Here is a 230,686-nt window from a genome sequence, read left to right on the forward strand (position 1 = left end):
TGGTATTTTATATCCCCTGGACGCAACCCACTGTGCAGCGATTCACTAAATTGAGTTGGGCTACGATCTATTTCTTCCTGTGAATTAAACAAACCCAGCGACTGATAACCGAAATATTGAAAAAGTTTTCGACCAACGGTATTTAGGTAAGGATACTTATTGATTGCGTCACCGTTTCTGAGGATCTGATTCGAAGCGTAAGTGAATGTTCCCCGACCTGTCAAATATACTTCACCCACCTTATCATTGTATTCGATAGAGGAATCAAAACCCCAGCTCTTCATTTTCCCGATATTTACCATTGGAACAGTTTGCAAACCGGCATACGCTGGAATATTGTTATTACGAACAAATATGTGATCACGAACATCATGATACCAATCTCCCTGGATCTCGATTTTGTTAAATAACCCAAGTTCAAACCCTAAATTCTTTTTTGTAGAAACCTCCCAACCGACATTTGGATTCGGAATCTCATTAGATCTCTCCCCGCTTGTCTTTGTGTAATTCCCATAGATATAATCACTTGTATTGGTTACTGTTCCCAAATAGATAAAACGAACATCGCCCCCAATTTGGTCATTACCAACTTGTCCTATGGATGAACGGACTTTCAATTTGGAGACAACGCTTTTTAACGGTTCGAAAAACTTCTCGTTGGAAATATACCAACCCACAGCAACTGACGGGAAGAAGCCAAGACGATGACCTGAAGCAAAGTTTTCGGATCCGTTATAGCCAAAATTCCCCTCTATAAAGTATCTTGTATCATAATCATAGGTCACACGGCCGGCAAGTCCCTGATTTTTGTAGGGCAATGAGTTGATCGCGCTACTTGCCGTATTGCTTTTGACACGGTGGTTATACAAGATGAGTCCACCTACGCGATGTTTACCAAAAAGATGGTCATAATTAATGGATCCTTCAAGATAAGTAGCATTGCTACCACCAGAACTGTTTTCAAACCACGGACCACCTTTACGTACTTCCGGCGAGTTGAATATTAGATTACCGTTTTCATCTCTGCCGGCAGCCATCCAGATATCATCTTGCTGGGTATATTTATTATTATGCCATGCATCTGTATCGAAGGCGAATTTGACATTCGCTTTCAATCCTTCGGTTATGGACGACAGATTCTGGTCGAGCGACATCATCGCATTCAATGTACTCTGCCAATTATTGGTATACCCGGCACGCATGACTTCATAATAAGGATTAGATGCGTCCTTACTCCCGCCCCAATAACCATTGGAATAGCGTATCGGAAATGCGTTCGGGGTAAGCGTAAATGCCTTTTCCCAAATATTTGATTCTTTGGCAGAGGATCTTCTCTGTGCAAGATACCCACCTAAAGTCAGGGCCAATACGGTTTTTGGATGAAGATTGATGTCTACGTTTGATCTAAAGTTATAACGCTTAAAGGTAGGATTACCATTATAACTATCTTTGCCAGATTCAAAAATACCATCCTCATGATAATACGCTGTTGATACAAAATACCGGGCTATATCGCCACCACCGGTCACATTTGCCGTCACACGCTGATTTTTAGTGTAAGATTTAAAAACTTCATCCAACCAATTGACGTTTGGATATAGGTCTGGATCCGAGCCATCTCTATATTTCTGTATAACCTCCGGTGTGTAATATTCAAATCCCTTAGCTTCATTGTATAGAGTAGCATATTCAACAGAATTTGCCATTTCGGGAACTTTAGTTGGCTGCAAAACACCCATTTCCGTTTTAATAGCTATCTGCGGCTTTCCTTCTTTTCCCCGTTTGGTTTTGATGATGACGACACCATTGGCACCTCTAACACCATATAGGGCGGTGGCGGTTGCATCCTTCAGCAGGGAAAAGCTCTCTATCTCTTCAGGGTCCAGAAGATCCAAAGAACGCTCTACCCCGTCGACCAAAATCAAGGGAGTTTTATTGGCACCAAAGGTCGAGATTCCACGAATCCAGAACTCTGCTGAACTTCCCGGTTTTCCACTACGCTGGATAGAGACGATACCACCTAATTGGCCAGCTAAATTGGTAGAAATAGAGGAGTTGGGAATTTTTAAGTTACTTGGTTTGATTGTACTGATAGCACCGATTACACTTTCTTTACGTTGGGTTCCAAATCCCACTACCTGAACCTCGTCCAATGCGCTTTCATTCTCGGTCAATTCAATATTGAGATTATTGGTGTTCCCTTCAACCACGATTTCCTGATCCTTAAAACCAACATATCGAACCAATAGAATAGAAGGCAGGTCTGCCGGGATATCGAGCGTAAAAGTTCCGTCTGCCTGTGTCGTCGTTCCGAGCGTTGTTTCTTTGATCCAGACACTTACCCCTGCTACCGGTTTTTTATCCGGACCGATTACCTTTCCTGTTAATTTCCGTGTTTTTTGGAACAGCTTACTACTTTGTAGCCCAATCAGATTCTTTAAATTTTCTGTTTTAGGAAAATTCTCATTGGACATTGAAGCATAAGTGCTTCCATAGCTCATTGAGGCAGAAAAAGCCATGGCAAACAATGCGCCCTTGGGGACTCTTTTGGGTAAGAAAGTCTCCCTATGATTTCTTTTCATCATAGAATTGTAAGTTAAATGGTTAATTGTGTTTATTATAGGTAGGGCAGTAAAAGAAGACCGATCCTGTAACGCTCATTCACGGTCTTTCATTACTGCCTTTAAATTTTCGTAAGTTTCATGATAAAGCCACCACCCGAGGCCAGATGTGCTTTAACAATGTTACTTTCGCTCATATTAAGTTTATTTTTTTCGCGCTTATAATCTTCAGCGACTTTATCAACGTTGATACCGTCTTTAAATAGTTCGATTTCATAGTTTCCTTTCCCCATAAAACTAAGATCAAACGTGATATCTTTCGGATTCCAGCCTGTCAAAGCTGCCACATACCAGGTATCACCTTTCCGCCGAGCAATCGCGATATGTTCGCCGACCTTGGAATCCAGCGGAACGGTTTCATCCCAGACCGTCGGAATCCCAGCAATAAATGTTGTACATTCCGGTTCCTTGATGTAATTGGAAGGTGCATCGCAGAGCATATTCAAAGGAGATTCGAAAACGACATACTCAGCTAATTGCCGGCAGCGTGTACCCTGGCTCATCGGCTGGGTATATACAGTTCGGAAATTCTCCTTACTCGCATTCCGCATAGCCCCTTGCGTATAATCTACTGGCCCTGCTACCATCCGGATAAAAGGCATAGTCACATCATAGGTCACCTGATCTACCTCAGGCTTTGCCCATTTCATTTCCTCCAGACCATGTACTCCCTCAAAATTGATTGTGTTTGGGAAGGTACGCTGAAGTCCTGTAGGTTTTGATGTTCCATGCAGGTCAATAAGCAAGCGATGTTTTGCACCTGCCTCTGCTGCCCGATAGTTAAAATATATCATCTGCTGATCGTCACGGTCCATAAAATCAATCTTAAAGCCTTTGACTCCCATTGCAGCGTAATGTTTACAAATAGCATCCATATCCTTGTCAAAAGCTTTGTATCCGGCCCAAAGCACAATACCAACATTGCGTTGTTCCGCGTAGCTGATCAGTTCCTTTAGGTTAATCTCGGGAACAACCTGAAAAAGGTCAGCCTTTCCTTCAACGGACCAACCTTCGTCCAAAATCACATATTCTATTTTATTTTTGGATGCGAAATCAATGTAATATTTATAGGTCTCGTTGTTTACGCCACTATTGAAGTCTACATCATAGACATTCCAATTGTTCCACCAATCCCAAGCGACTTTACCAGGCTTGATCCAGCTAAAGTCAGTGAACTTTGCCGGAGTCGCCAGTTTATAAACCATATCATTATCCAGAAGATCCTGATCTTTAGCGCTCACGATAGCAACACGCCAAGGGAAGTCACGCGGACCATTACTCTTTGCAATATATTTTTCACGGCTTTTGACAACTCCTTTTAGCCCTTTCACCTCTGTCGCAATTTCTTTGGGATATGCCGCAAATAAACCCGAAAGTACATTCGCTTCATTACCCTTTGTCAGATACATCCCGGGATAGTCTATGAGATCAGCCTCTGTGATACAGATTTTTTTACCATTATCTTTTTCCAAAAGAAGAGGGAGCATACCGGGTTTTCCGTCGTTCCAGTTCGCTACTTTAATGTGACTATAAGTATTCTGAAATGAGCTATAAAATGGATCCTCCACACCGCTGTTCAAACGTGCTTTTGGACTTGCAATAAAAGCGCTGGCATTAGTTCCAGCGTTAAATGCAACTTCTTCTGAAACAACGACAAATGGTTTTTTCTCTTTCGAGACAAAACGATAGGCAACACCATCATCATAAGCCCTGAAAACAACACTATAGTTATCCTTAAAGTCAAGAGTAAGCTCATTATACTCATCCTTGATTTCTCTTTTTCGATAGATCGGGGGATGTATTAGATCCTTGTGTGCTAAACGACTGGCCTTTTTTAATTTCGCATTCTGGCCCCAAATACGACCGTTACCCAGATCCAATGATATTGGTGAAGGCTCAAGCATACGCTCACCTCCACTACTCAATGCCCAAGTGAGCTTAGTACCGAGATTCACCTCTATGCTATTTGTTCCTGAAGGACTATTAAGTTCGAATTTTTCTTGTGCAAAAGACATTACAGCTGACAGGGATAAAGCTCCCAGCACCACTACTCGCGAGCCGGTCTTTTTAATTACGTTGATCATGTATAAACGGTAAAATATTTGGTTACTAACTGTAAGCAAATGTAGCAGAGCAAGCTTTTTAGAGTTAAAAAAATAGTACAAAAAAAAGGTAAAATCGTACATAAAATGGGTAAAACACATTTTTCAATGGTATTCCTATAATATTATCCAAATACGGCAACAGTCTAAAAAATCTCATACGAAAAAAGGAGCTCCCTTTATTCAGGTTGCTCCTTCCAGATCATACAAAAAGCATAATATTGTCAATCTCCTAACAGGGTATTTGAATAAATTATCTGTTCTAAGATATCTACTTAACTATTTTAAAAGATCAATTGCGTTCTTGATACTTTGCGTCTAATAACAATTGAAAAGCCCCTGTAACTATTTCTACAGGGACTTCTTTATAAAACAACAGTAAGTTAAAAAAGCACCACCTATACTTTTTACTCAACATAACCGGGGTTTTGCACTAATAATGGATTTTTTCTTATTTCATCACGAGATAAGGGAATAAAATAAAGCTGATTTTTCCAAATACGATTTTCCTTTGTATTAAACTCCTGTGGCGTATAATTGTAATCATATATGGACTCATCATGTTTATAGGTATTCGCTAACGACTTTCCTGGCTTGAACGTCGCGTCAACCTTAACAATAGTAACTTTCCGCCCTAGGGTTTCATCAGCAATAAGCCATCTTCGTGCATCAAAAAAACGTTGTTGTTCATAAGCCATTTCTATACGACGTTCATGACGATATATCTTACGCAAGGTATTTTGATCTGTCGCCGTAATCGCAGGCATCCCCGCTCTAAATCTAATCTTGTTCAACCAGGTCTTAGCAATTTCTGTCTCACCAAGTTCTATGCTGGCCTCTACATAATTAAATACTAATTCTGTATATCTAAAATAAGGCCAAGGTACATATTGTCTCGCCTGTGCATCGATAATATCAGGATCAGGATCTATAAATTTTCCAATATAATACCCTGTCCATGTGCCATTATGCGATTCCCTTGGTGCTTGCTTAGTATCAAGACCGGAAAACTTAGTTAAATTACCACCTACTAGTAGATCATAGGTTCCGGTCTGGATCTGATTTGCTGGATCTGCAGCGTTATTTCTCGGTTTCCAATCTGCCCCATCGTATAAGATAGAAGCATAAAATCGTGGGTCTCTATTTTTATAGGGTGCTGTCTTATGAACGGGATTATTCCAGTCAAATTTAGTACCGTCGCTCATTTCATAATCATCCACTAGCAGCCCCAAAGGTTGATTCCCACCCCAGCTACTATATCCATTTGGTCCATTGTCTCTCGCATGCGATGAGCTCTGTTCCGTTATAAAATAACGTGCAAAAATAACATCAGCTGCCGCTGTCACATCAATACCCGCAGCTTTGCTTCCCCCCCCCATGGCGATACTTTTATAATTTGTAATCCCCTGATTAACAGAAACAGGTTCCGTAAGGTTTAACTTATATCCTGCTCCAGCATCCATGGCTGCCTTAGCGGCAGCTTGCGCCAAACGATATCGTTCTTGCTGTGATCCAGAGGTGTAAGCTAATAATGGTAGCTTATCAGCAATATCGCCCAAATCGCTGACTTTCGTAGTCAATTTTTTACTATCGTGTAAATCACTTGCTGCATAAATGAGTGTTCTTGACTTAAGCGCCAAAATAGCAAGAGCATTCACGCGTCCCTTCTCGAGTTTTACGCCACCTAACCGTTTATAAGATTCATCACAATCTTGTATAATCTGGTTCACACAGGCTTCATAAGTAGCACGTTCCTTTTTATACACAGTAGGATCTTCGGAATACTCGTAGCTGTTGATGATCAGTGGAACACCACCGTAATATCTCAATAATTGGTGGTAACAGTAGGCACGGATAAAATAAGCCTGCGCCAATAATTTATCTTTTGCAGGTTGATCTTTGATTCCATTTTTGGTATCATCGGTCAATTTTTCTACCGCTATATTACTGAACCTGATATAAGTATACATGCGTTCCCACCACCTGGATGTACCACTCCAACCTTGATTGGCTCCATTTATCGCACCTGTATTTAACAGAAGAAATGCATCTGTATGATTCCATAATGACTCATCTGTCGCGGAAGCTTGCATCTGTTCAGTAAAGCCAGAATTTGTCGCATCAAAAGCATTGTAGATGTCACTGATGAACTTTTCTGCCAGTACTGGATCCTGCCATATTGTTTCATCGGAAAATGCATTGCGGGGTGTTATATTTAAGAAATCAGTACTGCATCCTGTAGTACACAATAGCATCACAGACAAGATATAGGAAATCTTAACTTTAATTATTCTTCTCATTTCAATAAATTTTTATTTAAAATTTCGTTAAAAACCAACCTTTAAGCCGAAGCTGATAATTTTGTTCTGCGGGTAAAAATGACCACTGCTATTATCCGACTCTGGATCCCATATTTTTATTTTGTCAAACGTTAAGAGGTTAATTCCATTTGTATACAGCCGAACTGAACTCAACCCCATTCTTCGTACCAAGTCTGTAGGGAGGTTATAGCCGAGTTCAACATTTTTTAATCTTACATAGTTTGTGCTTCGTATCCAATATGTATTATCTGTGGTTGTATAATAAGTGTCTGAACGATTCGTTAGACGAGGGTCTATATCGCTGGGGTTATCAATGCTCCAACGATTTTTGTAGTTCCATTCAAAGTAGTTTCCTATCAAACCTGATACCGTAGGTCCTATTCTCCGCATACCACCGGTAGCACCTTGTATCAGTATATTGAGATCAAAACCTTTATATTGGCCACCTAGGACAAATCCGCCCGTAAAAGTTGGTGTACTATTTTTATCCAACCTCACCCTGTCGTCACTGGTAATTTTACCGTCACCGTTGTAATCAACATATTTCATATCACCTGGCAACAATTTTCCATTTTTTAATCCTAAAGGACTGTAATCGACTTTAGTCGCGTCAATTGAAGCTTGATCTTTGAAAATGCCGTCATATAAATAAACTAGATATGAATCAGTTACTTTTCCTATCTGCTGCTGATAAGGTAAGGTATTGGCGACGTCACTAGAATATTGCACATTGTTTTTCGCATAACCGCCGTTAATGCCTATATTATAAGATAGTTCACCTACCCTATCGTTATAGCTTAATTTGAACTCATATCCCTTATTAATGAGATTTCCCAAATTGGCTATTGGTAAATTATTTGAAATACCAGAGCTAATCGGAACAACGCCAGGATTTTTTGTAAGCACATTGGTACGTTTATTATAGAAGAAGTCTAACTCCAACGCTACTTTGCGATTCAAAAAAGATGCATCCAACCCGATATTGCTGTTGTTCGCTACTTCCCAGGTAAAATTTGAATTCGGTATCGTGCTTTCCCAAATTGTCTGGTAGAGCTTATCACCAAACACACCTTGTCCTGTATTCATTAGGGATAAATATTTATACTCTTGCAGGGATCCTCCATAGTAGGCCTCTGCTCCCATTTGGCCCCAAGATGCACGTAACTTTAAATCATTAACGAATCTAACATTGTTTTTAAAGAAACTTTCCTCAGATACACGCCAACCGGCAGATACTCCGGGAAAGAAGCCAAATCGCTTATTGGGCGGAAAAATATAAGATCCGTCCACCCGCCAGTTAAATTCTAGAAGATATTTTTGTTGATAATCATAATTTACCCTTCCATAATAACTTAATCGCGCTCGGTCATAGGTATTTTCATTGCCCAATGTCTGGCGCTCACGATCCCCAAAATTTAGCTGCTCGATTAATGTAGAAGGAAAATCCATGCGGCTAGCGTAAAATCCATTATTGGTTACCGTCTCCCGGGTTAATCCAATCAAAGATGAAACATTGTGTGCTCCCGTAAACGTCTTCTGATAAAAAAGCATAGAAGATAAATTTATACTGAGCTGGTCTTCGGCAGCCTCCCGTAACTGAGCTTTGGGTTCAATGCCTTTGGGCACATAACCAGTAAGTACAGGAGTGACACCGTCCGCTTCAAAACTCACCTTATCCCAATTATATAGAGTCCATGGTGTTTCCCATCGTTTCGACCGTCCCCAATACTTGTCAATTGAAGCTGTTCCTGTTAACTTTAAACCTTCTATACCTGGTATCTGAATGTCAATAGCACCTGTATTTTGCAGATAGTCACGGGTGTTTCTGTCATATCCAGTTGCATCAGTGGTAATAACAACCGGATTGGAGCCATTTTCCTTGTCAGGTCCAGGAAGTCCGTTCGGCCAAACGGCAATTTGAGTCGGAAGACTCGTAGCAAGGAAATTAAAAATTGTCCCTGCGCTTCGTGTTGGGAAATTACGCGCTTCCTCCCGGCCAGTTATGCCCAGCCTTGTCGTAACGTACTTACCTATTTTAAACTCTAGATTAGCACGTAGATCATATTGCTTATAGAATGTTGCTGAATTCTTATAAATTGCATCTTGGTTTAAATAACCTAACGAAATTAGATATTTCGAATTTTCAGTACCACCATTAATCTGTAGATTGTGTCTTTGCTGCGGTGACCAGTTCTTGATTGTGGATGCAAACCAATCGGTATTTGGATAACGTAAAGGGTCTGATCCATCGCTATATTTTTGTCTTTCTTCGGGAGAATACACAGGCTTAATTTTTCCGGAAGGTAAGGTATAACTTCCATCCCCTGAATTAAAAGCCTTCCAAACATCGCTCCATATCGCTGGATCTTGTGGATAGACTCCAGTTACTTCGTTAATAATCGAGGTATATTGTTCGGAAGTCGCCATTTTAGGGGTACGGGTAGGCCGCTGTATCCCATAGGTAAAATCGTAAGATATTTTTGGTTTCCCCAGGATTCCCTGCTTGGTGGTCACTAAAATCACACCATTACCTGCACGAGAACCGTAAATAGCCGCTGACGCATCTTTTAAAACAGATACACTTTCGACATCATTGGGATTTATACGATCGAGTCCCCCTGCTCTTTGAGGCACTCCATCAATCACTATCAATGGGCTCGTATTCCCACCTGACAGGGAATTGATTCCTCGGATACGAATGGTTGAACCGTCGCCCCCAGGCTCCCCACTGCTTTGCATTGCGGTTACTCCGGGTAACCTACCGGCAAATGAATTAGAAAGATTAACTGACGGAGATTTAGCAAGGTCTTCGCCTTTTACCGAAGCAATAGCGCCAGATACAACGGCTTTTTTCTGCGATCCATAACCAACGACAACCACCTCATCCAATGTATTTTCATCTTCTTGGAGCTCCACTGATATGTTGTTGGACGAAGATTGAACAACTACTTCTTTGTCCTTATAACCGACAAAGCGGAAAACTAGAGTCGCAGAATTCCCACTAGGTAAATTTATGCTAAAATTTCCCTCTTTATCCGATGTGGTTCCTATAGTCGATCCCTTTATAATGACACTTACTCCTCGTAGGGGCAGGCCGTTTAACCCAACAACTTTTCCTCGCAACTCTCTTGTCTGAAGCCGAACCTGGTTAAGCGAAGCCTTCGTTGAACGCTGCTGGCCTTCTGATTTCATCACCTTTACATCAAATATAGAAGCATATACACTTTCGGCACTTAATGATGCGGAGAAAGCCAAAACAAAAAATGCGTTCTTGGAGATTCTTTTTGGATTAAGCTTTATCTCTTGGATTCTTTTCACCATAATATAGTAGTTTAAATGGTTATTTTGTTATCGTTTATTTAGCATGTCACAATGCTACCGCCACAATCTTTATAAGCTGAAGGTGTAGTAACACCATGGACTCCCAAAGTAAACTTCAGGTTCCTTAGGACTAGGATCTAACTTATAAAATTTGGATACGGTAGATTTTTGGTTATTTCACTACCAGCAAATGTAGCTGAAGAGGTCAGCGATTAATGAAAAAATAATACAAAAAAAAGGTAAAATCGTACAAAAATGAGTTCCTAAAGAACATCGGAGGAATTAAGGACAGAAAAAATAAAAAACACCTCAAGATTAACATCTTTGAGGTGTTCCAAATATTTTAAAAGGGTCCGTTCTAGTAAACGCTTATTTCTGAAAGAGAAGCATTCGTTCCACCCGAGTCATGATTGGATGTAATGATAACTTTAAAATATTGGGCTACCTTAGCTGAAGGAAAATTGATCGACTGTCCTCCGTTATAATTCAACAACTGAAATTGTCCAATATTTTCCCAATCTACATTATTTGTACTTGTCAATATTTGGATATCTTTCAACCGACGTCCATAATCTCGCTGTACAAAATTAATTCCATGGATAGTCTTTGAAGCCTTCATATCGATAATCATATAATGTGGGAAAGGTGCAGCAGGTGATGCCCATTTGGAATGCCAAAATGTTTCAGCGTTACTGTCGAAAAGCTTATAGCCACTATTTGCCGATTCTTCTGAGCTAAATGTAGCTGTCCAGGTAGATCTACTATATACGTCGTTTCTTATGCCGAAATCAATAACGGGTAAACTATTGATATACTTATATGGAAATGAAAGTACGGAGCGGGAGCCGTTCTGATGATTTACAACAACCGAAAGCACATAATTCTCGATATTTTTTTCTTTTATCTCGCTGATTGGCATGCTGATATTAAAGCTATCCACATCAACTGGTGAGGTGACCCATCCTGGAGCTGTATATCCGCCCGTGTTATTGCTTGGTATATGATTGAATGAAATTTCATTGATCGGATTATTACATTTTAATCTTCCCGAAACAACGATATTGCCGTTCTCATATTTGGCATAGATTCTCTTGGTTATCAAACCAGGATCTCCATAAAATGTGCCTGTTGTTGCGCTGAATAGTTGTCCTTTAATAAAGGAAGCAGCGCTGGAATGTGTAATGAACGTCGGCTTAGTTCCATAAGTATAATTTCCGCCCCCCATTAGCGAAGTTCCCATCAAAGGATCATTCTTTTCCGAAACCTTTTCGCCCGAATGCCCTGCATTTAAAGTATGTCCCAATTCGTGTAACAATCCACCAATCCATTTCATCGCCTCAAAGCCAACAGTTCCCGGCTGCCCAAGGTTATTAGCGTCCATCCCTGGATAGTCCAATGCAAAACAGTATGCATTCCATGAACTGGTGGCTCCGCTTCCATGAAAAGGCATCTTTACAAAATTCTGTACCCGGTCAGGATCTGTTTCATTTGTCGCTGTCACTACTAATATATGCTTGCTCGTCATATCCGTTGGATGATTCTGAAAATATTGGTCGACCTCCGCCTTAATCAAATTATCATTGTAATCCCAGCCATTGCCCTGTGCAGCCTGACCACGGATGGTAATAATTTTGACCAATTGTTTGCTATCATCTTTTAACAGTCCGAAAGTTTTTTGTCCATATCCCCAATGGTTCATCCAGTTCTTATAAAAAGCCTGACCATCAATCAAAATCTTACTAAGCCTTTGTTCATAGTTTGCGTTAGGTGTAATATCGGAGGGTACAAAATATACAACATTCAAATTGTATGGATGATCAGAACTGTATACCGTGTCAATCACCGGCGGAGGATCTGTCTCATCGACTTCCGTCATATTGATGGTTTTACAGGATATCGCAAATAAAAATAATGCGACAATTGCCATTGAAATTTTAATTTGTTTTCTCATATTTATCATTTTTGGTTATAATTTTCTAGAGTGAGAACCAAATTCCAACATAAATATCAGCTCGTAATTTTTGGGGTTTCTAGCAAGTAAGTCTAATCCAATTCCACAAGTTCGAGATTAAATAGCATTCATTTAATATCTCCTTGATTTTCAGAAAGACATGTGTTAGATTTTAATTGGTTCAACGGACTATAAAAGCTCTTAGCACATAATTATAACAAAAGTATAACGCCACTGCTTCTTTCATTAGCAATCCTGTACATATAAATAGTAAAATCGTACAGAAAAGATCCAATACGTAAGAAAATCAAAAAAACACGGGGGTATTGATGAGAGAATTATTTTATGAAAATATTTTTATTTCATATTTATCCATTGATAACGTATTTTTTCATGATGAACAATTTGAGTTCAGAAAAAAGATTCCAGATATATTCATAAATCTTATTCTTTAAATTAAAAGGTCATTTATTAATTGGATGGTATTGTAAATTTCTATAGAAACGTTCGATTGGTATTTCCCTAGAATCTACATATCTCATAAAAAACTGCTTATGCATATGAAATATCTATTAATGGTATTCACATACTACATTGTTGTATTTGCCAGCTGAAACAAACGAAATAATGCGGAGGCATTTTGGAAAAAGCGCTCAGATATGCTGATAGTAGGTAATCTTCACACCTTTTAATAGGTAAATAAAATTTATAGATTTCTTTTTTTATTTAATTTCATTTATATAAATACATTCATAGATCTGCCGTTTTCCATTTGGTTATTATCATAGAGCTTTTGCACTTTTCACATTATAGTTTTCAACCAGCTTCTTTAACAGGTCTTAAACATAAAAATACCATATATAACCATCATACATCCGACTGCCTAGGACCGACCTAGTGAACTTCTTTAGAATTATCTGTAAACAATCTATAGAATAAATCTATATTGAAACGATTGGTTCAATATAGATTTATTCTATATCTTTGCCTTATGCCAAGAAATAAAGAGTTTGATTACTTCGAAAAATTGGAAATAGTGCGTAACCTATTTTGGGAAAAAGGTTATCATGCAACTTCCATGAATGATATTGTAGATGCTTTAGAGCTTAACAGAAGCAGTATTTATAATACCTATGGAAATAAACATACCCTTTTCCTGAAATGTTTGGAGAATTACGCCAAAATGAAAACAGCACAATATAAGAAGGCTACTTCGTATGACGGGTCATCGTTTGAAATACTTGGCCATACCGTCCACGATGTTATGCATCAGACAATTCAGGACAAAAAAGCCTGCCTTATTATCCGTACTATCTTTGAGCTGGGAGACAGCGATCCACTTGTGAACCATCTGATTACCACTAATGCAAAGGTGCTTGAAGAAATATTCAGAACGCTTATAGAAAAATCTATAGTAGAAAATGATATTAAGCATAATATCCTACCCGAAGTGGCAGCCAGATGCATTCTTTCTTCTTTTAGTGGATTTTATAGGCATTATATCGTTTCTGGAAAAAAAGCAGAAGTAGAACAGATGATCGATTTTATGTTAAGCTCAATGCGGGCATAAAATTTTTTTGTTCTATTTTGAAACGATCGTTTCAAAATAGAACAAAACAGAATTCAAATAAAATTATACTCATTAAAATAACAATAGCGATGTCAGAAAATAGACAAAAACAGGTCGTACAGGCCTATTTCAAAAAGGTAGATTCACGAGAATTTGATGCGGGATATTATAATCTATTTACGGAAGATGTAGAACTATACTTTCCAAAATTTGGCTTTGGTTATGGTAAAGAAGGCCTCAGAAAATTCGGTGTAAAGATGTCAGGCTTTTTAGAATCCCTCCGCCACGATATTGAAAATTTCACCTATATTCAATCCGAAAATTTAATTGTAGTTGAAGGAAGTGAAAATGGAACTTTATTGGATGGTCGATCATGGCCTGATAACCAAAATTCATTCGGAAAATTTTGTAACGTCTTTGAATTCAACGGAGATTTGATCAAAAGGATTCATATATATGCAGATCCAGATGTAGCATCAGAAGATAAGTTGGGGATAGCCAGATTAAGCGGCAACAACATGGATATTAACGTAAAATCAATTGAAGAGGTCACAAAAGAAGTCGTAAATACTTTCTACCATTTACTTCGCAGTGGTAACACGGAAAAAATTGCGGACCTTTTCGCAGACGAGGTGGACTGGGATTTACCTGGTAATAAGGAGAAATTTGAATGGATAGGAAAAAGAAAAAACAAAAAGGAGATTTCAGAATTCTTTCAGCAATTGAAACGAAATATAAGATCGGAAGAATTTAATATTGACTTTATTGCTTTAGAAGGAGAAAATGCAGTTGGGGTGGGTAGTCTATCTTCAACTATCCTTGGGTATAATAAAGTATTCAGTTCAGAAATCACGAATATTTTTAAAGTACGCAATGGTAAAATTATAAAATATCATTTTATGGAGGATAGCTATAAATTGGATAGGGAGATGAACTGATCCAAAAAACATAATAAAACATACTTTTGTAAATTAGACCAACAGAATAAAGCCTGCTCAATAGCAGGCTTTATTCTGTTGGTCTAATATCGTTTGTTTATATTTAATCTTCAATTACGTTTTTTTACTCCTCAACCACAGATGCATTTGGGGCATTGTTTTTAACGGAATTAATACCACTATCCCTACTTCCGGTTGATTCGTACATCTCGCTACTGCCGATTACCTGGCCGTTGCTCGCTTTCAGATTAAAAAAGTACTTGCCATTGGATGAAGTTTTCTTCTCATAACGTCCATCATTTGGAGCATTTGTTTTTACTGAATCAATACCATTTGTACACGCTCCTTTAGTCGTATACATTTCGCTGGAAAGAATGGTCTGACCATTATCCGCTTTCAAATTAAAATAATACTGTCCGTCTTTGGCAGTTTTAACAACAAATTTTCCCATGATCTAAATTTAAAATGTATGTATAACAAATATATCTTTTTCTTAAAATATTCAAATATAATTAACTGTTTTTTAATAAAAATCAACTGGTTAACTCAATAAGTTGGATTTCGAAATATGCAATAATTGGTAGAATATAATGCATATGTTTATTGAACTTTTGAAAGCGGTATGCTGCATTCCTTTCCACAGAGCAGAAATCAATAACTAAGCTAAGTCTAAAGCTGATGTATACATGGAACTGACAAGGTGAACATAATTTTCCCTTTATTTCTGGAAACTGCCACACCTCCGCCATGTATTTCAGCGATCTGTTAGGTTATAAATAATCCAAGTCCCAGCCCGCTCCCCTTTGATTTTGTGACAAATGGCTGAAAAAGTTCGGCTAAGTCAGTAGGTGCTATCAGATCTACTTCATTCTCAATAGTAAAAACATAGTTATATTGTCTATAAATGAAGAAATCTCAATGCTTCCCCCCTTCTTACGATACTTATAAGAATTGCCAATTAAATTGGAAAATGCCCTACCTATCTTGCTCCTGTCACATACGATTGGGGGTACGGTTTTAATATTTTTAATTAAAAGCCTTGGGTTATCTGAGCTGAACTCACTAATAATCTCCTCTATTAATTGTTCCACACGAACATATTCACAATTCAATACAGCAGCACTTCCCAGTTTCATCCTATTGAAATCGAGTATATCACCTATCATATTTTTCATTCTTAATGAAGCATCGACTATCTGACCCGCTATTTCATTTAATTTGTAGCTGGACACTTTATATTTTAAAAATTGTGATAATATGAGAACGGAACAAAGTGGATTTTGAAGGTCATGGGCCAGGGACATCAAAATGATATCTCTGTTTTTGGAATATTCCAATTCGATATCCAAGCGCTCCCTAACCTTCTGAATATTAGAAATCGAGGCAAAATTTATAACGATAATATCGCAATAAATCGCCATCATCTGAGTAAATATTTTTTTATCGAAAAAGCTTGAAGTTGAACTAAAAAAAAGAGCTTCCCAAGCAGTATGCCATCTTTATCCAAAAGTGGAAACGATAGAAAACTTCCTATCCTATTCTGCAACAAAAGATTCTTCCACGCTCCATTTTCACAATATTGAATATCCTGAATAACGATTGGATTTAGCTCCTCCCGAATTTTACTACATACATCGTAATAATCTCGATCTGAATCAAATATCAGCTGTTGATATTTGGCATCGTATCTACACCAAAAGGACTGATTCCCATCCCTTTCTTGCTGTATAATCGCTGTTTCCATATCTGTTTGAAAACATAACCCTTCCAGAATTTTTTGGATCGTGTCCATATCACCATTTGCAAACAGGTTATCGCTTTCCTGTTTCTTTGCCCTACTGTATTTATCCATATAACGTTTTCATAAGACTCACCCTATAAGCATTATTCAATTAATATAAACTAGTTTCCAACCTGTAGTTCATGCTAATAGGATCATCTATAGCCACATAAGACTAACTTCCTAACTTCAATGCTTTCAGCTATTCGCTCAAAGTATACCTTAAGGGGTGTTAGAATTAACATTATTAGAATTAACATTACAAGAGTCATTATGAACCCGAAAGACAGAGAAGATATTTAATCTCATAATATTAATACGAAAAGCTAAAGATATTAAATATGATAAAAGACCGCTAGTTCATTTAATTGCTGTAATCTCTATTTTATTTACAAAAATCCAAACTAAATAATACGAATAAATTGCATAAGCTTCCTTACTAAGGAATGAATTTAGTGCGATAGTTTCTCCGAACACAAAAAACAGAAACTTTTCTAAAGATCTTAATAACCCCTTTTTTAACGCTTAATTGTACCTTTATTCGTTTTTCAAATCAATCGTTTAGTTCTAGCAATAATCCCCAAATTACTGCTTTATTTTTATCGTCGCCGACCATCGTGAATGGTCGGCTTTTTTTTAACGTTGCAGTCTTACCTATAAATATCACAGTCCACTCCTATTCTAGGTTATACAGGTTAGAATAATCTTAAGAAGTCTATTTCCATATATTCATATCGTCTATTAATTTTCACATGTTTGTAGCATCTGCCTACAACATATTTTTACAGCTAAAACACTAATAATGATAACTTTTTTAAAGATTTCAGAAACTTTAACCTAGGATAATCAACCTGTCATTCGCTATTTTTGTATAGAGATTTATATACATATTTTTTTATTTTGTACCCAGGTTTCTGGATCTGGGTACTTTTTTAATTGATGTGAAGATCTACCGTCGTGAGATAGCGGGTCTATTTGCCTTTGGCGGTCATGAATAAATATTTACATCTGTCGGATGTCAATATCTAAAGATACAGAGCATTTTTGATGTTAACTTATAAAGATGTGGATTGCCCCTAGAAGTAGCCAATGCTAAAGCCTCCTCTGTTAATGAGAATATCAAAACTTAGGAGGCTTTTTTTATGCAAAATAAGCAGAGCGATACGTTGAGAAATAGCAAAAATAAAAACCTTCTACTAACAAAATATGTTTTCTATATAGTAATTTTACAACCATATTTTTCACAACTATCAACCATCTCGTACATTTCGAGTACCTCCAATAAATTTCCCCAAATTTTGGGAAACATTTAAAAGGTGGATCTACTGTGACATATGCAATTCCTTGAATGATATAAATTCAGTATCGGTACATGCGACTTAAAAATTGACAAATAAAAAAAAGAACAATCCTCGTTTCCGGTGCAAGTATCGCTGGTCCCACCCTGGCATTTTGGCTACAGCGATTTGGTTTTGATGTAACGGTTATCGAACGTGCAGATGAATTAAGGTTGGGTGGTCAAAATATAGATGTTCGGGAAGAGGCACAGCAGATAGTCCAGTTGATGGGATTGGAAAACAAGATCCGCCAGGCCAATACCGGGGAACTGGGTGTTCGCTTTGTTAATAAAAACAATCAGATCATAGGATCTTTTCCGAAAAGGAATTCAGGGTTCGGAACAGCTGAACTGGAAATTCTGCGTGGCGATCTTGCAAAAATTCTCCATGAAGCCACATCCGACAACGTTGATTATATTTTTGGCGATCAGATCACAGCTCTAGCAGATAAAGAAGATATGGTTACCGTCACCTTTAAAAATGGTCCCCAACGTTCCTTTGATCTTGTCATTGCAGCAGATGGCATCCGTTCCACAACGCTCACCTTAATGTTCGGAAATGAACCGGTGATAAAATATATTGGTGTCTATTGTTCATATCTGACCATTCCCCGTATTGAATCGGATACAAAATGGGCTTATTGGTACAATGCGCCTGGATCAAGAGTGATTAACATACGACCTGACAATGAGGACACTACCAGAACTTCATTTTCCTTTCTGTCACCGGATAGTGGATATGAAAAACTCAGTTTAGCAGAGCAAAAAGAAATTATTAGACAAAAGTTTGCAGATGCTGGCTGGCAGGCTCCACGTATACTTACTGCACTGGAAGAAAGCAAAGATGTGTACCTGGACAGAATCAGCCAGGTAAAAGCTCCCAGATGGACCAAGGGAAGATATGCCATGGTGGGAGATGCTGCTTATTGCCCCACCCCTATGACCGGAATGGGCACAAGTCTCTCGATTATTGGCGCTTATATTTTGGCAGGTGAACTGTCCAGACATAACTGTCATAAAGAAGCATTCGCCGCTTATGAAAAATTATTACGTCCGTATGTTGAAGAAATTCAAAACCTACCTCCGGGTGTGCCTTGGATCGCACATCCAAAAACAAAATTCGGTATCGGACTATTTAATACTGTCCTAAGAGTTGCCTCCAGCAAAATAGCTAATAAGGTTTCAAAACTCTTTACGGGCAAAAAAGAAAAAATAAAAAAAGATAGGATTCAACTACCCATCTATAAGTAAAACTTACTTTGTAAATTATAAACGGGCTATGCAGTAGTAGGACCGCAAAGCCATTGTCAAAGTTAGATTGATTACATGGGGTAATATCCATGCATCGACAAGCTATAAGAACAGTGAGCTGAAAATTTTATTTGAGGTTTCCCTGTATGTAAGCGCCTTTCTAAGAAAACCTTATGATGAACCCCTGGAAATTACTGCCGCTGGAAGATCATATAATCTATTAGAATAATTTACGCCTAATTTTAGTATATTCATTATAAATATAGCCATTATGAATAATCGATTTTATACAATTTTAGGATTGATAGCGACGGTTACGGCCGTTGCCATGTATGTCTCCTATATTCACCAGATCGCCAATAATCTTAAGGGTCTCAAAAGAGACGGGATACTGCCATTGGTTGCGGCGATCAATTGCACATCCTGGGTCACTTATAGACTGCTCAGAAAACCAAAAAAAGATGTGCTAGGATTAAATTGTAGGTCTAACAGACAGGTAACCAGACATAATATAGGTAGATTTTTCAAGACGATGATCTTTGAATTAAATTGACCAGATAATCAATCGTAAAATAGAACAAACATAATTTTAGGGTTTAGTTCTTCATTTTTGTACACAAAAATGATTTTGTTACCCGATATTTGCTATTTAAATTCTCGGTTTACTCCATTTCCTAGAAATTCTCCTCCTTTGTATTTGAAAAGGTATTGATAACTAAATACTCCAGACATAACTATTCTTATTTGACGCATTCACATCGATTATCTCTTTATTGCTTTTCCGAAAATGATCTAATTTATTTTCAAGCTTCCCTTGTTCTCTAGCCCTTATAATTCCTTTACCTCCTAAATCGACAGTCTTCCAAAATTTTGATATTCTTCCATGATTGAATATTTACATTAAGATTTCATAAAAGAAGTTGTTTAATTTGTTAAGTGCAATCAAATTACAAACGATCAGCACATGAAGGTTCTAATATTAAATCTCCACCTGAAAATTTGACTACAACAAATACCAACTCAGTTATATTCGAACGGGTAACAATCAAGAATTTTACAATCGAAATCTAATTCAAAGTTTAGTTTAGAAAAAGTTTTAAAAAATTATGGAAAAAAGAAAATTAGGAAAGAGCGGATTAGAAGTGTCTGCGTTAGGTTTTGGCTGTATGGGCTTAAACTTTTTAGACGGTAAAGGAATTGAGAAAAATGAAGCTTTAGCACTACTTCGCAATGCAGTTGAAAGAGGTATAATGTTTTTCGATACCGCAGAAGCCTATGGACCTTATACCAATGAAGAAATTGTTGGAGAAGCGCTCCAGTCATGTCGTAAAGACGTTGTAATCGCCACAAAATTTGGTTTTAAAGACGCCCTACCGACAGCAGGCTTAGACAGTAGGCCCAAAACTATCAGAGCTGTAGCCGAAGCTTCGTTGAAAAGACTAAGAACTGACTATATTGATCTGTTCTATCAGCACCGTGTCGACCCTCATGTTCCGATAGAAGATGTGGCGGGAACAGTAAAAGACCTGATCCAGGAGGGTAAAGTAAAACATTTTGGCCTGTCGGAAGCAAGTTCAAAAACGATCCGAAAAGCACATTCGATTCAACCTGTAGCAGCTTTGCAAAGTGAATACTCTTTATTTTGGCGCGAACCCGAAAATGACACATTACAAACATTGGAAGAGCTGGGAATTGGTTTCGTTCCATTCAGTCCTTTAGGTAAAGGCTTCCTCACCGGTACCATAAAGAAAAAATTGGAGGATATCGACCGCAGAAATGTTCTTCCCCGTTTCAGTGAGAAAAATATTGAAGCCAATCAGATTCTGGTAAACGTACTTTCGGAAATCGCGAAAGAAAAAGATATTACAACGGGTCAATTAGCATTGGCTTGGCTCTTAGCTCAAAAGCCTTGGATAGTACCCATTCCAGGGACAACAAAATTGCATCGTTTAAAAGAAAACATTGGCAGTACAAATATTTTGCTGACTACAGATGAACTTTCAAAAATTAACACATCTGTAAATGGGATTTCAATCCAAGGTGACCGCTATCCCGAAATACTAGATAAACAAATAGACAAGTAAAGACGAAAAACAACGCAAATTCTCAACGGAAAAGCAGTTCTTGTTACAGGGGCAACCCAAAATGTTGAGATTAGCAATATTGTTATTCGCACCTCAAAACAAAATTGATTAAATTCGAAAATAGAAATGAATAGACAATCGAATATAAATCACATTAAAAACATATCGCAATTGGTACGGGAATTGGGTCTTCCCGCACCAATGCATCCATTGATTGCATTGGTTGATTACAGATTTGTTTCTCCGGGAAGGTTCCCAAAGGGAAAAAAATTTCTTATTGATTTCTACAAAATTTCTTTTAAATCTGCATTCAAAGGGACAACTAAATATGGTCAGGGACATTATGACTTTGAAGAAGGAGGAATGGCATTTATGAAACCTAAGCAAATTGTTGCCGCTCCTGAAACCACAGAAAACTATGAAGGTTTTGTCTTATATTTTCATGCAGATTATATCCGAAACTATCCATTGGGAAAACTAATAAATAAATTTGGATTTTTCTCCTATAATGTTTCAGAAGCCTTACTTCTGTCAGCTAAGGAAAAAGAAATCATAACAAATTTATTTAATACAATTGCCAACGAATTAGAAAATAATATCGACAAATTCTCCCAGGATGTTTTAGTTTCACAGATAGAATTACTTTTAAATTACAGCAATCGTTTTTACAACCGCCAATTCATTACAAGGAATGCCGTGAACAATGATATTATAACTTCTTTGGATAACCTACTAAACAGCTATTTTGAAGAAGAAAATAGCTTGCAAAATGGCTTGCCTTCAGTTAAATATATTAGTAGGACATTAGGGTTATCACAGCGTTATCTAAGTGATATGTTGCATTCACTGACAGGGCTGAACACCCAACAATATATCCAGGACACCATCATAGAAGTAGCTAAAGAAAAATTATCCACCACTAATTTATCTGTTTCTGAAATCGCTTATGCACTGGGATTTGTGCACCCCCAATCATTCAGTAAATTGTTTAAGACCAAAACTAATTTTTCGCCTCTAGAGTTCAGAGACTCCTTCAACTATTAGTTTTGGCGTGGAATCAAGAACTATTGATAACAAATTGGAGGCGGCATGGGTAAAAAAGACCTGATGGGCTTTATAGCTCTATAACTGAAGGAACTAAGCCACTGCTCTCCTAAGAAGGGAAAGAAGTTGGTTTTCACTGTGAGAGCAGATAACATATAACGAGAACCCCTATAAAGTAACAATATAATCAATTGAGGAACTTAATTCTGAAAGAAACTTCCCTTGTCAAAAAGTGATGGGTACAATAAATCACTTATTAATTACAAACATCTTAATTACAAACATCAATCAGAACAACCGAAATCAACGAGCCAAAAATAACGTTAGATCTTTTAAGGGACCACTCTGATTTCATTAAAAAGTAATAGAGTTTGATCTACATAGATCAAACTCTATTGTCATTACATTAATAAAGAATAGACATATAATTCTCTAAATACAAAACAAATAACATTTTTCATACCTTCGAACAGTATTTTTGTGACCATATATAAATGGCAACTGCTATTCAAAATAGAATCTGAATAAAGTAGTACTTGGATTTGTCAATGTCTATCGTTAACTCATTCCTGCCATAGTATAAATGATGCCGTAATATTTAGTGCCTCTTCAGCCGCATCCAATTTACCCAAATTAGATGGGAATACATGGGGCATTCCTTCCCAAATGTGTAAGTCAACTCTAGTATTATTACGAATTGCTTTTTCTGTGTATCGGAGAGAATCTCCTAACAGAATCTCAGCCTCACCCACATGGATTTGAATCGGAGGCAGCCTATATAAAGATCCATATAGTGGTGATACGTATGGATCATAAGGTGATATTCCGTTTAAATATCTAGCAGCATCTCTTTCTAGACTGGCCCTTGCTAAAAGTATATCATTTTCAGCCTTAGATTGCATCGTTATAGAATCTAATTTCAAGTCAGTCCAAGGAGAAAATACAGTGCACGAAGACGGATTTAATAAATCATCTTGAAAGGCTATTTTTGCCATCGTCACTAAAGCTAATCCCCCGCCCGCAGAGTCGCCCATTATAGATATATTTTTAAAGCCTTTATTTAATAAACCGATATAAGCTGATTGAGCATCTTCAACTGCAGCTGGATATGGGTTTTCTGGCGCCAGGCGATAATCAGGAATAAATAGCGATAAATTTGCTCTTTCTGCAATATTTCCTGCAAAATTTCTATATGCTCGTGAAGAACCTACGTTATAGGCTCCGCCATGAAAATAAAGAATCGCCCTTGAATCAATATCATTATTTGGAATACACCACCAACCCTTTACTCCATTTATCGTTTCTTCATAATAACTAACTTTCTTTGCACTTTTAATGGATTCCATCACCTGATCAAATGGTGCTCTAGTTTGTGGACCTTCAACTTTGCCCTTAAGTGTCGAAAACTGTTCTTTCATTAACGAAATAACCGCTAAATCGTGGGGTGTTATTGAATGATAGATATTCGCTACACCTCTAAGCTCATCATTAAACATTTTTATTAAATTTATGGTTCAATAATTTCTAAAACAACTTTGCCCAAAATCCTTTCTTGCCCGACAAAATCCTGAGCTACTGCTGCATCAGTCAAAGAAAATTTTCTAAAAACCTTGATTTTAATATTCCCATTTTCTATATATTTTACACCAAAATCGAGCTTTTTAGAATCAGGGACAGCATTTACAAATTTGGTTGTAATTCCAAATTTATTAGCCAATTCTTCCGAACCAGGCATAACGGTACTTAAAAGTATACCGCGGGGTTTCAATTTATTATATGATTGAAAATGAGTTTCGCCCCCCACTAAGTCAATAACCATATCAAGGCTATCAATATTTTGTAGCCTGTGATCGAACTTATAATCTAACACCTCAGAAACACCCATTGATTTGACAAATTCTAAACCTTCTCCTGTAGCTGTAGCGATTACTTTTGCCCCTAGGTTTTTGGCCATTTGAACTAAAACATGACCAACTCCTCCTGCCGCACCATGTACTAAAATTGTTTGTCCAGCTTTTAAGTTTCCCTCCTGTAGCAATATTGTATAAGCTGTTGTCAATGGAATTGCTGCAGCTGCAGATTCCACAAAATCTAAATTTTTTGGCATTCTGCTAATAATAGATTCCTCTAAACTAACGTATTCACTGTATGTGTTGCCAAAAGTGGTTGCAAAAACTTTATCTCCCTTTTTAAATTTGGTAACTTTTTCACCGACTTTTTCAACAGTTCCTGCCACATCCAATCCTGGTATAAATGGAAATGATATGGGCATAAAATTTTTCATCTCCCCATTACGTAGTTTGATGTCTAAAGGGTTAACAGATACCGCCGATATTTTAATCATAACATCTTTGGCTCCGAGTTTAGGAAGACTTATCTCATTAAGATGTAAAACGGAGGAGTCTCCATAATTGTTGAATTGTATTACTTTCATACGATTTATTTATTTGAAATTCTGATACAAAGCTCTATATTTGGTATCAATTAGATACCAAAATACAGCAGTTTTTTTGGTTCTTTTTAGGATACAAAAAAATGGAAAACAACACTAAAAGACTAATAACCAGAGATGTACAGGACACTATTGACTTAATCGGTGGTAGATGGAGGGGCGCCATAATGGCATCTCTTTGCGGAACTCCAAAGAGATTTTCACAGATAAAAGCTGATTTGGATCCCATTACATCCCGTGTTCTCATAAAGGAATTACGTTATTTAGAGGAGAATAAAATGATAGAACGTATTGAAGGAGATCAGGCAGCTAACTCTGTACAATATATTACAAGCGAACATGGCAAAAGTATTGAACCACTTATTATTCATATTCAGCAATGGGCTTTAAAACATAGAGAAATCATTCTGAAAAAAAATAAATAATGGTTGATTTTAGAACAGTACTTCTAACCAAAACAATCATTGTCCTATTTTTAAGCTTCCTTTACTTAAGGTCTATATCAGTAACTGGAGGGAAGTTCTACTATCATCTTTCTAGTACGATTGAATTTTATTAGTTTCGATTTCCGAATTACAATGCAACTTCCAGCACATTCATATTCGAAATAGTTAGCTGATAAATATTATATATCATAAAACTACTAATTGCAATTAAAACAATAATTACATCAGGCCTGTCAGAAAAAAACAACTACCTGACGTAAGACCTAACTAAAATTAAACAGGTAACTCTACCATGTCACTACATATATCATTTAAAATTTATTTATATATAGTGACAATAACACCCAGTTATTGTTTTTAGTTAGTGTTTAGTAAAAAATGTGGGCTATTATAAATGGTCCACATTTTTTTATATAAGAGTTTAAATTTTTATATAAGAGTTTAAACATTTAAATAGTTTCTATCACTAATTTACCATTTCCCTATCTTTCAAACTCAGAAATTATTACACTACACTTATTTAAAAGCGGATAACATGGTTAGATCGCTCAAACTCGATTTTCTACAATTAAAAAACACAAACTTTTTTAAAGGTTTCCAGAACTTAAAATTCAGAGAATCAGGTGGCCTTTTTGCTACTTTTGCACCAATATATGGACGTCCTTGGACAAAGTTTTTTGAATCTATGTATTTGTTGAATTGATGAAAGAACTGCTGTCGTGAGATAGCAGTTCTATTTACCTCCTCCGGTCATCGACAAAAATTTGCTTCTATTCAATACCATTATCTGACGATGCAGTTCCTCCCGGATGTTGACATTTAAGAGATGGGATGACCGGAGAAGGAGCAACCATTGCGGCCTCTCCAGTTATTGGGATAACCAACACTGGATGAGGCTTTTTCATTATATTACGGCCATTAGCGTAGATTATAAAAATATCAGTCGGTTCATTTCTTTCTCTTATCTATTCTTTATATGGATAATGTTACTCCCAAAGTATAGAAAGCAATATGATAAAAATTAATAACCTATAGAACGGAATAAAACAGCTGAACAAATAATAACAAATCTTTTTCTAAAATACCTCAGTATAATATAGATAGTTCACGCTGCCTCCATATAAATAGCATGGTATTTGATATATTTTCATCAGTAAATCCACACAATTAAATAAACGCAAACAAATATGGAGACAAAACAGAATTCAAAACAGGACATTGCTAAGTTCTTAGGAGAACTTATCTCATTCAGGAACTCATTGAAGTTAACTCACTGGTCAATAACCGGTAAAGGCAGCTATGAGGCACATATTTCCCTGGATCAGGCCATAGATTCCCTAATCGATATTACGGATAGACTGGTTGAAACAACCTTTGCACTAGAAGGGACTTTGGATATCGTAATCCCTGAAACTTCAAAACCTACAAACTATATTAAATACATTGAGGATTACTATAAACAAGTGGAGAGCAATAGAGAAAAGCTGTTTAAAGAAACTTTCTCTCAATCGATAATAGATGATGCACAAGAAGCAATCCAACAATTGTTGTTCCGATTAAAGCGATTAGAATAAAAAATCTAAGGCCGTTATGTATCAACCATATCGCTAACAGAAAACAATTGGGCTTATATTACTAAAATAGCTTATATTACTAAAATAATTGGACCCAATTGTTTTCGCTGTTTAATTTTAGATGCCAATCTTCCAACGTATAAAATTTGGTTTGTCACTATCGATTGAAATGATACACGAAAATAACATCCCCAACATATGCTGGTTTCTCCTCTCCTTTAATGAAAAGTTTTGCCTGGATAACGGCTTTAACCGTTCCTCTTAAATTTAATATAGATTTAGCCGTTGCCTGAAGCCGTACTTCGCTGTTAACAGGTACCGCCTGTCCAAATTTGAAATTTTCTATTCCATAATTGATTTCCATTTTAACATTCCGTACATCGGCAAGTTGCTTCCATAAATATGGGATAAGTGATAAAGTTAAATAGCCATGAGCGATTGTCGATCCAAAGGGTCCCTCGTTTTTTGCTTTTTGCTCATTGACATGGATCCATTGGAAGTCACGTGTCGATTCTGCAAACCTAGTTATTTGCTGCTGATCAATCTGATGCCAATTGGAAACCCCAATATTCATTCCTTCATAAGCTTTATATTCTTCAAAACTGTTAATAATTACCATTGCCATTTAGATTTATCTGGTTCACATGATCCGTTTAAAATTGACATAAATTTAGAAAATTCCACAACCTAATAATAGTACATGAGGTATGGAATAAACGCTCGATTATTTGACCAGGAAATTTTCTCAGCGCAATTTAATAGAGGTCTATATTCCTATTGTATCCGTTGAACGAGTAAATTTCTTTCATAAAAATGGATTACAATACTCACCATTAACTATGCAAATGGCCAGATTAGTTTTTTTTAAGAGATAACCACATGGTAATCAAACTAAAGACCATACTCATCAAAAGTAAATATCAATCTGATTTGTATAGCTTCAGCATGTGACAATTTTAAAAAAACTCACGCTTTCCCGATCTTTGTTAAAATTAGAAATAAAACTGTCACTATCATTTTGTTCATGATTGATCAAAGGTTTCAATAAGCTGTCTTTAGGGACTATGTTTCCATTTTTTTCCATATCAGTCTATTTTTACTGGCAATGGCTGTTTCCATTCACCTCTTATCACAGCGGCTTTTGATCCATATAAACGCACGATATAATTGAATCTACCCTTTAAAGGCATGGTAACCAATTAGTCTCCTTATCTGCTCCAGGAGATATAGCTTGTAAATATAGCGTTAGACTTCCATCGTGATTATATTTACTAACACTTTGAGAACATTTAAAAACCAATAGCATCTATAATTTCCTCAAGTTTAGGAGCAGAAAATCAATTTTAAATTAAAGTATCTCCCCTTCTTCTACTTTTATGCCTTTATCCATAAAATGCTACTACTTATAGAAGTTAATCTCTCTGATAATATCCATACCGACAGAACTTTTTCGCAATACAGTTTTCAGATTGTGTAATGAAGAAACATTTGTTAGATTACTAAATGTTCAGAGTAATAATCTTTATCCCACCAAGCTCTTCAGATCACATAGCTAAAAAAGCATGGATCTATCAGCATCGTAGAATTATAATAAAATAAATATAAGGAAAGAAAATGCCAGCTATTATGAATAAATAGCTGGCCGCTAACTAAACGTCAATCATAGAACAATAATGGGAGAATTATTGTCTAAACAAACACATATGATTTAATACGCAAATGTACTTAAATGATCATTGCTGGGAATTGTCAAAATCTGTAAAATGATTTTGATTTTCCATAATTACATCCAATAAAAGCAATTATCTTTTTTATTAATTATTAAAGTATTTTTTCAAAGCTGATCACATTTTAAAATTAGCAAATTTCGTTTTGGCCCTTATATTTATTCGGCAACGCAACGTAATGGGAAACCAAATGTACGTCCCTGAGATGTAACCTTACCATTACTATGGACTGTCCCACCATTATTTGAAACCTCCGTAGATGTCCAATAATTGGTTCCTCCCCCTCTGTATTCCAATCCTCCATTCGAAGCATTTCTGTCTCCCGGTACCGGAAAACTCATCATTACATTTCGGTTCCATTTGCTTGTCAATACAAATGCAGCACTGAAGTTTGAAGCTGACTCTGTCCAGTTCCCAATTCTACTGTATTTGGTTGCATTAACCAGTTTTTCCCATTCTTTACTCGTAGGTACCCGGTAGCCAGAAGGACAAGGGTCTTTGGCTGTTTTCACTGGTTTATCCTGCGAACCACTATTCCAGGAACCATTTGCCGCTGAACTTGTACTCCATCCGGAAATAGCACCTGTTTGTGTATCCGCATTCGCAACTGGACTGCTTTTTCCCCACTGATAATAGTTTCCATGGAGCCCTTTAACTGAAGGATTTTGATCTGGATTAAGTGAAGTGTTAGCTCCCATATTATGCCTCATCCAAATTACTCCCCGGATTCGGACAGCACTCTGATTGTTATGTGTCAACAAAATATCAGCAGGGGTAATATTCAATTTGAGATTATATTTTATACCGGGAGCAAAGGAAAGACCGGTTAACGCATCACTAGGAACATTGTAGGCTATTTCTCCGATTTTTATCTTGTTTAAGATAAATTTCCCAGAATTTGTCGCTGCGTTTAGGACTGTTGGTGCAGCTGTAATAGATGCTTGTCCAGTACTGCCAATTGCCGGAAACGCCACTGTAACCGTATCTACTGTTCCGCTCCGTTCAATACTCCCATCGGCAAGCTTCATATTTGCTGTAGGATAGTGAGAATCTAATCCTGCGCTTATTTCCATAATATTATAACCCGTTAATGAAGCATCGACTGTAACAGTAATCTGACTTAGCGTATGTTTGAGGACAATGTTTAAATAATTCTCTCCACTTGTAATGGTTTTGGTCTCGCTAAAATACATCAAATCACTTTTCCCATCAACGGCCAAACTGGTTGCAGAGAGATCGTCTTTCGATACAACCGGGAGATCTGTTTCACTATTTATAGAATAAGCGACAAAGGTATATTGCACTCCCTCATCTAAAAGTAGCGATTCTGATTCTGATTCCTCCTCTCGGACATAATCCCGTTCGGTAACATAATGTCCATCAGCATCATAAACAATTAACTTATACCGAACTGCTTTTGCAAGTGGACCTGTTTCTTTAGCTGCGCGTAACATGTTATTCGCTGCGGCTTTAATAATTCCCGGTTCCGTCTGTTCAATAGCTTGGGATTCTGATACAACAGCTTCAACAAAAAGATCATTACCAAGTTTAAATTCTCGAACTTGCTGCCCGGAACTTTTCATTCCTGCTCTCCCCAATTTGGCTACTTGCGAATCAGCAAAAACACTACCTTTCAAACTAATAAAGACCTTCGCCTTCCCTTCATGTATCTCTTCAGAATTATCAACTCTCTTACAGGACGATATCATTAAATTTATAAACATGAGACAGATTATCCCAAATGTACAACCGAACTGTGAAAAAGAAACTATCTTCTTGATTTTCATAATAAATTTATTAAAATGTAATTTTCTAAGGCTTAGCAGAGAAATTCGGCCAAACCATTTTTTATACTTGCCTACCAATTGGAATCTCCAGAAGCATCATTTCCAGTTTGCCATTCTTGAGATGCACTTCCATCCTCCGCTGTCGGTCTAACCGATCCCGCGGCAATCCCCTGTTCCAATTCAATGTTCTCTACCCCTATAAGTTGTGGGGCTACATACTTTAGTTTTTTCTCGTGTTCTTTCATAATTTTAAACCTTTAATCAAGATTAAAGCTGCAATAAATCAGTTAATTTTTATACTATTAAAATTATTAACATTAAAAATTAATACCCAGTAATTTCGCTTACTAAAATCTTTAAAATAGTTATCAAAATCCGACACATAACTCTCAATGCCAATTATTTACACCAAACAATCACATCTTATTCCTTTTGACTGCGCAGCTAACCTATAATTAACTTACAATTCAATTGATCGTGTCGCACTCCGTTATTCACAGATTTTTACATGTTTGTTTATTGAAATAAATTAGATCCTGACAAATAGTCTAATCGTTGTTAATGATTGTTTTCTTATATTTAAGTGATTTTGAAAGGATAATATATTAGTATTTTTAAATCAATTTACTATCCTTTCAATCCCATCAAGAATAAATGGACAATAATAAGGGATCGACATTCAATATGCCTGAATTTTATGATTTCAGTAGTCTATAGCATCAGAGAACCCAAAATCTTTAAAGTCCTAAAAAATGTGATATTCTAACTGAACAGATAACGAAGGTTCTTATCTTCCATTTACATAAAGATCACATTGGTGTTATAGGATATTTTGATGATAAGAATAATTTCATTGCGAATTATCCTAAGGCTAAGATTTACATTCAAAAACTTGAGTTAGATTTTGCATTGTTGCAAAAGAATAACTTTTCATACAACTTTCCAAAACCTCATATTACTAGATAATAAAGGGAATATAACAAATGAATGGCATCATATAAAAATGATTTTGATTGGGAAGAGGCAATGAATCTTCGAATCGATGGAAAAAAATAGCATCGGAAGAGCACTGGACCATCCTGTTCTATCATGACCTCAATATGCCCTTAAATTAATTTTCAACTGTAATTCAAAAATTGGATCAGATCTTCGATTTAAATTATTTTGATGGCATATTTTACACTAAAAATTACATATGCGTAGACTAAATCCTGAAAAATATCCTCCACTCAAAATATCTACAAACGGAACGTAATACTATTATTTTCTTTTCAAACATGAAGTTACTAAACTATTAATATTCTATTTTGTGAAAATACTATCCAAGATTATTTATCCAGCACAATACTGCTAAGTAAGTGGCTAAATCATATACTAAATTTGAAAGCAAATTTTAATCGAACAGATTTCGCCAGCTATCACTTTATATAAACAATCTGATATATAGATCGAGGCAGATTTTACACTTACTTCAATTTCCATAAATAATGTTTGAGGGGAAATGCAAAGGACAATTAAACATATATTTCAAAATAAAGTGCTGCTCACGGATTTAACGGAACAGATATCACAACATGGGAGCTATCTACTTCCCTTTGGCAATACCGAGCGGATTATTTTAGAGGAGGGAGTCATATATATCAAATATTTCAGCAATTATCTCTTCTATTTGGAACTGACGAATTATGAACTTCATGCAGACTTGGATGCTGGATTCATCAATGAAAAAACGAGACTCTTCTTATTTATGATGTTGCATGGAAATATAACTTTCTCTACCGTGGAGGGTCTTCCCATCACCTCAGTTGGAAAAGATACCTGTTATGTTACTTACAACCGAAAAAGTGAATTTCTTTATAAACTCCCAAAAGGCAATCACCAATTTTTTTATATCTGTCCAAAAACAGCTTGGTTGAAAAGTAATCTATTATTTGACCCTAGAATACGGGATTTTTTGGACAGCATGAAAACCAATAGTAAACTATTTGATCACATGTCATCATGTACGATCAATAATCATCTGCATGAACTGCTACTCCAATTATTTACTCTGAAGAATTACAAGCAGATTGAATTTGAATCCAATCTTCTGAATATCATAACAACAATTATCATCCAATATCAGATTCTACTGGATACAAAATTTTCACAACGTGCCTATTTGATCAAAGCGTACATTGATGCAAATTATTTTAATGAACACGTTGATATCAAAGCATTGGCCTCACATTTCAACATAACAGAAAAAACAATAATTCGCATTTTCAAAAATGAAATTGGAATCACTCCCTATCGTTATCTCCTGAAGGTTCGTTTGGAAAATGCAAAACGGTTAATAGTTACTGAAAATATGCTTCCCTCCCAAGTTTATCAACAAGTAGGTTATTCCGATTTGCAAAGTTTTAGAAGACAGTTCAAACATTTCTTCGGAATACCTCCATCTAAGGCTTCTTAAACCTAAGTTGCTTCATCATATTTATTAAAACCCAATAAAATAGGAAAAAATTCACATTTTTCATAAATTATTTGCATAAATCTCCCTGCATTTTGTCCATTTATTCCTACCTCCCCTCTCCGTACTATCCCGAACTTTAATATATCATTAAGATTGATTATGCATACCAAGGTACAGACCATTTTTCAATGGTAGTATTCCGACAAGATAGCTAATGTCTTAGGCTATCCATATCCGCTGGTATGCTTAACCGGGTCGAGATCGGATGTCGGAACAAAAAATAGTATTGCGATGACTACTATGAAAAACACCGAATAAATTGGGAATACTCCCCCTCGCTTCAACCATAGCTGGGGGAGTTAATAAAAAATTGAGTACCAGGTATCGTAAATTAATACGGCTATTTGCAAAAGTGGAGGAATTATTCCGAAGATAACTGACCTTTTGGTTTCAAGGAAACAAATTGGTCTCCGAATAGAATCACTCGATAGTATGACTGAGAGATAAAACCGACATACAGAGAATTGGTAAAATTTGAGAACTTAAATTACTGCATTATGGCAACAAAAAGAACAAGCTGGTTACGTACCGGTACATTAACAGTTTTAGGATTGGGTCTAGTATATGGTGCCCAAAGTTTTACAGACAAAGAAAAAACCAGAGTTGAAAAGACAGCGACGACATCATTAGTCGATCAGACCTGGTACAACAATGAGATTGTAAATTCGGATCCCACCAATCCGGCAAATTACGCATTGACACCTAAATATGAATGCGGTGATAAAACAGAAGAAATTTGTTCGATCAAAGCACCTAGCAATGGTTCTGGTCAACCAGATATGTCACATGTATTACCGTCGGGTGAAACGGTACAGCAACAGATTGAAGATGCAGTGGCAAACACTTCTACCAACACTACTGTACAATCATTCCGCTCGAATAAGTAATACTAACAGGGAGGCCCTCGAAAAGCCTCCCTATTCCCATTTTATCTCGGATTCTGAGGGATGTTACTTTGAATAATTACTTCATTAGGAATAAAGTATAAATAACGCGGATCATTCGCAGGCAGTTCATATCGTTTTATCTCTCCATTAACAATGATATCCCGTACAAGATTTACCGCATAATCCGGTTCTAAATTTAACCGCCTCAGGTCTGTCCATCTTACGCCACGGAATAACATTTCCTTTCGACGTTCGATTAAGACAGCACTCAGTAACTCCTTTCCATCTGATAATTCAACCGCCTTAAAAGTTTCTTTACGCACTCTATGCTGTAATAATTTATTCAGATCCGACAATGCATCAACAGAAGCCCCTAACCTCGCATTGCACTCAGCCCGAATCAAATAAAGCTCATCGTTGGCAAATCCTGAAAAATAGGAGGCTGAACGGCCAGAATAATATCCTTTAAAAGCATGCTCCGCCGAATTAACGGATTTAAAATAGACAAGTTTTCGTAAGTCATCTTTATCGTAAAGGCTGTATAATGACTTTGGAATTCTGGCCGTGCTATTATGTAAAGCACTGCTTCCTGATATCGTCGAGCCATAATAAATCATCTCCGCATTTTTTGGACCGATCGGAAAATCTGGCGTTGGATCAATCACATTAAAGTCCATCAGATCCCCATTAACTTTTAAGCTTTCATTCGCATAATAACGTGCCTGGTTATAATCTGACATACTTAGGTATACACGCGCCAGTGCAGCATAAGCTGCACGTTTACCCGGCCTGTTGATTTCAGCAGACTGATCCCTTAAATACACAATTGCTCCGGTCAAATCTGCAATGATCTGTTTGTATGTTTCATGAACCGTCGCACGGCTTACAGGTACATTGAAATCAGAAGTTAACCGGATTGGTGCCCCATACGGACTTTCTCTATCCTTATCAAATAAAGGACAATATAATTGAGCAATATAATATAAAGCCAATCCGCGAACAAACATGGCTTCTCCTTTGATATCAACATTTCTGATCGGTTGAAGCCGCTCCACACCTTCCAATACGATATTAGCAATCATAATGGTATTATAACACGCCTTCCAATTTCCAGCATCCATGGACAGCATTTCCTTATTCCAGGTATAGGCTTCCTGATAGCTTGGCTGCAATTTATTATAGTCAGCACCATCTAAATAATAATCATCCGTTCCCAATTCGATCAGTCCCGGAAAATAGAGATTTATCTGTGACTCGAAGTCCAATAATGCCCTCAGGTCCTGTTCCCTATCGGGTGTTGCTGCGGATAATATCGATTTTTCATCCAAAAATTTTGTACAGGACTGACTATAAAAACTTAACATTAAGATGCTTAAATAAATAAGATATTTCATTTGGATCCCTCCTTTTTATTAAAAGTGAACAGATAGCCCCAGACTATAATTTCTAGCTGGTGGCATATTATTAAAGTCCGGGTCAATCCCCCACTTATTCGCTTTCCATAGCAAAACCACATTGTTAACCATCGCATAAAACTGTACCGGATATTTTTGCTTTATCTTCCATTGATACTGTAAGCGTATATCCTGTAAACGTATTAGATCTCCTCTGCCAATATTGGCCTCCGAGTAGGCGTAAAAATTATCCCGGTTTGAGTTAGCCGGATAGGTCATGGAGGGGACAGTTGTCCTGGTCTCATCGCCAGGATTTTGCCATCTGTCCGAATAATCTCCATGAGTCCGCCAGCCATTGAAAAGATCCATATAATTGATTGTTTCCTTTTGAAAGAAATGACCAAACTTATAAGCAATATTTACATTCAAAAGCCATGATTTCCACCTAAATTCCTGATTTAATGAACCATAATAAGGTGGGACACCCGTACCGTGATATACAAGATTTTGCATAGAATCCACCAGGATCTTCGCATAGTCTTTAGACACTTCACCTTTAAGAACTCCTTGCGGATCACCGGTATTGGGATCTAGCCCGGCAAACCGATAAGAGAAAACAGGATAGAGTGCCTTCCCCTCCAAAGGAGACAGCTTTCGTCCTGAATAAGATGTAAAATTTAGTGCTCTCCATGTACCACCATAGTATTTATCCACATTATCTCTATTTATGGTAAAAAGTAACTTTGCATTCCATTTGATGTTGTCATCCAAAACTTTAGCACTAATATCAATATCTACCCCTCTTCCCGATGCAATTGCGACATTTTGACGCACGGCACTAAACCCGTATGTCGGATCAATGGGATCCAAAGCAAATAGATCAGTCGATTTTTTAAAATAAGCATCCGCCGATAGAATGATTCTGTTGTTGAATAATCCTGCATCCAACGCAACGTTGATCATACGCACATCTTCCCAACGAAGCGATGGGTTGGGTAACAACGATACTATTGCACGGGGAAAAGTACTCACATCAGTATTCAGACCTGACATATAGCTGATAATAGGTAAACTCGTGCTCATTCCGCCCGAGTTACCGCTATGCCCCAGCGTAGATCGAAGTTTAAGGCTACTGATAGCATTGTTTTTTGGAAAAAAAGTCTCCTCGGATAATTTCCAGGCTAAACCTGCCGACCATAATGGATTCCATTTATTATTGGCATTCACCCCAAAGAGATTTGACGCATCCTTTCGTCCGCTTACTGAAAGGATATAGCGTCCCATATAAGAATACGAAGCATTACCAAAAATGGATACATACCTACGTACCCTCTTGTCAAAACCCGTTGTATATGGAATACGGCTCGGTCCCCCCAGCCCATCGTAGATCGGATAAGCACTTACCGGATCTATCAACAGACTCGTGTAATAATTTTCGTCAAAACCATAGGTTGTGAATAGTTGAGTTTCCTGCCTACGCGTCGAAACCTCAGATCCTCCAAAGAAATTCAGTTCATGCCGGCTATTCCAATTCTTACTAAAATTAAGCTGAATCCTTCCCTTATGACTGGTGAAGTCATCGTTTCCGTTGCTAAGGATACCACCTAAAGGCACGATACGATTAGCGGTACCTTTGTCTATCTGCGTAAACCGATTGATCAGATCACGTGTAGAAAAAGACTCTTGTCCACGTAAAGTCCTATTTGCCCCCAGTTGTCCTTCAAACCCATATTGACCTGTAATATCAATAGTGTTCCATAACCTTAATGACAGCTTTAGGCCAGCGTTCCAATAGTTGATATTATTATTCGCCTTGGATCTTCCAAATTCATCCAGTGGTCTATAAAACCAATCCAATAAGCCTTCGTTGCGCTCCGTGACAGACTCTATATATCTAAAATTATACTGCAATGGAACCGGTAGCGGATTGCCGTCCCCATCAATCAATTTTGCGTAAGGATAGAGATTCGTCCTTCCCCCACCAACATTTATCGGATAATCCGTTAGATCGGGATTATAGCTGTTCTTCATATTGGAATACATCAAATTGGACTCAAGCCTAAATTGCTTCCAGAAATTTAACTGATAACTACCGTGGATTACCAACCGTTGATTATGGGTCTCCTTTTTGTTAAGTGCATTTCGGTCATAACCGATTCCTATACGGTAGCCACTTCTTTCCCCACTTCCTGACAGTGCAATATTATTCTGACTGAGCACACCTTTACGATAAACATAATTAAGCAGGTCATCACGGTAATCCAAAGTTTTGTAACGCTGGATACGGGCTTCGACTTCCTTTTGAGATATTAACCCCTTGGCGAGATCATCCAGGGCATCCACGACAGGAGAAACAATATTGCGATTGGCATTCGAACTATTCAATGTCGCATTATAAAAGCCTTTATCGAAAAGCATTCTTTCAACATCAATAAATTCTGCTGAAGACATTCTTGGGACATACCAGAGATTCGGCTTATCCGAAATCGTAATATTGGAAGAATAATCAACAGCGGTTCCCATTTGTCCATTTCGATTTTTGAGCTTGATTACAATAACACCGTTGCCAGCTCGAGCTCCCCAAACCGACGTCGCAGCGGCATCTTTGAGCAGTGTCACTGTCTCCACATCATTGGGATTAATGCTGTTTATATCTCCCTCAAAAGGGAGGTCATTAACAATAATCAAAGGCCCCATCTGTGCGTATGACAGTGTATTTATGCCCCGTATATTAATTTGGTTTGTACCGTCGCGTCGATCCATCTGTAGTGCCGAAAAGTTGCCTTCCAATCTGTCCAATATATTTCCTGAGGACATCCTTTGTGTTATAATTTTATTATCAACCTGGGCAAACGCACCCGTAGCACGATCCTTAGGAATACGCTGATATCCGGTCTCAACCATAACTTCGGCAAGTTGATTGGTTTTCTTAGACAGTATGATCCGGAAAATCTTATTTTTTGATTCCGACAATAAGAAAGTCTCCGTACTAAAGCCCATATGGCTTACGGTAAATCGCTCATCGGGAAAAATAGACAAAATCTGAAAGTTTCCCCTGATATCAGTTTTTGTCTGGAGCCCGGAACGAGATAAGATAATATTTGCTCCCGGAATGGCCTGCTTAGATTCATCCAATACGGTTCCTGTATATTTCTGTTGTGCCTCCACCACATCAGAAAACAGGACAAGTACAATAACTGACCAAAAGATAAGGTACCTATTCATAATTTCCCTGCCCCCTCAACATGTTAATAACCTCATCAATCTGTTCGCTATTCACAAAGCTATGACCGGTAATGGCCAGAACAATACCACGCGGGGATACCCATACATACCGTGGAATAGAAGCGTGCGGAAATAAGTGGAACAGGTATTCATCATTATAGACTGTCGGAAGTGTGCTTCCACCAATTTGGGACAATGTTTCGCCATAGGTTTTCTTTATTTTAGAAAGATCGTCCCTACGGTGCTTTGCATTGACAAGCACAAAAGCTACTTTATCCCCATACTTTTGGCTCAGCTTCTCAGCTTTTCCCATCTGTGAAAGACACATACCACACCAGCTTGCCCAAAAGTCGAGAATAATCATCTTACCTTTGTATTCTTCAAAACTTTTCGTAACAGTAGTTCCATCGACATAAAAAAGATGTTTTTTTGTGTAAAAGTCCTCTGGAACAGATTCCCCAACCATTACAGGATACGCCGTATTATCCTGAATACTTTTGTCATTTAATTGTGCTTGTACTCCTTCAAACTTGAACAGAAAAATAATTAATAAAACATAGTACTTTATAGAATTTACAGGACTACATCTCTCTAAAACAGACGTTAGAAATTCTTTAATTTGAGATCTGTCATTTTTAAGCCCATAGGCCCCGCTGTCCTCACGGGGCTTCTGAACCGATAAACTAAACATAGAAACAAAATTCCTATTCGGAAATATTCCGTTTGCAACACCATAGCTTATTGTTGCAGTAGCTTGGTTAGTTGCGGATAAACCTTTTTTGTTATTCAACAGAAAATCAGCCAATAATCGAATTTTAAGCACCGCAAGCGAAAAGATACCCACGGTTTTTGTTTTCTCCATATAGAAAAAAAATAAAGAGTGGGTAATGCCTGCGGCGCTTTGGCAGATGTAGGTAAAATATAGTGTATCAATTGAAGTAAATAATTTCATAGTGCTCATAATTTGTTTTTAATGGTAGTTGATACTTGTTCGAAAAGTTCATAAACTTCTCCATTAGCCTTTAATTGCAGCTCTCCTACGGAAGACTTAGGTTTGTTGCCTGCATCCAATCCTCGCAAATCCACGTTCCTACTATGGGCAGCGAAGTAGCCTCTAAATACACAGAGAAGGGATATCAAAAATTCCTGAGTTTTATTGATGTCTTGGAAACTATTTTCGATGTCTGATCTATCAAGCTGATTGATAAATAAATCGAAAATATGATCCCGACAGTTTTTTATATCGTATTTATCCCAGAATTCTTGAATATCTATTTTCGGATCATATTCTTTCTCGTAGATTTTAAAAAATGCTAAATCTAATTCAAGAAGCTTAGCGAAAAACGTGCTCATATCTTAGTTTGTTTTTATTCGAAGCGAAAAGCATAGTACGCCCATTCCGATCTAAATCAGGTTTTTAGTCGCTATACAATTCAAGCCACGAAGACAATAAATTTTTTATTATTTGGAAGCCAGATTGCGTTTGAAAGGTGGTTTATAAAAGATTTTATATTAGCGATACGCATTCCATGGTTAAATGAAGTCAATTCCACTGACGAGGCCATCCCAGCTACTCAGGGGCGCTTATTAGGTTTTTGAGAAGTAATTTTTTATGGTTCATAACTGCTTTATTTTTACTGAAAATAAAGCGAGAGAAAAGAAAAACGGCATAGTTCTCTACTCGCCCCCTCCCCAGCCAGGATCGGAAAGACGAGTGAGCTTCCTATGCCGCAAATCAAATATATCAAAAAATATAATTGCACGACAATAGGAGCGCCACTCGCTGCATCCTATTTCCTAAATTTGGCTGGGGAGAGTCAGATGCATTAAATTTTGCTGCAATCTAGAATCTAATCTAGAATTATTTAATCATAAGCTATTTAAACTTTAATATTTCATGTTACTACAGTTAGTTCAACAATTCAAATATATAAAACTTAATTTTAACCTCCAAATTTTGGATATAAAAACCCATTATTTGGAGGTTAAAAATTGTGTTTCCATCGATTTTCCAACCTCTTTTGTATATATGAAAGAGACAATTGGAAAGTATATCCAAAAATTTTTAAGATTTAAAGGTATTTCAAATAAAGATGCAGCAGAATCAATTGGTTTATCTGAATCTGCATTTGAAAAATTTCTTACCAAAGAAGATATTTTAATAAGCAGATTATTTAAACTTTCTCAATTCTCTGCTGAGAATCTAATGCAATTCTACTATGAAAAAGAACCTTTGGCATCATTTAGAAAAAAAGAAATTTTGGAATTTCAGCAAAAGTTGGAATTTGCTAATGTTCTTATAGAAAAGAATAATTTAATTATAGAAAACCAAACTAAATATATAAAAGAACTAGAGAACAGATTAAAAAAACTGAATGCAAAATAGTAGTATTTATTTAGTATTTATTTAATGAGTCAAAATCCACCTATGGGTGCCTTGAAAGTTTTTAGAAAAAGCATGAAAATCCTATCAGCAATATTTCCAAAAAAAAAGTCACCCTATTCGTTCATCTGGTCCGCTAAAAGCCTAGCAAAAAAAAGGTAGTATCAAAATTAAATCCGTTAATTGGTATACAAATATGAAGCTTGGTGTTACAGGACATTTTTATGAATCTATTTAATTTTACTTTAGCCAAAACCTCCTCCACGGCCTTAGCAATCTCATTTGACAATTCGAAACCTTTGTCCTTAATTTAATTAAATAACCTGTACGCTTTGATTTCTGAGCGTACAGGTTTCCAATTAATATAAATGAATGTAAATAAAGAACGCAGCGCTGAAAACAGACCCGATGTCAACGCAGTAAGGGAAAGTAATGAACCTATATTATTTTCACTCTATATGATTAAAATAACATATTCACAAACAATCTTTTCATCATGTCTTTACAGCTATTTTATTTACACTATAAAATTATGGTATATATCATTTGAATATTCATTCTTTTTATTACAAAAACACTTGTTTTTATTATTAAAATCCGATATTTCATAGGATGAGATTAATGTTTAGAAGTTAATGGAAGAGCTATACTAACGAATTTATTTGCCATAATTGATTATCCATCCCTTAAAACAATATCTTGAGTTAATGAAAAAACGGACAAGTTTTTATTTTCAAAATACTACTCCCAATTTTGATAAGCAAGCATAAGCCCTATGAGATTCGCCTTATTAAAACGGTCAGATTAGAATCTATTTCTTCTACTATCATGTATAAATTCTCTTGTTCTACCAAGGCAATAAATATGAAATTAAGCCGTGAATATCGGATTCGCATATTCCCTTTTTCTTATAGTTTCATTAGAAAGTTCTATATTCCCCTTTTTTTCATAATCTAACGACAACTTTACCAACCGTACGGTTTGATTCAATCTGCAAATGCGCCTTGCCCATTTCGTCAAAATCGAAAACATGACTGATGTGCGGTTTCAGTACCCCCTTTTTCAGTAGTGATGCAATGTGACACATATCCTCTCCACTTGAATAGACCGACATAAAATAACAGGTATGAAGCTTTTTATCCTGCGCTTTTAACTCATCCGTCTTGCTGTGCCCCGAAGGTAAGGTCACTATCGTTCCGAAAGGCTTCAGTACCTGAACCGATTTCTGAAAATTTTGGCCTCCGATAGCTTCCAGGACAAAGTCAACAGGATCCAATACTTTCTCAAAGGCTGTATTTTTATAATCAATAAATTCGTTTGCACCCAATCCCAATACAAATTCCCTGTTTGCTGCCGATGCCGTTGCGATGACATGCGCTCCGATATATTTTGCGATCTGCACTGCAAAATGTCCCACGCCACCGGATGCTGCATGGATCAGTACGCGGTCCGTTGGTCTCAGCTTACCGTAGCTATCAAAAGCCTGCCATGCCGTCAAAGCCGCCAGCGCGCTTGCCGCGGCTTCCGTATGGCTTATGTTTTGAGGTTTCACAGCAAGCTGATCCGCAGGTGCTGCTACATACTCCGCATAGGCTCTGCCATGGCCGACGAAATTGACCATTCCGAATACCTGATCGCCAAGGCCAAGGCCAACTACTTCATCACCTATTTCGGTAATCTCACCAGAAATATCCCACCCCAGGATTAGGGGATGGTATTTTGCGAGGTCTTCAGCCAGAGGCGCTTGTCGGCTACGCACCTTGACGTCGACCGGATTGATGCCGATTGCCTTTACTTTAACCAATACCTCATTGGCTTTTATTTTGGGTTTTTCGATTTCCTGATACAATAGATGTTCGATTCCGCCAAATGTTTTCAGTACAATTGCTTTCATTTGTCCTTATTTGATTGACACAAAAATAGACTGATAAAAGCTAATATAACAGGTACATTTCAAGCCAATTTAGGTACCTTTATATTTATATGGCAAAAAAAGAAAATTTGCACAAGTCATTGGAGGTTTATTATGAAAAAGTGGACAGTTGCCCTATACGGGACCGACAGTTCAATTTTTTTGAATTTGTGTATGTTATATCGGGCAAGGGGAGTTATGCGATCAACGGTAATGATCTGCCTTTTACCGCCGGAGATCTTTTTCTGATCACGCCCAAAGATTGCCATGCATTCGAACTTGGGTGTACCTGTGAATTTATGATCGTCCGATTTGCTCCCAGTTATGTAAAGGCCTACAATTGGCAAAGTATTGACCATATCGAATGTTTATTATACTATTCATCCCATCTTTCCGGATCCATTTTGGTCAATACAGATGACAGGCTGACTGTTGCTTCTCTTATCGATGCCATTCAGCGTGCTGTCGAACAAAAAAATATCTATAATGAAGATTTGTTAAGACATCTTGTCAACGCTATTATTGTCATCGCCGCGAGAAATATTTCGATTACAAAACCTGAAAGGCTCTCACCCAATGCCGATGTCCGTATGTTGAAAATTCTGGACTACATACAGGAACATATTTGTTGTCCCGACCGCATGAAGATTTCAGCAATCGCCCAAGAGTTTGGTGTATCGCCGACTTACCTTGGTAGTTATTTCCGAAAGCAGTGCAATGAATCCATACAGCAATATATTTCTACCTATCGTATTCGGCAGATCGAACACCGTTTACGTTTTAGCGACAGAAGGGTGCATGAGATAGCTGAAGAATTCGGGTTTGCTGACGAGAGCCACATTAACAAGTTTTTCAAGAGACATAAAGGGGTAAGTCTCAAAGCATATCGCGTCAGCTTACAAGCGTAGTATAAACAGTGGAATACGCTGCCGAAAGAAGCTCTATTGGCAATAAATACATAAATTGAAAACTATTTTAAAGATTTTCGGAAACTCGAAACACTTTATTTATAGTCCCTTTGAAAGGTTTATTTTCATAAATGGTTTTTAATGAAACCAATTGGTACATTCATGGCCAGCTGTCTCCATGCAGCTGTTTTTTTTAACGGCAAAAATTACTGAATAGAAAAACCTGTGTTACTTTGTTTGAAACAAAGAACACAGGTTTGACATCAAAATAAAATTAAAAGTATATATTAAGTTCTTATTTCTGTTCCGAAATGCAACGAATAGGTAGGAAAACCGGAAGTCTTACCTAGATTATGGGGTTGATTATAATTACTGGTCCTCATTTCTAGATAGCTCTTACCTAAAGCAAACCGCGTCAAATTGCTTCCGTTTACCGAAGAAGTCCAATATTCACCGCTTCCTCCTCGCCAATACAGATTCCCCTCTCTCGCTGAACGGTATCCCGTAGCGGGAAAAGTTAATTTTACATTTGGATTTGCTTTACTTGTCAGAACTTTCGCCGCCCCTATTGTATTTGCTGTACTGTTATCCATATCTCCCAAAGAGCATAACAGGAAGCCTTTATGCTTTTTTTTGCAATGAATCTTGACAATTGTACACCATATAAATGTGATATTACTCATATTTAGTTAAAAAAAAGCGGGTAAAAAGCCTGGTCTAGTAATCCAGTCTTTTTACCCGCTCCAAATTGATATGCCTTTGTGCAAGTGCAAACAATAAGCTATTGTATTAATCGCCTACTTTCTTTTTTTACGGAAGACATTATCCGTTAAATCTTTAGAGACTGTATCTTTTTCTTTTTGATATGAAGATTGGGTTTTCTCTTTTGTGCTTTTTTCCTTTTTCGAATCTTTACTCATGATGTATTGATTTTATAGTGTGTACGGTCCTCTTCCTTTTCTATGTTTATTCTTGATCGGGAAGAATAATATTAAGCTGTTACGTGTTCTATCCGTTAAATACGCTAGCTACTAATTGTTGAAAGATGTATCTTAGAGAATTTAAAGATAAAACATATGATGTATTTATCATATCGGATCTACAGAATGGGATTATATGAAATATTAGATCACTTTAATAAATATACCAGTAATATTTAACAATAAGGCGCTAACTGTTCTAAATAAATCAATTTGCACTTTCCCCCTTGTAATCCTCCATTTTCAGCCTTGCCATCAAATAGCTTATAGTGGATTCTGCACCTTGATTGATATTGACCTCATGTTCTTCCAGACCATCAAAACAACCACCGGTAACTGGATTATAAACAATTTGACGAAGATGATTCCGTCCCAAAAACCATTCGAATACTATTCGGATAGTCTTCCTATACTGCTCATCTTTCGTGAACTTATAAAATCTATCTAACGCAACAATGGTATAAGCAACATCAATCGGTTGCTCTCCGCCCTGGAGCTCGTTTGTTGGCTGGCCGCGATGTGCCCATCCTTTATTGGAAACCACATGAATCTCATTGTCGACAATAATCCTGCTCAACAAGAAATCAAAGGATTGATAGGCGATATCTCTATATCTGCCTATCCGCAGTAGTTTCATAGGCGATCAACATGGCTTCGGAGATAACAATGTTGCCATAGGTCAGGTAAGATTCATACCATTGCCAATCTGTAGTATTCTCATGTTCAAACATAGCCACCAAACGGTCAGGCAGGACTTCTATGATTGCCTTATAGTTTTTACCCTTCATAAAACTAAAGCCCTTAATGGTAAAGGCCATCGATCTTGTCGAATAATAAACCATGGCATGTCTAGAGGTCCGCTCCAAAAGCTCTATAGCAAGTTTGACTATTCTTTCAGGCAAAAGATTGGCCAGGCCAATCACTTCGCCGAGGGCCCACACTGCCCGTCCGTTGGCATCTTCTAGATTATCTAGTTCATTTTGCACCGTAAAATTACCATACCCGTCGACGTAATTCAAAAACGTGCCATCACATTGCATACAATAAGCAATAAAATCCAAATATTTTGAATCAGAGCAATATCTTCATAAGATTCATATAATTTATAGTGATGTAACATGGCTATAAGCGCTCTTGCATTGTCATCCAACGCATATCCGCTTGCAATGTCAGGTGAGGAAATATCCGCAAATTGAACAAATCCACGGTCCTCAGACATTCGAAAAATATGATCCAGGTTGACCGGTGGTATTGAAAAGATCATCTCCCTCGTTTGATCTATAAGAAGCTCAAAAAGGCAAACATGGGCAATAGCAACGTTTTGCCAGGAAGTCTTAACCATCTTTTGAAGGTTCAAATGATGGATCTTATTTAATTTAAGTTCATCATCCAAATTTGATTGACCGCAGCTGCAAGCTGATCAGAGGCTCCAAAATCGATTGTGACACCCATATCTTCTTTTAAAACTTCCTTTACATGGGGAATTGGTGTTGATACAATAGGACATCCAGAGCTCAACGCATAAGAAAATGCGCCGCTAACTGCTTGTAAAGAATCATTTTATGTAAAAAGATACACGTCGGTGATCGATAGATAGGCCAGCAAGTCTTCTGTTGATAGAAATTCATTAACGAATCTGACATAATCTGAAATGCCGTATTGATTAACTATTGCTTCAAGTTGATTTCTATATGTCTCTCCTTCACTCCGTAGCAGATTAGGATGCGTCATCCCCAAAATAAGGAACTTTATATTTGGATTTTGTTCGATGATAGCGGGCAGTGCATATAGTGTGGTTTCTATACTCTTGCTAGGGCCCAGTAAACCAAATGTACTGAGGATTTTATTGCCCACGAGACTGTAATGCTCTAGAATGGCGTGTTTATCGATTGCTGGAGCTAAGTGTGTACCATGCGCTATTACCGTTATTTTATTAGGGGGTATTTTGTATGTATACCTAAGGATATCTGCAGATCCCTACGTCATAACTATCATAAGATAATTGCTTTTTTTCCAAAAATTCACTTAGATAATAGTATTTTTCACCTTCTTTTATAATTTTTAAAGGACTTTCCGTAGCAACATCACTTTTCCATTCACCGACGAAAAAATCTGGATCATAATATGCTTTGGTTTCCAATTTATATTTTTCCGCTTCCTCCTCGGTAATCTTTGAAAAATTCGCACTTTCATTATTAATACTCATTTTCATTTTCTTAGGATCATCGGTAATATTCATAGAAATTGTGACCGAGCCAAGACCACTGGTTAACTGCGTAACTGCGTACTTAAAGTTTTGTCATCTTTGTTATAAGCTGCCGGTGATTCAAGGTCCAGACTTTTGACATAGAGTTTTTCGCCTTCCTTCTGTATTTCAAGAATCTCAGAGTGGTCTTTTCCATCTTCTTTCCAATATCCTAAATATTGATCCTCTTTAGAGTGTGAGCAAGAAAACAGAAGAATGATAAAGCTCAGCACCACCAGAGTTGCTATGGTATTTTTCTTTTTCATAATGTAACGATTTTGAATGGTTACGTTTTATCTTTAATAATACTTATAATATTATCTTTAAAATTACTTATAATATTTTTACTTGTCAAAATCTATCGACAAAAGCAAGTGCGATTTACTGAATCAACTTTTTGATTTAACAATAAGCATAAACCATTTCAGAAGGTCGATATCTTTCGTATACTCCAAATCAATATCTTTCAAATTATGTTTCAGTAAAGCTATAATTATACCGTCGAAAAGATCTTGCCCACCAATATCAACCTCTAATCAGAGAGAGATGAAAGACATAATAAATAAAATTCACGGAATATAAAGATCTTTACTAAACGTATTTTTAAGAAAAAGTAGCCTATATCCATTGTTAAAAGATATTATAGATAAAATTTATTAAATTTAATACATATAGCTGTGGTTAAAGGGAAAATCACACATCCACAACCTGTACCTCTACATGTCTCGACCCCTATTCACATGTTATGCAGATTGGTGGTATTGAAATGCATCCCAGCATACTGGGCGTAATTTTTATTGAACTATTGATGCTCGGAGCACAGGGCATCTATTATTTGGAACGTCCTCAGGAAAAAGACAGGATATGGTATATTCTTTTTTTGGCACTGTTGCTAGGCCTCAATGTGACCAACGGAATCCTTCCGAACCCTCTTTTTGGAATCCCCTTATACATGCAATATGTCCTTCGCAATGGAATCTCTTTCATAACGGTCTCCTTATTTCCGTATCGGTTTCTCAGGAAATTGCAGAAAACAAATCATCACAATCACAGAAAAAGAGAAGTACTCTTCCTTTTAACAGTACCTTATCCTACCCTGTTTGTCATTATTTATATAGTTTTTCATGACCTGGAAAAAGCACATCGTTATACACTCTTCATACCAAGCTTAAATAATCTTATCATGACTACCTTAGTCACCAAATCCATCTGGAAAATCTCAGTTAGAAATCTGTATGGAAAAAGATCCCCCGAAGAAAAAATTGCTTTTGCCACAATTATCACCTGGTTATTTCTATATCCTACTGTACATCTAAATTGGGGAAAAACAGTAGAAACTATTTTTATCAATCTCGGGCCAACATCTTTCAACCTGCTCCTTTTATTTAATTGGATCAAAATAAACCGACGGGAACAAGAGCAACTTCACAAGTTAATGTTCCTGAACTCCGATAATAACTTAGTTCTATTGACCTGCAAAGACTATATGTTTTCGAAAAGAGAGACAGATATCGCTGTACTTTTATGCCACAGATTGAAAAGACAGCAGATTGCAGAAAAACTCTTTATTTCGGTACGTACAGTTGATAAACACATCGAACGTATATTTCAAAAAACAGGAGTTTCATCCCGTGAAATGCTATTTAAAAAGCTAAATATGATTCCATAATACACATATTGTTCAAATTTATCTGAACAATACGCATGAATTACTTATATAAATACGTAATTCATGCGCTATTATAAATGTGTGTTCAACACTACTTTTGAATAAACCTCACCACAGGTTCAACGGTAATTCATAAAGTTTTCTACTATGTCACCACAGGAAATAGATAACCGCTATTCGGAAATGCTTGAAAAACTGGATGCCATCAACGGTTCCATAAGAGAATCCCTCCTTAATCTAAATGCTTCATTACTGCTTATCCGTGAAACAGTTTATTCCTTGAAAGAATATATACATACTCATCCCTTTTTAAATAATGAAGAAGAAATAACGTTCTTCAAGTATACAAAACCTCGATTTGCCGCCTGGCAAATCTACTGCCTAGAACTCCATAATATCCTCTCTACCATACCCATCGGCACCGACGAAATGATAAAGGGTTATTATATCAATGAAATTGGAATACTGGAACGCTTTTTTAAAATGCATTCATTTTATTACCAATATTACCTAAAGGACGAAGATGCAAAAGACAAGCTATTTTTCCTGAGATCCAATAGATCGCTATTTCCTCCAGGCGGAGAATTACTATCTACTGATCCGGACTTCTCAACAGAACTGGATTATCTGTTCAGTAAATTTCGGGCTTACGAAATGCTTCGGGACTTTATGATTCGAAGAGTAAAACTCCTATTTCAGGAAGCCAATTATAACTTCATGAATGGATTAGCACATAAAAGAAAAAGGTGGTGGTCTGGTGATAAAGTTGAACTGGTAGAAATTGCTTACGGAATCTATTATACCAATAGGCTCAATGGCGGAAAGGCGGAAATTTCTGACATCGTGGGCTGGCTGGAAGAAAGTCTCAACATTGATCTCAGTCAGGCATACCGGATGTTTGTCGATATCAGAAGAAGGAAAACTATAAGCTTCACAAAATTCTTGGATGAAATGCGGGACGCCATACATACTAATATAGATGAATCTCTCAAACACAAATCTAAATCCGATCGCTAAGAAAAATAACATCATTAAAAACTAAAAAATGCTTAAAAAACAAAATTCCCAATATTCCCGACTTGGTAAATAAAGAAGATCATTTTTCCTACACAATGTACCTCGCTTTTATCCAAAGCAATTAATATCCACTAAAATTGCATCATTTTTTTACCTGACCTCCCGTTCTCAACGAAATTTAGATCTTTCCTTTCTTTTGAACACTTTTTATTACCTGTAAAATCCACCTAAAAAAATCGTTACCACCCTTCCCATCTTGTGAAATACCGGACTCCACCTTCTCCAATTTTGCCAATAAGGATTCGTTCTTTGACATTGGGGGAAGAAGCATTTCCGGTTAAAAACCGGAAATTATCGTGCAGTCTTAAACGTATTATTTGATACTTTTTGATGAACCGTAGGCAGCCGGTTTCGGCAGGTATGTATTTACCGACGCAAGATTCCCGAACTAATATATAAAGAGCATCCTCTCACGTAGCGATACGCTTACCGGTTAAAATGACAACTTAACATCACACATCATATTTAAAAGGGGCAATGCCCCTTTTTTATTTCTGAAATTATTATTAAATCCAGCAATTTATGGAAACTAAGAGAAACGCCCAACAGATAAGGGAAGAAGTCTCATTGGTTGAACTTCTTTCCCGTCTGGGCCATCAGCCCGCACGAAGATCTGGTAAAGATCTTTTCTACCTGAGTATGCTCCGCAAGGAAAATACACCTTCTCTCTCGGTCAACGATCAATTGGACGTTTGGTTTGATCACGGAGGAGCAAACCTTTCGGGTATAAAAGGTGGCAATGTCATTGATTTCGCACTAGCTTATTGGCATCCGACATCATTCCAGGAGGTCCTCAATAGAATAAATGATATCATGTCATTACCTACAAAAGGATTTTCCTGTGATCCTGCCAGACAAAAACGGTCCCGACAGAAGGCAACACCTGTCGCCAATTATACCATACAGGAAATTAAAGAACTTGGTAGTAATTCCTCTATTACACAGTATATTAAAAGCCGTGGTATTTGGGAGCAGGCAAAAGGCAAAATAAAAGAAGTCCATTACCGTATTGCCGAAGGCCCCAAAAAGGGGAAGACATATTTCTCTGCTGGATGGCAAAACGAAAATGGTGGTTGGGAGCTCAGAAATAAAATCGGAATATTCGAGTTTAAAGCTTGTCTCGGGAGGAAGGGGATTTCTTTTTATAAAGGATCTTCCGAAAAATTATCCCTTTTTGAAGGTTTTCTCGATTTTCTCAGCTGGCGGAAAGATCAACCTACCGCACCGGACTCTGTGATCGTGCTTAACTCAGTCAACCTTTTGGATACCGCCATGGAAAAAGCATCATCTTTTCCTGCCATCAACGTTTATTTTGACCGTGACAAAGCTGGTGAATCAGCATTTCTTTTACTACAGAAAAAGCTTCCTCAGGTGCAGGACTGCTCGGACTGCTACCTCAATTATAAAGACTACAACGAAATGTTGCTTGCCAGAAAACCGCCCCGCCTTCCCTGGGAAGAAGAAAATGTCTATAATAAAATTTTAGCGACTTATAGACGCTAAAATTTTACCTACTTACTATTACAAGACTGCAGCTCTAGTAATAAGCATGAAGGCAAGGTCATTGGCATACTGATTAGCGGATAGGCTAATAAGCTATTAGAACATATGTCTGACAAGCAATTTAGCAAGCTATGCAATGATCCAATAGGCGGTTTTCCGATTAAGCGGTTTTGCGATTTAAACATGGATCCAATAGGCAAGTTCTCGGATTAAACCGATTCATATTTATCCATTAGGCATACAGCTTCAACAATTAAACAAGCCATCATCCCCTAGCCCCCGCCGGAGTCTCCACCCACCCGACTTTGGAAACTCTATTATGGCAACAAAACCTCTTGTGTTTTGCTCTCCGCAAGTTGTGTTTTCGGGTACCCCGAAAACCACCTTGCCTTTACCCTGCGGCGCTCCTATTGGGGAGCTGCTGGGCAAAGGGAGAAAAACCTTCGCAACTTGGTTTTTCTTTCCAAAGGATGGAAATAGCCCCTTACAGGATATGAAAAAAGCTCAAAAAAAGCCAGGTAGACCACCAATGCTGATAGGAAAACGGATACATATTATCAAGGCCAAACTCACCGACGAAGAATTAAAGGCATTGATCGAAATCCAAAAAGCTAGCGGTTTACACCGGATGGAACTTATTCGCAGACGTGTTCTTGGCAAAGGTGCACCAGTCATTATCAATGTAAATGAATTACTCCATAAACTTGATGCTATCGGTGCTGAGCTCGGAAGAGCTGGCAATAATATAAATCAGCTGGCCCGACATGCCAATACCCTTAATAAACAAGGGAATCTAAAGGAACAAGTTGTCCGGGAATTTAATAATCTATTCGCTGATTATATCCATATGCAACAGGAACTCGAAAGACAACTTCGCCATATTCTTCGGACAATGAAATCCTCTTAATAGCAATTTATAAAGTCTATTTATTCAACATCCATGCAACAGCTTAAAAAACGAAAACACAAATTGTCAAAGGCTCAAATTTTCACCCATTCACAAAAACAAAATGCTTAGACACGGTAGCCTCTTCAGTGGTATCGGTGGATTTGATCTTGCTTCCACATGGATGGGATGGGAAAATATCTTTTCCTGCGAGATAGATGCATTTTGCCGAAAAATACTTCATTACTATTGGCCCAAAACAAAACACCATGACGACATCTATCAGCTCAATGCAACTCAGTATAGAGGACAAATTGACATTATCAGCGGAGGATTCCCATGCCAGCCTTTCAGTCAATCAGGAAGAAGAAAGGGCAAAGAGGATGACCGCTATCTCTGGCCACAGGCTCTCCGAATTATTAGAGAAGCAAGGCCTAAGTGGATTGTTCTTGAAAACGTTGCTGGACTCTTCACCATTCTCGAGCAAGAAAATCTATCTGAAATGGAACTCAAAGAGATTGAGCTTTTTTGTACAGACGACACGCAGAAAACAAACAGTACCATTATCCAGCTTCAGAGAAGAATCATTGGACACATTGTTTCAGATATCCAATCAGCAGGATATATACTTCCGAGACCCCAAGATGGCACACCAATCATTTTGTGTATTCCAGCTTGCGCCGTGGACGCCCCGCACCGCCGGGACCGGATCTGGTTTATTGCCCACACCGAGCACTTTGCAGATCGGAAGTATAACGATAGACCCACAGACTTTAGAAGTATGGGACACGATCAAAAAAGGTGGCACGTTACGGCAGCGCCGTGTAAGGGATGGAATCCTGATCATGGCTGCACAGGCAGGACTTATTCCTCCTATCAGGGACAAGAAGAAGAACAAGGTAACTGTCGGCCCAAAACCTTTGAAAAGCATGATGGAAATACAATATCCTGCAATAATCCACAAGATGATCACACTGCTCGCGAAATCGACGAATCCCCCATCAAAGGAAGCTCCGATAACGGACATGGGTACCGAATTCCTAATTGGGATGAATGGCCAACTCAGTCCCCCATTTATCGCAGAGATGATGGGATTTCCGGTGGACTGGACGGAATTGCCCTTTCAAAATGGCGGACACAGAGCCATAAAGGTTACGGAAACGCCATAGTTCCCCAAGTTGCTCTTCAACTTTTTAGGGCAATAGAAACCGTTGACAGGGAAATGAAAAATCACTCGCTTTAGTTTTCTATTATCAAATAGCCTTTCACCATGATTGTCAAGATCCTCAGAAAATCGTCGACTTTCAAAGCAGTAAATTATAATACGGGCAAAGTCGACAAAAACAAAGGCGAACTGCTTCTGGTCAAAAATTTTGGTGTGCTTCAGGGAATCGAGAACCTACGGCCTCAAGATTATATCAATTACCTGGAAGCTGTTTCTTCATCCAACACACGTATCAAATATCCACAGTTCCATGTAGCCATATCCACCAAAGGACGGCAGCACAGCAAAGAAGAACTTTCGGATATCGCACAGAAATGGATGGAAGGAATGGGTTACGGAGGGCAGCCGTATATACTGATCTTTCACAAAGACACAAACAACAACCACGTACATCTGGTGTCGACACGTGTAGGAAGGGATGGAAAGAAAATCTCTGACAGATTTGAAAAGCTGCGTGCGTATAGGGTTTTGGATCAGATTATGGGTGTGGGCGAACAACAGGTACTAAAAAATCATCTTGAAGAAGCACTGTCTTACAATTTTTCTACGCACGCTCAATTTATGATGCTTCTTGAAACAATGGGTTATTCACTTGATCTGACCGACAAAGCGTACACTATAAGTAAAAATGGCCATCAGATAGGTTCCATTGATCTATCCAAAATCGATAATAAAATAGCTGACCGCATAAAAGATACAGTCCGAGTAAAACAGATCCGGGCAATTTTTGAAAAATACAGATCCATCTATGATACATCGGTAAATAATTCTGAACATGGCTATAACTCAAGCTTTGCTGATTTTCTCCGTAAAAAATTCGGTTTAGAAATAGTCTTCCATGGAAAAAATGGAATGCCCCCCTATGGGTATACGCTGATGGATCATTCAAAATATGCAGTTTATAGGGGCAGTGAAATTATGGCGCTCAACGACATTATTACTGGAAAACCTAATCAGTCCAATAAGTCCCAGAAAGAGCAGACACAAACCCATATCCTACCCAATCTTCGAGATAGTCAAGATGAGGCTAAAAAGGAAAGTCATGAGGAAATTCAATCTGAACATTGGCAAAATAAGTGGGACAATATTCTGCCAGTAGAAACTCCAACCCCTGAGCACGCTCCGCCCGAACTGGAAATCGTAGTCCCCGTCCTGAATATCAATATATCCGATGATATTGATGACGAAGCTATCCTAGGCAGAAACCGCCGCCGCAAGCGTAAGGCCCGGACAAATACCAGATAACAAATACCCATTTAAAATTTCTGTATTATGGTCATTCTTATAGGAAACCAGAAAGGCGGAGCAGGGAAAAGCACGCTTACCCTGCTGCTCGCCAACTACCTCACTTCTGTACATGAAGAAGAAGTTACTGTCCTTGATATGGATTACCAACAGTCCGTATCCTCAAAATATGAAAAAGCCAAAATCCTGGAGAACGAACCGCCCTACGAAATTGTTCCAGTGGATCTTGCCCAGTTTCCGACATTACTCAAAGTTCTCACCAAAAATCCCAAAGAGATAGTTTTGATAGACCTGCCGGGAAAAATGGATGATGATGGTCTGATACCGGTCATTCTTTCGGGGAATATTATCCTATGCCCATTTAATTACGATGAATTTTCGGTCGACTCTACCTTACTTTTTGCTATGGTCGTCAAGAAGATCAACAGTAAAGCACCATTAATTTTTATTCCAAACCGGATCAAATCAAACGTACGGTACGATACCCAAATGGAAGTGGACAGAGTTATGGCCAAATTCGGAACCATAACACCCATTATCAGTGACCGGATAGATTTCCAGCGCGTAAACACACTTCATACGCCAGCAATTGTGCTACCCGTCATTTTACCCATACTAAATCTGATCTATGACAACTATATCAAGAAGCAAACATCCGAATGAAAGAAATCAAATCACTTGCCAACAAACTCCGTGACCAGCTCCGTACCGGCGAAGCGGATCCTAAGAACCTCCCAAAAATAAAAAGAGATCCCCCCGGGCCGGATAAAAGCCAAAAACAACTGCCGTTACCCAGCCAAGTGAATGCGGCAACATTCTTTAACGGAATATTAAATTTTCAGGTTGAACTGACAGAAAAAAGTCTCATCAGGGTGGACAAAAGAACATTGAATCTGCTCAAGCGTATCAAACTCACCCATGGAGTGGATATGAACCGTTTTATCGTATATGCGCTCCACCAATACCTTTCCCAACATCCTTGGCTATCCGATTATATTAACCAAACCCTTAAAAACACTGAACCATGAACTGGACAAATTTTCTTGTAACCCTTACATTCTCCTATCTGGCCTATTACGGCCTTAACCTGCTCTATGATCTCTTTATTTCAGATAAAGGATCCTCCTCCACCACTACCGAAGACACCTTAATTTTCGAAGAGAGTATCCAGCCCCAGCTTATCGAATATGCCCCGCCATCCTTAATGGCGGATGAAACATCCGAAAAGGAAACGATCCAGACTATAAACTCCCAAAAAAATGCAAGGCAGGCTACCGGTAACCTGATATCCACGGGAGCGGTAGGTATCAGAGAACTCTTTAACCTGGCCAAAAACAATCTCATCGAACATACAAGCACTATCCCCTATTAAAACATGTGGCAAGGGAACATGTTATGGACGGCAACTGCCGTCCTTTTTTTTATATCGCCAGAAACAGCAGCGGCACAGCCCGGTATCAGTGAATTTTATCAGGTATCCGGTGAAATGCACCGCTGGTACTTTAGCCTTTCTGACCTGATTTTAGTGATCGGAGCCATTTCCGGAATTCTTGGTGGATTGCGCATATATAGCAACTGGCAAGGCGGCAAAATCCACCACATTGACGCCCAGGTAATGGGCTGGTTTTTTTCCTGCCTCTTCCTGACCATTGTCGGTGCCTTCCTCAAAGCCCTCTACGGGATCAGTTAATCTTTTTTTTATCCTTTAACAATTTCAGATGACAGTAAAAACAAAAAAACTGTTCGTTTGCACAGCGCTTTTCCTCGGCGCAGCAAACATGCTATTTGCCCAAACTGCGGGTGGCACCTTAGGTATTGATGCAGCAACCTCCTCGCTGACAACTTATGTTGATCCTGTATCTACTTTAACACTGGCCATTGGGGCAGTTGTAGGAATTGTGGGTGGCGTGAGAGTTTACATCAAATGGAACTCGGGCGATAACGACATCAACAAAGAACTGATGGGATGGATGGGTTCCTGTCTCTTTCTGGTGCTCGTTTCCGTCGTCATCAAGGCATTCTTTGGCGTCTGATGATGACAAAGTATTCCATTTACAAGGGGCTCCAACGCCCCCTTGTTTATCGTGGTTTTAAAGGTAAATTCATCGGCTGGGGAATCGGGTTCCTCATTCTCGGGTTGGTTGGTGGTGGCCTGACGGGCGCATTGACAAATATGTATCTCGGCGGGATAATCACCATACTGACCATAACCGGAGGACTTACATTCACATTCTACAGACAGAAAGACGGACTACACGATAAAACACGGAACAAAGGTATTTCTATCCATCCCATACGCCTCAAGAAAAACTATGCTGACCCATTCTCCTAAATCTATTTTTAAATTACCCTATGCAGGAATTGACCATTATAATGGTCACGCGCTTCTATTTGGTGAAAGAGGCGATTTCTCGACCATATTCAGCCTGCAAAATCCAGTGATGCAATACGGGGCCGATCCGGCTCCTTACATGGCCTATCATTCCCTGCTCCTTAATCTGGTAAAGATCCTAGGTGAAGGATATATCATCCAGAAACAGGATATTTTCTCCAGAAAGACCTTTCAGGTAAACAAAAACCGGGAGTTCCTCCAACAGAAATACGACGATCATTTTCAAGGCCGGGAATATACGGATATCAACACCTATCTAACCATAACAAAACTGGTGAAAAAGAGCGCATTCTACGTTCATGATGCAAAAGTGCTCGCTGATTTCGCTCACCAAACGGAAAAGGTCCACGATCTGCTGCTGGGAGCAGAGGTTGGTCCCAAACGGTTAAAAGAGGCTGAAATTAACCGTTACATATCCCGCATCCTTGCCATCGATTTCTCCTCAGAAAATATTACACTGGAAAATATACGTTCCGGCGACAGGGAACTTGGTCTGGGAGACCGCTCCGTGCGGAGTATCAGCCTTATCAATACAGATTCCATCGACCTTCCTGAATCCATTGGTACCTATGCACATAAACAGGATGGCGGCAACCTTCGGGAATTTCCCGTTGACAACCTCTTTTTTTTACACCATGTACCTGAGTACCGGTGTATTATTTATAACCAGCTCATAGAGATCCCAGCCCAGCAGATGACATTGAACAAACTCGAACTCAAGCGTAAACGTCATTCAGGCATACCAGATCCGGCAAACCTGATCTGCGTAGAGGATATCGACCAATTACTGGTGGATGTAGCACGGGAAAACCAGCTTCTGGTAAACGCGCATTACAACATTGTACTCTGCGCGGATAATGATAAGATCGGAAAGGCAGCTAATTTTATCGAAGCTTCCCTCTTCCAGCAGGGCATAATCCCCTCGCGAAATGCCTACAACCAACTGGAGCTTTTCCGTACCGCCCTTCCGGGAAATGGTATTGAGCTAAAAAAATACGACTGGTTTCTCACCACCTCGGAAGCGGCGCTCTGTCTTTTCTTTAAAGAATCCCTGCAAAAGGACGAAGACTCTGACTTCCTTGTCCGGTTTACCGACCGTCAGGGCCTACCGGTAGGTATTGACCTGGCAAACCTGCAGACCGGAAGGCTCAATAACCGCTCGAAATTTACATTGGGCCCCAGTGGATCCGGGAAATCTTTTTTTATGAATGCGCTCGTCGAGCAATACTGCCTGTATAACATGGATGTTGTGATTATAGACACCGGGGACAGTTATCAGGGGCTGTGCAGCTATTACGGAGGTAAATATATCACTTATACGGAGGAAAAACCGCTTTCCATGAACCCCTTTGCGATGACCCAAAAAGAATTCAACCTTGAACAGAAAGACTTCCTGAAAACGCTCGTAGCACTATTATGGAAAGGATCCGAGGGCGAACTTACCCAGATTGAGGACAGCGTTATCTCAAATGTACTATCTTCTTATTACTATGAATATTTTTGGTTGGATCCGGGTCCCCAGCATCCACGAAGGCCGGAAAAACTGGATTTCGATTCTTTCTACATCTATTCCGTCGAAAGGATTAAAGAAATCACCGAACAGGAATCCGTAAGTTTTGACCTGGACGAATACCGCTATGTACTCCGTAAGTTTTATTCGGGTCAGGAGTTCGGTACATTATTGAATGAAGCGACCGATCAATCACTGTTCACCGCACCTTTTATTGTCTTCGAAATAGACAATATTAAGGAGAACAAGATCATTTTCCCCATCGTGACCCTATCGATCATGTCCGTTTTTCTCCAAAAAATGCGGCACCGGACAGACCGCCGTAAAGCCCTCATTGTGGAGGAAGCCTGGAAAGCAATTGCAAGTCCCATTATGGCATCCTATATTCTCTATCTCTACAAAACGGTCCGTAAATTCTGGGGGGAGCTGACCGTGGTCACCCAGGAGCTTGGCGACATCCTGGGCAACCCGATCGTCAAAGACAGTATCATCGCCAACTCTGATACGATCTGTCTGCTTGACCAAGGTAAATTCAGGGAAAATTACGATGAGATCGCCAAATTGCTCTCTATCACCGATACCGAAAAACGAAAGATCTTTACCATTAACCAGCTCGATAATAAAGATGGCCGAGGACGGTTTAAAGAAGTTTATATCCGCCGCGGAAATAGCGGTGAGGTCTATGGCGTAGAGGTCTCGATCTACCAGTATCTGTGCTATACAACGGAAAAACCCGAAAAAAACGCGGTACAGATCTATGTAAAACAGTATGGAAGCTATCAGGCAGCACTATGCGCATTTGTTTCGGATATGCAGGCCAGTGGTCTTGCACTGCCTGCATTCGTAGCCAAAGTCAATCAGGCCGGAATTCCCTTTTCTCCTATACAGTAATGAAACCATGATTCTAAACAATTCCTCTTAAGCATGAAAAAACGCTATTTTATCCTGTTGCTGTTCCTGTTTTCCAATTGGTCCCGGGCACAGATCTATGTTGATCCGGCAGTGGCCGCGGCCACCGCTGCACACGCTTCGATGATGGACCGGCAGCTGGACAACACCAATAATAACCTTACCCTGATCCAGCGCGGACAGCTCGCTGTCACCGGACAGCTGGTAATTGTCAATGACCTTCAGGACAAAATATATAAAGGTCTCAGTGAAGTATCGGCCGTCGTGCGCAATCTGCTTGCTATAAAGGATATTACCGAGATCAGCTCGGATATCGTCCATGATGCAGGCAGGGCGATGGATATCGCCGGATCAAATCCGGTCCTATTGTTATTTGCCGAGCAGGGAGTTCGTGAGTTTAAAACGCGTGCCACAGCACTGGTCACAGAAGTAGCATCTTTTGTCACCAAAGGCGGAAAAGATAATCTCATGGATTCCGGCGAACGTGCAAAACTGCTCAACCGGATCGTAAATGAGATGATTATCCTTCGGGGTGTCGCATATGGCATGTACCGGACTATGTACTGGGCAAAGCAACGGGGCATCTTGAATTCCCTCAATCCATATGCAGGTTTTATCAATACGGATAAACGCATCGCTGATGACATCATCCGCAATGCCAAATACCTCAAACCATGAAAAAACTACTGATCCTAATCGTATCGATACTGTGTTTTTCAGCCTACGGGCATGCACAGCTCAATGTGGAACTGCTCCATCAATTGGTGCAACATAGCAAGGATGAACATGATCGGCAGACGACCGCGCGCAGCAGGCAGGCTGTTACCTCGGCCAATGAAGAAGTCAACCGCTCCAAAATGGATGAACTGAAACAAAAATACCGAAACCTGCAAGACCGTTTTCACATGCTCAGCCTGGCGATAGATGCTTCCCAGATAGCACTGCAGGCCAGCCCCCTGATTTCAAAGATCATCGAAAATCAGGACAGAATTATCAGACTTGCATCCGATGATCCCCTGCTTATTGCCATGGCATACCAAACGGAGATTGATATATCAGGTAAAGCTTACATGCTCAGCAAATACCTCTATGCACTCGCAATAAGCCTCGGAGATCTTAACCAGATGAAAGCCAGTGACCGAAAATTGCTGTTCGGGCATGTGATCCGGGAGCTCAGAATGATAGAAGGCACCTCCAACGCCCTTGCGGTAAATATGTTTTATTCGAGCAGGAAAAAGATGCTCTCCGCCATGAATCCTTTTGGCGGTTTTATAAACCGTGACCGGGAACTGGTGAACGACATTTTGGCGAAACTCAAACAGATGAAAAAATGAGAGCAAGTATTGTAGTTTTCCTATTGCTCGGCCTGCTGCTGAATGCCAAAAATGTAGACGGCCAAGGCTATGCTGTCATCAGTGATACCAGACATCTGGCTATTGTCAACGAGAACGGTGCTGTACGTTTTTCCTCGGAAGCAGCGCACAATAGCTACCTCAACTCAATCAGGCAAAAACTGGATGACATTAACGTCAATATAAGCTCGGTAGTTCTCGTCCAGGATATTATTCATAGGTCCCTGGCAGAAGTCAACGGGGCATTGCGCTCCGGGCTCACCGTCAGACAGATTGCAGAGATCAGCGCGGAAATCATCCATGAATGTGACCAAATACTTCAGACAGCGAAAGACTCCCCGCATCTTCTGCTCTTTGCTGAAGATGTCGCAGGACACATGAAAAACCGTGGCGTGAACCTTGTCTCCGAAGTATCCGGATTCATCCTCAGGGAAGGACAGAATGTACTGATGGATTATGAGAAGCGGGATGCCCTGCTCCGTAAAATAGTACTTGAACTACAGGTGATGCGCGCCCTTACCTATAGCTTGCATAGGGCAATGTACAGGGCAAAAATAATTGGCGTATTCAGGTCATTAAATCCCTATCAGCATTTCATTAACCGAGACATCCGGCTGGTGGATGACATTATATATAAGATCAACATCATAAAGGAATAATCACATGAAAAATCTTCTAATTCTTGGTATTGGCCTGCTGATGGTGGTATACGGAAAGGCACAAAGTGTGCGCAGGCTTACCGACCAGCACATTGTCAACCAGCAGGAACGCATGGTTTTCAAACAGTGGGACAAAAAGAAATTTACACCCACAAAAGGATTTCTGGGACTCAACCCAAACTACTGGCTGACCTGGGCCTGGCATCCCAACTATCCCAAAAATGACCTCCGCCCACTCAGTAGCAGCGGTGAACAGACACAGCGTCTCCTATTGGTCGCCGCCATGAAAAATACGGAAGAAGCCTACAGTAGGCATGCCGATACGCTCCGTAATACTACACTCACCGAAATGCTGAATTATGCGGGAACGGTATCCGGAGCCGATCCCTTATGGCAGCTCTATTATAACCATGAATTTCAGTCGCTATATCAGGTAAACCACGCTTCTGCTCTGCAAGGGGCCGGTCCCCAGGTTAGCGACTATCTCATCCGGACAGGCCTGCTTCGGTGGTACCTGGATGAAAGCGCAGCGCTGACAGAGAGGCTTGATGGAGCCAGGTCAACAAATCTCGACCGGGGATCACGCATCATGGCCTATCACCGCATGCTTGATGAATACAGAAAACTCAGCTCCACCTGGCAAGCTAATAAACAGCGAGCAAAACTTTTCCTTTCCCTGGCAAAAACGAATGCGGATCAAAAACGGCCGGACAAAGCCGTCATCGCATCTCCGGGTAGAACAGATATTCAGATCGCAGATGACGTGCTGCGCAAATCAAAACTCTAAAATCAAACACATGAACCTTATTACATTATTCAATGGGGGAATTCTTGTTCAGGTACAGTCCGTGCCTGTTCCGGAAACCTTTAAAGATACATTCAATTTCCTACAGGGGAATGGCGTCTATGAAGAAGGCATGATGCACTTTTTAAAGCAGATGAAGGATACCATCTGGACACACTATGATGCTTTCATCGCCGATGCGCAGGCACTCTGCGCCATTTTTATGCTCATCTTCTTCAGCATCAAAATTTATGAGATGATGGCCGGTGATAAACAGCTCGAAATTATGCCCTTGCTCCGGCCCTTTGGTCTGGTCATGGTCATCCTCTGGTGGCCCACATTTACCCGCGTCATCGCCTTTCCAACGGAAATTGTCGCAAGCAAGACTGAGGCCATGTTTGACGGTAGCCAGACAGAGGTAAATGATCTCAGGCTCCAACGTGCAAAATTGATGGCAGATGTATCTGATCAGCTTTTAACTGTACAGGCCGAAACAGAAACTGCAAAAACGGAAGCCGATATTTTTTACAAAAAAGCATGGGACGCTGTTAAATCCACCGTAAAAGAAGGCTTCGCTGAAGTATGGAATCCAATTGTGGAAATGCGTAATCGTCTACAGGCCAACCTCCTACTATTGGTTACATCCATATTGGAAACAATGGCTATATGGCTGCTGCGCATCTGTGTATACGTTATCTTCATCGTTCAGATCATATTTTCCACCATACTCATCATACTCGGCCCATTTGCTGTAGCAGCTAGCATCCTGCCTGCCTTCAGGGATTCATTTTCGACCTGGGTGGCCCGCTTTGTATCTGTCAACTTGTACTCCGGTATCGCGTATCTGGTCATGTACATATCCTCTCTTTTTCAGCACTATGCCATGGAAGCAGAGATCAGCCGTTACCAGGCACTCCTGGGCTCCGCGGGACCCGATCTGGGGAAACTTACCTCATACACGTTGTTTGGTGTCCTTTCATTCGGGATGGTCATCGGCGCATTTGTCATTGGTGCCCTTACCATGCTTACCGTACCAAGCATCTCGACATGGATCATCTCCACCAGTGGAATATCATCCGCAGCTTCTTCTATGGGCCGCGGTGCCTCCTCAATGGCCAGAACCGCCAGAAAACTATTGACCAAACTTTAAGAAAAGAAACAGAAATGATTATCAAAAATATTGAATCCAAGGTACGACTGGCCACTTTTCTTTCCGCAGGTTGCCTTATCGCCGCAGTATTGATGGTACTAGCCGTTTCGTTCTTTGCCTACCTTCAGGTAGCTAATGCACGCAAAAGTATCTATATCATGGATGCTGCAAATATTCCTATGTCAGCAAGGCAGACAGATGTACAGATGAACCGTGAAGCTGAATACCGGTCCCATATCGGCAGGTTTCATAGCCTCTTCTTCTCCATGACACCGGACGATAGGTTTATAGAATATCAGATGAAGCAGGCCATGTACCTGATAGATGAAAGCGGAGCCCTCCAGTACAATAACCTGAAGGAAAAAGGTTTCTTTAGTTCCATCCTCTCCTCCAGTGCCGTACTCACCATACGAACCGATAGCATCTATCTAGATATGCCGAAACATTACTTCCGGTTCTATGGAACACAAAAAATTGACCGCCGCAGTTCCACCATTACCCGTTCACTCATTACCGAAGGCTACCTTAGTGATCTGGAAATCCGTTCGGAAAATAATCCCCATGCTGTTTTGATAACAAGATGGAAAACCCTTGAAAACAAAGACCTGCAAAATGTCCAAAAAAATACCTTCTGAGCGTAGTGTTTCAACTGATGATAACACTCCCGTAATAAAGTGCCTGAATACAATGGACAATATGTTCTGTCGCCTTTCCAGACGTTATCCGGCCCATTTTCTCTGTTGCATGCTGGCCTGCATGATCGTTTCAGGTATCCTTGCTTTTTCCGTCATGCGTTCCGGTTCTCCACGTACTTTGCCCACATATCCAAAACTGCCCCCAGTAGGTTCAACAGATGGAATCAGTGAGACAATGGAGACTTATGGCACACTACAGGACGTCCTGGCAATTCAGGATACCATCACAGCCATAATAAATAAAAAGAACCTGGACCAAACGGACAGCGTTCGCCTTACGGGGGCATTAAAACGATTCGAGCAGCTACAGCACTCAATCTATAAGCCGGAAATAAGAAATAAGAACAACCAGCCTAAACCTTGCTATAAATGCAGTCTACCGAATAAGTAATCAAGATATTATGCCCCTTGTAACGCAATAACAAACCCAAATTAATCAATACTAAGAGATGAAAATAGATTTCAGAAAACCGCGGTATGTCATACCGCTCATCCTACTGCCTTTTTTATGCGTTTTTTTTTATGCTTACAAAAGCAGCTTTGGAAAAGAGCTACCTGTGCAGGCAGGGAAGGATTCGCTGCAGACCAATCTGGTTGGGGTCTCTGATCAGATACGGAAAAGTACACTTTCAGATAAACTGGAATCTTACCGTAATCAATATAAACAATCTGATGGCTACACCGCTATTGGCCATATCCAGGAAGAACAGCCTACCGAAGAAAAGTTGGGAACGCTCTATAATGATAGGGAAAAAAGAATGCTGGACTCCATTGAGCATGAAATCAAGAACAGATATAGCACTGGCCCAAAGCGAAGTTTTCCGGATGTAGCACCAAGACCCCACCCCTATGACCCAAATGAACAGGACAGAGCTTTAGCAGAAGCAATAGCGTCAGTGAAACAGCCTTACCATCGGGTTGTTACTGACCCGCAAAAAAGAGATCCTGATCCCATGGAACTGTTCCGAAAACAGATGGAACTGGTCGACAGTATGGGAAAGGCCAATGATCCTGATTATAAACAGCAGCAACAATTAAAAAAATCACGTGAGCCTGAAAAAGAAGACCAGCCGCGGCATATTCTCTCCGTCAACAAGGCTCCCTCATCCCTTGCGGTTTTCAATACGATAAAACCCCGGGTGGAGGAAACTTTTATAACCGCGATTGTCGACCAGGACATTAAAGGTTATGCGGGATCACGGCTCAGGATAAGATTACTCGAGGACATGATGGCCGGCAGATTCCTGATAAAAAGGGGAACCTATATCTATGCACTCATCTCCGGATTTTCAGGACAGCGGGTTAACCTGTCCATAACATCCATCATGAACGGGCAGCACATCCTACCTGTTAAACTGGACGTTTACGATCAGGATGGCCTTCCGGGACTATACGTTCCGGCATCCGCATTCCGTGAGTTTACAAAAGAACTCGGCGGAAATGCCAGTCAGGGAATTACCCTGCAACAAATGGCAGAAAATAACAGCCAGCTAATGATGAGCATGGTGCAGAAAATGTTCCAGTCCACCAGTACCGCCCTTAACAAGATGATCCGCCAGAACAAAGCAAAGATCAAGTACAACACACTGGTCTACCTGATCGATCCACAGCAACTGAAAAATAACCCAAAAAACTATTAATCAAAATTTTACATGAAAACAATGATCTTACTATTATCCGTCCTATTTGCCGGGCTTCAACTACAGGCGCAACAGGATGCCGGCATTTACCGTGGCCAGCTTCCGGACATTGCCATGGACAGCAATAGCTCACTCCATATTATATCTCCTGAGCCTATCCGCTATGTGGATGTCTCCTCCCATTCCGTTGTAGGTGACCTTCCTGAAGAAAATGTCCTACGGTTAAAATGGGTCTCTGATTCCACTGACTGTAATACCGGAGGGAATGCCGATCTCGGGATCATTACAGTGATCGGTGAAAGCTATATAGCACAGTACCACCTTCACCGTGCAGAAGGAATATTGGACAGCAAGTTCCCGGCAAGCTTCAACATCTTACCGGAACATACCCGTCCATTGGAGCTTCCAATTGAAATTACCACTCCCCAGCTGCGCAGCCATGCCCTAAGTATGCTAGCTATAAGAAGCGCTTATCCTGTCCGCAAAACTGAAAATTATGGGATCCGTGCTAAACTGAATAATGTATATACGGTAGGCGACCTGGTGCTGCTGGATATCACATATCATAACGGGAGCAATCTTTCTTTTGACATCGATGAAATGCGTTTCAAAATTGAGGACAGAAAAGTGACCAAGGCAACAAATATACAGTCTATTGAGATAAAGCCAGTCTGGCAACTATATCCGCCTGACGCTTTCAAACGGACCTACCGAAATATATACGCGCTCAAAAAAATCACCTTTCCGGCAAGCAAAATACTAAGTGTGGAGCTTTCCGAAAAGCAGATTTCCGGCCGCACAATCACATTAAAGATCAAGTATAAAGATATTCTCAAAGCCGACCGTTTCTGACTATTCCAGTTACAATAACCCAACCTTTAAAAAGGTAATATCCTAGCTTGTTTTTCCAATTTTATAACTCTATGGAAGAATCCAAAGAACAGCAGGCGACACATCGTTTTCTGCAATTCGGCATCTATCTTTCTGTTGGAATAGATATACTCATGTTCATTTATGCCGAAAAGATCATAGGCGATCCGCTCAGCGAACGTTATGGTTTTTCACTTTTTCTTGAACGCATGGCCAGTATCCCCATTTACCACGATCCGGTCAATAGCAAACTTTTTACCCTGATATTGATCTGCCTGGTATCCATTGGTACCCTGAGCAGAAAAGAAAAAGATCTCAACACCAGGAACACGATTCTCTATCCCCTGATTGTCGGGCTATTGTTTTTTCCGTTAAGTATCTGGTGCTATGGAAAACAGGGCTACCTGCCTCTGCCCTATACGAGCTGGTATGATCTGGGGTATATTCTGTCCAGCGTCCTGGGCCCCCTACTGTTGCATATAGCACTGGACAACATTTCCAAGATCATTAGCTCCCGATTAGGCAAAGATAAATGGAATGTAGAGGAAGAATCTTTCATGCAGCCTACAAAACCAAAAATAACTCCTTATGCAGTCAACATCCCGATGCTCTTTTATTTCAGGAAAAAAGTACGCAAAGGGTTTATCGTCATCGAGAATCTATTTCGTGGCTGCTTGATCATCGGAACTCCGGGATCGGGAAAAAGTTTCTCGATTTTCATGCCGATCATCCGGCAGCTGGTAACCCTGGAGTGGACGCTCTGTGTCTTCGATTTTAAATTTCCAGATCTTGGGCAGGTAACCTATTACCATTACCTGCTCGGCAAACAGCAAGGCAAGCTGAAAGATTTTGAGTTCCATGTCATCAATCTGACGGAACCTGAAAAGAGCAGGCGCATCAATCCATGGCGAAGTGACTATCTTCAAACACTCGCCGAAGCAGGAGAAACTGCCGAAGCGCTGGTAGAAGCAATGAAAAAGGGGGATAAAGCTTCGGGAAGTGACCAGTTCTTCACCCAATCTGCTGTGAACTTTCTAGCTGCCTGCATCTATTTTTTTAGCAAGTTTGAGGGCGGTAGATATTCGAGCTTTCCCCATGTTCTTGCTTTCCTGAACCGATCTTACGAAGAGATATTCACGGTATTATTCAGTAACAAAGAGCTTGAATCGCTTCTTTCCCCTTTTATGACAGCATTCAAATCGCGCGCATTTGATCAGCTCGAAGGACAGATCGGCACCTTAAAGATCTTTATCAGCCGCCTAGCAACTAAGGAAACTTTTTGGGTATTCTCAGGCGATGATTTCGACCTCAAAATTAGCGATCCTGGAGCCCCCTCCATACTAATATTGGCAAGTAACCCCAATACCCAGAGTACAAATTCCGCCTCTTATTCCGTGGTTATCAACCGCATCACCAAACTGATCAACACCCGGGGAAATATTCCTGTTGGCCTCATCGTCGATGAGGCGCCAACTTTATACCTATATAAAGTCCAGGACATCATTTCACAGGCCAGAAGTAACCGGGTTTCGGCCATTTTGGGGGTTCAGGGACTGACGATGTTTCGCCAGCAGTATGGTAAAGAGACCGCCGATACGATCACTTCTATTGTCGGGAACATCCTCAGCGGTTCGATCCGTGACAAGGACGGGTTGGAATGGATGGAGCGTCTTTTTGGAAAAGTAAAACAGATGGGCGAAAGCCTCTCCATTGACCGCACAAAAACATCACTTTCCATCAATGAAAAACTTGAACCCCTTATTTCCCCATATCCAAATATCTGTGGACAGCTCCATACGATGCCCAAATAGACCGAGCGCCAGATTCCCGCTCGCAAAAGTGATGTGTCGAATATCCAAATCCAGCCCCAGAAACATCCCGATGGAAGCAGTTGATCCCATAAAAACACCAAACCAGAGATTGGAAACAATACCAGCCCATTTCTTTTCATAAAAAGAGGCAATCTTGTCCGTCTTCGTTTTCCCACATATCTTTTTCAGCAAGGGATGCTCCTGAATTCTGTAGTAAACGGAATTATGTTTATCTCGATTTGAAATACTTCCAGCGATAATCCCCGACAGAAATAAAAACACACCTGCAATGGAAGCGTGCAAGATAACGGGGGTCTTCGTCGGGTTTAAATCATCGACCAGATGTAGCCATTTCGTACTTGCTATATTTACACCCGACAGCTGCTCTATTCCCCAAACTAACAAAAGACTAATGGGGAATGCCATAATTACATTACCAACGAAAGCGATAAACTGCGAACGAAATAAACGTGCGAAAAATTGCGCAAAGACCCAATAACGGTGTCTGTCGGCACCTTGGTCCGAAGCTCCCTGTTCAATCGCGCTCACAAGGGATGATGCTGTCATCGCCGGCTGCTTTGTTGCCAAGGTAGCGCCAAAAAGATAAATGACCGTAAAACCGATTGCATAATTCAAGCTATACAAAAATGCATGTCCGAATTCGCTTGTATCCACTTTTCCCAACAATAGTTTTACAATACACATCGCCCCCACAATTACACCACCGCCGCAAGCAGATCGAAACATCTTCCAATACTCCTGATGGGTTGCCGTAATATAGTGCTCACCGGTCTGGGCTGTATGGTGAGTAATTTCGTAAGCCAGCAATTGTGTGCTCTGCCCTATTAATTTTCGGATATTGCTTTTTCTCGAATTATATCCAATCAGCGTCTTCGCCAATTGAATACTTTTCTCTACTTTTTGGGATTCTGTATCAATCACCAAAAAAGAAAGCATCTCCTTGATGCGCTCCAGTTGTTGCCGAATCCGCAATAAGGACTGGTTCACTTTAATGGAAATACCGAAACGATGTGAATTACTAAAAGCCGTTTCTATATAAGTTTCGCATTGCTTGTGAAGTACCAATAGTTGTTTGTATGAAAGATCCTCAGTCGTAATATATTTTGTCTCCGATTGTAAAATACGATCATTTAACTCGGTAAACTCCCGCATGATTGCGATAAATGGACTATCAAAATTCTGAAACTCAGGCACCATTTTATTGACATCAGTTTCCATGGCACGACCTGTGATACGTTGCACCAACAGTTCTATCCCATATAAGATTTCGATCATTTCAAAACCCGTTTCATTATCATATATCGAATCGAATTCACATAATCGAAAAAGCTTATGCAGTTGTTCGGCGGGAATCGTTGACACCCAATCTGCGTCTTTAACTGTGTAAAACACTTGGTTCAGTAAATACTGTAACGTTGACTTTGCCGGTTGATAAGGCAGATAGCGCTCCGTTATTCGCTTCCTGAGTTCATAAATAAAGTCGGCATAACTGATAATGCCCGTATCGGATACCAATTGATCAAAATCTCTTCGCCAGAGAACACGTTTGAGATATTGGACAAATTGACGCCTTGTATCGGGTAACTCTTTCAGAAAATCAAGAAAAAACTGGATATCGACCTGGTAAAATAATTGCACTCTTTTTGGACGAATAATAGCTACAATTAAAACCAAAAGCTCAATTTCTGCAAACGCTGGATTATCCAAATGATTATTATAGCGATCAAACAGCTCAACTATTTGCTGTTTGTGATCCATTTTTTTCTTCATAACCTCTTATTATCCGCTTTTCGATGGCTACTTAAACAGCCCGTATAAACTTTAATGTCTTAAGATACCATATTTAGGACTAAATTGTTTTAAATTATGAAATCTATTCCCTCTTATTTTCTATAAAGCAAAGAGTCTAAGGAACACATATCCCACTACCATTATCACCGAAATCTCAAGCAGGAAAATACCTGAAACCAGTGATAAGCCTCCGTAAAAATTCTTCTATTTTTGCAATAGCGAACAGGATAAAAATGAAGACAACAAATTTTGCGATAGTATGCTTAGGTCTATTCCCCATGCTTCTAAAAGCACAGGACGGCATCACATTTGACGATGATTTTAACTTATGGAACATCGAAAAAGGACAAACAGCCGCCGTTTTTGTTGAAAAAGCCTATATACGCTCTGGGCCAGGCCTCAACATGAAAGTGGTGGACTCACTGACACTTGGCAAAAATGTCACCATTGCGAGCGCTCCGTTTAAGGGTAATACCATCAAAAATTTTTATGCTCCTTGGTATCAGATCAGCTACGATAGCGATGGTCAGCTTAAACAGGGGTTTATCTGGCTCGGGTTATTGGCACTCGGTAAACAGACCGACAAGGACGGCCTTCAGTATTTATTCGGCTTTGAACGTTTCATCAAACAACAAAATGAGGAACAACAGGATCACTATTTAACCACAGTAAAATTGTTGGATGCACAAGATTCATTAATCACTAGTCAATCTTACCCATTTGTATTCTCTGGGCAGCTGAGCTCGCAAAGTAAACTGCTGCCAGCTATGGGACTAAATAATGTAAAGCAAATCTTACGCATGGAATTTTTATCAGGTGCCTGCGGAGTCCCCACGGAGTATAATTACATTGCCTGGACTGGCCAGAAATTGATCAATCTCCCCAGTAGGTACTCTGTTAGTGATGCCGGTGTCTTTTATTACGACGAAAAAATCCTATTCCCCTCAGAGCACAAAAGAAACAACCAGTTGATCTATAAATACATCGAAGAAGGAGAAGCGAAAGATGATGATACCCTAGACCCCGACTATCATATTTCGAAAAGAGAAGAACATTTTCAATGAGATGGTGATAAGTTCGTAAAACTTACGCTACCGAAATAACTTTTCAATAAAATTCAACATATTAGTAAAAATAATAAAAGAAAGAAGCAAAGAATGGAAGAGAAAAATATTTACGATTTGTTCTATAGAGGTGAACTTGATCTGTTTATTATAGAGGGCGAAAATCAATTAAAGCAGAACGACCAGGATGTGCCACTATGGACACATCTTGCTGTTGCCTATCACGATCAAGTATTTTATGATGGACACGAAGCTATTTTTGATATCATACAGGAGAAGATGATCCCCTATCTCCAAAAAGCACTACTAGTAGAGCCAGAAAATGAAACAACGCTCTATCACATGCTCAATTACGTCTTAGGCAACCAGGCTAGCTTAGAGCAGATCAATCGTCCGAGAAAACACATCAACGAGAACAACAAAGACCAGTTTATCGGTTATGCAAAAAAATTGATCGCAATACCTAAAATGGCGCCCTATGGCTACGGTTTCCTTGCAGATATTTATGAGAGTCTACAGGATGATACAGCCCTATTAGCGTTATTGGATGAGGGGATCGGTTATTTCAATGAAACTTTTAAAGACAATCGCGAAGCTGCTGATCAAAATTTCTCCATATTCTGGATGAAAAAAATATATCTTTTGGACCGTACCAAACAGATTTCGGGTACAGCGCTAACCGCTTTAATAGGAGAGCAATTTGATCGCTTTGTCAGCGGCAGTGAAATGCAATATGTGGACCTTGCAGAGATCGCTTATGAAAACAAAGAGATAGATCTGGCCTTAAAAGTATTATTAAAACTTATTAAAGGCGAAAATTCAGCTGCCCATATCCATGCGGAACTGGTTAAATGGCATGGTCGCTTTGAAGAGCTTATCGCTGACGGTTATGAAAACCCTGAGGTGTTCTATTACCAGCTTATCATTGAACGCAATTATTCCGAAGATATTGGGATACCGCTAGACTATTATTATCTACACGCACTAAAACTGATTGACGAATATCCAGACTTATACGCAGGCTATCATTTTGCAGCCGCATACCTTTATGACGATGGACAACATCAAGCTGCATTACCTTACCTCCAACAATTGGGCGAAAGACAGTGGAATGCAACATCTTGGCGCCGTCTTGTCGAATGCACCTACTTAACAACAGGCGAAGTAATTGCGCAAGTTCCGTCGTTCGATGACTTACCACGCGATCTCTATAATGAAGCAATTAACCTATCTGACTTTGTAGATGCATTGGATACCCTGTCAGCTGAAGACACACTGGCCCTGAGACAGCTTTACCTTGCCGTTTATCGCCAGGCTTATGATGCCTTTGCGGCTTATTTCGAACAAGGAAAATATGAAAGTGATTATTTCGGTGGAAGCCACAATCGTGCAATGAATTGCAATAACCTGGCGATTGCATTAAAGAATGTAGATCTCCTCGAAGATAGCTATCAAATCGCAACTGAAGGGCTAAACTACTCAGATTTTGAAGAACTACATCAGACGCGAACAGATGCATTGTCGAAATTGGAGGATTATGAACGTTTAAAAGACGCCCTCATACTATATTTCGACACATATCAAGTCACTTTGAGCGACCTCGATGAAATGCGCGATGAGGAAATGGAAGAACAATTCGCTGAAGATGACTCAGATTTAGTGTTCCCAAGTTGCTATCAAATGTTTGTGTATCAGCTTGAAGTAAATTATCATCTGGGACTTTCTCCCGATATACAGGCAGAAGCACAATATCTTCTGGAGCATATATATCAGTTCTACATCAATCACCCTACGCTAAACGACTATCATTATAGGGATTTTGAGGCTGCTAAAAATGGCGTGGAAGGTATTATTTATGATATTCTTGAGCCTAACGATCGTGATTACCGTATCCACTATTATGAAGATATGGCACAGCAATACCCGCATGAAGCACAACCGCAGTATATCCTCATGCAGTTATACAATGAAATATCCGACTATAGCGCCATTGTTGCTGCAGCACAAACTTACCTCAAAAATAAAAAGGAATTTATCATCGATGACTTTGATAAAGCAAAGACTTTATATCTGATTATCAAAGGTCATTATTTCCTCTCCGAATTTAGATCGGGGGCAGAAGTATTTCAACGTCATGATGCTTGGGTTGCCACAGTCATGGATCCCGAAGATTATGTACTTTGGGTAAAATTCGGAATCATGTTGCTTGCTGAGCAGGAAAATCTAGCGGAAGTCAACCGCAATGTAATGGTCTTTAACGGCATCTATGCACAAAGTGAATGGGGCTATGATGACGACTGTGAATCTGTAAAGTTGGCGGAAGCACTTGTTAATTACAAAACGGGAAACCTAAAAAAAGCCCATAGTTTACTCAATGAAGTACTGGCTTATTTAGACCATAGCGCACTGGCAGACGAATATAAAAGAACCTGGAAGAAACCAGGTTTCTTATCAAACTTTAAGTTCTAGCGAGCTCCTCGCCCAACTTAAATAATAAAATAAGCGTAGTAAACAGTTTGATCTGTTTATTACGCTTCTATGGAATATAGCTTCCCATCAATACCCAAGGTTCTTCTCCAATAATACGCGTTTTCCATACTATTGCCACGAGCGCTGCAAAGTCCGTACCTGGAATAAAAAACAGTCATCTCGATGGTGGGTTTAATACTTATTCAAAAAAAGCTATATTTGAACTGTGCTGGCACTAAAATATCTAATCGGACTAATTCTTTTTCTTGGCTTATGGGCCAAGCCGACTACGGTATTTCCCTGCCATCAAAGTAAGGCAAAAACCTGTCCTATAGGCAATCCGGATCATGCAAGCAAAAAATATGATTGCTGCCAAAAATTACACACGAAGAAGAAACCACTATGTCAGCACCGCAAGCAATGTCGGGATTGTAGTTGTCATTGCGCCTCGGCAACAAGTATATTGGCAGTCCCTAACTTTCCGGTTCAACTGCCAAAAATTTCCTTCTCAATCTTTAAAAAATTATATAGTGGCTTATTGTCCGCCTATCTTTCAGATGGTTATTTTTATCCTTGGGTTCCCCCTAAAATAGCCTAGATACCACAGAGAAAGCTTTTTTGAAAAAGTAAATCTCCTTATTAATTTAAAGAACCTGCCCTATCCCGATCAACGAAAGCAGATCGCATTCCGCAGGGATTCATACACGTATTAGAACATTTAGAACACATGAGACTTCTCAATAATATCATAACAGCCTGCCTTTTAGCTAGCAGCATATACAGCTATGCACAGGATAATACCATGACAACCCAAACAGTCAAAATTAGCGGCAATTGTGGGATGTGTAAAAAAACAATAGAAAAAGCCGGAAACTCCGCGGACTCCAAAGTAGATTGGAACGAGGATAACCAGACAGCAAATATCTCCTTTAATGCCGAAAAAACCTCCCTGGATGCTGTTTTGAAAAAGGTCGCGTTGGCCGGTTATGACAATGAAAAATACTTGGCTCCAGCAACGACTTATGCCGACTTGCATGGCTGTTGTCAATATGACAGAACCTTAAGTGCCCCACCAGCCAACCCCGAAAATACTCCTGAAAGCAAAGAAGAAAGCACAGGATCGTCATCTGTCGCTGAGTCAGGTAACTTCCAACCGATTTATGATCAGTATTTCCAATTGAAAGATGCGCTTGTTGCCTCAGACCACAAGACTGTCGCGACAGGTGCTGCAAAACTTTCAAGCCTGTTGACGACGTTAAAATCGACTGACTTAACTGCTGCCGAGCAACAGGTTTGGAAAGTACAGGTAAATGCGATAACACAGCACACCAAGACGCTGCATGAGGCAAAAGATCTTGCAAAACAACGTATGGCATTTGTGTCGCTCTCCGAAGAAGTCTATAAACTGGCCAAAAGTTCCAAACCTGCACTTCCGGTCTACCAACAAAAATGCCCTATGTTTAACGGAGGCAAGGGTGCCACATGGTTAAGTCTCAATAAAGACGTCAAAAATCCATACTATGGCGCCCAGATGCTAACTTGCGGAAGTACAATCCAAACGATACAATAATAGAGACCAACATCTCAAAGAGATCTGTTTCCATGCCAAAAGGTTCGTCCACAACGCAGACGAACCTTTTTTATGCCCCCTAAATTGGCTACTCCATCTCGACAGGGAAATATAAATTACCCAGCGAAATCATTAAAAATTGATTATTTCGAAGGATAAACCTTAAATTATAGCTTTTTTTATTGATTCAAAATAGTATATTAGAAGGAGCATCAAGCTAACCATACAAAAGATAATTAGGGAGAATAACAAAGATATCGTGATCAAATAAGATGAGATTTAATCCATGGAAAAAGTAATCATTACAGGAGGAACAGGTGCTATTGGCCTTCATTTGACTAAATTACTGGTCGCCAACTTCTATGAAGTAATCATCTTCACAAGGGATCCAAAGGCTTATCCAGTACAACCTAATGTTCGATATATCCATTGGAACCCCAAAAAGCAGGTCATCGATACGAAATCGATCCAAGAAGCGGATTATATTATCAATTTAGCGGGTGCCAACCTCAATGGATCGCGATGGAGCAAGGCTTATCAGCAAGAAATTATATCAAGCCGGGTGGAAAGTGGACAACTACTTTATCAAACCTTAAAACAGATTCCAAACCAAGTAAAAGCTGTCATATCAGCATCCGCAACTGGCTGGTATGGTGCTGACGATAGTTATCAGAAAAAACCCTTCGAAGAGGGAGATCCCCAAGGGGGTGATTTTTTATCCTGGGTCTGCAATCTTTGGGAAGACAGTGTAAAACCAATTGAAACCTTAGGAAAAAGGCTCATTATCTTCCGATTCGGTGTTGTGATCAGTAAAGAACAAGGCTTATTGAAAGAAGTCAATCGACTGCTACGTTTTCGGTTCAACCCTATTCTGGGCTCAGGCAAACAGATGTTGAGCTGGATCCACATGGAAGACCTCGCCCGAATGCTGCTATTTGCTATACAAAACGATGCCCTCGCTGGTGTATACAATGCCTGTTCCTCCGATCCAATGCCTCTTGGTCACTTTACTAAGCGTATTGCAAGGCGGCGGTACGGAATATTCTACATGCCTTTTCCTGTCCCCGCTTTCTTGATTAAGCTGTTTCTTGGAAAAAAAGGACAGGAAATGGTACTTAATGGCACATGGGTCAGTAATAAAAAGATACTTCAGGAAAAATTCCCCTTTAAGTACCCAACTTTGGACAATAATTGTATAGATAATTTACACATCGGTTAATTGTTAATTCGCGTTAATTTCAGCCCTTTTCGGGACAAAATCCGTATATTTGCGGCTTATGAAGATTTTTAGATATGGCGCAAAGGGCTCCGAAAAGGCGGGAGTCATTTTAAATGAAAAGAAATATGATGTTTCAGAAGGAAATTTTCAATATAACCGTGATTTCTTTGCAAATACGGCAAATTTGGAGAAACTTCAAGCATATGTAGAACAGAATCGCGAAAACCTAAAAGAGATCGCTGCGGATGAACGTATTGGCACTCCTTTGGAAGCTCCCTCCAAAATTCTTTGTGTTGGACTCAACTTCGACGATCACGTTAAGGAAACCAAATTGCAGCAAGCAGCAGAACCTATTGTTTTCATGAAATCTGTTTCGGCATTTAATGGTCCTTTCGATGGTATTACACTACCTAAAAACTCTGTGAAATCCGATTGGGAAACCGAGCTTGCTATCGTTATAGGTAAGAAAGCTTCCTATGTTAGTGAAGAAGAGGCCCTGGATTATGTTTTTGGCTACGTGCTACATAACGACGTGACTGAACGGGAGTTTCAGATCGAAAGAGGTGGTACCTGGGACAAAGGTAAAGGTTGCGATACATTCGCTCCCATTGGTCCATTCATTGCTACAAAAGATGAAATTCAAGATGTCGATAATATGAGAATTTGGCTTAAATTAAATGGCGATCTTATGCAAGATGGCAACACAAGCGACTTTATCTATCGTGTTCCAAAGCTTATATCGTACTTAAGCCAGTTCATGTCCCTACTTCCGGGTGATATCATCTCAACAGGCTCACCAGCCGGTTCAGGTATGGGAAAATCCCCGCAACGCTTTCTTCGCGATGGCGATATTATTGAATACGGCATCGAAGGTCTTGGATCTGGGAAACAAGTAATATCTACTCACTCCCTATCTTAACTTCCTGCCGATATAGACCGATCTTTCCTGTCTTTATTTTTTATCTGGAAAGATCGGCTCAACGGCTATTTTTTCGTCATTTCATTGTAATTTATCAACCGCATTTGTGTACATTTATATCGACATCCACTTTGTTAACATAAATGCATAAATCCCTATAGGGTCAATGATTCAACTAAACAACATATCTAAATCATTCGAGGTTAAATCCAAACGAATAGATGCATTGAAGAGTCTCTCCCTATCCATTGCCAAGGGAGAAATATTTGGCGTCATAGGAGCTTCAGGTGCCGGCAAAAGCACACTGATTCGTTGTGTAAATCTGTTAGAAAGACCGGACACAGGTCAAGTCATTATTGAGAATGAGGATCTGATGTCGATGTCTTCCAAAGATTTAATGATGAAACGAAGAAATATCGGAATGATCTTCCAACATTTCAATCTATTGTCATCCCTAACAGTCTCTGAGAACATATCTTTTCCATTGCAACTGGAAGGTAAATCAAAGGCATTTATCCGGCAAAAAGTTTCGGAATTGCTAAGCCTCGTTGGACTGGAAGATAAAGCGGAGATTTATCCGGCAAATCTATCTGGAGGACAGAAACAACGGGTAGCTATAGCTCGCGCACTGGCAAATGACCCCCATATCCTACTCTGTGATGAGGCCACCAGTGCCCTGGATCCAGCAACGACAAAATCTATCCTCACCTTATTAAAAAAAATCAATAAGCAACTGGGACTTACAATCTTATTGATTACCCATGAAATGGATGTGATCAAAAGGATATGTGATCAAGTAGCAGTACTGGATCAGGGAACTTTAATTGAGAGTGGTTCTGTTGAAACCATTTTCGCAAACCCACAGCAGGAAACCACCAAAAACTTTATTCAATCTTCTTTACAGGTCGATATCCCCTTAGGTTTTCAGGAACGGTTAAAAGACAGTGGCAATCCACTTGTCGAGATTTACATGACCTCCAGTGAAGATTCCATTCCATTTATACAACAGTTGGAACGCCAATATCAGGTCAAAACAAATATTATTACCGCACAAATCGACTACATTGGCGAAATGAAGTTTGGTGTTATATTAGCCGAATTGTCAGGTGATATCGACAAAATAAAAGCGAGTCTCTCCTATTTAAAAGAACAGCATCCGCAAACTAAAATATTAGGTTATGTCTGATCAAGTACTAGAATTACTATTATCAGGAACACTCGAGACATTGATGATGACTTTCCTGTCAGGTTTCTTTGGTTTTGTAATCGGACTTCCACTTGGAATCTACCTATTCTTGACCAGAAAACATCAGCTGCTGGAAAACAAAACCATGCACCAGATTGTTTCCTTGCTAGTGAACGTGTTCAGATCTATTCCATTCATTATTCTCATTGTATGGATGATTCCATTTACACGTCAGCTTGTAGGAACATCCATAGGTATGTCAGCAGCATTGGTCCCTTTAAGCATTGGCGCAGCTCCTTTTATTGCGCGATTGGTAGAAAACAGCTTATTGGAGATCCCTCATGGATTAATTGAAGCTGCCAGAGCCATGGGCGCGAGTACACAGCAGGTGGTCTTTAAAGTGTTGCTTCCGGAGGCATTACCCTCACTGGTGAACAATGCGACAATAACGTTAATTACACTTGTAGGCTATTCGGCTATGGGTGGCGCTGTTGGGGCCGGCGGACTGGGACAGATTGGCTACCAATACGGCTATGTTGGTTATGACACCTTCATCATGAATGCTGTCCTTATTTTATTAATTTTAATTGTATTCCTTTTGCAATATACAGGCGATTATATCTCTAAAAAAGTAAACCATCGTTAACATTAATTGTATCATATGAAACCATCATGATTTATTCGATCATACAGTGGAGTGAATAACAGAGCAAAGCGAGTTCATGAATGCCGCTTAAAACATACACTCGATGGATAAATCTGATAGCTTCATCACAACTGAAACCGCCGAAGGCAGCATGAATGCCTTAAAGGGAAAATGAAATAATGAATAAACAAATTTATACAGATGAAAAAAATGAACTATGCATTTGCAATTCTAGCTTTTAGTCTGACGACTATTGTAGCTTGTAACAACAGGGAAAAGAAAGAAAACACCCTTAAAGTTGGTGTGGTGACGGGTCCTGAAAAGGAACTTGCGGAGACGGCTAAGAAAGTTGCAAAAGAAAAGTTCAATCTGGATGTGGAACTCGTTTCCTTCAATGATTACGTCGTTCCTAATGAAGCTCTGAACCAAGGTGATATCGATGTCAATGTATTCCAGCACCAACCCTATCTTCAGGAACAATCCAAACAACGTGGTTTCACCAAACTGACCATTGTGGGAAATACATTTGTATTTCCGATTGTCGCCTATTCTAAAAAGATCAAAACCATCACCGAACTTCAGCCCGGTGCGACTATCGCTATCCCAAATGACCCAACAAATGGTGGACGTTCGCTATTACTTCTTCAGCGTGAGGGAATCATCGGTTTAAAAGAAAATGTTGGCATACAACCAAAAGTAACAGACATTGTGAGCAACCCGAAACAGGTTAAAATAATCGAAATGGAAGCCCCTCAGCTACCTCGCGTACTTGACGATCCTCAGGTTGTTGTTGCGATCATCAATAACAGCTTTGCTTCACAGGCTGGATTGGATCCTGAAAAACAAGGTTTATTTACCGAGGATAAAGAATCTCCTTATGTTAATTTAATTGTTGCACGGGCAGATAATAAAAATGATGAAAAAGTACAGCAGTTTATACAATCCTATCAATCACCTGAGGTAGAAGCAACAGCAAAGAAAGTATTTAAAAACGGAGCCATAAAAGGCTGGTAACCTCACAAACGCATGATAACAGCAGCTCATTCATGTCCATGTGGCTCGGGTTCAACTTTTGGCGAATGCTGTATACAAATTCATAGCACCCATGCTAAGGCAACAACAGCCGAAGCGCTTATGCGAGCTCGTTACAGCGCTTTTGTCGTGGGAAACATTGACTTTTTGTACAACACATTCCACCCTACAGCCAGAAGATTCCAAAATAAGAATGCTATTGAGCAATGGGCTAAGGAAAATAAATGGATGCAGTTAAGTATCCTGAAAGCTACCTTTTCAACAGTCGAATTTGAAGCCCATTATCTGGATGCTACAATGGAAGTACAGATCCATCACGAAAAATCTACATTTAAACAGCAAGGTAACCTTTGGTATTATGTAGATGGCCGATAAACTTCTGGCTTCAACCCCAAAAAAAAGCTGCTCCGATACATTATGTATTGGAGCAGCTTTTTTTATAAGGTGATTGCTGTATTAAACCAATTCTTCCGTATCTTCTCGATAAGGTGCTTCTTCATCAAACTCACCCTCCCATTTGGCGACAACGACCGTTGCAAGACAGTTACCAACAACGTTAACAGAGGTACGCGCCATGTCCATCAACTCGTCAATACCCAAAATAGCGGCAATAACAAAGGTTGGCAGACCGAACTGATCAGCTGTTGCTATTAGGATAATTAATGAAGCACGTGGCACTGCTGCCACCCCCTTAGAGGTAATCATTAATGTGAAAGCAATCATGAGCTGTTGTCCAAACGTCAAGTGAATACCTGCTGCCTGCGCAACAAAAATTGCGGCCAACGATAAATAAAGGGATGTTCCATCTAGATTGAAGCTATAACCAGTTGGGATAACAAATGAAACGATCTTACGCGGCACGCCAAATTTCTCCATTGCACTCATGGCTTTGGGTAAAGCAGCATCGGAACTTGTCGTTGCAAAAGCAATAGATACTGGCTCTTTGATAGCGTTGATAAAACGTTTGACAGGAATCTTTAAATAAAGTGCAACAGGAAGCAACACCAAGGTCAAAAAGCAAAACAATGCAAAATACAACGTTGCCAACAGCATAAATAAGTTTTTCAAAATATCAACACCGAGATGTCCCACCGTGTACGCCATCGCTGCCCCAACCCCAACCGGAGCAAAATACATGATGATGTTCGTAAATTTAAACATCGTCTCAGACATACTTTCTGTAAAATCCACCAGTGGCTTCCGCTTCTTCTCATCGACCATCGCTAGGCCGATTCCGAATAACACCGAAAACACAACAATTTGTAATACCTGATTGTCAGCAACTGACTTTACGATATTCTCAGGAAAAAGATCACGGATGAATGCAGTGAATTTATAAACTGGATGTACATTATCCGGAAGGGATTTCAATACATGTGCGTCCATACTTTCTTTAGGCACTGGCAGCTCTTCATGTGGCATATGAGCAACGTCCACACCTACTCCTGCCTTAGTAAGATTGATTGCACCTAAACCAATAAAAATAGCACAGGTAGTTGCACAGAAGAAATACAACATGGACTTCCAGGCCATACGTCCTACTTGCTTCAAGTCAGAGTGCCCGGCGATACCATAGACAAGCGTTGCAAAAAGAATAGGTCCAACAATGGTCTTTACCAATTTGATGAAACCTTTGCTCAGCGGTTGTAACGAAATTGCCAGATTGGGAAAATCCAGTCCAACAAAAATGCCCAGGATCATACAAGTTAAAATCCATGTGGTTAAATTTTTCTTATAAAGCGCATTTACAACCAAAACGGTGGCAACTATCCAACGGACAGCCATTAGAAATTCATGCGAGAAGCCCACAACTTTAAATTCGTACAATACTGCAATGATACAAGCTAATGTAACTGTGATGAGGGTGATTAACCCTATTTTGGTTTTTAACATTTAAAAGATTTTAATGGTCAAAAGAACAAAAATAAAAAAATACTATGCTTTTGCAAATATTATTATTTAAATAGCCCCACTTTCGCAACAAAATACCGATTTCACAGAAAGCTATTGTGCAAAAAAAAAGCAGGATAATTTCTTACCCTGCTCTATATTTTAACGGAATAAAAAAATTATTCCGCGTGTAACCAAGCTTTTTTCGCTAATAGCTCATCGTTGGACTCACGTACATCTTCGTCATCCACACAACAATCTACTGGACAAACAGCAGCACATTGTGGTTCATCATGAAAACCTACACATTCTGTACATTTATCCGAAACAATATAATAAACTTCATTTGAGATAGCTTCCTGTGATTCATTCGCGTCAAGCGTAACGCCATCACCAAAATCTATAACACCATCCAAAGCAGTCCCATCTGAGAATTTCCAAGTTACACCAGCATCGTATATTGCATTATTTGGGCATTCCGGTTCGCAAGCACCACAGTTAATGCATTCGTCTGTAATTTTAATCGCCATTTATAACCTCACAATTATGATAAATAAACTATTTTTGCATTATCAATATGAAAACAAAGTCTGATTGTACAATAAGGCTAGTTGATTCACGTTGATTAATGTTAACAGCACAAATATAACACAAATTTGTGTATTCATCTTTTAAAAATTTAATATTTTGACAAAGCAACAACGAATAAATGCGTTCGTAAAACTGGGTGAACTGTTGAAAAAGCAGCCTGAAGATCTTACTCAGATCATTCAACTGGCGCAACATAAAAATCCTTGGTATACCCTAAAAAATGTTGAAAGGGCCATACATGCGATTTCATCCAACTTAACAGAAGAGAAGCTCAATCATTGGCTACGCAACTACCCAGATCTCGAATCTATTAAAACCGTAGGTTTGATTCTCGCTGGAAATATTCCGCTGGTTGGTTTTCATGACATCCTTTGTGTATTAATCAGCGGATTTAAAGCAAAAATTAAGGTATCCTCGGATGACGCAGGTTTAACAACTTATGTACTCAACAGTTTAAAACAAATCGAACCCGCTTTTGAAGCAGCTTTTGAAATTGTTGATAAACTCAAAGACTTCGACTTGGTCATTGCCACTGGCTCAAACAATACAGCCCGTTATTTTGACTATTATTTTGGCACAAAACCCCACATTATCCGACGAAATAGAAATAGTGTTGCGGTCATTACAGGACAGGAATCCCCAGCAGAAATGGAGGCCTTAGGTCACGATATCTTTGATTACTTCGGCCTTGGCTGCCGCTCGGTTTCCAAACTTTTTATTCCAAAAGATTATGCAGTAGCACATTTTTTTGAAGGAATAGCGGATTTTAAAGATGTATCCGAACACTATAAATACAATAATAATTACGACTATAATAAATCCATCTATCTGATCAACAGAGACAAGCATTTTGATAATGGGTTTCTGTTGCTCAAACAGGATCAGCGTACTGCCTCTCCATTATCCGTGGTTTATTACGAGGAATACAACCGTCTTGAAGATGTCGAAAACGAGCTGAATCAACAAGCTGAAAATATTCAGTGTGTTGTCTCCGAAGTCCAATTGAACATACAGTCACCAGTCTTTCATTTTGGAGAAAGTCAATGTCCGGCCCTGGATGATTATGCAGATGGTATAAATACGCTGGACTTTTTATTTGCAAACCAGTAAGCTTCCGTTAAATTCATAGTAAAGAAATTGCATTAAAAATACTAACTTTGAAATCATGTATATCATTAAAGTAAAAGGTGTCGCCAAAATTCCCGACTATGTTCAGCTGCGAGATGATGCCTTCACCTTGTTGGCATATTTTAGAGTAGATCGACCTGACAAATCCCTTGACAAGATCGGATTGGGAGAAAAGGCTGAATATATCATGCAATTGGTAAGAGAAATGCCTTTTGGTCAAATTAAAAAATTAGAGTTTTAACGCCCATGATTGAAAATAAAGTAATTACATTAAAGAACGTTGATATCTTTCAACAGAAACATTTAGTATTATCCAATGTCAATTTAAACATCGGGAAAGGAGAATTTCTCTACCTTATCGGACAGTCTGGCAGCGGAAAAAGTAGTTTATTAAAAATCATCTATGGCGATCTATATATCGGTAATGGAGAGGGAATGATCGCTGGGTTTGACCTCAAGAAACTTCACGAAAATGATGTTCCTTACTTACGCCGGAAATTAGGGATTGTTTTTCAGGACTTTCATTTGTTATCCGACAGAACGATCGAGAAGAACCTCGAGTTTGCGTTAAAGGCTACGGGCTGGAAAGATAAAAAAATGATTGATGGACGTATCTTGGACGTATTGGAAAAAGTTGGACTTCGTTCCAAATTAAAGAAAATGCCTCATGAGCTTTCCGGTGGTGAGCAACAGCGGATTGTCATTGCCCGTGCCCTACTGAATAACCCAGAGATTATCCTTGCGGATGAGCCTACCGGAAACTTGGATCCTGCCACCTCCGAGGAAATTGTCCTATTGTTGCGCGATATCGCCAATTCTGGAACAGCAATTTTAATGGCTACCCACGATTATACAATTATTCGCAATATGCCTTCCCGGATTATCAAAACTGGAGACGGTATTCTACAGGATGATGTCAGCATCTAAACGAAAAACTGACAAGTAAAAAGACATTTTTGCAAATTCCGACAAATTGTTAGGCTTTTTTAATAAAATCTGACAAGCTGTCGGAATTTTATTGTTTGGCAAAAACTTTGAGAAAAGAAGATATAGTAAATTTTTGAATCTATTTTAGCATTGAAGATATGAATGAGCAAGATAATTATTATGATGAGAGTCAAGATCAAGTAGAAACTAATTCTTCTGATCAACAAGAGCAGCCTTCGGATAATCAGGTAGAATTGTCTACCGAAGAGAAGTTGGCCGCAGAATTGGCAGAGGCAAAGGATAAATACATTCGTCTTTCTGCTGAATTTGACAATTATAGAAAACGTACAAGCAAAGAACGTGTTGAATTGATTCAATCAGCAGGAAAAGATGTGATCAGTAAATTATTACCTACGTTAGATGATTTTGACCGAGCATTAAGTGCTATGGAAACTGCTACAGACGTAGAATCCGTTAAAACAGGGATGGATATTGTCAACAACAAATTAAGACAAACCCTGTCTCAATTGGGATTAAAAGAAATGGAAACTGCTGGCCAGGCATTTGACCCTGAATTACAGGAAGCTATTACATCCATTCCAGCACCTACAGCAGATTTAAAAAATAAAGTAGTGGACGTAATCGAAAAGGGATACTATTTGGGTGACAAAGTGATTCGTCACGCTAAAGTAGTTATAGGTCAATAATATTAAGACGATGTCAAAAAGAGATTATTACGATATACTTGGTGTCGCGCGTTCAGCGGACGAGAAGGAGATTAAATCATCCTATCGCAAATTAGCGATTAAATATCACCCGGACAAAAACCCCGGTGATCATGAAGCGGAGGAAAAATTTAAGGAGGCTGCTGAGGCATACGATATCTTGAGCAATCCACAAAAACGTCAACGCTACGACCAATTTGGCCATGCTGGTAATTCAGCAAGTGGTGGCTACGGCGGTGGTGGTGGCATGAATATGGATGACATATTTAGCCAGTTTGGTGATATCTTTGGTGGCGGACATCCCTTCGAAAGTTTCTTCGGTGGCGGTGGCGGAGGTCAGCGTGGTGGCCGCCGCGTAGCACGTGGAAGCAACTTGCGTATTAAAGTTAAATTGACTCTTGAAGAAATCGCTAAAGGTGTTGAGAAAAAAGTAAAGGTCAACAAACAAGTTTCCTGTCATAGCTGTGATGGCTCTGGAGCTAAAGACAAATCTTCTTTCCATACCTGTAAGACCTGTGGTGGCTCTGGATCTGTACGCCGAGTAACAAATACCATTCTGGGTCAAATGCAAACCACTAGCACCTGCCCTACCTGTAATGGTGAAGGTGTTGAAATTACCGCAAAATGTACAACCTGTAGAGGTGAAGGATTAGAGCGTGGTGAAGAAACAATCGCAATCAATATCCCTGCCGGAGTAAGCGAAGGAATGCAACTCTCTATGAGTGGCAAAGGAAATGCAGCCCCACGTGGTGGTATACCAGGGGACCTTATTATATTAATCGAGGAGGTTCCACACGAAAGCTTAAAACGTGACGGCCTTAATGTCATCTATGATCTGTACATTAATTTCGTCGATGCCACTTTAGGTACCAGCGTAGAAGTTCCGACAATTGATGGAAAAGCTAAAATAAAAATCGAACCTGGAACACAGGGTGGTAAAATATTACGTCTGAAAGGAAAAGGTATTCCTGAAGTCAATTCTTACCATAAAGGTGATCAGCTTGTTTACGTTAATATCTGGACACCAAAAGCTGTATCCAACGAAGAAAAAGAATTATTGAATAAACTCAAAGAATCACCAAACTTTAAACCACAACCTGGTAAAAGTGAAAAATCATTTTTTGAACGTATAAAAGAATATTTCGAATAAAAGTCGGATTAACCCGATGTCAAAAGAGCCATTGATCCAATTGATCAATGGCTCTTTTTTTGCTTTCTTACATCAAACTGACAAATAATAACAAAAAGTCAATACAATATAGATATTCAAAAAATAAACGGATTATCAATCAAAAAATAGCAAAATTTAAATATTTGAACCACTATCATTTACGAGTTTGACAAAATATCTAGACAATCTAGTGACAATAAAATAAAATAACTTTACGACATTTGACTAACAAATTAAAAAAGTCAGGAAGTAATTACTGACTTATTAAAGCAAACTATTAAAATAAAAACACATGAAAAAAGTTTTACTTACATTAGCAGCCGTAGCTGGTTTGACAGTCGCTTCACAAGCACAAGAATTTGGTTTCAAAAAAACTGACTTCATTGTTGAAGGTAATCTTTCTGCAAATACGTCAAATGACAAAACGGATCACATAAAAACAAACTCATTTAACTTCAACCCTTCTGTTGGTTACTTTGTTACTGATAAGATCGCTGTAGGTTTAGATTTCAACGTTGGCAACAATAAAAAAACAACGAATGTTGATCAAGCAAACGAATCATATGTAAAAGGCAATAGTTTTGGAGTAGGTGCTTATGGACGTTACTACTTCCTTGAATTAGGTTCACGTTTCAAAACTTACGCTCAATTAGGTGCTGGTTATGCGCAAGCTGATGGAAAAATCAATGATGGTACAAATACAATTGATGTTCCTAAAACAAAAGGATTTGGTGCAAACGCTGGTTTGGGTATCAACTACTTTGTAACGCCTAAAATTGCAATCAACTTTGGTTTGACTGATTTATTGTCATTCAAAACTTCAAAACTTGACGTTGACGGAGCAAAATCATCTAACGAATTTAACGCAAACATCAATAGCTTCAATAACTTCTTTGATACAGCTAAATTTGGTTTGACATTCAAATTCTAGTCTGCAAAGCTAGGAATTCAATAAAAGAAAAGGCGATAAGATATCTTATCGCCTTTTCTTTTGTTTAAATATCGACTAAATATAGCGCTTTACAATACGTAGTTTATGTGAATATTTATTCAATTCCCGATTAAAGATCCCTTCGTTATCCATTCGATCAATACGTACTTTAGCTGATGCATGAATAATGGTATCCCTATCCAACATAATACCTACATGTGTAATGCGTCCGTCCGCGTTGTCAAAATAAGCCAAATCTCCCGTCTTAATTTCTGAAATAAAATCAACAGTCTCCCCGATTTCCGCCTGCTGATATGCATCTCTTGGCAGGTTAATCCCAAAGCAACTATAAATCAGTTGAGAAAAACCTGAGCAGTCTATTCCCCATTGGGAGCGCCCACCCCACAAGTAGGGTGTATCTTTATAACTCGTGGCGAGTTCAGCAACCTCAGTCTCAAAATCAGATTTGGAAAAGGGATTGACACTACCTTGGTAAGCCAGGTCTAGCTCACCTAAAATAAACCTATTGGCCTCGTTTAAATAAAGTTTTGTGCCATGGCATACATGAAGTCTATTCCCATCATTAAAAAGTAATCCGCCTTCCCTTCCGACCAAACTTGACGTCCCAGCGAAATAGTGCTCAATTTCTACTGAATCAACTACTATAAACTGACCATTCTGGATCCAGCCCAGATAATTGGTTTCCAACATCCGTATCGCTGTCCAGTCAGTCTCAACGTTCAGAATTTCAAATAATTCCCCAAATAACACTTGGGAAACCATCTCACTTCGATGTGCCTGCTCCGAACGCAAAGGAACCAAAGCAAGTGTACAAATACCATATTTCATTGGCCAAATAAAACAAAATTGTCAAATCTATGATTATATATTATAAAACGAAGATAAATTAATTATAGTAGATATGGAGAATACAAATTTAAAATTCAAAAGAATACTCGTTGCAGTCGATGATGCTCCATGTTCAGAGAAAGCCATTCTATATGCCAGAGAAATGGCTCAGGTATTCAGTGCTGCTGTCGCCCTTGTCACTGTTATCCCCCCGACTTCACCAACAAATTTCGGAGCGGATCCACTATTGGGTCAGCAGCCTATTATCGTACCGGAAGTATCCGAAATGGAACAGGAAAATGCGCAAAAATATCTTGAAAAATTAAGCGGGGAATTTATCGGTTCAGGAGAAATATATCTTTTCAATCGAATTGGATCAATCAAAGAAGAAATTCTTGCGGCTTCACATGAGTGGTCGGCAGATCTAATTATTATGGGATCTAATGGGAGAAGCGGATTTGATCATTTTATTTCAGGTTCTGTATCTGAATCCGTGATTCGCAAGGCAACCTGTCCTGTATTGGTCATACCAAGCAAATGTGATTAGTAGATATGCGATGATGAAATAGTCGAAGCTAAAATATAGAAGCGCCTATTCTTAGAAAAAAGAATAGGCGCTTCTATATTTTAGGCCAATCTGGTTATTTTTTGATCAACCTGGCAACAAACATGCTATCTGCTCTTTCAGTATAACCATCCAGACAACGCATACTTTCCAGTTCAAATCCCAAATTGTTTAAGATATAGTCAACAACTTCCTCATTCTCTGCTTTAAATACGGAGCAGGTTATATAAACCAGCGGCTTACCCACTTTCACATATCCCGCAACATGGCTAGCGATAGTTTTCTGCAATGTACTAAATTCCTCAATCTTAGCCGTTTTAAATTCCCGGATCATCTCTGGTGTACGTCCCCAGGTACCTGAGCCTGTACAAGGTGCATCTAATAATACCCCATCAAATTTCTCGTTCCCCAATATCGGATAAGGATCTTTTGTCAGATCCAATATTTTCTTACGGTAATGTTTAATACCAGCATGATCAAATCGCTCATCCAGGTTACGAAGGATACTCATCCGAAGATCAGTTACCAATAAATTAGCAGAAGGGCATGCATCCATTAATAAAAGAGATTTACCACCCGATGCAGCACAAGCATCCCACCAGGATTCTCTGTCCTCGGGTTTCATGAATTCAAGCGTACGCTGTGAGGATAAATCCTGTACTTCAACCAGTCCTTCCAAGTTTGAAAAGCGTTGTAAAGAGGTACCATTGGCCAAAGAGATGGTCTGATCACTCAATTCACTATAGGGAATCTGATTTTCGTCTAAAATCGCACGAACGACCTTATTTTTACCTCGCTTTACCCGGATATACAGATGAGGCTGAACCAATTGGCTCTTCAAAAATAGTCTGGTATCAATCTGAGACGAAAAATAGCTTGTGAAAGGAAATAGATCTTCACTTTTTAGTAGTCCTTCAGATTCAAGAAAAGAAATCTTCTGATCTAAAGATAAACCCAACTTATCACTATAAGCAGGTTCAAGTAGATTGACCAAAGGGCTATCGTTTTCGCATAAAAACTCCGCAAGAACCAATCGTCGCTGCTGTGACAACTGTGAAGCTGCTAACCCCAAACGGAAATAGTTGTAACACAGACGGGAAGTGGACCGACGATCCGAAGACCCCATCTGTTTATTCTCCTTAAAAAAAGTCGTTAAATACCGCGAAAACGGTTGATCTCCTTCGAAACCATCCATCGCTCGCTCAAAATTACGTATTTGTTGGTAAACACGTTTTTCACTGAATTCAGCCATTCAAGGATTATTTTCTTTCAAATTTCTTGTTGTGATAAACCATGATCCCCAAAGCTCTATTGGCATACCCCCACTTCGGATAGAATTCAAATCTATAATCGCTATTGAGTCCAGAGAATTTCTCCTGAGTCATATGGCTTACATAATCAACACCGTATTTATGAAGTAGACGCCCAAAATAAACGGCGGCATCATAACCCTTATAAGAAAACTCAGAAGGATCTACTTTATACAGTGATTTGTAATTTGATATAAACTTTTTCGTATCACCGTCAGAATCATTGGCTAAGCTCGAAGAAGTGATCGTCAAACTATAAAAATCCATGTTTTCAAAATTTTCAAAGGAAAGTTTTGAAAGATTTGGATGGCCATATAGCTTGAACTGGTTACCAGGATTCAAGAAACGCTCATCCATAGCATCCAACAATCCTTTGACCAAGTTCTTATTGGCAGTTCCGGATACAACATGATTTGTTCCTGTCAGCACCAGGCTATTATTGAGCTCATTTAGGCTCATAACCGTTTTTACTTTTGCCTGTGCATTCGCCTTTGTGACCTCGCTGGCAAAATTGACCAGGAATTGTTTGCTTTCATCATCTCCGGCATCATAGATCAAAATCTGATCTCCATTATAATACTGATCAGCGACATATTTTGCCATTGTTTCGGAATGGGTCCGTATCGATGGCGTCATGGACACCAAGTTAGGGACACTAAATTCCGAAGCCATCGTAGCCGCTAATGGAGACACCTGGAGGACATTTTTATTCGCAAAGGTCTGTGCAAAACTTCTGATTTCCCGTGGGTAAACTGGACCGACAACAAGTGCAGCATCCTTTACCGTAGCCGCAGTTCCCAAAGACGCATTGTAAGCTACATTATCGCGCGAGTCGATGACCTGCAAATCAAACAGCATTCCATCCTTAGCGATCTTGTCTAGGCCTGCTTGAAAACCCTGGTAAAAGTCCAATGCCAAAGCAGATCGCTCGACATCTTCAGTAGTCACCGTTTTAGCAATGCTATTTAGTTCAAACGGTAAAAGAAGTGCAATTTTATTGTTTTTAACCGAATGGCCATTTACATTTTGCACATCGCCAACTTTTACAGCAGGCTTATCTTTCTCACTGTTTGGTTTGGTGACAGCAGTTTGCTGTTCGCCCCGACTAGAAGAGGGCGAACGCAATACTGTGCTTTTTTTGGTTGTACAGCTGGCGAGGCATAATGCCACGAGTGCTGCAACCCATATTTTATTCCCACTCAATCGTAGCGGGTGGTTTTGAACTGATATCATATACAACTCTGTTTATTCCTTTCACATGGTTGATAATTTCATTTGAAATTTTTGCCAACAGGTCATATGGTAGATGTATCCAATCTGCAGTCATTCCATCAAGAGACCCTACAGCTCTTAAGCTCACAACATGCTCGTAAGTACGTTCGTCACCCATTACCCCTACCGAACGCACAGGTAAAAAGATTGTACCAGCTTGCCATACTTTATCATACCATCCTGATTCCTTCAAGTTACTGATAAAGATTGCATCTGCTTCCTGAACAATCCGTACTCTTTCGGCTGTAATATCACCTAAAATACGAATGGCTAAACCAGGACCTGGAAATGGATGTCTACCTAAAATCGCCTGATCTACCTCTAATGCCTTCCCAACTCTTCTGACTTCGTCTTTAAATAAAGTCTTTAATGGTTCAACAACTTTCAGTTTCATAAAATCAGGCAAACCGCCGACATTATGGTGTGATTTTATTGTTGCTGAAGGTCCTTTAACCGAAACTGACTCAATGATATCGGGATAGATTGTACCTTGTCCCAACCATTTCGCTTCGATTCCTTCTGGTAATTCTTTTTGAATTTCCTTCGCAGCTTCATCAAACACATCAATAAAGGAATTACCAATGATCTTACGTTTTTCCTCAGGTTCAGAAACTCCTGCCAAGCGACCATAAAACAGATCTTTCGCATTAATTCCCTTAATATTTAAACCCATATTTTTGTAAGAATCCAATACCTGCTCATATTCATCTTTACGAAGTAAGCCATGATCTACAAAAATACAATGTAATTTCTGTCCGATTGCATGGTGTAACAATACTGCGGCAACAGTAGAATCTACACCTCCAGATAAAGCCATGATCACATGGTCATTACCCAACTGCTCTTTCAGTGATGCTACAGTAGTCTCCACAAATGCATCTGGAGTCCAGTCCTGCGCACAACCACAGATACCAACAACGAAGTTTTTCAACAAAATAGCACCATCTGTACTATGTGTTACCTCTGGGTGAAACTGTATACCAAAAGTACGTGTACCCTTAACCTGATATGCTGCAACACGCACTTTGTCTGTGCTGGCAATAATATCAAAATTTGCTGGTACCTCTTTGATCGTATCGCCATGCGACATCCATACCTGAGACTGCACAGGTACACCTGCCAATAATTCATTTTCATTATTGACAAATTGCAGATTTGCGCGACCATACTCACGGATTTCAGATGGCAATACATCTCCGCCCGATTGTTGAGCAATGTATTGTGCACCATAACACACTCCTAAAAGTGGAAAACGCTCCTGAATAGCGACAAAATCAATTTGAGGTGCATCCTCTTGTCGAACGGAAAAGGGACTTCCTGAGAATATAACACCTTTCACAGATTCGTCAAAATCTGGCAATTTATTAAACGGGTGTATCTCACAATACACATTTAGTTCTCTGACACGTCTTGCAATTAATTGCGTGTACTGAGACCCGAAGTCTAGAATGATAATTTTTTCTGGCATGCTGCAAAGGTAAGTATTACGAATGAATTATTAAATGTCAAATCAGGAAATAATACCTGCTTTTAACAGTTCAATTTCCATTTCTTTTTGTAGTTTTAGGGCCTCTTCACGTGCGCGTTCTGCAAAATCACGTCCTTTCGAAGCATATATAATTCCTCTTGTGCTATTGACCAAGAGTCCACAGTCTTTATTCATACCATATTTGCAAACATCTTCCAATGACCCCCCCTGTGCACCGACCCCCGGTACCAATAGGAAATGTTCTGGAGCATGCTCACGAATTTTAATAAAGCCTTCCCCTCTCGTTGCACCGACCACATACATTAAATTGTCGGTACTGCCCCAGGTATTTACTTTATCGATGACTTGTTCAAATAACTGAAGCCCTTCCTTGTTTTCAAAATTCTGAAAATCTAAACTTCCCTCATTAGAGGTCAAGGCTAATACAATAGCCCATTTATCTTTGAACTCCAAAAAAGGTGTAACCGAATCTTTTCCCATGTAAGGAGCAATGGTTATGCTATCAAATCCTAAACCGGAGTTTGACTCATCAAAAAAAGCCATAGCATAACGACCTGAAGTATTTCCAATATCACCCCGTTTGGCATCAGCAATACTAAAACAATCTTTCGGTAATGCTGCCCAAGTTTTTTGAAGCGACTGCCACCCTTTTAATCCGTAACATTCATAAAAGGCAATATTGGGCTTATAAGCGACACATAAATCAGCTGTAGCATCAATAATAGCTTTATTGAAACTATAGATCGGATCCTCATCATCCAAAAGGTGCTCAGGAATCTTAGTAAGGTCTGTGTCCAATCCGACACATAAAAACGAACGTTTCTCTTTAATTTGATGGATAAGTTCTGCTCTGGTCATGCTAATGTATAGATCGTAATTATTTATTGATTAAATCTTGAATAAAGGTTGCCACATCGGGTGTAGAGTAATCGGCCATACCCTCATGCCGTGTCGCTAACTTGCCATCCTTGCCCAAAATCACGGTACTTGGAATAGACTCTGAAAGCCATTCTTTGGGAATATCGCTGTTTGGGTAACTAATCGGCAAGGTTAACTTCTCATTCTTGACAAAAGCAGCAGCCTTCTCTTTATCACCCTCTATCTCCACAATCAGAAATACAATATTCGGATTGTCCTTAAATTTATCGTAAAGCACATTAATAGAAGGCATCTCGGCTCGGCATGGCCCACACCAAGTCGCCCAAAAGTTGATAAAAACGACCTTACCCTTTAAGTCCGCTACTTGAATGGTTTCGCCCATCGGATTAACAAAAGAAACGGTGTTGCTGACAGGTTTCGCTACAGCATCAATTGGCTCGGCAACCTCTTTTGGTGCTTCCAATGTCGGTTTAAATAAACCGATTTTCATCAGCATCTGTTGAAAATAGCTCCTACTCGTCGGCCATATTAATAAACCAATAAGTAGTACAAATACAACATTCCCGATTATCTTTTTTGTTTTTGGATTCATAAAGAATAATTACGGCAGATTAAGCGTCAAATTTGTCCAACAATTTTAGCAAAGTCGCAAAGTCTTTTGGATAAGGCGCCTCAAACACCATCTTCACACCATTCAATTCAAACTCAACATGTTTGGCATGTAGGGCAAAACGTTTCATGATCGGTTGCTCCTCCTCATCCTTGGATAAGGTATAGCCCCTTTTCTTTATTTGTGACAAATAAACGGGTTTACCGCGGTACATGCTATCTCCTACGATTGCAGCGTGCTGCGTTGCCAAGTGGATACGGATTTGGTGCATACGTCCGGTAATCGGTTTACACTCCACCAAGGTGTAATTCTTATAGTATTTAAGCGAATTAAAGATAGTTTCGGCTGGTTTACCATTGGCACGGTCAATAGAGACACTTTTGTTGCCCTGATTCAAAATAGGCAAATCAACCACGAGATCCTGAAAAGTGTGTGTACCACCAATGATTGCATGGTAGATCTTGTTAACTCTCCTTTTTTCGAATGCAATGGAAATCGAGCGGTAAGTTTCCGGATTTTTCGCAATCAATAAAATACCTGAAGTCTCCTTATCCAAACGATGGCAGACTTGAGCGTCAGCATGATATTTCTTTGCCAAACGGAGAATGTTAATCTCTCCCCCCTCCCTTTCGTCCAAAGAAGCAACAAAAGGTGGTTTATTTATAACAATCAAATTTTCATCCTCATGGATTATTAATTCTGAAAATTTGGGAAATTTAAATAGACGGGTTTCATTCTGTATCATTTTACAAAAATACAAAACACAAGGCAGAATATTGGCCAATGTATGATAAAAACCTTACTTTTGGGCATATAATATAAGTTAAGATGTCTGTAAACAAAGAAATAAAACGAGTAAGCACAGCGATGCTACAAGCAATGAAAGACCGCAAAGAGAAGATTTCTATGCTGACGAGCTACGATTACTCCATGGCCAAAATGGTGGACAGCGCTGGTGTGGATGTCATTCTAATCGGAGATTCTGCAGCCAATGTATTCGCCGGCTATGAAACTACCCTGCCCATTACCCTCGACAATATGATCTATCACGCAGCAGCAGTTGCCCGGGGTACCGAACGCGCCATGGTCTTAGCAGACTTACCTTTTGGTAGCTATCAAGGCTCGGCCAATGAGGCTTATAATGCTGCTGTTCGCATGATGAAGGAATCTGGTGCCCACGCCCTGAAATTAGAAGGTGGCCTAGAGATCATCGAAAATATCAGAAAAATTATTTCCGGTGGAATCCCCGTTTGTGGACATTTGGGCTTAACACCGCAATCCATTAATAAGTTTGGAAATTTTGGTGTACGTGCCAAAGAGGAACAAGAAGCAGCCAAGCTTATGGAAGATGCCTTAGCCCTACAAGAAGCAGGTTGTTTTGCCATCGTATTGGAGAAAATTCCAGCAGCTCTAGCAAAGACAGTAACCGAAAAATTGGCTATTCCAACAATTGGAATCGGTGCTGGCGCAGATTGTGATGGACAAGTGCTCGTGATCAATGACATGTTGGGCATGAATGCTGACTTTAAACCTAAGTTTATGCGGCATTTCGCCAATCTACATGAGCAGATCACTACAGCAGTAAGTAATTATGTAGCTGAAGTCAAAGCAGTCCAATATCCAAACACTGAAGAACAATACTAAGTAAAGCGCTATGAGATTGTTGATTATAGGACTAATTCTCCTTGTGGCCTATCTGATGCTTCGAAAAAAGTTTAATTTTTTCGAAGCATCAGACACGAGTTCCAAAAACTTAAAATCGGGATTCCAATTGATAGAAGCACCAGCTGCTCTTATTCAATCCACCTTAAAGAAAACAATCTCCAATGTCATCATGGGCCTGGTGCTGATCCTCATCACGGTGTTACTCTTTGTCAAAATTAAAATCGTGTTGCTTCTCCTCCCCATAGCCTTCTTTTTAATTGGATACCTCTTTCTTTTCAACAATCACTTCAGCAAGATCAAAAGCCAACAGATCTGGTTTAACGCCAAAACAAATGAAGTTTTTGTTGAGCAGCTTAAGGCAGAAAACTATGCTTTTAACATTTTCCAAGATGTACGAGCTGTACAAAAGATTGAATCTGTCCAAACAACAAGAGGTTTACTCTATGGCTATTATCGGATAAAACTAAAAGATCAGCTCTTAGAAATCCCCTATTTACTGGCTGAAAATAAACCGACCAACAATCTGTTTTTTGATACGCTTACCCAAAACTTTAAAATTGAAACACAGAAAAGAATTTTCCCAATCATTTAACACTTAGTAAATTGCAAATACAAAAGAAAAATGGTACATTTAGGTTAATCAATAATACATTGTTAAAACCAAAATATTTTATACTATGGGAAAAGGTGATATCAAAACCAGAAGAGGAAAAATATCAAATGGTTCTTTTGGAAAAAGAAGGCCACATTTATCGAAAGCTTCCATCAAGCCGAAAGTAGGTGATGCAGCACCAAAAGAAGTTGAACAGAAAGCAGCTAAAACGAAAAAATAGTACACATAAAGCTAGAACAGGTTTCTAGCTTTTTTTATAGCATGTAGTCCCATTAGTGGATATACGGGCAAATTCATTGTTATCTTGTAGTCTGTATTGTAAAATCCTTTTGACAACCGGTATCATCATTAGAATAAACCTATCTTTATCCGTCAAATCAAAAAACCACATAAGGACTATACCGCATGAATAAAAAAACGACCCTCTACATCATTTTAGCCTGTGCTGTCATTGGAGGGGGATATTTCCTCTTAAATCCAAAAAAAGACAAGAAAGAAAGCGATAAATCTGCTATCAGAAAGGATGCCCCTATCCCTGCACAGGCGATTATTGCAAAGTCATCTGTAGCGGATCGTTCCATCAATTTGTCTGGAAGTATTGATGCCGAAGAAAAGGTGGAGATCAGAAGCGAAGTCAGTGGTCGAATTACAAAAATCTACTTTTCTGAGGGGCAGCGAATCCAACAAGGACAGCCCTTGATCAAGATTGATGATATCGAGCTACAGGCGCAGATTAAACAGGCGCAAACAACAAATCAGTTAAATGCCGAAAATGAGCGTCGTGCAAAACTTTTGCTCCAAAAGGGCGCGATCAGCCAGGAAGAATTTGATATCGCCAGTGCAGCACTTAAAACTTCGCAGGCCCAGATCCAGCTGATTCAGGCACAGATTTCCAAAACAACCATACGTGCACCATTTAGCGGGATGATCGGCTTAAGGAATATTTCCGTTGGTGCTATCGTCTCATCCAATACGCTAATCGCAAATTTGGTCAAGGACAATTCAGTTAAGATTACCTTCGCTATTCCAGAGAAATACAGCAACGTCGTCAAACTAAACACTCCCATCGAATTTAGTGTTGCCAATGACCCTACAGTCATCAAAGCAAATATCTATGCCATAGAGCCTGAAGTATCCCTGAATACCCGCACCCTGACTGTCCGTGCGCGGGCAGCAAATGAACAAGGTCGACTTCGGGTAGGGTCTTTTGTCAATGTCATCCTTCCGATAGAAGTGGAAAACGACGCTATCGCTATCCCAACAGAAGCGATCGTTCCGGTCCAAGATGGAAAAAAAGTCTTTATATTACAGAATGGACTGGCCAAAGAAACCAAAGTTGAAACTGGCGCCCGCACCGATAAGGAGATTGTTATCCTATCGGGTATAAGTGCTGGAGATACCGTATTGACAACAGGTGTTCTCGCATTAAAAGATGGAGTGAAGGTTAAAGTATCATTAGCTAACTAACTGTACATGAATTTATCTGCCGTTTTTATTAAGCGCCCTGTGCTAACCATTGTCGTCAATATTACGATTATTCTATTTGGCTACATTGGCTTTAGCTTTCTGGGTGTGCGTGAATACCCTTCCATTGATCCGGCGATCGTATCGGTGCGCACCAACTATGCTGGTGCCAATCCCGATATTATCGAATCCCAGATCACCGAGCCTTTAGAGAAAGCGATTAACTCCATCGATGGTATCCGCAACATATCCTCCTCCAGCAATCAGGGATCCAGCAATATCACCATCGAATTTGATTTAAAGAAAAATCTGGAAGAGGCCGCCAATGACGTCCGTGACAAGGTGTCCCAAGCAGTGAGAAGTTTGCCTCAGGATATCGATGCTCCTCCCGTTGTGTCAAAAGCCGATGCGGACTCCGACCCCATCATTACGCTCACCTTGCAAAGCGAAACGAGGGATAAACTATCATTGAGCGACTATGCCGAAAATGTTATCTCCGAAAGATTACAGACCATCCCCGGCGTCAGTAGCACGCAAATCTATGGTCAAAAACGATATGCCATGCGGCTATGGCTCAACCCCGACCGGATGGCAGCCTACGGCATTACCGCCTCCGATATTCGTACCGCACTAAATAACCAAAATGTTGAATTACCTTCTGGTAAAATTGTTGGTAATACCACCGAATTAACTGTAAAAACAGTAGGAAACCTTTCAACACCGGAGCAATTTAACAATATTGTCCTAAAAGCAGATAGTACGCGCTTGGTTAAGTTTATAGACATTGGCCGTGCCGAAATTGACGCAGAAAATTTAGAGACCAAAATGGTCAGTAATGGCAAACAACTGGTCGGCGTTGCCATTATTCCACAGCCAGGTACAAATTACCTTGATATAGCCGACAATTTTTACAAGATGCTCGATCAGATGAAAGAAGATATCCCACAGGATATCAGTATCAATATCGCATCCGACAACACCAAATTCATCAAAAAATCCGTTGTAGAGGTTGCTGAGACCTTACTGATTTCCATCGTCTTGGTTACGCTGATCATCTATTTCTTCTTTCGCGACTGGGGAATAGCCTTGCGACCGCTATTGGATATCCCAGTTTCATTGATCGCGACTTTTTTTATCATGTACATTTTTGGCTTTTCGATCAATGTACTTACCCTGCTTGCAATTGTATTGGCCACAGGGCTCGTAGTCGATGATGGGATTGTCGTTACCGAAAACATTTTTAAGAAAGTTGAAGAAGGCATGTCCCCTATTGAAGCTGCTTTAAAGGGCTCAAAGGAGATTTTCTTTGCTGTTATTTCCATTTCCATTACACTTGCTTCTGTTTTCTTACCTGTCATATTTCTGGAGGGATTCGTCGGCCGACTGTTTCGGGAATTCGGTGTGGTCATCGCGTCGGCTGTATTGGTATCAGCCTTTGTTTCACTGACGTTGACTCCTATGCTTAATGCTTACCTGATTAAGGGCGGCGGTCACAAAAAGACCCGCTTTTATGAATGGACTGAACCGATGTTTGTGAAAATGAACAAAGGTTACGCCAATTCCCTGGATAAATTCATGAAATTCAAATGGATAAGCTTCCCCATCTTATTGATCTGTTTTGTCATCATTGCGGTGATTTTCTCCTCGATCAAAAAAGAAACAGCTCCTTATGACGACCGGAGTGCCATAATGGTCAATGTTACTGGACCCGAGGGAGCAACCTATGAATACATGGATCGTTATATGCAGGAACTGGATAAACTGGTTTACGATTCGATTCCGGAAAATAAGATCAGTTTGAATATCACCTCTCCAGGTTTCGGGGCAAGTTCTGTCAACTCTGGGCGTATTCGGATGACCCTGGTCGATCCGGAAGAACGCACAAGGTCACAAGATGATGTTGCAAAAGAGCTGACCAAATGGACAAAAAAATACGATGGGGTACGTGTCAATGTATCGCAGACGCCAACCATTTCAATGAACCGTCGAGGCGGTTTACCAGTGCAATATATTATTCAGGCACAAAACTTTGAAAAGCTTCAGGAAAAAATACCGGAATTTATGAATGAGGTGAATAATGATCCGACATTCTCAACAACAGATATCAATCTGAAGTTTAACAAACCCGAACTTCATGTCGAGATCGATCGCTTAAAAGCCTTAAGTATGGGCGTATCTGTACTCGATGTATCCCAATCCCTTCAATTATTGTTAAGCGGTCAGCGTTTTGCTTATTTTATGCGTGATGGCAAGCAATATCAGGTGATTGGGCAGGTTGATAACAATAGACGGGCAACACCAACAGATCTGACTTCAATTTATGTGCGCAATAATATCGGACAGCTCATACAACTCGATAACGTTGTCAATGTCAAAGAAGAAAGTAGTCCGCCTCAACTATACCACAATAATCGGTATATGTCTGCGACAGTGTCTGCAGGCTTGGCTCCGGGCATGAGTATGAGTGACGGTATCGCTGCAATGGATCGTATCAAGGAGAAAGTATTGGATCAAAGTTTTACCACTGACCTCAGTGGCGAATCCCGTGATTTCGTCGAAAGTAGTTCCAATACTCTATTTGCTTTTGGATTGGCCCTACTGTTGATCTATTTGATATTAGCAGCTCAGTTTGAAAGCTTCCTAGATCCTTTTATCATCATCCTTACAGTCCCAATGGCTGTCGCCGGTGCACTGATCAGTCTATGGTTATTTGATCAGACCTGGAATATATTCAGCCAGATCGGAACCATTATGTTGATAGGTCTCGTGACGAAAAACGGGATCTTGATTGTTGAATTTGCCAACCAGATGCGGGAAGAAGGTATGGAAAAATTTGAAGCGATCATGCACTCGGCCGAATCACGCTTGCGACCGATCTTAATGACCAGTCTGGCCATTGCACTCGGTGCATTACCCATTGCGATGTCCCTAGGTGCGGCCTCTACGAGCCGTATAGGTATGGGGGTTGTCATCGTCGGTGGTACCATATTCTCGTTGATACTGACCTTGTTTATTATCCCTGCAATTTATTACATGTGGTCAAGACCAAAGAAACACAGACCTGAATTTGATAACATAAAAAGCTACGAATAGATCAGACATGAAGAGAAATGTAATCATAACACTGCTGCTTAGTTTCATCCTAATTCAAGCCCATGCACAACAAATGTTGACGCTAGAAGAAGCATTGACAACCACTTTGAGCAACAACTTTAATATCCTTTTGGCCAAAAATGACAACAAAATAGACATTGAAAACACAAGCCTCGGTAGTGCTGGAATGCTGCCTGCAGTCACCGGAACTTTTAGCAGGAGCAATTCTATCCAAAATTCCCGGCAAGTAAGAAATGACGGGCAGGTGCAGCAGATTTCCAACGCGAAAAACGACAACATGTCCTATGGAGTCAATCTCAACTGGACAGTATTTGACGGATTCGGTATGTTTGCCCGTCGCGATAGGTTCAAAGAAATACAGCGTCAAGGTGAGGCCGAAATCAAATTTGAGGTAATCAGTCAATTGAGTGAAGTTATCGCTACCTATTACGGTTTAGTGCAACAAAAGCGTTTATTGAATGCTTTAGATACGACCATTACCCTGTCTCAATATCGCGTTACCCTAGCCGAGAACCGTTTGGAGATCGGAAAGGGATCTAAATTAGATTTACTGAATGCAAAAGTAGATCTAAATACTGATCAGACCAATTTGCTACGTCAACGGGAGAGTTTCCAAAACACCAAGACCTACCTGAACCAGCTCATGACCCGTGATCTAGGCATAGATTTTCAAGTTGAAGACGAAATGAAATTGAATACCGACCTTAAACTGGGCGATCTGATCCAGATCGCGGATCAACAGAATCCGCAGGTACAGCTCGCGCTTATCAACAGACGAGTTGCCGAACTAAACCTAAAAGCAGTAAAAGCAGAACGTTATCCCAAAATAGGCCTGAATACAGGCTATAACTGGAATGAATCCCACTCCTCATTGGGTTTCTCCACTGAGAACAAAAATAAAGGTCTCAACTACGGCGTTACTGCTTCCCTGAATATCTTTAATGGATTTATTCAAAACAGAAATGAAAGGATTGCCAAATTTCAGGTACAAAGCACCGAAATACAGATCCAACAACAAAAGCAGAGTATACAGGCACAAGTTAGGACACTATTTCAAACCTATATCACTAACATCGAATTAGCGGACGTAGAAAAAAAGAATGAGGAGCTCGCCAAAGAAAATCTAAATATCACCATGGATAAATTCCGTATAGGAACAATCACGACCCTTGAGGTTAGAACGGCGCAACTAAATTATATCAATGCCATGACACGAAGCTATACTGCACAATACGATGCAAAGGTTTCGGAAATACGCCTGAAAGAATTAACAGGCGAAACATATTAGTTTTCATGAATTATTTTGCTGCAAGTGAGCAGCAGAACCAATCTGTTCACATTGGAAATTGACTATTAAAAAAGCTCCTGAAAAATTTCAGGAGCTTTTTTTATCGGAAGTCGTTCTTATTAATAGTCAATTGCAATAATAGACCGAAGTGGGATCAATACGCCACTTTTGATCTGGATATATCTATCGGTTAATGACCACACTGTGGTTTCGATACGCTTTGGTCCGGAATCTGTTTGAAAGGCTATTTCAGTCTTGGATTTAAATTCGTTTCCCAACCGAAGGGCCCCTTTCAATTTATCCATAAAACTCGATGACTTATCTTCACTCGCAGGGATAAATTTAAATTGAGGAATTTCCTCTTTAGCTATTAGTTCTCCAACCATAATATTAGCATTTAATGTGTAAATTTAATGTTTCGCGTTACACTAGATATAACGTGATAAAACCAATCTTATTTTATTATTTTATGCCATTGGCTTATTTAAATCTACCTAATCCGATGATAATAATCAATTAAATATTTGAAAACTATCATTTATTTTACAATAAAAAAACGATTGACAGCTTTCCGCTTTTTTGTCTATTTATGCCCAAAAACTACCCAACAGTTTATATTATCGGAATATCTTAAAATTTTGTCATTTCATTTTGAATTTAAGCCACAAATCAGTCATATTGCCTAATTTTGCAAAAAACTAAACAACAGATGGAAAAATCAGTCTTTGAGAAAAACTGGGAAATTTATTTCACACAATGTTACTCCAATGGTCGTATCCGTTTCTCCGACTTGTCAAATATTCTTCAACTTACTGCTGGCGAACATGCGACCAATGTTGGTTTCGGTTTTAAAGAAATGGCCAAACACAACCAAACTTGGGTGCTCAGTCGAATGCGTATTGAAATCAACAGATTACCCAAATGGATGGACATTGTCCAGGTAAAAACATGGATACAAGAACTAGAAGGTGCGCGCTCTACACGTAATTTCGAAATTTTGGTGAATGGGCAGGTGTATGTCACGGCGACAAGCTATTGGGCGGTAATCAATACCGTAAAAAGAAGTTCCGAAGATCTGGCTATTTCGGCTGCGGGCTTTACAACTTACCCCGATCGCCCTGCAACACAACGACCATTCTCAAAGTTGGATATTTCTCAGCTTGTCAAAAATATAGATCAATATATTGTCAAGTTATCCGACCTTGATATTGTCAATCATGCCAATAATGTCAAATACCTGGATTGGTGTATGGATAGACTCCCAATCGAACTCGTGCTGACCAATCAGATCAAATCGTTGGAGATGAATTACCTCAGAGAACTTCGTTACAATGACACAGTGGACATTAACGGCGATTCAACGGATAAAGGCTATTTTATGACCGTGACAAAACAACAACGTATTCATTTTGCACTGGAAGTAGAAACTAAATAACAATAAAATAAAAAAGGAGGCTTGGGCCTCCTTTTTTATTTTGCGCAAAGCATATGTACTATGCAAATGCCTTGTCTCCTTTTTTGTAAGGAAAGTTCCCGTCATATTTTCCAGGAATTTTGACAAAACGTAATGCTTTTGTACAACCCAATTCTGAGTTAAAGAAACCTGTCAACGTCAATTGCTTAAACATTGTGAACCAGTGTGGTGGATCATTTTCTACGTAATTATACAATTGATTTTGTTTTTCTTTGTTTTTCTCCAGGATGTCCTTTTGCTCTTCAGCTTGTTTCTTATTAAACTCATTTGCTTCTTTATCCAAAGCTGCTGCTACCGCTGTGCGATCTGCAGCCGAAAGCTCAAGGAAAGGTTTTCCTTTGACTTCTTTTGCTTTATTATCCAAGCTTGCAAGACCAGTTATAAATGCTTTTTGTTGCTTTTCAGTGTAACAGTCACGGACCATCACAGGAATAAAGCTTCCTACACCAGCTTCTTTCGCTCCAGGAGTAGCTGTCGCAGGTAAAATAGCCTCAGCTAGATCGCCCAACAAATCTGTCGTTTTTGCTTCAAATAAGCCTTCCACATCCTTTGTAGCCGAACGCGTACAGCCTTCCAAAAATAAATTGGCGCCGATAACGGTACCTCCTAAAATCAAGGCAACCCGTTGTAATGCTTCTCTTCTATTCATACTACTAAATATCTTAATTTTAGAAATTATATTTCATTTCCCAACCTTGTCTGTAATTACGTTTGACATACTGATTCACATGATCAAAGTTTGTCACACGCATATTGTCATTATCCCATAACAATTTTAGATTACGTCCTGGATATTTTCCATCTAAACGTAAATCAGCGCCTCTAATTGCTAGGTTAGCCATCAACAAAGCTTCAGTTAATGGACCAGCAATTTCAAATGGTGAACTTACTTCTTTTTTACCATAACCAGCTTGACAAGCTTCCACCCATTGTGCATAGTGGCCTGACTCTTGTCCCGGTACACGTGCATATTTCTGAGCAACTTGATCTTTTCTTGATGTTGGTAACAAACGTGCATTTTGACCGTAAGTATCCGCAAGGATCTTACCTTTGGTACCGACTAACAAGATACCGTTACCACCATCACCGAAGATTTCATTTGGTCCCAGTTCATCCGGACGTGCAGGTTGAATACCACCGTCCATCCAATGTAATGTTACAGGACCATTTGTACGCGGTGTTTTAGGGAATGTTAATGTCGCATGACTTGATGGCGGGCAGCTCTCAGGGAAATAACCACGTTTGAACTCATCCACATAAACAGAACCTACAGTTGCCTGTACATCTTGCACATAAGTCAGACCTAAGGTACTGAAAGGAACTTCCAACAAGTGACAACCCATATCACCCAATGCACCAGTACCGTAATCCCACCAGCCACGCCAGTTGAACGGCACCAATTTATCTACATACTCCTTGTGAGGAGCAGTTCCCAACCAAAGATCCCAATCCAATTCTTTCGGAATTTCAGCCTTACCTGTAGGCCATGCAATACCGGAAGGCCATACTGGACGGTCAGTCCAGCAATATACTGTATGTACATCACCGATTAAACCAGCTTCGTACCATTCACGGACAAAACGTGGCCCATCGTTGGATGCCCCTTGGTTTCCCATCTGGGTTACAACTTTATATTTCTTCGCGGCATGCGTCAGTGCTCTTGCTTCCCAGACATCATGAGTCAATGGTTTCTGAACATAGACGTGCTTGCCCAATTGCATCGCTGCCAAGGCCTGAATCGCATGTTGATGATCTGGAGTAGAAACAGAAACAGCTTCAATGCGTTTATGCTCTTTGTCCAACATCTCCCGATAATCTTTATAATATTTTGCTTTTGGGTAACGTTTCAACGCACCCGCAGCACGACGATCATCCACGTCACATAAGAAAGCGAGATCCGCTTTACCTGAATCATGAAATGAGTTAATGTCGCTGAATCCTTTACCACCTACACCAATACCAGCTATTTGTAACTTATCACTAGGAGCGATGAAACCATTTCCTCCTAATACATGACGAGGAACGATCATAAAGGCTGCCGCAGCGGTTGCCGCAGTCTTTAAGAAATCTCTTCTACTCGACTTATTTGAGTTATTTTCCATTGTTATCAATCTTTAGCTATTAGATATTACCTTTTTTCAATTCACTAACTGCATAATCGACCGCACGCGCAGTAAGTGCCATATAAGTAAGTGAAGGGTTGACACAACCAGCAGAAGTCATACAAGCACCGTCTGTAACAAATACATTCAACGCATCCCAAACCTGGTTATTACCGTTCAATACCGATGTTTTAGGATCGAGCCCCATACGCGCTGTTCCCATCTCATGGATACCTTGGCCAAGTCCATATACGTTGTCATATGTATAGGTATCTTTTACGCCAATGCTTTCCAGCATTTCCTTCATTTCATTTTGCATGTCAGCACGCATCTTCAATTCATTATCTTTGATTTCGGCATCAAATGATAATACAGGCAAACCCCATTTATCTTTTTTGCTTTTATCAAGCGTAATTTTATTTTCATGGTACGGTAAGGTTTCTCCGAAAGCCGTAAAGCCCACGTTCCAGTTACCTGGTTCACAGATAGCATCTTTCCATGCACCACCAACTTCCATCTCTGCAACAGCACCAGACCAACGGCCTCTACCTGCGGCACCTTGATAGCCAAATCCACGAACGTAATCACGTTTCTTCGTATCGCCATCAACGTTTACAAAACGTGGCACATATAAGCCTGTTGGACGACGTCCAAAAACATAGCTATCCAAATATCCTTCCACATTACCACCGGCACCACAACGGAAGTGGTGATCCATTAAATTGTGACCAAGCTCTCCACTGCTACTTCCAAGACCACCTTCCCATACGTCGGTAGCTGAGTTCATCAATACCCAAGTCGAATTTAGTGCCGATGCGCACACAAAAATAACCTTAGCAAAGAACTCATAGGTTTTGTTTGTTTCAGCATCAACAATTTCAACACCCTTCGCTTTTTTCGTATTTTTATCGTAGATAATCTTTGTAACAATAGAAAACGGACGTAATGTTAGGTTGTTCGTTTTTTTCGCTGCCGGTAAAGTTGCCGATTGTGTACTAAAATAAGCACCAAAGTTACAACCTAACCAACATTGATTTTGATATTGACAGTTGACACGGCCCTCATGTGGCACAGTGATATTCGCTGTCCGTCCCATAATGAAATGACGCTTGCCACCGTATTGTTTTTTCAATCGTTCAGCCAAATCCTTTTCAACAATATTCATCGGCATTGGCGGCATATAATCACCGTCAGGAAGCGAAGCAACCCCGTCTCTATTCCCAGAGATACCAGCAAATTTTTCCGCATAGCTATACCAAGGTGCAATATCTTTATAACGGATCGGCCAATCTACCCCATGCCCATCTTTCAAGTTAGCCTCGAAATCTAGGTCACCAAGGCGATAAGATTGTCTACCCCACATTAATGATCTACCACCTACATGATACCCACGATACCAATCAAAACGCTTCACCTCTGTATAAGGACTATCTTTCTCATTCGCCCAAAGGTCAAGGTTCTTTTCGTTCAATGGATAATCTCTGCGCAATACTGGATAATCCTCAATCATTTGCTGGGTACGACCACCAGCATGAGGCCATTCCCATGGCATTTTGTTTGGCGCAGTATAATCCTTAATGTGTTCGATGTTACGACCACGCTCTAGCATAATTGTTTTCAGTCCTTTTTCTGTCAATTCTTTCGCAGCCCATCCACCACTTATCCCAGAACCGATTACAATCGCGTCATAAGTATTTGTTGCCATCTCTCTTCTAATTATTTGTTTTTAAATAGTTATTTTTTCTGTTTAGTGTGCAGCCTTGGCATTATCTACTTTCTCATCTTTAAAGAGAGCTAGAAAGATAAAAAACACCACTGCGGCAATAATCGCTGGAACAACCCAAGTATGATTCCAAAATCCAGCTAAATCTGTTGTCTTCAAATCTTTGTATTTGTCACCTACATAACCCGCGACCCAAAAGCCAATCAACTGACCTACACCGTAAGTTGCCAATGTAATCAATCCCTGTGCAGCAGATTTATACTTAACTCCAGCTTTGCTATCTGTATAAATCTGTCCTGAAACAAAGAAAAAGTCATAACAGATTCCATGTAAAGCGATACCGATAATTAACATAAATGAAAGTTCCCCTGCATTGCCATAAGCAAACAGTAGGTAACGGATTACCCACGCCAACATTCCTACCAAGATTGTTTTCTTGAATCCAAATTTTGTAAAGAAAACCGGAAGAGCCAATAAGAAAAGTACCTCAGATGCTTGACCTATCGTCATTTTACCAGTAGCATTTTCCAGCCCAATCTCAGAAAGAAAAGGATTTGCATTGGAATAATAGAATGCTAAAGGAATACAGATTAATACAGAGGATACAAAAAAGATCAAAAAGTTTTTGTCTTTCAACAATTTGATAGCATCTAAGCCAATGATTGATGCAAATGATGGTTTCTCACCTTCGTCCAATTTAACGGGTGGTGTTTTAGGCAATGCGAAAGAGAAGATACCCAATACCAAAGAAGCAATACCCGATAGTAAGAAGGTATTTTTTAATGCGCCTTCAGAAGCCTTTGCATCCCAAAAATAGCTGATAACTAAACCTGCAATGATCCAACCAATTGTTCCCCAGATACGTATTCCTGAGAATTGCTTTTCCGGATTTGTTAATTGGCGAAATGAAACTGAACTAGTTAAAGCCAACGTTGGCATATAAAGAATCATATAAGCCAATACATAAGGATAAAAAGTAGACATATCGGCCGCACCATACATCTGATACATTAATACGGCACCGACCAAGTGCAAAACACCCAAAATACGTTCGGCATTAAAATAACGATCGGCAATCATTCCTACAATAAAGGGAGCGATAATCGCACCCAATGACTGTGTCGAGAATACATTGGCCTTTTCAAATTCTGTTGCATGCAGATTCTTACTCAAAAAAGTGCCTAATGTGACAAACCATCCCCCCCAAATAAAAAATTCAAGGAACATCATGAAGGATAGTTTAAATTTTATTGTTGATGAAATCATAAATAAATGGTGTTTTACAATACTACTAATTGGTTTTACCTGCTCAATTTAAGAAATTAAATCTAATTGTCAATAGTACACTATTAAAATATTACAAAAAGCTATCGACCTCACGGTAGGCAGTTACCAATCTGTCTTCTCCCTCTTTACCGGGCTTAGAATTACCATGTTCCATACCCATTATACCCCTATATCCTTTAGTATGAATATGTTTGAAGACATTTTTATAATTGATCTCTCCTGTAGTGGGTTCTTTACGGCCCGGATTATCACCAATTTGAATATAGGCAATTTCATCCCAGCAACGGTTCATGTTAGCAATCAAATCCCCTTCTGTACGTTGCATATGGTAGATATCGTACAATATTTTACAAGAAGGACTATTGACAGCCTTACACATCGCATAGGTTTCATGCGTCTGTTGTAAAAATAATTCCGGCGTATCACTTAGAGTCTCTAGCACCATCACCAGACCATGTGGTTCGAAGATCTCTGCCCCTCTACGCATCGCCTCAAGGATATTGCTGAATTGATTTCCCCAAGGTAATCTCCGTTCATAAAATCCAGGGACTACCGTAAGCCATTTTGCATTACAGCGCTTGGCCGCTTCTACAGACTTATGACAGGTTTCGACAAATTTGTCTAAGAACTCTTTTTTACCTGTCGCTAAGGAAGGCATCCAATTTTGACCGCCATCAACGACAAATACACCCATCGTCATTCCCAATTTAGCCAATAGGTCTCCTACTTTCTTTTGCTCGTCCAATGTACGACCGAGGTAACCGTTATCTTCAATTCCCCTGAAACCCAAATCATGCATATAGCGGATTTCGTCCAGAAAGTTGTCCCCTGCGTGATTCTTGAACATCCCTTGATGTGGTGCATAATTTAGATTGAATGTCTTTCCTTTATCCATCATATTGGTCGCATTTTGGTTTGTTGAGGCAAATGTATGCCCAGATAATCCGGCTCCAGCGGCCAAAAGGCCACTTTTTATAAAATCAGATCTTTTCATTTTGTTTATAGTTGATTAATTTTTAAATAATTTACCAAATCCATCTGAATAAATCGTCTGAATGGCTTGGTTTTTATTCTTATAAATGACAAAAACTTCCACGTCTTTCAATTTCCTGGCCTTCGCGATAATCTCTGTCGGTTCCATTCCCATAAAGTAGTTGTCCAAAGCATCAGCATCCATGGCGGTTCTGGTATATACAGTAACACTTAATACACTGGTTGTATAAGGGAATCCTGTAACTGGATTAATATGATGCCCTAGTTTTTTATCCTTATATTTAATAAATTTCTCAAAACTACCAGCTGTGGTTAGCGCACCGGAGTTGAGTTGGACAACCGCTGTCATGATATCCTCCTGCTTGTTTTCGTCGGGCTGGACAATCCCAATGGAAAAGCCCTTTTGTCCTGGTGGAGTTCCCGAAGCTCTAATTTCACCGCCTACTTCCACCATATAATTGGAAATTCCTTTATGTTCGAGGTAATCAGCCAGCACATCGACGGTATACCCTTGTGCGATACCATTGACATCAATCTTAACCCCCTGCTTTTTCTTGATTAGCTGCTTGCGATTGACTTTAAGATGATGCATGCCTACAAATTGTTTCGCGGCGTAAACTGTTGCCGAATCCGGAGCAACCTGACTTTTTTTAACACCAAAGCCCCAAAGGTTGACCAGTGGGGCAATAGTAATATCGAATTGGCCTTTAGATAGTTTGTTGTATCGGAATGAAGCCGCAATGACATAGGCCATATGCTTATCCATTTCAATCTGCATAATGCTGTCTTGGTTGAACAAGGATATTTTCGAATCCTTGCGATAGATCGACATGGATAGATCGATAACTTTTAAGATGCTATCAATCTCCGACCGCCTGACAAGACTATCCGAAGCGAAATAAGTAACGTGAAACTGCGTGCCTTGTGCGGGGCCTTCCAGGCGAATCTTGCTTAACTCTTTTTGACCAGTTTGTGCCTGTAAACCAAGCGCCCCAATAATAAAAAAGAATATACAGCAGATTTCCCTATTTAGCCCCATCACTGCACTGCTATTAAATATAAAGGTTTGTATTTTGACCGGGGTTTGCTACAGCGTAAAAACCCTCTGTATCAGGAAGTAATTTCGGTTTAGCATCCCACGCCAGTACATCCGGCCCCAATTTGATCGTTGATTTCAATGCCTCATCCCATTTGATAACCTTACCTGTATAACAAGCAATACGTCCGATGATCCCCGTTAACGTGCTATAAGCACCATATTCTGCATTGTCAAACTTATACTCACCTTTAGTGATTGCTTCAAAAAGTTCTTTGTGTTCTTGTTGGTAAGGATTTGGATTACCTTTCGCGTCATGGCGATAGATCTCCTTACCTTTCCAATCATACAATACAGCCTGTCCACCAGCCGAAAGATATACACGACCTTTTGTCGCCTGAAACTGCTCATCAACGCGATTTTGTATTCCTTCAAAATGTCGACATTGGCTATATACCACACTGTTGTCTGCATAGGTCAGTTCGAGCGCAAAATTATCATAGATTTCGCCGTATTCTTTACCTGTACGGTGTGCTCTACTTCCTGTACCTTGGATCGATACCGGATAAGAACCTTTCACCCAGTTGGCAATGTCAATGTTGTGTACATGTTGCTCAACGATGTGGTCACCACACAACCAGTTGAAATAATACCAGTTACGCATCTGATATTCCATTTCAGATTGTTCTGGTTTACGTGGGCGTACCCATACCCCGCCCGAATTCCAATACACCTGTCCTGAAGTAATATCACCGATTGCGCCGTCATGGATACGCTTGATCGCTTCACGATAGTTGGTCTGATAGCGACGTTGCAAACCGACGACAACATTCAATTTTTTGCGTTTAGCCTCAGCAGCCGCACGTATAACTTGTTGCACACCTGGAATATCAACAGCAACAGGTTTCTCCATAAAAACATGTTTTCCCTGACGGATTGCTTCTTCAAAATGTGTTGGTCTAAACCCTGGAGGCGTCGCTAAAATAACAACATCAGCTAATTTAATAGCCTCTTTATAAGCATCAAATCCTACAAATTTATGGTTATCGCTGACATCGATTTTATCTTGCCATTTCTCTTTAAGCGTATTATATGTACTATCTAAATTATCTTTAAATGCATCAGCCAAAGCAACAACTTTGATGTTCGCTCCTGAGCTTAGGGCGTCAAATGTAGCACCGGTACCTCTACCTCCACAGCCAACTAAAGCCACTTTGATGACATCAGAACCAGCAGCATAGGCTCCGGATAAAGGCAGTGAGCTTAACATGGCACCGCCTGCGACCATGGCAGAAGTTTTAATAAAATCTCTTCTTTCTAGATTTTCCATAACAGTTTTATATTGATTATTTTATTTTTTAAAAATCTTTAATTGGTTTTTTATCATAATAAGCCATAATTTCTTCATGACTAGGTGGATTCAACGGTCGTACTAAACGCATACCGACAAATGGTGCTTCGGGAAACCACCAATTACTTTTTGGAACCTGAGGGTCCAATTGTTTCCAAATTGGGTCTGAGGCTCCACGGGCAGCCGAACGAAGATCTGCTGCAGCATGATCGAACGCTCCACCACGGACAACATGCGGATACAAAGTCGTTGGAACGACAACTGGATTCGTTAACACCTTATCTTTACCTTCAGTATAGCTATCGGCTTTGTATTGGTCATAGGTCCATTCCCCCACATTACCATAAATATCATAAAGGCCCCAAGGATTAGGTTTCTTCTCTCCTACAGCATGCGTTTTTTGCTCCGAATTATCTTTAAACCAGGCATAATCACCTAATTGAGCCTCTTTATCTCCAAAAAAATAAGCGGTCTTAGCCCCGGCACGTGCAGCATATTCCCATTCCGCCTCCGTTGGCAGACGATAGAATACACCTGTACGTACATATAACCATTTACAAAATTGAATCGCATTATAGTGCGTCATGGCAAGTGCAGGATGCCCTTCTTTACCAAAACCAAATGTCATATCAAGGTAGGGTTTCGTGGGTCTGGTGACGGCGTCTATTTCCGGCGCAACCTTACCATCTTTGCTTTTTGCGATTTCGTAATCTTTGTACAAAAAAGGCTCAAACAAATCCCAGGTCACTTCATACTGCCCCATCCAGAACGGATCAAGTTTAACCTCATGTACCGGCTTTTCATCATCCTTCCCGCCAGTGACAGATCCCATTTTGAAGCTTCCGCCCGGGATTGCTACCATTTTAAACGAAAGATTGGTCCCTTCAATGGTCTGCTCATAAGGATCAAACTTCTTTTGAGCAATAGCATGTACCCCGGCAAACAGCAAAACAGGAATTAAGAATCTTTTTAACATATTTAGGTTTCTATTTAAAGACTAAAATATAAAATAAGGTGTATACTTTACACTTTGACATTATAACTTTTTTATTACAGTTTAATTCTTACACAAAGGAACCTTTTGTAATAACGGTTTAGCAAGCAGACTTGCCCACTCCACAGGGAGGTTAAGGTTAGTCAAAAAAAGTTCCTTCAATAAAAAAGGTTTTCCATTCGCATGGGAAACCTTTTTATCTTTTTACTGATCCGTACCCCTTATAGCAGGATTTTTCGGCTCACCGCCTTATCTATGGTAATATATCCAGGATAGAATACCGATTGGCCAGCAATATTGATCGAAGGTTTAATTTTTAACGTAAATATTCCCTTTTTATTCTCGTCGCTGGACATTAAAAAATTTTGCAGATCCGAATTCACCAAAAGATCATAAATATTGGTTGCAATACGTACATTGGCCACAGTAGATTCACCAGGTTCAATTTGCAAGGATTGATTGACAATTCCTTCGACAAGCTGCTGGCCACCATATAGAATGATATATTGAAACTTATTGATGGATGCTTTCTTTAGTGTTGGATTATCTATTTTAAGACGAATTACGGCATCCAAAGGAATATCCTTTCGTAAGTAGGCCAAAGCCAGACTCGGTGCCGCCCCGAGGTCAATCTGATTATTTTTAATCAGACGCTGCAGCGACGTCCCTGCCAATCGAATACTGTCCACTGATTCTACGTCAAACTTACATTTCGCCAAGTTCTCGATCTGTGCTTTTTGTCTATTTACTCCGCATCCGGAAATGAATAAGCCCAAAAAGACCAAACATCCAAATAAAATTTTCTTGCTCATAGCCGCTATTTTCCTCCAAATTTATACAAAACTCCCAGTGTAAACAATGGGTAACCAGCTTTTAAATATGTATTGCTTTTAAAACCGAAAACCATACCATTTGTGTATTGCAACTTCCACCCTTTTCCAAGCCCCATCCTGGTATAAAACACAGGCTCAATAAGCATATTATCTTCGTTCTCGACTGGAAGGCCATCTATCGCAAAGTTCTTCATACGCATATTGCTCAATCTAATGATTGTACCGTAGTCAATATCATGTCTATTACCAAACAATTTCAGAGCATCCTTCTTTTCCGATGAAAAATTCACCTGCACGAAAATCTTGTCAAAGTCCATGTCTTGTGTCTCCACAATTGCTTGCCCCATCGTTGACGATCTTTTATCAATTACACTTGTGGTCCCAAGTCCATACCCACCATATACTTCAAATACCCGATTATTTTTCTTACCAAAACGCGTATAGTAACCTATGCCCGCTTCCCCCATTTTCTGCGCGTAGTCCTTGGTATTGGATCCATTGTCTACATAGGATCCATTAGCAATCACAGCAACGTGATCCGTCACTGCCACACCCAAATTTGCTGATACATTTGCCTTTGTATTTATATTTCCGGAGACATAAACCTCACCAGCTTCTGTAAACATAGGTGCCGAAGGAACATTGGGCATATAGATCGAACTACAGGAATATAGAGAGCAGGCAAACAATCCAGCACACAGACCATATCCAAACTTGTTGTATTTCATAAATCGGTATTTATCTTAAAAACACATATCCTTTATAAAAATTGTACCAAAGCGGTTACATTTAACAGAAAATAACAATTTACCTCATAAATAAAGACCCGTTTTTTTCCCTTATGAGAGCATCCACGAGTTTTTCTAACCAGCAAACAACTCTGATCCAATCAGATGGAACATTCCTTGATTTCGGCCGAATCATTGAATCTGTTAAAAATAAAATTTGGCAACAAAAAGTGATATACACAAAAAAAGGCATCAATTGCTTGATGCCTTCTTCAAATATTGTTGCAAACCTTATGCTTGTTCTGTAGGAACTACAGATACATAAGATTTATTGTTAGCTTTTTTACGGAAAACTACTTTACCGTCTACTAGAGCGAACAATGTGTGGTCTTTACCAATACCAACATTTGTGTCAGGATTGTGTTGTGTACCGCGTTGGCGTACGATGATGTTACCAGCGATTGCTTGTTGACCACCGAAGATTTTGATACCTAAACGCTTGCTATGTGACTCACGGCCGTTCTTAGAACTACCCGCACCTTTTTTGTGTGCCATTTCTTTATCTTAATTTAAGACTAATGTCTGATTAAAAATTCAATTATAACGTAATACCAGTGATCTGGATTTTAGAAAATTGTTGACGGTGACCGTTTTTCTTTTTGTAGCCTTTACGACGTTTTTTCTTGAAAACGATAACTTTATCGCCTTTTAAATGAGACAAAATTTTAGCCGAAACTTTTGCACCAGCAACGCTAGGTGTACCAATGGTAAATTTACCACCGTCTTCTGCTAACAATACATTGTCAAATTCAATACTAGCGCCTTCATCTCCTTGTAAACGGTGTACAAAAAGGAACTGGTCTTTTGCAACCTTAAATTGCTGTCCTGCTATATTTACTATTGCGTACATTGTTAATTAATTAAATGTGTTATTAAATGAAGGGCAAAAGTAATTAGTTTTTATCACAATTCAAAGATAAATCTATCTTTTTCCCTTCATTCTTCATCAACCAGTGTGTCTCTCCATCGGAAATAACAGACTAGCAAGTATTAACCTCTTACCAAACTAAAATTCTTTTTTCCGGTGCAACGTACATTTTAGCTGTAGGCTGCACATTAAATGCCTTATAAAATGCTTCCATATTATAAACAGGGCCATTTACACGGAACTGTTCCGGGCTATGTGGATCAACTTTCAAACGTAAACGCATGCGCTCATCGCTGCTTTTCACCCGCCATACCTGTGCAAAACTCAAAAAGAAACGCTGATCACCTGTAAAACCGTCAATCTTCTCATTCCCCTGCCCTTGTTTAGTCAGTTTAAATGCATCATAAGCAATGTTCAATCCACCAATGTCAGCTAGATTCTCCCCAAGGGTTAATTCTCCATTGACATGTTGATTATCCAATAAGGTGAAGCTGCCGTACAATTTCGTTACTTGATTTGCACGTTCGGTAAACTGTTTGGCATCTACTGCTGTCCACCAATCATTCAAATTACCAGCCTTATCATACTGTCTGCCCTGATCATCAAAACCATGTGTCATCTCATGACCTATGACAGCACCAATAGCACCATAGTTGATCGCATCATCCGCATTGGCGTCAAAGAATGGAAATTGTAGGATTCCCGCTGGGAATACAATCTCATTGTAGGGCGGATTATAATAAGCGTTCACGGTCGGTGTTGTCATGAGCCACTCCTTCTTATCAACAGGCTTACTTATTTTACTGACCATCTCCTTATAAGCATGCTTAGCTGAAGACTGCAGATTCGCATAATACGTATCTTTTGCAACTTCTACATCACTATAATCCTTCCATTTTTCAGGATAACCGATTTTCTTGACAAAAGCTTCCAATTTCTCGATTGCCTTTTTCTTGGTTTCTGGTGTCATCCAGTCTAATTTCTCGATTCTTGTCTTGTAGACCTTTTGCAAATTATCGACCAATTCCATCATGCGTTGTTTTGCCTCAGGTTTGAAATAGTCATCCACATAGAGCTTACCAACAATCTCACCCAGGTTTTCGTCAGCAGAACTAACCATCAGCTTCCAACGTTCTTTTTGTTGCTTTTGTCCATTGAGCGTCTTGCCAAATAGTTCAAATTTTGCATCGCGAAACTCCTTGCTCAGCGCAGTCGCAGAACCATTTGCCAAATCAGCTTTTAGTTTTGTTTTCCAGATATCTACAGGCTGTGATTTCAACAAATTATTTAATGCTAGATAGAACTTAGGTTGCTGTACCAAAATCGTATCAGTCTTCACCTCCAATCGCCCAAGAATATCTTTCCAATTCAAATTTGGGGTTTGTTTCTGGAAATCCTGAACGGCAAACTTATTGTAGTTTTTAATCGGATCCCGCAATTCAACAGGCGTTAAATGGGATTTTGCGATTTCCGTTTCCAGTTTTAGTACCTCTTCAGCAGATTTCTGGGCATTTGCTCCCTCACCGATCAATCCAAACAATTTAACCAAATAGGCCACATAAGCTTCCCTAATCTTTTTGGCTTTATCATCCTGATCCAGATAGTAGCTTGCCTCTGGCAGATTCAAACCACCTTGAAAAAACTGAAGTGCATTTTTATTGCTGATCCGATCATCAGCAGCCACATAAAAACTGAAAAGATCACCATCGCCATCTTTGAATCCATCTGCAGCATAGGCGATTAGTTCATCGACAGTTTTCAATGCATTGATTTTCTGAATCGTTCCTTCTATCGGCTTGGCTCCAAGTTTATCAATGGTGACGGTATCCATACCGCTCGCATAGAAATCACCGGCTTTCTGCTGATCTGATCCCTTCTTACTGTTGGACTGAGCAGCATTTTCCAATACTGTTTTTAATTTCTGCAAATTTTCATCCGCTAGAATATAAAATGAACCCCAGCCCGTTTCGGAAGCCGGTATCTGGGTATTTTTCATCCATGCACCATTCGCATATTGGAAGAAGTTATCACCAGGATTGACTGTTGTGTCCATGCCAGAAACATCAAAAAAATTGGTTCTGACTTCTTGTGCACCCTCTTTGCTCTTATTGGATTGACATGACAGCATCATTAAGACGATCGAGAGCGTCCCCCATTTGACTTTTTGTATCATACTTTATTAGATTAAAGAATATAATTAAAGCTAAGCATATTTTGAAGCGCTTCAAAAATACAGCGTAATTATTTCAAAAGTTTTACTTCATACAGGTCTTTGCGTCGATCTTTTTTGACTTTTACGGTACCATATTCATGTAAATCACGCAATGCATAAAGATCCACATCTGCGATCAGCACCATTTCCGCATTAGGTGTTGCTTCGGCTTTGATTGCATTGTTTGGAAATGCAAAATCTGATGGCGTAAAGACGGCAGATTGTGAATATTGAATATCCATATTATTGACGCGTGGCAGGTTACCCACGGACCCTGCAATGGCCACATAACATTCGTTTTCGATAGCCCGGGCCTGCGCACAAGTTCTGACCCGAATATAGCCATTCTGTGTATCGGTCATAAAAGGTACAAATAGAATCTGCATTCCCTGATCGGCCAAAATGCGGCTCAATTCCGGAAATTCTACGTCATAACAGATTAACAGGCCGACTTTCCCACAGTCTGTATCGAATACCTTTACCTCACTCCCCCCAACCATGCCATAGTATTTAAATTCATTTGGTGTGATATGAATTTTCTTAAATTCATCCAGCTTACCATTTCGATGACAGAGATAAGAAACATTATAAAGCTTCTTATTTTCCATCAGTGGCATAGATCCAGCAATAATATTCACGTTATAGGAAACCGCAAACTGCTGGATACGATCAATAATATCGGAAGTATGCTGCGCCAATCGTTCCATCGCCAAGCGTTCGGGAAGGTCATTGTAAGGGCTCATTAGCGGTGTGTTAAAAAACTCTGGAAACATGATAAAATCCGTTCCATAATCACTAACGGTATCCACAAAGAATTCGATCTGGTCGTAGAAAGCTTCAATATTATCAAATAAGCGCATCTGCCACTGCACCAGTCCCAGACGGATGGTCTGTTTTGTTGTCGAGATCGAACGAGTCTCCGATTCATAATAAATATTATTCCATTCCAGCAAGGTCGCAAATTCCATCGACTCAGCATCCTCTGGCAAATAATGTTTTAGGATCTTTTTAACATGAAAATCGTTGGAAAGTTGAAATGTCAAAGTCGGATCATATATTTCCTTGCGTTTTACCTTCTCAATATAAACCCTTGGACTCATTTTTTCCGCATAATTATGGTAGTTTGGAATCCGGCCACCAGCGACAATACATTTTAAGTTCATCTGCTCGCACAGTTCCTTACGTGCATCATATAGGCGCCGCCCCAGTCGCAATGCACGATGTTCCGGGTGGACAAATACCTCAATACCATACAACGTATCTCCCTCGTTGCTATGTTTGCTGAATTTACCGTCATCAATAATATCATAATAACTATCGTAGATGTTATTCTTTTTAGAATTGAGGATAATGGACAGCGCACAGGCAACCACATGCCCATCGATCTCCACACACAATTGTCCCTCTGGAAATATTTCGATCAGATCCAGAATATTTTCCTTTGACCAGGTCTCCCCCACACCATCATAAGCTTGCTCCATTGATTCCTTCAAACCAACATAATCCTTCTTTGTCAAGTTACGCACTTGAATATCCATATAAATCTCTTTTTGAAATAAGTTTTTCTAAAAATAGCAAAAGTCGGGCCCAAGCCCAAACCTCCGGGTAGTCCGGTATCCACAAATGGAGACAAAAAAAGGCGCCAATTGTTTTATTGGCGCCTTAATTATCGATAGATTATGCTATTGACTATGCTTGACCTTGAGGAGTTCCGAAAGGAAATGCTACTGTTGGATCACCACCTTGTTGTGGCTGTTCAGCAACACCCATATCCATTTTAATTGGACCGTTCAATGCTTCGAAACGATTTACGTTATCAACCAATGCACCTAACAAGCGTTTTGCGTGCTCTGGAGTCAAAACGATTCTTGATTTCACTTTTGCTTTTGGCACTCCTGGCATCACACGGATAAAGTCAACCACAAATTCTGTATTAGAGTGAGTGATAATCGCAAGATTTGAGTAGATTCCTTCTGCTACTTCTTCTGTCAACTCGATGCTCAATTCGTTTTGATTTTGGTTATTTTCCATAATAATTCTAAATGTAAGTTAATATAATCCTAAATTTTATTTTGTAAATGTTCTAAAGTCCTGTCCATCCTCGATATTCAACAATGTTTGATAGATCAAACGGATCACATTGTCTACGTCTTCTTTATGTACCATCTCAACCGTTGTATGCATATAACGCAAAGGCAAAGAAATCAACGCTGAAGGCACCCCACCATTGCTGTAAGCAAAAGCATCGGTATCTGTCCCCGTATAACGTGAACATGCCTGACGTTGGAATGGGATATTGTTTTCCTCAGCAACTTTAACCAACAGTTTATTCAAATTCACCTGAACCGCTGGAGCATAAGACAATACCGGACCTTTTCCAGAGAATAAATCTCCCTGTGTGATCTTGTTGATCATCGGCGTTTGGGTATCATGTGTCACGTCTGTAACAATGGCAACATTCGGCTTTATGCGGTCTGCAATCATTTCAGCACCACGCAATCCAATCTCTTCCTGCACCGAATTTACGATATATAATCCAAATGGCAATTTCTTTTTATTCTCTTTTAGCAGGCGCGCAACCTCGGCAATCATAAAGCCACCAGCACGATTGTCTAAGGCCCGTCCAATATAGTAACGATCATTTAAGATTGAAAAAGTGTCTTCATAGGTAATCACACAACCCACATGTACACCTAAGGCTTCCACCTCTTCTTTGGAACTGCATCCACAATCCAAAAAGATATTTTTTAGGGAAGGATTTTCTTCTTTCTCACCCGAACGTGTATGAATGGCAGGCCAGCCAAATACCGCTTTAACGATTCCTTTTTCTGTATGAATGTTCACCCGCTTGGAAGGCGCAATCTGATGATCAGAACCACCATTACGTACCACGTAGATCAATCCATCTTTTGTAATGTAATTAACAAACCAGGAGATTTCATCTGCGTGCGCTTCGATCACTACTTTATAGCTCGCTTTTGGGTTGATAACACCAACTGCTGTACCATAGTTATCCACGAATGTTTCGTCCACATAAGGCTTCAGATAATCCAGCCATAAACGTTGACCTTCCCATTCAAAGCCTGTGGGAGAAGCGTTGTTTATATATTTTTCAAAAAATGAAAGCGAATCTTTTGTCACGACCGCAGTCGTTTTCTGTTCTTTTTTCTTATTCTTTTCAGCCATCTTTTCCTTTTCTATTTACTTTCGTCAAAATATGAAAATTTCAATGAAATGCAAAAGTAAAAATGTTTTTTGGAATATTCCTTTTACATTTAACTTTGATTTTATTGAAAAATAAGATTAAACCTTATCTTTACCATGGTAATTTAAATAGACATAAAATATATGAATTCAATACTAAGTGCTATACATTGGAATATAGATCCCGAGATGTTCAACCTTGGCGCATTTGCCCTACGTTACTACGCCTTATGCTGGCTCCTCGCTTTTTTTGTTTCCTATGTTATTATGTTGCGTATTTTTAAAAAAGAGGGCCGCACGCAAGAACAACTGGACCAACTTTCCATCTATATCTTCCTCGGCACGCTGATTGGCGCACGACTTGGTCATTGTCTGTTCTACGATTTTGATTATTATAAAGACCATATTCTGGAAATTTTCCTACCTTTCAAATGGGATAAAAACGGTTTCCAAGTCACAGGTTTCGCCGGATTGGCTTCTCATGGGGGGGCTATCGGTATCCTCACAGCACTTTACCTCTTCTGCCGCAAAACAAAAACAGACTTTTTATGGTTGGCAGACCGATTGGTTGTGGTTGTTCCTATTGCTGGTGCGCTGATCCGTATCGGAAATTTTTTCAATTCCGAGATGGTCGGCACCCCTACGGATTTACCTTGGGCAATAATTTTTGACCGTCATGACAATATCCCTCGCCATCCGGGTCAGCTCTATGAAGCCATCGCCTATATTATCATCTTTATTATTATCGGCTCCTTATTCAAGTCAAACCCGAATCGTCAAAAAGGAAAATTATTCGGCATTTTTATGGTCTTGCTATTTGGTGCACGGATGGTATTGGAACATTTTAAAATTGATCAGGAAGATTTTGAACAAAGCATGTTGCTTAATATGGGCCAACTCTTGAGTATACCTTTTATTTTGGTTGGTCTCTATTTTATCTTTCGCAAACCAAAAGCGTAAAACAAACAGCGATCAAGTATTGTTCACAAAATACAAATTTAACAAGGCATCTTTTCTGCGAAAGATGCCTTTTTTTCATCATGCCCTAGCAGTTCAGGTTCCCTTACACTTTCGGGCCGCGATATTCCTTCGACAATGATGGCAGGCTCCTCCGACCCTCAGTCGAGGCGTCCTCACTATAAATCCATAATGAATCCGACATGAGTCCGTGGTGAGTCCGAGTTTAACACGGATTCAGGCTGCTGTCACCTTACTGACAAACTACTCGCACCTGCTCTCAGATACGAATCAGCCATGAATCAGGCTCGAATAAGAACAGAACAGTTGTTATATCCGGCATTAAACACGGACTCTATTTATATAAAACATATGAATATATACCATAAATAAATTATTGAATTTAAAACACCTACTTTCAATTTTCTATTAGATCTGTTCAATGCTTTATATAGCTGTTATGAATCACCTAGCTCAATAATAATTACTGCATCCATATTAATTAGCAAAATTAGCGCGTTGTATAGCTAAAGCCTACAAAGATTACTATATTTAGGCTTCTTTTATTATCAAACATTTTTACAACAAGAAAACTTAAGCCTAAAATGAGTCTAGAAAAGTGTGCATCTGTCGAAGCGAACGAAAACATGCTTCAATACAATGGTAAATATGGTGAATATGGTGGGTCTTTTATTCCACCTGTTTTGGAAAGTCAGTTAAACAAGTTAGCTGAATTTTTCGATAGCCATGTACAGAAAGAAGAATTCCAAAAAGAATTTATTTCCATCCTTAAATATTATGTTGGACGTCCGTCTCCATTGTATTTCGCAAAAAATTTAAGTGACTATGTAGGTTCAAAAATCTACTTAAAACGAGAAGACCTGAACCACACAGGTTCACATAAAATCAATAATTGTATTGGTCAGATTTTATTGGCCAAGCAGATGGGTGCTACTGAGATCATTGCGGAAACTGGTGCAGGGCAACATGGTGTTGCAACAGCCACGGCGGCCGCATTGCTCAATATCCCGTGTAAGGTATTTATGGGTGAAATTGATGCTGCCCGCCAGGCATTAAATGTAAAACGTATGGAGCTTCTGGGCGCTGAAGTCGTCACGACAAATCTTGGAAGCCGCACATTGAAGGATGCTGTTGATGCAGCCTTGATGTACTATGTCGAAAACCCAACTTCTTATTACCTTTTGGGTTCGCACGTCGGCCCCCATCCTTATCCAAAAATGGTTGGCTATTTTCAGAGCGTTATCGGGAAAGAAGCCAGACAACAGATCCTTGAACAAGAAGGACGTCTTCCAGATAGTATCTTTGCATGTGTAGGCGGTGGATCAAATGCCATTGGATTATTTTCAGGCTTCCTAGAAGACCAGGAAGTTGAAATCAACGGTGGCGAAGGTGGTGGTTCGGGAACATATCCGAAAACGGCTGCGACCCTGTCATTCGGTAAACCAACCGTCTTTCAAGGCACTTATTCCTACTGCCTGGTCGACGATGAAGGCAATCCAATTCCTTCGACCTCGGTGTCTGCAGGACTGGACTATCCGGGTATATCACCCCAACATGCAGCTTTAAAGGACAGCAATAGAGCAAACTATTACCCAGTAACAGATGATGAAGCCATCGCAGCTTATAAACTGCTTTCAAAATTAGAGGGAATTATTCCGGCAATCGAATCATCACATGCTGTTGCATTAGCAGTTAAGCTGCTAAAAGATAAAAATAAACTCGCTATCGTCAATTTATCCGGACGTGGCGACAAGGATGTGGATCGTGAATTTTAACAACTGACCATTTCAAATAGCAATACAAAGTCCCTTATACAGGGACTTTGTATCTTAATTAATATGAATTAGGCACTTGCCAAATACACAAAACAACGATATTAAATATAGACCTTATGAAGCGAAGTAAAAGTCGTAGCAGCTGGCTAAAAGTTGGTATTGCCGTATTCCTCCTATCCATTTTGGCGTTGACGGTCTACAACCGCTATCCAGAATCCCGTTTATCAAAAAATGTTGTCATTGACAGGCTTGTGGTGTATAAATCCAAAAGGACCTTATTGGCTTATGCACACGGAAAATTACTCAAATCCTACCGTATTTCACTCGGTGGAAAGCCCGTAGGTGCAAAAGAAATTGAAGGTGACCTAAAAACTCCAGAGGGATTATATTATATCAACGATAAGAATCAACACAGTGGGTACCATAAAAACTTAGGGGTCTCCTATCCCAATGAGAAGGATATCGCCCATGCTAAAACTCTAGGTAAAACTGCTGGTGGTGATATCAAAATTCATGGACTGCGAAACGGAATGGGCTTCATTGGCAAACTACAACGTTGCGTAGACTGGACCTTCGGTTGTATGGCATTGACCAACACAGAAATTGATGAGATCTACCGCGCTGTTCCCATAGGCACCCCTATTGAGATTAATCCATAGTGTCACTGCTGTACACCTTAGTGATCAAGACATACGGCATCTCAATCATTCCGTTTTACCGCACCAAAACTCTACAACATAAGTCCCAAATCTTACAACAGAATGTCCGATTAATTTGCGATTTTTGGGTTTAGATTTGTAACTTGTATTAAAAAAAATCGAATGAAACTCGCAATAAAGAATATGGTATGCAATAGATGCATCATGGTTGTCGAAAACGAATTGGCCAAGCTTAATCTTCACATTAAACATATTTCTTTAGGACAGGTCGAAATAGAAGAAACGTTGAACAGAGAACAATCTGCACAATTGGCCGAGAGCTTCTCTGCCCTTGGCTTTGAATTGATCGACGACAAGAGAACAGTACTTATTGAACAGGTCAAGCATTTGGTGCTGGATCTAATCCGCAACCAAAATAATAACACCAATCTCAATTTATCAGAAATAATAAGTAATCAAATTTATCACGATTACAACTATATTTCGAATCTATTTTCGGATGTGGAAGGCATGACAATTGAGAAATATTTCATCAGCCAAAAAATCGAATATGTCAAGGAATTATTGGTCTACGACGAATTGACTTTAAGCGAGATCGCCTATCAACTGAATTACTCCAGTGTCGCCTATTTGAGCAATCAATTCAAAAAAGTAACTGGGCTGACTCCAAGTCATTTTAAGCATATCAAGGAGAATAAAAGGAAACCGTTGGATAAGATTCAAGATGCTGGATAACTATCCTGCATGCATGCGCTGAATTGATCAGATCATGATTTGGCACCTAAAGATAAAAAAGAAAAGGCTTCCGAGCGGAAGCCTTTCTTTTAAAATTGCCCTTTCAAATTAGCAACCCTTATTTTAAATATCTCTAGTTCTTTTTGCTGTTGATTGATAAAGGAGTTTTCTGTCAATTTCCCAACCACTATATCGCGTTCTTCATCATTGGCATACACCATATTCTTGAACGGATTTTTGTAATCTTTAGCGCGGGATTTATAGATCTGCTCGCCTATCCAGATTCGGTGTCCCAAAGCCTGATCCAACAAAGATACAATTTTATCTCTGGATATTTCCATACCTTCCAAAGTCAGAATTTCAATCAGTGACAATAAGGCATGCTTTCGTTTATCCAATGGATAGTCCTTGCTACGCTCGTGATAAAACTCATGAATATCGTCCCAGGAGTCTATCTTTTTGGACTTGATATCATCCAGAAAAATCTGCAATGCAGTACTTTCGATAAGCTGTCCACCGATATTTTCCCAGTTTGTCCGTTGTTCACCGGCAAGGCTCGCAATGATATCATCTAGTGATCGTCCTTCCTCCAATGCATCCATCAAGTGCAAAACACCATAATACTTGATAAATGAACGATAAAGATGATAGGCCTCACCAACTTTTTGAATCACTGTAGGTCGGCGTGAATTTTCCGCTCCGGATAAAACAATCGTCTTATCTTTTAGATCAATATTGTTGGCAAGCAAGGCTCGCCCTGCCACAATGCGTTCCTCCCTTGTCTTATCCTCTTCCTGTTGAAGGCTTTCCGATACTGCAAAGGCAAGTGTTTCCATTCCGGCAAACATCTCATTGACGGTATCAGGAGCCAACATAGCGTACTCAAAATATTGATTTTTAAAATGTCTATTGTCCCGAGCTTCATACTTATTGGCATTACGCACTAAGGCGTACATATTATACATAAACCAATACCCTGGGATAAGTACAAGCCGATCGTGCTGTACATCGTTGCTTACCAACGTAAAAGGCAGTTGGATATCCAGCTCGTGTAAAAAGTCACCCTTGACAATTAAACAGTAAGAGGCAAATCTCGAGTTGTGTTTGAGGCTTACACATAAGCCCGGCCAGAAACCGCGTCCTGCGATAATCTCACCATCAGCTGCCCTAGAATTGTGGTTTGACCCGACAGTAGCCCCAGCCGCCATATTACTTTGTCCCATCACCAATGCGGCACATAGGAATGAATTATTATGGTGTTGTTCATGTGCCGGAAAAATTAGGGAATTGAGCACTTCACAACAGGATATCGTCGAATTATCACCCAGATAAGAATTGATCAACCGTGCGCCATATTTCAGTTGCGAATAAGAGGCCAAAATAAAACGTACCGCTTTGACTCCATAGAATATACGGCAACCGTAGCCAATAATACCATTAACCAGCTCACAGCCCTCACCAATTTGGGTATAGGATTCCTGTGATGAGTTAACAGTTACATTCTTCAGCTTATTCACCCCTTTGATGTAGGCATCGGTACCAATCTTCACATTTTTGATCGTGAATGTATTTTTGATAACGCAGCGATCACCGATCTGACTATAATATCCCCGTTGTGTACCGATTTTTTGGTCGGTCAGCTCTTCAAAACGATGTTGTAGCTTCCGATCATGGCGATTTCGTGTCCACAGATAGACATCTGCCGCCTGCATCCCATCAAAAGGATACACCGAGCGTGCACCGTTTTCGTTGCAGAGCTCCAATTGAATACGTTTACCCGATTCTTCACCATCACGTAGAATTCCATTTCCAAATTTAGCGGTGCTACCGGTCTCCATCTCCTTGATTTGACTCAACAGCACTTCATTACCCACAATAAAATAGGATAAATAACCGATATGATGTACAGCCACATCATCGCCAAAATCAGAACTGATAATGGTCGAATGATATAAACCGATGGGAAGTTGCAGGTTACGGTATTCCAAATAGCTGGGGTTGAGATTTCCGATGCGCACCAAACCATAGAATTTACAACCTTGGATTTGCTTGGGATCGAAGACTGCTGACACCTTTACCCTGGACCAGTCGCTCGACCAATTGCCATTGGCGATCAGCTCCTGAACCTCATTTGCTGTAAGGTCACGGTAATCATTGCGTGGATTCTGCTGAAAACGCAGGGTGTACTCATCCTGCCCTTCCCGGAGAAATTCATTTGGGATAAAATCATATCCCAAATGCTCCAAAGGTCTTTTCTTTAACACACTCATACGCCTCCCTATTCTACTGTGACAGATTTGGCGAGATTACGAGGTTTGTCAACATCTAATCCTAACTCCACACCAATATAATAAGACAATAACTGCAAAGGAACAACAGAGATTAAAGGAGCAATAATCTCATCTGCCTCTGGAATTTCCATAAAGTCATCCGACAGCTCTTCGGAAACGGCGTCACCTCTTGTGACTACAGAAATAATTTTCCCTTTCCTTGCTTTTATCTCCTGGATGTTGGAGACAATCTTTTCATGATAGGCATCCTTCGTTGCGACGAATACAACAGGTAGATTCTCATCGACCAAAGCAATAGGGCCATGTTTCATCTCTGCTGCAGGATAGCCTTCGGCATGAATATAAGAGATCTCTTTGAGCTTTAGCGCACCTTCCAGGGCAACCGGGAAGTTATACCCTCTACCAAGAAACAGGAAATCCCTTGCGTCTTTATATTTTTTTGCAATTTGTTGGATCTTTTCGATCTGCGTATCCAATATCCACTCAACCTTTTCAGGAACTGCATGCAATTCCTCCGATAGTTTCAGAAAGCGTTCTTCCGAAATCGTTCCTTTTAAGGCTGCAATTTTTAATGCGATCAGATTTAGGACAGTTAGCTGTGCGGTAAAAGCTTTGGTACTTGCCACACCGATTTCAGGTCCAGCATGTGTATAAGCTCCTGCATCAGAAAGACGGGCGATTGAAGATCCAACGACATTAACGACACCAAGAATGATGGCACCCTGCTTTTTCGCATTTTCCAGCGCCACCAACGTGTCCGCAGTCTCACCGCTTTGTGAAATAGCCAAAATTACATCTCCAGGATGGATCACAGGATTCCGGTAACGGAACTCCGAAGCATACTCCACCTCAACATTAATGCGGCATAATTCTTCAATCACATATTCGGCAATCAAGCCAGCATGCCAACTCGTACCACAGGCAACAATGACAATACGATTGGTGCTGCTAATTTCATTCGCATACTTCTCAATTCCACTCAGAATAATTTGCTTCGCTTGCAGATCCAGACGCCCACGCATCGAATCGTAGATGGTATGTGGCTGTTCGAAGATCTCCTTTAGCATAAAGTGATCGTAACCACCTTTTTCAATAGCCGATAACTCCAGATCCAATTTTTGGATGTACGGTGTAATCCGTTCATTTCCTAAATTCTTGAGGATTAGTTCATCGGGCGTGATAATCGCAAGTTCATAATCATTGATGTAAACAACTTCTTTGGTATAAGCTAACATCGGCGAAGCATCTGAACCCAAGAAATGTTCATTTTTACCTATTCCAATTACCAGGGGACTTCCCTTTCTTGCCGCAATAATCCGATCTGGATGACCAGCCTCCAATACAAGGATCACATAGGCACCAACAACCCTTTTTAAGGCAATACGGATCGCCTCCTCCAGGGAGCACTCATTTTGTAACTGGATTTCTTCGATAAAGTTCACGAGCACTTCAGTATCCGTATCACTTTTGAATTGGTAGCCTTTGCTAATTAATTCTGCTTTTAGGGAAGCATAGTTTTCGATGATACCATTATGGATCATTGCAATGCGTCCACTATTTGAATAATGCGGATGGGCATTGCGGTCAGAAGGTTCACCATGGGTGGCCCAACGCGTATGCCCTATTCCTGTTGTTGATTGGAGATCCTGACCGTAAACGAATTCTTCTAGATTCACTACTTTGCCGGTCTTTTTGTAAACATCAACCTGTTCACCTTTGTGCAGTGCCACTCCCGCACTGTCATATCCACGGTATTCTAATTTTTTCAATCCATCAATGACGATACCATACGCCTGACGGTAACCTGTGTATCCTACAATTCCACACATGCTTGTCTCAATTTTAAGTATATATATTTTGTTAATGCGGCCGCAATGTAATAAAAAATATTTACGCAATCGATTGATTAACCTAAAATTAACACAAAAAAAAGGAGGCCAATAACTTAGCCTCCTTTCCTTTGTAAAATTGATTTATGTTTAATGTTCTGCTACATCAACATGATCATAATCCTCTACAATCAATGCCTCATAGTCAGTTTTCTTCTTTTTACCAAAGCGGTCAAAGATCGAATATACGACCGGCACGACAACTAGGGTCAAGAATAGGGACGACAATAGACCACCAATGATAACGATTGCCAGACCTCTGTTCATATCGGCACCATCACCAGTAGCAATGGCAATTGGAATCATACCGAATACCATGGCAATTGTCGTCATCAAGATCGGACGAAGACGGGCATGGTTAGCAGCAACCAGTGCATCGTGTGTACTATCGCCAGCTTCTTTTCGATGGTTCGCAAAATCGACGAGCATGATCGCGTTCTTGGCCACCAAACCAATCAGCATGATAATACCCAAGATGGTAAAGATGTTCAACGTCTGATTACCCAATGCTAGGAACAATAAGGCACCGATAAAGGATAGTGGAATGGAGAACAATACCACAAAAGGTGTGATAAAGCTATCATATAGCGCCACCATCACAAGGTATACCAAGATAATTGAGGCCAATAATGCAATTCCCAATGTACCGAAACCTTCTGACTGATTTTCCATGTTACCACCCCAAATGAAGACGATTCCAGGTTTGCGTGGAAGCTTCTCAAATTGAGCCTGCCATTCCTGTGCTACAGTACCCATTGGTCTACCGATTGCCTGACCTTGGATAGATACCGCTGGCGATTTATCACGACGCTCCAATAAGGTAGGTCCTGAACCATAAGAAACTGTTGCAAATTGTTCCAATGAAATCGAAGCTCCCTTGCTATTGATAAATTTCAGGTCACGCACGTTATCTATACTGGCACGACCACTTTCTGTATAGCGAATATTGATATCATATTCATTATCACCCGCTCTATATTTATTGTCCGTATTTCCAGAAAATGCGGTCTGCATCGTCATACCGACTGTGGATACGTTCAATCCCAAAGATGTCATCTTATCGCGGTCAATTTTCACATTGATCTCCGGGTTACCAGCTTCGGAGGTTAACTTCACTCCTGCTGCTCCTGGAATCTTACGCAATTGATCTGCCGCTTTCTCCGCAAATTCTTGTGCATCTTCCACCGAAGAACCGATGATGGTCAATTTCAACGGTGCCTGTTCTGCCCCCATGATACCAACATTCACGGTTTTAATCTTGGCACCGATCAGCTTGTTTTCCAATTCACGTTTTAAAGTCGCAGAATACACCTGAGAATTACCTTCAAAATTCTCCTTATCTAGAATAACGTGGATTTCAGATTTATAACGTGAACCTGTTGTGGAAGCCATACCATCCGAAGACTGCCCTACAGTGGTGATGATTTCTTTCACATCTGGCTTAGATTTAATATAAGCTTCGGCCTTTTGCGTCAATAAGTTGGTTTTCTCCAAAGAAGCATCTTTGTCCAATTCCAATTGGATGAAAAATTCCTTCCGGTCTATTCCTGGGAAGAAGTCCGAACCGATATAACCTTTGACCACAAGCATAAAAGAAGCAACCAATAAGCCTACTGCTAGTCCGAGTGTTGCCAATTTATTCATCCGGCTTTTTAGTGCCCAGACCAACAATCCGGATACCCAATGTGTAAATGCATTCAGACCACTTTCAAATCCATGAATGATACGTCCAAAGAAGGAGGTTTTGCTCAAATGTTCCAGTTTTCCGAAACGAGAATATAACCAGGGAACAACGGTAAATGAAACAAGCAAGGACAGCAAAGTGGAAATAATTACGGTCACACAAAACTGAGCAAGGATGTTTGCCACCAAACCAGTTGACATTGCAATCGGCAAAAACACCACCACGATAACCAAGGTAATCGCTGTTACTGTAAACCCGATCTCTGAGGCTCCATCAAATGCCGCGCGCACTTTATTTTTTCCCATCTCCATGTGACGGTGGATATTCTCGATAACAACGATCGCATCATCCACCAGAATACCTACAACCAGTGATAGTCCCAATAAAGACATCAAGTTTAGGGTATAGCCCATCAGCAACAAACCAATAAATGTCGCGATCAGTGATAATGGAATCGCAACCATGGTAATCGCAGCATTACGCAAACTCTGCAAGAAGAACAACATGATAAAACCTACCAGGGCAATCGCAATCATCAAGTCATGGATTACGTTATTGGCAGCATTCAATGTAAAATCAGAAGAGTCATTTGCGACAAGAATCTTGATCTTGTTGCTTGCATAATCTTTTTCCACCTGCCCAATTGTCTTTTTAACGCCTTCAGATACAGCTACTGCATTGGCATCAGATTGTTTAAAGACTTGTAACAAGATGGTGTTCTGACGATCCAAACGAGCCACCTTCTCAATTTCTTTGATTCCATCCTGCACATCAGCAATATCGCGCAAATAGATCTGCACACCTGCTGGCGTCGTAATCGGTAGATTACGTAATTCTTCGATCGAAGTTACTTTACCCGCCAAACGGATTGTTGTTCTGTTGTCACGTGTACTTACGTTACCTGTTGGAAAATCAAGATTGGAGGAAGCAACAGTCTGTTGTACCTGAGCGATTGTTAAGCCATAGCCTTCAATTTTCTTAGGATCTACAGAAATCTGAATTTCACGCTCCTCACCCCCGATCATATCCACTTTGGCTACCCCATTGATCCGTGCGAAAACTGGCTGGATCTTATTGTCCAATAAGTCATACAATTCTTTTTCGGATAAGTTTGATGTTACCGCCAGACTCATGATCGCAACATCATCCAAAGAGAATTTGGATAAGGATGGTGTTTTTACATCATCCGGCAGATCGTTGACAACCGCATTGATCTTCCGTTGCGCATCAGTGAGCAGGAAGTTGACATCCGCACCGTTATTTAAGGTAATCATTACAATGGATACCCCTTCGAGGGAAGTCGACTCTACTTTCTTAATACTCTCCAGCGAGGAAATCGCATCTTCAATTTTTTTGGTAACAGAGCTTTCCACCTCAGCAGGCGATGCTCCCGGATAGACAGTCTGCACCGTGATTACGTTGATCTCAAATTTAGGGACTAACTCGTACCCCAACTGAGTATAAGAAAACAACCCACCTAATGTCAGTATTATAAATAATACGATAATTATACTGGGACGTTTTATCGATATTTCGGTAATTTTCATTAGAATTATTTGTTTTTAATGGTCATGAAACCACGACTTCATTTGCTACTGGTTTTCAGTATACATTATTTAATAATTTCAACAGGGCTCTGATCAAACAAATTGATTTGACCCGAAACAATCACTTGATCGCCATTTTGTAGGCCACCCAAGATTTCAATGTGATCACCAAAGTTTCTTCCGGATTTCACATTGGTTTCGATTGCTTTACCATTTTTAAGCACGAATATTTTATTATCACTCACACTACCCACAAATGCATTGCGAGGTACGATCAACGTATTACCGGCAACCCCTTCCCCAAACATTGCTGTACCATACATACCGGCACGCAATTGGTTTGATGAGTTGTTCACTTCGATTTCTACCGGGAAATTCAAACTTCCATCAGATTTAGGAGCAATAAATGTCACCTTACCTGTGAATCTTTGGTCTGCATACACACTTGCTGATACATCAACAGACTGACCAACTCGTAACGTAGCAACATTTTTCTCATCGACATTCACACGTAATTTTAAGGTACCAACATTTACGATATCAAAAGCCGCTGTTCCAGGACTTACATAAGCGCCTGGTTCAATTTTACGTGAATTGACTACTCCAGCCACAGATGTTTTGATTGTCACATCCCCAGCATTCAGTTTAGCTGAACGTAGGCTATTTTTCGCACTTTCCAATTTCAACTTTACTTCATCTACTTTTTGCTGTGTGACACCGCCTGTTAAAAAAGCATTCTCATGACGTTTCATATCGGCCAAAGCATTATCATAAGATGCCTGCGCGTTTGCGACATTCACATTTAGCTTGTCACCTTCTATAATAGCCAATGTCTGACCAACACTCACATGTGCACCCTCGTCTACTAATACACGGACAACACGTCCTGCAGTTTCTGCACCGACCGTCACTTCCTGTTTAGGCTCGAACGTTCCGTTAGCGATGTAACGTAAGTCCATTGAGCTTACTTTCGCAGTGTCAATACGGACCGCGATAGCCGCATTTGTCTTAGCAACTTCTGCTGTTTCGGCTTCATTTTTCTTTTTATTTTTGTTCAGCACAAAAAATATACCTGCCAACCCGGCAGCAATAATCAATAAGGTAATAATTCCGCGTTTCATATAGTTGTAGTCAATTATTCTTTAATTAATGATTTCAGTTCACCATTTGCCTTTATAATCTGTACTTCGGCAACCTTATAATTCAATAAGCTGGTATTTAAATTGTTTTCAGCATCTGCCAAGGCTTTCTCAGCATCCAATAGCTCCGTCAATGTTGCGAGTCCGTTGTTAAAATTATTTTGCGTATCACTCAAAACATCCTTCGCTAATACTACATTGCGACGGTTATTATCAATATTCAATAAGCTGATCTTAACCTGCGATCTTGCATTCTCTTTTGCCAAATTCAGGCCAAGCTTTGTATCTTCCAAATCTACCTCGGCCTGTCTGATCTGAATATCTGCCTGATTGATTTTCGCTTTAGTAGTTCCACCTGTGAAAATTGGAACAGAAAGGTTTAAACCAATGCTCGATGTTTTAGGCCAATTGAAACTGCTACCAATTGGAAAACCTTTACCAAAACCATTAAAACCAAAATCACCACCTAAAGATAGCTTTGGGTAAAGATCTGCAACTTTAGATTTTTTATTGAGTTGATACAATTCAATTTGCTTTTTAGCCAACTGCACCTCTGTGCGATTTTCAACATTGGCAGTTTCCGCAGTTAGTGCTGGATTCAGTTCGAATGTTTCTTTCGACAGCTCAATATCCTCTTCAATTGGCTTACCGATTGCGAATTTCAAGGCATTCTCTTTAATCTGCACTGAATTTAATGATTGTTGCCGTTGTGCTTCCAGATTATTGACATTAACAACCAGCCGATCCAGATCAATTCGCTTGGCCAATCCTGCATTGACCATTCCCTCGGTTACATTCTTTGTTTTTGTTGTACTTTCAAGATTATTCTCGATTGTCTGTAGTTTCAGATGCTCCTGATAAATTTCATAATACGCATTTGCCACTTTTTCGATGACCTGCTCATCCGTCAGCTGTGCATTGATTTGGTAAAACTCTTTCGTTGTCTTTGCTGCTTTTAAACCGGTAAATAGCGATTGATTAAACAGTTGTTGATTCAGTGAGACCATCGCCGTCGAATTCCAGGGCTGCCCCATTTTGATTGTTTGCGTCTGCCCACCTGCTTCCAATACCATTTCCGGAATCAAAACATTATACTTTAAGGATCCGTTCGCTGTAATTTGTGGCAATGCACCACCTCTGACTTCATCAATTTGATATTGGGCATTTTCTAAATCCAATTTAGCTTTTTTAGCTTCCTTTTTATTCTGCAAAGCAAATTTGATCGCATCACTTAGGCTTAATTGCTGCTGTGCATGACTTTGGAAAACCATCGTACCTAATAAAAGGCTGGCTAGTATTCTGATTGTTTTCATTCCTAATTTATTTGTCCTAATTTTATATCTACTTTTTATTTATACCATTAAAAAACAGCTTAGTAGCCAGTTTTTGTTTCTGTAAAACTTCATCAAAACGATCCTGATTTGGTATTCCAGAAATGATATCGGAAATATTGCACATCAGGGATAAACTTTTCATCAGTTCCACATAGATTTCAGCTGTCTCGTAGAGATGCTCTTCATTGAGTTCTCCTTTCTCCGCGCCAACCTTAAGTATCTCATAAAGCGCCTGTACGTCGCGATTGTGGAGACACTGGAAAAACTCTTGCATCGAAAGCCCTTTAATCCACTCCAGGTTTTCGTTCATATGCAAAATATAATACTTGCGTACAAAAGCATCCCGTAATTCCAAAATCTTCATGATCAGATCGTAGGTTATACCTTTATGCACAGCTACCAACTTCTCCTCCTCTTCTCTGTACTCATCCGTCAAACGTATAATAACATCCCGTATAAGTGCATTCTTCTCTGAGTAATAATAATATAAATTCGCTTTGGTGATTTTTATATCCTCCGCAATCTCATTCATTGTTGTCTTACTAAAACCATAATGCATAAAGCGTCTTATAGCAGCATCAATGATCTGGTCTTTTCTATCTTCCATTCTTCAAAAAACTCCTTTCTACTTTCTGACTTTTATCAGAAATTGTTCAAAAATATAAAAAGTAACTTCTCGTACAAAATATATTTTGAAATCGCTATTATTTTGATATTTAGTTGACAACAAAAAAAGGCAAACTTTGGAAGTTTGCCTTTTCTCTAATAACTCAGATTTTATTAAAACGCTACAGTATTCTGGAAATGTTTGAGGAATTTTCTTTTGTCCAATTTATACAGCCTTGCAGCCCGATAAGCGACACCGGTCTGCACTTCATCCAACTCCTTTAGGAAGCCATAATTCTGCATTTTCTTTCGAAAATTGCGTTTATCCAATGTTTTATTCAATATACCTTCATACACCAATTGCAATTGGGTCAGGGTAAATTTTTCAGGTAACAATTCAAAAGCGATCGGTTTGTAGGCCAAACGACGCTGCAATCTTTCCAAACATAAATCCAAAATCTGCTTATGGTCAAATGCCAATTCCGGAACATTTCTAACAGGAAACCATTTCGCCTGCTTCATGTAGTTTGTAACAGGCTTTGTTTTCAGTTTTGTGCTATCAAGCTGGACTAGGGCATAGTAAGCTACTGTCAGAATACGCCCTTTTGGATGCCGTTTCAAGCCCGCAAAAGAATGTAATTGGTCCATAAATACATCCTTCAAACCTGTATTTTCATACAAAATTCTCTTTACGGCATCTTCCATCTCTTCGTCATTATCCACGAAAAAGCCTGGCAATGCCCACCAATCCTTAAAAGGATATTCATTTCTTTCAGCCAAAAGAACCTTTAATTCTCCTTCATGAAAGCCTAATATGACACAGTCTACGGTAAAATTACTATACAAAACTTCTAAATTTATTTATGTGCGATATACTGAGCTAAATTTATTGGCTACTAATCATCGGGTTACCTGTAACAATTATACGCTTCCTAAACGTCATGCGCAAAAAAATAATGAAAAATTTATTCAAAGTGTAGAATATACACTATAAAAATCTTATATTCGTAGAACCTAAAATATAGAGTGTGATAAAAGAAATAAAAAAAATAGGCGTATTAACATCTGGCGGTGACGCCCCCGGCATGAATGCTTGCATTCGTGCAGTTGTCCGTACAGCGCTTCACAAAGGCCTTCAGGTCACTGGGATTTACCAGGGGTATCAGGGTTTGATTGACGCAAATTTCAAAGAAATGGATACCCGCTCTGTGAGCAATATCATACAGCGTGGTGGTACAATACTAAAAACAGCACGTTGTCTGGAGTTTAAAACAACTGAAGGACGAAAAATCGCATACGACAATTTAAAAGCAGCAGAAATAGATGCGTTGGTGGTGATTGGTGGTGATGGGACTTTTACTGGTGCAAATTTTTTCTCCAAAGAATTCGAGATTCCTATTGTGGGGATCCCCGGAACGATTGACAATGACCTTTATGGATCAGACTATACCATTGGTTATGATACGGCAAACAATACCGTTATTGAAGCCATTGACAAAATCAGAGATACAGCGGCATCGCATGAGCGCCTCTTCTTTGTTGAGGTAATGGGTAGAGATTCCGGATGTATCGCATTAAACGCAGGAATTGCAGGTGGTGCTGAAGCCATCTTGCTTCCAGAAAAAGAGACGGCTATTGATGATTTAATCAACCACCTGGAAGATGGAGCCATCAAAAAGAAATCTTCATCCATTGTTATTGTTGCAGAGGGCGATCAAAACGGTGGTGCTTATTATGTAGCAAAAAAAGTAAAGGAAAAATTTGATCATTACGACACGAAAGTTAGTATATTAGGGCATTTACAACGTGGTGGATCTCCAACGAGTTTTGACCGCGTACTGGCTAGTCGATTGGGTTTTGCTGCCGTTAATGAAATTTTAGCAGGCAATACGCGGATCACCGTTGGTCTCCGTGGTAATGAAATCAAAACTACTCCGATCGAGGAAGCTATCAGCAATAAGGAAATTAAACTTAGCCCTGATCTATTGGAAATGGCTGAGATTTTATAATATAAAATAAAGCAGACTATGATAGCAGTAGTATACAGTGGATCTCGATTCTCAGACTGGCGGTTGGCTGACAAAGGCCGGATAACTACCGGGTTTCGCATGAATGGTATCAACCCCTATCTCCAGGATGAACGATCCATACTACAGCATTTAAATAGAAATACCAATTTGATCAATAATGCTGAAAAAATTAAACGTATTTATTTTTTCGGTGCCGGTTCTTCATCAAAAGAACGTAAAGATAAGATCAAAAATGTTTTCGAGCGTTTTTTCGTCAATGCCCGTGTCAAAGTAGACCATGATGTTATTGCTTCTGCTATTTCAACTTTTGGAGATGAAAAAGGGATCGTAGGTATTATCGGAAGTGGGTCGAATGCCGCTTACTATACCGGAAAGAAAATCATTGAGAACAATTATGGTCTGGGCTACATCCTCGCAGACGAAGGGGCTACCAACTGGAATAGTCAGCAATTGCTGAAACATTATATGACAGACACCCTTCCCGTCGATTTGAAGGATAAATTGGAAAAAGAATTCACTTTGGACAAGAAAAGTATTTTGGAGAAGGTATATATTGCACCTCAACCCACCAACTTTTTAAATTCATTTACCGATTTTGTACTTGAAAATAAGGAGCATTTATTTATCAACCAATTGATCAAAAATGGGCTACGTACTTTTATTAAAACTTATATTAAGCCATTAATGAAAGAGTATCCAGACAGTGACGTGAATTTTACCGGTTCGGTAGCTTTCAATTATGAAAACATCCTGCGAGAGGTAGCAACAGAAGAATTTAATATCAGTATTGGCACCGTGGTCAAGGAGCCGATACATAATTTAATTAAATATTATATCAATAAAAATTAAGAATATGAAAATTGGAATTAACGGATTTGGCCGTATTGGTCGTTTAGCATTCAGAGCTGCTATCAATCGTCCAGAAATTGAAATTGTTGGTATCAATGACTTAGTTGAGCCGGATTATATGGCTTATATGTTGAAATACGATTCAACGCATGGTAAATTTGACGGTACTGTTGAAGTTAAAGACGGCAACTTGATCGTGAATGGCAAAACAATCCGTGTAACTGCTGAAAAAGATCCAGCAAACTTGAAATGGAATGAAGTAGGTGCTGAGGTAATCATCGAATCTACAGGTTTCTTCTTGACTCAAGAGTTGGCTCAAAAACACATTGATGCAGGTGCGAAAAAAGTTGTTATGTCAGCGCCAGCAAAAGATGACACACCTACATTCGTAATGGGTGTAAACCACAAAGAATTAAAAGCAGATCAACATATCGTTTCAAATGCATCTTGTACAACAAACTGTTTAGCTCCTATCGCTAAAGTATTGAATGATAAATTCGGTATCGTTGAAGGTTTGATGACTACAGTACACGCTGTAACAGCTACTCAAAAAACTGTGGACGGTCCTTCAGTGAAAGACTGGAGAGGTGGCCGTGGTGCTTACCAAAATATCATCCCTTCTTCTACAGGTGCAGCTAAAGCTGTAGGTTTGGTTCTTCCTGAATTGAAAGGTAAATTGACAGGAATGTCTTTACGTGTTCCTACTGCTGACGTTTCAGTTGTTGACTTAACAGTGCGTTTAAATAAAGGTGCTTCTTACGAAGAGATCAAAACTGCCATGAAAGAAGCTTCTGAAGGCGAATTGAAAGGTATCTTGGGTTACACAGAGGATGAGGTTGTTTCTTCAGACTTCTTGGGTGATGCTCGTACATCAATCTTTGATGCAAAAGCAGGAATTTCTTTGAATGATAACTTTGTTAAAGTTGTATCTTGGTATGACAACGAGTGGGGTTATTCTAACAAAATCGTTGATTTAGTATTAGAAGTTGGTAAATTATCTTAATAAGATCCACCTAGACAATATCAAAGGGCTATTCGATATGAATAGCCCTTTATTTTTTCCACTTAGGAATCAGCGGGTTGGCGTTTAAACGCAAAAAAAAGCACTTTTGCCTTTTGTATTTCAAATAATCCCTCTATATTTGCAGCATCAATAAGGCAAACAGCCAATATTGAAAAGGTGCCATAGCTCAGTTGGTAGAGCAAAGGACTGAAAATCCTTGTGTCGCTGGTTCGAATCCAGCTGGCACCACCGAAAGAAGCAGAACGCAATGTTCTGGAATACTTTGAAAAATAATTCCAATGCGAAAATAGCTCAGCTGGTAGAGCACAACCTTGCCAAGGTTGGGGTCGCGAGTTCGAATCTCGTTTTTCGCTCACCTGCCTAGGTGGTGGAACTGGTAGACACGCAGGACTTAAAATCCTGTTCCCGTTAAGGGAGTGCGGGTTCGATTCCCGCCCTAGGTACAAGAAAGCTCATCAGTCGATGGGCTTTTCTTGTTTTATAGCTTTTTCTCCAACGCTCCCCTCCTTCGCCTTAAATTTCGTTATCCGAACTTACCCGTGCCCTATAAAGCTCAATCTTTTGATAAATCTTGTTAAAAAACATTTTCTTATCCCGCGTGCCTGCTGTATTTAACAACCTGGAATTTTTAAGCTGATGCTGATAAAAGTTTGACGCATGCTGACAGCTATCTGTATCATTTGTAATAAAGTAGCCCAGCATCGTATGGGGCACAAATAACGCCTTTCTGTCCTTGTTCCCAACCAAAACATTATTGTTTAAGATCAATAGTTCATGATAATATAGTTGATACTGCTCATTATTCGGAACGCATTTTTTTTCCAGTGAAAACACCAGTTCCTTTATCTGGTCACAAAGGATCTTCCCATTGTCAGCTGTCAATAGACCCGCTTGGGAAAAATACATAATCTGCTGTAGCGTACTATTGATTGTCGTATCATTCCAGATCTCTTTTACCCTGATGGACGAATAATAATCATTCAGCTTTTGTCCCCGATTATCCATCGGTGTTTTTAACAAAAACGACTCAAAAGATACCTCCAACTCATCCGGGCTCAATAAATTGAGCCAAACATAGCGTTTAAAACGAGATAATAATCCTGTATTTATCGTATAGAAGATCGGTATATCCTTAGCCGAATAATACAGGAACGTCTCTAGGTTGGGTTTAAATTCTGTTAAAGACTTAAAGGAATTCTCAAGGTAATTTGACAGGTCATTGAATGACTGGATTTCCGTTGTCCTTTTCACTAAAACATGATCACTATGCTGAAACATCTTATCCAAAGAAAGTGAAAAGTGATTCGCGAGTTGTACCGTCTCCTCTATTGAAAATTTGCTCTTCATCGAAATCCGCCGATGCGCCGCATCATAGCTAATATCAAGAGCGCTTGCTATAGCCTCAATGATAGACTTTGTTGCATCTATTTTTCGTTGTATTTCCTGGATCAGCTTTTCTTGATACATAGGCTTATTGGTTTTGCGATTATCACAAAAATAAAAATATTTTTTATTGTTTACCACAATTTAGAATGCGATTATCACAATAACTTTGTTAAACAAAACAAATAGTCATTTTATTAAAAGCTGAATATGAAAACATTATTAAAAATACCTGCGCGAGCAGTTGATCAAACGGAAAACTTATGCGCTTTACCCCTTTCGTCGGAAATTAGCACCGAAGGAACGAAAACACTACGAAGCTATCTAAGCGAAGAAACGAACAAGCAATTTCCTACATTGACCTATACCAACATCGACCTATCGCTATTAAATGGAAATATTGAGAACTTCATTGGTATGAGTCAAGTTCCGACAGGGATTATTGGTCCATTAAAAGTCCACGGAACCGCAGCCAACGGTGCATACTATGTGCCATTGGCCACCAGTGAGGGGGCATTGGTCGCATCTTATCATCGTGGAGCGAGGGCATGCTTGCTAGCAGGGGGAGTTACTTCGATCTGCCTAAAAGAAGGTGTCCAACGAAGTCCGGTATTCAAATTTGAAAACTTAAATGATTTAAGCCTTTTTGTGTCGTGGTTCCTTGCTGAGAAAGACATTCTTCAGGATATCGTTAAGAAAACAAGTCGCTTTGCAAAATTAACGGACACAAGAATCCAAATCGAAGGCAATCATCTGACCATATCATTTGAATACTTCACCGCAGATGCGGCGGGACAAAATATGGTCACCATCTGTACAGATGCCATCTGTCGGTTTATGGTCGACCTATGTCCGGTCAAGCCTACACACTGGTTTATTGAAGGGAACAGTTCCGGCGACAAAAAGGCAACAGCATATTCCTTCAACAACGTTAGAGGTAAGAAAGTAACGGCAGAAATAGAACTATCAGCCAGCATTGTATCGGAAGTACTCAAAACATCATCCGAACTGATGGATAGATACTGGCGCAGCTCCACCATGGGGATCATCCAAAGCGCTGCCATAGGTGCACATGGTCATTATGCCAATGGGCTGGCCGCACTATTTTTAGCTACTGGCCAGGATGTTGCCTGTGTAGCCGAAGCTGCAACAGGTATCACAAGAATGGAATTAAATAAAGATGGTTCACTATACGCCAGCGTCACCTTGCCAAACCTGATCATAGGGACTGTCGGTGGTGGCACAAACCTCCCTACCCAAAAGGAATGTTTGGAGATCATGGACTGTTACGGAGAAGGAAATTCAATAAAATATGCAGAGATAGCCGCAGCTCTTGTACTTGCTGGGGAATTATCTATTGCTGCTGCCCTGTCAGCAGGCCAGTTTACGCAGGCACATCAAAAATTCGGCAGAAAAAAATCGGTATAAAATGGAAACGAAAAAAGAAAATAGATGGAATGTGCCAAATGCACTTTCTATCTACCGTATACTTGCAATACCTTTTATTAGCTATGCCATATTAACTGAAAACAGGAATCTCTTTATAGTATTATTGTCTGTAAACCTTATAACGGATATCCTCGACGGATTAATCGCTAGACTATTTAAACTTCAAACAGAATTTGGCGCTAAACTGGATTCGGTCGCGGACATAGGGACATACCTGATGGCCTTTATGGGAATGATAACACTGGAAAAAGCTTTCGTAGCAGCATATAAAATCGAATTTATCCTCCTTATTGTCTTATGGATTGCTCCCCAAGTATATGCCCTTATCCGATTTCAACGGTTCCCCAGCTTTCATTTATGGTCTTATAAGATAACTGGTTACTTACAGGGCATATTTATCTTTAGCTACTTCGTATTCGGATTTCATACAATCTACTTTCACTTGATGTTAATCGTGAGTTGCCTGGCTTATCTGGAAGAATTATTTCTAGTGATTACCTTACCAAAGCTGCAATCCAATTTGAAGAGCATATTCCTTATCCAACAACAAAAAGGAGGTTGATCATGTATTTGTTTATTGCGAACATATTGCTATTATTTTTTGGAATAGGTGCTTTAGTGACACTGTATCTCAATAAGGACAGTCAAGCTGATCGAGCCAAAGAGCGTTGGCTAAAACTGGGAGTGTATTTTCTGGTGCTGGTCCTGGTATTTTCGTCCATTTATTTTGAACAAATAAAACTCCTGGCTATTTGCATAGGAATCGTCGGCCTTTATGAAATTTTTAAAGCCCAATCATTTTCCAGACAAACAGTTCCTTTCTGCTATTTTGTGTTATTCATTTACCTCAGTATCCTATTTGCATTCGTTAAGTTCAGCAATCAGATACCAACAGAGCATATATGTTTTGTCTACTTTATAGTTGTCACCTTTGATGGGTTTAGCCAACTTAGTGGTCAATTATTGGGAAAACGAAAACTGATCCCCAAGATTAGTCCCAATAAAACTTTTGAGGGTTTGATTGGTGGTATGATATTGACACTATCGACCAGTCTTTTCCTTTTTCATTATATCCATCCTTCAATCGGATCAACAGTAGGGACAGCAGTATTCATCTGTATTTCCGCACTTGTTGGAGATCTCTTGGCTTCCTGGTACAAGCGCAGATGTCAAATTAAGGACTACAGCCGATTAATCCCGGGACATGGTGGAATATTGGATCGCTTCGACAGCTTTATGTTCTCCGGAGCAATGTATTGGTTAGTTTATTTATAGCAACGTAAATACCCTAATCTTAAAATAATTGATAAACAAATAATTTATACAGATGAAAAGCGAATTATCAAATATGCTCCTATTGGCAATGATCTTTTTGCTGCTATTTGCCCTTTCTGAAATATTATACCATTGCTTTAAGATTAGAGTTGAATTCACGAGAAAACTCGTGCATATGGGCACGGGCATTATTTCACTGTTATTCCCTATTTTACTTATAAGTCATTGGTCCGTATTGTTGCTTTGTGGATTATTTACCGTGATTTTGGTCTTATCCCTAAAATTTAATTTATTGCGATCTATACATGCGATTGACCGGAAATCCGCAGGTAGCCTTGCCTATCCTGCCGCAGTGTATCTTTGCTTTCTGACTCAGGCCTATCTGGATGATCGATATATTTTCTATTATCTACCTTTAGCTACCTTAGCTATCTGCGATCCCATGGCCGCATTATCTGGCAAAAAATGGCCATTGGGTTCCTATATGATCCTTGGCGCAAAAAAGACTATGTTAGGATCTATTGTTTTCTTTATCAGTGCAGTTATTGTGGCTTTTTTGATCTGGAAATACACGCATGATTCGAATCTCGGCTTTCAGGAACTTACCATCATAGCTGCGATTGCACTCATGGCTACACTCGCTGAAGCAATGAGCAAAGATGGCTATGATAATCTAACCATCCCCATAAGTACAATCGTAAGCTTGTATATTCTTCTTCCTTAAGCCCCTTTTTCTTCGTATCAAAAGCGTACCATATTCGCTAACAGCCAGATCAGAAGCCTACTTCAAGCAGACTAATACCGGATATTGAGCAGGAATTGTTTGGTCAACATCTGATCAACATCGATACCCAACTTGGTCCGCACCGCCAGTAATCCGAATAAGGTCCGAAGACAATACGAAGAAATGCTCAACAAACGATAATAGCTTATAGATTTCCTCAATTATTCAAAAAGACTGCTAACCAGACCTATTATTTCAATTCCAAATCCATTCGATGTCTCCCTGCCTCCAATTGGATTACTTTGCCATCGCGAATATTTGCTGCTGGATAAAACGTAGCCGTGGCATTTGGCGGGATCTCTACCTGATATTCGACCTTGTTTCCGCTTACCTTCCAATTGGATACAATGTTTCCATAAGGCGAATTGTAAGTAATAGAAGACTCCTTGAGTTCCTTTGGGAAAATAGGCTTTAATAATACATGTTTAAAACCAGCCTGTGACGGATCGGGCAGGATACCACCAATGGATTTAAAAAACCAGCCACCTATCTCACCAAACATCATGTGATTATCAGAGATATCTCTTGTTGCCTTCAGATCCCAGTTTTCGAGTAAGGTGGTCGCGCCATTGACAATCCACCATCCCCAGGAGGGATAGGTATCCTGTACCGCAACTTTATAGGCTGTTTCGTCATAGCCATTATCCTTCAATGCATTCAGGAGTGCTTTCGCCCCCAACACACCAACATCCAGATGAAAATTGGCCTCTTCTACCCTGCTATTTAAGTTGGCGGCAACTTTGGCTTTCATCGCTTCCGGAACCACGCCCCAATACAAAGGTACACTCAATTCTGTCTGCGTCCCAGTACTATAGATCCCTTTTGAACGATCCAAAAACTTCGCATTGATGGCATCTTTGATCTTCCTGCCCAGCATTTCGTATTTCTGCTGATCAGCTGTTTTTCCAAACATTTTTGCTGCGGATGCCAAAATTGTTGCGTCGACGTAAAAGTACACCGATGAGGTAAGCTCAAGATTAGATTGCGATTTGACCGGCACCCAATCTCCACGACCGAAGGTTGTTAAGCCATTGGGACTGATTCCATCCACGTAATCCACATACCGTTTGATATTTTCATAACATTCAGCTAGCAAGCTGGCATCGCCGTAAAACAAATAAGTTTGCCAAGGAATAATGGCAATGGTACTTGTCCAGTCCAAGCCATTTGCTGTACCATACCCCCAACCTCCTGTTGGTATGATATCAGGCAGTACACCGTTTTCTTGCTGTTCGTCCCGATGATCCGCCATCCACTTCTCATAGACAGTGATGCCGTCAAAATTATAATAGGCTGTTTCGATTGCGAGATGGCCATCACCAGTCCAGCCATTTTTCTCCCGTTGCGGACAATCCGTGGGATAACCCATCAAGTTGGACAGGTAGGCATTATTGGTTGCCGCCCATAAACCGTTTATTAAGGGGGATGAAGTTTTCAGCTGGCCAATTGGACCTACATCACTATGCATGAAATAAGCCGTAATAGCGGAATCATCCAATACAATCGACTCACTGCTGCTTACTTCGACATAGCGAAAGCCTTTATAACCAAATTTCGCCATAAATTCGTCCTCTCTTCTGCCACTCAGCGTCAAGATATCGGTCTGAAAGGGCTCCAGGTCTTTATTCCCACGATAATATACATCAATATTGGACAAATCTAAGCGTCCATTTTCCTGTAATCGTTCACCATGCTTGATTTTGATCACCGTCCCCGCCTTACCACTAACCTTTATCTTTGTCACCCCGGCCATATTCTGTCCCATGTCAAAGACGTAGGTTTTCTCATCCATCTTTTTCATCGATTTCGGCGAATAGGATCGAACCAGGCGTATGGGTACCATTTGCTGCGAGACAATATGTGTAGAGGGTGGGTTCCGATACTGAATGGCATGCCACTGTGAATCGTCAAACTGTGGAGTATCCCATCCCGGCATCTCCAGACGGGCATCATAATGCTCTCCAGTGTAGATATTATTATAACGGATAGGTCCCCCCGCCGTCTTCCATTGTTGATCTGTAATTAGCGTTTCTTCACTACCATCCTGATAGACAATACGCAGGTTCAAACAAAATGTGGGACGATTACGCCAAGGGGCTTTGTCAAAATTCCATACCGCCAATGGTTGGTGATTATACCAGCCATTCCCCAAAACTACAGCAACTGCATTGTTTCCCTGCTGGATCTGACGGGTCACATCTTCCACCACATATAGTGTACGTCTATCAAATCGGGTATACATCGGATCCAGACGATGGTCACCTATTTTTTTGCCGTTTATAGAAAGTTCGTAAAGTCCCGCCACAGCAATATAGGCGCGGGCAGACTTAATCGGTTTGGTCGTTTTAAATGCTCTTCTGAAATACGGTGCTTCCTGCTCGTGAATATCCTGATTATCACTGATCCATTTCCCTTTCCAGTTCTCCATCCCCATCATACCGGTCTCAAATGAAGCGATGGAAGATGTACTTTCATTACTATTTTTGTCCCAGACAAGCACTTTCCAATAGTACTTTGTCTGCTGTTTCAAGCTAGTGCCACTATAGTGAATCAACATAGCCGAACTCTTTTGCTTTCCGCTATTCCAGATATTAGCTTTATTTTTCACCAATGCAAGTGAATCACTACTTACCAAGATTTGATAAGCAGATTGCTTCGCCCCCTGTCGTTTATCGGCCAGTCTCCAACTTAAACGGGGATTTGATTTATCCACACCCAATGGATTCACAAGATGTTCACAGCGTAGTTCAATTGGCAGACATTCTTTTTGTTTTTGTGCATACAGTATTGTGCTTACACACAGCATCGTCATCAGTAAAATTTTTCGCATGTTTAGTTTATACTCCGTTCAACTTTTTATATTTCCTATCATAGCATTTAGGTCATCTTCTAGGAGACAATGCGCGCATTCAACAGGAATACAAAAGTGTTAAATTGTTTTAGTTGATTTAAAAACGAATATATCAATTATTATCAAAATAATTAAACTGTACTGTCCTGCTACCTAGTTGCTGAAAATTAACAGCAATATTTTGGATTATTCATCAAAATAATCCTATATTAGTCTCGACTTTAGGGGTGTCTGCATATGCGGGCTGAGATTTTACCCTTATAACCTGATCCAGATCATACTGGCGTAGGGAAAAGTAAGTTATCTTCCAGATACATTACTGTATCTTGTTGTAGCCATTCCTAAAGTTTTACCAAAAAAATAAAAGGAATGGAACTTACAATCAATCATCAAATCCGATTTTTCGACCCTGCTCCGAGCTCTCTAGCCGAACTTTTACAGACGGAACTATCCGGTAAAACCCAAGGTATTGCCGTGGCCCTCAACAACTGCGTTGTTCCCAAAGACAACTGGACCGCAACAGTTTTACAACCCAATGATCATATCCTACTCATAACTGCTACACAAGGCGGATAATATCGTATGGAGCATATTCAATTCAATATACCTAATTCCCCATTAACATGACATCAGAAAAAATCACACAAACCCCCTTTCCAAATTCAACCAAAGTCTTTGTTCCCGGTACACTCTTCCCTATCCAGGTGGCCATGCGTCAGATTTCATTGAGTCCGACCAAATTGAGCAATGGACAGATCGAAGTCAACCCGCCCATCAGCATTTATGACACTTCTGGCCCCTATACAGATGGAACACAAGATATTGACATCCGTAAAGGACTTCCCCGTCTTCGTGATCAGTGGATCCTTGACCGCGAGGATGTCATACAACTTGAAGGCATCAGTTCGCAATATGGTCAAAAACGTCTGGCAGATACCACATTGGACGAACTTCGGTTTGCTTACAGCCATAAACCTAAAGTTGCTGCGCCAGGTAAAAATGTGACGCAATTACATTATGCAAGAAAGGGTATCATTACACCAGAGATGGAGTATGTTGCCATTCGTGAAAATCAACGGATAGAGCAGCTTGCTGATAGCACACCAGGCATGGATCATCAGCATCCGGGCGAAAATTTCGGTGCCAGAACTGTCGGAAAATATATTACGCCAGAGTTTGTGCGTGAGGAGATCGCTGCTGGTAGAGCAATTATCCCCAATAATATTAATCATCCGGAAAGTGAACCGATGATTATCGGTCGCAATTTTTTGGTAAAGATCAATGCCAATATCGGTAATAGTGCCGTGAGTTCAAGTATCGAAGAAGAGGTTGAAAAGGCTGTTTGGGCCTGCCGCTGGGGTGCTGACACGATCATGGACCTATCTACAGGCAAAAATATCCACGAAACCCGCGAATGGATTATCCGCAACTCACCTGTTCCAATAGGTACAGTTCCGATCTATCAAGCGCTGGAAAAGGTCAAAGGTGTTGCCGAAGATCTCACCTGGGAAATATTTCGGGATACACTGATCGAGCAGGCCGAACAGGGTGTGTCATACTTCACAATACATGCAGGGGTTCTCTTGCGTTATATCCATTTAACAGCACAGCGGGTGACGGGGATCGTGTCAAGAGGTGGATCCATTATGGCTAAATGGTGTCTTTTCCATCATCAGGAAAACTTCCTCTATACCCATTTTGAAGAAATCTGTCAGATCATGAAACAGTATGATGTTGCTTTTTCTCTGGGTGATGGTCTACGTCCCGGTGCAATTGCAGATGCCAATGACGCGGCACAATTTGCTGAGCTGGAAACTTTAGGTGAGTTAACAAAGATTGCCTGGCAGCATGATGTACAGGTGATGATCGAGGGACCTGGCCACGTTCCGATGCAGCTTATCAAAGAAAACATGGAAAAACAACTGGAATGTTGCGATGAAGCGCCATTTTATACCCTTGGTCCTCTGACAACCGATATCGCGCCAGGTTATGATCACATTACTTCCGCTATTGGTGCCGCAATGATCGGTTGGTATGGCTGTGCTATGCTCTGTTATGTGACACCAAAAGAACACCTCGGACTGCCCAATAAAAAAGATGTGAAAGATGGTGTCATCACCTACAAATTAGCCGCGCATGCTGCAGACCTAGCCAAGGGACATCCTGGGGCACAGTACCGCGACAACGCCTTGAGTAAGGCGAGATTTGAATTCCGATGGGAGGATCAGTTCAACTTATCATTGGATCCCGACACTGCGCGGGAATATCATGACGAAACTTTACCTGCAGACGCCGCCAAAGTAGCGCATTTCTGTTCGATGTGTGGCCCAAAATTCTGCTCCATGAAAATTACGCAGGAAATCAGGGATAGCGCAGCACAGGGTATGCTTGAAAAATCGCAGGAATTCATCGCCCAAGGAAAGGAAATCTATTTATGATCATTGCTTTGACAGCTGAGGAGGAATTCGCTTCAGAATTTCAGACAATACATGCACTGTTTGAACAGGGACTTGATCTTTTGCACTTGCGAAAATATCATTTTACAGATGAACAAATGCAGCGATATGTAGCATCAATAGATGCAACATATCACGATAGACTGGTCCTTCATTCCCATCCGCAGCTGTCAAATGCACTTCATATTAACAGAATTCATTTTAATGAACATCATCGGCGAAGCGGCTTTTTTGATCCGCAGCTGACCAACTCTATCTGCTCGACTTCGGTCCATCATATCAATCAGTTCAATACGCTAGACAAATGCTGGAATTATGCCTTTTTAAGCCCTTTATTTCCGAGCATTTCCAAAGCAGGTTATGGGCATAACGATGCTGTCCTGGATCAATTACAGTCACGCACCAATTTTGATGTTCATTTAATCGGTCTGGGTGGGATAAAAGCTGAAAACTGTCTGCTTTCAATAAAGGCTGGAGCAGATGGAATAGCTTTACTTGGCGCTTTATGGCAAGCCCCCGACCCTATTCAACATTTTATTACATGTAAACAACAACTATGCTCGAAAGACTACAGTATATCTCGCAGGGACTGACACTGGCAGAACAGAAGAACAACATCCTAAAGGCATTGGATGCAGGCGCCACCTGGATACAAATCCGGTGGAAACAAGCTGATGAGCAGGATTTCCTTCGGCTTGCACAGGAGATAAAACAGGTATGCGAACAATTCGCAGCCAAATGCATCATCAATGACCACGTAAAGCTTGCCAAGGAACTGGATGTTGATGGTGTACATCTCGGACTAACGGATTGTGGTATCGCCGATGCGCGTCTGCTATTGGGGTCAAAAAAAATCATTGGCGGTACGGCAAATAGCCTGGAAGATGTGCTAGGTCGAATAGCAGAACAATGTGACTACATCGGACTCGGCCCCTATAAACATACCCATACAAAACAAAAGCTCAGTCCGTTATTAGGCCTAGCGGGATATGAAAATATCATCAACCAAATCAGGCAGCAGGGACTCCCGTCTGTTCCGATTTTCGCCATCGGTGGGATCAGCAGTCTCGAAGACATTCAAAATCTGCTACAGACAGGAGTTTATGGTATAGCTTTATCTGGACTGGTGACCCAAACACCAAACATTATTTCATCTATTAAAAATCTCTTACCATGAGCACATTACAAATAGCCGATCGCAGCTTTGAATCCAGATTATTTATGGGGACGGGCAAATTTGGCAATCTAAACGAAATGAGTGAGGCCATTCAGGCTTCTGGTTCGCAGCTGGTTACCGTTGCACTCAAGCGGATTGACCAACTTGCTGTGCATGACGAATTAATCGCTGCAATTGATCTAACAAAAATAGATTTGCTTCCCAATACTTCGGGGGCCAGAACGGCGGAGGAAGCCGTTTTGGCAGCCCAACTGGCCCGAGAGGCCCTTGAAACAAACTGGATCAAATTGGAAATCCATCCTGATCCACGCTACCTATTACCTGATCCGATTGAAACATTACGGGCAACAGAAGCGCTGGCAAAATTGGGTTTTGTTGTCATGCCATATATCCATGCAGATCCTGTGCTCTGCAAACGACTGGAAAATGCGGGCACTGCTGTTGTCATGCCCTTGGGTGCTCCCATTGGTAGTAACAAAGGGCTCCGTACATTGGACTTCTTGGAGATCATTATCGAAGAAAGCAATGTACCTGTAGTTGTCGACGCTGGAATTGGCGCTCCTTCCGACGCAGCTAAGGCTATGGAAATCGGTGCTGATGCCGTATTGGTCAATACCGCAATTGCCGTTTCCAATAATCCGCTATACATGGCAGAAGCTTTTAAAGAGGCCGTCATTGCAGGACGTAAGGCTTATGAAGCTGGTTTGGGCCCTATCAATTCCCGAGCGGTCAGTTCGAGTCCGTTAACCTCATTTTTATTTGATTGATATAGAGCTATGAACGATTTTAAAGAGATACTTGACCAATATAGCTGGGAAGAAGTCCAAACAAAGATCTATGGAGCCTCCGATCAAGATGTACGTCGTGCATTAAACCGGGTGAATTTGACACTCAACGATTTCATGGCACTTATTTCTCCTGCTGCAATACCTTATCTGGAGCAAATGGCACTCAAAGCGCAACAGATCACGCAACGGCGATTTGGCAAGACCATCCAGCTTTATGCGCCACTGTATCTCAGTAATGAATGTCAGAATATCTGCACCTACTGTGGGTTTAGCATGGACAATAAGATTAGACGGAAAACACTGAACAACACAGAATTACTACTGGAAGCGATGGCTCTCAAATCCATGGGTGTCAACCATGTATTGCTGGTCAGTGGGGAAGCAAACAAAACTGTGGAAATCAATTATTTCTTAAATGCAATTGAACTGCTGAAACCTCATTTCTCCCAAATATCGATCGAAGTCCAGCCCCTAGAACAGGAAGAGTATCAATTATTACAGACCGCAGGGGTATATGCTATTTTAGTCTATCAAGAAACTTATCATCGGGACGTGTATAAGAAATACCACCCGAAAGGGAAGAAATCTAATTTTGATTATCGCCTTGACACCCCCGACCGCATCGGACAGGCCGGCATTCATAAAATTGGATTGGGGGTATTACTCGGATTAGAGGATTGGCGTGTAGATAGCTTCTTTACGGCTGCTCATATCGCGTATTTGCAAAAACAGTATTGGCAAACCCGGTATTCCATTTCCTTTCCAAGGCTGCGACCGGCCGAAGGCTCTGTAGCACCCAATTTCCATCTTTCAGACAAGCATTTGCTCCAATTGATCTGTGCTTACCGCTTATGGAACGAAAATCTGGAAATCTCAATTTCCACCCGGGAAAATGAAAGCTTTAGGGATCATATCATTCCTATCGGGGTGACAACAATGAGTGCAGCCTCCAAAACAAACCCCGGTGGCTATGTTGTAGATCCACAAGCCCTGGAGCAATTTGAGGTCAGTGACGAACGGGATATGGAAACCATAAAAAATCAAATCCGAAAAATGGGATACGACCCGGTGATGAAAGACTGGGAAAGCAATTACTCAGGGTTAGTACGTTAGATCGATGAAAGAGGATCTTATTTTTGAACGGTATAGCCGACAGATTTTTATAGAGGAAATCGGTGTCGAGGGGCAACGAAAAATCATGAATTCCAAGGTGCTTATTGTAGGTGCTGGTGGATTGGGAAGCCCCGTTTTACAATATTTAGCTGCTGCTGGCATCGGTAGGCTTGCCTTAGTTGACTTCGACAAGGTAGAACTACATAACCTCAATAGGCAGGTGATCCATAGCGAAAAGCAGTTACATGTCAGTAAAACAAAAAGTGCAGCCGATTACATCGAGCAACATAATAGTACCATTGACTTTCAACCGATGCAGCTGAAGCTCGAGGCTGGCAATGCAACAGAAGTCTTAGCACCCTATGACATCGTTGTGGATTGCTGCGACAACTTTAAGACGCGTTATCTGCTCAATGAAACCTGCATCAGGCTGAACAAGCCATTGGTATATGGAAGTATATATGGATTCGAGGGGCAATTGGCTGTATTTAATTATAAGGGCAGTAAACATCTCCTAGACCTCTTTCCGACAGTTCCTCCTCCCGAACAAGTACCCAACTGTGATAAGAATGGCGTATTGGGGCCACTACCAGGTATAATAGGGAGCATGATGGCTATGCAGGTGCTCAAAATGGCTGCCGGGTTACCGGTAGACTGTAATCAATTAACTATTGTAGATACATTGCATTGGCGCTTTACAAAGCTTTCTTTTTAAAACATTGCTTCACGGGCTCTCCCACCTGCGGGGAGCTTCTCCTTAAAATTAAAATTCATTTAAAACAGGTGTCTGCAAACAATATTTTCTAATTTTAGTTTATATTAGCAAGCTAAATGTCAACTATACAATCTGGAATGAAAAAAGTAATTTATCCATTACTATCACTCGCTTTATTACCTTTATTTTCAATTGCCCAAGAGACAAAAATCACCGCTGATGATCTCTTTGCCAAAGCACGTAAGGTCGCTTTTGATTCAAAAGACTACCCGCAGGCCATTCAATTATCGAAACAGGCGCTTCTACAGGCACCAGAATATACCGACATCAGCATCTTTCTGGGACGCCTCTATACCTGGTCAGATAAGATTGATTCAGCCCGGACGCTCTTTAATGAGCTAGATAAGAAGAACACAAAAGATGAAGACTTTTTTCTCGCCTATGCAGCGCTGGAATACTGGAATGACCAGGCCGAAAAAGCAAGCCAGCTAACCGACAAGGGATTGGATTTTCACCCCCAATCGCAAGATCTCCTGTTGTTGAAAGCCAAGATCAACTACAGCGCCAATCACTACGAGATCGCCGAAAATGCGGTGCATCAACTCCTCAAGATCGACCCAAAAAATGCGGAAGCGCGATCTTTAGCCAAAAACATTGAGGAATATACCGCTAAAAACGCCATCGGTCTAACCTATAATTTCGTCTATTTTGACAAACAGTTTGACAATAACTGGCATATCGTTGGCTTAAGCTATAAACGTGCTACTCCCATCGGATCTGTGATCTTTCGGACAAATTATGCAAATAAGTTTGCGGAGAATGGTGTACAGTTTGAAATGGAAGCTTATCCACGTCTATCCAAAATATTTTACCTCTATGTAGGAGCAGGTTACTCCAATAATGTAGGCATATTTGCCAAATATCGTACAGGTGTCTCCTTATACGCCAACTTACCACATAGTTTTGAAGGGGAAATCGGATACCGACAGCTTTATTTCAGTGACAATATCTGGATGTATACGGCTTCTGTCGGAAAGTATTACCAAAACTTCTGGTTCAATCTCAGGACATACCTCACACCCGGTGAAGAGAACATTTCCCAATCTTATACCGGAACTGTGCGTTACTATACAAAGGGTGCGAACGACTATTTCGGGTTTAGCGCGGGAACAGGTTTGAGCCCCGAGGAAAACCGAAATAATCTATTGGATAATGCACCATACAAATTAAAGACATTCAAAGTAGGTGCTGAGTACAATTTTTCTGTCAAACAAAGTAATCTATTTTCGATCTCAGGCACCTATTATAACCAAGAATTCCGACAAAAAGAAAAAGGAAATCAACTGGATATCATCCTAGGTTATATCCGCAAATTTTAGTCTTTCTTCAAAGAACCGAAATAATTGGCATAAACACTGTCGGGAAGCAATCTCTTTTGGGTATAAAACAATTTGTTCTTGCGCTTAAACAATTCAAAGCGCTTGGACAATTCTTCTTTTGCATTATCCGGGGCGATATCTTCATTGAGTGTGCCATCCAGTTGATATAATTGGCCCTCAGAAAGATGATAATTACCACGCACAAAGTCAATCAGTTGATTCTTGCTCTGCATCATGGCAATCCCCGCTCCTTTTGCTGATGCACCTTTATCAAGTCCCTGACCGATCCAAGTTACTTGAGCTGGAGTTTTTAATGCAAAATTTTCTCTATAATAGGCCAGTAATGAAGGGGCAATGTCAAAATGGCTCACAAAATTGTGAAAGGTCTTTGCTTCTTTTAGCAGTGGCGAATAAATCAATAGTGGCACATGATAACGGTCGATTTTGCTTTGTAAAGGTATCTCTGGCATGGCGTGATCCCCAGTGATAATAAAAATGGTATTCGCAAAATCCGGTCTTTTTTCATATTCCTTAAAAAACTGTGCCATCGCATCGTCCAAATTTAAAATTGAAACAAGCTGTGTCCGGTTCTCCATGGCCAACTTTTTTTGTGTCGGCGACAGCTCCATAGATGCGATTCGTTGATCAAATAACTGCTCATAATGGGCTACATTATTAATTAAAAAAGGATTGTGTGTCGATAGCGTCAGCAGGACATGGAAATAGGGATTCTCCTGCACTTTCTGTACTTCAAGTAATTTGCTAAATACGGCTTGGTCTTCATATCCCCAACTTTCACCTCCTTTTTCCGGTAACTTCTTATATGGTGGATCAAAAGCCTCCTGGTCAATGAGCCTATCAATTTTGTTATAGTCCATGAATTTTTTCATGAAATCGAAATTAGAATGCCCACCATAGAAAAATCCTGTATTGAACCCGTTATGCTTTAGAATGTTGAACAGATTAAAGTTATCCGGCAAGGTATCCTGCTCAAGGAAACCATGCATAGCGAAAGGCAATGAGCCAGTTAATGTAGGTAATACGGAAAATGTCCTTCCCGAGGAGCTCATATTATTATCCCAATACAAGGATTGTTTTTTTAACTTACCTATAAATGGTGTAAAGTTGCCGATGTAACCATTTTCCGAACTATAGGCGTGTCCCAAACCTTCAATAACAAGAATGACCAAATTCGGTGTCTTCGTTGTTTTGTTTAAATAGGCACCCAGAAAATCCTTGGTGTCTTCAGTTTTCAGAAAAGGAAATTTACTATCCAGTTCCTTCGGATCCGTATCATCTTGATCGAGTACCGCCAACATTCCGGGGTGCTCCGCCACATAATTGGATAAATTGGATTCAAAAAAATAACGCCATTTACTTCGACTTGCATTGGCCACAAATTCATCCTTTGCCGAAGCGCTTCCCAAGATCGAAGCTGAAGAAATAAAACAAGACACAAGACCTATTGACAAGAACGCAATCCCCACATAAGCCTTTTTAAAAGTCTGTTTATTGGCTATCCAGAGCGGAACCCAAGCGATCACAATCAGTAATAAAAGCAAAGCGATATTCGTAAAACTCAGCATACCGCTGGCTTCCAAAATCTGTTTCATCTCTTCGGAACTATAATAAAATAGGTCCGCGCCAAGCAGATTTCGCGATTCCGCAAAATACAAAAACAGGATAAACTGAATGACAACGATTGCTACTAATGATACGACCAGCAGAAACTTCGACCAAAAGCTACTGAGGAACTGAAGCAATAAATACCCTACACCCACACCACCTAGCACCTGAAAGGCAAAGAGCAGGTTGTCTCCAAGAAGGTATTTCACTGCACCCACATCTGCAAGCTGAGCAAAACGTCGGTCATACCACCACCATTCTACCCCGATGGACAATATGTACAACACAAAGAAAACAGCCATGACCGGACCTATGCCTTGAAATGCTAAGTTTAATCGCTTACCCAGGTATTTCCAAACGGACTCATTCGCCTCTTTTTGCTGAAAACCTTGTCTTGTCATTTCACCCCAGCCATGCTGTTTACGAAAGTAATCAACTACCCCCTGTACACCAGCTTTGACAACAATGGGATGAAAATATAAAGGTTCAAGAATGGCTGTTGTGAGCAAGGTCGAGAGATCCCGTTTTTTTGTATAGACCTGATGGCTGACAAGATCAACCAAGATGGCATAGATTGAATATAAAATTCCAGAAGCCATGACCAGCGCAAATAAGGCAAAGAAGAAGGGCCAGTTAATAATTCCTAAAATAAAAAAGATCACAAAGACAATGTATCCTGTAAATTCGACGATAGGTCCTAAAAACTCAAAGAAAAACCAGTAAGGCATACTGATCATACCAAAACGACCGTATTTGGGATTAAACATCAGTTTTCGATGCTTCCATAAGGTCTCCATGGTGCCTCTCATCCAACGATTGCGCTGTTTGCGCAGTACCTCTTTTGACTCCGGCACTTCCGTCCAACACAGGGGATCCGGAATATTAACGACTTCATAGGCTTGTTTTTGCTCTTCCATATAACGCCGCATACGCACTACGAGCTCCATATCCTCACCCACCGTATTTCTGTCATAACCACCACAGGCCAGAACGATCTGACGATCAAAAGCACCAAAAGCACCAGAAATCAAAATCAATCCAGAAGCCCTGGACCAAGCCATTCGCCCCAAAATAAAGGCACGAATATATTCCAGCGCCTGCGTGCGGCCTAACCAGGACTTCGGAAGATTTACATCCGTCACAGATCCATTAACCACATTGCAGTTATTGGCCAAACGTATGACACCTCCACAAGCAATGACACGTTTCTCTGTTTGTTCCAAAAAAGGCTTTGCCAATTTTAAGATTGCATCCTGTTCCAGAATACAATCCACATCGATACAAACGATATAGTCACCAGCAGAAATGTTAACCCCAACATTAAGTGCATCTGCTTTACCACCATTCTCTTTATCGACAACAATGAGTTTTTTAAAGGCTGGGTTTTTACTTTTATAGATTCCCCGAATTTCCTTGGTTTCAATATTCCCCTGGACAAAAAAAGAAGTAAGTTCGAGTTCATAAGCCACGATCAACTTTTCCATAGAATCATCCTTACTGCCATCATTCACAATAATAATTTCCAAATTATGGTAATAAAGAGATAATAAAGAGCGTACATTCTCGATAATGGTCATTCCCTCGTTGTAAGCTGGAGCAATCAGGCTGAAGGTGGGAGCATTTGGATTTGTAGCAATAATACTATAATCGGTAAATGCGTTTTTATGTTTGTAACGAAAGACTGCTCCATAAGCATATAGTCCAATCCACGTATAGATAATAAATACGGTAGCAGAATACAGTAAAAATAGCCAAACTACAATTTCATATACAATATGGGAAAATTCTAACATTTTTTCTCTTGCAAAGCGTGTTTAATAATCTGTATGAGTTGGTCGTAAGTATCCGTTGTTCGCGAAATTTCGTGCAAATAATCTGCTTCACCTAGAACAACAAGTACTTCTGCCGCCGAGATTTTAATCGATACCTCAGCATGATTCCACAATTGTTCCTTCAAAAAGTCTTCACTTTCCCTGCTCCGGGCTACTTTCATGGATTTAAGAATTTCAAGCTGCACTTCAATTGGCTGTTGATCGAAGCAGGTAATAAACTGTCTAATCGTCGTGTTGTTTTCTATGGCTTGCATCGTCCGTATAGCTTGCACACGAACAGGTATGGCTGGATGATCAAGCAAGTCATGGACTGCAGCGTACATTGGCATCAATCTAAATTTTCGGATCAGGCGCAAGGTAAATATAACGACAGAATCATTTGTACTCTTTAACCAACTGTAAACCTGCACATCAGAAAGTTCAGGTATATGATGAATAGAGTACAGAAGTCGCAATTGCTGCCAGTCTGATAGCGGTTTATCAAAATGCTCCAAAAATCCCAGACCTTCATAGCCCTGAAAACTTACCATAGCATACTGTGCTTCCTGATAAACCGCCGTACGATCATCATTCAGCTTAGCCTTTATCTCCGGAATTGCCGCTTCAACATTCATCGCAGCCAGCTCCTGTATACCACCTGCAACGAGATAGGCTTTTCTTTGGCGTAGCTTTCGCCAGGCCTCATCTTCCAATTTAAATTCATAAAACAGGCCATTGATGGATTTTTTTGCCGCGCCGGAAAATTTTCGGTCCGAAGCAACCAATACATCCAAGAAAAGCGCACGAAATGACGGTTCCTTGAGATGTTTGCCAAATTCCTGATCGTGTTTTGTATTCTTATCATTTCCCACAATCGTCTCTATAATTTTATACTCGATAATCTGTCTCCAGGAATGTCGATTATGTAAGATCCTATAACTGTAAAAACTGTAGCCCAACACAGCAATAATCAGCAATAGCACTAGAACTAGGATGGCGATTATTGCTAGGATAAGCTCATGTAGGACGATATGCTGGGACATGATCTAAGTCTATTTATTTGTTAAGCGTTTTATTCTCAGGATAAGCTCGTTTGGACTAAATGGTTTAACCATAAAATCTGAGGCACCAAGGTCGAAGGCCTCTACAACAACTTCCTCCTGCCCCATGCTTGACAGCACAATGACTGGAACTTTCTTTCCAATACGTTTTATCGCAGAAAGAATTTCAATCCCTGAAGCAAATGGCATCATGATATCGGTCACGACCAGATCAAATTCCGATTCTCCGATCTTTTCAATAGCTTCCTGACCATTTCTGGTCAAAACAACTTCGTGTCCTTCTTTTACTAATTTGTGTTCTACGGTGCGCAAAATTAACTCGTCGTCTTCGGCAATTAAAATCAACATACTCTTATTTATTTAAAATTTTTGTAATCAAATCCAAGCCGATCTCCATTTCTGCTTCGATAGTAGTAAAGGCTTTTGACAGATCGGTATCGACGGAAATGCTGGCCTCCAGCTCTTTTGTTAGTTGAGCCAGCTTAATAAGCCCAGCAGTCGATGAAGTTCCTTTCAATTTATGCAATAGCTCCTTGATAAGCTTCAGATCGTTTTCTTTTTTTGCATCTGCGATCTGCGCCCTCGATGCTGAAATTTCTTTGATGACCAAGTCGAGGAAAAAGGATAAAAATGCGGGATCATCACCCGCCTGTTCATGCAGACGCTGTACATCTAAGTGTGTCACCAAATCTGTCGCCTCGGTCTCCGATTGTTCAGAAGAATCCATAGATAACATAGCTTGATGCAAGGCATTAAACAAATCCTGTTGGCGGATAGGTTTAGCTAAAAAGTCAGACATTCCAGCACCTAAACAGCGTTCTTTTTCACCCGAAACATTACCAGCAGTGATACCGATAATTGGCGTATTTTGATAGTGTTTCATCTGACGGATCTGTTTCGTCGCTTCGATACCGTCAACCTCTGGCATCTGCACATCCAGCAGAATAAGATCAAAATTTACTTTCTCACATGCCTGAATTGCCTCGGCACCATTTGACACTTCTGTTAAAATTGCGTCCGGCATAATACTGGCCATCATTCTTACATTCAATGCCATGTTGACCGCATTGTCATCGGCCAACAAAACCTGAATTCCTTTACCATAGACATCTGTAGGCAGGGATAGATTTGACTTAGCTTGTCCTGCCTCTTCTTTATTTTGTTGGATTGCTCTGCGCAAGGTTTGATACAGCTCATCCGATTTAATCGGCTTTAGTAGACAGAAAGAGCGTTCTTCCTGTCTAAACGCGGAAATTACTTCGTGCTCTTCAGAGGATGTATGTAAGACAATCAACGGGATCCCCTCTCCCTGTTGCCGAAACAGTTCTTTAATCTTTTCAATGGTTTCAAGCCCGGATAAAATAGGCATATGATAATCCATCAAGATCACATCGAAGCGCTCCCCTTTCATCAGTAACTGCAATGCCTCCATACCATTTTCCGCCAACACAGACTCAACCTGTTTATAAGCCAGCATGTGTTGCAGGATGACACGATTGTTGGCATTATCATCCACCACAAGCACTCGATTTAAGGGTAGATCACCATCTTCCTGCTCCATCGGCTCGCAGGAGACTTCAATATCAAAGTAGAACGTAGATCCTTCTCCCAGTTGGCTGGTCAAATTCAGTTTGCTTCCCATATACTTTAATAAATTATTGGAGATGGTCAGTCCAAGCCCAGTGCCGCCATATCGCTTGCTGACAGAACTGTCCTCCTGCGTAAAAGCATCGAAAATACGTTGCTGTTTTTCCAAAGGAATTCCAATTCCGGTATCGCGAACTTCAAAACGTAGGCTTAACTTATCGCTATGATGATGAAGCTGGCTTATTTTAAACTCGATCTCCCCTTTTTCGGTAAACTTAACGGCGTTGCCCAATAAATTAATAAGAACTTGTTTAATACGCGCTTCGTCAACCCATATAAAAGCCGGCAATCCTTGCTCGATATTCAAAAGCAATTCAACTTCTTTTCGCTGAGCTTGGTATAATACGACATTGATCACCTGATTCGCAATATCATATACATTATATTTATCGACAAACAGCTCCAGTTTTCCAGACTCTATCTTCGAAAAATCCAGAATGTCGTTGATGATATTTAATAGACTGTTACCAGATTCATTGATATAGCCCAAATATTGCATTTGCGTATCATTCAGCGGAGTTTTCAATAATAAATCTGAGAACCCGATCACACCATTTAATGGTGTCCGGATTTCGTGACTCATATTGGCTAAGAACTCCGACTTGGCTTTACTTGCCAAATCCGCCATTTTTTTTGCATGTTTTAATTCCTCATTTATTTGGACAGATTCTGTGATATTTTGCGTGAAAATAATAATCCCGCCAATGCTGCCATCTGTTAGATGCCAAGGCCGTACTTCCCAGTTGAAGTGCTGTGGTTCGGCTATTCCGCCAACCTGGATGACTTCGTCTATATTCTTATAAGGGATTCCTTGCAATGCATCCTGATAGATTTTTTTCCGCTGGTCCGGAATATCCGGAAAAAGTTCAAACAGGTTCTTATTGAGCAGTTGACTTTCATCTTTATGAAAGTCTTCAATCCATTGGTTACTCAACGATACATAATTGAAATCTAGATCAAACATTGCCACCGAAGCAGGCACATAATTTACAAAGGCACGCAACATAGATTCTTTACGTTCCAATTCCAGATACAGCGATTTACTCTTATCAATATCCTGGATAATGCCAAATACCCGTTTACAGACATCATTCTCAAATTCCGGAATTCCTTTTACCCTGACCCAGATTGTTTCTCCATTCTGTTTTAACAGGCGCAGTTCGGTATCATAAGGTTTTCTGCTACGGATCGATTCTTCGAATATATGTCGCAGCGCTATTTGGCTTTCGGGCTCATAAAAACCAATGGCATGTTCAAAATCCGGTGTAAAATGTGGATCAACACCATGGATTAATTTCGTTGAATCGGACCAATATACCTTATTTTCCGCGAGGTTTACTTCCCACCCGCCGACTTGAGCAACAGCATTGGTCTGTTCGAGGATCTGTTTGGTATGCAGTAGATCGTTCTCCAGACGCATGCGATCGGTCATATTCAATGCTGTACTGACCACATAGGGTTTGCCCTCTTCATCCAATTCGACCATATTATGATAAAGCCAGGAAATATTTTCACCATCTTTTGTTTGCAGCACCATCATGGCGGAATCCTCTTTATTTTGAGCGATACGTTTTAGGTAGTCCTCCACCAATCCCACATGATGTGGTGGGACCAATCTCTTTAGGTTGAGTGATTTGACCTCCCGTTGTTCATACTTCAACACGGACCTACCTTTTTCATTGACAGCGAGAATATTACCATCCATATCATGCATGCTCATCAAGCCAATTGCATTTTCAAAAAAGCTACGGAAACGACGCTCTGAATTTTCTAGCTTTAATTTTTCCTGCCTTTCTTTTGTGACATTTCGACCAAAGGCTAGAATTTCATGATTGATCGCATCATATTTAAAATGCCATTCTATAATCACCTCACTTCCATCTGCGATAGGTGTCGATGATGTGGATTGAATCCCATAGTCCGCACCCACTAGCTGTTTTAAATCAGAAGCTAAGGTCTTTGTGTCATCCCGCAATAATTTAAAAAGGGATTTTCCAATACTATCTAACCTTGAGACCTCCAATACGCTGGTAAAAGCAGGGTTGACATCTTTGATTTGACAACTCTCATCCAATACACAAATGACGTTATTTGTCAATTGGAAGATTTCAGAGAAATATCCGGCCTGTCGCTTTCTTTTCTTTCCAAGGAGAATTTTGGTCACGCCCCTTCCCAGCTCTTCCAATAAATGTCGCTGCTTTTCAGAAAGTGACTTGGGTTGAAAATCTATCACACAAATGGTTCCCAATACATCTCCATCGTCATCCATCAATGGTACTCCCGCATAAAAACGAATATTACCCTCCCGAATCAATGGATTAGAGGATGAACGCGGATCTTCAAAGGTATCCTCAATGACAAGCAGCTCCTTACTCGAGATCGTATATTGGCAAACCGTATTTTTTCTTTCGACGGTATCCAGTTCCATGCCTACACAACTTTGTATACGTTGTGTTTGCTCTTCCATCATAGCAATCAAAGCAGCGGGACAATCGGTAATCAGACAAGCTGCCTGCGCAAATACATCCAGTTCAGGGTCTTTCCCTAACCCCATTAACTCATAGGATTTTAATTTCTCAATCCTTCGCCATTCATTTTCAGGGAAATTTTGGTTTGCCATATACTGCTGTTCGTTATTTCTGGTTTATTATGCCTGTGAAGTTAATAAAAACATTGTTGAACACATAACCAATAAAGAAATATCATTGAATTACGCTATCTTAAACAACAATAATATCCCCAAGTTGTTGGCTTAGATTATAGAAAATCTGCTAAAAACAACTGTAAACTGCTATTAAAAATTCTTAATAATTAATTTTCTAAAAATATCAATCCATGCTTCTGTCTAACTATTTTTTCGTCCTATATGAACTTCAGATAGAAAGACAAGACCTATATAAAGACAAGAGGTCTACTATTTCTAGCAGACCTCTTTTATTCAAAAAATGATATTCTTAAAACAGCTTCTCAATACTTTGCTCAGCATATCCAGCACTCGCAGTCATTCCTTTACCGCCTATACCAGTGCGCACATGGATACGTGGACTGATATCAACTTCAAGGATATGATCTTTATGTTGTGAATAGAAGCCCGACCAGGAAGAGGCAATCCAATCTTTTTGCATCGGAATAATACGGTTTGCTTCGGCAATCATGAGTTCATTGATATAGGTATCAACCGCAAAGCCCAATTCATCTAATCGATTGCCAGCAGCATATTCATGGGAATCTCCGACAATAATACTACCATCAGTAGCCTGTTTAAATAAAATATGTATTCCATATTTCCGCAATTCATCATAATGCTCGGGTACAGGAATAGCGCCGAATGATGGACAGTATTCTTCAAAACTTTCATAACGGCGAATCGTTAATCCCGTCAGGATATTTCCTGGCAACTGGATCCGATGCAAAGGCTTGGTACGCATCATTTGCAGTTTACTGATTTCTAAACCACTATCATCAAACAAAGAGCGATACAGGATCTTAAATTCGTAACCATTACAAATAATGATTTTCGCTCCCTCGAATACATCCAGACTGCTTGTCGTTAAACGTGCCAGTGCATTGTCATCTTCACAAGCGATAACTGTTGTGTCATATTTCAGCGTATACTTTTCAAATTTTGCTTGCATAAAAATATGCAGCTGACGAATCATTGTTTCGGGCTCAGCACTCAGTTCCTGCTCAAAAACAATAGCCTCTTTGACGTAATCAGCATTCAAGGCAGGATATTTTGCCAGAACTTGTTCTTGGGACCAGAGCGCATGATCATAACCTTTCGTCTGATAATGTGCTGACAGTTCGTGAATAACCTGTACCTCGTCTGCATCCGAAGCGATATAAATACTGCCATTCTTCCGAATGGAAATATTCATTTCCTGCTGAATGGATTGATATATTTCCAATCCCCTTACACCATAATCAAACCACTCGCCCGACATTCCTGATGGAACAACCTGACCAAAGTTGCGTACGGTAGATCCTACGGGAAAATTATCTTTTTCAAGCTGGAGTACACGCAATCCTTTTTTCAATGCGTGATACGCATGAAAAGTTCCCAGGATACCCCCTCCAACAATAATTAAATCGTATGTATTTGTTTTCATTCTTAAAAATATTAGCGTTAACTTATTTGTACTTCGCCACTGGATGCCTGCCAGGGCTGAACCAATTCATCACCTTTTTTCGTTTTCATCTGCTCTTTCTTACGAACGAAATAAACGAGTGAAAAGATCGCCAGAATAGCGCCTATAATAGAAGCAAGATAGACCAGCTGGATAAAATAGGCTCCCCAGGTGACTGAATTTGGTAAAAATTCTTTATTCATTAAAATCAAAAAGCTTCCTAAATAGCCAACTGAGTCGGCCATATACATGACAAAACCGATATTGCTTTTCATGCGATAGGTTGCGATCATCCGTTCAAAAAATATGGCGTTATAAGGAATATAGGCCATGTAAAGTCCCAAACCTACCAATAACATCCAACTGAGACCGCCGATCCAGTGCATGGTAAATAAATAGGTGGAAATCCCAGCCGTAAGAAACCCCAAAATAATCATATAATGAATCAGTTTAAATGCTTTCAGATTGTCTTTTACCATAATCAGGCAACCTATTAAAATTAAGACAATTAATGCTATTGTTCCATCAACTTTAGCAAAAATTCCAGCCCCTTTCAGATGCAGCATTTGCCAGATTTCTATCTCGAAATTATCCCGCACATCACGTAAGATCGTCAACATCGTATAGATAATAATGGTTAAAATAATGCCCGGCATAAATACTTTAAAAAAATGTTTGCGCATCGTTGCATCCATTGCCACACGTTCGGTCCGCAAACGCTTATCTTGTGCTGTTGGTCCCGGTGCGTTTTCTAAAATCCAAACACAAAGCATAAATGGTAAGAAAAAAAGCATTCCTGTCAAAAAAGGCATCCAAAACTCATCAACCTGAAATGTAGCCATTAACCAACGACCGACTGTCTTGATAAAACCGGAGGCAAAAATTAGACTCACAGACATGACTGCCCCCATGATTTCTGTATACCTACGTCCTTCGAGGTAACTGAACACCAAGCCCCAGACCATTCCCAACGGAAAACCATTGATAAAAAGAAAAATGACATTCCATGGTTTAGGCACAAGCGCAAAAGCCAACAAACCGGCCCATGAAATACAGATCAATGCGATCAGGTAACGCCCTCTATGACGTTGCTTGCTTTCGGAGATAAATTTAATTCCATAGAATTTTGAAACCAAATAACCCAACATCTGAATAATAACCATACAGACTTTATAATCTATACCTAAAATAGATTCATTCGCAAAAGCCGAAGCGGTAAATGATTTCCGGAATGAATACATACTTGTATAACATAAAAATGCTGTAATAGCCAGTAGAATGGCCACCGAACGCTCATCTAATCCTGCTATACGTCTTTTTATTCGCTGGTTCAAATCCATGATTTAAAGTTGTTGACGGACCTCATTGTCCGCAATCAAAAGTAAATTCTGGAAATTAACACAATACTAAACTTTTGTTAAGTATTTATAAACAAATATAAATAATCAAACCGATATTTGGGGGTAGAAAAAAAGCATCATTGACTATATCAATGATGCTTCTATGATGCTCTGTTGGAGTGCTGTTAGCGTTTATTGTCAAAAAAATATACAATTAGCATAAGGGCTTTCTCCTTTCCTACATTACGTGGTGTATGCGACAATCGCCCATTAAAGAAAATGGAATCACCTTCTTCCAATCTAATCTTTTGGTCCTGAAATACATATTCCACTTGTCCACTGATGATATATTTATATTCATAGGCTTCTGTTTCTACCATTGGGCGCTGCGCATCAGGAAGCAATTCCAGCAGCACAATATCCATGGTAGAACTATCCATTGCAGAGGTATAAATACGTTTATAGTTAAATCCAACAGCATGTTCTTTTTCAAAGGATGTATAGCTATCTTTTTTTCGAACAACTACTGGCCCCGCATCGAGGTCGGAATTAAAGTCTTTGAAGAATTCATTCAGGTCGACATCCAGTGCATTAATGATATTAATCAATACCAGTAACGAAGGTATTGTTCGATTGTTTTCAATCTGTGATATCAGCCCTTTACTTACACCAGCTTTATCAGCAACCTCCTGTATCGTTATCCCCTTCTCCTTGCGGATTTCTTTTATTTTATAACTTATCTTAAATATTGTATTATCTTCCATAATTGGGGTCAAAAATAAACATTATTTTCGCGGTTGGTATGTTAAGTTTTTGTCACTTAATTAATCCACTCGTTACCATTGAATCACTAATCCAATGGTAAATAGCGCACACGCTATATTAATAGGTGGTAACCACAGTTTGGTTATTGATAAACTTTAACCCAGTCCACCCGCATTTCGACAGGTAATTGTTTTGGATCCACTTTTCCCACCCAACTGCCACCAAGCTGTTGGTCTATCAACAGGTAAAAAGGTTGATCATAAGGCCACTGGGATGCATCAACACCACTTATTCGCGGATAAGTGAATGTATCCACGCCATTGAGCTGAAATACAATTCGATCTGGATACCAGCTAATGCCATAGACATTATATGCTCCAGCATTGACTTTTGCCGTGCCTGAATGCTTGGGATTATCCTTTTGTCCCAAATTCAAGGTGTAATGCGAATGGGTTGTCTGATAAATAATATCATCAAAATTGAGGTGCTCCATGATATCAATTTCACCATTTCGAGGGTATTGACCATATTTATCCAACTCCGCAAGCATCCACATTGCCGGCCAGGATCCTTGAGCACTCCCCAGCTTCGCCCTTATTTCAATACGCCCGTATTGAAAGGCAAATTTCCCCTTACTCCATATTCCTCCGGTCAGGAAGGGTTTATCGTTCTTCTGCCGATCAGTGTTATTGATACCTTTCAAAATCAATTCCCCTTTCTCCCAACCAAAACAGGCATCATCCAAACTCATGTGCCGGTTCCAGTCTGCCCCGCCAGCAGGAATCCGGGTCCACTTGGTCGTATCCAACTTGGGTGAATTAAAATTCTCTTCCCATACGAGTTTCCATTTCTTCGTTTCTCGTCCTGGATTCTGTAGGTATACCTGTGGATTTTCCTTCGGATTGTGATGAACACTACAAGCTGATATAAGGATATAAAACAGGCCTGCGCCTAAGATTCGCTTCATTTAGATTAATTATTTTCTATAGTCAATACAAAACTACCCAATTTATTGATAGCGTATTAAATATAAGCCCTTTTTTAAAAAGGAACTAGAATTAATAAAAAAATAGTCTTGGTTAAAACATCGGATGTTCATTTGCAGACTCTTTTGGTACATCTTGTTGTGCATCCCAATGTTCAACAATCTTTCCATTTTCCAACCGGAAGATATCTATTGTAGACTTGAGACTCCCATCAGGCTTTTTATTCTTAATATGGATAAATACCAGATCACCATCCGAAGCAATACGCTGCACATCGATTGTGGTTTTCGGCAGCCCCTCAAACCACTTTGCAGCTGCGGCTTTAAATGCGGCTGCGCCATCGGCTACTTCAGGATTATGCTGGATATATTCCGGCGCAATATATTTGTCCACTGCCGACAGATCCTTATCACCGAACATCTGCTGATAGAAGTCCAATACGATCCGCTTATTCTCTTTATTGATGTCTAACTGGGTCTGATCCTTTTCCCCGGATTTATCATGCAGACTTTTTTGTTGGCATCCAGTAAATAGGAGACATAGTAGTGCCGCCAGTATAGTAAAATTCATGTTTTTTTTCATTGCTTTCAAACCGCTATTTTGTATAAAAAAGAACTTATGACCAACTCTCCCCTCCTTTATGAGTTAATAGGTAAACAACATTTAGCGCAGTATTTTGTTTTAAACAACAACCTTTATGAATTCTTAAAAATAAAAAAGATGGCATGATAATTGAAAATATCTCATTGGTATAATATTCAGAAATATACATTTCATAAATTTAGGTTAATAATTGGTTAGGTTAAAAACACCTGAAGTCCCCAACTTCAGGTGTTTTTTTTGCCTAAAGACCTCTCCTTTTTAAAAGTTACCAACAAACTAAAACAAAAAGTTCATTTCCTGTTTTTATTAATCTAGTTCAATGATTTTTTTTGTTAGCTGCCGTAATTTTACATCAGTTAAGAAAATAAAAAACAACAACCATGGACAATAACATATTAGGACTGCATCATATCACAGCGATAGCTGATAACGCAAAACGGAATCTTGATTTTTACACCGGGGTACTGGGGCTTCGTTTGGTAAAGAAAACCGTTAATTTTGACGACCCCGGCACCTATCATTTTTACTTCGGTAATGAGCAGGGAGATCCAGGTACTATACTTACCTTTTTCCCTTGGGAAGGTATTGGTAAAGGTACACAGGGCGCAGGTATGGCTACACATATTGGTTACGCTGTCCCTGAAGGAAGTCTGGGCTTCTGGAAAAACAGATTAAAAGAACATCAGGTTGCGTTTCAGGAAGACGAAATTTTTGGAGAGAAACTGATTTCATTCACAGATCCTGATGGATTACAAATACAATTTATTGAGCCTTCGACCAAGGATAATAGAAGTGTATGGACTACAGCGGAAATAAAGGACGAAAACGCATTAAAGGGTTTTCATAATATTACACTTTCTCTGAAGGAAGCTGATCCCACATTACGGGTTTTGACAGATATCTTGGGATACACTGTACAAGGACAAGAAAACGGACGTTATAGATTGTCTACCGACAGTATCGAAACAGCTAATATTGTGGACATTCTTGCGGATCCCAATTTGTCTTTTGGTCGCAATGCCGCTGGCACCAATCATCATGTCGCCTTTCGTGTAAAAGATGATAATATCTTGATGGACTACCGCGAAAAAGTACTTTCGGCAGGTTTGGATATAACACCGAAGATTAATCGGGACTACTTTTTCTCACTTTACTTCCGTGAACCGGGCGGTGTCTTGTTTGAGATCGCAACAGACAATCCCGGATTTACCATAGACGAACCTTTGGAAAGTCTAGGGACAGCACTCAAGCTGCCAAAACAATACGAGAACCATCGGTCAGAGATCGAAGCATCGTTACCAAAAATAGATTAGGATCAACGTAAGTAATTAAGTACTATTAAATACAGTAAAACTATGGAAAGAACAGAAATTGTACTGGACAAGAATCAGCGTGGCGAGCTTCAATTGTTCTCCGATGAAACAAAAGCTGGCCTAATGAGTATAGCCATCATTGATGGAAAATTGGTTGTTTACCACACAGAAGTTGACGAAGCCTTTGAAGGTAGAGGATTCGCAAAAATTCTGTTGGAAAAACTGGTCTCTTATGCTCGGGAAAATACCATGAAGATTGTCCCACTATGTCCTTATGTAAATGCGCAATTCCATCGTCATCCCGACATCTATGACGATGTATGGTTTAAGAAAACAGTATAGGAAAAACTATAATGAGTCACTCAAGTAATATTAAAACAGCTGGACACAGTTTAGAAAACACAGAAAAAGCATTGATCATGATTCATGGCCGTGGCGGGAATGCAACGGATATCCTGAGCATGTCTGCTTATCTGAATGTGGGGGATTACGCACTATTGGCACCGCAGGCCGACAATTACACCTGGTATCCACATTCATTTATGGCACCTGAGCAAAGTAATGAACCCTGGTTAAGTTCGGCAATTCAAGTCATTGAAAATACGATACAACTTGCTTTGGATAAGGGGATCAAGACTGAAAACCTCTATTTCTTCGGATTCTCTCAAGGAGCTTGCCTTACACTTGAATTTCTGGCACAACATGCCAAACGTTATGGTGGCGCTGTCGCTATTATTGGCGGACTTATTGGCGAAGAGATAGATTTAAGCAAGTATAGCGGAGATTTTATGCAAACACCGATATTTATCGGTACAAGTGATCCAGATTTTCATGTTCCGCTGGAACGCGTCAATGCTACGGTGAAAATTTTGGAGGCCCAAAATGCGAATGTTAAACTAGCCGTTTATCCAAATTTCGGTCATTCCATTAATCAGGAAGAGATTACGATTGCCAACCAGTTTATCTTTCGTTAGGCGTCCGCAAAAGCTGCACAATCAATAGTAAGGCTATCAGTTAGCCCCTTGACGGAAAAGCGATGTATATGCTGACTTTGAGCTGCGTTAATTTTGACAGCTCAAAGTCAGCATATTTTTTTTAAAGCCATCGGATCTCGATTGGTTGCGGCTTCGATAGCAGGTCTTATCACCAGCTATCAAACCTTGGGGTATTTATACCCATTATGATATACTGAGGCTAGATATTTATTTGCCTTTTCGTCATTAAAATGCTGTTTTTCCTTATTCCAGTAGAGCTTCTGCCCGGTTCTATAGGCAATATTCCCCATCTGCGAAAAAATAGCAATATGTGCACCGGCTTCTAGCGGGGCATGCAGCAGCTGTGGATTTTTTTGTCGAATAGCATCCACGAAGTTTGCCATATGTTTCTCCAGGCCATTGTCAACGGATGGTCGCAATGCAATGGCCTCCATCCTTCCCTTCTCGGGTATGACTTCCCAGCCGTTACGGTTTAAGACTAAGGTTCCATTATTTCCAATAAAGGCAACACCATGATTACGGTTGTAAGGTCCTAAATCTATTCCTTTGGCATGTTCCCACTGGATATTGAAGTTGTCAAACTCGTAGACCGCAGTCATGGTATCTGGTGTTTCCCCCGCATCATCCGGGAAGGCAAATTTTCCACCCGAAGCCATAACGGATTTTGGATCAGAGACTTTCATGCCCAGCAAAGCATAATCGAGCATATGTACGCCCCAGTCTGTCATCAGACCGCCTGCATAATCCCAAAACCACCTGAAATTAAAATGAAAATGATTGCTATTAAAAGGTCTTTTTGTAGCTGGACCCAACCAGTCCATGTAATGTACTCCCGCAGGAATAGGTTCATCCGGTTGAATAGGAATACTGTTTTTCCAGCCCAGGTATGACCAGGCCTTTACCAAACGTATTTTCCCAAGCTTACCTGAATGTACAAAATCAATCGCATCTTTAAAATGCTGTTGGCTCCGCTGCCATTGACCTACCTGAACTATTGCATTACTTTTCTTTGCAGCCGCTAGCATGAGCTGGCATTCCTGAATAGAATTACCGATAGGCTTTTCGATATAAACGTGCTTCCCCGCCTTCACTGCATCTATCATTTGTAGGCAATGCCAATGATCAGGCGTTCCGATAATCACCGCATCCACATCCGAACTGCTCAACATCTTTTTATAGTCAACATAGCTGGACACTTTGATATTTCTCTCCTGAAGTTCTTTCACCCTTTTGTTCAAGATATTTTCATCAACATCACAAAGTGCAGTACAGATTACCCCTTGTTGCTTTAACAAAGCATTCAGGTCAGACCAGCCCATACCATTAACACCGATCACCCCTACTCGAATTGGCTGCTCAAACAGACCGGATGCCTGACTTTTACCTATGAATGATGCTGCGGCTAAAATACTGGAAGTCCGGATAAAGTCTTTTCTATTCATCATATGTTGGTTTATATGCTTTTGGTTTAAGTTTTCGATGAAAATACAAAATTCAATTTAAGCCCTTACCAAAATCATTGTAAAATATATATCGACATTAACACCAATCAAGATGATCATCACAGCAGAGGATCTGCTACTCGTTCGTATTTCTATTGATTCCTGATACGCATCCAGATTCATCTGTTACAGAGCCACATTAAAGACACTTCACTAACTGGCTTTCAACATGATAGAAAAACAGACCCTATACGCTTTGAGGGCTGATTATCATTAAATAAATGTTAAGAAAGAAAAAAAACTTTGTTATTTCAACGAAAAATAAAAGATTAATCATTTATTATCCCTACCTTGCAGGACTTAATTAAAAATAATGAATACAGGTAAAATTAAATTTTTCAATGAAACTAAAGGTTTTGGTTTTATTACACCAGAGGATGGTAGCGCAGACGTTTTCGTACACGTTTCTGCTCTTAAGAACCAAGTATCTGAAGGCGACGTTGTAACTTATGATGTAGAAAGAACTCCAAAAGGAATCAACGCTACAAACGTAAAATTGGCGTAATCCAAAAAATACACTTTCTTGTTAATGGGGTAATTCATAATGATTTATCCCATTTCTTTTTCGTATTCTTCCCTTGTTATTTTCAATACACTTATTCATATTCAGGCGACACAACGATGCCCCTAATCAATCATTGAATAGGATTGAGACAACATAAAGGGTTTTAGTTTAAGCTTATTTTCCTAGTTATATTTTAATGGAATTCAAACAACTCAATTTAATTTCTCCTCTTCTCAAAGCAATCTCAGAAACAGGATATACAACACCCACTGCAATCCAACAAAAAGCTATCCCCGTTATATTAAGCGGTCAGGATCTTATTGGTTGCGCACAAACGGGTACCGGAAAGACGGCAGCCTTCGCTTTACCTTTGCTACAGCGTTTGTCTGAGCACAATGGACATGGTAAAACGATGCCTATCCGCGCCTTAATCCTCACACCAACACGTGAACTTGCAATACAGATCGGTGAGAATATAAATTTATATCGCAAACATCTTAAACTAAATTATTGCACCATTTTTGGCGGCGTCAATCAAGACAGACAAGTCAAAGAAATAAAAAAAGGTGTGGATATTTTAGTTGCTACACCGGGTCGTCTATTGGACCTGATGAATCAGAAATTGGTTTTTCTGGATAAAATTGAAGTCTTGATCCTTGATGAAGCTGACAATATGCTCGACATGGGCTTCATCCACGATATCAAAAAGATCTTGGCGAAAGTACCAGAGAAAAGACAGACCCTGTTTTTCTCAGCAACGATGCCACCCAATATCCGCAAATTTGCGCATGGTATACTCCACAAGCCTGTTGAAGTAGACGTAACTCCAGTGAGTTCAACTGCTGAAAAAGTAAATCAATCGGTTTATTTTATAGAGAAAAAAGAGAAAATAAAACTACTCACAAACCTGCTTAAGCAATTTAAGCAAGACCGTACGATTGTATTTTCCCGTACAAAACATGGGGCGGATAAAATTGTTAAATTATTAGCAAAGAATGGCCTTCGTGCTGCAGCAATTCACGGTAATAAATCACAAAATGCAAGACAAAAGGCATTGGGTGAATTTAAGGAAAACCGTCTAAAAATTCTGATCGCTACCGATATCGCCGCACGCGGAATAGATATTGAACAGTTACCTATGGTCATCAATTACGACCTACCGAATGTACCAGAAACCTACGTACACCGCATTGGTCGGACAGGTAGAGCGGGTTTAGAGGGTAATGCCATCTCCTTCTGTGATGTGGAAGAAAGACCTTATTTAAGTGATATTGAAAAATTGATCGGATTAAAAATCAAAGTGAATAAGGTAGGGAAATAACTTCCAGCCTTATTATATACAAAACGCGCCGCAACTAAATAGTTGCGGCGCGTTTTGTATAATCCTTTATTTTTTTCGGTCTGCAAGCAGCAAAGTGGATGGTGTAAGATGGAGCCAGTCCATCTTTTTATTGACAATTTTATGCCAGCAAGGCAAACTAATGAGCATCAGATCTTGCTGCGCCCATAAGTCACCATCAAGATTCTTCTCCTCCATTATCGTCAAATGATTGGGTACAAGTTGCTCCAGGTGTCTTAATTTCTCCCGAAAGCTTTCATGTGTACGTAAGATGTGATCAAAATCCCATACCATCACCTGGGCGTCCGAATGGTGAATTAATCGCTGTATGACTGCGCAGAGGAATTCATCATTTTTCAATAGTATCGGAACAATAATACGACGGGCCTTGACAAAGTTTTTGTCAATCAAAATTCCCACCATCGCATTGACTTTGGCATTGATCTGTTGATTTCTGTCAAAGGTAGCAAACGGTGATTCGGCATTTGTGACCGTATGAAACAATTTCTCTGGATTGATAATGCGTGAGGTGAAATCTAGGAAGCGTCCCAAAAGACTACCTTCATAGATGGATTCACTGACACCCAACAACAGCAGATCTTGACTTTGTTCATTTGAGGTCTGCACGATTTCACTGTCAATGTCACTGGAAATTTTGAAAATCGTCTGAATAGGTTGCTCCAAATCCTGTGCAACCCGCTTTATTTCCCGAAAACTATCCTGCTCCTGGGTTTCTACTTCATAATGATGAAGCTCATTGGACGGTTCGATATGCAATGCCGTAATTTCCGCCGTATTTTTTGATTTTAATGTAAGCGCATCTGCGAGATGAAGCAATGAAATCCCGGTATTGCTTTTGGCAAATGACAGGAGGATTTTAAATTTCGATTTATTCTGGATTTCTTCCTGTAACGAACGTTTCTTGGGACGGTATAGATAATTGATCAAGTCCAACGAAGGACCGGTCATAAAGGTGGTGATCAATGCCATCACAACCATCATAGAGAATAACTCAGCACTTAATACACCGAGATCGTAACCGATGTTCAATACAATCAGTTCCATCAGTCCCCTGGTATTCATCAATGCACCTATACTCAAGCTATCCTTCCAGCTTTGTCCGACAAAGCGGGCGGCCAATGCGCTACCGACAAACTTCCCGATTACGGCAACCAAAATAATCGCAATGGTGATCATCCATAGTTGTGGATCATTCAATAGACCGATCTGTGTACGCAACCCTGTGTACACGAAAAATAACGGTAATAACAATAAGGTGGATACATCTTCGATTTTTTCGATAAACGCTGTACGGAAACGGCTGCTTTCGGGCATAATCGCTCCGGCCATAAAAGCACCAAACAAAGCATGTATGCCGATTACTTCGGTTGCGTAAGCAGACAATAAAAGGACGATAAAAAATATCGCAACAACAGGTTTGTTCAGTCCCTCACGCGTTCCCTTCACCTCCCCCACGCGCATCAGAAAGGGCCGTACAATTTTGATCATCAGCAGCACATAAGCAATAGCAAGCGCGATCGTATACAAAGCACTCGCAAAATCGCCGGCCTTCACAATCGCAATCACCACAGCCAAAATACACCAGGCTGTAATATCATCGGCTGCAGCGCAGGTAATGACCATCGACCCAAGTTTACTTTTCTGCAGTCCGCGCTCCTGTACGATCCTTGCCAGGACCGGAAAAGCAGTAATGCTCATCGAAATACCGATAAACAAACTATAGGACAAAAACTCCACATTTGCTGGTGGATGATACGAGTATAAAAAGTAGGCTAAGGAAATTCCCAATGTAAACGGTATAACGATGCTCGCGTGTGAAATCACCACAGCATCGTGTGCTTTATTTCGCAGCACATTAAGGTCCAGCTCCATTCCGATGATAAACATAAATAAGATTAAGCCGATCTGGCTCAGAAACTGTAGGTTGCTCAGGGATTCAACAGGAAACAGCGTATGGGAGAATTCAGGAAAATAAAGCCCCAATAAGGAAGGCCCCAATATAATACCGGCAAGCATTTCACCTATCACAACTGGTTGCTTAATCTTGATGCATATCCACCCCATTATCCGGGCAGCAATAATGATCGTCACAATCTGTGCTAGCAATATAGCCAATGGATGTTGAAGACTATGTAATAAGGTCGATTTAAAATCCTGCCAAGCACCCTGACTTATCTTATCGCCACGGAGCATCTCCTGGCTTTGCAATTGTGCTCCCAAATGGATAACCCAGTACATCACTACCAGCAGTGTACCAATTAAGGTCACATAAAAAATCGTATTCTTGTATTTCTTCATCTTTTTCGCTTTAAATAACATTAGGTGATAACAGCATGTAAAAGTCTATCCCAAAGTCGTCAATGCATCACTTTTGGGAAGATAACTACAACAAAAATAGAATTCTACATGAGTTTTAAACCTTAGCAGGCAGGAAGAACAGGAAAATATGTAATGAACTCCTCTAATTTTGTAATCAAGCAAATTTTTCGAGGAATGATTTTTTATAAGACTCCCCCAAGCTAAAAAGAATAGCTGCATCCTGCTCATCGACCAGACTGCTGGTGATCACATCAGCTGAAAAGAATTTCACAATTTTCAGCGCGATAATTTCCTTTTTGTTGATACGGATAAAATCCTGTTCCGGCAACAGCGTGAGCAACCTATCGAAGCTGATATTTTTCAATAAAATGGTAGATCCATCCCCGAGGAATACCGTCTTGTCACGGCTATCGACTTCTGCAATCTGGATGTAGTCAATCTGACTGAAGTAAAGTATTGCCTTACCCTTATTGGTATTGAATTGAGCAAAGGGAGAAGACTCCGCTGGCCGGCTATTGATGACCTGTGCTACTTTCAATACCGCTTGCTGTAAACGTGACAGCGATATTGGCTTACGCATGTAATCCACCGCATTGATATCAAAAGCATCGCTGGCATATTGTTTATAGGCCGTGGAGAAAACGATGGGATAGTCTTCCAATTCCTTAGCAACATCAAAGCCATTAAACTGAGGCATTTCAATATCCAAAATACAGAAATCAAAGTTTAAACTTTTATACTCTTTAAGTAAAACGACTGGATCATTAAATGCTTTAACCACTTCCAGATCCGGAATTTGTTCACAAAGCATCTTCAAAAACCGTAAGCTCGGCAGCTCATCATCCAGTAAAATGCATTTCAGCGTTTTTTCAATTCTCATACAATCGGATCTGAAGGTAAGCGTTATAGACATCATGTTCTACAAAGCGTTTTAATTCATGTCTATCTGGATAATATAGCATCAGCCGTTCCTCCAAAGTCTTACTTCCTATTCCACCTTTGGTTTTATACAAGGGTGAGCGCTTTGATATTTTATTGCTGACAGTCAATTCCAGCAGACCATTGCGAAAGGTAAGTACAATTGAAATAAAGGAGTCAGGATGGTGAAAATCCGCATGCTTAAATGCATTTTCGATGAGGTCTACAGTCATCAATGGCACCAGTGAAGGGCGTTCCAATAATGATTCGTTCAATTCATCAATATCAAATTTAACCCGCATGTCAAACAAGGGACTCAACTTAACCTTATTAACTTCAATTAAATTACGGGCAAACTCGATCTCCGCTTTTGGAGATACCATCTCCTCTTCACTTTCATATAATACGTAATCCAATACCATAGCCAACTTATCCATCGTATAGTAGGTTTGATAGGCGTGAGAAAGGATACCATTGAGCGAATTTTTCAGCAAATGTGGGTTTAATCGATTGCGATGCACATGATCCATCTGCTCGTTATCCATCCGTTTAAAAAGTTCCTGATGTCGTCGTTCTTCCACCCTGAGCTTTTTGTATTTCCGTATTAATAATACATACGAAATCAACAGGGCAACGACTGCTACAAGCAGCAATACGATAATTATATTGGAAAGTTCAGTAGTCATGATTCCGCTCAAACTTAATTAAAATTTCATTAGCAATGAAAAATGAAACAAGATCTAAATGATCTTCGCTCTATTAACTGCTGGCTTTTTTCACGCAAGTTCTGCTTAAATCCGTTAAGAAGATTCACTTATTCGAGACTGGCTTAAACCCGCCTTTCACGCGACAATACCGCTCAAAACGCAGAACAAAAAATGCTATTCATTAACTACAAAATTTGCAGGTATTGATTACAAAAATTAACAGTTTCATTACAATTTAGTCACTTTAAACTATTAATTTCAGATTATTCTTCTTATATTGAGAGTATTGTAATTAGCCGATCAAATGATTGTCTACGCTATTTTGGTTAAACCTGCCTGATTTGTTCTAATCGGGCCTAATATGAAACACGATGGAAAAGCTCATTTTCGAAACTAATGCACAACATCCCAGTCTTGTAGACAAGATCAAACAAGCTGTTGAAAAATTAAATGGTATCCATGAATGGAAAATAGATCTGGATTCTATTTACAACCTGTTAACCATTGAAGGCATCCGACTCAATCCGACTGAGATAGAGTCTGAACTTGCACTTCATGGCGTTGAGGCAAGTCGCCTTTATGAGGAATAACCTCAATCAATGTTCTGGCACATTGTCATCAACCAAACAATAGGCTTCGTCCAGATAAGTACTTACTTTTAGATAAATACTTATCTGGACAAAGCATTATAGTTTTTTTATAATCATTCCCGAAGCACCACCACCACCGTTGCAAATTGCAGCAAGTCCTATTGTCCCGCCTTCCTGTTGTAAAATGCTCGTCAAGGTGACAACTATTCTCGCTCCAGAACAACCCAATGGATGACCGAGCGAAACTGCTCCCCCATAAATATTCACCTTACGCATTGGAATATCTAAAATTTTCGCGTTTGCGAGTGCTACAACAGAGAAAGCTTCGTTAAATTCAAAATAGTCAATATCATCTTTCGTTAGTCCAGCCTTTTTCAAGACCTTTTCCGTTACAATAGCGGGACTTGTCGTAAACCATTCTGGCGCTTGTTCTGCATCAGCGTAGGCTATGATTTCAGCTAATGGTTGTAACCCCAGTTCCTTCACCTTCTCAGCACTCATTAATAATACCGCAGCCGCCCCATCGCTTAATGTCGATGCATTTGCAGCCGTTACTGTTCCATCTTTCTTAAAAGCGGGTTTTAATTCGGGGATTTTATCAAAATTGACCTGTGAAAATTCCTCATCCCTGGAGATTATCTGCTCGCCCTTGCGTCCTTGGATAGCGACGGGACTGACCTCCTTGATGAATTTATTCTTCTGCCAAGCTTCCAAGCTTCGTTTATAAGAATTAATGGCATACTCATCCTGTTCGGCCCGACCAACACCATATTTCTCGGCACATAATTCAGCAAAATTACCCATTGGTTCATTTGAATAGGCATCACTTAAACCGTCCCGTTGCAAGCCATCGACGAAACTCTGTCCACCGAACTTGGCACCCCAACGCATTGTGTTCGCATAATATGGAACCCTACTCATGTTTTCCATACCTCCGGCAATGACCACATCGGCATCACCCAACAAAATAGATTGTGCAGCCAAAGCGATAGCTTTCATTCCACTGGCACAGACCTTATTTATTGTAGTCGCTGTTACTTGATCAGGTAAGCCGGCAAGCCGTGCAACCTGACGGGCGGGAGCTTGGCCCAAATCGGCTTGCAGAACGCTACCGATCAGAATTTCATCTACTTGATCTGCAGCAATCCCAGTCTCATCCAATACAGCATGGACAGCATGAGCGCCCAGCGCTGTCGCCGCAACCGATGATAATCCACCTCCAAAACTTCCTATTGGTGTACGCTTTGCCGCAACGATAAATACACTTTTTGACATGTTATTCTGTTTATAATTGTTTTTCCTTGAATTCAATAGGCATGCTACCCGATTCACCTGAGGATTCATCAGCCAAAACTGGTATCATTCCTTTCCTAAAGATAAAAAATATAACACAAACAAGCGAGCCCTCTTATTTTATTTTTTAGGCCAAAACAAAATAAATAGAAAAAAAACAGAGCAAAAAGTTCCCTACATAATCTATTTGACAAAAAATAAACAATAAATATTTGTAGAAAAGCCAACGCTTTTCGCTAAATTCGATTAGACATTCCGCTCTTTATAACGACGGTGATGTTATGCCAAGATAAAGCAAAAGACAAATCGTTTTCAGTCCGCAATCATGTAACTGAAACCAATAACCAAAAGTAAAATAAACAATTATGCAGGCAAGCAAACTCACAGCCGAACATCAGATTTTTCGCGAGACCATTCGGGCATTTATTCACAAAGAAATCATCCCTCATGTAGATCAATGGGAACAGCAGGGTGAAATAGATCGAAGTATTTGGAAGAAAATGGGTGATATGGGTTTTATGGGACTCAACTTCCCGGAAGAATATGGTGGCCTGGACCTAGATTTTTACTATTCGATGATTTTGTGCGAAGAACTATCCTATTGTTTTTCGGGGGGATTCACGATATCTGCTCTGGTCACCCAATACATGTCAGCTCCTTATCTATTAAAATATGCATCTGAGGAGCTCAAGCAACATTACCTCAGACCTGTGATCGCTGGTGATATGGTGAGTGCTGTTGCTATCACCGAACCTGGGGCAGGGTCTGATGTCAAACAGATCAAAACGACTGCCCTCCGATCGGGCGACCACTACATTGTTAATGGCTCCAAAACGTTTATCACCAATGGCTACTACGGCGACTTTTTTATTACTGCAGTTAAAACTGATCCGGAAAAAGGAACAAAAGGCATCAGCCTGTTACTGATAGAAAGGCACGCCGAAGGTGTTTCGGCAAATAAAATCAACAAATTAGGCTGGCATGCCTCGGATACAGCCGAATTGGGTTTTGATCAGGTCAAAGTCCCTGCTTCCAACCTGATTGGAAAAGAAGGTGATGGTTTTCTTTATTTAATGGCCGGATTGCAATTGGAACGTTTGACTGCCGCCATACATAGTCTAGCTACAGCTGATTCCGCATTACAGTACACCCTGGATTATATTGGTCAACGGGAGGCATTCGGTAAAAAGATCCAAGAGTTTCAGGCCATTCGCCACCGCATTGCCCAGATGGCCGCCGATATCGCAACTACAAGGGCTTTTGTCTATCAGTGCTGCGATCTCCAAAACCAAGGTGAATATGCCGTTCAGGATTGTTCCATAGCCAAACTGCAAGCCAGCGAACTTGCCGTAGAGGTCGTAAGCCAATGCCTCCAGTTATTTGGCGGCTATGGATTCACCGAAGATTACAAAATCGCCCGTCTATATCGGGATGTACGGGTCGGGACGATCATTGGCGGAACATCCGAGATTATGCTGGAAATCATTGCCAAGATGACGATTGACAAGGTTAACTATCAATCAAACAAACCCAGCTTAACATAAACATTTTCAACACAAAAAGCAGTTCAGCATAATGAGTTATCAGGTACACCCATTTTTTCATATCGAACAGGACAATCAACATATTGTCACCATAAAACCATTGGCAGACATAGCAACCGAGGAGTCAACAATTCTTGATCGTATACAAGAGTTTGTCGACCTGGTGGCTCGTGTACTAAATGAAAAAGAAGTCCGCGGATTGATCTATACCTGTCCAATAAATACCAAGCAGACCGATTACGTCCGATTATTTGATCAGGTTTCCAATGGTCAACTCGATCCCGAGAGCATACGGAAAACCACATGGAAGGCATTACAATTGAAAGCCTTGGGCAAACCTATTGTATCGATCTTGGATAGCAATTGCACGGGCATCGGTTTAGCAACTATGCTCTGGTCAGACTACCGTATTGCAGGTCCACAGGTCAAAATAGGCTTTCCTGAGAGTAAATTTGGCCTATTTACCGGCTTTGCGACGACTATTACCTTACCTCAACTCATAGGTTCTACTGCTGCGTTGAACCTGTTGACCCAAGCGAAACTCATCTCAAACAAAGAGGCTCTGGAACTGGGTTTAGTGAATGAGGTAACAACGGATATTGAGCAGAGCCTAATGCTGGCAAAGAACTGGATTCTTGAAAATTCAAAAACCACCATTTCCATCCCTGGCCCAGTAGCAGTCTCCGCTGAATTTGAAGAAGCTTGCGCTGCTGCTTTAAAGAAAACAAGAGGATTGTTACCCGGTACTAATGCTATTATACAGTTATTAAAAACAAGCCAATTGCTATCTTTTACTGAAGCTGTGGAATCCGAAACAATGCTATATCATGAGGTATTAAGTGCCCCTGAGCCGCTCCACATGGTCAGAACACTGTATGAAGGAATTCTACAGGCACAACATCGTGACCGTATCAAATCACTCGGTAACTATACGATCAAAAAAATAGGAATTCTGGGTGCAGGTATGATGGGATCCGGCATCGCGTATGAAGCAGCCAAAGCAGGCATTTCCGTTGTTTTAAAAGATGTAAACAGACCTCAGGCAGAGCAAGGAAAAGCTTATTCTACCAAACTTTGCGATAAATTACTTGCACAGGGCCAAATAAACAGCTTGCAACAACAGACGCTTTTAACCAATATTCAACCCAGCGACCAAGTTGCTGATCTTGTCGATGCTGACCTTATTATTGAAGCGGTATTTGAAGACCTGGAGTTAAAAGCTGAAGTAACCCGAGAAAGCCTTCCCTATCTTGCCGAAAATGGTTTTTTCGCATCCAATACAACATCATTGCCCATTACAGCATTGGCTGCCGCAACGGATCGGCCAGCGCGTTTTATCGGCATGCATTTCTTCTCCCCAGTGGATCGGATGCCATTGGTCGAAATTATATGCGGCACACAAACCGATCAGGTAACAATGCAAAAAGCAATCGCAATCGCTTTACGCCTCGGTAAGATTCCCATTGTTGTACATGACGGTCCCGGATTCTTTACATCCCGTATTTTCTTCAACTACCTACTGGAGGCGATCACCATGTTGCTGGAAGGTATTCCTGCAAGTCAGATTGAAGAAGAGGCAATACAGGCTGGATTTGCTGTTGGACCATTAGCGGTACTCGATGAAATTTCATTAGAACTGATGCTGCATGTTTACGATCAGTTTCCAACATTGCATAACAGTCAGCGACGTGCGTATGCCCATTTAAGCAAAATGATTAAAAATGGCAGAAAAGGCAGAAAATCCGGTCATGGATTCTATGATTACGATCCTGTATCCAGAACGAAAACAGTCTGGCAGAACCCCGCACTACCCGCATCAGGCGAATCCCCTTCCTCCGGAATTATACAAAAAAGACTCCTTCATGTCATGGCCCTCGATAGCTACCGTTGTCTCGAAGAAGGTGTATTGGAACAACCTATTGATGGTGATATCGGCTCTATCCTCGGCGTAGGTTACGCAGCACATACCGGTGGTGTATTTGGACATATCGACCTTACAAGCCTTCCTGTCTTTGTACAGGAATGCCAGTCATTTCTACACTTGGGTGAACAATGGGAAGTCCCCCGTTCGTTAATAGAACGTGCGGACAGGAATTTTAAATTTTATACAGGTTTTAGTTCAAATTGGTCGGGAAAGGAATCCTAAATTGAAACAATTATATGTTTGCTAAGAAACAAGTGTATATCAGAAACGGTACTCGAATAACCAGGAAACAATTTCTAAATTGAGCGGAAGCGCTTTAGCACGAACCATCTAGAGCAAACAAGTTGTTTGTATTAGGCTAAAACTCATCCATTAAATAAGATCTCTAAGAAAGTCATTGATCGATAGTAATGCCTGCTATCGATCAATGACATTTTTATTTAGCGGGCAAGGAGATCCATCAGTTCGGATACATCCAGATCAATGAAGGTATCGTAATCCAAAGTCGCCTCGAGCAATTGTTTTTGCTGTTTTTCAGAAAATACACGAGCAAGATTCGTTTTATACTTTTCGATCAATTTAGGAATCCCCTCTTGCCGACGTCTCGGATGTCCAATCGGATATTCCACCACTAGCTCCGGCAATACTGTTCCATCCTTTAATACCACCGTCAGGGCATTTGAGATCGCCCGTTTTTGTGGATCATGATAATCAATTGTAAACTGAGGATCTTCAACACAGAAAATTTTGTCACGCAGTGCATCAATACGTGGGTCCAGTGCAATATGGTTTTCGTAATCCTCCGCTGTCAAACGTCCAAAGATTAGAGGTACGGCAACCATATATTGGATACAGTGATCCCGATCGGCCGGATTATGCAACGGTCCCTTCTTGTCGATGATTCGAATTGCGGCCTCATGTGTACGAATGGTAACACGCTCAATATCATCACTGCTTTTCCCAAACTCTTTTAACTGCTGGTGCAATTGCATTGCTGCTTCGGCAGCGGTCTGCGCATGAAATTCAGCCGGGAAAGAAATCTTAAATAGAATATTCTCCATCACATAAGTTCCATAATCGCGCTGAAATTTAAATGGGTTGCCTTTAAATGAAACGTCATAGAAACCCCATACCGGTGCTGTTAACACAGATGGATACCCCATTTCACCCGTTTGTGCAATTAATGCAAGGCGTACTGCACGCGAAGTTGCATCTCCTGCAGCCCAAGATTTACGGCTTCCTGTATTAGGTGCATGGCGATACGTCCGCAAAGCCTGTCCGTCGACGAAGGCCAATGAAACCGCATTCAGCAATTCGTCTCGACTGAGGCCCAAAAGTTTACCAACAACGGCTGTCGAAGCAACCTTTACCAAAATTACATGATCTAATCCCACTTTATTAAAGGAATTTTCAAGTGCTAATACGCCTTGAACCTCATGTGCCATAATCATCGCTTCAAGCACCTGTTTTGCCTTTAGGGATTTCTCTCCTTTCGCAATCTGTGTTCTGCTCAGCCAGTCCGCGGTAGCCAGAATACCTCCAAGATTGTCCGATGGGTGCCCCCACTCCGCAGCTAACCAGGTATCATTAAAATCCAACCAACGAACGATGGTACCAATATTAAATGCAGCCTGTATGGGATCCAGTTGATAATTCGTTCCCGGTACCTTTGCCCCATTGGGAACAATCGTACCGGGCACAACAGGTCCCAATAATTTGGTACAGGCTGGATAGGTCAGCGCTTCCAACCCACAGCCTATGGTATCCATAAAACAGTAAAAAGCTGTATTCCATGCAACTTTACTTTCTATCTTGTAATTTAATACATAATCCACAATAGACACCAGAACCTGATCTGGCTGTGGTCTTTCATTTGATATCGTTGAACTCATTATTTTTTTTCTTATAAGGCTGTTGTTCTTTTCAATTTATTTTTCCAGGAAGCATCTGCATCAATGATCAGAAAAAATACGGCACTGTTTCTTCAATGCGAGATGCAAACGATTTCTTTCCGTTTTATTTTTCACACTAAACATTCTATTGCACTATCTCGCAGAGATGGGCACGAAAGGTCTGTCATCGGGACCTATATAATTTGCACTTGGCCGAATGATTTTTCCATCTTGACGTTGTTCAAAGACGTGAGCAGACCAGCCCGTGATACGCGAAAGTACAAACAGCGGCGTGAACATTTCGGTTGGAATCCCCATCAAGTGATAAGATACTGCTGAGTACCAATCTAAATTGGGGAACATCCTTTTTTCTTCCCACATCACCTTTTCCAGGCGCTCGGCGATCAGGTAAAGCGTCATATCGCCAGCCTCTTCTGATAATTCCTTGGCGACCTGTTTAATCACCTGATTCCTTGGATCCGAAATGGTATAGACAGGATGTCCGAAACCGATAATAACTTCTTTATTTTCCAGCCGCTTACGAATATCGGCTTCGGCCTCATCAGCATTGGCGTAGCGGCTCTGGATCTCGAAAGCAACTTCATTGGCACCACCATGTTTGGGACCACGTAATGCGCCGATTGCACCAGCAATGCAAGAATACATATCGGATCCAGTCCCTGCAATCACTCTCGCAGTAAACGTGGAAGCATTAAACTCATGTTCAGCATATAAATTAAGCGAAATCTGCATAGCCCGAATCCAGGATTCGGAAGGCGCTTTGCCGTGTAGCAGATGCAGAAAATGCCCGCCCAGGGTAGTGTCATCCGTTTCGACCTGAATTTCGCGTCCATTTTGACTGAAATGAAACCAATACAGTAAAGCCGAGGCCATAGAGGCCATCAGGCGATTAGCGATATCTCTGGCACCAGCCAAAGCATGATTTTCTTTTTCCGGATTCACACTCCCAAAAAAGGACACATAAGTACGCAAGACATCCATCGCATGGGCAGTAGATGGCAACTGTTTCAGCACCTGCTGTACCGTGATGGGCAACCCTCGCTGGCTCAGTAACTGGCTTTGATAAGTCGTTAGTTGTGCCTGTGTAGGCAGGTTGCCGTAAATCAACAGATAGGCGACTTCTTCAAAGGAGGCCTGATGTGCCAGATCTAAAATATCATAGCCTCGATAATGGAGGTCATTACCACTTTTTCCAACAGTACTCAAGGCTGTATTTCCGGCAGGAACACCAGAAAGTGCTACGCTTTTTTTGGGTTTAAAACCAGTATCGTTTGTCTCTTTCATCGGAATATATTATTTATTGGCGTGTATCTTAAACAGTAAAGTACGCGCCTGCATTCGGTTTGAAATTCTTATGATTTAGTATTGAACAATTGATCCAGGCGATCTTCGTAAGCATAGTAATCTATGCTCCGATACAACTCATCGCGTGTCTGCATGCGATCGATGACAGCGGCCTGACCACCATCTTTCCGGATATGCTGATACACATCAGTTGCGGCCTTATTGGCTGCACGGAATGCCGATAAGGGGTAAAGCACAATGGACACATCCGCATGTCGAAGTTCATCAAGATTAAACAAAGGTGTCTGCCCAAACTCCGTAATGTTGGCAAGTATCGGAAGCCCGGTTATTCTGCTGAACTGCATATATTGATCCAGATTATGTACGGCTTCTGCAAAAATAAAATCAGCACCAGCTTCTTTGTAGGCGACAGCACGTTCTAGAGCCCGATCAAGTCCTTCTGAAGCAAGCGCATCGGTACGTGCGCCAATGACAAAATGAGGATCCGTCCGGGCATCCACAGCAGCTTTCAGGCGATCGACCATCTCATCTTTTGAAACCAGCTCCTTTCCTGGCCGGTGACCACAGCGCTTGGCTCCCACCTGATCTTCCATATGTACGGCCGCAGCCCCGGCTTTAATCAAGCTTTTTATGGTACGTGCAACATTAAAGGCCGAAGGTCCAAAACCGGTGTCAATATCGACCATTAAAGGGAGCTTACAGACATTTGTAATGCGCTCCACGTCAATTAATACATCTTGAAGCGTTGTGATACCCAAATCAGGTATACCGAGCGATCCCGCAGCAACACCGCCTCCGGAGAGGTAGATAGCTTTAAAACCAGCTTGTTCAGCCAAAAGCGCATGGTTTGCATTAATGGTTCCAACAACCTGTAAGGGCTTTTCTTGCTTAATTGCTTCCTGAAAAAGGAAGCCTGGAGAATCTATCATATCATTGAAATTTGAAATTCCACAGTCCATAAGTTCTGCAAGAAAAAATCCTTCCAGAGCCCACAAACAGTATCTAAGTTTATTTTAGTTTGAACAATAAATAATTCGATCGTTCATCCTAAAGATACTAATTATCACGTCATATCAGCAAATTATTTTCTACATTTTAAGACTTTAGCAGAAGAAAATATGGGAACAGAATATTTCCTCTGGATATTGAATAAAATCTTTTAGATGTTATCTTAGTACGCCAAGCTGACTGATGCCTATTCGAATATAGGGTGATCGTCCAAAAATTCTTTTCGCTAGATCGCTTTATATGTTTAATTGTAAAAACGAGCAAAGCCCTAATCAGGAATGATCAGAGCTTTGCTGTTTTATTAAAATTTAAATTAGGTTGATTTTTATATTAACTATAGGCCTATTAATTTTTTCCATTATTTTTTGCCCACCACAAACGTTTTCCCCAGTTGTAATCGACAGTCCCTGCTTCGGCGGCTTTAACATTTTCAGTATTATATAAGTACTCATTATTTGGATACGGTAATCGCCACGGTTGGTCAGTATGAGGGGTTTCAAAATTCTGAATTTTCGAAGGATAATTTGTACTAGGAATCCCCGTTCTTCTATACAAACTCCAAGCTTCATAGTTTTCTTTAAATAAGGCCACCCACATATCCCAATAGATGCGATTTTTGGTTCCATCAAATTTACCTGATCCTGCGAGGTATGTGGCAATAGCCGCTCCAGCTATATTATTATCTTCCATCGATAGGGTAACTGCTTTTTCATAGGCCTCTTTCGCCGATATTCCAACATTATACCCCGATAAAGCGGCTTCTGCCAACATATAATAGGTTTCACAAGCCCTATAAAACGGAACTGCTCCAGCAGGATCGTTAATATAATGTTCACCAATCCAAGAAATCGAACTCAGAGGAGATGGATTCGTCAAAGAACCATTTACAAACCCCACATACTTACCTTCATTATTTTTCCGTGCAACCGATGCAATTCTTGGATCTTTTGTTGTATTTAAATGATCAATAAAAATATCGAACATCCCCCAGTTATTGAGACGATTGCCATTGATACCGGATTCATACCAGGGTTCCATATAAGGTAAGGTTCCAGGGAAAGCTACTTCACAATTTTCCGCATTTGTTTCAATTAATGGGTATTTAGCGCTATTTCCAGCAATTTCCTCAATAGTGGATTTCGCTAAAGCAGGGGCTACGGCAGAAATACGCATCGCTATCCGCAAACGAAGTGAATTACAAAACTTTTGCCATTTCAACATCTCAGCTTTACGCGCATCCTCCCCAGTTTCTTTTGTTCCGTATATAATATCATACTCTCCAATTTCATCAGTACCAATACCACCGGCCAATTCATCAGCTAAAGTCTTAAGATCCACCAATACCGCCGGAAAAATATCCTCCTGTTTGTCATATTTTGCTTTCAAAACAGAACCGTCTTCAGGACGCCCTTTAAAAGCCTCTGAATATGGGATATCGCCCCAACCATCTAAAAGGTATGACCACATATAATTATTCCATATACGGGCTACAATTCGAATATTTTTAAAACCAGCGGCTTTATCATCCGTTTTCTTCAGCAAATCATTCATCTGTGTGATATTATAATAACATGCTGCCCAACGATTGCCATAGGAGTTGTTCGTTGGTATCAATCCTGAAAGATTGTCCGGATATTGAATTTTGACAATATATCCCGCGAAGGTGCCATAACCATCTACGTCACCGCCAAATTGATCGGCAGCATTTCGCAGCACATTGACCAGCATATTTTGTGGTGGGACATCTTTCAACGCATCGGGATCCGTATTAATTTCCTCAAAATTCTTGGTACATCCTGAGACCAAAAGAATTGCTAAAAGAGGCGTATATTTTAGTTTTTTAATAAAAGTATTCATAACCATAAATTGTTTTAGTACCTTCTAAATTTTAAATTCTGTAAAAGGATTAAAATGTAAAACCAAGCTTAAGACCTATACTTCTTGAATTCGGGACAGAGGCTTGTTCAAAACCTACTCCACGTGAATCACTTGATACCCCGCCGCCTTCTGGGTCCAAACGCATGGTATTGGTTTTATGTACCCAAAGCAGTGCCAAATTGGTTCCGGTAAGAGAAACATGTGCACGTTTAATACCCTTGAGTCTACTGTAAAGATGTTTTGGCAAATTATAAGTAATATAGGCCTCTCTCAATTTCAGAAACGAACCATCAAAAACATACATTTCTGCAATACCACCATTTTCATACCAATCCTGCGCGCTTGTCTCGATGGTATTTTCAACCCAATTATCGCCAACTTTCATGGCGAATCGTTCATTTTTCATTACATCTTTACCCGCAATGATTGCTCGCTCGCGTATACCATCGATAGCTGTGATTTCAGCAATACCGGTTGTATAACCATGTGACATAGTTTGCGACCAGATATCCCCACCTTTTCTGAAATCAAGCATAAATCCAAATCTAAAATCTTTAATGGTAAAATCATTGCGCATCGATGCTAGGAAATCAGGCACTACATTACCAATAGCCTGAGCATCCAACGGCTTTGATACCAACCCATTAGCCCCTACTTTTATAGCTCCTTTCATTGGACCATCTTCCACACGATCATAGCCTGGTCCGACTAACGTTCCCCATGGTCGGCCGACCGATGCCATGTTTGAAATCCCCCATGTCCAGCCTAATCTGAGATCGTTCAAATCCAATTCAGGATACAGTTCGACGACTTTATTTTTATCCTTGGAGAAATTTACGGTTGTGGTCCAATTTAATCCCCCTTCCCGTTTGAGGATATCGCCTCTTAACTGAACTTCAATACCCTTACTTCTGATTTCGCCAGCATTTAAGAAAATGTTACTAAAGCCAACAACATTTGATGTGGGTACGGAAAGTAATTGTTTTTTATTGATTTTTTGATAGTAAGTAAGATCTAGGTGCAATCGATCCTTAAACATGCCCAGCTCGGTTCCGATTTCATACGAGGTAATCGCCTCGGGCTCCAAACCTTCAATAGCATAGGTCATACTTTTGTACATCTGAGATAGGTTATTAAAGGCATCTGTCTGTGCATAATAGTAATTCCCATTCTGATACGGACGGGTCGCATTCCCCACTTTCACCAAGTTAAATCGTAACTTCCAAAAATTGAGGTAATCGCTTTTTAACCCTTCAAAACTAGCCGTTGGTATCCAGCTCAAACTTGCTGCAGGATAAAAAAATGATTTTTTTAAGGTTGAGGACCAATCGTTACGTGCGGTCAAATCTAAATACAATTGATCTTTCCAACCTAGATTGGCTTGCCCGTACAAAGAATTGGAACGGCCTTTGGCATGATCCATAAAGGTATAAGCATCACCAATTTTGTTGGTGATTGTATAAACACCCAATACATTGAGTGCTTTTGCTCCGAGGGTATTTGTTTCAAACTGATAATCCCGATAATTTGCACCTAAAATTCCCGTTAAACTAAGATCTCCAAATTGTTTGTTGAAGTTTGCAATAAAATCTGCATTGAAATCCGAATTACTATTTTTGGTTTCATTGAACTTACCATCCCTATTATCAAAATTGAAGTATGTCGATTCAAAAATATGTGTATTGTAATAATCCAGTCCAACCCGACCTTCAAATTTTAAGAAGTCAAAGGGTTGATAAAACAAGGATGTCTTTCCAAAAATACGGTTCATTTTAAGCGCATTCCGAGATTCGTGCATTGTATAAAACGGATTCATGTGATAAGCCGAATTCCAGTTGTAATACGTATAATTTCCCTGTTCATCACGCTGGTCCCAATTATTTTTTAGATCTTGCATGTCAACCTGTCGGCCAAACCAGATCAAGCCATTCATTGGATTTGCACTGTCATAGCCCTGCATTACCAAATTATTACTTTCAGTACGTGTAAAGTTAGTCATGATGTCGTATGAAACTTTATCGCTGATTTTGTAATCGTTATTTAATTGTGCGGTATATTTTTTCTGGTCTGTATTGGGGACTGTTCCTCGCTGATCTCTAAAAGAAATGGATGCACGAGTCGAAGAACGGTCTGTTTTCGACAGCAACGAAATATTATGATTTTGAGAAAAACCCGTTTGGAAGAATTCTTTCACATTATTTTTATGGGAATTCCAAGGCGTAGCTTGTCGTACCCCATTCACAACAGGACTATTGAATTGCGGGATTAATAATCCCATATCCATCCGGGGCCCCCAAGACTCATCAATTCCGTCGTTAACTCCGTCATTTCCGGTTCCATCGAGATAACTGAACGAATTTTTCAAAACATAATCTTGATACGATAATCCGTCGCCGTTAGTTTTAAAACTGTATTCGTCTCCCCGAGATCCTTGACCGTATAAGTTTTGATATTTAGGTAAATTGGCAGCTCTATCAATAGAAAAATTTCCGTCATAGGAAATTTGCACACCATTTTCACCACGCTTTCCAGATTTTGTAGTGATCATAATAACACCTGCACCAGCACGCATACCATAGATTGCTGCCGCCCCTCCTTTTAAGACGTTGATACTTTCTATATCATCTGGATTAATATCGTTCAATCCAGATCCGTAATCCACACCAGTGTATGTATTATCCCCCGTACGTTGCGCGTCATTTGTAATTGGAATACCATCTACAACGACCAACGGCTGTTGATCCTTTTGTAATGACGTATTTCCACGAATAGAAATCCGCGCTGAAGACCCAATGGCACCCCCAAATTGATTTACCTGAACACCAGCCACTTTGCCCGCCAATGCACCGGTAAGACTATGTTGTCCGGCATCGGTCAATTCCTTTGCGTTTACGTTCTGCGTGGCATATCCCAGGGATTTTTTTTCCCGTGTAATTCCAAGCGCAGTAACCACGACCTCATCCAAATTTTCCGTAAGGGATTGCAGTGTGACGTTGATGACGGTTTGATTATTAATCTGTACTTGCTTTGACTGATAGCCTATCGCACTTACGTTTAAGATAGTTCCATTGGTATAAGTCAACGAAAAACCGCCATCAGCACCTGTCTGTGTGCCTGGGCCGCCCTTAATAGATACGGATACGCCCGGAATGGCTTTCCCATCCTGATCCACTATCTTTCCTTTGAGTGCTGTTTGAGCATAGAGCGCAGAACATACTAGTATATTGGATGCCAGTATCGCAATACTTCTTTTGTTCATAAGTTAGTTTCTAAGAGTTAGTTTTAAAATGTTTTTACTAAGCCAATTTATATAAATATTAAAGTACAACACAAGAGTATATTAACCAGTATTGCCCACATCTTAACATCAAATGTTAAATTATTTTCACTAGACTTGGATAATTGAAAAATAGGCTATCCAACAAGCATCAAATGCTCCCTTATCGTACCCCTTAATAGACTGAAATCACTACGTCTGGGTAAAAATTAAGCCCTGATCATGGATGACCAGGGCTTAAACAGATTATTTACCGATACAAAGAAATTCAGATTGCCACCATCTCTAGTCTATGGAGAAATGATCATTGTTCTTTAAATTTATGTCCAAAGAATATACGCTTTGAATTACCTCTTTCAATAGCAACTTGGTCCATCCAGTGCTGATTTTCCACAGCAGCCTTTTTCAATTGTTCAAGCGCCATCAGCTGTTCTTCCAAACGCAAAACAGCAATTTCTCTATTTTGCAATTGGGAACGAGTATCCATTACCTGCACCATTAATCCCGTAGGAAGATGGGTCGCTCGGACAGCCGAGCTCACTTTATTCACATGCTGTCCCCCGGCACCACTGCTACGCATGGCTTTGAATTGCACATCTTTCAGGTTCAGTTTTGCTGCACTTTTTGCCGGATACCAGTCCTTCAACTCCACAAACCAATTTTTACGTCGATGGTTTGGTCGAAAAGGACTTTGACAAATCCAGCAGATTGTACCTATCCAACGGTCCCTGAATACTCCGATTTCTCTACCGGTCAATTTTAACACAATTGAGCACGGCAACCCATCTATTTTCTCTACTTCCACTGTCTCGATCTGTACGGCATATTGATCCGCTTCTGCCAGTATTCTTTCCAAAACCAGTTGAACGGCTAAATTACACTCTCTAGGACCTCGTCCTGAACTAATTAAAATATACTTTTCCATCCCGCCTTATTTATCCATACGAACAATCTTCGGTCTGAATGTCCCAAGTACATTAACCAACTCATTTTGCAAGCCCATTACACGATGTATATCTTTATAGGCATGTGGAGCTTCATCCAGCGCCCCACCAATTAACTCCACACCATGCTTTTCCAATTCTTTGAGCATGGCACTTTTGGTGAGGCTACTTTTACAGGCAGCGCGGGACATTATACGTCCAGCACCATGTGAAGCCGATTGGATACTCAAAGGATTCCCTCGCCCCTCAACAATAAAACCCGGTGCGGTCATAGATCCCGGAATAATTCCCAATTCTCCCTGTCCTGCCGGGGTTGCTCCTTTGCGATGCACAATACATTCCTTTCCATCGACCATTTCCCGCCACGCAAAATTATGGTGGTTTTCAATTGTCAACACAGGGCGTTCACCCAAAGCTTTTGCCAAGCGCCTATGGATATCCTCATGGCAGGCTTGAGCATAATCACCGGCTAGGTTCATTGCTAGCCAATACTCCTGACCTTCCTGGGTATCCAGATTCAACCAGGCTAAATGTTGTACATGACGTGGTAGAGGGCATTGCTTTGCGGCTAAATTTGTATACTGTTTAGCGATATTGGCTCCCAAGCCACGGGATCCGCTGTGTGACAGGACCGCCAGATAAGCCCCAGGGTTAATCCCCCACTCGGAACGAACCTGATGTAATTCAACCACACCGAATTCTACAAAGTGATTTCCACCACCCGAAGTTCCAAGCTGCCTATAAGCCTTATCCAACAGTGATTTCAACAAAGGAATATCTTTAAATTCCGATCTGCTAAAAATAGCATGGTCCTGTTTCTCACGATGTGTATCGTACATACCGAATCGGGTATTCTCCTTCAGTATATTGCGCAACTGGAATTCTCGCCCTTTGAAATAACTCGCAGGTAGGTCAAAGATAGACAGACTCATTCGACAGCCAATATCCACACCTACTCCATAAGGTATTACGGCATTATCAGTTGCTAGCACCCCGCCAATAGGCAAACCATAACCCATGTGTGCGTCTGGCATCAATGCTCCTTGGCACGCTATAGGCAGCTTCAAGGCCTCATACAACTGCCTTTTGGCTTGCTCATCAATTTCATTTTCACCAAAGATGGTAAATGGCGCCATTTGCTTACTGAGCTGTTGCTTGCGTGCCTCAACCGGTTGAATCAAACCTTCAGCAAGCTTGGCCCAAACAGCATCTTCTCTAAATTTTTCAGGCGCTTCGAGCACCTTCTTTGCTTCCAAAAGGATGTTTTCTTTCTTTTCTCCTCTTCGGTAACGTGTGATTAGCCCTAAGGCTACATTCATTATATTATTCTGTGGAAAACCGATTTTAATAAGGTCTTTCCCCGATAATTTACTTCCCATATTCTTTTTAAAAAAAACTTAATATACTGTCCTATCCATCTCAGGGATAGACCATTTAAATATTCGGGTTTTCTTTTTCTTGAATAGCTATTTGCCAGCTGCCAGAGCTTTGTATTTTGTATAATGAACAAAACGGTTACGAACCATCTTCATTGATGCACATAATGGTCCATACGATATGCCATAGGCCGGTCACAATGTGTCTCGCATAAGCTGGCTAAAGAGAAAATAGAAGGCAATAAAAAACCCGAATGATCCTCGGGCTTTTTTTCATGTCGTAACGAGTACGTTATATGTGAAGAAAAGCACGAAGAATGCTTTCAGCAAATCCATTTGCTGCAAAAGCGCTTTTTGTTTTAATCTTGGAGACCAACATAGTTCTTCGTCTTTAAATTGTTTAAAAAATTAATATCGGCAGCAAAGGTAAATAAGTTTCGTTCACTTTTCCAAATTTTACAAAATTTAATTTGCATTAAAAGGTAATGGATCCTTTAAAAAGAAAGTATATTCCATCATTTGTCCATCTCTTTCGATCTTAAATCGAATTTCTTTACCCTCCTCTGATTTGAAAAGCGTATGAATAGTTTCCAAAGAATAGGAAGAAGCCGAACGCCCATTGATTTTCAATACCTTATCATCCGGTTTTAATCCGGCAATTGCTGCTGGTGAACCTGCCCGAACAGTTGCAATTTTATACATATTTTTCAGTACAAAGCGATACTGTACACTATTGTCCATACGAATCTCTGTCCCGCCATCTTTCTTTAAATAGACAGGTACCTCCTCTTTCTCATATTTAATACCATCATGTATGATTTCAAGGCCGCTCATGTTTAAGTAATAGAATTTATCAAAGTTTCTGTTTTTTTGGAGATAAACTACATTATTGGGATAATCGAAAATCACCTTAAACCTACGCAGGAGTTCGTTTCCAACGGAACCTATTCGTTCATTCACAAAAGTTGCATGTTGTGTAGAGCTCAATTCTGGATAGGCTACCAAAGGATAATTCATCTTAAATGGTCCCAGTTCCAAGGATTTGATCCGATTTCTTTTCCCATAGATTTCGCCATTGAATCCCTGACCGATGTAGTCGTCAATAAAAGGAGGTTTGATTGCAAAATCAGTCAATTTAGACGGAATAAGCATCAACGCATCACTATTACCCATATCAATCAATACACGGCCTTCAATATCTGCGGAATCCTGATTAAAAGCAACTGAGATATACGGTCTGCTATTTAAAATATCGAGCGGGAGACGTTGCATCTTTGCGAGTCCTTTGGGATACTCACCCTTTTGGTAAAGGGTAATCCGGTGTTTCAAAAAATCCATCTCAACAATGTGATCACTAAAAAAACGGCTCCCCATAATGCCATTTACCTCCACCCCAATACGGGTAGAAATATCAATATGTGCATTTTTAAGGATATAGATGGGTTGATCCATATCCTCATATACATTAGCAACGCTAACCTTATTATTGACAGATAGATAACCATCCAACCCCTCGTCCTTGCCCAAGCCCTGAAACTTATTAACGAAGACTGCACTATCAATCGATTTCAGGGTTTCTCCGAATATCATGGTCTCCTTGACTCCTGTATCCAGTAAGAAGTTCATCGTATACCCATTTACCTGAACGGGGATAATAACCAGATTATGAACAAATAGAAACGGGAATCTAACCTTCTTTTTTTCTTTCAAAACAAAGCGATCTTGCCCCAAGGCAAAAAAGGAACAGAATAATGCAAAAGATAAAAATACTGCTTTCATCCAAGTTTATATTTGGTATTTCCAATTTAAACAAGAATTCTCATAATAAAAAAGGTTTCTACAAAAAAAGGCTGTATATATCTTTCCATCAACTTTACGAGCATTTATTCGAACATTCTTATCACTTTACTTGGGACAACATACCACTTGCTTTGCCATTTCTCTGCCGTTTGAAGGCTATTTTATTGCCATTATACCAAAGAAACAGCAAAGAAATAGCAAACAAACAGCAAAGCAGTCCCAAGGAAGCCCCCTAGAAAGTACGAAGAAGTCTCGAAGAACTAGCCTAGAAATGGCCTAGAACAACCCATGAATACCCAAAGAAATGGCAATAAATAACCAAAGAAACAGCAACAAATAAGCAGAGAAATAGCAATAAAATACCAAAGGATAAGCAAAGAAAAAAGACTCTATTTCCCTTTAAAGTTTGTGATGATTTTTCCATCATAAACATACACGCCATCTAGTGAGCCAAACCAAATATTGCGTTTATCATCTTCTAAAATCCCAAAGATCATTGGTTTATTTGCGATTTCAGTTACCGTTGGATACCCATTTGACAAGGATTTCTCAGCATAACGGGAAAGCACCCAGCTTTTCTTATCAGCACTTTCTGAGCTCGTCAAAATATTACCTCCTTTGTCTTCGTAGATATATCCAACAAAATTCTTTGTAAAATTGGTAAATGTGCGACCATCATAACGCCAAAGACCATCATAGCCTCCTAGCCAAATATTACCTTTTCTATCCTTGATTATTGTGCGGACATTTGCAAATGGTTTTCCTTCTTTATTGACTACAACCGTAAATGTCTTTCCATCATAAATGCAAGCATATCCCCTGGTACCGAACCAAAGTTTTCCTGACTTATCTTCAATAATGGCATTCACGTCATTGTGCATGGGATGATTTTCTGGAAGCTGCTGTTGGTAAATGGTCACGTGGACAGAATCACTGTTACTCGCAACAGCCCCTTCCTTCATTTTAAAATTTTGAAAAGAATTTCCATCGTAGCGGCTTACCCCATTATCGGAGCCAAACCAAATATGACCGAATCTATCTTCATAAAGAGTTGTCACCCGATCACTGGCAAGACCATCCTTGCTTGTAAAATTTAGAAAGGATTTTCCATCGTAATAGTAAACACCCGAACCGATAGAAGCAAACCAAAAGTTCCCCTTTTTATCTTCTAACACAGAAAAAAAACGTACTGAACTCACTTTATTGGTTACATTGGCAAACGATTTTCCATCATATCGAAAAACACCCTCCCATGAGGCCATCCAAATATTCCTCATTCGATCTTGTTTAATCGTACGCACAATACTATTTGGCCCATGCAAAGAGGATATATTACTGGTTTCAAATGGAATAGGATCTACTTCAGACTGCATATTGCCTATTTGTTCTGTTTTTTTGTACTGTGCGCTACAATTACTAGCGACAAATAGAGAGAGTAACGTATATATGAGTATATATTTCATGTTTTTTTGTTTAATGAACAGAAACACCTTTAGATCTATCTGCTCTTTTATTTTTATAATTTATTTTTTTCAACCGATATATTATCAACCCGTATAATTAGTAATACGTCAAAGCGAAGCTAGGTCGGCGCTTTCCAAAACAATTCGTTTTTTTTAATATTAAGCTGATATACGACAGTACGGATATCGTTTTTCTGCCGAGTCCATAGGTGGAAATTAAGCATTCCCAACAGCCATATCAGCACGAGCCATAAGACAGTTTTTTTAGTTTTCATCTTGTATCAGAGTTGATACGGCTAAATTACTTTGGTATTTTTCAGCTTAAGGAATTTGGAATGTAAATAAAAATGCAAACTTTGTAAATAAATCGTAAATAGCATGTTATATAGGGAAAAACTGTTCAAATTGAGAAGTAGATATGTATATGGATCCTTGCTGCTCCTGTCTATTTCTATTGTCTTCGGTTCTTTTAGCCTCAACAGTACCGACGACTTTGATTTCGCAAAAAGGGAAGTTTTGCTTCGCAGAATCGGACACGAATTACTCTTACAGGCTGGTGACAGTACATCAAGGGTGCTCCCTATAGAAAAGGTTGCGGAAAATGAATATCAGATCAGGTTTGAGCATGACCTCAGTTTTCAGCCGGATTCTTTAGTGAATACTACCCGACGTCTGCTAGCAAAAGACCCCTTCGCTGTCGATTATATTGTTCGTGTTCTAAAATGCGGCACTTCCAATGTGGCCTACAGCTATTCCATATCCAAAAATAAAAAAGATGATATTATCGCATGTATAGGAAGAGTACAACCTAGTGCCTGTTACATGATCAACATTAAATTCAAAACTACAGGAATACATACAACAAAAAACAGCTATTTGCTGGGTAGTCTCCCCATCTTAGCTATTGTTGGATTTATTTTTTTGAGAGCTGTAAAGTCGCGAAAAACTACGGCTAAAGACCAGTCGACCAAGATATTCAACCTAAGCTCAGTGTTGTTCTATGCAAAAGAAAGACAACTGATTATCCACGACAGAACGATAGACCTCACAGGGACTGAAGCCCGTCTGCTGCTCATTTTTGCGTCATCACCAAACGAAACTATCATGAGAAGCCGGTTGCAAAAAGAGATCTGGGAAGATGAAGGTGTTATTGTAGGGCGCAGTCTGGATATGTTTATATCAAAACTGAGAAAAAAATTGGAGCCTGATCCAAGGATCAATATTGTTGTTATACGTGGTAAAGGCTATAAGCTTGAAATTAGCGCTTAAGAAGAAGCTCACATGAATATGACCTTCTCCTAAAATCAAGATAAGGGCTTCCTAAAATTGTGCCCTGCTGTAAATGGGACGAACACAAGATTTATTAAGTTTACAGCTATGGATCTGGCTCTCTCGAGCTATTCCTTTGATAAAGCACAAAAAAAAACCCTCTTTACTTAAGTAAAGAGGGTTTTTGTACCCGGAGCCGGAGTCGAACCGGCACGGTTTCCCACTGGTGTTTGAGACCAGCGCGTCTACCAATTCCGCCATCCGGGCATATCCGTTTGGGATGATGCAAAAGTAGGTTTTTTATTGAAAAAGAGAAAACTTTTTAAACAAATTTCTACTTAAATTCAATAGTGTACTGAAATACAGTCAAATAATTTTTCTTAATTACTCAAAAAACTAGCTCTAACCGTTATATTCGCTGTTTTCTTACGTGAAGTTGTATTAAAAGCCCCTCCCGACGAGTATTCTTCGTTATCATTTTGACCAGTTATCTGAAAAATTCCCAGATCGGCTTTCACCAGACTACCTAATCCCGCATTCGATTCCTTAGCAATATTGTCGGCACGTTGGTGTGCATTTTTCGATGCTTGAGAGATCAATTCCAGTTTCAAATCCTCCAGTTTAGAGTAATAATAATTTGGAGTACTCGAACTCAGCTCTATTCCTTTCGAGATCAATGTTGAGATCTCTCTTGACGCGTTGTCCACCTTATTCAGATCCCTAGATTCCACACTTACTGTTTGTGACAGGGTATAACCCGAAAATGTATTATAACCGTTTCCCTTTCCGTCGGTATGGTATTCAAAATCTTTAGCGATATTCACGGCCTCAAAACGAATTTCATCTACTTTAATCCCCTGTTGCACTAAGAAGTCGCGTACGAGATCGCGATCTGTTGCCAATTGCGCCGAAGCTGCACTTAATTCAAAGTTCTTCCTACTGAATGTTGCATTCCATTTTACCAAATCAGATTCAAAATCTTTCTTTGCGTTGCCGTTGACGGTAATTGTCTGTGTGGATTTATATTTATACCGATATGCATTGCCCAAGATCCATGCAGTAAGCAACACTGCGACGCTCACGATAACAGAAACAATAATAGATGATGATTTCATAATCAGTTTTTTATATTTACGTAACAATGAATATACCAAAAAATCAACGATTTTTTATTTTTTATAGATAAATTGCAGCAAAAGAATTTAAACATGAATAAGAAAAATATCTGTATCCCATTCTGTTTTCTCGCGACCTTAGCTGTTCACGCACAAAAGAAACCAGTGGACCATACGGTATATGATAGCTGGCAAAGCATATCATCTCCCTATATCAGTAAATCCGGTAAATTTGTACTCTTTCAGGTTGCTCCACAAGAAGGAGATAGCCAACTGTTCCTGAAAACGAAAGAAAACAAAGAATTGATCCAGATTCCACGGGGCTATAATGGAAAACTGACCGATACAGAAAATCATTTGATCAGCTTAATCAAAGCGCCATTTGCTGTAACACGTGAGGCAAAAATCAAAAAGAAAAAAACGGAGGATCTGCCTAAAGATTCCTTAGCAATCTATAATTTAACCAGCTCTTCGCTTGTTAAATTTGCACAAGTAAAATCCTATAAGGTTGCGGAGCAAAACAACAATTTTGTTTCCTTCCTATTTGATAAACAAGCGGATGAAAAGATAAATTCATCCAAAAATCCGGCAGACACTACTCAAAACAAGAAAAATAGCAACGACAAAAAGAAGAAAGCTGTCGCTACATTAGCTTTATATGATCTTAATTCTGGCGATTCAGTCCAATTCTCCTTAGTAGATCAATATGAATGGAACAAAAATGGAACAAAACTTGTCTTTTCTAAGAAAACTGACACAAAAGACAGCCTTTCTAAGGAATCTGGAGTCTATTTATATGATATAGCATCCAAAAACCTAAAAAAAATATCAACAGGCAAAGGTGAATACAAAAATTTCAGTTTTGATGAAACGGGTGATCAACTGGCTTACTTAGGTGATCTCTCCAAGGAAAAAGCACTGATTAAAAACTATAACCTCTATTACTATACCAACGGCATAGATACAGCCCAGTACTTAGCGACGAAAAATAGCACGGGCATTCCCAAAAACTGGGCAGTCAGCGGAGATGGAAATATCCGATTCAGCAAAAATGGTGAAAAGCTTTTTTTTGGTATCGCTCCTATCCCCCGTGTCAAAGACACGACATTAGTTGATTTTGAACATGCCAAAGTCGATGTATGGGGCTGGCAGGATGACTACTTACAACCCATGCAACTGGTCAACCTAAAAAAAGATCTTTCCAAAAATTTCTTGGCGGTTACCTACCCAAAAAACAATCGTACGGTTATCCCTCTCACGGATGAGACCTTCAATTCCACTACGCTGACAGCAGATGGAAACGCAGAGTACATATTGGCACGCACAGATTTTGGCAAGCGGATCGAAAGTCAATGGAAAGGTGGCACAAAAGAAGATATCTTCCTGGTCTCAACAAGAACTGGTCAACGGGAATTAATCCTTTCCAACTTCTCAGGAAATGTAGCCCTGAGTCCAGATGCAAAATATATCGTTTATTTCGACGAAGAGAAAGGGACATGGAATTCTTACCAGATTAACTCTAAAAGGAAGGTCGTATTAAACGAAGGTATCCCGGCGTCCTTTGCCGATGAGGAGAATGATATGCCTACAGCAGCACAGGGATATGGCATGGCGGCATGGAGCGCTGATTACAAAGGTGTATACCTCAACTCACGTTATGACATCTGGTATTTTAATCTGGATGGATCCAATAAATCCATTCTCACTAACGGCTATGGTGCTGCCTCCCAAACGACATTCCGTTACCTTCCTTTACGACGTGATGAAGACCGTGATCAGCCATTGACGCTGGACTACAAGAAAGGGGGCTTCCTGACATCATTTGACAATAAAACCAAAGAATCTGGTTTTTATCAATTCAAAGGGCAGCACAATGATCCCAAAAGTCTTTTTGTTGAACCAAAAACATTTAGAAACATAAATGCTTCTGCTGATCAACAAACGATCCTTTATAGTAAGGAAGACTATCGCAATTCGCCCAACGTTTATATCAATAGTATCAAGTTCAAGGATGAACAGCAACTGTCCGATATTAACAAACAACAGGCAAACTATAACTGGGGTACCGCCGAACTTGTGCATTGGACCACACCAGCAGGGCATCAGGCGGAAGGCATTCTATACAAACCTGAAAATTTTGACCCAGCAAAAAAATACCCCATCATTGCTTATTTCTACGAGAAACTGTCAGATGGCCTTTATACCTACCAACCACCTGCTCCTACCCCATCGCGACTAAATATTCCCTATTTCGTAAGCAACGAGTATTTGGTATTTGCACCAAATATCAGTTATGAAACCGGGCACCCTGGAAAGTCAGCAGAGGAATATATCAATTCGGGGATGCGTCATTTAGCACAAAACTCCTGGGTAGACAGCACAAAAATGGGCATTCAGGGACAAAGCTGGGGCGGCTATCAAGTAGCTCACCTGATCACACGCACCAATATGTATGCTGCAGCATGGACCGGAGCACCAGTTGTCAATATGACTTCGGCTTATGGAGGAATACGCTGGCAGTCGGGTATGTCACGTCAATTCCAGTACGAGCATACGCAAAGCCGAATCGGAAAAACCTTATGGGAGGCGCCCGAACTCTATTTGGAGAATTCGCCCCTGTTTCACATGAACAAGGTAAATACGCCTGTTGTTATTATGGCCAACGATAATGATGGTGCTGTGCCATGGTACCAAGGTATCGAAATGTTTACAGCATTGCGTCGGTTAAACAAACCGGTCTGGATGTTGAACTATAATGGCGATGAACATAATTTGATTCAACGACAAAACAGAAAAGATATACAGATTCGTGAACAGCAGTTCTTCGATCACTACCTAAAAGGAGCCCCTGCGGCAAATTGGTTGAAGAAAGGAGTACCGGCTACCTTAAAAGGAATAGACTGGGGACTTGATTACAACTAAAAACACTCAAAATAGGTCGATTTACCCAAATCTACCTATTTTTTTTAACCAAAAACCGGTTTCAAAGATGCATTTTGTAAAAAAAAATCAAAAAAAATTTCAGTTTTCCGCAAAAACACAATATTTTTGAAAAACAAAATCAACAAAACTGTAATTTAATTATAAAATACAAATGTCGAACCTAAGATTCAAAGCAGTAGAGGCAGCGGGCTCACGCCAGATTGCACAATTTGAAAAAGTTGAAACTAAAAAAGCAACTGACATCTACGGAAAGAACGTTTTTTCCGTAAACAAAATGAAAGACTACCTTCCTAAAAACTCATACAAGGAGTTAGTTGCATCCATAGAAGAGGGACAGATTATTTCAAGAGATTTAGCTGAGCACATTTCGCAAGCGATGAAAACTTGGGCCCTTAATCATGGCGTTTCCCACTACACACACTGGTTTCAACCTTTAACAGGTTCGACAGCTGAAAAACACGATGCATTTTTCGAGCCTGATGAAAATGGCGAAGCAATCGAAAAATTCACGGCAGATGCTTTAGTTCAACAAGAGCCAGATGCTTCATCTTTCCCTAATGGTGGTATCCGTAATACATTCGAAGCGAGAGGATATACGGCATGGGATCCATCTTCGCCAGCATTTATCTACGAAACTGGTGCAGGTAAAACACTTTGTATCCCTACTGTATTTGTTTCCTATACTGGTGAATCATTAGATTATAAAGCACCTTTATTAAAAGCAATCAATGCTGTTGATAAAGCAGCAACTGAAGTTGCACAATATTTTGATAAATCAATCACGAAAGTAAACGCTTCTCTTGGTATTGAGCAAGAGTATTTTTTAGTTGACCTTTCTTTATACAATGCACGTCCTGACCTTCAATTGACTGGACGTACTTTATTCGGTCACATGTCTGCTAAAGGCCAACAATTAGAAGACCATTATTTCGGTGCGATTCCAGAGCGTGTATTAGCGTATATGGTTGACTTAGAAAACGAAGCATTAAAATTAGGCATTCCATTAAAAACGCGTCACAATGAGGTGGCACCATCGCAGTTTGAGTGCGCGCCAATGTACGAAGAGATCAACTTGGCAATTGACCACAATCAATTGTTGATGAATGTGATGGAGCAAGTTGCTTTGAGACATAATTTCAAAGTATTGTTACATGAAAAACCATACTCTGGTGTCAACGGTTCTGGAAAACACAACAACTGGTCTTTGATTACCAATACTGGTGTTAATCTATTGTCTCCAGGCAAAACACCTAAAAATAACCTAATGTTCTTGACATTCTTTGTCAATACCATCAAAGCGGTATTTGAGAATGCAGATTTAATGCGCGCATCTATTGCAAGTGCAAGCAATGACCACCGTTTAGGTGCTAATGAAGCGCCACCAGCAATTATCTCGATCTTCTTAGGTTCTCAATTAGACGAATTATTGGAAGAAGTTGAATCAGCTCGTGTAGCCAAGAAAGTAAAAGCTGAAGCGAACTTGTGGCACGGTATCCCTAAAGTTCCAGAATTGAAATTGGATAACACGGACCGTAACCGAACTTCACCTTTCGCATTTACAGGTAATAAGTTCGAGTTCCGCGCTGTAGGTTCTTCTGCCAACTCTGCCCTTCCAATGACGGTATTAAATGCCATCGTTGCTGCACAATTAAATGAGTTCAAAATAGAAGTAGACAAACAGATCAAAAAAGGCACGAAGAAAGATCTTGCGATCTTAAATGTTGTCCGCAAATATATTAAAGATTCTAAAGCGATCCGTTTTGAAGGAAATGGATACAGCGAAGAGTGGGAAAAAGAAGCGGAAGCACGTGGTCTTTCAAACATCAAATCTACTCCTAAGGCATTGGATGTCTATGTAAAAGAAGAGTCATTGGCTTTGTTTGAAGCAATGGGTATCTACACAAGACGTGAATCAGAAGCTCGCCATGAGATCTTGTTGGAAAATTTCTACAAGAAACTTCAAATCGAGGCTCGTGTTATCGAAGAGATGGTCAATAACCAAATTGCCCCTGCATGTTTCATCTATCAAAACGAATTGATCGAAAATGTAAAAGGCCTGAAAGACTTAGGTCTGGCTCAAGCAGCATTTAGCTCACAATTGAATTTCGTAGAACGTATCTCGACACATGTAAACACAATCTTGGAACAAGCAGAAGCTATGCGTCAAGAGCGTAAAAAAGCAAATCAGATCGAAGATATACGTGAGCGATCAATCGCTTATGATGAATCGGTAAAACCATATTTTGATGTGATCCGTTACCATGTAAACAAATTGGAAAAAATCGTTGACGATAAAAAATGGCCTCTTCCAAAATTGAGAGAGATCCTATTCTTAAGCTAATATTGCTTAATATATAAAAACAAGAAGAGCATTCCTGATGGAATGCTCTTCTTGTTTTTATATATCGCCAGTTGAGCCAAACAAATACCCGACCAAGCTGCTATTTTTTCAAACGGTTATCCTCATCATTATCTCCAGCCCGCTTATTCACCGACTTAATATTGACGTTTCCAAAACGGTAAGAAAGAGACAACCTCACCACTCTACTATCGTGTCCATTACGAATGCGATAATACCCATTTTCCTGCGAACTGGTTAATCTCCGTTGTCCTCTTGTATTCAATATATCATTCACCGCTAGCTTCACATTCAGTTTTTTATCAAGAAAAGTTTTCCCTGCTCCGAGATCGATTCCATAGTAAGATTTAAAACTAAAGACACCATAGACAGCCGGTGAGAAATAATTAGCGGTCAGCTCCACATTGGTTGTCTCACCGATACGGACATCATGATTGGAGCTCACCTGAAAAGATAACTTTTCCAGCTGACGCTGGGCACCTGAGCGCTCGTCAAAATTATATTTGCTATAAAATGCAGTCAAGTTGTTGGAAGTAGTCCACCATTTAAGCACTTTAACTGGTATATTGATATTCATATTATAATAATCGAAATAGGTCAGATTCCGGTCCGTCTGTGCGATGGCCTTGGTTTCAGAATTGCTCTCTATTACCTGCGTGATCGCATCATTGGTTCTCTTATAGCCAAGACTCAACAAATAACGTTCCTTAAAGGTGTAATTCAGCTCATAGGAGTTGGTATATTGTGGATTTAAATAGGGATTACCATATTGATAGGTATATTGATCCAGGTAGTAGATAAAAGGATTCAACGCACCATAATCCGGACGGTCTATTCTTCGGCTATAGCTTAGACCAAGTTTGTGATTATCATTGATCTGTTGTTGTATAAATACCGTTGGAAAGAAATCAGTATAATTACGTTCTGTCTGCTGTCCTAAGGTTACTGAATTGCCCAATGAGCTGGTATTTTCAACACGGAGTCCGGCTTGCACAGAAAACTTTCCAAAGGATTTATTCAGCGTAAAATATGCTGCTGCGATATCTTCGTTATACAAAAACTGATTGCTCTGCTTTTCGTTTCGCACAAATTCCCCTGCAGTATTTTGATCCTCATAGATCAAAATATTATCTGTTTTCACACGACTATATTTCAGACCCGCTTCGAGTTTTGTTGTTTTGTCAAAGGGATGAACAAAATCTGTTTTGAAAACTAAAATTTTGGTATTGGACAACATGTCATTTCGAAAAATCTTTGGCATTTTAAATTCCGTCCAATTTGGATCTAAGAAACGGTTTTTCACTGTGCTGTTATCGTTATTTTTGGAATAAGAATAATCTGCATTCGCTGTCAGTTCAGTTCCCAATGTATCGAATGTCTTTTTGTAATTGAGGTTGTAAGCCAAGTAGTGATAGGTGAAATCCGAAAAGTTGCTTCCCTGTACAACTGAATCCAATTTACCTTTTTCCGAAGCGATTAAATTATCTCCCTGTCGTGTAGAATTACCATTGCTCACATTACCGTTGACGACAAAGCCAAGCACTTCTTGTTTACCAAGGTTAAAATCCGCAGCGAATTTAAAGTTATGTCCTCGATAACGAAATTTCGAATAGGAATCCGAATTGAAATAGGTTGTCCCGATTGAATCCCTGACAGAACGATCGATCGTTAAATCATTAAAGCCTAAACTATTCTGGTAATTATATGAAGCAAACAGATTTACCCAACTGTTGCGATGGTTGAGCAGAAAACCGCCATCACCTTTCGTGTATTTTCCCTGTCCCAGATTGAGGTTCAAGCTAACGTTACTGCCGAATTGTGTATTTTTTTTGGTTTTGATATTGATAATACCAGCGTTTCCGGCGGCGTCATATTTCGCCGGCGGATTGGTAAGGACTTCAATCGAAGCGATTGAATTTGACGCCGTATTCTCCAACAGTCTGGAAACTTCATCCGCAGAGAGGTAAGTAGGCTTTCCGTCGATCATAATAATTACATTACTTTTACCGCGCAGGTTAATTTTTTTATTATCCAAAGTCACACCGGGAACTTTTTGCAGGAGTTCCAATGCGTTGTTTCCGGTTGCCAGTACACTATTCTCTACATTGAGTACAATCTTGTCAATTTGACTTTCAATTAACGGCTTCCGACCAACGACCTGAGCCTCGCCCAAAACTCGTGTTTCCGCCTGTAGGCGAATGGTATCCAAAGACATAATGGCCCCCGACTTCAATGCGATTTCGGTAGAGCGATAGGTTGTATAACCTACTGCTGAAACTTGTATCATATATTTACCACTAGGTACCTCCACGAACTCAATTCCTCCATTCTCTTTCGACAATGTCCCTTTCAACGGAATATCCCCCGGACTCCGCAACAGTGAGATACTGGCCGCACCAAGCGGCCCATCATCCGGACCAACAACAACGGCGTGTAGCTTTCCCTCTCCAGATTGTGCAGAAACAGTTCCCCAAGCAAAGACGAGAATTATAATAATGGAAAATAGCAACGATTTATTTTTCTGTGGTTTCATCATGTAAATCTTTATATCATCAATTAGGGCAGCAATGCTCATTTTTATATATTGATGACAACAAACCTCGGATTTTCATTACACGCTAACCAGCAGAAATAGATAGACAACCAAAAACAGTCGGTAGAAAGCCAAATAACTTCGGTAAACCGCATTTCATCCATACAATGAGATGCCCTTACTGTAATACTTCAAAAATAGGCTGCTCTACCTATAAATATGACCAACCAGCACCCTCAATCAGTACCAGAAAGAAATAGAACGACACAGATCACTTGCTCCAAAATAAAAATTCAAAAAAACAACTATATTCAAAATAAATAAAATGTATATATAAAATATTAAGCATAATATTCGTATTTTTGCAACGAAAATTAGTAAACTGATTGATGGGCATCGTGTCATTAAAGAAAAGATTCAACCGTATTTATAGCCGAATTATTCGATTTATCCAAGGCGAGCACAGTGGTGACGCTTTGCGAAATGTATCCATCAGTATTTTACCGAGTTTAGCAATCTATTTATTAGGAACTCCGGCGAGTACCGCCATAGGAATTGGTGTAGGCTCTTTGTTGACGACCTTGACTGACCCTCCCGGTAACCGCAAAGATAAACTATCCTCTGCATTGGTGTGCATTCCGACATTCTTTGTTGCCTCGTTTCTTACAGCTTACTTATTTCCTTTTCACTGGCCCTTGGTTATTCTCCTTGGTTTAGCCGGATTTACCTTTACCTTGTATGGCCTGTTCGGTCCGCGTTATGCTGCTATCGGCAATATGACTTTGATCTTAATGAGTTTTGTCATTGGCCTGGCACCAAAACATCCCTTGGCGATCGGCCTGCAAATCACAACAGGAACAGCTATTTATTATTTATTCAGCTTGCTACAGGCTTATATAAGACCCTATCGTTCATTGAAGCATGCGATGGCAAATGGCTTTCAGGGTTTATCTAAATTCTTGCTGATCCGTGCCCAGTCCTATGACCCCAGCATTCCACTGGACATTACCTACAGTCGCGTGGGCAAAATTCACGGTCAGATCAGTGAGCAGCAGGAACAGATCCGTTCATTGTTGTTCCGCGAGAAAAAAATTATTGGTCATCAATGGCCCAAAAGTAATTATTGGCTTAGTCAGGTTTATGGCCTGATTGATCTACATGAACTCATCATCGCCCTCGATCATGACTATGAGGCAATCCGCAAGAATCTAGCAGATACGGGTAGCCTTCCTGTGATCCGTCGTGCAATAAAATTGTTGGCCTTAGAAATTGATAGCTTCTCACAGCCACATATAAGATTCCGATATGCACAGCAATTGTATTACAATACAATTAAACTGAACGAGCTCTTGACCGAGCTTAAAAACATTCAGCAACAACAAGCTGGTCCAGCCGGCCCTATCCTAAGGTCTATTATCACCAATATGGAGTCTATTCTTGAGGTACTCCGTCGGATTCAGGTTGCTTTTTATCAGAATCAGGAAATTCAGGACAAAATAGATACAGCGGAATATCAACAATTTATCAATCGCCCCCTAGGCAGTCTGAGTGAAATCAAAAATAAACTTCACCTTAAAAATCCGTTATTTCGTTTTGCGCTACGTATGGCCCTACTTTTTGGTGTTGGCGCATTGATCGGCATTCTGTTCCTAGACTTCAAATATACGTATTGGATTTTGCTGACCATCGCTATCGTAGCGAGACCGGCATTTTCGATGACCAAAACACGCAACATCGAACGGATTGTAGGTACATTTTCAGGTATTTTGATCGGCATCTTCTGTCTAGCATTCTTCCAAAGTCTCCCCTTATTACTGAGCCTATCGGCAATCGGTCTTTTTGGCTTCTTTCTATTCAACCGATCCAATTATATGGTCAGTGTTATTTTTATTACATTGGGCGTTGTCATTGCGCTAAACCTATTTGAAGGCAATATCGATCTTATTTTGGGCAGTCGTATGGCTTTTACATTGATAGGTGCATTTCTAACCATCGCAGGATACTTCTTGATTCCAGTACGCCAAAGCTCAAGCTTGGTCCATTTAGCAAAGGAGGTTGCAAGCTACAACCAACATTACTTCCAGATTATCAACCAACGGCTATCAGACAATCTACAGAGCTCCTTTGACATCCGGTTAGCACGTAAAAAGGCGCAAACAGCGATGGCACTATTTTCAGACTCCATCAACCAAATGAAGAAAGAACCTGAGCACAAATGGATAGATTGGTCCCATATCCACCATTTTCAAGCACTCTCCTATCGCGTCAATTCGCATCTAGTCGGACTTTCCATTTCCATCAGTAAAAAGAATCCGGAAGTCCTGCACAAAGACATCTATGTCAGAATAGATGAGTTAAAATCGTTATTGACCGATTTGGATCAAATAGCGGAACATATCTCACCTAGTAAAAAATAAGGTGAAATTCCGTCCTTAAAAAGTAAATAACCACGTGATTTTCAACTCAGCCTATATTTCTGTAGGTTATTGGGAACATGTATTTACAAAATAGTTTTAATTAAAAAATTGTTTTTCTTTTGCATTAATAGAAAAGAAGTTTATATTTGCAGTGTCTTCAGATGAAGATTTCTAATCAACACCTTCCTTAATCAGCAGGTCTTGATTTATAAAGAAGTGGCGAGAGACTGGCTCTATGACCCACTGGCAACCTTCAATTTGGTTGAAAAGGTGCCAAATCCTGTCCAAAGCAATATCGTTTTGGAGCATATAAATGAAATAAGACAATGATTATTACATTACACAAAACCATCAACAATTTAGGTTCATTTCAGACGAACCAACTAATAGGTAAAGGAGCAACACATAGCATTGCCATGTCTATGCGAATGCGCATGCATATGCACCTCCCAACTTGTTAAGCATCATTCTCCTTTTTCCCGGATAACGATATTAACAGACCTTTTCATCAGGTGTGTATGCTTCCTTTTTTTCCTTGTTAACATTTTTTTGAACCCTTAAAATCTGATATATTATGTCTTCCAACAAAAATCTAAAATTCGAAACGCTACAAGTTCACGCTGGCCAAGTGGCAGATCCAACCACTGGATCCAGAGCGGTACCTATATACCAAACATCTTCATTTGTATTTGAGAATGCCGAACATGGAGCCAATCTATTTGCGCTGAAACAATTTGGCAATATCTATACACGGATAATGAATCCTACGACGGACGTTTTTGAACAACGTATTGCGGCGTTGGAAGGTGGAGTTGCGGCTTTAGCTGTTGCTTCGGGTCAAGCGGCACAATTTATCGCCTTAAACAATATTCTTGAAAACGGAGATAACTTTGTGGCAGGTTCTAATCTATACGGTGGTACATTTAACCAGTTTAAAGTTGCTTTCAAACGCTTGGGTATCGAAGCCCGTTTTGCGACCGATGCCGAAGCAGATAAAATTGAAGCTCTTATTGACGATAAAACCAAAGCTATCTATGTGGAGACCATCGGCAATCCTAGTTTCAACATTCCTGACTTTGAAAAAATTGCTGCTGTTGCTAAAAAATATGATTTACCTTTAATTGTTGATAATACGTTTGGTGCCGGAGGTTATCTGTTCAAACCATTGGAATATGGTGCACATGTCGTCGTTGAATCTGCAACAAAATGGATCGGCGGTCATGGCACAAGTATCGGTGGTGTCATCGTTGATGGCGGGAATTACAATTGGGGCAATGGAAAATACCCACAATTTTCCGAACCATCGGAGGGCTATCACGGCTTGGTATTCTCTGAAGTATTCGGTGAAAAAGGGCCTTTTGGCAATATTCAATTTGCTATCCGCGCCCGTGTTGAAGGTCTACGTGATTTTGGTCCGGCACTTTCTCCATTCAATTCATTCTTATTGTTACAAGGACTTGAAACACTGTCATTGCGCGTCCAACGCCATGTGGACAACACCTTAGAGGTTGCCAAATGGCTTGAAGCCCATCCACAGGTAGAGAAGGTAAATTATCCAGGATTAAAAAGTTCACCGAGTTTTGCCAATGCGCAAAAATATCTTAAAAACGGTTATGGTGCTGTCCTTTCCTTCCAGTTGAAGGGTGATGCTGCTCAAAAAGCTAATGCTTTTATCGACAGCCTAGAGCTCATCAGCCATTTGGCCAATGTAGGCGACACAAAATCATTGATCATCCATCCTGCTGCAACGACACACCAACAGTTAAGTGATGAAGATCAGGCAAATGCGGGTGTATTTCCGGGGTTATTGCGCCTTTCTGTAGGGATCGAACATATTGATGATATCAAAGCCGATCTACAACAAGCATTCGATAAGATCAAATAATCAGGTACATCCATTAATTTAAACGTAATGAGCAGGCATATTTATCAACATCCCGAGCCCTTTGTATTTGAAAACGGGAAGGAACTTGTCGATTTACAGATTAGCTACGAGGTATTTGGTGAACTCAATGCTGATCGCAGCAACGTAATCTGGGTCTGTCATGCCCTGACGGCAAATGCGAATGTATTGGACTGGTGGCCGGGCCTATTTGGTGCTAACGATCTATTTAATCCGAATGATTACTACATCGTATGTGCCAATTTAATAGGATCCGCCTACGGTAGTAGCAATCCCCTATCCATCAACCCGGCAACAGGTCAGCCTTATTACCTATCCTTTCCGGAGTTTACGGTAAAAGATCTGGTCAATGCACATCAATTGCTCGCAGCTCATTTGGATATCATTAAACTTGAGGTTCTAATTGGCGGCTCGCTAGGTGGCCAACAGGCCCTAGAATGGGCCGCTTCCAACAGGATCGCAATCAATCAACTCATTGTTGTCGGCACCAATGCGGTACATTCCCCCTGGGGAATCGCTTTTAATGAAAGCCAACGTTTAGCAATTACAGCAGACCGGACCTTCTATGCCAACCATCCCGATGGTGGTAAAAAAGGGCTTAAAGTTGCTCGCTCGATTGCGCTGTTATCCTATCGCAATTATATCACCTATGACCATACACAACGGGATGAGGATGACAGTATAGTGAATGAGTATAAAGCTGCCTCTTATCAAAATTATCAAGGCGAAAAACTTGTCAAACGCTATAATGCATATAGTTATTTCTACCTGACAAAGGCCATGGACAGTCACAATTTAGCCCGAGGAAGGACTTCTTTGGAGGCAGCATTGTCCGGGATCAGCTGTCCGACATTGGTATTAGCTGTCAATACCGATGTATTGTTCCCGCCAGCCGAACAGCGATTTATAGCGCAGCATATTCCAAATGCAACTTATCAGGAGATCGAATCAAGCTATGGCCATGATGGATTTTTGATAGAGACAAAAAAACTGACGGCTATTATCCATAATTTTTTAAAGAATAAGAAAGCGTATATCAACGAATTAGTCTAAGAGAAGTAAACAATTATATAAGAGAATTTAAGAAGAGATATGAGTAATAAATTAACGATAGGGATGTTTGGGTTTGGCGTGGTAGGCCAAGGTCTCTACGACATTATCAAAACCAAAAATCTGAATCTGGAAATCAAGAAATTTGTCATCAAAAATGCGGACAAAAAACGTACGTTACCAGCGGATCTGTTTTCAACAGATGCTGAGGCAATCCTGGCGGATCCAGAAATCAACACTGTTGTCGAACTGATCGATGATGCCGAAGCTGCATACAAACTGACTGTACGCGCATTGAAATCAGGCAAAAATGTGGTATCTGCAAATAAAAAGATGATTGCCAGTCACCTCGAAGAGTTGGTAGATATTCAACATGAATATGGTACCAGCCTACTTTATGAAGGCGCTGTCTGTGGAAGTATTCCTATTATCCGTAACTTGGAAGAATACTATGATAACGAGCTTTTGCATTCGGTCAGCGGTATATTCAACGGATCTTCCAACTACATTCTTTCGAAAGTCTTTAATGAAAACCAACAGTATGCAGATGCGCTAAAAAAAGCGCAGGAACTGGGTTTTGCTGAAACAGATCCTACTCTTGATGTTGGCGGATATGACCCTAAATTTAAAGTCTGTATCGTCGCTTCACATGCTTATGGTATCTATGTCAAACCAAATGATGTCTTCAACATCGGTATTGACAAATTGGGTCAACAGGATATTCGCTTTGCAAAGGAAAAGAACTTAAAAATCAAGTTGATCCCTACAGCCAAAGAGATCGACGGTAATAAGGTCGTGCTTTATGTACTTCCTCGTTTGGTAGGTAAAGAAAGCATGTTATACAATGTAGAAAATGAAAATAACGGTGTATTGGTCAAAGCTGCCTTTGCGGATGAGCAATTCTTCTATGGCAAAGGTGCGGGCGGTCACCCTACTGGCTCGGCAGTATTGTCGGATATTGCCGCATTACGCTACGGTTACCGTTATGAATATAAAAAGCATTTAGAATCCAGTGCCTTAAACTATAGCCAAGATTATCTGCTCAAGGTCTATTTAAGATACACTGACGATCAACTGATTGAAAAATTAAATTTCAGTGAGATCACAGAAAGATATTACGCAGCAGATTTCAAATATGTTATTGGCTATATTAATCTTCAACAAATTGCAGCTCACAAGGCGGATTTGGACCAAGAGGGCAATTTCATTGCTGAGATCGCGTAGGCAATCAACAAACCAACCTACCATTAAGGGGTGTTCCAAAGAATTTGGACACCCCTATTTTTTTGGAACACATTCCCGGCAGTCTCTTTTTTAATTATTCGATCCCGGGCAAGTTAGCTTTTACTTTTTGGGTACCTACTGCTATTAATTAGCAACTACATCTATGAACAAACCTTAGTTTGTACTAGTGTTGCTTTTTAAATGCACGGTCATTACCCCGCCTTTCACTAATTGTTCAAAAGGAAGCTGCCAACCTTTCCAAGGTTTATTATTCAATCGAATCTGACCAACATAAAAACTATCCGGATCCGTCTTTTTAACCTGAATTGTAAATTTGTTTTTTCGTAAAGTTTTGGGTAGTTGTATCGTAACTTTATCAAACAGAGGAGCTCCTATCTGAAAGGCAGGATTTTCAGATGTTAAGCTTCTCACATCGAATAAACCGATACCTGACAGTACGTACCAAGCGCCCAATTGGCCTTGATCTTCATCCTGTCCATAGCCATAACCGTGTATAGGATCGTTACCATAAAATTCGTTTGAAATAGCCCGTACCCATTTTTGACTGAGGTCAGGTCTTCCTGAGAAATAAAACAACCAGGAGATATGTAAGTTGGGCTGATTTCCATGGTTATACAAGCTTTCAATTCCTGCGAAGGCATCAATGTGGGTTCCTCCTCCAAAAACGTTCTTTTGTGATACTGTAAATATACTGTCCAAGCGTTGATTGAATAGATCCTTTCCCACGAGCTTAACCAATTCCTGCGGAACGTGTGGCACATAAAACGTATACTGCCAGGCATTTCCTTCCTGAAAACCACGCCAAGGTTGATAAGGATTAAAATTTGGAATAAATTTCCCTAAACTGTCTTTTGGTCGCATGAATTTAGTCGATGGATCGTATAATCCTTTCCAGGCAGTTGAAAGTTCATGAAGTTTTCTGTAGTCTGCATCACGGCCGAGTGATTTTGCATATTGCGCTGCTGCGGCTGCCGAAAATGCATATTCTAACGTATGAGAAGCGCCAAAAGGTGATCCGGTGGTCAATAATTCGGGACTCCCGGTATTGTCCTGAATATAGGGAGAATAACCTTTATCGACAAATACCCCCACATCGAGCTTACCAGCTCCCGGAATTCGCCCGCGCGATTCAAGTTCATTTTTTCGTACAGCTTCATAGGCGAAATTCGTGTCGTAATCCCGGATCCCAACGTTATAGGCCGCAGCAATCGCTAATCCTGTAAAGTTAGTCCCCACACCGGAGACATATTTACTATTGGCAATACCATCACCAAGCCAGCCCGCATCGCGGTAAACCAAGAGTTGGCTCTGTACCCAATCGTTGTAATAATCAGGATAAGCAATCGACCAGAGTTGTGTCAGATTCCAAAATGCCCCCCAGATCGCATCTGTATTATAGTGTTGATGAATAGGTTTTCCTTGCGTATTTAAAGCGATCTGGCCAACTGAACCATCATTTTTGGGATAAGCCCCATTGATATCACTGGCAAGTCCCCGTCCAAGCAGGGCATGGTATAGTCCTGTATAAAATTTTACGCGGTCTGCTTCTTTACCACCTTCCACCAATATCCTCCCCAGTTCGTTGCTCCAGGTCTTGAGTGCTTCCGTCTTCGCCTGATCAAATGTCAGCTCCTTGGCCTCTTGCTGCAAGTTTAGTCGTGCATTATCTACAGAGGTATAGGACAAGCCCGTCTTGATTGTAATGGATTCATCGGATTCCGTATCAAACTGAAGAAATATCCCGGCACCCTTCCCTTGTATCGTTTTCTTTTCTTTAAAAATCACCGAATCTTTAAATGTACCATAGGATTTGGGCAACTTGTTGAGTACTGCAAAGAAATACATCTTTACAGTGGCTCCCTGTTGGTATTTCTGCACATAGACCGGATTAGTGACCACATAACCCCATACAGACTTTTTATCATAATTGACCTCAGCATCCACCACTGGACCGCTTTCTCCCATGACATGTCCAATATCAAATATAATATTAGCGGCATCTGTTTTTGGGAAGGTATAACGATGGAAGCCGACTCTTTTGGTTGCAGTCAATTCCGCTAGGACTGCATAATCTTTCAATTTCACCCGATAATAGCCTGAGGTAGCAAATTCGTCTCTCTTGTCAAATGATGATCTGTAACCGCTTTGTGGCTGGTCCAGTTTACCTGGAACTGTTTTAAGCTGTCCTACCGAAGGTGCAAAGGTAATCCCGCCGACTTGAAACTCGTGAAAATTTGCGAAACCTTCGATCGAGTTGTGTCTATCGTCATAGCCCACCGCCTCCCAACCGGACTTATTACCATAACTTCCATCAGTGCTTGGTGCCAATTTTGCCATCCCAAAGGGGACTGCTGCTGGCGTGTAAAAAAAATATCTACTATGGACAGATCCAATATTCGGCTTTACCAATGTAGTTAAATCAATCTGCTGTTGTCCTTGCGCACAGTTCACACTGAAGAGTATGCAAAAAAAATAAAATATGAGTTGCTTTACCATTGTTATCAATTAGGTTCAAAAACAAATCTACGAAAAATAAACTATGTATAAACATGAAGGTAAAGTTTATTAAAAAAAGCAGATAACGGCTAGCACTAAAAAACACCATCAGATTGTAAAAATTTAAATACCATCCCAATTATATCCTATAAAAAGCTTAAAACGATGGTTATTTTTATATTTTTGTTTGTACATACATAACAATAAATAACCAAGAAGTTTTAATTCAGAAAGTTCGATCTAAAATCAGTGATCATCACTCTTATTTAACAATATAATACGTAAAGGCTCTGAAATGCCTCAACAATTCAACCAATAACAATAGTTCTCATGAAAAGAAAACTGACATTTTTTAGTCTTACATTTATTTTATTCGGAAGCAGCCTGTCCGCTCAACAAAAAGCAGCATCAAAAGGGACAGAACTTAAGCTCGCACAAACCATTTTAGCAGATCAAAAGTTAAAATATGTTGACAGTTTGGCCCGACAGGTCATCAAAGAAGGTTTTAATGCTGGAAGTGGTTATTCACAGATCTGGGCACGGGATCTCAATACATTTATTGAAACTGCATTGGAGGAAAGGTCGCCTGCCGATGTCCGGGGTGCGATTCTCTTATTTTTCCAAATGCAACAGCCTAACGGCGAGATGGTAGATGGTTATGTGCTCAAGAAAGATTTTACCTGGCATGACGATACGCCTTATTATTCTAATAATGCACCCGATCATGTTGGATTTAAAAATACAGTCGAGACTGACCAGGAGAGTTCTTTAATTCAGTTACTGGGCAAATACATACAAAAAACCAATGATTACAGTATCCTTGACGAATCCATCGGTGGACTTTCCGTCAAAGAACGTATACAACTCATGCTGGACTACCTTAAACGAGAGCGGTACAATATAAAATATAATCTACTATGGGGTGCAATGACAGCAGATTGGGGTGACGTACAACCACATGACGATTTTGGCTGCGATTGGAACGAACTTTCAAATGAGGCGATTGACGTATACGACAATGCTATGCTCATCATTGCCCTACAGCTATTGATTGAAATACAACCCAATGCTGCGAAGACCGCTGACTGGAAGGCCTTTAAAAAAGAGCTTGAAACAAACAGCAGACGCTATCTTTGGGATCAAAAAAGGCAGAAATTTATTCCCCATATCTATCCAAAGTCATCTCCCCTCCCTAAAGGTTTCGATGAAAATAAGATTCATTACCATGGCGGAACAGCAATTGCGATTGAAGCTGGCTTACTCAAACGGAGCGAAATAGCAACTGTCAATAAGCAGATGCTCGAAAATGTACGTCTCTCAGGGATGCCAAGTATTGGTCTTACGCTTTACCCGACCTATCCCGTTGGATTTTTTAAAGGCTGGATGGCTGAGCCTTATCACTATCAAAATGGTGGTGACTGGACCTGGTTTGGTGGAAGAATGATTCAGCAGCTTATCCAACACGGTTTCTATCAGGAAGCCTACAATGAACTACAGCCAATGATTGATCGTGTGGTCAAGAATAAAGGTTTTTATGAGTGGTACGGGAAAAACGACGTCCCAAGTGGATCCGGGAAATTCAAAGGTTCGGCTGGTGTATTGAGCAAAGCTATCGCAATGATCAATCAATGGGCATCGCAAACGGCTACTCAGCAGTAATAAATCTATCAATGAAATGATCCAATAGCTTGCTGCTACTGGATCATTTTATGTTTTAATAATCTCTTCGGCTTTCAACTGTATAGGTAAAGCTTTCTGCACGATAGAAACCCAGATTATATTCAATTGGCTTTCCAGATTGATCAAAAACAAATCGCTTCCGTGACAAAATAGGATCCCCAATATTAATTTCGAGTTTATCTGCGATAAATTTATTTGCTGCAATGGCGTCAATTTCCTCTTGCGAAAGATCAGCCACCACATGATAGTCAGCTTCCAATATTTCATATAAAGGACGTTTAAAATCTTCGTCACCTGTCAAGCCGATACGTGGATGGAAATAAGATATGAAATAGACGAATGGATCATCTTTCTTGCCCCGCAGCCGCTCCAGTTTCAACAGCTTTTGATCCTCATCGACAGCAAAAAATTGTGTAACAGCTTTATCTGGTACCACCCAGCTCACGTGTAATTCGAAATTCTTCACCTCGATCCCACGATTCTTCATCTCCTGCGAGAAGCTCAACCAATTTTTGGATTTCGAACTGAATTTCGAACTGGCAACTTTGGTGCCGATCCCTTTCTTTCTGATCAGTAGCTCTTCATATACCAGCTTATTAATCGCCAGACGCAAAGTGGAGCGCGAAATAGCCAAGCGTTTGGCTAGCTCTATTTCATTAGGCAACATCTTCCCCTCAATATATTCCGGCTGTTTTATCAACTCCCGCAATAGATTTTCTGCTTGTATATGCAGCGGAACTGGACTTTTGTGATCTATTTTTAAATTCATTACATAATATTACTTAGCTAAAATAAGATTTTTTGCATAATTAAAAAAATAGATATATGTTTGTATGTATATACATATAAAACTTATAAACCAGGTATGTCTAAGAATTTTATCATTATTTTATGCATCGTTTCACTGGGGGGACTGCTTTTCGGGTTCGATATGGCTGTTATAGCCGGAGCTTTACCGTTGGTCAAGCAGTTTTTCGGACTGTCACCAGCACAGGAAGGTGTTTTTGTTAGTTCAGCACTGATCGGATGCATTATAGGTGTATTTTTTACAGGATCTTTTACAGACAAATATGGTCGTAAACAAGCCTTCATTGTTGCGTCCTTACTTTTCTTATTATCTGCGATCGGCTGTGGATTCAGTCCCAACTATACTTTATTGATTCTCAGCAGAGGTATTGGTGGACTAGGCGTGGGCATCGCTTCTATCGTTGTGCCACTTTATCTTGCCGAAATATCACCCAGTAAATTCAGAGGTAGATCGGTTACCTGTTATCAGCTGGCAATCACCTTTGGTATCCTCATCGCTTATATTAGCAATTACTTTATTCTTCAATTGCATTCATTGCCGCAGACAGAACTTTGGCGGGGTATGTTTTTAGTTGGTGCAATCCCTGCTATCCTACTCTGCTTGGGCGTTTATTTTATTCCAGAAAGTCCCCGTTGGCTTGCAAAAAATGGGCGCAGCGAAGAGGTTGCTGTCATCAGTGCCAAACTTGGTCTGACAGACTTACATGATTCGCCAAGTCCAGCCAAAGGAAATATAAGAGATTTGTTTTCACCTATTTACCGCAGGGCTTTTCTCTTGGGCTTGTTCTTACCCTTGTTTTCTCAACTCAGTGGGATCAACGCGATCGTCTATTACGGACCTAGCATCCTCCTTGAATCGGGTATTTCTTTAGCTAATTCCTATCACGCGCAATTGTTTTTCGGCGCTGCAAATGTCTTATTTACCTGCTTTGCTATTTGGAAGGTAGATAATTGGGGAAGAAGACCTTTATATATTTTAGGTACATTGGGTGCAACCATCAGTTTGATCGCGACAGGCTATCTTTTCAGTCTGGAACAGACAAATAATGTCGCATTGATTGTTTCCATCCTCTCATTCTTGTTTTTCTTTGCTTTTTCTATCGGTCCATTGAAATTTGTGGTGGCAGCTGAAATTTTTCCCAATGCCATACGGGCCCGAGCAATGGGGATAAGCATTATGGTCATGTGGATTTCCGATGCTATCGTTGGACAGCTGACTCCGATTCTGCTGGCATCCTGGGGTGCTCATTATACCTTTTGGTTATTCGCTTTCTTCTGCGCAATAGCTTTTATCGTTGTATTGGGCTATCTACCTGAAACAAAAGGAAAACCTTTGGAAGATATTGAAAAATATTGGATTGAAAAATCTAAGAAAAATTCCAGCAATCAAAACGCATAATATCATCTTAAAAACATCATATCAATTAAGTCAATTTTTACATACGCAATAAATAACATCTTATGTATTCCAATACTCAAACGACATCTTTTCAATACGACATCTTACCGACATTTCCAGTTCAGGGCAAATTGTCAAACTCATATTATGAGTTGGTCGATCACCTGATCGAACATAATATACACTGCATAGATGGATTTGTCGGCGTAAATTGGGAAATACCAGTGGCACAGATTGAGCAGGAATTTGTTAAACGGGGATTAAAGGTAAGGTTTGTTTCTATGGAAACAGCATTCCTGCCCGAATCAAGCATTCAGGAGAAGGTTGCCCCCTATCTGGGTGGCGATGATCCATTATTCGGAAAAAAAGCGTCCCTTCAACTGGCAGCATACTTTGATGGCGTAAAGTTGGCCGCTTTTGAGGAAATCCTGAATAATGCAGCTGCCAATGAATACATCTTTTTTTACGGTCCGGGAGCAGCACTTTTGGATAACTCCGGTAAAGTAATGTACATCGATCTGCCCAAAAATGTACTTATCCAACGGATGCGTGCCGGACAGGCCTGGAATTTGGCTTGTGCTAAGCAAACGAATCAAAAAGAACTTTACAAACGTTACTATTTTGTCGACTGGGAGCTCCTCAACCGACACAAACGAACGATATTATCCCGGGTGGAGATCCTGGCCGATCAGCTATCCCTGGGAAATCTACCCTGGATTTCAGGAAACGATTTAAAAGAAACCTTACATGCCATGTCCGAAAACTATTTTCGGGTAAGACCAACATTTGAGCCCGGAGTCTGGGGCGGACAATGGATGAAGGAACATTTAACGGGTATCGATCAACAGGCAAAAAACTATGCTTGGTCTTTTGAGATGATCGTCCCCGAAAATGGTATATTACTTGAAAGCAATGGACAGGTGCTCGAAATTTCATTTGACCAACTGATGTTTCAGGAGAGTTCAAATATATTGGGCACTGCACAGCCACGTTTTGATGTTGAGTTCCCAATCCGGTTCAATTTTCTTGACACTTTTGATGGCGGCAATCTTTCGATTCAGTGCCACCCCAGTCCAAGTTATGCCAAAACTGAGTTTGGAGAAAATTTCACACAGGACGAATCCTATTACATCGTTGACAGAAAAGGAGATGCTCAGGTTTATCTGGGATTCCAAGAAGATATTGATGCCGACCAATTCCGTACTGTGCTTGAACAGAGCTTCCATACGGGTGAGCCCATTGCGATTGACAAGTACGTCCAAAAATTTGACTCACAAAAGCATCAGTTGTATCTGATTCCACATGGTACTGTACATTCTTCAGGTACAAATAACCTCGTGCTAGAAATCAGTGCCACCCCTTATAACTACACCTTTAAGATGTACGACTGGGTACGTCCAGACTTAGATGGTAAACCACGTCCATTGAATATTGACAGAGCTTTCTCCAATCTCAACTTTAACCGGAAAGGTGATGTTGTAAAAAACACGCTCTTGTCACAGCCTCAGATTGATGTGCTCGATACACAGTCGATAAAAGTACATTTACCGACACATGAAGATCATTTCTATGATGTTTTCAGGTACGAATTTGAAGATGAAGTGCACATTGAAACAAAGGGGCAATGCCATATTATGATGCTCGTTGAGGGGGAAGCCGTAGAACTGACGACTGCCAATGGGATGAAAAAAATCTTCCATTATGCGGAGACATTTGCTGTTCCCGCCGCTGCGAAATCTTATTCACTCCGTAATCTGGGAGCTAGCCAAGCGAAGGTCATACAGTCTTTTGTCAAAGACTCTAAATGTTAATTTAAGTATACTAACGATAAAAAACAGCATCATGAGAAATTTATATTTCGCGCTATCTACTTCATTGTTAATCTTATCCTGCAATGGCGGAGGAAATAAATCTACAGGTAGCAACACACAGCAGAGCACTCCACAGGATAGTAGTTTCCAGCTCGTTAAAGATATGGCGACCAATGTTATCAAAGCTGGGTTCAATGCCGGGGACGGCTATAGTGAGGTGTGGATCAGAGATTATAATACCTTTATTACGTTGGCGACCAAAGTACATCCCCATGCCCAGATCAAAGATCAGTTGGGTATATTTTTCAAATTACAGGGTGCCGATGGCAATATCGCTGATGGTTTTGTCAAAAAATCCAGCCTAAAGAATGGCGTTTCCGACTATTATACAATCACCAATCCCTTGGCACCGGAATATGCTGGGCATAAAAACACGGTTGAAACCGATCAGGAAACATCCCTGATCCAGGCGGTACACAAATATATCATAGCAACTAAGGACAGTTCCTTTCTGGCACAGAAAATCGGCGAAACGAGTGTAAAAGATCGTATGGAACAGGCTTTGCAATTCCTAATGGATAAACGCTACAATAGCACCTACGGATTATTATGGGGGGCCACAACGGTTGATTGGGGTGATGTTCAACCCGAACATGATTGGGGAGTACATTTAGATGAAAGTTCACATATTGCACTGGACATATACGATAACGCTATGTTTTTAATTGCACTGGACAATTACATTGACCTTTTTCCTGAAAAAAAGGAAAAATGGGGTAAGGTTCGGGAGATGATCGCAAACAATACGATGAAACATCTTTGGGATGATAAAAATGAAAAATTCATTCCGCATATTTATATTAAAGGTTCGCCATTTCCGAAGGATTTTGATGAAAACCAGATCTATTACCATGGTGGAACTGCGATTGCTATTGAAGCAAACCTGCTCAGCAAAGAGCAGATCAAAACGTCTTTGGACAAGATGATCAAAAATGTAAAGGATGCAGGTGCTGCCACCATTGGTCTAACGGTATACCCGACCTATCCGGCAGGTTTCTTCAAAAACAAAGGCATGTATCCCTATGGTTACCAAAATGGTGGAGACTGGACCTGGTTTGGGGGAAGAATGATCCAACAATTAGTTAAAAATGGTTTCCAACAGGAAGCCTACGAGCAGATAAAGCCCATGTTGGCTCGTGTTATTAAAAATAAAGGTTTCTACGAATGGTATACCAAAGACAATAAACCTGAAGGCTCAGGAACTTTCAGAGGCGAGGCTGGTGTACTTTACGATGCGATCAGCCTATTGGAAAATACCGGGAAATAACCCACAGTATTTATACACGACAAATAAAAAAGGGTGTCCGATCTTTTCGGACACCCTTTTTCTTTCTTCAATTTTGTTCACATTCCCTACAGCTTCTTTCCAAATATTCTATAAGCGCAATCATCCTCCAATCGCATCTTTCCAATATTCAAAAGTCAGGTTTCCAATATCCTATAAGTATTGACTGAGTATTGCTTCAGTATAGACTAAGTATCTATTCAGTCGTATTATCGTCAATGGATAAAACTACTTGCGCTGTACTTTATCATTGCTAGAACCTGACTGTATCCGTAGCGATAAATGGCAATCGGTAATTACCTGTGTCGATACGAACCTTACCATGTAATGCTTTTAAGGCCGTACTGTCCTGGCTTCCCGTTTGGTAGATATATACATTTTTCAGATTAGGAATATCCTTCAAATTTGACAAACCCTTTGCGGTTACTTTTGTTCCCACCAGATTGAGATAGATCAACTTTTGCAGTCCTTTCAATTGTGACAAACCTCCATCGGAGACTTTTGTATTCTCGAGATGCAAACGCGAGATGACAGGCATGGATTTTATTGTAGAAAAAGCCTGATCGGTAATTGCGGTATGCCCTAGTTTCAGCTGAACGATATTCTCTTTAATCGCCAATAGATCTTGCAGATCCTTATCATTAAACTGTGGATAGTTGATGGCATTGACCAGCACGAGATTATTTTCTTTAGCCACAGGAATAATTTTAATACCTTTTGCCTGCCAGGCATCGACTTTATCCTTTGGTAAATCGGGTGCTTTGGGAAAATCTGCATACAATACCGGGGAAGCTTCCTGCTCCCCTGTTTCTAACTTTTTCAATATTGCTGCTATTTCTTTGGTCTGTGTGAGTTGGTTCACTTTTTTATCGAAGTTCGCTCCTTGGTCGATCCACCAGGCGATCAATTTGATCTGATCAGGACTGATTGGTGTGCGCCCTTTTGGTGGCATTCTTTTTTTGTGCCCTTCCGGTAAGATCAATCGTGCATACAGCTCACTTTCTTTGGACTTGTTATCGACCAGTACTTTACCATTCTCTCCTCCTTTTAGCAGGCTTTCCTTAGTATGTAAGGCCAATCCTCCCTCCTGTTTACGATCACCATGACAGCTTTGACAACGCTGCTTGAGTATGGGCTGAATAATACCATCATATACGGCAGCCTCTTGTACATTCTCAACGATTAATACCTCTTCGCTGCTCTCCTTCACTCCAAAAGTCTTTTTCATTGCTTGCGGCATCGCTTCAATAAAGTAACCCTTGCCATGTGTCAGGGTGCCACCGTAGTGTCCTGTAATTCCCAGCAATACGACCAGGATCAAAAATAACCAAAAGCGGAACCTAATGATCTTTTTTGACCATTGCAACGTTTCACTTTTTTCACGATAGAGCACATAGAGTAATATGCTGCACCCCGCCACCACAATGCCCAACCATTGGTGGTAATTGAGCACCTGTATTTCATAACCACCATTGCGTGATAGCAGAAATCCTGAGAACGCCGCAAATACAGCTGCTATACTACCTAATAACAAGGATAACCTAATCGCAGGCCGGTATGGATTTTCCTTCTTGAATAGCTCCAAAAATGCCATCACAAATGCGATCAATAAAATTCCGATGGGTAAATGCACTAAGATGGGATGAAACCGTCCCAAAAAGGCCATCAATTCTTCAAGGAAAACCATCATTCTTTATACCTGTCTTTGAGTAAGTTCAACATATATACATTTACCGACCATTGGTCAGCTACGGGTTGCTGCGTAAAAGGTAGTGTTGGCAGATAGCCCGCCGGACCAAACTCTGTTGTGATGGTCAACACCTTAGCTCCATTTTGTTTATGCTGCTTAACGATCTCATCCCACCAGGCCAAATGTTGATCTACAGTATTTTTCCATTCTGGTGCCGCAGGATCATTGACCTGTGGTCCTTCAGGGTGTCCGATCCGGGCATGGATATGTTCTGTCCGGGCAAGCGCCAAAGCTACCGCTTCTTGCTGGTCACCGAGCAGGGACTCATGTACATTGCACCAATGTGAAATATCCAAAGCAAGCCTTAAGGAAGGAATCTTTGCTAAGTAATCTTTGGTCAGGTGCGCCGCAAAGCTAAATCTACCACGATGCGTCTCATGGTATACCGGAACATGTTGTTTTTCCATGACGACCTGGCCAATATCAATCAATTGTTTATTTTGTTCAAAGGAATAATATTCCTTACCTGTATGGCAGTTGATATAATCAGGTTTCATACCTGCAGCTTCTTCCAGATTACGTTTAAAGCTTTCACGATACTGTTCGAAGGAAGCTCCAGAACCACCGGAAAGCAAACCTAAGCTCAGACCGTATTTTTGTAGGGCATCGATCATTTCCTTCCGTTCTTTCAGATCTCCGGGTAGCCAGGCTTCGACACCTTGATAACCTGCTTTCTTAACACGTTCACAGAATCGATCCCAGGAATCGGTATTTCCCCAATTGGTACAATAATATTTGATATGTAGTTTCTCTTGCTTCTGAGCTAAAAGTGTAAAAAAATTGGCCATCAGAAGTATTAGTAATAGGAATCGTTTCATTATTTAAATAATCGCTTGTATAAGTTCGCCTTCCACATCCGTCAAACGGAATGGTCGGCCCTGAAATTCATAAGTAAATTTTTCGTGGTCAAAGCCAAGGAGATGGAGCATGGTTGCGTGGACATCGTGTACGGAAGCCCTTCCTTCAACACCCGCAAAACCGATATCGTCAGTTTGTCCATAACTGATGCCATTGCGCACTCCGCCGCCCGCCATCCAAATGGTATAGGCATCGGTATGATGGTCTCTACCCAGAAATGGCATATCACTATTATCCCGGTTCTCCTGCATCGGCGTGCGTCCAAACTCGCCTCCCCAGACCACCAATGTATCTTCGAGTAGACCACGTTGCTTCAGATCCAAAATCAATGCCGTCATCGGACGATCAATCTCCCGACATTTATTTCTAAACCCAAGATCTATCGAGTCCGATGCATTGGTACCATGGCTATCCCAGCCCCAATCAAATAACTGTACAAAACGTACCCCCTGCTCAACGAGCTTGCGGGCCAATAGACAATTATTTGCAAAAGACTCCTTTCCGGGTTCGGTACCATATAACTCATGGATATAAGCTGGTTCATTATTGATATTCATCACCTCAGGTACTGCAACCTGCATTTTATAGGCCATTTCATATTGCGCAATCCGGGACAGTGTCTCTGGATCTTTAAATGTGTCATACTCTGTTTTATTCACATTATTGATCGCATCAATAAGATTTCGCTTCATGTCCCGATCCATGCCCTCGGGGTCAGCAATATACAGAACGGGATCTCCCTTTGAACGACATTGAACTCCTTGATAAACCGACGGTAGAAAGCCACTTCCCCAGACACTCTTTCCCGCATCCGGTGTTTTACCACCAGAAGTTAACACCACAAAGCCTGGTAAATTGCTGTTTTCAGAGCCTAGACCATAGGTCACCCATGAACCGATACTCGGACGTCCCAGACGGGCACTCCCGGTATGCATAAACAGCTGTGCCGGTCCATGATTAAACTGATCGGTATGAACAGCTTTCAAAAAACTAACATCATCAACTACCTTACTGAAATGTGGTAAATGATCGGATACCCAAGCGCCACTTTGACCATATTGCTTGAAGGTAGCCTGTGGTCCCAGCATTTTAGGTACCCCTCGAATAAAGGCGAACTTCTTACCTGCCAAAAGCGATTGTGGACAGGGTTGATTATGCAGTTTCTGCAATGCAGGCTTATAATCAAATAGTTCAAGCTGTGAAGGGGCTCCCGCCATATGTAGATAGATGACACTTTTGGCCTTGCCAGGGAAATGTGGCGATTTAGGGATCAATGGATTTAGGGCATTGAGATCCAGACTCCCTTTAGATTTAGATGAATCCCATCCGCCGCAACCAGCCAATAGGCCTCCAAGTGCAATTCCACCGATACCAGCAACGCAATCTTTCAGGAAATGTCTTCTTGTCACAGCCTTCAATTCAGATTGCTGTGCCTCTTCAATTAGTTTATTCAGATCTTTCATTCAAGTAAATCTTTTGTAACAGCATCATTCTATCAAGAACCTGCTATTATCTTAGTTTATCTATTATTTTAAGCTTCCGTCAATCGTACTCACTCACTCACTCACTCACTCACTCACTCACTCACTCACTCACTCACTCACTCACTCACTCACTCACTCACATCAATTATCTTTGCGTTTATTCTTTATGATTTTGTCAAAAACTCATCTAAATTCAATAAGGCATTTGCCACCAACATGTAAGCGGCTTTGGAGGACAGTTTTTTGCTATTGTCCTTTGCCAAATCACCGCCCAGGTATTTCGCGGCTGAAGCTGGTGTTTTGTTAAATTCGGCAAGCGCTTTTTGGTAGAGCAATTCGAGATCAGCAATCTTCTTGGGATCAGCCTCCCGAAGCATTGCCCTTCGATAGCCTGCACCGATACTATTTTTTGTATTTCCTTTGCCTTCCCGCTCCATGATTTCGCCCAAATGTTTTGCAGCTTCGAGATATACTGGATCATTGAGCGTCGCCAAAGCCTGCAATGGTGTATTAGTCCGTATACGATCAACCAGACAGACCTCCCTACTGGATGCATCAAAGGAAACAAAGGATGGATAAGGACTGGTACGTTTTAGGAAGGTATAGACACCGCGTCTAAACTGATCTTCACCCTCACTTTTCACCCAGGACTCACCACTATACACTGTCATCCAGACACCATCCGGTTGATAAGGCATGACACTCGGCCCATACATTTTATTGCTTAACAACCCACTGACGGCCAAAGCCTGATCGCGGATCTGCTCTGCGGAAAGTCGGAATCGTGGTCCCCTTGCGAGATAATAATTTTGGGGATCTTTTTGTACATTGTCACTATTTAATGTTGACGACTGCCTATAGGTGCCCGATAGGACGATCTCACGGACCAATTTTTTAATGCTCCATTTTTTTCCGTTCATAAGATCTAGGGCCAGATAATCCAATAATTCACGATGAATCGGTGGTGTACTCTGTGTACCCATATCGCCTAATGGTTCAACCAGTCCCCGGCCGAAGA

Annotated in this window: 190 protein-coding genes, 4 tRNA genes and 2 riboswitches (2 of these 196 only partly in view); of the genes, 99 read left to right on the forward strand and 95 right to left on the reverse strand. The window is 40.2% G+C overall.

Annotation, left to right across the window (positions count from 1 at the left end; genetic code table 11):
* The 5 genes from OGI71_RS08590 to OGI71_RS08610 form a co-directional block, all read right to left on the reverse strand.
* On the reverse strand, positions 1-2,585 hold the 5' portion of the coding sequence (locus tag OGI71_RS08590) for a TonB-dependent receptor (RefSeq protein ID WP_282254984.1). The gene continues 565 nt to the left of window position 1, outside the view; 2,585 of the gene's 3,150 nt are visible here — the first part of the coding sequence; it begins with the start codon at positions 2,583-2,585; the stop codon falls past the left edge of the window.
* Between the two features lie 98 nt (positions 2,586-2,683).
* Positions 2,684-4,705: a glycoside hydrolase family 97 protein gene (locus OGI71_RS08595; RefSeq protein ID WP_282254985.1), complete on the reverse strand. Its 2,022-nt coding sequence runs from the start codon at positions 4,703-4,705 to the stop codon at positions 2,684-2,686.
* Positions 4,706-5,130: 425 nt separating this feature from the next.
* Complete coding sequence (locus OGI71_RS08600) at positions 5,131-7,023, reverse strand: RagB/SusD family nutrient uptake outer membrane protein (RefSeq protein WP_282254986.1); 1,893 nt, start codon at positions 7,021-7,023, stop codon at positions 5,131-5,133.
* Positions 7,024-7,050: 27 nt separating this feature from the next.
* Positions 7,051-10,365, reverse strand: coding sequence for a TonB-dependent receptor (locus OGI71_RS08605; protein ID WP_282254987.1), 3,315 nt, complete (start codon positions 10,363-10,365; stop codon positions 7,051-7,053).
* A gap of 358 nt (positions 10,366-10,723) precedes the next feature.
* The gene (locus OGI71_RS08610) at positions 10,724-12,316 is read right to left on the reverse strand and encodes a discoidin domain-containing protein (protein WP_282254988.1); all 1,593 of its coding nucleotides are present in this window, start codon (positions 12,314-12,316) and stop codon (positions 10,724-10,726) included.
* A 991-nt stretch (positions 12,317-13,307) separates the two neighbouring features.
* On the opposite strand from OGI71_RS08610, the gene OGI71_RS08615 reads away from it, so the two are divergent.
* A complete protein-coding gene (locus OGI71_RS08615; RefSeq protein ID WP_282254989.1) occupies positions 13,308-13,886 on the forward strand; it encodes a TetR/AcrR family transcriptional regulator in 579 nt (192 codons plus the stop codon).
* An 89-nt stretch (positions 13,887-13,975) separates the two neighbouring features.
* A complete protein-coding gene (locus tag OGI71_RS08620) occupies positions 13,976-14,824 on the forward strand; it encodes a nuclear transport factor 2 family protein (RefSeq protein WP_282254990.1) in 849 nt (282 codons plus the stop codon).
* Between the two features lie 124 nt (positions 14,825-14,948).
* On the opposite strand, the gene OGI71_RS08625 is transcribed toward OGI71_RS08620, so the two are convergent.
* From OGI71_RS08625 to OGI71_RS08635, 3 genes are all read right to left on the reverse strand, one after another.
* Positions 14,949-15,275, reverse strand: a complete 327-nt coding sequence (locus OGI71_RS08625) for a YegP family protein (protein WP_282254991.1) — start codon at positions 15,273-15,275, stop codon at positions 14,949-14,951.
* A 409-nt stretch (positions 15,276-15,684) separates the two neighbouring features.
* Positions 15,685-16,248 (reverse strand): HAMP domain-containing sensor histidine kinase, encoded by a 564-nt coding sequence (locus OGI71_RS08630; protein WP_282254992.1) that lies wholly within the window; start codon positions 16,246-16,248, stop codon positions 15,685-15,687.
* Entirely contained in the window at positions 16,245-16,676 is a 432-nt protein-coding gene (locus OGI71_RS08635; RefSeq protein WP_282254993.1) for a hypothetical protein, read from the reverse strand. The genes OGI71_RS08630 and OGI71_RS08635 overlap by 4 nt, the downstream gene beginning before the upstream one ends.
* Before the next feature lie 1,336 nt (positions 16,677-18,012).
* On the opposite strand from OGI71_RS08635, the gene OGI71_RS08640 reads away from it, so the two are divergent.
* The 4 genes from OGI71_RS08640 (at position 18,013) to OGI71_RS08655 (ending at position 22,319) form a co-directional block, all read left to right on the forward strand.
* The gene (locus tag OGI71_RS08640; RefSeq protein WP_282256139.1) at positions 18,013-19,191 is read left to right on the forward strand and encodes an FAD-dependent monooxygenase; all 1,179 of its coding nucleotides are present in this window, start codon (positions 18,013-18,015) and stop codon (positions 19,189-19,191) included.
* A gap of 271 nt (positions 19,192-19,462) precedes the next feature.
* Positions 19,463-19,744: a hypothetical protein gene (locus tag OGI71_RS08645; protein WP_282254994.1), complete on the forward strand. Its 282-nt coding sequence runs from the start codon at positions 19,463-19,465 to the stop codon at positions 19,742-19,744.
* A 553-nt stretch (positions 19,745-20,297) separates the two neighbouring features.
* Positions 20,298-21,275, forward strand: coding sequence for an aldo/keto reductase (locus tag OGI71_RS08650; protein WP_282254995.1), 978 nt, complete (start codon positions 20,298-20,300; stop codon positions 21,273-21,275).
* A gap of 126 nt (positions 21,276-21,401) precedes the next feature.
* Positions 21,402-22,319: a helix-turn-helix transcriptional regulator gene (locus tag OGI71_RS08655; protein ID WP_282254996.1), complete on the forward strand. Its 918-nt coding sequence runs from the start codon at positions 21,402-21,404 to the stop codon at positions 22,317-22,319.
* 563 nt (positions 22,320-22,882) lie between these two features.
* On the opposite strand, the gene OGI71_RS08660 is transcribed toward OGI71_RS08655, so the two are convergent.
* Together OGI71_RS08660 and OGI71_RS08665 are read right to left on the reverse strand one after the other, a co-directional pair.
* Positions 22,883-23,815, reverse strand: coding sequence for an alpha/beta hydrolase (locus tag OGI71_RS08660; RefSeq protein WP_282254997.1), 933 nt, complete (start codon positions 23,813-23,815; stop codon positions 22,883-22,885).
* A gap of 11 nt (positions 23,816-23,826) precedes the next feature.
* Entirely contained in the window at positions 23,827-24,753 is a 927-nt protein-coding gene (locus OGI71_RS08665; RefSeq protein WP_282254998.1) for an NADP-dependent oxidoreductase, read from the reverse strand.
* Positions 24,754-24,854: 101 nt separating this feature from the next.
* On the opposite strand from OGI71_RS08665, the gene OGI71_RS08670 reads away from it, so the two are divergent.
* Complete coding sequence (locus OGI71_RS08670; RefSeq protein WP_282254999.1) at positions 24,855-25,196, forward strand: helix-turn-helix domain-containing protein; 342 nt, start codon at positions 24,855-24,857, stop codon at positions 25,194-25,196.
* Positions 25,197-25,987: 791 nt separating this feature from the next.
* Here OGI71_RS08670 and OGI71_RS08675 read toward each other — a convergent pair.
* Positions 25,988-26,122 carry a hypothetical protein gene (locus OGI71_RS08675; protein ID WP_282255000.1) on the reverse strand — a complete coding sequence of 45 codons (135 nt, stop codon included), beginning with the start codon at positions 26,120-26,122 and terminating at the stop codon, positions 25,988-25,990.
* Positions 26,123-26,404: 282 nt separating this feature from the next.
* Between OGI71_RS08675 and OGI71_RS08680 the strand changes: the two genes are divergently transcribed.
* Complete coding sequence (locus OGI71_RS08680) at positions 26,405-26,791, forward strand: DUF5856 family protein (RefSeq protein WP_282255001.1); 387 nt, start codon at positions 26,405-26,407, stop codon at positions 26,789-26,791.
* A 157-nt stretch (positions 26,792-26,948) separates the two neighbouring features.
* Here the strand turns inward: OGI71_RS08680 and OGI71_RS08685 are convergent, their stop codons facing one another.
* The 3 genes from OGI71_RS08685 to OGI71_RS08695 form a co-directional block, all read right to left on the reverse strand.
* Positions 26,949-27,410, reverse strand: a complete 462-nt coding sequence (locus tag OGI71_RS08685; RefSeq protein WP_282255002.1) for a MaoC family dehydratase — start codon at positions 27,408-27,410, stop codon at positions 26,949-26,951.
* Positions 27,411-28,676: 1,266 nt separating this feature from the next.
* Positions 28,677-30,305, reverse strand: a complete 1,629-nt coding sequence (locus OGI71_RS08690) for a fimbrillin family protein (protein WP_282255003.1) — start codon at positions 30,303-30,305, stop codon at positions 28,677-28,679.
* Positions 30,306-30,376: 71 nt separating this feature from the next.
* Complete coding sequence (locus OGI71_RS08695) at positions 30,377-30,550, reverse strand: hypothetical protein (RefSeq protein WP_282255004.1); 174 nt, start codon at positions 30,548-30,550, stop codon at positions 30,377-30,379.
* A 1,256-nt stretch (positions 30,551-31,806) separates the two neighbouring features.
* Between OGI71_RS08695 and OGI71_RS08700 the strand changes: the two genes are divergently transcribed.
* The gene (locus OGI71_RS08700) at positions 31,807-32,760 is read left to right on the forward strand and encodes an AraC family transcriptional regulator (protein WP_282255005.1); all 954 of its coding nucleotides are present in this window, start codon (positions 31,807-31,809) and stop codon (positions 32,758-32,760) included.
* Positions 32,761-33,317: 557 nt separating this feature from the next.
* The gene (locus tag OGI71_RS08705; RefSeq protein ID WP_282255006.1) at positions 33,318-33,707 is read left to right on the forward strand and encodes a hypothetical protein; all 390 of its coding nucleotides are present in this window, start codon (positions 33,318-33,320) and stop codon (positions 33,705-33,707) included.
* Positions 33,708-33,748: 41 nt separating this feature from the next.
* Here OGI71_RS08705 and OGI71_RS08710 read toward each other — a convergent pair whose 3' ends face one another.
* From OGI71_RS08710 to OGI71_RS08725, 4 genes are all read right to left on the reverse strand, one after another.
* Positions 33,749-35,101 (reverse strand): RagB/SusD family nutrient uptake outer membrane protein, encoded by a 1,353-nt coding sequence (locus tag OGI71_RS08710; RefSeq protein WP_282255007.1) that lies wholly within the window; start codon positions 35,099-35,101, stop codon positions 33,749-33,751.
* A gap of 18 nt (positions 35,102-35,119) precedes the next feature.
* Positions 35,120-38,326 (reverse strand): SusC/RagA family TonB-linked outer membrane protein, encoded by a 3,207-nt coding sequence (locus OGI71_RS08715; RefSeq protein WP_282255008.1) that lies wholly within the window; start codon positions 38,324-38,326, stop codon positions 35,120-35,122.
* The gene (locus tag OGI71_RS08720) at positions 38,319-39,188 is read right to left on the reverse strand and encodes a TlpA disulfide reductase family protein (RefSeq protein WP_282255009.1); all 870 of its coding nucleotides are present in this window, start codon (positions 39,186-39,188) and stop codon (positions 38,319-38,321) included. Before OGI71_RS08720 ends, OGI71_RS08715 begins: the two co-directional genes overlap by 8 nt.
* Positions 39,189-39,283: 95 nt before the next feature.
* Positions 39,284-39,679 carry a hypothetical protein gene (locus OGI71_RS08725; protein WP_282255010.1) on the reverse strand — a complete coding sequence of 132 codons (396 nt, stop codon included), beginning with the start codon at positions 39,677-39,679 and terminating at the stop codon, positions 39,284-39,286.
* Positions 39,680-40,355: 676 nt separating this feature from the next.
* Here OGI71_RS08725 and OGI71_RS08730 point away from each other — a divergent pair.
* Positions 40,356-40,712 (forward strand): hypothetical protein, encoded by a 357-nt coding sequence (locus OGI71_RS08730; protein ID WP_282255011.1) that lies wholly within the window; start codon positions 40,356-40,358, stop codon positions 40,710-40,712.
* Between the two features lie 943 nt (positions 40,713-41,655).
* On the opposite strand, the gene OGI71_RS08735 is transcribed toward OGI71_RS08730, so the two are convergent.
* The gene (locus tag OGI71_RS08735) at positions 41,656-42,603 is read right to left on the reverse strand and encodes an NADP-dependent oxidoreductase (protein ID WP_282255012.1); all 948 of its coding nucleotides are present in this window, start codon (positions 42,601-42,603) and stop codon (positions 41,656-41,658) included.
* Between the two features lie 89 nt (positions 42,604-42,692).
* On the opposite strand from OGI71_RS08735, the gene OGI71_RS08740 reads away from it, so the two are divergent.
* On the forward strand, positions 42,693-43,529 hold the full coding sequence (locus OGI71_RS08740; RefSeq protein ID WP_282255014.1) for an AraC family transcriptional regulator: 837 nt from the start codon (positions 42,693-42,695) through the stop codon (positions 43,527-43,529).
* A gap of 287 nt (positions 43,530-43,816) precedes the next feature.
* Here the strand turns inward: OGI71_RS08740 and OGI71_RS08745 are convergent, their stop codons facing one another.
* The 7 genes from OGI71_RS08745 to OGI71_RS08775 form a co-directional block, all read right to left on the reverse strand.
* The gene (locus OGI71_RS08745; RefSeq protein ID WP_282255016.1) at positions 43,817-44,212 is read right to left on the reverse strand and encodes a hypothetical protein; all 396 of its coding nucleotides are present in this window, start codon (positions 44,210-44,212) and stop codon (positions 43,817-43,819) included.
* 114 nt (positions 44,213-44,326) lie between these two features.
* Positions 44,327-44,449 carry a hypothetical protein gene (locus OGI71_RS08750; RefSeq protein WP_282255018.1) on the reverse strand — a complete coding sequence of 41 codons (123 nt, stop codon included), beginning with the start codon at positions 44,447-44,449 and terminating at the stop codon, positions 44,327-44,329.
* A 268-nt stretch (positions 44,450-44,717) separates the two neighbouring features.
* Positions 44,718-45,146, reverse strand: a complete 429-nt coding sequence (locus OGI71_RS08755; protein ID WP_282255019.1) for a hypothetical protein — start codon at positions 45,144-45,146, stop codon at positions 44,718-44,720.
* Positions 45,118-45,528, reverse strand: a complete 411-nt coding sequence (locus OGI71_RS08760; protein WP_282255020.1) for a hypothetical protein — start codon at positions 45,526-45,528, stop codon at positions 45,118-45,120. The genes OGI71_RS08755 and OGI71_RS08760 overlap by 29 nt, the downstream gene beginning before the upstream one ends.
* Positions 45,525-45,851, reverse strand: coding sequence for a hypothetical protein (locus OGI71_RS08765; RefSeq protein WP_282255021.1), 327 nt, complete (start codon positions 45,849-45,851; stop codon positions 45,525-45,527). The genes OGI71_RS08760 and OGI71_RS08765 overlap by 4 nt, the downstream gene beginning before the upstream one ends.
* A 615-nt stretch (positions 45,852-46,466) precedes the next feature.
* Positions 46,467-46,715 (reverse strand): hypothetical protein, encoded by a 249-nt coding sequence (locus OGI71_RS08770; protein WP_282255022.1) that lies wholly within the window; start codon positions 46,713-46,715, stop codon positions 46,467-46,469.
* A gap of 62 nt (positions 46,716-46,777) precedes the next feature.
* Positions 46,778-47,020 (reverse strand): hypothetical protein, encoded by a 243-nt coding sequence (locus OGI71_RS08775; RefSeq protein WP_282255023.1) that lies wholly within the window; start codon positions 47,018-47,020, stop codon positions 46,778-46,780.
* A gap of 479 nt (positions 47,021-47,499) precedes the next feature.
* On the opposite strand from OGI71_RS08775, the gene OGI71_RS08780 reads away from it, so the two are divergent.
* Positions 47,500-48,423, forward strand: a complete 924-nt coding sequence (locus OGI71_RS08780) for a helix-turn-helix transcriptional regulator (RefSeq protein ID WP_282255024.1) — start codon at positions 47,500-47,502, stop codon at positions 48,421-48,423.
* A gap of 147 nt (positions 48,424-48,570) precedes the next feature.
* Complete coding sequence (locus OGI71_RS08785; RefSeq protein WP_282255025.1) at positions 48,571-49,440, forward strand: RteC domain-containing protein; 870 nt, start codon at positions 48,571-48,573, stop codon at positions 49,438-49,440.
* A 178-nt stretch (positions 49,441-49,618) separates the two neighbouring features.
* Here the strand turns inward: OGI71_RS08785 and OGI71_RS08790 are convergent, their stop codons facing one another.
* On the reverse strand, positions 49,619-49,756 hold the full coding sequence (locus tag OGI71_RS08790; RefSeq protein WP_282255026.1) for a hypothetical protein: 138 nt from the start codon (positions 49,754-49,756) through the stop codon (positions 49,619-49,621).
* A 266-nt stretch (positions 49,757-50,022) separates the two neighbouring features.
* On the opposite strand from OGI71_RS08790, the gene OGI71_RS08795 reads away from it, so the two are divergent.
* From OGI71_RS08795 to OGI71_RS08895, 21 genes are all read left to right on the forward strand, one after another.
* Positions 50,023-51,003, forward strand: a complete 981-nt coding sequence (locus OGI71_RS08795) for a toprim domain-containing protein (RefSeq protein ID WP_282255027.1) — start codon at positions 50,023-50,025, stop codon at positions 51,001-51,003.
* Positions 51,004-51,322: 319 nt separating this feature from the next.
* Positions 51,323-51,910, forward strand: coding sequence for a plasmid mobilization relaxosome protein MobC (mobC, locus tag OGI71_RS08800; RefSeq protein ID WP_282255029.1), 588 nt, complete (start codon positions 51,323-51,325; stop codon positions 51,908-51,910).
* 103 nt (positions 51,911-52,013) lie between these two features.
* Positions 52,014-53,132 carry a DNA cytosine methyltransferase gene (locus tag OGI71_RS08805; RefSeq protein ID WP_282255030.1) on the forward strand — a complete coding sequence of 373 codons (1,119 nt, stop codon included), beginning with the start codon at positions 52,014-52,016 and terminating at the stop codon, positions 53,130-53,132.
* Between the two features lie 27 nt (positions 53,133-53,159).
* Complete coding sequence (locus tag OGI71_RS08810) at positions 53,160-54,359, forward strand: relaxase/mobilization nuclease domain-containing protein (protein ID WP_282255031.1); 1,200 nt, start codon at positions 53,160-53,162, stop codon at positions 54,357-54,359.
* A 27-nt stretch (positions 54,360-54,386) separates the two neighbouring features.
* Positions 54,387-55,022: a ParA family protein gene (locus tag OGI71_RS08815; protein ID WP_282255033.1), complete on the forward strand. Its 636-nt coding sequence runs from the start codon at positions 54,387-54,389 to the stop codon at positions 55,020-55,022.
* Positions 55,019-55,387, forward strand: coding sequence for a hypothetical protein (locus OGI71_RS08820; protein WP_282255034.1), 369 nt, complete (start codon positions 55,019-55,021; stop codon positions 55,385-55,387). The genes OGI71_RS08815 and OGI71_RS08820 overlap by 4 nt, the downstream gene beginning before the upstream one ends.
* Positions 55,384-55,731, forward strand: coding sequence for a hypothetical protein (locus OGI71_RS08825; RefSeq protein WP_282255035.1), 348 nt, complete (start codon positions 55,384-55,386; stop codon positions 55,729-55,731). Before OGI71_RS08820 ends, OGI71_RS08825 begins: the two co-directional genes overlap by 4 nt.
* Before the next feature lie 3 nt (positions 55,732-55,734).
* Positions 55,735-56,049, forward strand: a complete 315-nt coding sequence (locus tag OGI71_RS08830; RefSeq protein ID WP_282255036.1) for a DUF4134 family protein — start codon at positions 55,735-55,737, stop codon at positions 56,047-56,049.
* 28 nt (positions 56,050-56,077) lie between these two features.
* On the forward strand, positions 56,078-56,392 hold the full coding sequence (locus OGI71_RS08835) for a DUF4134 domain-containing protein (protein WP_282255037.1): 315 nt from the start codon (positions 56,078-56,080) through the stop codon (positions 56,390-56,392).
* Positions 56,392-56,691, forward strand: coding sequence for a DUF4133 domain-containing protein (locus OGI71_RS08840; RefSeq protein WP_282255038.1), 300 nt, complete (start codon positions 56,392-56,394; stop codon positions 56,689-56,691). Before OGI71_RS08835 ends, OGI71_RS08840 begins: the two co-directional genes overlap by 1 nt.
* On the forward strand, positions 56,672-59,152 hold the full coding sequence (locus OGI71_RS08845) for a TraG family conjugative transposon ATPase (RefSeq protein WP_282255039.1): 2,481 nt from the start codon (positions 56,672-56,674) through the stop codon (positions 59,150-59,152). Before OGI71_RS08840 ends, OGI71_RS08845 begins: the two co-directional genes overlap by 20 nt.
* Before the next feature lie 33 nt (positions 59,153-59,185).
* Complete coding sequence (locus tag OGI71_RS08850; RefSeq protein ID WP_282255040.1) at positions 59,186-59,848, forward strand: hypothetical protein; 663 nt, start codon at positions 59,186-59,188, stop codon at positions 59,846-59,848.
* Positions 59,845-60,504: a hypothetical protein gene (locus OGI71_RS08855; RefSeq protein WP_282255041.1), complete on the forward strand. Its 660-nt coding sequence runs from the start codon at positions 59,845-59,847 to the stop codon at positions 60,502-60,504. Before OGI71_RS08850 ends, OGI71_RS08855 begins: the two co-directional genes overlap by 4 nt.
* Entirely contained in the window at positions 60,501-61,181 is a 681-nt protein-coding gene (locus OGI71_RS08860) for a hypothetical protein (protein ID WP_282255042.1), read from the forward strand. Before OGI71_RS08855 ends, OGI71_RS08860 begins: the two co-directional genes overlap by 4 nt.
* A gap of 4 nt (positions 61,182-61,185) precedes the next feature.
* A complete protein-coding gene (locus OGI71_RS08865) occupies positions 61,186-61,968 on the forward strand; it encodes a hypothetical protein (protein ID WP_282255043.1) in 783 nt (260 codons plus the stop codon).
* A 10-nt stretch (positions 61,969-61,978) separates the two neighbouring features.
* Positions 61,979-63,115 (forward strand): plasmid transfer protein, encoded by a 1,137-nt coding sequence (locus tag OGI71_RS08870; RefSeq protein ID WP_282255044.1) that lies wholly within the window; start codon positions 61,979-61,981, stop codon positions 63,113-63,115.
* Positions 63,116-63,129: 14 nt separating this feature from the next.
* Complete coding sequence (gene traK, locus OGI71_RS08875) at positions 63,130-63,750, forward strand: conjugative transposon protein TraK (RefSeq protein ID WP_282255045.1); 621 nt, start codon at positions 63,130-63,132, stop codon at positions 63,748-63,750.
* A complete protein-coding gene (locus tag OGI71_RS08880; RefSeq protein WP_282255046.1) occupies positions 63,728-64,201 on the forward strand; it encodes a hypothetical protein in 474 nt (157 codons plus the stop codon). The genes traK and OGI71_RS08880 overlap by 23 nt, the downstream gene beginning before the upstream one ends.
* 58 nt (positions 64,202-64,259) lie before the next feature.
* Entirely contained in the window at positions 64,260-65,450 is a 1,191-nt protein-coding gene (locus tag OGI71_RS08885; RefSeq protein WP_282255047.1) for a conjugative transposon protein TraM, read from the forward strand.
* A gap of 12 nt (positions 65,451-65,462) precedes the next feature.
* On the forward strand, positions 65,463-66,302 hold the full coding sequence (gene traN, locus OGI71_RS08890) for a conjugative transposon protein TraN (protein WP_282255048.1): 840 nt from the start codon (positions 65,463-65,465) through the stop codon (positions 66,300-66,302).
* Positions 66,303-66,373: 71 nt separating this feature from the next.
* Complete coding sequence (locus OGI71_RS08895; RefSeq protein WP_282255049.1) at positions 66,374-68,131, forward strand: TraM recognition domain-containing protein; 1,758 nt, start codon at positions 66,374-66,376, stop codon at positions 68,129-68,131.
* On the opposite strand, the gene OGI71_RS08900 is transcribed toward OGI71_RS08895, so the two are convergent.
* On the reverse strand, positions 68,048-69,922 hold the full coding sequence (locus tag OGI71_RS08900) for a hypothetical protein (RefSeq protein ID WP_282255050.1): 1,875 nt from the start codon (positions 69,920-69,922) through the stop codon (positions 68,048-68,050). The genes OGI71_RS08895 and OGI71_RS08900 overlap by 84 nt on opposite strands.
* A 254-nt stretch (positions 69,923-70,176) precedes the next feature.
* On the opposite strand from OGI71_RS08900, the gene OGI71_RS08905 reads away from it, so the two are divergent.
* The 9 genes from OGI71_RS08905 (at position 70,177) to OGI71_RS08945 (ending at position 80,423) form a co-directional block, all read left to right on the forward strand.
* The gene (locus OGI71_RS08905) at positions 70,177-71,007 is read left to right on the forward strand and encodes a hypothetical protein (RefSeq protein ID WP_282255051.1); all 831 of its coding nucleotides are present in this window, start codon (positions 70,177-70,179) and stop codon (positions 71,005-71,007) included.
* Between the two features lie 93 nt (positions 71,008-71,100).
* Complete coding sequence (locus OGI71_RS08910; RefSeq protein ID WP_282255052.1) at positions 71,101-73,476, forward strand: hypothetical protein; 2,376 nt, start codon at positions 71,101-71,103, stop codon at positions 73,474-73,476.
* Positions 73,477-74,203: 727 nt separating this feature from the next.
* Entirely contained in the window at positions 74,204-75,046 is an 843-nt protein-coding gene (locus tag OGI71_RS08915) for a DUF3347 domain-containing protein (RefSeq protein ID WP_282255053.1), read from the forward strand.
* A 286-nt stretch (positions 75,047-75,332) separates the two neighbouring features.
* Positions 75,333-76,265: a TIGR01777 family oxidoreductase gene (locus OGI71_RS08920; protein ID WP_282255054.1), complete on the forward strand. Its 933-nt coding sequence runs from the start codon at positions 75,333-75,335 to the stop codon at positions 76,263-76,265.
* 58 nt (positions 76,266-76,323) lie between these two features.
* Positions 76,324-77,184: a fumarylacetoacetate hydrolase family protein gene (locus tag OGI71_RS08925; RefSeq protein WP_282255055.1), complete on the forward strand. Its 861-nt coding sequence runs from the start codon at positions 76,324-76,326 to the stop codon at positions 77,182-77,184.
* A gap of 166 nt (positions 77,185-77,350) precedes the next feature.
* The gene (locus tag OGI71_RS08930; protein ID WP_282255056.1) at positions 77,351-78,370 is read left to right on the forward strand and encodes a methionine ABC transporter ATP-binding protein; all 1,020 of its coding nucleotides are present in this window, start codon (positions 77,351-77,353) and stop codon (positions 78,368-78,370) included.
* Entirely contained in the window at positions 78,363-79,016 is a 654-nt protein-coding gene (metI, locus tag OGI71_RS08935) for a methionine ABC transporter permease MetI (RefSeq protein ID WP_282255060.1), read from the forward strand. Before OGI71_RS08930 ends, metI begins: the two co-directional genes overlap by 8 nt.
* A 201-nt stretch (positions 79,017-79,217) precedes the next feature.
* Complete coding sequence (gene metQ, locus OGI71_RS08940; RefSeq protein ID WP_282255061.1) at positions 79,218-80,030, forward strand: methionine ABC transporter substrate-binding lipoprotein MetQ; 813 nt, start codon at positions 79,218-79,220, stop codon at positions 80,028-80,030.
* 12 nt (positions 80,031-80,042) lie between these two features.
* Positions 80,043-80,423 (forward strand): YchJ family metal-binding protein, encoded by a 381-nt coding sequence (locus OGI71_RS08945; protein ID WP_282255063.1) that lies wholly within the window; start codon positions 80,043-80,045, stop codon positions 80,421-80,423.
* Positions 80,424-80,504: 81 nt separating this feature from the next.
* On the opposite strand, the gene OGI71_RS08950 is transcribed toward OGI71_RS08945, so the two are convergent.
* Entirely contained in the window at positions 80,505-81,941 is a 1,437-nt protein-coding gene (locus tag OGI71_RS08950; RefSeq protein ID WP_282255064.1) for a cation:dicarboxylase symporter family transporter, read from the reverse strand.
* A 176-nt stretch (positions 81,942-82,117) separates the two neighbouring features.
* Positions 82,118-82,468 carry a 4Fe-4S dicluster domain-containing protein gene (locus tag OGI71_RS08955; protein WP_046672889.1) on the reverse strand — a complete coding sequence of 117 codons (351 nt, stop codon included), beginning with the start codon at positions 82,466-82,468 and terminating at the stop codon, positions 82,118-82,120.
* A 157-nt stretch (positions 82,469-82,625) separates the two neighbouring features.
* Between OGI71_RS08955 and OGI71_RS08960 the strand changes: the two genes are divergently transcribed.
* The 6 genes from OGI71_RS08960 to OGI71_RS08985 all read left to right on the forward strand — a co-directional run bounded on the left by OGI71_RS08960 (position 82,626) and on the right by OGI71_RS08985 (position 87,411).
* The gene (locus tag OGI71_RS08960; protein WP_282255068.1) at positions 82,626-83,639 is read left to right on the forward strand and encodes an acyl-CoA reductase; all 1,014 of its coding nucleotides are present in this window, start codon (positions 82,626-82,628) and stop codon (positions 83,637-83,639) included.
* Between the two features lie 55 nt (positions 83,640-83,694).
* A complete protein-coding gene (locus OGI71_RS08965) occupies positions 83,695-83,898 on the forward strand; it encodes a hypothetical protein (protein ID WP_046672891.1) in 204 nt (67 codons plus the stop codon).
* Positions 83,899-83,903: 5 nt separating this feature from the next.
* The gene (locus tag OGI71_RS08970; RefSeq protein WP_120258059.1) at positions 83,904-84,584 is read left to right on the forward strand and encodes an ATP-binding cassette domain-containing protein; all 681 of its coding nucleotides are present in this window, start codon (positions 83,904-83,906) and stop codon (positions 84,582-84,584) included.
* Positions 84,585-84,742: 158 nt separating this feature from the next.
* Positions 84,743-85,291 carry a nucleotide exchange factor GrpE gene (locus OGI71_RS08975; protein ID WP_282255070.1) on the forward strand — a complete coding sequence of 183 codons (549 nt, stop codon included), beginning with the start codon at positions 84,743-84,745 and terminating at the stop codon, positions 85,289-85,291.
* 10 nt (positions 85,292-85,301) lie between these two features.
* A complete protein-coding gene (dnaJ, locus tag OGI71_RS08980) occupies positions 85,302-86,459 on the forward strand; it encodes a molecular chaperone DnaJ (RefSeq protein WP_120258061.1) in 1,158 nt (385 codons plus the stop codon).
* A gap of 313 nt (positions 86,460-86,772) precedes the next feature.
* Complete coding sequence (locus tag OGI71_RS08985) at positions 86,773-87,411, forward strand: OmpW family outer membrane protein (protein WP_282255071.1); 639 nt, start codon at positions 86,773-86,775, stop codon at positions 87,409-87,411.
* A 75-nt stretch (positions 87,412-87,486) separates the two neighbouring features.
* On the opposite strand, the gene OGI71_RS08990 is transcribed toward OGI71_RS08985, so the two are convergent.
* The gene (locus tag OGI71_RS08990) at positions 87,487-88,260 is read right to left on the reverse strand and encodes a C40 family peptidase (protein ID WP_282255072.1); all 774 of its coding nucleotides are present in this window, start codon (positions 88,258-88,260) and stop codon (positions 87,487-87,489) included.
* Positions 88,261-88,333: 73 nt separating this feature from the next.
* On the opposite strand from OGI71_RS08990, the gene OGI71_RS08995 reads away from it, so the two are divergent.
* Positions 88,334-88,807: a universal stress protein gene (locus OGI71_RS08995; protein WP_282255073.1), complete on the forward strand. Its 474-nt coding sequence runs from the start codon at positions 88,334-88,336 to the stop codon at positions 88,805-88,807.
* A 94-nt stretch (positions 88,808-88,901) separates the two neighbouring features.
* Here the strand turns inward: OGI71_RS08995 and OGI71_RS09000 are convergent, their stop codons facing one another.
* Genes OGI71_RS09000 through OGI71_RS09025 form a run of 6 tightly spaced genes read right to left on the reverse strand, consistent with a single transcriptional unit; the run spans position 88,902 to position 95,130 of the window.
* Entirely contained in the window at positions 88,902-90,077 is a 1,176-nt protein-coding gene (locus OGI71_RS09000; RefSeq protein ID WP_282255074.1) for an RsmB/NOP family class I SAM-dependent RNA methyltransferase, read from the reverse strand.
* Between the two features lie 7 nt (positions 90,078-90,084).
* A complete protein-coding gene (locus OGI71_RS09005; protein WP_282255076.1) occupies positions 90,085-91,368 on the reverse strand; it encodes an ABC transporter substrate-binding protein in 1,284 nt (427 codons plus the stop codon).
* Positions 91,325-92,875, reverse strand: a complete 1,551-nt coding sequence (gene guaA, locus OGI71_RS09010; RefSeq protein WP_282255078.1) for a glutamine-hydrolyzing GMP synthase — start codon at positions 92,873-92,875, stop codon at positions 91,325-91,327. Before guaA ends, OGI71_RS09005 begins: the two co-directional genes overlap by 44 nt.
* Positions 92,876-92,917: 42 nt before the next feature.
* On the reverse strand, positions 92,918-93,754 hold the full coding sequence (pyrF, locus tag OGI71_RS09015) for an orotidine-5'-phosphate decarboxylase (RefSeq protein WP_282255079.1): 837 nt from the start codon (positions 93,752-93,754) through the stop codon (positions 92,918-92,920).
* A gap of 19 nt (positions 93,755-93,773) precedes the next feature.
* Entirely contained in the window at positions 93,774-94,367 is a 594-nt protein-coding gene (locus OGI71_RS09020; protein WP_282255080.1) for a TlpA disulfide reductase family protein, read from the reverse strand.
* Positions 94,368-94,386: 19 nt separating this feature from the next.
* A complete protein-coding gene (locus OGI71_RS09025) occupies positions 94,387-95,130 on the reverse strand; it encodes an RluA family pseudouridine synthase (protein ID WP_165306596.1) in 744 nt (247 codons plus the stop codon).
* Between the two features lie 83 nt (positions 95,131-95,213).
* Here OGI71_RS09025 and panB point away from each other — a divergent pair, with 83 nt between their 5' ends.
* The 6 genes from panB to OGI71_RS09055 all read left to right on the forward strand — a co-directional run bounded on the left by panB (position 95,214) and on the right by OGI71_RS09055 (position 102,529).
* A complete protein-coding gene (gene panB, locus OGI71_RS09030; protein ID WP_282255083.1) occupies positions 95,214-96,029 on the forward strand; it encodes a 3-methyl-2-oxobutanoate hydroxymethyltransferase in 816 nt (271 codons plus the stop codon).
* Positions 96,030-96,039: 10 nt separating this feature from the next.
* Complete coding sequence (locus OGI71_RS09035; RefSeq protein ID WP_282255084.1) at positions 96,040-96,642, forward strand: hypothetical protein; 603 nt, start codon at positions 96,040-96,042, stop codon at positions 96,640-96,642.
* A gap of 85 nt (positions 96,643-96,727) precedes the next feature.
* Positions 96,728-96,883 carry a 30S ribosomal protein THX gene (locus OGI71_RS09040; protein WP_282255085.1) on the forward strand — a complete coding sequence of 52 codons (156 nt, stop codon included), beginning with the start codon at positions 96,728-96,730 and terminating at the stop codon, positions 96,881-96,883.
* Between the two features lie 185 nt (positions 96,884-97,068).
* Positions 97,069-98,130: an efflux RND transporter periplasmic adaptor subunit gene (locus tag OGI71_RS09045; protein WP_282255086.1), complete on the forward strand. Its 1,062-nt coding sequence runs from the start codon at positions 97,069-97,071 to the stop codon at positions 98,128-98,130.
* Between the two features lie 6 nt (positions 98,131-98,136).
* The gene (locus OGI71_RS09050; RefSeq protein WP_282255087.1) at positions 98,137-101,220 is read left to right on the forward strand and encodes an efflux RND transporter permease subunit; all 3,084 of its coding nucleotides are present in this window, start codon (positions 98,137-98,139) and stop codon (positions 101,218-101,220) included.
* Between the two features lie 7 nt (positions 101,221-101,227).
* Entirely contained in the window at positions 101,228-102,529 is a 1,302-nt protein-coding gene (locus tag OGI71_RS09055; RefSeq protein ID WP_282255089.1) for a TolC family protein, read from the forward strand.
* Positions 102,530-102,648: 119 nt separating this feature from the next.
* Here the strand turns inward: OGI71_RS09055 and OGI71_RS09060 are convergent, their stop codons facing one another.
* Complete coding sequence (locus OGI71_RS09060; RefSeq protein WP_223579705.1) at positions 102,649-102,915, reverse strand: hypothetical protein; 267 nt, start codon at positions 102,913-102,915, stop codon at positions 102,649-102,651.
* A 323-nt stretch (positions 102,916-103,238) separates the two neighbouring features.
* Here OGI71_RS09060 and OGI71_RS09065 point away from each other — a divergent pair, with 323 nt between their 5' ends.
* The gene (locus tag OGI71_RS09065; RefSeq protein WP_223579696.1) at positions 103,239-103,964 is read left to right on the forward strand and encodes an acyl-ACP thioesterase domain-containing protein; all 726 of its coding nucleotides are present in this window, start codon (positions 103,239-103,241) and stop codon (positions 103,962-103,964) included.
* A gap of 58 nt (positions 103,965-104,022) precedes the next feature.
* Here the strand turns inward: OGI71_RS09065 and OGI71_RS09070 are convergent, their stop codons facing one another.
* The 16 genes from OGI71_RS09070 to OGI71_RS09145 all read right to left on the reverse strand — a co-directional run bounded on the left by OGI71_RS09070 (position 104,023) and on the right by OGI71_RS09145 (position 121,376).
* Positions 104,023-104,652: a gluconate 2-dehydrogenase subunit 3 family protein gene (locus OGI71_RS09070; RefSeq protein WP_282255090.1), complete on the reverse strand. Its 630-nt coding sequence runs from the start codon at positions 104,650-104,652 to the stop codon at positions 104,023-104,025.
* A 19-nt stretch (positions 104,653-104,671) separates the two neighbouring features.
* The gene (locus OGI71_RS09075; RefSeq protein WP_120258079.1) at positions 104,672-106,105 is read right to left on the reverse strand and encodes a Gfo/Idh/MocA family oxidoreductase; all 1,434 of its coding nucleotides are present in this window, start codon (positions 106,103-106,105) and stop codon (positions 104,672-104,674) included.
* A gap of 19 nt (positions 106,106-106,124) precedes the next feature.
* Positions 106,125-107,810: a GMC family oxidoreductase gene (locus OGI71_RS09080; RefSeq protein ID WP_223579688.1), complete on the reverse strand. Its 1,686-nt coding sequence runs from the start codon at positions 107,808-107,810 to the stop codon at positions 106,125-106,127.
* Positions 107,811-107,852: 42 nt separating this feature from the next.
* The gene (locus tag OGI71_RS09085; protein WP_282256140.1) at positions 107,853-109,091 is read right to left on the reverse strand and encodes a nucleoside permease; all 1,239 of its coding nucleotides are present in this window, start codon (positions 109,089-109,091) and stop codon (positions 107,853-107,855) included.
* 94 nt (positions 109,092-109,185) lie between these two features.
* A complete protein-coding gene (locus OGI71_RS09090; protein WP_223579685.1) occupies positions 109,186-110,109 on the reverse strand; it encodes a TIM barrel protein in 924 nt (307 codons plus the stop codon).
* A 15-nt stretch (positions 110,110-110,124) separates the two neighbouring features.
* Complete coding sequence (locus OGI71_RS09095; protein ID WP_282255093.1) at positions 110,125-111,147, reverse strand: FAD:protein FMN transferase; 1,023 nt, start codon at positions 111,145-111,147, stop codon at positions 110,125-110,127.
* A 13-nt stretch (positions 111,148-111,160) separates the two neighbouring features.
* A complete protein-coding gene (locus OGI71_RS09100; protein WP_282255094.1) occupies positions 111,161-112,474 on the reverse strand; it encodes a Gfo/Idh/MocA family oxidoreductase in 1,314 nt (437 codons plus the stop codon).
* Positions 112,475-112,502: 28 nt separating this feature from the next.
* Positions 112,503-113,471 (reverse strand): SUMF1/EgtB/PvdO family nonheme iron enzyme, encoded by a 969-nt coding sequence (locus OGI71_RS09105; RefSeq protein WP_223579648.1) that lies wholly within the window; start codon positions 113,469-113,471, stop codon positions 112,503-112,505.
* A gap of 239 nt (positions 113,472-113,710) precedes the next feature.
* Positions 113,711-114,301, reverse strand: a complete 591-nt coding sequence (locus OGI71_RS09110) for a hypothetical protein (RefSeq protein ID WP_120258085.1) — start codon at positions 114,299-114,301, stop codon at positions 113,711-113,713.
* 5 nt (positions 114,302-114,306) lie between these two features.
* Complete coding sequence (locus tag OGI71_RS09115) at positions 114,307-115,050, reverse strand: hypothetical protein (RefSeq protein WP_282255100.1); 744 nt, start codon at positions 115,048-115,050, stop codon at positions 114,307-114,309.
* Positions 115,051-115,341: 291 nt separating this feature from the next.
* Positions 115,342-115,605 carry a 50S ribosomal protein L27 gene (rpmA, locus tag OGI71_RS09120; RefSeq protein ID WP_046672918.1) on the reverse strand — a complete coding sequence of 88 codons (264 nt, stop codon included), beginning with the start codon at positions 115,603-115,605 and terminating at the stop codon, positions 115,342-115,344.
* Between the two features lie 43 nt (positions 115,606-115,648).
* The gene (gene rplU / locus OGI71_RS09125; protein ID WP_028068281.1) at positions 115,649-115,960 is read right to left on the reverse strand and encodes a 50S ribosomal protein L21; all 312 of its coding nucleotides are present in this window, start codon (positions 115,958-115,960) and stop codon (positions 115,649-115,651) included.
* Between the two features lie 148 nt (positions 115,961-116,108).
* Complete coding sequence (locus OGI71_RS09130; RefSeq protein WP_282255103.1) at positions 116,109-118,151, reverse strand: M13 family metallopeptidase; 2,043 nt, start codon at positions 118,149-118,151, stop codon at positions 116,109-116,111.
* A 68-nt stretch (positions 118,152-118,219) separates the two neighbouring features.
* Positions 118,220-119,728, reverse strand: coding sequence for a bifunctional GNAT family N-acetyltransferase/carbon-nitrogen hydrolase family protein (locus OGI71_RS09135; protein WP_282255104.1), 1,509 nt, complete (start codon positions 119,726-119,728; stop codon positions 118,220-118,222).
* 151 nt (positions 119,729-119,879) lie between these two features.
* A complete protein-coding gene (locus OGI71_RS09140; RefSeq protein WP_120258089.1) occupies positions 119,880-120,221 on the reverse strand; it encodes a DUF3467 domain-containing protein in 342 nt (113 codons plus the stop codon).
* A 36-nt stretch (positions 120,222-120,257) separates the two neighbouring features.
* Entirely contained in the window at positions 120,258-121,376 is a 1,119-nt protein-coding gene (locus OGI71_RS09145) for a M42 family metallopeptidase (RefSeq protein ID WP_120258090.1), read from the reverse strand.
* 162 nt (positions 121,377-121,538) lie between these two features.
* Here OGI71_RS09145 and lgt point away from each other — a divergent pair, with 162 nt between their 5' ends.
* The 4 genes from lgt (at position 121,539) to OGI71_RS09165 (ending at position 125,541) form a co-directional block, all read left to right on the forward strand.
* Positions 121,539-122,354: a prolipoprotein diacylglyceryl transferase gene (gene lgt / locus OGI71_RS09150; RefSeq protein ID WP_120258091.1), complete on the forward strand. Its 816-nt coding sequence runs from the start codon at positions 121,539-121,541 to the stop codon at positions 122,352-122,354.
* Between the two features lie 602 nt (positions 122,355-122,956).
* Entirely contained in the window at positions 122,957-124,147 is a 1,191-nt protein-coding gene (gene trpB, locus OGI71_RS09155; RefSeq protein ID WP_282255105.1) for a tryptophan synthase subunit beta, read from the forward strand.
* Positions 124,148-124,263: 116 nt separating this feature from the next.
* Entirely contained in the window at positions 124,264-124,806 is a 543-nt protein-coding gene (locus OGI71_RS09160) for a L,D-transpeptidase family protein (protein ID WP_282255106.1), read from the forward strand.
* A gap of 162 nt (positions 124,807-124,968) precedes the next feature.
* Entirely contained in the window at positions 124,969-125,541 is a 573-nt protein-coding gene (locus OGI71_RS09165; RefSeq protein ID WP_120258092.1) for a helix-turn-helix domain-containing protein, read from the forward strand.
* An 89-nt stretch (positions 125,542-125,630) separates the two neighbouring features.
* On the opposite strand, the gene OGI71_RS09170 is transcribed toward OGI71_RS09165, so the two are convergent.
* The 7 genes from OGI71_RS09170 to OGI71_RS09200 form a co-directional block, all read right to left on the reverse strand.
* On the reverse strand, positions 125,631-127,811 hold the full coding sequence (locus OGI71_RS09170; protein ID WP_282255107.1) for a DUF4954 family protein: 2,181 nt from the start codon (positions 127,809-127,811) through the stop codon (positions 125,631-125,633).
* 8 nt (positions 127,812-127,819) lie between these two features.
* Complete coding sequence (gene glmS, locus OGI71_RS09175; RefSeq protein ID WP_223579621.1) at positions 127,820-129,661, reverse strand: glutamine--fructose-6-phosphate transaminase (isomerizing); 1,842 nt, start codon at positions 129,659-129,661, stop codon at positions 127,820-127,822.
* A 150-nt stretch (positions 129,662-129,811) separates the two neighbouring features.
* On the reverse strand, positions 129,812-132,952 hold the full coding sequence (locus OGI71_RS09180; protein ID WP_282255108.1) for an efflux RND transporter permease subunit: 3,141 nt from the start codon (positions 132,950-132,952) through the stop codon (positions 129,812-129,814).
* Positions 132,953-133,017: 65 nt separating this feature from the next.
* A complete protein-coding gene (locus tag OGI71_RS09185; RefSeq protein WP_282255109.1) occupies positions 133,018-134,073 on the reverse strand; it encodes an efflux RND transporter periplasmic adaptor subunit in 1,056 nt (351 codons plus the stop codon).
* 14 nt (positions 134,074-134,087) lie between these two features.
* On the reverse strand, positions 134,088-135,404 hold the full coding sequence (locus OGI71_RS09190) for a TolC family protein (RefSeq protein ID WP_282255110.1): 1,317 nt from the start codon (positions 135,402-135,404) through the stop codon (positions 134,088-134,090).
* A 28-nt stretch (positions 135,405-135,432) separates the two neighbouring features.
* Positions 135,433-136,032, reverse strand: coding sequence for a TetR/AcrR family transcriptional regulator (locus OGI71_RS09195; protein ID WP_282255111.1), 600 nt, complete (start codon positions 136,030-136,032; stop codon positions 135,433-135,435).
* Between the two features lie 173 nt (positions 136,033-136,205).
* Positions 136,206-136,877: an NUDIX domain-containing protein gene (locus OGI71_RS09200; protein ID WP_120258099.1), complete on the reverse strand. Its 672-nt coding sequence runs from the start codon at positions 136,875-136,877 to the stop codon at positions 136,206-136,208.
* A gap of 182 nt (positions 136,878-137,059) precedes the next feature.
* On the opposite strand from OGI71_RS09200, the gene pfkA reads away from it, so the two are divergent.
* The 6 genes from pfkA to OGI71_RS09230 all read left to right on the forward strand — a co-directional run bounded on the left by pfkA (position 137,060) and on the right by OGI71_RS09230 (position 140,377).
* A complete protein-coding gene (pfkA, locus tag OGI71_RS09205) occupies positions 137,060-138,040 on the forward strand; it encodes a 6-phosphofructokinase (RefSeq protein ID WP_259178579.1) in 981 nt (326 codons plus the stop codon).
* Positions 138,041-138,058: 18 nt separating this feature from the next.
* Positions 138,059-138,910: a hypothetical protein gene (locus OGI71_RS09210; protein WP_282255113.1), complete on the forward strand. Its 852-nt coding sequence runs from the start codon at positions 138,059-138,061 to the stop codon at positions 138,908-138,910.
* A 4-nt stretch (positions 138,911-138,914) separates the two neighbouring features.
* The gene (gap, locus tag OGI71_RS09215) at positions 138,915-139,913 is read left to right on the forward strand and encodes a type I glyceraldehyde-3-phosphate dehydrogenase (RefSeq protein ID WP_223579598.1); all 999 of its coding nucleotides are present in this window, start codon (positions 138,915-138,917) and stop codon (positions 139,911-139,913) included.
* A gap of 176 nt (positions 139,914-140,089) precedes the next feature.
* Positions 140,090-140,162 (forward strand) — tRNA-Phe (locus OGI71_RS09220).
* Between the two features lie 52 nt (positions 140,163-140,214).
* Positions 140,215-140,287: transfer RNA gene (locus OGI71_RS09225), tRNA-Gly, on the forward strand.
* Between the two features lie 5 nt (positions 140,288-140,292).
* Positions 140,293-140,377, forward strand: a tRNA-Leu gene (locus OGI71_RS09230).
* A gap of 70 nt (positions 140,378-140,447) precedes the next feature.
* Here OGI71_RS09230 and OGI71_RS09235 read toward each other — a convergent pair.
* Complete coding sequence (locus tag OGI71_RS09235; RefSeq protein ID WP_282255114.1) at positions 140,448-141,401, reverse strand: hypothetical protein; 954 nt, start codon at positions 141,399-141,401, stop codon at positions 140,448-140,450.
* A 126-nt stretch (positions 141,402-141,527) separates the two neighbouring features.
* Here OGI71_RS09235 and OGI71_RS09240 point away from each other — a divergent pair, with 126 nt between their 5' ends.
* Genes OGI71_RS09240 through OGI71_RS09255 form a run of 4 tightly spaced genes read left to right on the forward strand, consistent with a single transcriptional unit; the run spans position 141,528 to position 144,765 of the window.
* The gene (locus OGI71_RS09240; protein WP_282255115.1) at positions 141,528-142,745 is read left to right on the forward strand and encodes a hydroxymethylglutaryl-CoA reductase; all 1,218 of its coding nucleotides are present in this window, start codon (positions 141,528-141,530) and stop codon (positions 142,743-142,745) included.
* Between the two features lies 1 nt (position 142,746).
* On the forward strand, positions 142,747-143,328 hold the full coding sequence (locus OGI71_RS09245; RefSeq protein WP_282255116.1) for a CDP-alcohol phosphatidyltransferase family protein: 582 nt from the start codon (positions 142,747-142,749) through the stop codon (positions 143,326-143,328).
* 2 nt (positions 143,329-143,330) lie between these two features.
* Positions 143,331-144,041, forward strand: a complete 711-nt coding sequence (locus tag OGI71_RS09250) for a phosphatidate cytidylyltransferase (RefSeq protein WP_282255117.1) — start codon at positions 143,331-143,333, stop codon at positions 144,039-144,041.
* Between the two features lie 52 nt (positions 144,042-144,093).
* Positions 144,094-144,765, forward strand: coding sequence for a phosphatidate cytidylyltransferase (locus OGI71_RS09255; RefSeq protein WP_282255118.1), 672 nt, complete (start codon positions 144,094-144,096; stop codon positions 144,763-144,765).
* 250 nt (positions 144,766-145,015) lie between these two features.
* Here OGI71_RS09255 and OGI71_RS09260 read toward each other — a convergent pair whose 3' ends face one another.
* Positions 145,016-147,655, reverse strand: coding sequence for an alpha-L-rhamnosidase (locus tag OGI71_RS09260; protein WP_282255120.1), 2,640 nt, complete (start codon positions 147,653-147,655; stop codon positions 145,016-145,018).
* Positions 147,656-147,889: 234 nt separating this feature from the next.
* Positions 147,890-147,985: riboswitch (TPP riboswitch) on the forward strand.
* A gap of 60 nt (positions 147,986-148,045) precedes the next feature.
* On the opposite strand from OGI71_RS09260, the gene thiS reads away from it, so the two are divergent.
* From thiS to OGI71_RS09300, 8 genes are all read left to right on the forward strand, one after another.
* Positions 148,046-148,252 (forward strand): sulfur carrier protein ThiS, encoded by a 207-nt coding sequence (thiS, locus tag OGI71_RS09265; protein ID WP_259178563.1) that lies wholly within the window; start codon positions 148,046-148,048, stop codon positions 148,250-148,252.
* 47 nt (positions 148,253-148,299) lie between these two features.
* Positions 148,300-150,114, forward strand: coding sequence for a phosphomethylpyrimidine synthase ThiC (thiC, locus tag OGI71_RS09270; RefSeq protein WP_282255123.1), 1,815 nt, complete (start codon positions 148,300-148,302; stop codon positions 150,112-150,114).
* On the forward strand, positions 150,111-150,725 hold the full coding sequence (locus OGI71_RS09275; protein ID WP_282255125.1) for a thiamine phosphate synthase: 615 nt from the start codon (positions 150,111-150,113) through the stop codon (positions 150,723-150,725). Before thiC ends, OGI71_RS09275 begins: the two co-directional genes overlap by 4 nt.
* The gene (thiE, locus tag OGI71_RS09280) at positions 150,689-151,309 is read left to right on the forward strand and encodes a thiamine phosphate synthase (RefSeq protein ID WP_282255126.1); all 621 of its coding nucleotides are present in this window, start codon (positions 150,689-150,691) and stop codon (positions 151,307-151,309) included. The genes OGI71_RS09275 and thiE overlap by 37 nt, the downstream gene beginning before the upstream one ends.
* Positions 151,306-152,076: a thiazole synthase gene (locus OGI71_RS09285; protein WP_282255128.1), complete on the forward strand. Its 771-nt coding sequence runs from the start codon at positions 151,306-151,308 to the stop codon at positions 152,074-152,076. Before thiE ends, OGI71_RS09285 begins: the two co-directional genes overlap by 4 nt.
* 9 nt (positions 152,077-152,085) lie before the next feature.
* A complete protein-coding gene (gene thiH / locus OGI71_RS09290) occupies positions 152,086-153,210 on the forward strand; it encodes a 2-iminoacetate synthase ThiH (RefSeq protein ID WP_282255130.1) in 1,125 nt (374 codons plus the stop codon).
* A 4-nt stretch (positions 153,211-153,214) separates the two neighbouring features.
* On the forward strand, positions 153,215-153,925 hold the full coding sequence (locus tag OGI71_RS09295; RefSeq protein ID WP_282255131.1) for a HesA/MoeB/ThiF family protein: 711 nt from the start codon (positions 153,215-153,217) through the stop codon (positions 153,923-153,925).
* A gap of 137 nt (positions 153,926-154,062) precedes the next feature.
* Complete coding sequence (locus OGI71_RS09300) at positions 154,063-155,304, forward strand: YaiO family outer membrane beta-barrel protein (protein ID WP_282255132.1); 1,242 nt, start codon at positions 154,063-154,065, stop codon at positions 155,302-155,304.
* On the opposite strand, the gene OGI71_RS09305 is transcribed toward OGI71_RS09300, so the two are convergent.
* From OGI71_RS09305 to OGI71_RS09345, 9 genes are all read right to left on the reverse strand, one after another.
* Positions 155,301-158,723 carry a sulfatase-like hydrolase/transferase gene (locus OGI71_RS09305; RefSeq protein ID WP_282255135.1) on the reverse strand — a complete coding sequence of 1,141 codons (3,423 nt, stop codon included), beginning with the start codon at positions 158,721-158,723 and terminating at the stop codon, positions 155,301-155,303. The genes OGI71_RS09300 and OGI71_RS09305 overlap by 4 nt on opposite strands.
* Positions 158,717-159,784 carry a hypothetical protein gene (locus tag OGI71_RS09310; RefSeq protein ID WP_282255136.1) on the reverse strand — a complete coding sequence of 356 codons (1,068 nt, stop codon included), beginning with the start codon at positions 159,782-159,784 and terminating at the stop codon, positions 158,717-158,719. The genes OGI71_RS09305 and OGI71_RS09310 overlap by 7 nt, the downstream gene beginning before the upstream one ends.
* A 9-nt stretch (positions 159,785-159,793) precedes the next feature.
* Positions 159,794-160,150 carry a response regulator gene (locus tag OGI71_RS09315; protein ID WP_282255137.1) on the reverse strand — a complete coding sequence of 119 codons (357 nt, stop codon included), beginning with the start codon at positions 160,148-160,150 and terminating at the stop codon, positions 159,794-159,796.
* Positions 160,151-160,154: 4 nt separating this feature from the next.
* Positions 160,155-164,069, reverse strand: coding sequence for a response regulator (locus OGI71_RS09320; RefSeq protein ID WP_282255138.1), 3,915 nt, complete (start codon positions 164,067-164,069; stop codon positions 160,155-160,157).
* Positions 164,070-164,403: 334 nt separating this feature from the next.
* Positions 164,404-165,558: a TIGR03364 family FAD-dependent oxidoreductase gene (locus OGI71_RS09325; RefSeq protein ID WP_282255139.1), complete on the reverse strand. Its 1,155-nt coding sequence runs from the start codon at positions 165,556-165,558 to the stop codon at positions 164,404-164,406.
* A gap of 17 nt (positions 165,559-165,575) precedes the next feature.
* The gene (locus OGI71_RS09330; RefSeq protein ID WP_282255140.1) at positions 165,576-166,916 is read right to left on the reverse strand and encodes a DUF5690 family protein; all 1,341 of its coding nucleotides are present in this window, start codon (positions 166,914-166,916) and stop codon (positions 165,576-165,578) included.
* Between the two features lie 185 nt (positions 166,917-167,101).
* On the reverse strand, positions 167,102-167,680 hold the full coding sequence (locus OGI71_RS09335) for an XRE family transcriptional regulator (protein ID WP_282255141.1): 579 nt from the start codon (positions 167,678-167,680) through the stop codon (positions 167,102-167,104).
* Positions 167,681-167,823: 143 nt separating this feature from the next.
* The gene (locus OGI71_RS09340) at positions 167,824-168,648 is read right to left on the reverse strand and encodes a glycoside hydrolase family 16 protein (protein WP_282255142.1); all 825 of its coding nucleotides are present in this window, start codon (positions 168,646-168,648) and stop codon (positions 167,824-167,826) included.
* 112 nt (positions 168,649-168,760) lie between these two features.
* Positions 168,761-169,237 carry an ester cyclase gene (locus OGI71_RS09345; protein WP_282255143.1) on the reverse strand — a complete coding sequence of 159 codons (477 nt, stop codon included), beginning with the start codon at positions 169,235-169,237 and terminating at the stop codon, positions 168,761-168,763.
* A gap of 413 nt (positions 169,238-169,650) precedes the next feature.
* Here OGI71_RS09345 and OGI71_RS09350 point away from each other — a divergent pair, with 413 nt between their 5' ends.
* From OGI71_RS09350 to OGI71_RS09360, 3 genes are read left to right on the forward strand one after another with little or no spacing between them, the layout of a single operon-like run.
* Entirely contained in the window at positions 169,651-170,583 is a 933-nt protein-coding gene (locus tag OGI71_RS09350; protein WP_282255144.1) for a ring-cleaving dioxygenase, read from the forward strand.
* 42 nt (positions 170,584-170,625) lie between these two features.
* The gene (locus OGI71_RS09355) at positions 170,626-170,925 is read left to right on the forward strand and encodes a GNAT family N-acetyltransferase (protein WP_120258127.1); all 300 of its coding nucleotides are present in this window, start codon (positions 170,626-170,628) and stop codon (positions 170,923-170,925) included.
* An 11-nt stretch (positions 170,926-170,936) separates the two neighbouring features.
* A complete protein-coding gene (locus OGI71_RS09360) occupies positions 170,937-171,557 on the forward strand; it encodes a dienelactone hydrolase family protein (protein ID WP_282255145.1) in 621 nt (206 codons plus the stop codon).
* A gap of 179 nt (positions 171,558-171,736) precedes the next feature.
* Here the strand turns inward: OGI71_RS09360 and OGI71_RS09365 are convergent, their stop codons facing one another.
* Positions 171,737-173,023 carry a Gfo/Idh/MocA family oxidoreductase gene (locus OGI71_RS09365; protein WP_282255146.1) on the reverse strand — a complete coding sequence of 429 codons (1,287 nt, stop codon included), beginning with the start codon at positions 173,021-173,023 and terminating at the stop codon, positions 171,737-171,739.
* A gap of 370 nt (positions 173,024-173,393) precedes the next feature.
* Here OGI71_RS09365 and OGI71_RS09370 point away from each other — a divergent pair, with 370 nt between their 5' ends.
* Both OGI71_RS09370 and OGI71_RS09375 read left to right on the forward strand, forming a co-directional pair.
* Positions 173,394-173,585 (forward strand): cold shock domain-containing protein, encoded by a 192-nt coding sequence (locus OGI71_RS09370; protein WP_077434921.1) that lies wholly within the window; start codon positions 173,394-173,396, stop codon positions 173,583-173,585.
* Between the two features lie 196 nt (positions 173,586-173,781).
* Positions 173,782-174,906 (forward strand): DEAD/DEAH box helicase, encoded by a 1,125-nt coding sequence (locus tag OGI71_RS09375; RefSeq protein ID WP_282255147.1) that lies wholly within the window; start codon positions 173,782-173,784, stop codon positions 174,904-174,906.
* A gap of 66 nt (positions 174,907-174,972) precedes the next feature.
* On the opposite strand, the gene OGI71_RS09380 is transcribed toward OGI71_RS09375, so the two are convergent.
* The 3 genes from OGI71_RS09380 to OGI71_RS09390 all read right to left on the reverse strand — a co-directional run bounded on the left by OGI71_RS09380 (position 174,973) and on the right by OGI71_RS09390 (position 178,868).
* Positions 174,973-177,243, reverse strand: a complete 2,271-nt coding sequence (locus OGI71_RS09380; RefSeq protein WP_282255148.1) for a cation:proton antiporter — start codon at positions 177,241-177,243, stop codon at positions 174,973-174,975.
* A gap of 175 nt (positions 177,244-177,418) precedes the next feature.
* Positions 177,419-178,144 carry a response regulator gene (locus tag OGI71_RS09385; protein ID WP_282255149.1) on the reverse strand — a complete coding sequence of 242 codons (726 nt, stop codon included), beginning with the start codon at positions 178,142-178,144 and terminating at the stop codon, positions 177,419-177,421.
* Positions 178,134-178,868, reverse strand: coding sequence for a histidine kinase (locus tag OGI71_RS09390; protein WP_282255150.1), 735 nt, complete (start codon positions 178,866-178,868; stop codon positions 178,134-178,136). Before OGI71_RS09390 ends, OGI71_RS09385 begins: the two co-directional genes overlap by 11 nt.
* 392 nt (positions 178,869-179,260) lie before the next feature.
* Between OGI71_RS09390 and OGI71_RS09395 the strand changes: the two genes are divergently transcribed.
* Positions 179,261-179,479 carry a hypothetical protein gene (locus OGI71_RS09395; protein ID WP_046672939.1) on the forward strand — a complete coding sequence of 73 codons (219 nt, stop codon included), beginning with the start codon at positions 179,261-179,263 and terminating at the stop codon, positions 179,477-179,479.
* Between the two features lie 96 nt (positions 179,480-179,575).
* On the opposite strand, the gene OGI71_RS09400 is transcribed toward OGI71_RS09395, so the two are convergent.
* Positions 179,576-180,754, reverse strand: a complete 1,179-nt coding sequence (locus OGI71_RS09400) for a thiolase family protein (RefSeq protein ID WP_282255155.1) — start codon at positions 180,752-180,754, stop codon at positions 179,576-179,578.
* Positions 180,755-181,137: 383 nt separating this feature from the next.
* Between OGI71_RS09400 and OGI71_RS09405 the strand changes: the two genes are divergently transcribed.
* Together OGI71_RS09405 and OGI71_RS09410 are read left to right on the forward strand one after the other, a co-directional pair.
* Positions 181,138-182,316, forward strand: a complete 1,179-nt coding sequence (locus OGI71_RS09405) for an acyl-CoA dehydrogenase family protein (RefSeq protein ID WP_282255156.1) — start codon at positions 181,138-181,140, stop codon at positions 182,314-182,316.
* A gap of 31 nt (positions 182,317-182,347) precedes the next feature.
* Complete coding sequence (locus tag OGI71_RS09410) at positions 182,348-184,462, forward strand: 3-hydroxyacyl-CoA dehydrogenase NAD-binding domain-containing protein (protein WP_282255157.1); 2,115 nt, start codon at positions 182,348-182,350, stop codon at positions 184,460-184,462.
* Positions 184,463-184,680: 218 nt separating this feature from the next.
* On the opposite strand, the gene OGI71_RS09415 is transcribed toward OGI71_RS09410, so the two are convergent.
* The 9 genes from OGI71_RS09415 to OGI71_RS09455 form a co-directional block, all read right to left on the reverse strand.
* Complete coding sequence (locus OGI71_RS09415; RefSeq protein ID WP_282255159.1) at positions 184,681-186,132, reverse strand: bifunctional 2-methylcitrate dehydratase/aconitate hydratase; 1,452 nt, start codon at positions 186,130-186,132, stop codon at positions 184,681-184,683.
* 153 nt (positions 186,133-186,285) lie between these two features.
* Positions 186,286-187,437: a 2-methylcitrate synthase gene (gene prpC, locus OGI71_RS09420; RefSeq protein ID WP_282255160.1), complete on the reverse strand. Its 1,152-nt coding sequence runs from the start codon at positions 187,435-187,437 to the stop codon at positions 186,286-186,288.
* 68 nt (positions 187,438-187,505) lie between these two features.
* Complete coding sequence (gene prpB / locus OGI71_RS09425; protein WP_282255161.1) at positions 187,506-188,387, reverse strand: methylisocitrate lyase; 882 nt, start codon at positions 188,385-188,387, stop codon at positions 187,506-187,508.
* 424 nt (positions 188,388-188,811) lie between these two features.
* Positions 188,812-190,323 carry a SusD/RagB family nutrient-binding outer membrane lipoprotein gene (locus OGI71_RS09430; protein WP_282255162.1) on the reverse strand — a complete coding sequence of 504 codons (1,512 nt, stop codon included), beginning with the start codon at positions 190,321-190,323 and terminating at the stop codon, positions 188,812-188,814.
* Positions 190,324-190,372: 49 nt separating this feature from the next.
* Positions 190,373-193,603, reverse strand: a complete 3,231-nt coding sequence (locus tag OGI71_RS09435) for a SusC/RagA family TonB-linked outer membrane protein (RefSeq protein WP_282255163.1) — start codon at positions 193,601-193,603, stop codon at positions 190,373-190,375.
* A gap of 322 nt (positions 193,604-193,925) precedes the next feature.
* Positions 193,926-194,546, reverse strand: coding sequence for a peptide chain release factor H (gene prfH / locus OGI71_RS09440; protein WP_282255164.1), 621 nt, complete (start codon positions 194,544-194,546; stop codon positions 193,926-193,928).
* A gap of 6 nt (positions 194,547-194,552) precedes the next feature.
* Complete coding sequence (locus OGI71_RS09445) at positions 194,553-195,944, reverse strand: RtcB family protein (protein ID WP_282255165.1); 1,392 nt, start codon at positions 195,942-195,944, stop codon at positions 194,553-194,555.
* 462 nt (positions 195,945-196,406) lie between these two features.
* Positions 196,407-197,720: an aspartyl protease family protein gene (locus OGI71_RS09450; protein ID WP_282255166.1), complete on the reverse strand. Its 1,314-nt coding sequence runs from the start codon at positions 197,718-197,720 to the stop codon at positions 196,407-196,409.
* A 410-nt stretch (positions 197,721-198,130) separates the two neighbouring features.
* On the reverse strand, positions 198,131-199,204 hold the full coding sequence (locus OGI71_RS09455; RefSeq protein ID WP_282255167.1) for a two-component regulator propeller domain-containing protein: 1,074 nt from the start codon (positions 199,202-199,204) through the stop codon (positions 198,131-198,133).
* A 405-nt stretch (positions 199,205-199,609) separates the two neighbouring features.
* Here OGI71_RS09455 and OGI71_RS09460 point away from each other — a divergent pair, with 405 nt between their 5' ends.
* Positions 199,610-200,473 carry a winged helix-turn-helix domain-containing protein gene (locus tag OGI71_RS09460; protein ID WP_282255168.1) on the forward strand — a complete coding sequence of 288 codons (864 nt, stop codon included), beginning with the start codon at positions 199,610-199,612 and terminating at the stop codon, positions 200,471-200,473.
* A 187-nt stretch (positions 200,474-200,660) separates the two neighbouring features.
* On the opposite strand, the gene OGI71_RS09465 is transcribed toward OGI71_RS09460, so the two are convergent.
* Positions 200,661-200,740 (reverse strand) — tRNA-Leu (locus OGI71_RS09465).
* 113 nt (positions 200,741-200,853) lie between these two features.
* Entirely contained in the window at positions 200,854-201,588 is a 735-nt protein-coding gene (locus OGI71_RS09470) for an SIMPL domain-containing protein (protein WP_120258145.1), read from the reverse strand.
* A 93-nt stretch (positions 201,589-201,681) separates the two neighbouring features.
* On the opposite strand from OGI71_RS09470, the gene OGI71_RS09475 reads away from it, so the two are divergent.
* Together OGI71_RS09475 and OGI71_RS09480 are read left to right on the forward strand one after the other, a co-directional pair.
* Positions 201,682-204,510: a prolyl oligopeptidase family serine peptidase gene (locus OGI71_RS09475; RefSeq protein WP_282255170.1), complete on the forward strand. Its 2,829-nt coding sequence runs from the start codon at positions 201,682-201,684 to the stop codon at positions 204,508-204,510.
* A gap of 172 nt (positions 204,511-204,682) precedes the next feature.
* Positions 204,683-206,872, forward strand: coding sequence for a glutamine synthetase III (locus OGI71_RS09480; RefSeq protein ID WP_120258147.1), 2,190 nt, complete (start codon positions 204,683-204,685; stop codon positions 206,870-206,872).
* A 100-nt stretch (positions 206,873-206,972) separates the two neighbouring features.
* Here OGI71_RS09480 and OGI71_RS09485 read toward each other — a convergent pair whose 3' ends face one another.
* Positions 206,973-209,426, reverse strand: coding sequence for a TonB-dependent receptor (locus tag OGI71_RS09485; RefSeq protein ID WP_282255171.1), 2,454 nt, complete (start codon positions 209,424-209,426; stop codon positions 206,973-206,975).
* Between the two features lie 386 nt (positions 209,427-209,812).
* On the opposite strand from OGI71_RS09485, the gene OGI71_RS09490 reads away from it, so the two are divergent.
* The 4 genes from OGI71_RS09490 to OGI71_RS09505 all read left to right on the forward strand — a co-directional run bounded on the left by OGI71_RS09490 (position 209,813) and on the right by OGI71_RS09505 (position 216,017).
* Complete coding sequence (locus OGI71_RS09490; RefSeq protein WP_282255172.1) at positions 209,813-211,840, forward strand: FUSC family membrane protein; 2,028 nt, start codon at positions 209,813-209,815, stop codon at positions 211,838-211,840.
* Positions 211,841-212,043: 203 nt separating this feature from the next.
* Positions 212,044-212,156, forward strand: a riboswitch (SAM riboswitch).
* 258 nt (positions 212,157-212,414) lie between these two features.
* Positions 212,415-213,725, forward strand: a complete 1,311-nt coding sequence (locus OGI71_RS09495) for an O-acetylhomoserine aminocarboxypropyltransferase/cysteine synthase (protein ID WP_282255173.1) — start codon at positions 212,415-212,417, stop codon at positions 213,723-213,725.
* Between the two features lie 27 nt (positions 213,726-213,752).
* Positions 213,753-214,796, forward strand: a complete 1,044-nt coding sequence (metX, locus tag OGI71_RS09500; protein ID WP_282255175.1) for a homoserine O-acetyltransferase — start codon at positions 213,753-213,755, stop codon at positions 214,794-214,796.
* Positions 214,797-214,835: 39 nt separating this feature from the next.
* A complete protein-coding gene (locus OGI71_RS09505) occupies positions 214,836-216,017 on the forward strand; it encodes a homoserine dehydrogenase (RefSeq protein ID WP_282255176.1) in 1,182 nt (393 codons plus the stop codon).
* A 174-nt stretch (positions 216,018-216,191) separates the two neighbouring features.
* Here OGI71_RS09505 and OGI71_RS09510 read toward each other — a convergent pair whose 3' ends face one another.
* Complete coding sequence (locus tag OGI71_RS09510) at positions 216,192-218,534, reverse strand: GH92 family glycosyl hydrolase (RefSeq protein WP_282255179.1); 2,343 nt, start codon at positions 218,532-218,534, stop codon at positions 216,192-216,194.
* 330 nt (positions 218,535-218,864) lie between these two features.
* Between OGI71_RS09510 and OGI71_RS09515 the strand changes: the two genes are divergently transcribed.
* Entirely contained in the window at positions 218,865-220,193 is a 1,329-nt protein-coding gene (locus OGI71_RS09515) for a hypothetical protein (protein ID WP_282255180.1), read from the forward strand.
* A 55-nt stretch (positions 220,194-220,248) separates the two neighbouring features.
* Here OGI71_RS09515 and OGI71_RS09520 read toward each other — a convergent pair whose 3' ends face one another.
* Positions 220,249-220,983: a GntR family transcriptional regulator gene (locus OGI71_RS09520; RefSeq protein WP_223579421.1), complete on the reverse strand. Its 735-nt coding sequence runs from the start codon at positions 220,981-220,983 to the stop codon at positions 220,249-220,251.
* Positions 220,984-221,079: 96 nt separating this feature from the next.
* Between OGI71_RS09520 and OGI71_RS09525 the strand changes: the two genes are divergently transcribed.
* From OGI71_RS09525 to OGI71_RS09535, 3 genes are all read left to right on the forward strand, one after another.
* Complete coding sequence (locus OGI71_RS09525; RefSeq protein WP_282255181.1) at positions 221,080-222,420, forward strand: sugar porter family MFS transporter; 1,341 nt, start codon at positions 221,080-221,082, stop codon at positions 222,418-222,420.
* Between the two features lie 62 nt (positions 222,421-222,482).
* Positions 222,483-224,231, forward strand: coding sequence for a class I mannose-6-phosphate isomerase (locus OGI71_RS09530; protein ID WP_282255182.1), 1,749 nt, complete (start codon positions 222,483-222,485; stop codon positions 224,229-224,231).
* A 31-nt stretch (positions 224,232-224,262) separates the two neighbouring features.
* Positions 224,263-225,558: an amylo-alpha-1,6-glucosidase gene (locus OGI71_RS09535; protein ID WP_282255183.1), complete on the forward strand. Its 1,296-nt coding sequence runs from the start codon at positions 224,263-224,265 to the stop codon at positions 225,556-225,558.
* Between the two features lie 271 nt (positions 225,559-225,829).
* Here OGI71_RS09535 and OGI71_RS09540 read toward each other — a convergent pair whose 3' ends face one another.
* The 4 genes from OGI71_RS09540 to OGI71_RS09555 all read right to left on the reverse strand — a co-directional run.
* On the reverse strand, positions 225,830-227,266 hold the full coding sequence (locus tag OGI71_RS09540; protein ID WP_282255184.1) for a c-type cytochrome domain-containing protein: 1,437 nt from the start codon (positions 227,264-227,266) through the stop codon (positions 225,830-225,832).
* The gene (locus tag OGI71_RS09545) at positions 227,263-228,144 is read right to left on the reverse strand and encodes a TIM barrel protein (RefSeq protein WP_282255185.1); all 882 of its coding nucleotides are present in this window, start codon (positions 228,142-228,144) and stop codon (positions 227,263-227,265) included. Before OGI71_RS09545 ends, OGI71_RS09540 begins: the two co-directional genes overlap by 4 nt.
* Positions 228,145-228,147: 3 nt before the next feature.
* Positions 228,148-229,647 (reverse strand): DUF1501 domain-containing protein, encoded by a 1,500-nt coding sequence (locus OGI71_RS09550; RefSeq protein WP_282255186.1) that lies wholly within the window; start codon positions 229,645-229,647, stop codon positions 228,148-228,150.
* A gap of 185 nt (positions 229,648-229,832) precedes the next feature.
* A protein-coding gene (locus OGI71_RS09555) for a DUF1553 domain-containing protein (protein ID WP_282255187.1) crosses the window boundary here: on the reverse strand, positions 229,833-230,686 show its 3' end. It continues 1,903 nt past the right edge of the window; 854 of the gene's 2,757 nt are visible here — the last part of the coding sequence; its start codon lies off the right edge, out of view; it ends in the stop codon at positions 229,833-229,835.

Origin of the sequence: Sphingobacterium sp. ML3W, from assembly GCF_029542085.1 — a bacterium.
Taxonomy (GTDB): Bacteria; Bacteroidota; Bacteroidia; order Sphingobacteriales; family Sphingobacteriaceae; genus Sphingobacterium.

What these genes read in the sequence shown, in the direction of transcription:
- OGI71_RS08595 (WP_282254985.1), bottom strand. Translation starts at nt 4,705, where the DNA reads ATGATCAACGTAATTAAAAAGACCGGCTCGCGAGTAGTGGTGCTGGGA.
- OGI71_RS08600 (WP_282254986.1), bottom strand. Translation starts at nt 7,023, where the DNA reads ATGAGAAGAATAATTAAAGTTAAGATTTCCTATATCTTGTCTGTGATG.
- OGI71_RS08605 (WP_282254987.1), bottom strand. Translation starts at nt 10,365, where the DNA reads ATGGTGAAAAGAATCCAAGAGATAAAGCTTAATCCAAAAAGAATCTCC.
- OGI71_RS08610 (WP_282254988.1), bottom strand. Translation starts at nt 12,316, where the DNA reads ATGAGAAAACAAATTAAAATTTCAATGGCAATTGTCGCATTATTTTTA.
- OGI71_RS08615 (WP_282254989.1), top strand. Translation starts at nt 13,308, where the DNA reads ATGCCAAGAAATAAAGAGTTTGATTACTTCGAAAAATTGGAAATAGTG.
- OGI71_RS08620 (WP_282254990.1), top strand. Translation starts at nt 13,976, where the DNA reads ATGTCAGAAAATAGACAAAAACAGGTCGTACAGGCCTATTTCAAAAAG.
- OGI71_RS08625 (WP_282254991.1), bottom strand. Translation starts at nt 15,275, where the DNA reads ATGGGAAAATTTGTTGTTAAAACTGCCAAAGACGGACAGTATTATTTT.
- OGI71_RS08630 (WP_282254992.1), bottom strand. Translation starts at nt 16,248, where the DNA reads ATGATGGCGATTTATTGCGATATTATCGTTATAAATTTTGCCTCGATT.
- OGI71_RS08635 (WP_282254993.1), bottom strand. Translation starts at nt 16,676, where the DNA reads ATGGATAAATACAGTAGGGCAAAGAAACAGGAAAGCGATAACCTGTTT.
- OGI71_RS08645 (WP_282254994.1), top strand. Translation starts at nt 19,463, where the DNA reads ATGAATAATCGATTTTATACAATTTTAGGATTGATAGCGACGGTTACG.
- OGI71_RS08650 (WP_282254995.1), top strand. Translation starts at nt 20,298, where the DNA reads ATGGAAAAAAGAAAATTAGGAAAGAGCGGATTAGAAGTGTCTGCGTTA.
- OGI71_RS08655 (WP_282254996.1), top strand. Translation starts at nt 21,402, where the DNA reads ATGAATAGACAATCGAATATAAATCACATTAAAAACATATCGCAATTG.
- OGI71_RS08660 (WP_282254997.1), bottom strand. Translation starts at nt 23,815, where the DNA reads ATGTTTAATGATGAGCTTAGAGGTGTAGCGAATATCTATCATTCAATA.
- OGI71_RS08665 (WP_282254998.1), bottom strand. Translation starts at nt 24,753, where the DNA reads ATGAAAGTAATACAATTCAACAATTATGGAGACTCCTCCGTTTTACAT.
- OGI71_RS08670 (WP_282254999.1), top strand. Translation starts at nt 24,855, where the DNA reads ATGGAAAACAACACTAAAAGACTAATAACCAGAGATGTACAGGACACT.
- OGI71_RS08675 (WP_282255000.1), bottom strand. Translation starts at nt 26,122, where the DNA reads ATGAAAAAGCCTCATCCAGTGTTGGTTATCCCAATAACTGGAGAGGCC.
- OGI71_RS08680 (WP_282255001.1), top strand. Translation starts at nt 26,405, where the DNA reads ATGGAGACAAAACAGAATTCAAAACAGGACATTGCTAAGTTCTTAGGA.
- OGI71_RS08685 (WP_282255002.1), bottom strand. Translation starts at nt 27,410, where the DNA reads ATGGTAATTATTAACAGTTTTGAAGAATATAAAGCTTATGAAGGAATG.
- OGI71_RS08690 (WP_282255003.1), bottom strand. Translation starts at nt 30,305, where the DNA reads ATGAAAATCAAGAAGATAGTTTCTTTTTCACAGTTCGGTTGTACATTT.
- OGI71_RS08695 (WP_282255004.1), bottom strand. Translation starts at nt 30,550, where the DNA reads ATGAAAGAACACGAGAAAAAACTAAAGTATGTAGCCCCACAACTTATA.
- OGI71_RS08700 (WP_282255005.1), top strand. Translation starts at nt 31,807, where the DNA reads ATGCAAAGGACAATTAAACATATATTTCAAAATAAAGTGCTGCTCACG.
- OGI71_RS08705 (WP_282255006.1), top strand. Translation starts at nt 33,318, where the DNA reads ATGGCAACAAAAAGAACAAGCTGGTTACGTACCGGTACATTAACAGTT.
- OGI71_RS08710 (WP_282255007.1), bottom strand. Translation starts at nt 35,101, where the DNA reads ATGAAATATCTTATTTATTTAAGCATCTTAATGTTAAGTTTTTATAGT.
- OGI71_RS08715 (WP_282255008.1), bottom strand. Translation starts at nt 38,326, where the DNA reads ATGAATAGGTACCTTATCTTTTGGTCAGTTATTGTACTTGTCCTGTTT.
- OGI71_RS08720 (WP_282255009.1), bottom strand. Translation starts at nt 39,188, where the DNA reads ATGGAGAAAACAAAAACCGTGGGTATCTTTTCGCTTGCGGTGCTTAAA.
- OGI71_RS08725 (WP_282255010.1), bottom strand. Translation starts at nt 39,679, where the DNA reads ATGAGCACGTTTTTCGCTAAGCTTCTTGAATTAGATTTAGCATTTTTT.
- OGI71_RS08730 (WP_282255011.1), top strand. Translation starts at nt 40,356, where the DNA reads ATGAAAGAGACAATTGGAAAGTATATCCAAAAATTTTTAAGATTTAAA.
- OGI71_RS08735 (WP_282255012.1), bottom strand. Translation starts at nt 42,603, where the DNA reads ATGAAAGCAATTGTACTGAAAACATTTGGCGGAATCGAACATCTATTG.
- OGI71_RS08740 (WP_282255014.1), top strand. Translation starts at nt 42,693, where the DNA reads ATGGCAAAAAAAGAAAATTTGCACAAGTCATTGGAGGTTTATTATGAA.
- OGI71_RS08745 (WP_282255016.1), bottom strand. Translation starts at nt 44,212, where the DNA reads ATGAGTAATATCACATTTATATGGTGTACAATTGTCAAGATTCATTGC.
- OGI71_RS08750 (WP_282255018.1), bottom strand. Translation starts at nt 44,449, where the DNA reads ATGAGTAAAGATTCGAAAAAGGAAAAAAGCACAAAAGAGAAAACCCAA.
- OGI71_RS08755 (WP_282255019.1), bottom strand. Translation starts at nt 45,146, where the DNA reads ATGAAACTACTGCGGATAGGCAGATATAGAGATATCGCCTATCAATCC.
- OGI71_RS08765 (WP_282255021.1), bottom strand. Translation starts at nt 45,851, where the DNA reads ATGGTTAAGACTTCCTGGCAAAACGTTGCTATTGCCCATGTTTGCCTT.
- OGI71_RS08770 (WP_282255022.1), bottom strand. Translation starts at nt 46,715, where the DNA reads ATGAGTATTAATAATGAAAGTGCGAATTTTTCAAAGATTACCGAGGAG.
- OGI71_RS08775 (WP_282255023.1), bottom strand. Translation starts at nt 47,020, where the DNA reads ATGAAAAAGAAAAATACCATAGCAACTCTGGTGGTGCTGAGCTTTATC.
- OGI71_RS08780 (WP_282255024.1), top strand. Translation starts at nt 47,500, where the DNA reads ATGCAGATTGGTGGTATTGAAATGCATCCCAGCATACTGGGCGTAATT.
- OGI71_RS08785 (WP_282255025.1), top strand. Translation starts at nt 48,571, where the DNA reads ATGTCACCACAGGAAATAGATAACCGCTATTCGGAAATGCTTGAAAAA.
- OGI71_RS08790 (WP_282255026.1), bottom strand. Translation starts at nt 49,756, where the DNA reads ATGTCAAAGAACGAATCCTTATTGGCAAAATTGGAGAAGGTGGAGTCC.
- OGI71_RS08795 (WP_282255027.1), top strand. Translation starts at nt 50,023, where the DNA reads ATGGAAACTAAGAGAAACGCCCAACAGATAAGGGAAGAAGTCTCATTG.
- mobC (WP_282255029.1), top strand. Translation starts at nt 51,323, where the DNA reads ATGGCAACAAAACCTCTTGTGTTTTGCTCTCCGCAAGTTGTGTTTTCG.
- OGI71_RS08805 (WP_282255030.1), top strand. Translation starts at nt 52,014, where the DNA reads ATGCTTAGACACGGTAGCCTCTTCAGTGGTATCGGTGGATTTGATCTT.
- OGI71_RS08810 (WP_282255031.1), top strand. Translation starts at nt 53,160, where the DNA reads ATGATTGTCAAGATCCTCAGAAAATCGTCGACTTTCAAAGCAGTAAAT.
- OGI71_RS08815 (WP_282255033.1), top strand. Translation starts at nt 54,387, where the DNA reads ATGGTCATTCTTATAGGAAACCAGAAAGGCGGAGCAGGGAAAAGCACG.
- OGI71_RS08820 (WP_282255034.1), top strand. Translation starts at nt 55,019, where the DNA reads ATGAAAGAAATCAAATCACTTGCCAACAAACTCCGTGACCAGCTCCGT.
- OGI71_RS08825 (WP_282255035.1), top strand. Translation starts at nt 55,384, where the DNA reads ATGAACTGGACAAATTTTCTTGTAACCCTTACATTCTCCTATCTGGCC.
- OGI71_RS08830 (WP_282255036.1), top strand. Translation starts at nt 55,735, where the DNA reads ATGTGGCAAGGGAACATGTTATGGACGGCAACTGCCGTCCTTTTTTTT.
- OGI71_RS08835 (WP_282255037.1), top strand. Translation starts at nt 56,078, where the DNA reads ATGACAGTAAAAACAAAAAAACTGTTCGTTTGCACAGCGCTTTTCCTC.
- OGI71_RS08840 (WP_282255038.1), top strand. Translation starts at nt 56,392, where the DNA reads ATGATGACAAAGTATTCCATTTACAAGGGGCTCCAACGCCCCCTTGTT.
- OGI71_RS08845 (WP_282255039.1), top strand. Translation starts at nt 56,672, where the DNA reads ATGCTGACCCATTCTCCTAAATCTATTTTTAAATTACCCTATGCAGGA.
- OGI71_RS08850 (WP_282255040.1), top strand. Translation starts at nt 59,186, where the DNA reads ATGAAAAAACGCTATTTTATCCTGTTGCTGTTCCTGTTTTCCAATTGG.
- OGI71_RS08855 (WP_282255041.1), top strand. Translation starts at nt 59,845, where the DNA reads ATGAAAAAACTACTGATCCTAATCGTATCGATACTGTGTTTTTCAGCC.
- OGI71_RS08860 (WP_282255042.1), top strand. Translation starts at nt 60,501, where the DNA reads ATGAGAGCAAGTATTGTAGTTTTCCTATTGCTCGGCCTGCTGCTGAAT.
- OGI71_RS08865 (WP_282255043.1), top strand. Translation starts at nt 61,186, where the DNA reads ATGAAAAATCTTCTAATTCTTGGTATTGGCCTGCTGATGGTGGTATAC.
- OGI71_RS08870 (WP_282255044.1), top strand. Translation starts at nt 61,979, where the DNA reads ATGAACCTTATTACATTATTCAATGGGGGAATTCTTGTTCAGGTACAG.
- traK (WP_282255045.1), top strand. Translation starts at nt 63,130, where the DNA reads ATGATTATCAAAAATATTGAATCCAAGGTACGACTGGCCACTTTTCTT.
- OGI71_RS08880 (WP_282255046.1), top strand. Translation starts at nt 63,728, where the DNA reads ATGTCCAAAAAAATACCTTCTGAGCGTAGTGTTTCAACTGATGATAAC.
- OGI71_RS08885 (WP_282255047.1), top strand. Translation starts at nt 64,260, where the DNA reads ATGAAAATAGATTTCAGAAAACCGCGGTATGTCATACCGCTCATCCTA.
- traN (WP_282255048.1), top strand. Translation starts at nt 65,463, where the DNA reads ATGAAAACAATGATCTTACTATTATCCGTCCTATTTGCCGGGCTTCAA.
- OGI71_RS08895 (WP_282255049.1), top strand. Translation starts at nt 66,374, where the DNA reads ATGGAAGAATCCAAAGAACAGCAGGCGACACATCGTTTTCTGCAATTC.
- OGI71_RS08900 (WP_282255050.1), bottom strand. Translation starts at nt 69,922, where the DNA reads ATGAAGAAAAAAATGGATCACAAACAGCAAATAGTTGAGCTGTTTGAT.
- OGI71_RS08905 (WP_282255051.1), top strand. Translation starts at nt 70,177, where the DNA reads ATGAAGACAACAAATTTTGCGATAGTATGCTTAGGTCTATTCCCCATG.
- OGI71_RS08910 (WP_282255052.1), top strand. Translation starts at nt 71,101, where the DNA reads ATGGAAGAGAAAAATATTTACGATTTGTTCTATAGAGGTGAACTTGAT.
- OGI71_RS08915 (WP_282255053.1), top strand. Translation starts at nt 74,204, where the DNA reads ATGAGACTTCTCAATAATATCATAACAGCCTGCCTTTTAGCTAGCAGC.
- OGI71_RS08920 (WP_282255054.1), top strand. Translation starts at nt 75,333, where the DNA reads ATGGAAAAAGTAATCATTACAGGAGGAACAGGTGCTATTGGCCTTCAT.
- OGI71_RS08925 (WP_282255055.1), top strand. Translation starts at nt 76,324, where the DNA reads ATGAAGATTTTTAGATATGGCGCAAAGGGCTCCGAAAAGGCGGGAGTC.
- OGI71_RS08930 (WP_282255056.1), top strand. Translation starts at nt 77,351, where the DNA reads ATGATTCAACTAAACAACATATCTAAATCATTCGAGGTTAAATCCAAA.
- metI (WP_282255060.1), top strand. Translation starts at nt 78,363, where the DNA reads ATGTCTGATCAAGTACTAGAATTACTATTATCAGGAACACTCGAGACA.
- metQ (WP_282255061.1), top strand. Translation starts at nt 79,218, where the DNA reads ATGAAAAAAATGAACTATGCATTTGCAATTCTAGCTTTTAGTCTGACG.
- OGI71_RS08945 (WP_282255063.1), top strand. Translation starts at nt 80,043, where the DNA reads ATGATAACAGCAGCTCATTCATGTCCATGTGGCTCGGGTTCAACTTTT.
- OGI71_RS08950 (WP_282255064.1), bottom strand. Translation starts at nt 81,941, where the DNA reads ATGTTAAAAACCAAAATAGGGTTAATCACCCTCATCACAGTTACATTA.
- OGI71_RS08955 (WP_046672889.1), bottom strand. Translation starts at nt 82,468, where the DNA reads ATGGCGATTAAAATTACAGACGAATGCATTAACTGTGGTGCTTGCGAA.
- OGI71_RS08965 (WP_046672891.1), top strand. Translation starts at nt 83,695, where the DNA reads ATGTATATCATTAAAGTAAAAGGTGTCGCCAAAATTCCCGACTATGTT.
- OGI71_RS08970 (WP_120258059.1), top strand. Translation starts at nt 83,904, where the DNA reads ATGATTGAAAATAAAGTAATTACATTAAAGAACGTTGATATCTTTCAA.
- OGI71_RS08975 (WP_282255070.1), top strand. Translation starts at nt 84,743, where the DNA reads ATGAATGAGCAAGATAATTATTATGATGAGAGTCAAGATCAAGTAGAA.
- dnaJ (WP_120258061.1), top strand. Translation starts at nt 85,302, where the DNA reads ATGTCAAAAAGAGATTATTACGATATACTTGGTGTCGCGCGTTCAGCG.
- OGI71_RS08985 (WP_282255071.1), top strand. Translation starts at nt 86,773, where the DNA reads ATGAAAAAAGTTTTACTTACATTAGCAGCCGTAGCTGGTTTGACAGTC.
- OGI71_RS08990 (WP_282255072.1), bottom strand. Translation starts at nt 88,260, where the DNA reads ATGAAATATGGTATTTGTACACTTGCTTTGGTTCCTTTGCGTTCGGAG.
- OGI71_RS08995 (WP_282255073.1), top strand. Translation starts at nt 88,334, where the DNA reads ATGGAGAATACAAATTTAAAATTCAAAAGAATACTCGTTGCAGTCGAT.
- OGI71_RS09000 (WP_282255074.1), bottom strand. Translation starts at nt 90,077, where the DNA reads ATGGCTGAATTCAGTGAAAAACGTGTTTACCAACAAATACGTAATTTT.
- OGI71_RS09005 (WP_282255076.1), bottom strand. Translation starts at nt 91,368, where the DNA reads ATGATATCAGTTCAAAACCACCCGCTACGATTGAGTGGGAATAAAATA.
- guaA (WP_282255078.1), bottom strand. Translation starts at nt 92,875, where the DNA reads ATGCCAGAAAAAATTATCATTCTAGACTTCGGGTCTCAGTACACGCAA.
- pyrF (WP_282255079.1), bottom strand. Translation starts at nt 93,754, where the DNA reads ATGACCAGAGCAGAACTTATCCATCAAATTAAAGAGAAACGTTCGTTT.
- OGI71_RS09020 (WP_282255080.1), bottom strand. Translation starts at nt 94,367, where the DNA reads ATGAATCCAAAAACAAAAAAGATAATCGGGAATGTTGTATTTGTACTA.
- OGI71_RS09025 (WP_165306596.1), bottom strand. Translation starts at nt 95,130, where the DNA reads ATGATACAGAATGAAACCCGTCTATTTAAATTTCCCAAATTTTCAGAA.
- panB (WP_282255083.1), top strand. Translation starts at nt 95,214, where the DNA reads ATGTCTGTAAACAAAGAAATAAAACGAGTAAGCACAGCGATGCTACAA.
- OGI71_RS09035 (WP_282255084.1), top strand. Translation starts at nt 96,040, where the DNA reads ATGAGATTGTTGATTATAGGACTAATTCTCCTTGTGGCCTATCTGATG.
- OGI71_RS09040 (WP_282255085.1), top strand. Translation starts at nt 96,728, where the DNA reads ATGGGAAAAGGTGATATCAAAACCAGAAGAGGAAAAATATCAAATGGT.
- OGI71_RS09045 (WP_282255086.1), top strand. Translation starts at nt 97,069, where the DNA reads ATGAATAAAAAAACGACCCTCTACATCATTTTAGCCTGTGCTGTCATT.
- OGI71_RS09050 (WP_282255087.1), top strand. Translation starts at nt 98,137, where the DNA reads ATGAATTTATCTGCCGTTTTTATTAAGCGCCCTGTGCTAACCATTGTC.
- OGI71_RS09055 (WP_282255089.1), top strand. Translation starts at nt 101,228, where the DNA reads ATGAAGAGAAATGTAATCATAACACTGCTGCTTAGTTTCATCCTAATT.
- OGI71_RS09060 (WP_223579705.1), bottom strand. Translation starts at nt 102,915, where the DNA reads ATGGTTGGAGAACTAATAGCTAAAGAGGAAATTCCTCAATTTAAATTT.
- OGI71_RS09065 (WP_223579696.1), top strand. Translation starts at nt 103,239, where the DNA reads ATGGAAAAATCAGTCTTTGAGAAAAACTGGGAAATTTATTTCACACAA.
- OGI71_RS09070 (WP_282255090.1), bottom strand. Translation starts at nt 104,652, where the DNA reads ATGAATAGAAGAGAAGCATTACAACGGGTTGCCTTGATTTTAGGAGGT.
- OGI71_RS09075 (WP_120258079.1), bottom strand. Translation starts at nt 106,105, where the DNA reads ATGGAAAATAACTCAAATAAGTCGAGTAGAAGAGATTTCTTAAAGACT.
- OGI71_RS09080 (WP_223579688.1), bottom strand. Translation starts at nt 107,810, where the DNA reads ATGGCAACAAATACTTATGACGCGATTGTAATCGGTTCTGGGATAAGT.
- OGI71_RS09090 (WP_223579685.1), bottom strand. Translation starts at nt 110,109, where the DNA reads ATGAAAAGATCTGATTTTATAAAAAGTGGCCTTTTGGCCGCTGGAGCC.
- OGI71_RS09095 (WP_282255093.1), bottom strand. Translation starts at nt 111,147, where the DNA reads ATGGGGCTAAATAGGGAAATCTGCTGTATATTCTTTTTTATTATTGGG.
- OGI71_RS09100 (WP_282255094.1), bottom strand. Translation starts at nt 112,474, where the DNA reads ATGGAAAATCTAGAAAGAAGAGATTTTATTAAAACTTCTGCCATGGTC.
- OGI71_RS09105 (WP_223579648.1), bottom strand. Translation starts at nt 113,471, where the DNA reads ATGTTAAAAAGATTCTTAATTCCTGTTTTGCTGTTTGCCGGGGTACAT.
- OGI71_RS09110 (WP_120258085.1), bottom strand. Translation starts at nt 114,301, where the DNA reads ATGAGCAAGAAAATTTTATTTGGATGTTTGGTCTTTTTGGGCTTATTC.
- OGI71_RS09115 (WP_282255100.1), bottom strand. Translation starts at nt 115,050, where the DNA reads ATGAAATACAACAAGTTTGGATATGGTCTGTGTGCTGGATTGTTTGCC.
- rpmA (WP_046672918.1), bottom strand. Translation starts at nt 115,605, where the DNA reads ATGGCACACAAAAAAGGTGCGGGTAGTTCTAAGAACGGCCGTGAGTCA.
- rplU (WP_028068281.1), bottom strand. Translation starts at nt 115,960, where the DNA reads ATGTACGCAATAGTAAATATAGCAGGACAGCAATTTAAGGTTGCAAAA.
- OGI71_RS09130 (WP_282255103.1), bottom strand. Translation starts at nt 118,151, where the DNA reads ATGATACAAAAAGTCAAATGGGGGACGCTCTCGATCGTCTTAATGATG.
- OGI71_RS09135 (WP_282255104.1), bottom strand. Translation starts at nt 119,728, where the DNA reads ATGGATATTCAAGTGCGTAACTTGACAAAGAAGGATTATGTTGGTTTG.
- OGI71_RS09140 (WP_120258089.1), bottom strand. Translation starts at nt 120,221, where the DNA reads ATGGAAAATAACCAAAATCAAAACGAATTGAGCATCGAGTTGACAGAA.
- OGI71_RS09145 (WP_120258090.1), bottom strand. Translation starts at nt 121,376, where the DNA reads ATGGCTGAAAAGAATAAGAAAAAAGAACAGAAAACGACTGCGGTCGTG.
- lgt (WP_120258091.1), top strand. Translation starts at nt 121,539, where the DNA reads ATGAATTCAATACTAAGTGCTATACATTGGAATATAGATCCCGAGATG.
- trpB (WP_282255105.1), top strand. Translation starts at nt 122,957, where the DNA reads ATGAGTCTAGAAAAGTGTGCATCTGTCGAAGCGAACGAAAACATGCTT.
- OGI71_RS09160 (WP_282255106.1), top strand. Translation starts at nt 124,264, where the DNA reads ATGAAGCGAAGTAAAAGTCGTAGCAGCTGGCTAAAAGTTGGTATTGCC.
- OGI71_RS09165 (WP_120258092.1), top strand. Translation starts at nt 124,969, where the DNA reads ATGAAACTCGCAATAAAGAATATGGTATGCAATAGATGCATCATGGTT.
- OGI71_RS09170 (WP_282255107.1), bottom strand. Translation starts at nt 127,811, where the DNA reads ATGAGTGTGTTAAAGAAAAGACCTTTGGAGCATTTGGGATATGATTTT.
- glmS (WP_223579621.1), bottom strand. Translation starts at nt 129,661, where the DNA reads ATGTGTGGAATTGTAGGATACACAGGTTACCGTCAGGCGTATGGTATC.
- OGI71_RS09180 (WP_282255108.1), bottom strand. Translation starts at nt 132,952, where the DNA reads ATGAAAATTACCGAAATATCGATAAAACGTCCCAGTATAATTATCGTA.
- OGI71_RS09185 (WP_282255109.1), bottom strand. Translation starts at nt 134,073, where the DNA reads ATGAAACGCGGAATTATTACCTTATTGATTATTGCTGCCGGGTTGGCA.
- OGI71_RS09190 (WP_282255110.1), bottom strand. Translation starts at nt 135,404, where the DNA reads ATGAAAACAATCAGAATACTAGCCAGCCTTTTATTAGGTACGATGGTT.
- OGI71_RS09195 (WP_282255111.1), bottom strand. Translation starts at nt 136,032, where the DNA reads ATGGAAGATAGAAAAGACCAGATCATTGATGCTGCTATAAGACGCTTT.
- OGI71_RS09210 (WP_282255113.1), top strand. Translation starts at nt 138,059, where the DNA reads ATGATAGCAGTAGTATACAGTGGATCTCGATTCTCAGACTGGCGGTTG.
- gap (WP_223579598.1), top strand. Translation starts at nt 138,915, where the DNA reads ATGAAAATTGGAATTAACGGATTTGGCCGTATTGGTCGTTTAGCATTC.
- OGI71_RS09235 (WP_282255114.1), bottom strand. Translation starts at nt 141,401, where the DNA reads ATGTATCAAGAAAAGCTGATCCAGGAAATACAACGAAAAATAGATGCA.
- OGI71_RS09240 (WP_282255115.1), top strand. Translation starts at nt 141,528, where the DNA reads ATGAAAACATTATTAAAAATACCTGCGCGAGCAGTTGATCAAACGGAA.
- OGI71_RS09245 (WP_282255116.1), top strand. Translation starts at nt 142,747, where the DNA reads ATGGAAACGAAAAAAGAAAATAGATGGAATGTGCCAAATGCACTTTCT.
- OGI71_RS09250 (WP_282255117.1), top strand. Translation starts at nt 143,331, where the DNA reads ATGTATTTGTTTATTGCGAACATATTGCTATTATTTTTTGGAATAGGT.
- OGI71_RS09255 (WP_282255118.1), top strand. Translation starts at nt 144,094, where the DNA reads ATGAAAAGCGAATTATCAAATATGCTCCTATTGGCAATGATCTTTTTG.
- OGI71_RS09260 (WP_282255120.1), bottom strand. Translation starts at nt 147,655, where the DNA reads ATGCGAAAAATTTTACTGATGACGATGCTGTGTGTAAGCACAATACTG.
- thiS (WP_259178563.1), top strand. Translation starts at nt 148,046, where the DNA reads ATGGAACTTACAATCAATCATCAAATCCGATTTTTCGACCCTGCTCCG.
- thiC (WP_282255123.1), top strand. Translation starts at nt 148,300, where the DNA reads ATGACATCAGAAAAAATCACACAAACCCCCTTTCCAAATTCAACCAAA.
- OGI71_RS09275 (WP_282255125.1), top strand. Translation starts at nt 150,111, where the DNA reads ATGATCATTGCTTTGACAGCTGAGGAGGAATTCGCTTCAGAATTTCAG.
- thiE (WP_282255126.1), top strand. Translation starts at nt 150,689, where the DNA reads ATGCTCGAAAGACTACAGTATATCTCGCAGGGACTGACACTGGCAGAA.
- OGI71_RS09285 (WP_282255128.1), top strand. Translation starts at nt 151,306, where the DNA reads ATGAGCACATTACAAATAGCCGATCGCAGCTTTGAATCCAGATTATTT.
- thiH (WP_282255130.1), top strand. Translation starts at nt 152,086, where the DNA reads ATGAACGATTTTAAAGAGATACTTGACCAATATAGCTGGGAAGAAGTC.
- OGI71_RS09295 (WP_282255131.1), top strand. Translation starts at nt 153,215, where the DNA reads ATGAAAGAGGATCTTATTTTTGAACGGTATAGCCGACAGATTTTTATA.
- OGI71_RS09300 (WP_282255132.1), top strand. Translation starts at nt 154,063, where the DNA reads ATGAAAAAAGTAATTTATCCATTACTATCACTCGCTTTATTACCTTTA.
- OGI71_RS09305 (WP_282255135.1), bottom strand. Translation starts at nt 158,723, where the DNA reads ATGTTAGAATTTTCCCATATTGTATATGAAATTGTAGTTTGGCTATTT.
- OGI71_RS09310 (WP_282255136.1), bottom strand. Translation starts at nt 159,784, where the DNA reads ATGTCCCAGCATATCGTCCTACATGAGCTTATCCTAGCAATAATCGCC.
- OGI71_RS09315 (WP_282255137.1), bottom strand. Translation starts at nt 160,150, where the DNA reads ATGTTGATTTTAATTGCCGAAGACGACGAGTTAATTTTGCGCACCGTA.
- OGI71_RS09320 (WP_282255138.1), bottom strand. Translation starts at nt 164,069, where the DNA reads ATGGCAAACCAAAATTTCCCTGAAAATGAATGGCGAAGGATTGAGAAA.
- OGI71_RS09325 (WP_282255139.1), bottom strand. Translation starts at nt 165,558, where the DNA reads ATGAAAACAAATACATACGATTTAATTATTGTTGGAGGGGGTATCCTG.
- OGI71_RS09330 (WP_282255140.1), bottom strand. Translation starts at nt 166,916, where the DNA reads ATGGATTTGAACCAGCGAATAAAAAGACGTATAGCAGGATTAGATGAG.
- OGI71_RS09335 (WP_282255141.1), bottom strand. Translation starts at nt 167,680, where the DNA reads ATGGAAGATAATACAATATTTAAGATAAGTTATAAAATAAAAGAAATC.
- OGI71_RS09340 (WP_282255142.1), bottom strand. Translation starts at nt 168,648, where the DNA reads ATGAAGCGAATCTTAGGCGCAGGCCTGTTTTATATCCTTATATCAGCT.
- OGI71_RS09345 (WP_282255143.1), bottom strand. Translation starts at nt 169,237, where the DNA reads ATGAATTTTACTATACTGGCGGCACTACTATGTCTCCTATTTACTGGA.
- OGI71_RS09350 (WP_282255144.1), top strand. Translation starts at nt 169,651, where the DNA reads ATGGACAATAACATATTAGGACTGCATCATATCACAGCGATAGCTGAT.
- OGI71_RS09355 (WP_120258127.1), top strand. Translation starts at nt 170,626, where the DNA reads ATGGAAAGAACAGAAATTGTACTGGACAAGAATCAGCGTGGCGAGCTT.
- OGI71_RS09360 (WP_282255145.1), top strand. Translation starts at nt 170,937, where the DNA reads ATGAGTCACTCAAGTAATATTAAAACAGCTGGACACAGTTTAGAAAAC.
- OGI71_RS09365 (WP_282255146.1), bottom strand. Translation starts at nt 173,023, where the DNA reads ATGATGAATAGAAAAGACTTTATCCGGACTTCCAGTATTTTAGCCGCA.
- OGI71_RS09370 (WP_077434921.1), top strand. Translation starts at nt 173,394, where the DNA reads ATGAATACAGGTAAAATTAAATTTTTCAATGAAACTAAAGGTTTTGGT.
- OGI71_RS09375 (WP_282255147.1), top strand. Translation starts at nt 173,782, where the DNA reads ATGGAATTCAAACAACTCAATTTAATTTCTCCTCTTCTCAAAGCAATC.
- OGI71_RS09380 (WP_282255148.1), bottom strand. Translation starts at nt 177,243, where the DNA reads ATGAAGAAATACAAGAATACGATTTTTTATGTGACCTTAATTGGTACA.
- OGI71_RS09385 (WP_282255149.1), bottom strand. Translation starts at nt 178,144, where the DNA reads ATGAGAATTGAAAAAACGCTGAAATGCATTTTACTGGATGATGAGCTG.
- OGI71_RS09390 (WP_282255150.1), bottom strand. Translation starts at nt 178,868, where the DNA reads ATGACTACTGAACTTTCCAATATAATTATCGTATTGCTGCTTGTAGCA.
- OGI71_RS09395 (WP_046672939.1), top strand. Translation starts at nt 179,261, where the DNA reads ATGGAAAAGCTCATTTTCGAAACTAATGCACAACATCCCAGTCTTGTA.
- OGI71_RS09400 (WP_282255155.1), bottom strand. Translation starts at nt 180,754, where the DNA reads ATGTCAAAAAGTGTATTTATCGTTGCGGCAAAGCGTACACCAATAGGA.
- OGI71_RS09405 (WP_282255156.1), top strand. Translation starts at nt 181,138, where the DNA reads ATGCAGGCAAGCAAACTCACAGCCGAACATCAGATTTTTCGCGAGACC.
- OGI71_RS09410 (WP_282255157.1), top strand. Translation starts at nt 182,348, where the DNA reads ATGAGTTATCAGGTACACCCATTTTTTCATATCGAACAGGACAATCAA.
- OGI71_RS09415 (WP_282255159.1), bottom strand. Translation starts at nt 186,132, where the DNA reads ATGAGTTCAACGATATCAAATGAAAGACCACAGCCAGATCAGGTTCTG.
- prpC (WP_282255160.1), bottom strand. Translation starts at nt 187,437, where the DNA reads ATGAAAGAGACAAACGATACTGGTTTTAAACCCAAAAAAAGCGTAGCA.
- prpB (WP_282255161.1), bottom strand. Translation starts at nt 188,387, where the DNA reads ATGATAGATTCTCCAGGCTTCCTTTTTCAGGAAGCAATTAAGCAAGAA.
- OGI71_RS09430 (WP_282255162.1), bottom strand. Translation starts at nt 190,323, where the DNA reads ATGAATACTTTTATTAAAAAACTAAAATATACGCCTCTTTTAGCAATT.
- OGI71_RS09435 (WP_282255163.1), bottom strand. Translation starts at nt 193,603, where the DNA reads ATGAACAAAAGAAGTATTGCGATACTGGCATCCAATATACTAGTATGT.
- prfH (WP_282255164.1), bottom strand. Translation starts at nt 194,546, where the DNA reads ATGGAAAAGTATATTTTAATTAGTTCAGGACGAGGTCCTAGAGAGTGT.
- OGI71_RS09445 (WP_282255165.1), bottom strand. Translation starts at nt 195,944, where the DNA reads ATGGGAAGTAAATTATCGGGGAAAGACCTTATTAAAATCGGTTTTCCA.
- OGI71_RS09450 (WP_282255166.1), bottom strand. Translation starts at nt 197,720, where the DNA reads ATGAAAGCAGTATTTTTATCTTTTGCATTATTCTGTTCCTTTTTTGCC.
- OGI71_RS09455 (WP_282255167.1), bottom strand. Translation starts at nt 199,204, where the DNA reads ATGAAATATATACTCATATATACGTTACTCTCTCTATTTGTCGCTAGT.
- OGI71_RS09470 (WP_120258145.1), bottom strand. Translation starts at nt 201,588, where the DNA reads ATGAAATCATCATCTATTATTGTTTCTGTTATCGTGAGCGTCGCAGTG.
- OGI71_RS09475 (WP_282255170.1), top strand. Translation starts at nt 201,682, where the DNA reads ATGAATAAGAAAAATATCTGTATCCCATTCTGTTTTCTCGCGACCTTA.
- OGI71_RS09480 (WP_120258147.1), top strand. Translation starts at nt 204,683, where the DNA reads ATGTCGAACCTAAGATTCAAAGCAGTAGAGGCAGCGGGCTCACGCCAG.
- OGI71_RS09485 (WP_282255171.1), bottom strand. Translation starts at nt 209,426, where the DNA reads ATGATGAAACCACAGAAAAATAAATCGTTGCTATTTTCCATTATTATA.
- OGI71_RS09490 (WP_282255172.1), top strand. Translation starts at nt 209,813, where the DNA reads ATGGGCATCGTGTCATTAAAGAAAAGATTCAACCGTATTTATAGCCGA.
- OGI71_RS09495 (WP_282255173.1), top strand. Translation starts at nt 212,415, where the DNA reads ATGTCTTCCAACAAAAATCTAAAATTCGAAACGCTACAAGTTCACGCT.
- metX (WP_282255175.1), top strand. Translation starts at nt 213,753, where the DNA reads ATGAGCAGGCATATTTATCAACATCCCGAGCCCTTTGTATTTGAAAAC.
- OGI71_RS09505 (WP_282255176.1), top strand. Translation starts at nt 214,836, where the DNA reads ATGAGTAATAAATTAACGATAGGGATGTTTGGGTTTGGCGTGGTAGGC.
- OGI71_RS09510 (WP_282255179.1), bottom strand. Translation starts at nt 218,534, where the DNA reads ATGGTAAAGCAACTCATATTTTATTTTTTTTGCATACTCTTCAGTGTG.
- OGI71_RS09515 (WP_282255180.1), top strand. Translation starts at nt 218,865, where the DNA reads ATGAAAAGAAAACTGACATTTTTTAGTCTTACATTTATTTTATTCGGA.
- OGI71_RS09520 (WP_223579421.1), bottom strand. Translation starts at nt 220,983, where the DNA reads ATGAATTTAAAAATAGATCACAAAAGTCCAGTTCCGCTGCATATACAA.
- OGI71_RS09525 (WP_282255181.1), top strand. Translation starts at nt 221,080, where the DNA reads ATGTCTAAGAATTTTATCATTATTTTATGCATCGTTTCACTGGGGGGA.
- OGI71_RS09530 (WP_282255182.1), top strand. Translation starts at nt 222,483, where the DNA reads ATGTATTCCAATACTCAAACGACATCTTTTCAATACGACATCTTACCG.
- OGI71_RS09535 (WP_282255183.1), top strand. Translation starts at nt 224,263, where the DNA reads ATGAGAAATTTATATTTCGCGCTATCTACTTCATTGTTAATCTTATCC.
- OGI71_RS09540 (WP_282255184.1), bottom strand. Translation starts at nt 227,266, where the DNA reads ATGATGGTTTTCCTTGAAGAATTGATGGCCTTTTTGGGACGGTTTCAT.
- OGI71_RS09545 (WP_282255185.1), bottom strand. Translation starts at nt 228,144, where the DNA reads ATGAAACGATTCCTATTACTAATACTTCTGATGGCCAATTTTTTTACA.
- OGI71_RS09550 (WP_282255186.1), bottom strand. Translation starts at nt 229,647, where the DNA reads ATGAAAGATCTGAATAAACTAATTGAAGAGGCACAGCAATCTGAATTG.